The 225814-nt window shown below is 68.8% G+C and carries 201 protein-coding genes and 3 tRNA genes; 95 read left to right on the plus strand and 109 right to left on the minus strand.

The genetic code is table 11. The annotated features are described in order from the left end of the window. Positions 1-409: 409 nt before the first annotated feature. The 10 genes from PV762_RS07710 to polA all read right to left on the minus strand — a co-directional run bounded on the left by PV762_RS07710 (position 410) and on the right by polA (position 12556). Positions 410-1918: a tripartite tricarboxylate transporter permease gene (locus tag PV762_RS07710; RefSeq protein ID WP_421034453.1), complete on the minus strand. Its 1509-nt coding sequence runs from the start codon at positions 1916-1918 to the stop codon at positions 410-412. Positions 1919-1928: 10 nt separating this feature from the next. Beyond that, a complete protein-coding gene (locus PV762_RS07715; RefSeq protein ID WP_421034454.1) occupies positions 1929-2396 on the minus strand; it encodes a tripartite tricarboxylate transporter TctB family protein in 468 nt (155 codons plus the stop codon). 212 nt (positions 2397-2608) lie between these two features. Beyond that, the gene (locus PV762_RS07720) at positions 2609-4435 is read right to left on the minus strand and encodes a GspE/PulE family protein (protein WP_421034455.1); all 1827 of its coding nucleotides are present in this window, start codon (positions 4433-4435) and stop codon (positions 2609-2611) included. 2 nt (positions 4436-4437) lie between these two features. Beyond that, positions 4438-5295, minus strand: coding sequence for a spermidine synthase (locus PV762_RS07725; RefSeq protein ID WP_421034456.1), 858 nt, complete (start codon positions 5293-5295; stop codon positions 4438-4440). Between the two features lie 25 nt (positions 5296-5320). Continuing rightward, entirely contained in the window at positions 5321-5857 is a 537-nt protein-coding gene (locus PV762_RS07730) for a DNA-deoxyinosine glycosylase (protein WP_421034457.1), read from the minus strand. Then, entirely contained in the window at positions 5850-6683 is an 834-nt protein-coding gene (locus PV762_RS07735; protein WP_421034458.1) for a TatD family hydrolase, read from the minus strand. Before PV762_RS07735 ends, PV762_RS07730 begins: the two co-directional genes overlap by 8 nt. Positions 6684-6722: 39 nt before the next feature. Then, positions 6723-7613: a formyltetrahydrofolate deformylase gene (gene purU / locus PV762_RS07740; protein WP_421034459.1), complete on the minus strand. Its 891-nt coding sequence runs from the start codon at positions 7611-7613 to the stop codon at positions 6723-6725. Between the two features lie 79 nt (positions 7614-7692). Continuing rightward, positions 7693-8427, minus strand: a complete 735-nt coding sequence (locus tag PV762_RS07745) for an ABC transporter ATP-binding protein (RefSeq protein ID WP_421034460.1) — start codon at positions 8425-8427, stop codon at positions 7693-7695. Continuing rightward, the gene (locus PV762_RS07750) at positions 8420-9688 is read right to left on the minus strand and encodes a lipoprotein-releasing ABC transporter permease subunit (protein WP_421034461.1); all 1269 of its coding nucleotides are present in this window, start codon (positions 9686-9688) and stop codon (positions 8420-8422) included. Before PV762_RS07750 ends, PV762_RS07745 begins: the two co-directional genes overlap by 8 nt. A 90-nt stretch (positions 9689-9778) precedes the next feature. Then, complete coding sequence (gene polA, locus PV762_RS07755) at positions 9779-12556, minus strand: DNA polymerase I (RefSeq protein WP_421034462.1); 2778 nt, start codon at positions 12554-12556, stop codon at positions 9779-9781. Between the two features lie 102 nt (positions 12557-12658). Between polA and PV762_RS07760 the strand changes: the two genes are divergently transcribed. From PV762_RS07760 to PV762_RS07775, 4 genes are all read left to right on the plus strand, one after another. Further along, positions 12659-13042 (plus strand): hypothetical protein, encoded by a 384-nt coding sequence (locus PV762_RS07760; protein WP_421034463.1) that lies wholly within the window; start codon positions 12659-12661, stop codon positions 13040-13042. Between the two features lie 54 nt (positions 13043-13096). Further along, a complete protein-coding gene (locus PV762_RS07765) occupies positions 13097-14080 on the plus strand; it encodes a homoserine kinase (protein WP_421034464.1) in 984 nt (327 codons plus the stop codon). Beyond that, a complete protein-coding gene (locus tag PV762_RS07770) occupies positions 14077-14904 on the plus strand; it encodes a BPSS1780 family membrane protein (protein ID WP_421034465.1) in 828 nt (275 codons plus the stop codon). Before PV762_RS07765 ends, PV762_RS07770 begins: the two co-directional genes overlap by 4 nt. Positions 14905-15037: 133 nt before the next feature. Beyond that, positions 15038-17275, plus strand: coding sequence for a PhoX family protein (locus PV762_RS07775; protein ID WP_421034466.1), 2238 nt, complete (start codon positions 15038-15040; stop codon positions 17273-17275). Positions 17276-17398: 123 nt separating this feature from the next. Here PV762_RS07775 and PV762_RS07780 read toward each other — a convergent pair whose 3' ends face one another. The 3 genes from PV762_RS07780 to PV762_RS07790 all read right to left on the minus strand — a co-directional run bounded on the left by PV762_RS07780 (position 17399) and on the right by PV762_RS07790 (position 21613). After that, a complete protein-coding gene (locus PV762_RS07780; protein ID WP_421034467.1) occupies positions 17399-18679 on the minus strand; it encodes a HipA domain-containing protein in 1281 nt (426 codons plus the stop codon). Further along, complete coding sequence (locus PV762_RS07785) at positions 18676-18993, minus strand: helix-turn-helix transcriptional regulator (protein WP_088408724.1); 318 nt, start codon at positions 18991-18993, stop codon at positions 18676-18678. Before PV762_RS07785 ends, PV762_RS07780 begins: the two co-directional genes overlap by 4 nt. A 187-nt stretch (positions 18994-19180) precedes the next feature. Then, positions 19181-21613 (minus strand): UvrD-helicase domain-containing protein, encoded by a 2433-nt coding sequence (locus PV762_RS07790; protein ID WP_421034468.1) that lies wholly within the window; start codon positions 21611-21613, stop codon positions 19181-19183. Positions 21614-21650: 37 nt separating this feature from the next. Here PV762_RS07790 and PV762_RS07795 point away from each other — a divergent pair, with 37 nt between their 5' ends. Further along, the gene (locus PV762_RS07795) at positions 21651-22121 is read left to right on the plus strand and encodes a YchJ family protein (protein ID WP_421034469.1); all 471 of its coding nucleotides are present in this window, start codon (positions 21651-21653) and stop codon (positions 22119-22121) included. Positions 22122-22420: 299 nt separating this feature from the next. Beyond that, on the plus strand, positions 22421-23125 hold the full coding sequence (locus tag PV762_RS07800; protein ID WP_421034470.1) for a pseudouridine synthase: 705 nt from the start codon (positions 22421-22423) through the stop codon (positions 23123-23125). 10 nt (positions 23126-23135) lie between these two features. Here PV762_RS07800 and PV762_RS07805 read toward each other — a convergent pair whose 3' ends face one another. Together PV762_RS07805 and PV762_RS07810 are read right to left on the minus strand one after the other, a co-directional pair. After that, positions 23136-24218, minus strand: a complete 1083-nt coding sequence (locus tag PV762_RS07805; RefSeq protein ID WP_421034471.1) for a WD40/YVTN/BNR-like repeat-containing protein — start codon at positions 24216-24218, stop codon at positions 23136-23138. Positions 24219-24331: 113 nt separating this feature from the next. Further along, positions 24332-24601 (minus strand): MoaD/ThiS family protein, encoded by a 270-nt coding sequence (locus tag PV762_RS07810; protein WP_421034472.1) that lies wholly within the window; start codon positions 24599-24601, stop codon positions 24332-24334. A gap of 162 nt (positions 24602-24763) precedes the next feature. Between PV762_RS07810 and rarD the strand changes: the two genes are divergently transcribed. Continuing rightward, positions 24764-25669: an EamA family transporter RarD gene (gene rarD, locus PV762_RS07815; protein WP_421034473.1), complete on the plus strand. Its 906-nt coding sequence runs from the start codon at positions 24764-24766 to the stop codon at positions 25667-25669. 130 nt (positions 25670-25799) lie between these two features. On the opposite strand, the gene ahpF is transcribed toward rarD, so the two are convergent. The 3 genes from ahpF to lysA form a co-directional block, all read right to left on the minus strand. Continuing rightward, positions 25800-27353, minus strand: a complete 1554-nt coding sequence (gene ahpF / locus PV762_RS07820) for an alkyl hydroperoxide reductase subunit F (protein ID WP_421034474.1) — start codon at positions 27351-27353, stop codon at positions 25800-25802. A 207-nt stretch (positions 27354-27560) separates the two neighbouring features. Next, on the minus strand, positions 27561-28124 hold the full coding sequence (gene ahpC / locus PV762_RS07825) for an alkyl hydroperoxide reductase subunit C (protein WP_421034475.1): 564 nt from the start codon (positions 28122-28124) through the stop codon (positions 27561-27563). Between the two features lie 193 nt (positions 28125-28317). Further along, on the minus strand, positions 28318-29580 hold the full coding sequence (gene lysA, locus PV762_RS07830) for a diaminopimelate decarboxylase (protein WP_421034476.1): 1263 nt from the start codon (positions 29578-29580) through the stop codon (positions 28318-28320). Between the two features lie 147 nt (positions 29581-29727). Between lysA and PV762_RS07835 the strand changes: the two genes are divergently transcribed. Further along, the gene (locus PV762_RS07835; RefSeq protein WP_421034477.1) at positions 29728-30663 is read left to right on the plus strand and encodes a LysR family transcriptional regulator; all 936 of its coding nucleotides are present in this window, start codon (positions 29728-29730) and stop codon (positions 30661-30663) included. A gap of 52 nt (positions 30664-30715) precedes the next feature. On the opposite strand, the gene dxs is transcribed toward PV762_RS07835, so the two are convergent. Genes dxs through xseB form a run of 3 tightly spaced genes read right to left on the minus strand, consistent with a single transcriptional unit; the run spans position 30716 to position 33895 of the window. Then, a complete protein-coding gene (gene dxs / locus PV762_RS07840; RefSeq protein WP_421034478.1) occupies positions 30716-32689 on the minus strand; it encodes a 1-deoxy-D-xylulose-5-phosphate synthase in 1974 nt (657 codons plus the stop codon). Positions 32690-32749: 60 nt separating this feature from the next. Continuing rightward, entirely contained in the window at positions 32750-33610 is an 861-nt protein-coding gene (locus PV762_RS07845) for a polyprenyl synthetase family protein (protein WP_421034479.1), read from the minus strand. 27 nt (positions 33611-33637) lie between these two features. Then, positions 33638-33895 carry an exodeoxyribonuclease VII small subunit gene (gene xseB, locus PV762_RS07850; RefSeq protein WP_421034480.1) on the minus strand — a complete coding sequence of 86 codons (258 nt, stop codon included), beginning with the start codon at positions 33893-33895 and terminating at the stop codon, positions 33638-33640. Between the two features lie 257 nt (positions 33896-34152). On the opposite strand from xseB, the gene PV762_RS07855 reads away from it, so the two are divergent. The 4 genes from PV762_RS07855 (at position 34153) to PV762_RS07870 (ending at position 37973) form a co-directional block, all read left to right on the plus strand. Beyond that, the gene (locus tag PV762_RS07855) at positions 34153-35331 is read left to right on the plus strand and encodes an aromatic ring-hydroxylating oxygenase subunit alpha (protein ID WP_421034481.1); all 1179 of its coding nucleotides are present in this window, start codon (positions 34153-34155) and stop codon (positions 35329-35331) included. Between the two features lie 127 nt (positions 35332-35458). Beyond that, positions 35459-36355 (plus strand): DMT family transporter, encoded by an 897-nt coding sequence (locus PV762_RS07860; RefSeq protein WP_421034482.1) that lies wholly within the window; start codon positions 35459-35461, stop codon positions 36353-36355. Between the two features lie 16 nt (positions 36356-36371). Beyond that, complete coding sequence (locus PV762_RS07865) at positions 36372-37316, plus strand: sulfurtransferase (RefSeq protein WP_421034483.1); 945 nt, start codon at positions 36372-36374, stop codon at positions 37314-37316. Between the two features lie 204 nt (positions 37317-37520). Then, a complete protein-coding gene (locus PV762_RS07870; RefSeq protein ID WP_421034484.1) occupies positions 37521-37973 on the plus strand; it encodes a universal stress protein in 453 nt (150 codons plus the stop codon). 40 nt (positions 37974-38013) lie between these two features. On the opposite strand, the gene PV762_RS07875 is transcribed toward PV762_RS07870, so the two are convergent. Together PV762_RS07875 and PV762_RS07880 are read right to left on the minus strand one after the other, a co-directional pair. Further along, the gene (locus tag PV762_RS07875) at positions 38014-38790 is read right to left on the minus strand and encodes a ZIP family metal transporter (RefSeq protein WP_421034485.1); all 777 of its coding nucleotides are present in this window, start codon (positions 38788-38790) and stop codon (positions 38014-38016) included. Between the two features lie 234 nt (positions 38791-39024). Next, positions 39025-39954, minus strand: a complete 930-nt coding sequence (locus PV762_RS07880) for a dienelactone hydrolase family protein (protein WP_421034486.1) — start codon at positions 39952-39954, stop codon at positions 39025-39027. Between the two features lie 138 nt (positions 39955-40092). Here PV762_RS07880 and PV762_RS07885 point away from each other — a divergent pair, with 138 nt between their 5' ends. After that, positions 40093-41607 (plus strand): exopolyphosphatase, encoded by a 1515-nt coding sequence (locus PV762_RS07885; protein WP_421034487.1) that lies wholly within the window; start codon positions 40093-40095, stop codon positions 41605-41607. 10 nt (positions 41608-41617) lie between these two features. Here the strand turns inward: PV762_RS07885 and ppk1 are convergent, their stop codons facing one another. Then, positions 41618-43678: a polyphosphate kinase 1 gene (gene ppk1 / locus PV762_RS07890; RefSeq protein ID WP_421034488.1), complete on the minus strand. Its 2061-nt coding sequence runs from the start codon at positions 43676-43678 to the stop codon at positions 41618-41620. Between the two features lie 135 nt (positions 43679-43813). After that, positions 43814-44674, minus strand: a complete 861-nt coding sequence (locus PV762_RS07895) for a UDP-2,3-diacylglucosamine diphosphatase (protein ID WP_421034489.1) — start codon at positions 44672-44674, stop codon at positions 43814-43816. An 81-nt stretch (positions 44675-44755) separates the two neighbouring features. On the opposite strand from PV762_RS07895, the gene PV762_RS07900 reads away from it, so the two are divergent. Further along, entirely contained in the window at positions 44756-45688 is a 933-nt protein-coding gene (locus PV762_RS07900; protein ID WP_421034490.1) for a hypothetical protein, read from the plus strand. Further along, positions 45685-47442 (plus strand): single-stranded-DNA-specific exonuclease RecJ, encoded by a 1758-nt coding sequence (gene recJ, locus PV762_RS07905; RefSeq protein WP_421034491.1) that lies wholly within the window; start codon positions 45685-45687, stop codon positions 47440-47442. The genes PV762_RS07900 and recJ overlap by 4 nt, the downstream gene beginning before the upstream one ends. Positions 47443-47490: 48 nt before the next feature. Here the strand turns inward: recJ and trxC are convergent, their stop codons facing one another. Beyond that, complete coding sequence (gene trxC, locus PV762_RS07910) at positions 47491-47949, minus strand: thioredoxin TrxC (RefSeq protein ID WP_421034492.1); 459 nt, start codon at positions 47947-47949, stop codon at positions 47491-47493. Between the two features lie 177 nt (positions 47950-48126). On the opposite strand from trxC, the gene PV762_RS07915 reads away from it, so the two are divergent. The 4 genes from PV762_RS07915 to PV762_RS07930 all read left to right on the plus strand — a co-directional run bounded on the left by PV762_RS07915 (position 48127) and on the right by PV762_RS07930 (position 52229). After that, the gene (locus tag PV762_RS07915; RefSeq protein ID WP_421034493.1) at positions 48127-48588 is read left to right on the plus strand and encodes a host attachment protein; all 462 of its coding nucleotides are present in this window, start codon (positions 48127-48129) and stop codon (positions 48586-48588) included. Positions 48589-48702: 114 nt separating this feature from the next. Beyond that, on the plus strand, positions 48703-50553 hold the full coding sequence (locus tag PV762_RS07920; protein ID WP_421034494.1) for a GGDEF domain-containing protein: 1851 nt from the start codon (positions 48703-48705) through the stop codon (positions 50551-50553). A 64-nt stretch (positions 50554-50617) separates the two neighbouring features. Beyond that, on the plus strand, positions 50618-51532 hold the full coding sequence (locus tag PV762_RS07925) for a 3',5'-nucleoside bisphosphate phosphatase (protein ID WP_421034495.1): 915 nt from the start codon (positions 50618-50620) through the stop codon (positions 51530-51532). A 46-nt stretch (positions 51533-51578) separates the two neighbouring features. Further along, a complete protein-coding gene (locus PV762_RS07930) occupies positions 51579-52229 on the plus strand; it encodes an L-threonylcarbamoyladenylate synthase (RefSeq protein ID WP_421034496.1) in 651 nt (216 codons plus the stop codon). A 132-nt stretch (positions 52230-52361) separates the two neighbouring features. Here the strand turns inward: PV762_RS07930 and PV762_RS07935 are convergent, their stop codons facing one another. From PV762_RS07935 to PV762_RS07945, 3 genes are read right to left on the minus strand one after another with little or no spacing between them, the layout of a single operon-like run. Then, the gene (locus tag PV762_RS07935; RefSeq protein ID WP_377156888.1) at positions 52362-52712 is read right to left on the minus strand and encodes a RidA family protein; all 351 of its coding nucleotides are present in this window, start codon (positions 52710-52712) and stop codon (positions 52362-52364) included. Continuing rightward, complete coding sequence (gene plsY, locus PV762_RS07940) at positions 52709-53431, minus strand: glycerol-3-phosphate 1-O-acyltransferase PlsY (protein ID WP_421034497.1); 723 nt, start codon at positions 53429-53431, stop codon at positions 52709-52711. The genes PV762_RS07935 and plsY overlap by 4 nt, the downstream gene beginning before the upstream one ends. A 6-nt stretch (positions 53432-53437) precedes the next feature. Then, entirely contained in the window at positions 53438-53941 is a 504-nt protein-coding gene (locus PV762_RS07945; RefSeq protein ID WP_421034498.1) for an aminoacyl-tRNA deacylase, read from the minus strand. Between the two features lie 137 nt (positions 53942-54078). Between PV762_RS07945 and PV762_RS07950 the strand changes: the two genes are divergently transcribed. Continuing rightward, the gene (locus tag PV762_RS07950) at positions 54079-55188 is read left to right on the plus strand and encodes a DNA alkylation repair protein (protein WP_421034499.1); all 1110 of its coding nucleotides are present in this window, start codon (positions 54079-54081) and stop codon (positions 55186-55188) included. A 99-nt stretch (positions 55189-55287) separates the two neighbouring features. Here the strand turns inward: PV762_RS07950 and PV762_RS07955 are convergent, their stop codons facing one another. Continuing rightward, entirely contained in the window at positions 55288-56346 is a 1059-nt protein-coding gene (locus PV762_RS07955) for an aldo/keto reductase (RefSeq protein WP_421034500.1), read from the minus strand. A 178-nt stretch (positions 56347-56524) separates the two neighbouring features. Between PV762_RS07955 and PV762_RS07960 the strand changes: the two genes are divergently transcribed. The 4 genes from PV762_RS07960 to PV762_RS07975 all read left to right on the plus strand — a co-directional run bounded on the left by PV762_RS07960 (position 56525) and on the right by PV762_RS07975 (position 58922). Next, positions 56525-57076: a DUF2975 domain-containing protein gene (locus PV762_RS07960; protein ID WP_421034501.1), complete on the plus strand. Its 552-nt coding sequence runs from the start codon at positions 56525-56527 to the stop codon at positions 57074-57076. 26 nt (positions 57077-57102) lie between these two features. Next, entirely contained in the window at positions 57103-57345 is a 243-nt protein-coding gene (locus PV762_RS07965; protein WP_421034502.1) for a helix-turn-helix domain-containing protein, read from the plus strand. Beyond that, positions 57332-57931, plus strand: coding sequence for a hypothetical protein (locus tag PV762_RS07970; protein WP_421034503.1), 600 nt, complete (start codon positions 57332-57334; stop codon positions 57929-57931). The genes PV762_RS07965 and PV762_RS07970 overlap by 14 nt, the downstream gene beginning before the upstream one ends. Positions 57932-58043: 112 nt before the next feature. Continuing rightward, complete coding sequence (locus PV762_RS07975; protein ID WP_421034504.1) at positions 58044-58922, plus strand: hypothetical protein; 879 nt, start codon at positions 58044-58046, stop codon at positions 58920-58922. Between the two features lie 92 nt (positions 58923-59014). On the opposite strand, the gene PV762_RS07980 is transcribed toward PV762_RS07975, so the two are convergent. Continuing rightward, positions 59015-60781, minus strand: a complete 1767-nt coding sequence (locus tag PV762_RS07980; RefSeq protein WP_421034505.1) for an acyl-CoA synthetase — start codon at positions 60779-60781, stop codon at positions 59015-59017. Positions 60782-60968: 187 nt separating this feature from the next. On the opposite strand from PV762_RS07980, the gene arsC reads away from it, so the two are divergent. Continuing rightward, complete coding sequence (arsC, locus tag PV762_RS07985) at positions 60969-61334, plus strand: arsenate reductase (glutaredoxin) (protein ID WP_421034506.1); 366 nt, start codon at positions 60969-60971, stop codon at positions 61332-61334. Positions 61335-61343: 9 nt separating this feature from the next. After that, a complete protein-coding gene (locus PV762_RS07990) occupies positions 61344-62174 on the plus strand; it encodes an MOSC domain-containing protein (RefSeq protein WP_421034507.1) in 831 nt (276 codons plus the stop codon). Positions 62175-62208: 34 nt separating this feature from the next. Here the strand turns inward: PV762_RS07990 and PV762_RS07995 are convergent, their stop codons facing one another. Continuing rightward, on the minus strand, positions 62209-62703 hold the full coding sequence (locus PV762_RS07995; protein ID WP_421034508.1) for a GNAT family N-acetyltransferase: 495 nt from the start codon (positions 62701-62703) through the stop codon (positions 62209-62211). 91 nt (positions 62704-62794) lie between these two features. Here PV762_RS07995 and PV762_RS08000 point away from each other — a divergent pair, with 91 nt between their 5' ends. From PV762_RS08000 to PV762_RS08010, 3 genes are all read left to right on the plus strand, one after another. Further along, positions 62795-63523 (plus strand): CPBP family intramembrane glutamic endopeptidase, encoded by a 729-nt coding sequence (locus PV762_RS08000; RefSeq protein WP_421034509.1) that lies wholly within the window; start codon positions 62795-62797, stop codon positions 63521-63523. 42 nt (positions 63524-63565) lie between these two features. Next, positions 63566-64315, plus strand: a complete 750-nt coding sequence (locus PV762_RS08005) for a hypothetical protein (protein WP_421034510.1) — start codon at positions 63566-63568, stop codon at positions 64313-64315. A 78-nt stretch (positions 64316-64393) separates the two neighbouring features. Beyond that, positions 64394-65320: an alpha/beta fold hydrolase gene (locus PV762_RS08010; protein ID WP_421034511.1), complete on the plus strand. Its 927-nt coding sequence runs from the start codon at positions 64394-64396 to the stop codon at positions 65318-65320. Here the strand turns inward: PV762_RS08010 and PV762_RS08015 are convergent. Continuing rightward, complete coding sequence (locus PV762_RS08015) at positions 65317-65802, minus strand: acyl-CoA thioesterase (RefSeq protein ID WP_421034512.1); 486 nt, start codon at positions 65800-65802, stop codon at positions 65317-65319. The two genes, PV762_RS08010 and PV762_RS08015, sit on opposite strands and share 4 nt — an antisense overlap. Positions 65803-66024: 222 nt before the next feature. On the opposite strand from PV762_RS08015, the gene PV762_RS08020 reads away from it, so the two are divergent. Next, the gene (locus PV762_RS08020) at positions 66025-66888 is read left to right on the plus strand and encodes a plasmid replication/partition related protein (RefSeq protein ID WP_421034513.1); all 864 of its coding nucleotides are present in this window, start codon (positions 66025-66027) and stop codon (positions 66886-66888) included. Positions 66889-67145: 257 nt separating this feature from the next. Here the strand turns inward: PV762_RS08020 and PV762_RS08025 are convergent, their stop codons facing one another. After that, positions 67146-67535 carry a DUF4212 domain-containing protein gene (locus PV762_RS08025; RefSeq protein ID WP_421034514.1) on the minus strand — a complete coding sequence of 130 codons (390 nt, stop codon included), beginning with the start codon at positions 67533-67535 and terminating at the stop codon, positions 67146-67148. Positions 67536-67634: 99 nt separating this feature from the next. On the opposite strand from PV762_RS08025, the gene prfB reads away from it, so the two are divergent. From prfB to PV762_RS08040, 3 genes are all read left to right on the plus strand, one after another. Next, positions 67635-68739, plus strand: a protein-coding gene (gene prfB, locus PV762_RS08030; protein ID WP_421034515.1) for a peptide chain release factor 2 whose coding sequence is annotated in 2 segments (ribosomal slippage) — positions 67635-67715 and positions 67717-68739 — 1104 coding nt in all. Because the reading frame shifts where the segments join, the coding sequence is not laid out codon by codon here. A 74-nt stretch (positions 68740-68813) separates the two neighbouring features. Further along, positions 68814-71606, plus strand: coding sequence for an aminopeptidase N (gene pepN / locus PV762_RS08035; RefSeq protein ID WP_421034516.1), 2793 nt, complete (start codon positions 68814-68816; stop codon positions 71604-71606). Continuing rightward, on the plus strand, positions 71603-72622 hold the full coding sequence (locus PV762_RS08040; protein WP_421034517.1) for a class 1 fructose-bisphosphatase: 1020 nt from the start codon (positions 71603-71605) through the stop codon (positions 72620-72622). Before pepN ends, PV762_RS08040 begins: the two co-directional genes overlap by 4 nt. Before the next feature lie 107 nt (positions 72623-72729). Here the strand turns inward: PV762_RS08040 and PV762_RS08045 are convergent, their stop codons facing one another. The 4 genes from PV762_RS08045 to PV762_RS08060 all read right to left on the minus strand — a co-directional run bounded on the left by PV762_RS08045 (position 72730) and on the right by PV762_RS08060 (position 76212). After that, positions 72730-74094 carry a DUF2130 domain-containing protein gene (locus PV762_RS08045; RefSeq protein WP_421034518.1) on the minus strand — a complete coding sequence of 455 codons (1365 nt, stop codon included), beginning with the start codon at positions 74092-74094 and terminating at the stop codon, positions 72730-72732. A 30-nt stretch (positions 74095-74124) separates the two neighbouring features. Further along, positions 74125-75489 (minus strand): alanine racemase, encoded by a 1365-nt coding sequence (locus PV762_RS08050; protein WP_421034519.1) that lies wholly within the window; start codon positions 75487-75489, stop codon positions 74125-74127. Positions 75490-75585: 96 nt separating this feature from the next. Beyond that, positions 75586-75661, minus strand: a tRNA-Thr gene (locus PV762_RS08055). Between the two features lie 95 nt (positions 75662-75756). Further along, the gene (locus tag PV762_RS08060) at positions 75757-76212 is read right to left on the minus strand and encodes a MarR family winged helix-turn-helix transcriptional regulator (protein WP_421034520.1); all 456 of its coding nucleotides are present in this window, start codon (positions 76210-76212) and stop codon (positions 75757-75759) included. A 58-nt stretch (positions 76213-76270) separates the two neighbouring features. On the opposite strand from PV762_RS08060, the gene PV762_RS08065 reads away from it, so the two are divergent. Together PV762_RS08065 and PV762_RS08070 are read left to right on the plus strand one after the other, a co-directional pair. After that, the gene (locus tag PV762_RS08065; protein ID WP_421034521.1) at positions 76271-77068 is read left to right on the plus strand and encodes a siderophore-interacting protein; all 798 of its coding nucleotides are present in this window, start codon (positions 76271-76273) and stop codon (positions 77066-77068) included. Between the two features lie 72 nt (positions 77069-77140). Continuing rightward, on the plus strand, positions 77141-77530 hold the full coding sequence (locus PV762_RS08070) for a VanZ family protein (RefSeq protein ID WP_421034522.1): 390 nt from the start codon (positions 77141-77143) through the stop codon (positions 77528-77530). Here the strand turns inward: PV762_RS08070 and PV762_RS08075 are convergent. After that, positions 77502-78380 (minus strand): LuxR C-terminal-related transcriptional regulator, encoded by an 879-nt coding sequence (locus PV762_RS08075; RefSeq protein WP_421034523.1) that lies wholly within the window; start codon positions 78378-78380, stop codon positions 77502-77504. The two genes, PV762_RS08070 and PV762_RS08075, sit on opposite strands and share 29 nt — an antisense overlap. 281 nt (positions 78381-78661) lie before the next feature. Between PV762_RS08075 and PV762_RS08080 the strand changes: the two genes are divergently transcribed. Both PV762_RS08080 and egtD read left to right on the plus strand, forming a co-directional pair. Continuing rightward, positions 78662-79972 (plus strand): ergothioneine biosynthesis protein EgtB, encoded by a 1311-nt coding sequence (locus PV762_RS08080; protein ID WP_421034524.1) that lies wholly within the window; start codon positions 78662-78664, stop codon positions 79970-79972. Then, positions 79969-80883, plus strand: a complete 915-nt coding sequence (egtD, locus tag PV762_RS08085; protein WP_421034525.1) for an L-histidine N(alpha)-methyltransferase — start codon at positions 79969-79971, stop codon at positions 80881-80883. Before PV762_RS08080 ends, egtD begins: the two co-directional genes overlap by 4 nt. Here the strand turns inward: egtD and PV762_RS08090 are convergent. The 6 genes from PV762_RS08090 to PV762_RS08115 all read right to left on the minus strand — a co-directional run bounded on the left by PV762_RS08090 (position 80865) and on the right by PV762_RS08115 (position 89977). Next, complete coding sequence (locus tag PV762_RS08090; RefSeq protein ID WP_421034526.1) at positions 80865-82877, minus strand: hypothetical protein; 2013 nt, start codon at positions 82875-82877, stop codon at positions 80865-80867. The two genes, egtD and PV762_RS08090, sit on opposite strands and share 19 nt — an antisense overlap. 141 nt (positions 82878-83018) lie before the next feature. Further along, positions 83019-84986, minus strand: coding sequence for a hypothetical protein (locus tag PV762_RS08095; protein ID WP_421034527.1), 1968 nt, complete (start codon positions 84984-84986; stop codon positions 83019-83021). 205 nt (positions 84987-85191) lie between these two features. Continuing rightward, positions 85192-85932: an N-acyl amino acid synthase FeeM domain-containing protein gene (locus PV762_RS08100; RefSeq protein ID WP_421034528.1), complete on the minus strand. Its 741-nt coding sequence runs from the start codon at positions 85930-85932 to the stop codon at positions 85192-85194. A gap of 473 nt (positions 85933-86405) precedes the next feature. Next, positions 86406-87785 (minus strand): lyase family protein, encoded by a 1380-nt coding sequence (locus PV762_RS08105; RefSeq protein WP_421034529.1) that lies wholly within the window; start codon positions 87783-87785, stop codon positions 86406-86408. A 150-nt stretch (positions 87786-87935) separates the two neighbouring features. After that, positions 87936-88679 (minus strand): SapC family protein, encoded by a 744-nt coding sequence (locus PV762_RS08110; protein ID WP_421034530.1) that lies wholly within the window; start codon positions 88677-88679, stop codon positions 87936-87938. Then, the gene (locus tag PV762_RS08115) at positions 88676-89977 is read right to left on the minus strand and encodes a hemolysin family protein (RefSeq protein ID WP_421034531.1); all 1302 of its coding nucleotides are present in this window, start codon (positions 89975-89977) and stop codon (positions 88676-88678) included. The genes PV762_RS08110 and PV762_RS08115 overlap by 4 nt, the downstream gene beginning before the upstream one ends. Before the next feature lie 99 nt (positions 89978-90076). Here PV762_RS08115 and PV762_RS08120 point away from each other — a divergent pair, with 99 nt between their 5' ends. The 5 genes from PV762_RS08120 to PV762_RS08140 all read left to right on the plus strand — a co-directional run bounded on the left by PV762_RS08120 (position 90077) and on the right by PV762_RS08140 (position 93048). Next, positions 90077-90907 carry a symmetrical bis(5'-nucleosyl)-tetraphosphatase gene (locus PV762_RS08120; RefSeq protein ID WP_421034532.1) on the plus strand — a complete coding sequence of 277 codons (831 nt, stop codon included), beginning with the start codon at positions 90077-90079 and terminating at the stop codon, positions 90905-90907. Positions 90908-91002: 95 nt separating this feature from the next. Beyond that, positions 91003-91090: transfer RNA gene (locus tag PV762_RS08125), tRNA-Ser, on the plus strand. A gap of 27 nt (positions 91091-91117) precedes the next feature. After that, complete coding sequence (locus PV762_RS08130) at positions 91118-91552, plus strand: Panacea domain-containing protein (RefSeq protein WP_421034533.1); 435 nt, start codon at positions 91118-91120, stop codon at positions 91550-91552. Positions 91553-91567: 15 nt separating this feature from the next. Further along, positions 91568-92170, plus strand: coding sequence for a hypothetical protein (locus PV762_RS08135; protein WP_421034534.1), 603 nt, complete (start codon positions 91568-91570; stop codon positions 92168-92170). A gap of 11 nt (positions 92171-92181) precedes the next feature. Next, on the plus strand, positions 92182-93048 hold the full coding sequence (locus PV762_RS08140; protein WP_421034535.1) for a cyanophycinase: 867 nt from the start codon (positions 92182-92184) through the stop codon (positions 93046-93048). A gap of 28 nt (positions 93049-93076) precedes the next feature. Here PV762_RS08140 and PV762_RS08145 read toward each other — a convergent pair whose 3' ends face one another. Beyond that, on the minus strand, positions 93077-93880 hold the full coding sequence (locus tag PV762_RS08145) for an NAD(P)H-dependent oxidoreductase (protein ID WP_421034536.1): 804 nt from the start codon (positions 93878-93880) through the stop codon (positions 93077-93079). A 114-nt stretch (positions 93881-93994) separates the two neighbouring features. On the opposite strand from PV762_RS08145, the gene PV762_RS08150 reads away from it, so the two are divergent. The 3 genes from PV762_RS08150 to PV762_RS08160 all read left to right on the plus strand — a co-directional run bounded on the left by PV762_RS08150 (position 93995) and on the right by PV762_RS08160 (position 97146). Next, positions 93995-94963, plus strand: coding sequence for a LysR family transcriptional regulator (locus PV762_RS08150; protein ID WP_421034537.1), 969 nt, complete (start codon positions 93995-93997; stop codon positions 94961-94963). 181 nt (positions 94964-95144) lie between these two features. Continuing rightward, entirely contained in the window at positions 95145-95570 is a 426-nt protein-coding gene (locus PV762_RS08155; protein WP_421034538.1) for a tripartite tricarboxylate transporter TctB family protein, read from the plus strand. Between the two features lie 10 nt (positions 95571-95580). Next, the gene (locus PV762_RS08160) at positions 95581-97146 is read left to right on the plus strand and encodes a tripartite tricarboxylate transporter permease (protein WP_421034539.1); all 1566 of its coding nucleotides are present in this window, start codon (positions 95581-95583) and stop codon (positions 97144-97146) included. 97 nt (positions 97147-97243) lie between these two features. On the opposite strand, the gene PV762_RS08165 is transcribed toward PV762_RS08160, so the two are convergent. From PV762_RS08165 to PV762_RS08200, 8 genes are all read right to left on the minus strand, one after another. Continuing rightward, entirely contained in the window at positions 97244-98707 is a 1464-nt protein-coding gene (locus tag PV762_RS08165; protein WP_421034540.1) for a hypothetical protein, read from the minus strand. A gap of 107 nt (positions 98708-98814) precedes the next feature. Beyond that, entirely contained in the window at positions 98815-99498 is a 684-nt protein-coding gene (ureG, locus tag PV762_RS08170; RefSeq protein ID WP_421034541.1) for an urease accessory protein UreG, read from the minus strand. After that, on the minus strand, positions 99495-100226 hold the full coding sequence (locus PV762_RS08175; RefSeq protein WP_421034542.1) for an urease accessory protein UreF: 732 nt from the start codon (positions 100224-100226) through the stop codon (positions 99495-99497). Before PV762_RS08175 ends, ureG begins: the two co-directional genes overlap by 4 nt. Next, positions 100192-100833: an urease accessory protein UreE gene (gene ureE / locus PV762_RS08180; protein ID WP_421034543.1), complete on the minus strand. Its 642-nt coding sequence runs from the start codon at positions 100831-100833 to the stop codon at positions 100192-100194. Before ureE ends, PV762_RS08175 begins: the two co-directional genes overlap by 35 nt. Further along, positions 100834-102552: an urease subunit alpha gene (ureC, locus tag PV762_RS08185; protein ID WP_421034544.1), complete on the minus strand. Its 1719-nt coding sequence runs from the start codon at positions 102550-102552 to the stop codon at positions 100834-100836. Continuing rightward, complete coding sequence (locus PV762_RS08190; protein WP_421034823.1) at positions 102552-102857, minus strand: urease subunit beta; 306 nt, start codon at positions 102855-102857, stop codon at positions 102552-102554. The genes ureC and PV762_RS08190 overlap by 1 nt, the downstream gene beginning before the upstream one ends. 8 nt (positions 102858-102865) lie before the next feature. After that, entirely contained in the window at positions 102866-103525 is a 660-nt protein-coding gene (locus tag PV762_RS08195) for a HupE/UreJ family protein (protein WP_421034545.1), read from the minus strand. Between the two features lie 74 nt (positions 103526-103599). Then, a complete protein-coding gene (locus tag PV762_RS08200) occupies positions 103600-103902 on the minus strand; it encodes an urease subunit gamma (protein WP_067283776.1) in 303 nt (100 codons plus the stop codon). Positions 103903-103947: 45 nt separating this feature from the next. On the opposite strand from PV762_RS08200, the gene PV762_RS08205 reads away from it, so the two are divergent. The 3 genes from PV762_RS08205 to PV762_RS08215 all read left to right on the plus strand — a co-directional run bounded on the left by PV762_RS08205 (position 103948) and on the right by PV762_RS08215 (position 109078). Next, positions 103948-107466 carry an ATP-binding protein gene (locus PV762_RS08205; protein ID WP_421034824.1) on the plus strand — a complete coding sequence of 1173 codons (3519 nt, stop codon included), beginning with the start codon at positions 103948-103950 and terminating at the stop codon, positions 107464-107466. 2 nt (positions 107467-107468) lie between these two features. Next, positions 107469-108506 (plus strand): response regulator, encoded by a 1038-nt coding sequence (locus PV762_RS08210; RefSeq protein ID WP_421034546.1) that lies wholly within the window; start codon positions 107469-107471, stop codon positions 108504-108506. Positions 108507-108685: 179 nt separating this feature from the next. Then, positions 108686-109078: a hypothetical protein gene (locus PV762_RS08215; RefSeq protein ID WP_421034825.1), complete on the plus strand. Its 393-nt coding sequence runs from the start codon at positions 108686-108688 to the stop codon at positions 109076-109078. Positions 109079-109326: 248 nt separating this feature from the next. On the opposite strand, the gene PV762_RS08220 is transcribed toward PV762_RS08215, so the two are convergent. The 4 genes from PV762_RS08220 to PV762_RS08235 form a co-directional block, all read right to left on the minus strand. Further along, complete coding sequence (locus PV762_RS08220) at positions 109327-109422, minus strand: SHOCT domain-containing protein (protein WP_421034547.1); 96 nt, start codon at positions 109420-109422, stop codon at positions 109327-109329. Between the two features lie 108 nt (positions 109423-109530). After that, the gene (locus PV762_RS08225) at positions 109531-109755 is read right to left on the minus strand and encodes a DUF2628 domain-containing protein (RefSeq protein ID WP_421034548.1); all 225 of its coding nucleotides are present in this window, start codon (positions 109753-109755) and stop codon (positions 109531-109533) included. Between the two features lie 152 nt (positions 109756-109907). Continuing rightward, positions 109908-110696, minus strand: a complete 789-nt coding sequence (locus tag PV762_RS08230) for a hypothetical protein (protein ID WP_421034549.1) — start codon at positions 110694-110696, stop codon at positions 109908-109910. Between the two features lie 2 nt (positions 110697-110698). Beyond that, positions 110699-111076 carry a TA system antitoxin ParD family protein gene (locus tag PV762_RS08235; protein ID WP_421034550.1) on the minus strand — a complete coding sequence of 126 codons (378 nt, stop codon included), beginning with the start codon at positions 111074-111076 and terminating at the stop codon, positions 110699-110701. Positions 111077-111200: 124 nt separating this feature from the next. On the opposite strand from PV762_RS08235, the gene PV762_RS08240 reads away from it, so the two are divergent. Beyond that, entirely contained in the window at positions 111201-111671 is a 471-nt protein-coding gene (locus tag PV762_RS08240; protein ID WP_421034551.1) for an Rrf2 family transcriptional regulator, read from the plus strand. Continuing rightward, positions 111661-112554 carry an NAD(P)/FAD-dependent oxidoreductase gene (locus tag PV762_RS08245; protein ID WP_421034552.1) on the plus strand — a complete coding sequence of 298 codons (894 nt, stop codon included), beginning with the start codon at positions 111661-111663 and terminating at the stop codon, positions 112552-112554. The genes PV762_RS08240 and PV762_RS08245 overlap by 11 nt, the downstream gene beginning before the upstream one ends. 89 nt (positions 112555-112643) lie before the next feature. On the opposite strand, the gene PV762_RS08250 is transcribed toward PV762_RS08245, so the two are convergent. After that, positions 112644-113405: a hypothetical protein gene (locus PV762_RS08250; protein WP_421034553.1), complete on the minus strand. Its 762-nt coding sequence runs from the start codon at positions 113403-113405 to the stop codon at positions 112644-112646. A gap of 146 nt (positions 113406-113551) precedes the next feature. Next, positions 113552-114220: a prolyl hydroxylase family protein gene (locus PV762_RS08255; protein ID WP_421034554.1), complete on the minus strand. Its 669-nt coding sequence runs from the start codon at positions 114218-114220 to the stop codon at positions 113552-113554. Between the two features lie 127 nt (positions 114221-114347). Between PV762_RS08255 and urtA the strand changes: the two genes are divergently transcribed. From urtA to urtE, 5 genes are read left to right on the plus strand one after another with little or no spacing between them, the layout of a single operon-like run. Further along, positions 114348-115646 (plus strand): urea ABC transporter substrate-binding protein, encoded by a 1299-nt coding sequence (urtA, locus tag PV762_RS08260; RefSeq protein ID WP_421034555.1) that lies wholly within the window; start codon positions 114348-114350, stop codon positions 115644-115646. Further along, positions 115646-117265, plus strand: coding sequence for an urea ABC transporter permease subunit UrtB (gene urtB / locus PV762_RS08265; RefSeq protein ID WP_421034556.1), 1620 nt, complete (start codon positions 115646-115648; stop codon positions 117263-117265). Before urtA ends, urtB begins: the two co-directional genes overlap by 1 nt. An 18-nt stretch (positions 117266-117283) precedes the next feature. Continuing rightward, positions 117284-118495, plus strand: a complete 1212-nt coding sequence (gene urtC, locus PV762_RS08270) for an urea ABC transporter permease subunit UrtC (protein WP_421034557.1) — start codon at positions 117284-117286, stop codon at positions 118493-118495. Then, positions 118492-119328 (plus strand): urea ABC transporter ATP-binding protein UrtD, encoded by an 837-nt coding sequence (gene urtD, locus PV762_RS08275; RefSeq protein WP_421034558.1) that lies wholly within the window; start codon positions 118492-118494, stop codon positions 119326-119328. The genes urtC and urtD overlap by 4 nt, the downstream gene beginning before the upstream one ends. A 40-nt stretch (positions 119329-119368) precedes the next feature. Then, positions 119369-120073, plus strand: coding sequence for an urea ABC transporter ATP-binding subunit UrtE (gene urtE / locus PV762_RS08280; RefSeq protein ID WP_421034826.1), 705 nt, complete (start codon positions 119369-119371; stop codon positions 120071-120073). Between the two features lie 35 nt (positions 120074-120108). Here urtE and PV762_RS08285 read toward each other — a convergent pair whose 3' ends face one another. From PV762_RS08285 to PV762_RS08320, 8 genes are all read right to left on the minus strand, one after another. Next, the gene (locus tag PV762_RS08285) at positions 120109-122187 is read right to left on the minus strand and encodes an ankyrin repeat domain-containing protein (RefSeq protein ID WP_421034559.1); all 2079 of its coding nucleotides are present in this window, start codon (positions 122185-122187) and stop codon (positions 120109-120111) included. Positions 122188-122451: 264 nt separating this feature from the next. Beyond that, on the minus strand, positions 122452-123444 hold the full coding sequence (locus PV762_RS08290; protein WP_421034560.1) for a Bug family tripartite tricarboxylate transporter substrate binding protein: 993 nt from the start codon (positions 123442-123444) through the stop codon (positions 122452-122454). A gap of 63 nt (positions 123445-123507) precedes the next feature. Continuing rightward, positions 123508-124548, minus strand: a complete 1041-nt coding sequence (locus tag PV762_RS08295; protein WP_421034561.1) for a hydroxymethylglutaryl-CoA lyase — start codon at positions 124546-124548, stop codon at positions 123508-123510. 10 nt (positions 124549-124558) lie between these two features. After that, positions 124559-125755: a CaiB/BaiF CoA transferase family protein gene (locus PV762_RS08300; RefSeq protein WP_421034562.1), complete on the minus strand. Its 1197-nt coding sequence runs from the start codon at positions 125753-125755 to the stop codon at positions 124559-124561. A gap of 114 nt (positions 125756-125869) precedes the next feature. Then, positions 125870-127162 carry a type II toxin-antitoxin system HipA family toxin gene (locus tag PV762_RS08305; RefSeq protein ID WP_421034563.1) on the minus strand — a complete coding sequence of 431 codons (1293 nt, stop codon included), beginning with the start codon at positions 127160-127162 and terminating at the stop codon, positions 125870-125872. 12 nt (positions 127163-127174) lie between these two features. Continuing rightward, complete coding sequence (locus tag PV762_RS08310; RefSeq protein ID WP_421034564.1) at positions 127175-127537, minus strand: helix-turn-helix domain-containing protein; 363 nt, start codon at positions 127535-127537, stop codon at positions 127175-127177. Positions 127538-127757: 220 nt separating this feature from the next. Further along, on the minus strand, positions 127758-128648 hold the full coding sequence (locus PV762_RS08315; protein ID WP_421034565.1) for a LysR substrate-binding domain-containing protein: 891 nt from the start codon (positions 128646-128648) through the stop codon (positions 127758-127760). Between the two features lie 98 nt (positions 128649-128746). Further along, the gene (locus tag PV762_RS08320) at positions 128747-139075 is read right to left on the minus strand and encodes a C80 family cysteine peptidase (protein WP_421034566.1); all 10329 of its coding nucleotides are present in this window, start codon (positions 139073-139075) and stop codon (positions 128747-128749) included. 449 nt (positions 139076-139524) lie between these two features. On the opposite strand from PV762_RS08320, the gene PV762_RS08325 reads away from it, so the two are divergent. The 5 genes from PV762_RS08325 to mdoH all read left to right on the plus strand — a co-directional run bounded on the left by PV762_RS08325 (position 139525) and on the right by mdoH (position 146877). Next, positions 139525-140973: an ATP-binding protein gene (locus PV762_RS08325; RefSeq protein ID WP_421034567.1), complete on the plus strand. Its 1449-nt coding sequence runs from the start codon at positions 139525-139527 to the stop codon at positions 140971-140973. Beyond that, positions 140970-141551 (plus strand): hypothetical protein, encoded by a 582-nt coding sequence (locus PV762_RS08330; protein WP_421034568.1) that lies wholly within the window; start codon positions 140970-140972, stop codon positions 141549-141551. The genes PV762_RS08325 and PV762_RS08330 overlap by 4 nt, the downstream gene beginning before the upstream one ends. 22 nt (positions 141552-141573) lie before the next feature. Further along, positions 141574-142935, plus strand: coding sequence for a sigma 54-interacting transcriptional regulator (locus PV762_RS08335; protein ID WP_421034569.1), 1362 nt, complete (start codon positions 141574-141576; stop codon positions 142933-142935). Between the two features lie 244 nt (positions 142936-143179). Beyond that, the gene (locus PV762_RS08340; protein WP_421034827.1) at positions 143180-144688 is read left to right on the plus strand and encodes a glucan biosynthesis protein G; all 1509 of its coding nucleotides are present in this window, start codon (positions 143180-143182) and stop codon (positions 144686-144688) included. Between the two features lie 11 nt (positions 144689-144699). After that, entirely contained in the window at positions 144700-146877 is a 2178-nt protein-coding gene (gene mdoH, locus PV762_RS08345) for a glucans biosynthesis glucosyltransferase MdoH (protein ID WP_421034570.1), read from the plus strand. Between the two features lie 199 nt (positions 146878-147076). On the opposite strand, the gene PV762_RS08350 is transcribed toward mdoH, so the two are convergent. The 6 genes from PV762_RS08350 to PV762_RS08375 all read right to left on the minus strand — a co-directional run bounded on the left by PV762_RS08350 (position 147077) and on the right by PV762_RS08375 (position 152577). Continuing rightward, entirely contained in the window at positions 147077-147481 is a 405-nt protein-coding gene (locus tag PV762_RS08350; protein ID WP_421034571.1) for a GFA family protein, read from the minus strand. 211 nt (positions 147482-147692) lie between these two features. Continuing rightward, the gene (locus tag PV762_RS08355) at positions 147693-148541 is read right to left on the minus strand and encodes an urease accessory protein UreD (RefSeq protein ID WP_421034828.1); all 849 of its coding nucleotides are present in this window, start codon (positions 148539-148541) and stop codon (positions 147693-147695) included. Further along, positions 148541-150139: an ABC transporter substrate-binding protein gene (locus PV762_RS08360; RefSeq protein ID WP_421034572.1), complete on the minus strand. Its 1599-nt coding sequence runs from the start codon at positions 150137-150139 to the stop codon at positions 148541-148543. Before PV762_RS08360 ends, PV762_RS08355 begins: the two co-directional genes overlap by 1 nt. A 50-nt stretch (positions 150140-150189) precedes the next feature. After that, positions 150190-150339, minus strand: coding sequence for a hypothetical protein (locus PV762_RS08365; protein ID WP_421034573.1), 150 nt, complete (start codon positions 150337-150339; stop codon positions 150190-150192). Between the two features lie 61 nt (positions 150340-150400). After that, positions 150401-151684 carry an HD-GYP domain-containing protein gene (locus PV762_RS08370; RefSeq protein WP_421034574.1) on the minus strand — a complete coding sequence of 428 codons (1284 nt, stop codon included), beginning with the start codon at positions 151682-151684 and terminating at the stop codon, positions 150401-150403. A gap of 146 nt (positions 151685-151830) precedes the next feature. After that, positions 151831-152577: a c-type cytochrome gene (locus PV762_RS08375; RefSeq protein ID WP_421034575.1), complete on the minus strand. Its 747-nt coding sequence runs from the start codon at positions 152575-152577 to the stop codon at positions 151831-151833. A gap of 87 nt (positions 152578-152664) precedes the next feature. Here PV762_RS08375 and PV762_RS08380 point away from each other — a divergent pair, with 87 nt between their 5' ends. From PV762_RS08380 to PV762_RS08395, 4 genes are all read left to right on the plus strand, one after another. After that, positions 152665-153507: an AAA family ATPase gene (locus PV762_RS08380; protein WP_088406056.1), complete on the plus strand. Its 843-nt coding sequence runs from the start codon at positions 152665-152667 to the stop codon at positions 153505-153507. A gap of 22 nt (positions 153508-153529) precedes the next feature. After that, on the plus strand, positions 153530-153754 hold the full coding sequence (locus tag PV762_RS08385) for a hypothetical protein (protein ID WP_421034576.1): 225 nt from the start codon (positions 153530-153532) through the stop codon (positions 153752-153754). Between the two features lie 82 nt (positions 153755-153836). Then, on the plus strand, positions 153837-154445 hold the full coding sequence (locus PV762_RS08390) for a GNAT family N-acetyltransferase (protein WP_421034577.1): 609 nt from the start codon (positions 153837-153839) through the stop codon (positions 154443-154445). Further along, entirely contained in the window at positions 154445-156511 is a 2067-nt protein-coding gene (locus PV762_RS08395) for a S9 family peptidase (RefSeq protein ID WP_421034578.1), read from the plus strand. Before PV762_RS08390 ends, PV762_RS08395 begins: the two co-directional genes overlap by 1 nt. Here the strand turns inward: PV762_RS08395 and PV762_RS08400 are convergent. Both PV762_RS08400 and PV762_RS08405 read right to left on the minus strand, forming a co-directional pair. Then, a complete protein-coding gene (locus PV762_RS08400; protein ID WP_421034579.1) occupies positions 156456-157283 on the minus strand; it encodes an MHFG family PEP-CTERM protein in 828 nt (275 codons plus the stop codon). The genes PV762_RS08395 and PV762_RS08400 overlap by 56 nt on opposite strands. Before the next feature lie 106 nt (positions 157284-157389). Continuing rightward, the gene (locus tag PV762_RS08405) at positions 157390-158682 is read right to left on the minus strand and encodes an EAL domain-containing protein (RefSeq protein WP_421034580.1); all 1293 of its coding nucleotides are present in this window, start codon (positions 158680-158682) and stop codon (positions 157390-157392) included. A 131-nt stretch (positions 158683-158813) separates the two neighbouring features. On the opposite strand from PV762_RS08405, the gene PV762_RS08410 reads away from it, so the two are divergent. From PV762_RS08410 to PV762_RS08425, 4 genes are all read left to right on the plus strand, one after another. Further along, positions 158814-160007 carry a vWA domain-containing protein gene (locus PV762_RS08410; RefSeq protein WP_421034581.1) on the plus strand — a complete coding sequence of 398 codons (1194 nt, stop codon included), beginning with the start codon at positions 158814-158816 and terminating at the stop codon, positions 160005-160007. A 35-nt stretch (positions 160008-160042) separates the two neighbouring features. After that, a complete protein-coding gene (locus PV762_RS08415) occupies positions 160043-161965 on the plus strand; it encodes an autotransporter assembly complex protein TamA (RefSeq protein WP_421034582.1) in 1923 nt (640 codons plus the stop codon). Between the two features lie 4 nt (positions 161966-161969). Continuing rightward, positions 161970-166268 (plus strand): translocation/assembly module TamB domain-containing protein, encoded by a 4299-nt coding sequence (locus PV762_RS08420; protein ID WP_421034583.1) that lies wholly within the window; start codon positions 161970-161972, stop codon positions 166266-166268. Positions 166269-166346: 78 nt separating this feature from the next. Further along, positions 166347-166421, plus strand: a tRNA-Arg gene (locus PV762_RS08425). A 42-nt stretch (positions 166422-166463) separates the two neighbouring features. Here the strand turns inward: PV762_RS08425 and PV762_RS08430 are convergent. Continuing rightward, on the minus strand, positions 166464-166805 hold the full coding sequence (locus tag PV762_RS08430) for a cupin domain-containing protein (RefSeq protein WP_421034584.1): 342 nt from the start codon (positions 166803-166805) through the stop codon (positions 166464-166466). Between the two features lie 336 nt (positions 166806-167141). Here PV762_RS08430 and PV762_RS08435 point away from each other — a divergent pair, with 336 nt between their 5' ends. Continuing rightward, positions 167142-168587 carry a S41 family peptidase gene (locus PV762_RS08435; protein ID WP_421034585.1) on the plus strand — a complete coding sequence of 482 codons (1446 nt, stop codon included), beginning with the start codon at positions 167142-167144 and terminating at the stop codon, positions 168585-168587. A gap of 302 nt (positions 168588-168889) precedes the next feature. Here the strand turns inward: PV762_RS08435 and tatC are convergent, their stop codons facing one another. The 12 genes from tatC to argB form a co-directional block, all read right to left on the minus strand. Next, on the minus strand, positions 168890-169684 hold the full coding sequence (gene tatC, locus PV762_RS08440) for a twin-arginine translocase subunit TatC (protein WP_421034586.1): 795 nt from the start codon (positions 169682-169684) through the stop codon (positions 168890-168892). Further along, on the minus strand, positions 169681-170166 hold the full coding sequence (tatB, locus tag PV762_RS08445; protein ID WP_421034587.1) for a Sec-independent protein translocase protein TatB: 486 nt from the start codon (positions 170164-170166) through the stop codon (positions 169681-169683). The genes tatC and tatB overlap by 4 nt, the downstream gene beginning before the upstream one ends. A gap of 11 nt (positions 170167-170177) precedes the next feature. Beyond that, positions 170178-170408: a Sec-independent protein translocase subunit TatA gene (gene tatA / locus PV762_RS08450; RefSeq protein ID WP_421034588.1), complete on the minus strand. Its 231-nt coding sequence runs from the start codon at positions 170406-170408 to the stop codon at positions 170178-170180. Between the two features lie 204 nt (positions 170409-170612). Continuing rightward, positions 170613-170960 (minus strand): histidine triad nucleotide-binding protein, encoded by a 348-nt coding sequence (locus tag PV762_RS08455; protein WP_421034589.1) that lies wholly within the window; start codon positions 170958-170960, stop codon positions 170613-170615. Between the two features lie 72 nt (positions 170961-171032). Next, the gene (locus PV762_RS08460; RefSeq protein ID WP_421034590.1) at positions 171033-171434 is read right to left on the minus strand and encodes a DUF4870 family protein; all 402 of its coding nucleotides are present in this window, start codon (positions 171432-171434) and stop codon (positions 171033-171035) included. A 38-nt stretch (positions 171435-171472) separates the two neighbouring features. Then, complete coding sequence (locus PV762_RS08465) at positions 171473-171817, minus strand: phosphoribosyl-ATP diphosphatase (protein ID WP_421034829.1); 345 nt, start codon at positions 171815-171817, stop codon at positions 171473-171475. Positions 171818-171939: 122 nt separating this feature from the next. Continuing rightward, on the minus strand, positions 171940-172332 hold the full coding sequence (gene hisI, locus PV762_RS08470; RefSeq protein ID WP_421034830.1) for a phosphoribosyl-AMP cyclohydrolase: 393 nt from the start codon (positions 172330-172332) through the stop codon (positions 171940-171942). A gap of 70 nt (positions 172333-172402) precedes the next feature. Next, positions 172403-172888: an NUDIX domain-containing protein gene (locus PV762_RS08475; protein ID WP_421034591.1), complete on the minus strand. Its 486-nt coding sequence runs from the start codon at positions 172886-172888 to the stop codon at positions 172403-172405. After that, positions 172881-173765: an ATP-binding protein gene (locus tag PV762_RS08480; RefSeq protein WP_421034592.1), complete on the minus strand. Its 885-nt coding sequence runs from the start codon at positions 173763-173765 to the stop codon at positions 172881-172883. Before PV762_RS08480 ends, PV762_RS08475 begins: the two co-directional genes overlap by 8 nt. A 56-nt stretch (positions 173766-173821) precedes the next feature. Next, positions 173822-174460, minus strand: coding sequence for a nucleoid occlusion factor SlmA (slmA, locus tag PV762_RS08485; RefSeq protein WP_421034593.1), 639 nt, complete (start codon positions 174458-174460; stop codon positions 173822-173824). A 120-nt stretch (positions 174461-174580) separates the two neighbouring features. Continuing rightward, a complete protein-coding gene (locus tag PV762_RS08490; protein ID WP_067276757.1) occupies positions 174581-175270 on the minus strand; it encodes a response regulator in 690 nt (229 codons plus the stop codon). A gap of 256 nt (positions 175271-175526) precedes the next feature. Beyond that, positions 175527-176558, minus strand: coding sequence for an acetylglutamate kinase (gene argB / locus PV762_RS08495; protein WP_421034831.1), 1032 nt, complete (start codon positions 176556-176558; stop codon positions 175527-175529). Between argB and PV762_RS08500 the strand changes: the two genes are divergently transcribed. The 3 genes from PV762_RS08500 (at position 176547) to PV762_RS08510 (ending at position 178563) form a co-directional block, all read left to right on the plus strand. Beyond that, positions 176547-177515: a cation diffusion facilitator family transporter gene (locus tag PV762_RS08500; protein WP_421034594.1), complete on the plus strand. Its 969-nt coding sequence runs from the start codon at positions 176547-176549 to the stop codon at positions 177513-177515. The genes argB and PV762_RS08500 overlap by 12 nt on opposite strands. Then, a complete protein-coding gene (dtd, locus tag PV762_RS08505) occupies positions 177512-177949 on the plus strand; it encodes a D-aminoacyl-tRNA deacylase (protein WP_421034595.1) in 438 nt (145 codons plus the stop codon). The genes PV762_RS08500 and dtd overlap by 4 nt, the downstream gene beginning before the upstream one ends. Before the next feature lie 230 nt (positions 177950-178179). Beyond that, positions 178180-178563 (plus strand): VOC family protein, encoded by a 384-nt coding sequence (locus tag PV762_RS08510; RefSeq protein WP_421034596.1) that lies wholly within the window; start codon positions 178180-178182, stop codon positions 178561-178563. A 211-nt stretch (positions 178564-178774) separates the two neighbouring features. On the opposite strand, the gene PV762_RS08515 is transcribed toward PV762_RS08510, so the two are convergent. Continuing rightward, positions 178775-179086, minus strand: a complete 312-nt coding sequence (locus tag PV762_RS08515) for a hypothetical protein (protein ID WP_421034597.1) — start codon at positions 179084-179086, stop codon at positions 178775-178777. On the opposite strand from PV762_RS08515, the gene PV762_RS08520 reads away from it, so the two are divergent. Further along, positions 179087-179305 carry a hypothetical protein gene (locus PV762_RS08520; protein WP_421034598.1) on the plus strand — a complete coding sequence of 73 codons (219 nt, stop codon included), beginning with the start codon at positions 179087-179089 and terminating at the stop codon, positions 179303-179305. A gap of 59 nt (positions 179306-179364) precedes the next feature. On the opposite strand, the gene PV762_RS08525 is transcribed toward PV762_RS08520, so the two are convergent. The 10 genes from PV762_RS08525 to PV762_RS08570 all read right to left on the minus strand — a co-directional run bounded on the left by PV762_RS08525 (position 179365) and on the right by PV762_RS08570 (position 189774). After that, the gene (locus PV762_RS08525; protein WP_421034599.1) at positions 179365-180330 is read right to left on the minus strand and encodes a tripartite tricarboxylate transporter substrate-binding protein; all 966 of its coding nucleotides are present in this window, start codon (positions 180328-180330) and stop codon (positions 179365-179367) included. A gap of 138 nt (positions 180331-180468) precedes the next feature. Then, complete coding sequence (locus PV762_RS08530; RefSeq protein ID WP_421034600.1) at positions 180469-181761, minus strand: phenylacetate--CoA ligase family protein; 1293 nt, start codon at positions 181759-181761, stop codon at positions 180469-180471. Further along, positions 181761-182051 (minus strand): hypothetical protein, encoded by a 291-nt coding sequence (locus PV762_RS08535; RefSeq protein ID WP_421034601.1) that lies wholly within the window; start codon positions 182049-182051, stop codon positions 181761-181763. Before PV762_RS08535 ends, PV762_RS08530 begins: the two co-directional genes overlap by 1 nt. A gap of 26 nt (positions 182052-182077) precedes the next feature. Then, complete coding sequence (locus tag PV762_RS08540; RefSeq protein WP_421034602.1) at positions 182078-182926, minus strand: ABC transporter ATP-binding protein; 849 nt, start codon at positions 182924-182926, stop codon at positions 182078-182080. A 33-nt stretch (positions 182927-182959) separates the two neighbouring features. After that, positions 182960-184222: an ABC transporter substrate-binding protein gene (locus tag PV762_RS08545; protein ID WP_421034832.1), complete on the minus strand. Its 1263-nt coding sequence runs from the start codon at positions 184220-184222 to the stop codon at positions 182960-182962. A gap of 132 nt (positions 184223-184354) precedes the next feature. Next, on the minus strand, positions 184355-185419 hold the full coding sequence (locus tag PV762_RS08550; protein WP_377157038.1) for a branched-chain amino acid ABC transporter permease: 1065 nt from the start codon (positions 185417-185419) through the stop codon (positions 184355-184357). A gap of 33 nt (positions 185420-185452) precedes the next feature. Then, positions 185453-186382 (minus strand): branched-chain amino acid ABC transporter permease, encoded by a 930-nt coding sequence (locus PV762_RS08555; protein ID WP_421034603.1) that lies wholly within the window; start codon positions 186380-186382, stop codon positions 185453-185455. A 37-nt stretch (positions 186383-186419) separates the two neighbouring features. Further along, positions 186420-187217 carry an ABC transporter ATP-binding protein gene (locus tag PV762_RS08560; protein WP_421034604.1) on the minus strand — a complete coding sequence of 266 codons (798 nt, stop codon included), beginning with the start codon at positions 187215-187217 and terminating at the stop codon, positions 186420-186422. Beyond that, positions 187217-189163 carry an AMP-dependent synthetase/ligase gene (locus tag PV762_RS08565; protein WP_421034605.1) on the minus strand — a complete coding sequence of 649 codons (1947 nt, stop codon included), beginning with the start codon at positions 189161-189163 and terminating at the stop codon, positions 187217-187219. Before PV762_RS08565 ends, PV762_RS08560 begins: the two co-directional genes overlap by 1 nt. A gap of 332 nt (positions 189164-189495) precedes the next feature. Next, positions 189496-189774 (minus strand): hypothetical protein, encoded by a 279-nt coding sequence (locus tag PV762_RS08570; protein WP_421034606.1) that lies wholly within the window; start codon positions 189772-189774, stop codon positions 189496-189498. 344 nt (positions 189775-190118) lie between these two features. Between PV762_RS08570 and PV762_RS08575 the strand changes: the two genes are divergently transcribed. Then, complete coding sequence (locus PV762_RS08575; protein WP_421034833.1) at positions 190119-190775, plus strand: Crp/Fnr family transcriptional regulator; 657 nt, start codon at positions 190119-190121, stop codon at positions 190773-190775. Between the two features lie 13 nt (positions 190776-190788). Here PV762_RS08575 and PV762_RS08580 read toward each other — a convergent pair whose 3' ends face one another. Then, a complete protein-coding gene (locus PV762_RS08580) occupies positions 190789-191379 on the minus strand; it encodes a GNAT family N-acetyltransferase (RefSeq protein WP_421034607.1) in 591 nt (196 codons plus the stop codon). A gap of 369 nt (positions 191380-191748) precedes the next feature. Between PV762_RS08580 and PV762_RS08585 the strand changes: the two genes are divergently transcribed. From PV762_RS08585 to PV762_RS08605, 5 genes are all read left to right on the plus strand, one after another. After that, positions 191749-192432 (plus strand): response regulator transcription factor, encoded by a 684-nt coding sequence (locus tag PV762_RS08585; RefSeq protein WP_088406092.1) that lies wholly within the window; start codon positions 191749-191751, stop codon positions 192430-192432. Then, positions 192422-193777, plus strand: a complete 1356-nt coding sequence (locus tag PV762_RS08590) for a sensor histidine kinase (protein ID WP_421034608.1) — start codon at positions 192422-192424, stop codon at positions 193775-193777. The genes PV762_RS08585 and PV762_RS08590 overlap by 11 nt, the downstream gene beginning before the upstream one ends. Before the next feature lie 361 nt (positions 193778-194138). Next, positions 194139-195017, plus strand: coding sequence for a translesion DNA synthesis-associated protein ImuA (imuA, locus tag PV762_RS08595; protein ID WP_421034609.1), 879 nt, complete (start codon positions 194139-194141; stop codon positions 195015-195017). Beyond that, positions 194968-196362: a Y-family DNA polymerase gene (locus PV762_RS08600; RefSeq protein ID WP_421034610.1), complete on the plus strand. Its 1395-nt coding sequence runs from the start codon at positions 194968-194970 to the stop codon at positions 196360-196362. Before imuA ends, PV762_RS08600 begins: the two co-directional genes overlap by 50 nt. A 33-nt stretch (positions 196363-196395) precedes the next feature. Further along, entirely contained in the window at positions 196396-199740 is a 3345-nt protein-coding gene (locus PV762_RS08605; protein ID WP_421034611.1) for an error-prone DNA polymerase, read from the plus strand. A 17-nt stretch (positions 199741-199757) separates the two neighbouring features. Here the strand turns inward: PV762_RS08605 and PV762_RS08610 are convergent, their stop codons facing one another. Further along, complete coding sequence (locus PV762_RS08610; RefSeq protein WP_421034612.1) at positions 199758-200153, minus strand: type II toxin-antitoxin system VapC family toxin; 396 nt, start codon at positions 200151-200153, stop codon at positions 199758-199760. Then, positions 200153-200422, minus strand: a complete 270-nt coding sequence (locus PV762_RS08615) for an AbrB/MazE/SpoVT family DNA-binding domain-containing protein (RefSeq protein ID WP_421034613.1) — start codon at positions 200420-200422, stop codon at positions 200153-200155. Before PV762_RS08615 ends, PV762_RS08610 begins: the two co-directional genes overlap by 1 nt. 271 nt (positions 200423-200693) lie before the next feature. Between PV762_RS08615 and PV762_RS08620 the strand changes: the two genes are divergently transcribed. Both PV762_RS08620 and PV762_RS08625 read left to right on the plus strand, forming a co-directional pair. Further along, positions 200694-201491, plus strand: coding sequence for an esterase/lipase family protein (locus tag PV762_RS08620; RefSeq protein WP_421034614.1), 798 nt, complete (start codon positions 200694-200696; stop codon positions 201489-201491). 108 nt (positions 201492-201599) lie between these two features. After that, positions 201600-202301 (plus strand): hypothetical protein, encoded by a 702-nt coding sequence (locus PV762_RS08625; protein WP_421034615.1) that lies wholly within the window; start codon positions 201600-201602, stop codon positions 202299-202301. Between the two features lie 134 nt (positions 202302-202435). Here the strand turns inward: PV762_RS08625 and PV762_RS08630 are convergent, their stop codons facing one another. Further along, positions 202436-203479, minus strand: a complete 1044-nt coding sequence (locus PV762_RS08630) for a hypothetical protein (RefSeq protein WP_421034616.1) — start codon at positions 203477-203479, stop codon at positions 202436-202438. A gap of 222 nt (positions 203480-203701) precedes the next feature. Here PV762_RS08630 and PV762_RS08635 point away from each other — a divergent pair, with 222 nt between their 5' ends. From PV762_RS08635 to PV762_RS08645, 3 genes are all read left to right on the plus strand, one after another. After that, positions 203702-205186: a hypothetical protein gene (locus PV762_RS08635; RefSeq protein ID WP_421034617.1), complete on the plus strand. Its 1485-nt coding sequence runs from the start codon at positions 203702-203704 to the stop codon at positions 205184-205186. Between the two features lie 220 nt (positions 205187-205406). Further along, positions 205407-206264 carry a penicillin-binding transpeptidase domain-containing protein gene (locus PV762_RS08640; RefSeq protein WP_421034618.1) on the plus strand — a complete coding sequence of 286 codons (858 nt, stop codon included), beginning with the start codon at positions 205407-205409 and terminating at the stop codon, positions 206262-206264. 43 nt (positions 206265-206307) lie between these two features. Continuing rightward, a complete protein-coding gene (locus PV762_RS08645; protein WP_421034619.1) occupies positions 206308-206802 on the plus strand; it encodes a copper chaperone PCu(A)C in 495 nt (164 codons plus the stop codon). 18 nt (positions 206803-206820) lie between these two features. Here the strand turns inward: PV762_RS08645 and PV762_RS08650 are convergent, their stop codons facing one another. Continuing rightward, positions 206821-207756 carry a LysR substrate-binding domain-containing protein gene (locus PV762_RS08650; protein WP_421034620.1) on the minus strand — a complete coding sequence of 312 codons (936 nt, stop codon included), beginning with the start codon at positions 207754-207756 and terminating at the stop codon, positions 206821-206823. A 151-nt stretch (positions 207757-207907) separates the two neighbouring features. Here PV762_RS08650 and PV762_RS08655 point away from each other — a divergent pair, with 151 nt between their 5' ends. Together PV762_RS08655 and PV762_RS08660 are read left to right on the plus strand one after the other, a co-directional pair. After that, positions 207908-208948, plus strand: coding sequence for a zinc-binding alcohol dehydrogenase family protein (locus PV762_RS08655; protein WP_421034621.1), 1041 nt, complete (start codon positions 207908-207910; stop codon positions 208946-208948). Between the two features lie 230 nt (positions 208949-209178). Further along, on the plus strand, positions 209179-210171 hold the full coding sequence (locus PV762_RS08660; protein WP_421034622.1) for a hypothetical protein: 993 nt from the start codon (positions 209179-209181) through the stop codon (positions 210169-210171). Here the strand turns inward: PV762_RS08660 and PV762_RS08665 are convergent, their stop codons facing one another. Continuing rightward, on the minus strand, positions 210172-211275 hold the full coding sequence (locus PV762_RS08665; protein ID WP_421034623.1) for a hypothetical protein: 1104 nt from the start codon (positions 211273-211275) through the stop codon (positions 210172-210174). A 159-nt stretch (positions 211276-211434) separates the two neighbouring features. On the opposite strand from PV762_RS08665, the gene PV762_RS08670 reads away from it, so the two are divergent. Next, positions 211435-212013, plus strand: a complete 579-nt coding sequence (locus PV762_RS08670) for a phasin family protein (RefSeq protein ID WP_421034624.1) — start codon at positions 211435-211437, stop codon at positions 212011-212013. 152 nt (positions 212014-212165) lie between these two features. Beyond that, positions 212166-212792, plus strand: coding sequence for a PEP-CTERM sorting domain-containing protein (locus tag PV762_RS08675; protein WP_421034625.1), 627 nt, complete (start codon positions 212166-212168; stop codon positions 212790-212792). Positions 212793-212952: 160 nt separating this feature from the next. Here PV762_RS08675 and PV762_RS08680 read toward each other — a convergent pair whose 3' ends face one another. Together PV762_RS08680 and PV762_RS08685 are read right to left on the minus strand one after the other, a co-directional pair. Next, the gene (locus PV762_RS08680) at positions 212953-214449 is read right to left on the minus strand and encodes a carboxypeptidase M32 (RefSeq protein ID WP_421034626.1); all 1497 of its coding nucleotides are present in this window, start codon (positions 214447-214449) and stop codon (positions 212953-212955) included. Positions 214450-214539: 90 nt separating this feature from the next. Next, positions 214540-215022: a YqaA family protein gene (locus PV762_RS08685; RefSeq protein WP_421034627.1), complete on the minus strand. Its 483-nt coding sequence runs from the start codon at positions 215020-215022 to the stop codon at positions 214540-214542. Positions 215023-215043: 21 nt separating this feature from the next. On the opposite strand from PV762_RS08685, the gene PV762_RS08690 reads away from it, so the two are divergent. The 7 genes from PV762_RS08690 (at position 215044) to PV762_RS08720 (ending at position 222970) form a co-directional block, all read left to right on the plus strand. Next, the gene (locus PV762_RS08690; protein WP_421034628.1) at positions 215044-215961 is read left to right on the plus strand and encodes a substrate-binding periplasmic protein; all 918 of its coding nucleotides are present in this window, start codon (positions 215044-215046) and stop codon (positions 215959-215961) included. A gap of 73 nt (positions 215962-216034) precedes the next feature. After that, complete coding sequence (dusB, locus tag PV762_RS08695) at positions 216035-217165, plus strand: tRNA dihydrouridine synthase DusB (RefSeq protein WP_421034629.1); 1131 nt, start codon at positions 216035-216037, stop codon at positions 217163-217165. Next, entirely contained in the window at positions 217162-217395 is a 234-nt protein-coding gene (locus tag PV762_RS08700) for a helix-turn-helix domain-containing protein (protein ID WP_088406111.1), read from the plus strand. The genes dusB and PV762_RS08700 overlap by 4 nt, the downstream gene beginning before the upstream one ends. Before the next feature lie 117 nt (positions 217396-217512). Then, entirely contained in the window at positions 217513-219093 is a 1581-nt protein-coding gene (purH, locus tag PV762_RS08705) for a bifunctional phosphoribosylaminoimidazolecarboxamide formyltransferase/IMP cyclohydrolase (RefSeq protein ID WP_421034630.1), read from the plus strand. A gap of 133 nt (positions 219094-219226) precedes the next feature. Continuing rightward, complete coding sequence (locus PV762_RS08710) at positions 219227-219748, plus strand: porin family protein (protein WP_421034631.1); 522 nt, start codon at positions 219227-219229, stop codon at positions 219746-219748. A 202-nt stretch (positions 219749-219950) separates the two neighbouring features. Next, positions 219951-221360 carry a coniferyl aldehyde dehydrogenase gene (locus PV762_RS08715; RefSeq protein WP_421034632.1) on the plus strand — a complete coding sequence of 470 codons (1410 nt, stop codon included), beginning with the start codon at positions 219951-219953 and terminating at the stop codon, positions 221358-221360. Beyond that, positions 221357-222970: a GMC family oxidoreductase gene (locus tag PV762_RS08720; RefSeq protein ID WP_421034633.1), complete on the plus strand. Its 1614-nt coding sequence runs from the start codon at positions 221357-221359 to the stop codon at positions 222968-222970. The genes PV762_RS08715 and PV762_RS08720 overlap by 4 nt, the downstream gene beginning before the upstream one ends. 74 nt (positions 222971-223044) lie before the next feature. Here the strand turns inward: PV762_RS08720 and PV762_RS08725 are convergent, their stop codons facing one another. Continuing rightward, the gene (locus PV762_RS08725; RefSeq protein ID WP_421034634.1) at positions 223045-225696 is read right to left on the minus strand and encodes a hypothetical protein; all 2652 of its coding nucleotides are present in this window, start codon (positions 225694-225696) and stop codon (positions 223045-223047) included. Positions 225697-225814 lie beyond the last annotated feature (118 nt).

Raw genomic sequence — 225814 nt, forward strand, 5'->3', positions numbered from 1 at the left:
CGACTTGACTTGCTTCGTCGCGTTGCCAACTTGTCGTCAGCAGCGCAGAAGCGAGATTATGAACGATTTCTTTCGAATCCGTCAAGCAGTCAGAGAAATTATTTTCATCGTCGACTGCGAGAATCTCGCCGCCAAATGAAAACCGGGCCAAACCCGATCAGTCATTCGACTTCCCCGACAGTTCCTTCGGAGACCGCTGCAAGACAGATGTCTGTGCAGCGAAGACAGCGACTGTAGCACGCTCTTGAAGCGGCTCGCAAGAACTACAAGGGAAAGTTGTTGACAGTCGGCCGCACCTCGCACGGGTCGTGGCTAAGCCCTTGTTTCTTTGGAGCCCCCACCGAGATTCAGAAAGAAAAAAAGACCCGCCGAGGCGGGTCTTCGTTGGGCCGGGGAGCCAGAGGGCTGGTTAGTCGGCGTCCTGGAACGCTTCCTCGCGCTTGTTCTTGATGGAAGGCAGCATCACCACCACCACCATGAGCGCCGCGGCGATCAACAGGCCTGCCGACAGCGGCCGGGACAGGAAGGTGCTCCAGTCGCCACGGGACAGCAGCAGCGCGCGGCGAAGGTTCTCTTCCATCATCGGGCCGAGGATGAAGCCCAACAGCAACGGAGCAGCCTCGCAACTCAGCTTGTAGAAGATATAGCCCACCACCGCGAATGCCGCCGTCATGAACACATCGAAGTTGTTGTTGTTCAGCGTGTAGGTACCGATGCAGCAGAACACGACGATCGCGGGGAACAGGAAACGGTAGGGCACCGTCAGCAGCTTGATCCAGATGCCGATCAACGGCAGGTTCAGGATCACCAGCATCAGGTTGCCGACCCACATCGACGCGATCAGTCCCCAGAACAGTTCCGGGTTGCTGGTCATCACCTGCGGGCCGGGCTGGATGCCCTTGATCGTCATCGCGCCGACCATCAGCGCCATCACCGCGTTGGGCGGGATGCCCAGCGTCAGCATCGGGATGAAGGACGTCTGCGCGCCGGCGTTGTTGGCCGACTCGGGGCCGGCCACGCCCTGGATGGCACCCTTGCCGAACTTCTCCGGCGTCTTCGAGATCTTCTTCTCCAGCGTGTACGCCGCGAACGAAGCCAGCAGCGCACCGCCGCCCGGCAGCACACCCAAGAGCGAGCCCAGCGCCGTGCCACGCAGCACCGCCGGCCAGGCGTCGTGGAAGTCCTGCTTGGTAGGCCACAGGCCCTTCACATCCTTGGTGAAGACCTCGCGATGCTCGGCCGGCTGGCCAAGGTTCGCGATGATCTCGCCGAAGCCGAAGATGCCCATCGCGATCACGACAAAGTTGATCCCGTCGGTCAGCTCGGGAACATCGAACGAGAACCGGGGCGTTCCGGAGATCACGTCCGTGTTGACCTGACCGAGCAGCAGTCCCAGCAGGATCATCGAGATCGCCTTGACGAGCGAGCCCGAGGCCAGCACGACCGCGCCGATCAGACCCAGCACCATCAGCGAGAAGTACTCGGCAGGGCCGAACTTGAAGGCCAGTTCGGTCAGCGGCGGCGCGAAGGCCGCGATGATGACGGTGCCGACGCAACCGGCGAAGAACGAGCCCAGTCCCGCGGCCGCCAGCGCGGAGCCGGCGCGGCCTTGACGGGCCATCTGGTAGCCGTCGATCGCGGTCACGACCGACGAGGACTCGCCGGGCACGTTGATCAGGATGGCCGTCGTCGAGCCGCCGTACTGGGCGCCGTAATAGATACCGGCAAGCATGATCAATGCCGGCGTCGCGTCCAGCGAATAGATCGACGGCAGCAGCATCGCGATCGTCGCGACGGGCCCGAGACCCGGCAGCACGCCGATCAGGGTGCCGAGCACCGCGCCGCCGAAGGCGTACATGAGGTTCTCCGGCGTGAACGCCGTGCCGAACCCCATCATCAGGTTGTTGATCAGATCCATGCGTGACTCCTCAGCCGCCCAGGAAGGTTGGCCAGATGGGGATCACGAGATTCAGACCCCAGATGAAGATCGCGTAGCTGCCCGCGGTCAGGACGACGCTGCTGAGCAGCGCATCGCGCCAGCGGAACTCGTCGCTGGCGAACGACGAGACAGTGATCAGCAGCGGCAGCGTGATGATCATGCCCAGACGCGGCAGGGCGAAGCCGAACAGGATGATCGCGCCGACGACGATCAGCAGCGGCTTCCAGGCGAAGGCGCCGACGGGCTGCCCCCCCTCCGACTCGATGGTCAGTGCCTTGAACAGCACCACCGCACCGAGCACGGCGAGCAGGACGCCCAGTCCGAACGGGAAATAACCAGGCCCGGGACGGGCGGATGTGCCAAAGCTGTAGTTGATGATCGAGCCGCACGCGAACGCGACGCCAACGACCACGAACATCAGCCCTGACCAGAAGTCGCGTTGACTCTTGATCTTCATCGAGGGAACCTCTATCGGCTTGAATGGCCGCGATTCTAGGAATCGGGTCCCGCTCGGGGTCTGTGGTTATCACGTAAGGGGAGACGCCGTGCATCGCACGGGGCGTATGGCGATCTTCACAGGCCCGGTGGGCACGGGCTTCGCGGCTTGTCTGCGCGGGCTTACCCGCCCCCACGAGCCTGAGGGCGCCAGGCGGACGGCCGTCCGGGCGCTCAGTTCTCCCAGGTCGGCGTGCTGCGCAGCACTTCGTCCATCGTCGTGAGCCCTTCGGCGACCTTCATCGCCCCGCCCAGACGCAGTGGGCGCAGGCCCTCCTGCACCGCCTGCCGGCGCAACGCGGTCATGTCGGTGACGGGGTGCAGATGCTTGCGGACGCTGTCGGTCAGCAGCAGCAGTTCATACAGCCCGGCGCGCCCCCGGAAGCCGGTGTTGCGGCAGTCCAGGCACCCCACCGGACGGTAGGGCTTGACGCCGCCGTTCAGACGCCACGGCTTGAGCCTCTCGTTGAGCGAGTCCCGCGTGACGTCCGGATCGGGCTCCTTGCAATTCGGGCACAGCGTGCGCACCAGCCGCTGGGCCAGCACGCCGATCACCGTCGCGTCGATCAGGTAGTTGGGCACGCCCAGATCCACCATCCGTGTGATCGCCGAGGCCGAGTCGTTGGTGTGCAGCGTCGAGAACACCAGATGGCCGGTCAGCGAGGCCTGGATCGCCATCTCGGCGGTCTCGAGGTCGCGGATCTCGCCGACCATGATGATGTCCGGATCCTGGCGCATCAGGGCGCGCAGGCCCTCGGCGAAGTTGAAGTCGATCGCCGACTGCACCTGGGACTGGTTGAACGCGGGCTCGATCATCTCGATCGGGTCCTCGACGGTGCAGACGTTGACCTCCTCGGTCGCCAGGCGCTTGAGCGTCGAGTAGAGCGTCGAGGTCTTGCCGCTGCCGGTCGGGCCGGTCACGAGGATGATGCCGTGCGGCCGCGTGGTGAGGCGGTTCCAGCGCTCGGCGTCATGCGTCGAGAAGCCGAGTTGTGACAGGTCCTTCACCGCCGTGTCCGGGTCGAAGATCCGCATCACCATCTTTTCGCCGAAGGCGGTCGGCAATGTCGACAGCCGCATTTCGACCTCTTCGCCGGCCGGGTTGCGCGTCTTGATGCGGCCGTCGAGCGGCCTGCGCTTCTCGACCACGTCCATGCGCCCCAGCAGCTTGATGCGCGCGGTCATCGCCCCCATCACCGTCGGCGGCAGCTGGTAGACGGTGTGCAGCACGCCGTCGATGCGGAAGCGGATCACGCCCATCTCTCGGCGCGGCTCCAGATGGATGTCGCTGGCGCGCTGGTCGAAGGCGTACTGCCAGAGCCAGTCCACGACCTGCACCACGCCCTGGTCGTTGGCGTCCAGCTGGCGGCTGCTGCGGCCGAGTTCGACCAGTTGTTCGAAGCTCGCGGGCTGGTTGGACTCGCCGGACTTCGTCGCGGCGCGCACGGAGCGCGCCAGCGTGAAGAACTCGGTCGTGAAGCGCGCGATCTCCTGGGGGTTGGCCAGGACCATCTTCACGCGCTTGCGGGTGTGCGACTCGATCTGCGGGATCCAGCCGACGTCCTGCGGCTCGGCGACCGCGATGGTCACATCGGTCAGGCCGACCTGGATCGGCAGGCAGCGGCGCGCCTCGGCATAGCTGGCGGACATCACGTCGGCGACGCGGCCCACGTCGACCTTCAACGGATCGATGCGGACGTAGGGCAGCTTCAATCGTCCCGCGAGCCATTCGGTCAGCGCCTCGGCGTCCAGCGGTCTGCCGTTGGCGACGCGCACGAGTCCCGCCGAGCCGAGCCGGATCAGCGGATGCTGCGCACTGTGGCCGGCGCCGAAGCGGGCCTCGGTGCGCTGGACCTGCTGCTGGTCGATCACACCGTCCTCGGCGAGCCAGTGCAGCAACTGGCGCCATTCAAGGCGCGTGCCGGCCGCGGCCGTCGGCGCCGGGGCTGGCGCGGAAGCGCCGGTCTTGTCCTTGGGAGTCGTCGGCGTGCTGTGTTTCATGGTCACTCGTCGGAATCGTCGGAATGGCCGGCCAAAGCCGCCTGGAGCTGGTGGATCACGTTCATCGGCAGAGGCCGGACCAGTTTCAGCCACTTCGTGGCCGGCAGGTCATGACGGGCCTCGATGTGGGCGGCGCGCTGCTCGAGCACTTCGCGCTCCGGCACCGCGACGCCGCGTCCGGCGACGACGATGGTATTGCCCTCGCGGGTCGGCGTCAGGTGCCAGACCTGGTCGGAACCGAACACCTTGGCGATCCGTGCGGCGCTGCGCGTGAAGCTGGCACTGCGACCGAACAGGTTCACGGTCATCAAGCCGCCGTCGGCAAGCACCCGGTGGCAGTCGGCGTAGAAGGCTTCGTCATCGAGGACAGGCGCCGCCGCCTCATGGTCGTAGAGGTCGACGTTGAGGACCTGCGCGGTGCCCCAATTCGCCGCGTCGGCGACCCAGGCGCCAGCGTCCTGGTTGAGCACGCGCAGCCGTTCGTCGTCGTCGGGCAGGTGGAACCAGTGCCGGTTGGCGCTGATGACGGTCGGGTTGATCTCGACCGCCGTGGTCTTCATCTTCAATTGCTTGCGGCAGAAGCGGGTCAACGCCCCGGCGCCCAGTCCGAGCTGCACTGCCTGCCCCTGCGTCATCTCGCGGGCGTCGCGCCACAGCAGCCAGGCCATCATGCGCTGGACATACTCCAGCTCGAGCTTCTCGGGCTTCTTGAGCCGCATGGCGCCCTGGACCCAAATCGAGTCGAGGTGCAGGAAACGCACGCCGTCGAATTCGCTCAGCGTGGCCTCGACCCACTCGGTCGTTCTGCCGCTCTTGTTGTTCTTCGAGTCCCGGTGCTTGCTCACGGCGGTCGTTCCCATGCCGGGTCCGCGGGGCCCGGTCTCGTCATCTGTCGTTCAAGGGCCCGGCGAGCTCCCGCCAGGCGCGAAGCTTGTCATCGTAGGGCATCGTGTAGGCGGGACTGGAGCTTGGCAGCCCCAGCACGCGGTAACGGGCTGCAAGCGGTCCCAGCTGCTTCAACCCGAAGCGCAACGCCGTGCCGCCATTGAAACCGATCGTGCGCAGGGCTGGCAGCTGCTGGAGCAGCCGGCCCAGGTCGCTGGCGAAGGGATGGCGGATCGCGCTGTCGAGGCTGCCCTCGCGCTCGGTCTCGGTGATGACGTCCCACACGGCGACGCGCTGCGCGCCCAGCGCGGCGAGGCGCTCGGGATATGTCATCGCGACCAGATCCACGCCGAAGACTTCGCCGACCAGGCGCCAGAACTGGTTGCGCGGATGGCCGTAGTACTGCTGCGCGCGCAGCGAGGCCACGCCCGGGAAGCTGCCCAGCAGCAGCCATTCGGCGTCCGGCGCGTGGACGGGCGCGAGCCCCCGCCAGCGGGCGGCTTCCGAAGCTCCCGTCGGATCGAGCGCATCAGCCATGCGCGTCCACGGCATCCAACGCGCCGAGCCGCGGCAACGCGGCACGAGCGTTGCGGCTGGTGATCGCGGCCGTTTCCCGCACGGTCCAGCCGCGCAGTCCGGCGAGCACCTCGCCGATGCGCGGCAGCTCGCCCGGTTCGTTGCGCGACGTGGCGCCCGCGGCGCGCGCCTCGGCGGTCCGGTACAGCCAGTGCGGCGGAATGTCCGGCGCGTCCGTTTCCAGCACCAGCGCCTCGGCCGGCAGCTCCGCGGCGAGGCGGCGGATCTGCAGCGAACGGTCAAACGTGAGCGTGCCGCCGAAACCGAGTTTGAAGCCGAGGTCGATGAAGGCCTCGGCCTGCTGCCGGCTGCCGTTGAACGCGTGGCCGATGCCACCGGTCGACACACCGACGCGACGCAGCCCGCCCAGCAACTGGTCCGCGCTGCGGCGCACATGGAGGATGACCGGCAGCCCGTGCCGCTTGGCGAGCTTGAGCTGCTCCCCATAGAAATGCTGCTGCGTGGCGGCGTCGACGTCCTTGACGAAGAAGTCCAGCCCGATTTCGCCGATGCCGACCAGGCGCGGGTCGTCCCGGCACTCGGCGAGCATCCGGTCGAGGCGCGACAGGTCCTCGTCACGGGCGTGCATCACGTACAGCGGATGGATGCCCAACGCATAGCTGAAGCCATGGGCGTGCGCGAGCGCCCTCACCTGCTCGAAGTTGCCCGCGACGACCGCCGGAATCACGACCTGCGACACGCCGGCCGACACGGCGCGCGCGACGACGGCGTCACGGTCGGGCTCGAACTCCGAGGCGTCGAGGTGGCAGTGCGTGTCAGTCCACATGGCGACACCGAGCGGTGGAGAAGCGGGCCCCCGCGCCGCTCAGCGGAAGACCACCGTGCGATGGCCGTTGAGCAGCACGCGGTGCTCGGCGTGCCACTGGATCGCGCGGGCGAGCGTCACGCATTCGACGTCGCGGCCGATCGCCACGAGCTGGTCCGGCGTCATCGAATGGTCGATGCGGGCGACGTCCTGCTCGACGATCGGACCCTCGTCCAGATCCGAGGTCACGTAATGCGCGGTCGCGCCAATCAGCTTCACGCCGCGCTCATGCGCCTGGTGGTAGGGGCGCGCGCCCTTGAAGCTGGGCAGGAAGCTGTGATGGATGTTGATCGCGCGCCCTTCCAGGAAGCGGCACAGTTCCGGCGACAGGATCTGCATGTAGCGCGCCAGCACGACGAGATCGATCTGCTGCTCTTCGATCAGCTCCCGGAGCTTGCGCTCCTGCGCCTGCTTCTGCTCGTCGCTCGCCTGCAGCAGCGGCAGGTGGTGGAACGGGATGTCGTGCGACGCGGCCAGTTGATAGAAGTCGCGATGGTTGGACACGATCGCGGGGATCTCGATCGCGAGATGCCCGGTCTGCACACGGAACAGCAGGTCGTTCAGGCAGTGCCCGAGCTTGGACACCAGCAGCAGCACGCGCGTCTTGCGCTGCGCGTCGACCAGTTCCCAATCCATCGACAGCCGCGCGGCCAGCGGCGCGAACACCTCACGCAGCGCGGCCGCCGGACGGGCTTCGGCGCACTCGAACTCGATGCGCATGAAGAAGCGGCGGTGATCGGCGTCGCCGTGCTGGGCCGAGGTCAGGATGTTGGCGCCCTGCTCCAGCAGGACGCCGGTCACGGCGTGGACGATGCCGGCCTGGTCGGGACAGCTGAGCTTCAGGATGAAGCGGGTGGACGGGAATTCCGAGGAAGGCTTCGAGGCGGTCATGGTGGAGCGCATCGTAAACGAGCGCCCGACGGGATCCCGGCGGCGGGCCTCGCGATCGGGCAACCCAGCCTAGGGCTGATCAGGCCGCGAGCGGCTGCAGCGCGCCGCCGACCAGCCGTCGCTGATGCTCGCAGCGTGTCGCCAGGTCCTGGTCGTGCGTGACCATGACGAAGGCGGTCCCCAGCTCGCGCGCCATCTCCAGCATCAGCTCGAAGACCGTCGCGGCCGTCGAGCGGTCGAGGTTGCCGGTCGGCTCGTCGGCCAGCACGCAGGCGGGGCCGGTGACCAGCGCGCGCGCGATCGCGACGCGCTGGCGTTCGCCGCCGGACAGTTCGCCCGGACGATGCAGCACGCGAGGCCCGAGCCCCACGCGCGTCAGTATCCTGGTGGCCTGCTCGCGCGCCTGCTCCTGCGGCATGCGGCGGATGCGCAGCGGCATCGCGACGTTGTCCAGCGCGCTGAACTCCGGCAGCAGATGGTGGAACTGGTAGATGAACCCGAGGTGCTGGTTGCGCCAGTCGCCGCGGGCCTTCTCGCCGAGTGCGCCAAGGTCGCGCCCCATCAGCTCGACGCGTCCGGCGGACGGCTTGTCCAGGCCGCCGAGCAGGTGCAGCAGCGTGCTCTTGCCCGAGCCCGAGGCGCCAAGCACCGCCAGCGTTTCGCCGGCCTTCACGCTGACGTCGAGGTCGTGGAAGACCTGCACGTCCAGCGGGCCTTCGACGAAACGCTTGCCCAGGCCGCTGCCTTGCAGCACCACCTGACCGGCGGGGACGCGGATGCCCGTCGACAGGGCCTTGTTGTTGGCGTCATTCATAACGCAGCGCCTCCGCGGGCTGGACGCGGCTGGCGCGCCAGCTCGGATAGACCGTGGCGACGAACGCCAGGATCAGCGAGGTCACCGTGATCGGGACGATGTCGGACCACTGCGGATCGCTCGGCATGTGGCTGATGACGTAGATGCTGGCGGGCAGGAAGGTGGTGTGCAGCAGCTTCTCGATGGCAGGGACGATCACGTCCAGGTTGTGCGCGACGACCAGCCCCAGGCCGAGTCCGCCCAGCGTGCCGATCACGCCGGCCAATGCGCCCTGGATCATGAACACGCCCATGATCGAGCGCGGGCTGGCGCCCAGCGTGCGCAGGATCGCGATGTCGGCCTGCTTGTCGGTGACGGTCATCACCAGCGTCGACACGAGGTTGAACGCGGCGACCGCGACGATCAAGGTCAGGATGATGCCCATCATGCGCTTCTCGACCTGGACCGCGTCGTACCAGTTGGCGTTGGTGCGGGTCCAGTCGCGGACGTAGATCGCCTGCCCCGCCTGCAACATCTCGCGCTGCAGCTGCGCGCCGACCTGGCGGGCCTGCTGCACGTCGCGCAGTTTCAGCTGCACGCCGCTCGGCGTGCCGGTGCGGAACAGCTTCGCGGCGTCACCCACATGGATGAGCGCCAGACCGCTGTCGTACTCGTAGTGCCCGGCCTCGAAGACGCCGGCCAGCGTGAACTGCCGCAGCGTCGGCTGCACGCCCAGCGGCGTCACCTGCCCCGACGGGATGGCCAGCGTGATCTTGTCGCCGCGTTGGACGCCCAGCTGGCGCGCCAGCTCGACGCCCAGGATGATGTTCCATTGGCCCGGCTGCAGGCGCTCCAGCAGGCCGTCCTTCGCGAGCTTCTCGGCGATCGGCGTCACCGTCGGCTCCAGCGCAGGATCGATGCCCCGCACGATCGTGCCGCGCATGTCCGAACCCCGCGCGATCAGCGCCTGGCCCGAGACGAACGGCGCGGCGGCCAGCACCTCGGGATTCTTCTTCGCCTGGTCCGCGGTGGCGCGCCAGTCGGGCAGGCCCTCGCCGGTGTCGCTCAGCAGCTCCACGTGCGCGATCACGGACAGCATGCGCTCGCGGACCTCCTTCTGGAAGCCGTTCATCACCGACAAGACGATGATCAGCGCAGCGACGCCCAGCGCGATGCCGAACATCGACACGCCGGAGATGAAGGAGATGAAGCGGTTGCGGCGCCCTCCACGCCCGGCTCGCGTGTACCGCCAGCCGATCTGCAACTCATAGGGCCAATTCATAGGGGGTGGATGCTAACCGCTCCCCCCGCCCTCGCCGCTTAGGGCTGGCTGATGGCGACCGGGAGGGGTGAGGGCCAGCGGCCGTGGCAGTCAGTGGGCCTCGTCCCAATTGGCACCCACGCCGACTTCCGCCAGCAAGGGCACCTTCAGCGCGGCCACGCCGGCCATCAGCGTCGGCACTTCCGACGTCACCCAGTCGAGCTCCTCGTCCGGCACCTCGAAGACCAGTTCGTCATGCACCTGCATCACGACCTGGGTCTTCTTGCCCTGCTCGTCCAGCGCCTGCTGCACCGCGATCATCGCCAGCTTGATCAGGTCGGCCGCCGTGCCCTGCATGGGCGCGTTGATCGCCTGACGCTCGGCGCCGCTGCGCCGCGGGCCATTGCCCGAGTTGATCTCCGGCAGCCACAGCCGCCGACCGAAGACGGTCTCGACGTAGCCCTTCTCCTTGGCGAACTGCTTCGTGTCGTCCATGTAGCTGCGCACGCCGGCGAATCGCGTGAAGTACCGGTCGATGTAGTCCTTCGCCGCCTTCTGCTCGATGCCCAGCGACTGCGCCAGTCCGAACGCGCCCATGCCGTAGATCAGGCCGAAGTTGATCGTCTTGGCATAACGACGCTGCTCGGGTGTGACCGCGTCCAGCGCGGCGCCGAAGACTTCCGCCGCCGTCGCGCGGTGCACGTCCTGGCCTTCCTGGAAGGCCTTCAGCAGGCCCGGGTCCTCGCTCATGTGCGCCATGATGCGCAGCTCGATCTGCGAGTAGTCCGCCGACACGATGTGATGCCCCGCCGGCGCGATGAAGGCCTCGCGCACGCGGCGGCCATCGGCGGTCCGGATGGGGATGTTCTGCAGGTTGGGCTCGTTGCTGGACAGCCGGCCCGTCACCGCGACCGCCTGCGAGTAGGTGGTGTGCACGCGGCCGGTCTTCGGATTGACCATCAGCGGCAGCTTGTCCGTGTAGGTGCTCTTGAGCTTGGACAGCGAGCGGTACTCCAGGATCTTGGCCGGCAGCGGGAAGTCCGCCGACAGCTTTTCCAGGACCTCCTCGTCCGTCGACGGCGCGCCGGTCGCGGTCCGCTTCACCACCGGCAGGCCGAGCCGGTTGAACAGGATCTCGCCGATCTGCTTAGGCGAGCCGATGTTGAAGGGCTGGCCGGCGATCTCGTAGGCCGCCTGCTCCGCCGCGACCATGCGCTGGCCGAGGTCGGCGCTCTGCGCCTGCAGCCGGCCCGCATCGATCAGCACGCCGGTGCGCTCGATGCGCGCCAGCAGCGCCGACACCGGCATCTCGATCTGCTCGTAGATGAACTTCAGCCCCGCGTCGGCCTCCAGGCGCGGCATCAGGGTCTGATGCACGTGCAGGCACATCTCGGCGTCCTCGCAGGAGTACTCCGCCGCCTTCGCCACCTCCACCTGCGCGAACGGGATCTGGTGCGCGCCCTTGCCGCACAGGTCCTCGTAACTCAGGCCCTTGCGGCCCAGCACGCGATCGGCCAAGGCCTCCAGCCCGTGGCCGCGATGCGCCTCCAGCACGTAGCTCTCCAGCATCGTGTCGAAGGCCGTGCCCTGGACGGCGATGCCGTGGTTGGCCAGCACATGGGTGTCGTACTTGACGTTCTGGGCGACCTTCTTCTTCAGCGGATCCTCGAGCCAGGGCTTCAGCTTCGCGAGCACCTCGTCCATCGGCAACTGCTCGGGGGCGTCCGGGCCGTCGTGCCGGATCGGGATGTAGGCGGCCTCGCCCGGCTTCACGCTGAAGCTGATGCCGACGATGCGCGCCTGCATCGGATCCAGCGAATCCGTCTCGGTGTCGAACGCGGCGAGTTCCGCCGCGTTCAACTGCTCGATCCAGGCGTCGAGCCGGGACATGTCCAGGATGGTCTCGTAACGCTTGTCGACGGGGATCGCAGGATGCTGGGCCTCCGCATGGGCATCGGTCGCGCTCGCCGCGCCGACGTCGGCCTCCGGCCTGGCGCGCCTGGGCGCGTCGCCGCCGAGCTTGCCTTCCAGGTCGCGCTTCCAGGTCTTGAAGCCGTTGCGCGTGTAGAAGTCGAGCAGCCCCGCCTCGTCCACCGGATTGAAGGCCAGCGCTTCCAGCGCGGGCCAGCCCGCGACGTGCGTGCACAGGTCGCAGTCGACCTTCACCGTCACCAGCTTGCGGCCCATCGGCAGCCATTCCAGCGCCTTGCGCAGGTTCTCGCCGGCGACGCCCTTGATCTGGCCCGCGTTGGCGATCACGCCGTCCAGCGAGCCGTGCTCGCCGATCCACTTGGCCGCGGTCTTGGGACCGACCTTCTCGACGCCGGGCACGTTGTCCACGGTATCGCCCATCAGGGTCAGGTAGTCGATGATCCGGTCCGGCGGCACGCCGAACTTGGCCAGCACGCCGGCTTCGTCCAGCTTCTCGTTGCTCATGGTGTTGATCAGCGAGACGTCAGCCGTCACCAGCTGCGCCAGGTCCTTGTCGCCGGTCGAGATCACCACCTGGTGCCCCGCCTGCGCCGCCACCCGCGACAGCGTGCCGATGCAGTCGTCGGCCTCGACGCCGGGCACCGTCAGCACCGGCCAGCCCAGCAGCTTCACGACCTCGTGGATCGGTTCGATCTGCTCGCGCAGCGCGTCGGGCATCGGGGCGCGCTGCGCCTTGTACTCGGGGTACCACTCATCGCGGAAGGTCGGTCCGGACGCATCGAAGACGCAGGCCGCGTGCTCGGCGCCGTAGTCGTCGCGCAGCTTCTTCAGCATGGCCACCATCCCGTGGATGGCGCCGGTGGGCTGCCCGCCCGGACCGCGCAGGTCGGGCATGGCGTGGAAGGCGCGATAGAGGTAGCTGGACCCGTCGACCAGCAGCATCAGAGGTTTGCTCATCCCGACATTGTTGCAGGCGCGCGCCACCCCGGCTGTCAGCAGGCCGCGCCTGAACGCGGCCCTCGCCCGGGGGCACGGGGTTTCCCGGGGTCCAAGACTAGAATGGACATCACCATGAAAACCACCCGCCTCGCTCCTCTGTTCGCCCTCCTGGCCGCGGTCGCGCTCCAGGCGCACGCGGCCGACGCGCCGGTCACGCCTTCAGCACCGTCGGCGCCTGCCGCGACCCCGGCCTCCGCCGGGCCGCAGAAGTTCCGCGACGTGCCCGAGGTGAAGGTCGAACAGATCGTCAACGAAGACGACAAGGTTCGCATCGAGGAAACCCGGGTGAGGGGCCTGACCCAAAAGGTCGTGGTCAAGAACAAGAACAGCAAGGCGCCCGAGTACGAGATCCTGCTCGGCGACACCGGCCGCGACCTTCCCACCCGCCAGGGCGACGACCGCGGCAACGCGGGCGCGCGGGTCTGGCGTCTCTTCAATTTCTGACCCGTCGCGGCTGACCCGCTCCGGTCGGCTTCCGGTCCGTTCCCTCTCCTTTTCATGGCCGTATTCACCGACGTCTCGACCGAGCAGGCGCAAGCGCTGCTGGACACCCTGGCCCTGGGCGACCTGCAGTCGCTCAAGGGGATCACTGCCGGCATCGAGAACACCAACTACTTCGTCACCACGACGCGCGACGGCGAATCGCACGACTATGTGCTGACGATCTTCGAGCGCCTGAGCTTCGAGCAGCTCCCCTTCTACCTGGAGCTGATGCGGCACGAGGCGCGCAAGGGCGTGCCGGTGCCCGCGCCGCAGCCCGACGCGCAGGACCGCATCCTGCACACGGTGGGCGGCAAGCCGGCGGCGATGGTGGACAAGCTGCCCGGCGGCCATCAGCTGGCGCCCGACGTGTTCCATTGCGAGCAGGTCGGCGCCGGCCTCGCCCGCATGCATCTGGCCGGCCAGGACTTCCCGCTGCATCAGGACAACCTGCGCGGCCTGCCCTGGTGGCGGGAGACCGTGCCGGTCGTGCTGCCGCACGTCACGCCGGCACAAGCCGACCTGCTGACCGCGGAGCTGGCCTTCCAGGAACAGCTCGCCCTCGGCGCCGCGGCACTGCCGCGCGGCCCGGTCCATGCCGACCTGTTCCGCGACAACGTGATGTTCGACGGCCTGCCGGGTCGCGAGAAGCTCAGCGGCTTCTTCGATTTCTATTTCGCCGGGGTCGACAGCTTCCTGTTCGACCTCTGCGTCTGCCTGAACGACTGGTGCATCGATCTGGACAGCGGCCGCCTCGACGAGCAGCGCGCCGGCGCCTTCGTCAAGGCCTACGAATCGGTGCGCCCGCTGTCCGGCGCCGAACACCGCCTGCTGCCCGGCCTGCTGCGCGCGGCGGCGTTGCGCTTCTGGATCTCGCGGCTGTGGGACTTCCACCTGCCGCGCGAGGCCAGTCTCCTCACCCCCCACGATCCGACCCATTTCGAGCGCGTCCTGCGCGAGCGCATCGCCAGGCCCTGGCATGCGCTGGAGTCCCTGCCATGATCCTGCACCTGCAAACGGTCCCGCCGCGCAACGGCCTGCTCTGGGTGCGCCACGGGCTGAAGGTGCTGCGGCGCAAGCCGATCGCGCTGATCGGCCTGTTCGCGACAGCCATGCTGGTGTCCGCGGTGCTCCAACTGGTGCCCTTCCTCGGGCAACTGGTGGTGATGAGCGCGCTGCCGCTGATCTCGCTGGCCTTCATGCTGGCCGCGCACCAGGTACTGCAGTCCCACACGCCGACGGCCGCCGTCTTCCTGCAACCGCTGCAGCTGACCAAGGAACGCCGGCGCGCCCAGATCGGACTCGGCCTGCTCTACACCGGCTCCACCATCCTCGCGATGCTGCTGGCCCACCTGCTGGACGGCGGTGCGCTCGTGCGGGGCATGGACCAGCTGGCGGCCGCCAAGGGCGACGCCAAGACCATCGAGGCCATCGTCGCCGAGGGCAGCCTCATGCCTGCCATGGCGCTGCGCTTCGCGTTGCTGGGACTGCTGTCCGTCCCGTTCTGGCATGCGCCGGCGCTGATCCACTGGGGCGGCCAGGGCGTGCTGCAGGCGCTGTTCTCCAGCACGCTGGGCGTGTGGCGCAACAAGGGCGCGTTCACGATCTCCGCGCTGGTCTGGACGGGCCTGAGCGCCGGCGTCCTGATGGTGTTCTCCATCCTGGGGATGCTGCTCGGGCTCGTGAACCTGCTGCCCTTCATCCTGCTGCCCACGATGATGGCGCTGCTCACGGCGTTCTACTGCTCGCTGTACTTCACCTTCATCGACTGCTTCATGTTCGGCGCCCCCAAGGACCTTCCGGAAACGCCGGCTGCGCCGGTCTGACGCACCGGTCTGACATTCGCACGGACGGGGCCACGGACATGCCTCGAAGGAATCTCTAACGACTTTTTCACGTCAGCGTCACTTGCGCTTCGCAGAATCCGCCCGCCTTTACATCGCAGCGGAGCCTTCACGAATGAGCAAGCAGCACGACATCGTTGCCAGCCAAGACAACGCCAACGAGTACGACGAAGACACCATCGTCAACCCGTCCGCCAACCCGCATTTCGAAGACGTCCTTGCCGCGCGCCTGTCGCGGCGCGTCGCCCTGAAGGGCGGCATCACCACGGCGGCCTCCGCGCTGCTGGGCGGCTCGATCCTGAGCGCCTGCGGCAGCAGCGACGATTCGCCTGCCCCCGCTCCCGCGCCCGCGCCCGCCCCGGCGCCCCAGCCCGCGCCGCTAAAGATCGGCTTCAACGCCGTCGCCAAGAACAAGAACGACCTGGTGACCGTGGCCGACGGCTACAACGTCAGCATCCTGCACGCGCTGGGCGACCCGATGCACTTCGGCGACGAGTCCTGGAAGGACGACGGCTCCGAAACCGCAGACTCGTACAACCGCCGTGTCGGCGACGGCCATGACGGCATGTACTTCTTCGGCCTGAGCGACGCCGGCGCCTTCGACGCCAAGCGCTCGGACCGCGGCCTGCTGGCCGTGAACCACGAATACGTCGTCGCCCCGTACGGCCTGCACCCGGCTGGCCGCGCCACCGGCGCCGCGCGCAACGCCACCGAGGTCGAGAAGGAGATCTACGCCCACGGCGTCTCCGTCTGCGAGGTCAAGCGCGACGCCACCGGCACCGGCATGAGCATGGTGCGCGGTTCGAAGTACAACCGCCGCGTGACCTCGGCCACGACGATGGACTTCACCGGCCCGGCCAAGGGCAGCGCCCAGCTGCAGACGCTGTTCAGCCCGACGGGCGTGCAGACCCGCGGCACCAACAACAACTGCGCCAACGGCTACACCCCGTGGGGCACTTACCTGACCTGCGAGGAGAACTACCTCAACGTGATCAGCCGTGCCGCCGGCGACGACGCCCTGCGCAGCGGCGCCAAGGAAGTGGCCAGCCTGAACCGCTACGGCCTGCCGCAGAACCGCAAGAGCCCCTACCTGTGGGAGACGGCCGGCACCGCCGACCTGTTCGCCCGGTGGAACTCGTCGGTCACCGGCGCCGCCGCGACCGCCGACTACCGCAACACCATCAACACCTTCGGCTGGGTGGTCGAGATCGATCCGTTCGCGCCGGACTCCGTGCCCGCCAAGCGCACCGCGCTGGGCCGCTTCAACCATGAAGGCGCCTGGCCCGCCGAGGCGGTCGCCGGCAAGCCCATCGTCATCTACATGGGCGACGACTCGCGCAACGAGTACATCTACAAGTTCGTCTCCAAGGCGAACTGGGATGCGGCCGATGTCGGCAAGGGCATGGCCGCTGGCGCCAAGTACCTGGACGAAGGCACGCTGTACGTGGCCAAGTTCAACGCCGACGGCACCGGCAACTGGATGGCGCTGACCTTCGGCGCCAACGGCCTGACCGCCGCCAACACGACCTATGCCTTCGCCGACCAGGCCGACGTCGTGATCAACGCGCGCATCGCCGGCGATATCCTGGGCGCCACCAAGATGGACCGTCCGGAATGGGGCGCCGTGCACCCGACCAACGGCGAGGTCTACATGACCTTGACCAACAACAACGAAGCGAACCGCGTTCCGCCGACGTCGACCCCGACGGGCCGCCAAGCCAAGCCGGATGCCGCGAACCCGCGCTACTACGAAGACATGAAGGGGACGGCCTCGCAGAAGGGCAACCCCAACGGCCACATCATCCGCTGGAAGGAAGACGCGGCCGACGTCACCAAGCTGACCTGGGACGTGTACCTGTTCGGCGCGCAGGCCGATGCGGCTGCGGACGTGAACCTGTCTGGCCTGGCCGACAGCAACGACTTCTCCAGCCCGGACGGCTTGTATTTCGACAAGCGCGGCATGTTGTGGATCCAGACCGATGACGGCGCCTACACCGACATCACCAACTGCATGATGCTGGCGGCCCTGCCGGGCAAGGTCGGCGACGGTGGGGTGGCGAACGCCGCGGGCGGCACGCAGACCATCGCGGGCGCCAAGGCGACCTCGGACACGCTGCGTCGTTTCCTGGTCGGCCCGAAGGAATGCGAGATCACCGGCATCGCGATGACGCCGGACTACAAGACGCTGTTCTTCAACGTCCAGCATCCGGGCGAGGAATCGACACCGGACTGGAACGCCAAGACCTTCGGCAGCTACTGGCCGGCCAACCAGGCCGACCCGACGGTGAAGAAGCGTCCGCGTTCCGCCACGGTCGTGATCACCCGCAAGGACGGCGGCGAGATCGGCATCTGAGCCCCCAAGGCCCGACGGCTCCGGTCTCACTGGGGCCGGAATGATTCGGGGGGTTCCCGGACGGGACGCCCCCCGAGTCGTGGAGAGCCCGCGCCAGGCGTTGGCAGTGGTCGCCGAACTCCTCTACTTCGAGATCTCCGACGCCAGGGCCGCTTGCCGGTCGCTCTCCGCGAGGATGCGTCCGAGCACCCGTTCGATCACGGGCTGCGGCACCTCGCCCGCCAGGTCGCGAGCCACCCCTTCCGCCTGTGCGCGCACCAGCTCGCACAGGCGTTTCAATTCCAGTGTCAGGCTGCGCGGCGCGATGTCGCCGTCGCGGGCCAGGTCGGCCCACGCCTGTGCATCGAACGCGCGTGAGTTCGCGCCGTCCTCAGCGTTGTCGTCCGTGCCATCCCCGACGAAGCCCTGCGCCGGCGCCACGCGCAGCCCGCCGTGATCGACGAAGAAGGACAGGTCCGCCGCGCCCGTGCCTTTGCTGCCGATAAGTTGGCGGAAGATCGTCCAGCGCAGCAACGCTCGGCTGTCGACGAGCGGCGCGGGACTGTGCGCCAGCAATGAGAAGAGCTGGGCGAGCGACACGCGGTCCTGATCGGCGGGCGGCACGCCGAGCGCCTGGCAGGCGTTGATCGTGTGCAGGCGGCGCACGCGGCCATCGTCGAGCCGCTGACGGTCGGCACGCTCGACCAGCAGCACCGGCTCCGGCACGCGATGCAGCTGCACCGGCGCCACGTCCAGGCCCACGCGCGCGGCGAGCCGCATGCAGAAGTAGTCGTTGAAGGTCTGGTCGTCCGCCCCTTCCACCCCTGCCACATCCTGCGCGGATGGCGCGGGGTGGAGCACATGCGTCGAGGCCATCTGCGGTCCGTCGGCGAGATGCCACCCGCCGTCACGCTCCACGTAGACCGCGAGCTGGTCCTGGTCGCCGCCGAGCGCACCGCGCACCTGACCGTCCCACACCGCGAAGGGCGACTTGTCGCGATGGCGGAGGCGTTCCGACAACTCCGCCCGGTCGATCGCCCGCTGCACCGGACCGGCCGGACGTTGGAGTCCGTCCGCGATCAGCCGCACGGCGCCGGGCAGGTCCCGACCCATCAGGCGCAAGGCGCCGTAGCGGTCGTCCTCCCGCAGTCCCAGCGCCGCAAAGGTCCGCGATCGCGCCTGACCGGACGGCAGCAAGTGGTCGAAGAAGGCTTGCACCGCGTCGGTCGTGGACTCGCTGCCGGGTCCGCCGCGCGGCGGCATCGGCAGCGACGGGGCCAGCGGGAACGCCAGCACTTCCGAGGTCCATCGTTCGAGATAGGCCAACGACAACCGGCGCGGTGAGTCCGTTGACGCGGAGAGCGCGTCGGCAGGCTTCAGCCAGCCGACCTCATGCTCGTCGAGCCAGACCTCCACACCGTTCATGCGTCATCCAGGTCGGAGAACTTCGAATCGCGCGCGGTGCGGATCGCGCGTCTGACGACCTCGCGCTGCTGCGACGGCACGGCGAACAGACTCACGCCGAGCGCCCGGGCAGCCTTGAGCACGGTGGAGAGGCTGACGCCGCCCTGCCCCGTCTCGATGTTGATCAGCGTCTGGCGCGACATGCCGAGCGCCTCGGCGGCCTCGACCAGGGGCAGTCGCGCGGTGGTGCGGGCGGCCCGGACGGCGGCGCCAAGCGCCAGCGCGTCCTCGACCATCGGGTCATCGGGCGGATCGATCGGTACAACAGTGCGCATGGAGATTCCAGAATCTGGGACGTATTCGTCGGATCTCCCTCCCGGGCAAAAGTGATTCCTGTTTGCTGGAATCTTTATCGCCCACCGCCCATTTTGCGCCTGCGGCCACGCCTCACCGCGTGCTCCGTACGATATCCGCTCACTCGTTCAGGTCTGGCCCCGATCCGGTCGGCCTGCCCCGACCGGCTCAATCGATCGGGGTCAGCTTGGCGACGCTGAGCGCCAGCCACTTCGTGCCGTGACGGCCGAAATTCACCTGCGCGCGCGCGTCGGCTCCTTTTCCTTCCAACGTGAGCAGCACGCCTTCGCCGAACTTGTTGTGGAACACCCCCTTGCCGACCCGCAGGCCGCCGTGTTCGTCGCCCGTCTTCTGCGCCGCCGACTGCTTCATGGCCTGGGGCACCGGCGCCTGAGGGAAGGCCGAGGGATCGACCCGACCGGCGCCCACCATCGACTTCAATCCCGAGCCGCGCTGCCACGCCTGCTGGTAGTCCCTCGCGAAGCCCGAGCCGAAGCCCTGGTTGCGCGGCGTCAGCCACTTCAGCGTCTCTTCGGGCAGCTCCTCCATGAAGCGGCTCTTGATGTTGTAGCGGGTCTGGCCGTGCAGCATCCGCGTCTGGCAGAAGCTGATGTACAGCCGCTGGCGCGCGCGCGTGATCGCGACGTACATCAGCCGGCGTTCCTCTTCGAGCCCGTCCGCGTCGGACATCGAGTTCTCATGCGGGAACAGGCCCTCTTCCAGGCCGGTGATGAAGACCGCGTCGAACTCCAGGCCCTTGGCCGAGTGCACCGTCATCAGCTGGATCGCGTCCTGGCCGGCCTGCGCCTGGTTGTCGCCGGCTTCCAGCGAGGCGTGCGTCAGGAAGGCCGCCAGCGGCGACATGATCTCGCCGGTCTCGGCGTCCGGCGTCGCGGGCGCGGCGGGGGCAATCGCCGCCGGCAACCCCTCCGCAATCGCGCCGGGCGAGTGCTCGTCCACCGGCAGCGCCACCGCGTCCTTGCCGAAACCCTCCTGCGTCACGAAGGCCTCGGCGGCGTTGACCAGTTCGCCCAGGTTCTCCAGCCGGTCTTCGCCTTCCTTCTCGGCGCGATAGAAGGCGGTGAGGCCGGAGTGTTCGATGATGTGTTCGATGATCTCGCGCAGCGTGAGCCCGGCCGTGGCCTCGCGCATCGCGTCGACCAGGCCGACGAAGCCCGCCAGGCTCGCGCCGCCGCGACCGCCGACCGCGGCGATGCTCTGCACCAGCGAACGCCCGCTCGGACGCGCCGCGTCCTGCAGCTGCTCGATGGTGCGCGCGCCGATGCCGCGCGCCGGGAAGTTGACGACGCGCAGGAAGCTGGTGTCGTCGTTGGGGTTCTCGATCAGGCGCAGGTAGGCCAGCGCGTGCTTCACCTCGGCGCGCTCGAAGAAGCGCAGGCCGCCGTACACGCGGTACGGGATGCCGGCGTTGAACAGCGCCGATTCGATCACCCGCGATTGCGCGTTGCTCCGGTAGAGCACCGCGATCTCCTTGCGGTCCAGCCCCTGGCGGTGCAGGGCCTGCGCCTCCTCGAGCAGCCATTGCGCCTCGGCGAAATCGCTGCTCGCCTCATGCACGCGCACGGGCTCGCCGGGGCCGGCCTCGGTGCGCAGGTTCTTGCCCAACCGGTGGCTGTTGTTGCTGATCAGCGCGTTGGCCGCGTCCAGGATATTGCCGAAGCTGCGGTAGTTCTGCTCGAGCTTCACGACCTGGCGCACGCGGTATTCGCGCTCGAAGTCGGCCATGTTGCCCACACGCGCGCCGCGGAAGGCGTAGATGCTCTGGTCGTCGTCGCCGACCGCGAACACGCCCTGGCCGCGCCCCGGCGGCGCGAACATCTTCAGCCACGCGTACTGCAGCTTGTTGGTGTCCTGGAACTCGTCGACCAGCACGTACTGGAAGCGGCGCTGGTAATGCTCGCGCACGGCCTGGTTGTCGCGCATCAGCTCGAAGGAGCGCAGCATCAGCTCGGCAAAGTCGACCACGCCCTCGCGTTCGCACTGGTCCTGGTAGGCCTGGTAGATCTCGACCAGCTTGCGCGTCTGTTCATCGCGCAGGTCGATGTCCTTGGGACGCATGCCGTCCTCTTTCGCGCCGGCGATGTACCAGGAGACCTGCTTGGGGACGAAGCGCTCCTCGTCGAGCTTCATCGCCTTGATCACGCGCTTGACGGCGGAGACCGTGTCGCCCGAATCCAGGATCTGGAAACCTTGCGGCAAGCCCGCCAGTTTCCAGTGCGCGCGCAGGAAGCGGTTGCACAGGCCGTGGAAGGTGCCGATCCACATCCCGCGCACGTTCACCGGCAGCATCGCGGAGAGGCGGGTGACCATCTCCTTGGCGGCCTTGTTGGTGAAGGTCACCGCCAGCACCGAGGCCGGCGTCGCGTGACCCTGGCTCATCAGCCAGGCGATGCGCGTGGTCAGCACGCGCGTCTTGCCGGAGCCGGCGCCGGCCAGGATCAGCGCGGGCTCCTGGCCCAGCGTCACCGCGGCGTACTGCTCGGGGTTGAGGTTGTCCAGCAGGCCGCGCGGCGCGCGCGGCGTGAACAGGTCCTCCTGCGGCGGGGTCGGGCGCTCGTCGCCAAAATCCTGGGAATTCATCCAGCCATTCTAGAGACGCTGGCATGATGCCGCCCTCATGACGTCAGAAAAATCCAGGACTGCGACGAACAGCGCGGCGAACAGTGCGGCCAAGAAGGCGACGGTCGCCGGCTCCAAAGGAAGTCAGTGCCCCTGCGGCACGGGCGGCTCGTACGCGTTGTGCTGCGGCGCCTCGCACCGCGCCTTCGCCGAGAACGGCGCGCTGATCGCGGCCGACGCGCAGGCGCTGATGCGTTCGCGGTACACGGCCTACACGATGGACCTGATCGAGTACCTGCTCGCCACCTGGCATCCGAGCACCCGTCCGCCGTCGCTCGAACGGGGGGAGCGGGACCTGAAATGGCTGGGCCTGGAAGTGCGTCGTCACGCGCGCCAGGACGCGGACCATGAGACGGTCGAATTCATCGCGCGCAGCAAGGTCGGCGGGCGCGCGCACCGCATGCACGAGATCAGCCGTTTCGTGCGGGAGCGCGGGGCGTGGCTCTACGTGGACGGCCAGATCGACTGACCAGTCGCACGGCGGGCGTTCGACGCACGACGTCGCCCAGGGCCAGGACGAGCCGGTCCAGGAAGGACCGGTGACCGATGTGAAACTCCTGAGGCATGGCGAACTCCTGCTGGCGACGACGACGCGGATGCGGACCGGGGGTCGCGCCACCGACATCGATGGCGCTGAGCGCGTGCTGCGATGATGAGCAGGCGCCGTGACAGGATTCTGGCGAAGGACCCTGTGACTGTCCTCTCCCCCCAAACGGGGAAAAGAGGGCAAAAACCGCTCCAGGCGTGCGCAGACCGTCCCTTTCAGCGATGACATCTCCTTCCCGTCTGCTTTCCCTCCTCCATCTGGACGACCACCTCGCGGTCATCGACAAGCCCGCGGGGCTGCTGGTCCATCGGACGGCCATCGACGCGCACGAGGAAGACGCCGCGCTGCAGCGTCTGCGCGATCAGTTGGGGCGGCCGGTCTGGCCGGCGCACCGCCTGGATCGCGGCACGTCGGGGGTGCTCGTCTTCGCGTTGAGCGCCGAGGTGGCGAGCCTGCTCGGCGCGGCCCTCGCCGAGCGCCGCACGCACAAGCGCTACCTGACGCTGGTGCGCGGCTGGCCCGCGGCTGATGCCGGCGTCGTCGACCATCCGCTCGCCCGCGACCCGGAGCTGCCATCGGCCGGACAGCCGCGTCTGGACGCGCAGACCGAGTGGTCCTGCCTGCGTCGGCAGGAGGCCCCGGTCAGCACCGACCCTCGCTTCCCGACGACCCGGCTCGCGCTGCTCGCCTGCGAGCCGGTGCAGGGACGTCGCCACCAGATCCGCCGGCACCTGAAGCACATCGCGCATCCCATCGTCGGCGACGCGAACCACGGGAAGGGGCCGCTCAATCGCACACTCGCGGCGCACTTCGGTCTCCAGCGGCTGTGGCTCCACGCGCAGCGGCTGACGCTGACGCATCCGATCACCGGTTCGACCCTGACGCTCGAGGCGCCTCCTGGCCCGGAATGGGACCTGTTCCTCTGAGCCAGCCGGCTCAGCCGAAACGCAGGGCGTAGATCGGCGGCAGGTGTCCGGACACGAGCGACCAGCGGTCGCCGGCGTCGTCGGTCGCCCAGAGGTTGCCGGTCGTACTGCCCATCAGCAGCCGGCGGCCGTCGTCGTGCGCGGCCAGGCCGTGGCGGTAGACGAGGTCGTAGCAATGGGCTTGAGGCAGGCCGGTCCGCAGCGTCTCGAAGGTCTTGCCGCCGTCGCGCGTGCGGTTCACCACCAGTGCGCCGTCGACGGGCAGCCGCTTCTCGTCCTTCACGCCGGGCACGAACCACGCCGTGTCGGGATCGCCCGCGTGCGCGGCCACCGCGAAGCCGAAGCCCGACAGCGGCGGCTTGATCTCGCCCCAGTGCGCGCCGCCGTCCACCGAGCGCCAGACGCCGTTGTGGTGCTGGCACCAGAGCACGTCCGGATCCGCCGCGCTGGCGACGATGCGGTGGGGGTCCTGGGTGTTCTCCTCACCCTGCTGCTCCGGCGGCAGGAAGTCGGCGCGCATGCCCTTGGCGCTGATGTGCCAGTTGGCGCCGCCGTCCTCGCTCCGCCAGGCGCCGCCGCAGGAGATGCCGAGCAGCAGCCGCTTCGGATCGCGCGGATCGACGTTGATCGAATGGATGCCGGGCGCGTCGTAGCCGCCGCCGAACCAGCCCAGCCGCTCGGGCATGTCCCAGAGGGTCTCGACGAGCTGCCAGGTCTCCCCCTGGTCGTCGCTGACGAAGAGCCCGCCGGGGATGGTGCCGGCCCAGAGCCGTCCGTCGCCGCCGCGTTCGAGCGCCCAGATCAGCTGGAGCTTCCACGGCGGGCCTTCCGCGCCTTCCGGCTGCTCGGGGAACGCGGGGGCCGCGAGCTCCCGCCAGGTGGCGCCGCCGTCGTCCGAGGCCTGCAGCTTGGCGCCGAAGTGCCCCAGGTTGAGCGCGGCGAACATCCGCCCCCCCTCCGCCGGGGCGGGCAGCACCATGCTGACGGGGTCCCCCACGAAGCTGTGGCGACCGATCGCCCATCCGCCCTGGGCGGGATCGCTGCGAAGTTCGAACAGACCCTTGCGGGTGGCGGCCCAGGCGGTGGTGGTCATCGGTGTCTCCTTGCGATGGCTGGCGTCACTGCTCACGACGATCGGCGGCTGCGGTTCTCGACAGGTCGGGCGACACGTCGGGCTCGACAGCGCCTGGCCGAAGTCCGCCGGGCTCAACCGCCCGACAGGGCTTGCAGCACGTAGACCTTGGACTGGGCCGTCAGTGGATCGCTGAGTGCCTGGCGATCCTGCGCGCGGTGGCCGTCGATGAAGACGGCGACGTGCGTGCGCAGGTGCCCCTGCTCGTCCAGGATGTAGCCGCGCAGGCGCGGATTGCAATCGAAGGCGCGCGTGAGCGCCTCCCCCAAGGTGCTGGCGTCGCAGTCCAGCTGGGGGGTGTCGACGAAGCGATGCAGTTGCGACGTGAATTCAACATGCGCCATGGGATGCGATCCTGCGACGAAGCCGTCGGCATGAAAAGAGGGGCCACCCAGCACGACGAACGGGCTCCCCGGGTCTCGACAGCGCCGTGCGTCCGTCGCGGGCAGAATCGCGGGCCCTTCCCGCCGCCCCGCGGCCCTTGCACGACGCCCTGCGCCGGACCCATGACCAACGACACCCGCCACGTCGACGATGCCGCCCATGCCCGCACCGGCATGCTCTACGCCGCGCTGGCCTACATCGCCTGGGGCCTGTTCCCGCTGTACTTCAAGCGGCTGAGCGACGTCAGCGCGTTCGAAGTCATCGCGCACCGGACGCTGTGGTCCATGGTCTTCGTGGCGGTCCTGCTGACGGTGATGCGCCGCTGGGCCTGGCTCGGACCGGTGCTGCGTTCGCCGAAGCTGCTGGGAACCTGCGCGGTGTCGGCGCTGCTCTTGTCGACCAACTGGCTGGTCTATGTGTGGGCGGTGCAGCACGGCCACGTCGTCGAAGCCAGCCTGGGCTACTTCATCAACCCGCTGGTCAATGTGATGCTGGGCTTCGTGTTCCTGCACGAGCGGCTGCGGCCGGTGCAATGGCTGGCGATCGGACTGGCGGCGGCCGGAGTGATCTGGCTGACGGTCACCGCCGGGCGGTTGCCGTGGATCGCGCTGGTGCTGGCGTTGAGCTTCGGTATCTACGGACTGATGCGCAAGACGGCGCATCTGGGCGCGTTGGAGGGGCTGACGCTGGAGACGCTGATCCTGTCGCCCTTCGCCGCCATCGCGCTGTTCTGGTGGACCAGCCAGGGCACCAGCGCGTTCGTGACCGGCGACGCCGGCCACATCGCGTGGCTGCTGCTCGCCGGACCGCTGACGGCCGTGCCGCTGCTCCTGTTCGCCGCCGGCGCGCGCCGCATCACGCTGACGACGCTCGGCCTGGTGCAATACCTGTCCCCGACGATCCAGTTCCTGCTCGGCGTCTGGCTGTATCACGAGCCGCTCGCCGGTGCGCGACTCGTCGGCTTCGTGCTGATCTGGTCGGCGCTTGCTGTTTACAGCGCGGAGAGCCTTTGGCGCAATCGGCGGTGAGCCACGGCCGCTGGCCCTCACCCTTGCCCTTTTCCGCAGTGCGGGAGAGGGCGTAAGACCGGCTCCGAGGTGGCCCCCTCTCCCGCACTGCGGGAGAGGGTTGGGGTGAGGGTCGTCGCCGCGCTGGAACTCAGTTCCGGATGATGTGGTCGAAGGCGCTGAGGGCCGCCTTCGCGCCGTCGCCGGCCGCGATGATGATCTGCTTGTACGGCACGGTGGTCGCGTCACCCGCGGCGAACACACCGGGCACCGACGTCTGGCCCTTCGCGTCGACGATGATCTCGCCGTGCTTGGACAGCTCGATCGTGCCGCGCAGCCACTCGGTGTTGGGCACCAGGCCGATCTGCACGAACACGCCCTCGACTTCGACGCGCCTGTTCTCGCCGGTGGCGCGATCCACGTAGTTCAGGCCGTCCAGCTTGCCCGCCGTGCCGGTGAACTCGCTTGTCTGCGCCTGCTTCAGGATGACGACATTGGGCAGGCTCTCCAGCTTCTTCACCAGCACCGCGTCGGCGCGCAGCTGATCGCCGAATTCCAGCAGCGTCACATGCGACACGATGCCCGCCAGGTCGATCGCCGCTTCGACGCCGGAGTTGCCGCCGCCGATCACCGCCACGCGCTTGCCCTTGAACAGCGGACCATCGCAATGCGGGCAGTAGGCCACGCCCTTGTTCTTGTATTCCTGCTCGCCGGGGACGTTGACGTTCCTCCAGCGCGCGCCGGTCGAGATGATCACCGTCTTGCTCTTCAGCGAGCCGCCGTTGGCCAGCTTCAGCTCGACCAGGCCGCCCGGCGTGGTCGCCGGGATCAGCGCTTCGCCGCGCTGCAGGTTCATGACGTCGACGCCGTAATCCTTGACGTGCGACTCCAGCGCCATCGAGAACTTCGGACCGTCGGTGGACAGCACGGAGATGTAGTTCTCGATCGCCAGCGTGTCGTTGACCTGACCGCCGAAGCGCTCGGCCGCGATGCCGGTGCGGATGCCCTTGCGAGCGGCATACACCGCCGCCGCCGCGCCGGCCGGGCCGCCGCCGACGATCAGCACGTCATAGGGATCCTTGGCGGACAGCTTGGCCGCGTCCTTCTCCGCCGCGCCGGTGTCCAGCTTGGCGGCGATCTCTTCCACGGTCATGCGGCCCGAGCCGAATTCCTGGCCGTTCAGGTAGATCGTGGGCACGGCCATGATCTCGCGGGCGTTGACCTCGTCCTGGAACAGCGCGCCGTCCACGACCACCGTCTTGACGCGCGGGTTCAGCACCGACATCAGCGACAGCGCCTGCACCACGTCCGGGCAGTTGTGGCAGGTCAGGGACATGTAGACCTCGAAGAGGTAGTCCCCGTCCAGGCCCTTGATCTGGTCGATGGTGGACTGCTCCACCTTCGGGGGATGGCCACCGGTCCACAGGAGGGCCAGCACCAGCGAGGTGAACTCATGGCCGAGCGGGATGGCGGCGAAGCGCAGGCTCTGTTCGGTGCCCGTGCGCTTCAGGCTGAACGACGGCTTGCGCGCGTCGTTGCCGTCCAGCTTCAGCGTGATCTTGTCGGACATCGCGGTGATGTCCTGCAGCAGCTGCTTGAGCTCTGCGGCGCTCTCGGAGTCGTTCAACGAAGCCTCGATCTCGAACGGCAGCGTGACCCGCTCCAGGTAGGCCTTGAGCTGCGCCTTCAGGTTGTCGTCCAACATCGTTGCTTCCTTCCAATTTTTCTTAAGCGACTTCGAGAACCGGCCTCCCTGTCAGATCGAAGGGGCGGCCAGACACACGCCCGCGGACCGGATCGGTCCACGCGCGGTGCAATGACAGTGAGGGGGAGAGGATCATCCTCATCCGGATCACCGGTCGGGGCGGAGGCCCTCCGAAGAGGGACGCTCCGGCTCCCGCGGGCGAGATCCTTAGATCTTGCCGACCAGGTCCAGCGACGGAGCGATGGTCTTTTCGCCTTCGTTCCACTTGGCCGGGCAGACCTGACCCGGGTTCTTGGCGACGTACTGGGCAGCCTTCAGCTTGCGCAGCGTTTCCTTGACGTCGCGGGCGATCGCGTTGTCATGCACTTCGAGGGTCTTGATGACGCCGTCCGGATTGATCACGAAGGTGCCGCGCAGGGCCAGGCCTTCTTCCGGGATGTGCACGCCGAAGGCGTTCGTCAGGGCGTGCGTCGGGTCGCCGACCAGCGGGAACTTGGCCTTGCCGACGGCCGGCGAGGTTTCGTGCCACACCTTGTGCGAGAAGTGCGTGTCGGTCGTGACGATGTAGACCTCGGTGCCCAGCTTCTGGAACTCGCCGTAGTTGTCGGCGGCGTCTTCGACTTCCGTCGGGCAGTTGAAGGTGAAGGCGGCCGGCATGAAGATCAGCACGGACCACTTGCCCTTGAGCGACTCTTCCGTGACCTCGATGAACTTGCCGTTGTGGAACGCTTGGGCCTTGAAGGGTTGGACTTGGGTGTTGATCAGGGACATTGCTTCGTTCTCGCTGTCTGGGGTTGATGGGATGGAAAGAATGATAGGGGCCTGGGGCTATCGGTGGGTTTGAATTCCCCAATGCAGCCTATTGGCTCAGCCTATTGAGATAGGCTATCAAAAATCGCTTGTGCGATAGCAAAAACGTCATAACGCTGTCAAACCATCGTCACCACGCCAGGCCGCACACCGCTCAGACCCACTCCAACGCCAGCAGTTCCTCAACCGTCTGGCGGCGGCGGATCAGTCGGTCCGCCGCGCCGTCGACCAGCACTTCGGCGATCAACGGTCGGCTGTTGTAGTTGCTGGACATGGAAGCGCCGTACGCGCCGGTGTCATGGATGACCAGCAGGTCGCCGACCTGAGCTTGCGGCAATTCCCGCGCCAGCACCACCCCGCCTTCGGCCTGGGTAAAGACGTCACCGGATTCGCAGAGCGGACCGGCCACCACCGTTTCCTGGATCGGGCGACGCTGGCCGTCCGTGGGGATCAGGCTCATTGCATGGAAGCTGCCGTACATCGCGGGACGCATCAACTCATTGAAGCCGGCGTCGACCAGCAGGAAGTGCTGCCGCCCCTGCGCCTTGACCGCACGGACCTCCGCCAGCAGCACGCCGGATTCCGCGACCAGGTAGCGACCCGGTTCGATCTCGAGGTCCAACGGATGGCCGACGACGTTCTCGGCCTCCTTGCGCGCGGCATCCCACAGGCTGAAGTAATGCGCCGTGTCGATGCGCTCGCCGCCCGCCTGATAGGGAATCGACAGGCCGCCACCGGCCGAGATCGCCAGCAGATCCTGGCCGCTGGCCTTGACCGTCCGGACGAGTTCGACCATGGCGCTGCCGACGCGGCCGAGATGCTCGTAATCGACGCCCGAGCCGATGTGCATGTGCAGTCCGATCAGCGTCAGCCCGCGGCGCGCGATGACGGCCAGGGCGTCCGTCAGCTGCTCGTGCCAGATGCCGTGCTTGCTGTGCTCGCCGCCGGTGTTGGTCTTGTTGCTGTGACCGTGGCCGAAGCCGGGATTCAGGCGGAGCCACACCGGGTGCCCGGGGGAGACCTCGCCGAGCTGCTCCAGCATGTCGATCGACCCGGCGTTCACCGGGACGCGGTGCTCCACGACCGTCTTGAGCGTGTCGCGATCCAGCAGGTCGGCGGTGAAGACGATGTCCGAATGCACCGCGTCCGCGCCGGTGCCGATGGTGAATCCGGCGGCGAAGGCGCGCAGCAGCTCGCCGCGCGACACCGCGTCGACCTTCACGCCCTGCTCGCACATCAGCCGCAGGATGTGCGTGTTGGAGCACGCCTTCTGGGCGAAACGGATCGTGTCAAAGCCGCGCAGCGCGGTGATGCGTTCGCGGATCACGGCGGCGTCGTACACCCAGAGCGGGGTGCCGTACTTCGCGGTGAGTGCTTGCAGTTGCTGTTCGCGGGCGGGGGTCAGGGCTTGCTGCATGTCGGGATCCTTCAGGGGATGGCGCGGATGCCCTCCGGGCGGGGACATCCTGGAACTGCCGCAAGCATCCACCGGACGCCGTATTCAATCAAATGCTTTGTTTTGCCGATTGAATTCAGTATTGATATGCGCTGATATGCTGTCGGGATGGCCCTCCCCATCACGCACCGCCACATCGAAGTCTTTCGCGCGGTCATGACTGCGGGCAGCGTGACCGGCGCCGCGGAACTGCTGTTCACCTCCCAGCCCACGGTCAGCCGGGAGCTCGCGCGGATGGAATCGCTGCTCGGCTACGCGCTGTTCGAGCGCACGGCCGGGCGGCTGCGCCCGACGGCGCGCGCGCTGGCCCTGTTCGATGAAGTCCAGCGCGCCTACCAGGGCCTGGACCAGGTCGTCGCCCGCGCCCAGTCGCTGGGGCGCGCCGAGGATGAGCGCCTGCGCGTCCTGACCCTCCCGGCGCTGGCGCACGCGCTGCTGCCGGACGCCAGCGCCGACTGGCTCGCCCGGCATCCGCAGGCGGAACTGACGCTGACGCCGCAGGAGTCGCCGCTGCTCGAGGAATGGATGGCTGCGCAGCGCTTCGACATCGGCCTCAGCGAGGTCCCCACCACCGTGCCCGGCACGCGCAGCGAAACGCTGGCCGAGCTCGACGAGGTCTGCGTGCTGCCCGCCGGTCATCGCCTGCTGGAACGACAGGTCCTGACCCCGCAGGACTTCGAGGGCGAACGCTTCGTCAGCCTGTCGGCCGAGGACCCCTATCGCCGCCAGTTCGACGCGATCTTTGCCAGTGCCGGCGTGCGGCGTCGTCCGCAGATGGAGACACACAGCGCGATCGCCGTGTGCGCGCTGGTTCAGAAAAACCTGGGCATCGCGCTCGTGAATCCGTTGACCGCGAGGGCCTGTGCCGGACCGGATCTGCACCTGCGTCCGTTCTCGGTATCGGTGCCGTTCCGCATCCAGGCGCTGTGGCCGCTGCACCGGGCCGCGCATGCGCTGACGCAGGACTTCATCGATGCGGTGAAACGTGCGCTCGCGCCCGCGATGGCGAGTCAGCACGGCGCCGGAAAAGCAAAACGGCGCTGACCGCGAGGCCAGCGCCGTTCGAGGGAGCGCAACGCGCTCAGGCGACCTTGGCTCAGGCCACCTTGATCGCCACCGGCGCCACGGTCGACAGGAAGCGCTCGCGGATCGAGCGCTCGATGCCGGCCGCATCCAGGCCGCACTGCGACATGAGCTTGCCCGGTTCGCCGTGTTCGACGTACTCGTCGGGCAGGCCGAGTTGCAGCACGGGCAGCGACAGGCCTTCGGCCTGCAGCGCTTCCAGCACGGCACTGCCGGCGCCGCCCATGACGCAACCGTCCTCGACGGTCACCAGCGCGTCGTGCGTGCGGGCCAGTTCCTTGACCAGCTCGACGTCCAGCGGCTTCACGAAACGCATGTTGGCCACGCTCGCGTCGAGCGCCTCCGCCGCCTTCAGCGCCGGATGCAGCAGCGTGCCGAAGGCGAGGATCGCCACCCGTGGTCCATGAGGCGCATGGGCCGCACCGCGGCCGCCGGTCGACGGCAGCGACGAGGTCCGGCGCATCTCGCCCTTGCCCCAGGGCAGCGCGACCATCTCCTTCTTGATCTCCGCGCCGACGCCTGCCCCGCGCGGATAACGGACCGTCACCGGGCCGTCGTGCATGTGGCCGGTGTAGAGGGCCTGGCGGCACTCGTTCTCGTCCGACGGCGTGATCACGCTCATGTTCGGAATGCAGCGCGTGAAGGCGATGTCGTAGTTGCCGGCATGCGTGGCGCCGTCGGCGCCGACCAGGCCCGCCCGGTCCAGCGCGAACAGCACCGGCAGGTTCTGCAGCGCCACGTCGTGGACCAGCTGGTCGTAGCCGCGCTGCAGGAAGGTCGAATAGATCGCCACCACCGGACGCAAGCCTTCGCAGGCCAGGCCGCCGGCGAAGGTCACCGCATGCTGCTCGGCGATGCCGACGTCGTAGTACCGCGTCGGGAAACGCTTGTGGAACTCGACCATGCCCGAGCCCTCGCGCATCGCCGGCGTGATGCCGACCAGCGTGGGATCGGCCTCGGCCATGTCGCACAGCCAGTCGCCGAACACCGTCGTGAAGGTCTTCTTCGCCGGCACGGTCGAGGGCTTGATGCCTTCGGCCGGGTTGAACGGCGTCGGGCCGTGGTACTTGACCGGGTCGGCTTCCGCCAGCTTGTAGCCCTGGCCCTTGCGCGTGACCAGGTGAAGGAACTGCGGGCCCTTCTTGTCGCGCAGGTTCTCCAGCGTCGGGATCAGTGCGTCCAGGTCGTGCCCGTCGATCGGGCCGACGTAGTTGAAGCCGAATTCCTCGAAGATGGTCCCGGGCACGAACATGCCCTTGGTGTGCTCCTCGAAGCGGCGGGCGAACTCGTACAGCGGCGTGTGCTTGAGCACCGACTTCGCGCCTTCGCGCGCCGCGGCGTAGAACTTGCCGCTCATGAGCCGGGTGAAATACTTGTTCAGCGCGCCCACCGGCGGGCTGATCGACATGTCGTTGTCGTTCAGGATCACCAGCACGTCGCCGAGCAGTCCGCCGTGGGCGACGCCGGCGTTGTTGAGCGCCTCGAAGGCCATGCCGGCGGTCATCGCGCCGTCGCCGATGATCGCGACCACGCGGCGCGACTCGCCCTTGATCCGGGCCGCCATCGCCATGCCGTGCGCGGCCGAGATCGAGGTGCTGGAGTGCGCGGTGCCGAAGGTGTCGTACTCGCTCTCGTCGCGGCGCGGGAAGCCCGAGATGCCGCCCTGCTGGCGCAGCGTCGCCATCGCGTCTCGGCGGCCGGTCAGGATCTTGTGCGGGTAGGTCTGGTGACCCACGTCCCACACCAGCCGGTCACGCGGCGTGTCGTAGACGTAATGCAGCGCGACCGTCATCTCCACGGTGCCCAGGTTCGACGACAGGTGGCCGCCGGTCTTGGACACGCTGTTGAGGATGTGCGCGCGGACCTCGTCCGCCAGCTGCGGCAGCTGGCCGCGCGACAGCCGGCGCACGTCCGCGGGGCTCTCGATGGTGGACAGCAGCGTCTGCGCGGTCGTCGCGTTCGTGGCGTTCGATGGGTTCTCGCTCATGGCGTCGCCTCTCCTTGTCGTCGCATCCCGACCGGATCCCTGCGGGATCCGAGCCGGATGTCAGTTGTCGCGCTCGACCACCTTGTCAGCCAGCAGGCTGAGCCAGGCGGTGTCGGCCAGGCCGCTGCCGGCCAGCGCCTGATGCGCCTCGTCCCGCAGGCGGAGCGCGTACGCGCGGGCGGGCTCCAGGCCCAGCACGCTGACGTAGGTCGGCTTGTTGTTGTCCTGATCCTTGCCGGCGGTCTTGCCCAGCACGTCGCTGTCCTGGGTCACGTCCAGGATGTCGTCGACGACCTGGAAGGCCAGGCCGATCGCGGCGCCGTAGCGGCTCAGCGAATCCCACGCCACCGGCGACAGCTCGCCGCAGGCCGCCCCCATCAGCACGCTGGCCTGCAGCAGCACGCCGGTCTTGCGACGGTGCATGTCGCGCAGCGACGCCTCGTCCAGCGGCTTGCCGATGCTGGCCAGGTCGATCGCCTGGCCGCCGGCCATGCCGTCATAGCCGCTCGCGCGCGCCAGCAGCCGGCACAGCCTGGCCTGCAGCGCGGGTTCCACGCCCACGTCCGGCGTCAGCACGTCGAAGGCCAGCGCCTGCATCGCATCGCCGGCCAGCATGGCCTGGGCCTCGCCGTACTGGACGTGCAGCGTGGGCTTGCCCCGGCGCAGCACGTCGTTGTCCATGCAAGGCATGTCGTCATGCGCCAGCGAATAGGCGTGGATCAACTCCACCGCGCAGGCCGCGCGCATCGCGGCCTCGCGCTGGCCGGCGGCGGCGTCGGCCGCGGCCAGCACCAGCAGCGGACGCAGGCGCTTGCCCGCCCCGAGGACGGCATACCGCATGGCCTCGCCCAGACCCGCCGGCGCCCCTTCGGGCACCCAGGCCTCGAGCGAGCGCTCGACATCGTCGAGCGATTGTTTCACCCAACGTTCGAAAATCCCTGCATCCACTTATTCATCTCCCCAAGCCTGCGCGCCGCCACCTTCAATGACCTGTACTTGTTGTTCGACGGCCTGAAGTCGCGCGCGGCAGTATTTGAGCAAGGCGGCCCCCCGCTGGTAGCTGGCGAGCAGCTGGTCCAGCGGCAGTTGGCCGGCCTCCATGGCCTGAACCAGACGTTCCAGTTCCTCGACCGCCAGCTCATAGCTCGCGGGCTCCTCCTGGATCGTGGATGGCGCCGACTTGGCGCTGGCGGAAGGCTTGCTCATTTCAAAACGCGAAAAGGCTGATTGTAAGCACCGTCACTCCCCCGTCCGCCTTCCGACCGTCGGGGGATGTGAGCGCGCCGCCACAGGCGTCAGCGGGTGTGTCGATCGTTCGGTAAAGCTTGACACCCACCGATTTCCCCTCCGGAGAAGGGCCGGGTACAATCACCGGTTCCTTTGCCCGCCGCCATGCCCTAAAAGGGGTCCGGCGGGTTTTTCATTCACGGTTGACATTGGAGTCTTGGAGACCCTCTTGGATCATGTCCGACCTGAGCATCCCTCTCAGCGCGCTTGAACGCAAAGGCCCGGGTAGCACTCCGGGTCACACTCCGGGTCACACCACGGGCAACGGCACAGCCGGCACCGCCCCCGGTCACCCCCAGCTGCCGGTCACCTCCTACTTCGACGAGGACCTGTTCCGCCGCGAACAGGAACTGATCTTCCAGCACGGCCCCCGCTACCTCGGCCACGCGCTCGCCGTGCCCGAGGTCGGCGACTACTACGCCCTGCCGCACGAAGGCGAGGGCCGCGCCCTCGTGCGCAGCGCGCAAGGCCTGGAACTGATCTCCAACGTCTGCCGCCACCGGCAGGCGGTGATGCTGCGCGGGCGCGGCAACACGCGGAGCAACATCGTCTGCCCGCTGCACCGCTGGACCTACGACCTGCGGGGCGAGCTGGTCGGCGCGCCCCACTTCAAGCAGGACCCCTGCCTGCACCTGAACCGCTACAAGATCCGCGAGTGGAACGGCCTGCTGTTCGAGGACAACGGCCGCGACATCGCCGCCGACCTGGCGGGTCTGGGCCCGCGCGGCGCGCTGGATTTCAGCGGCTACCAGCTCGACAAGGTCCACGTCCACGAGTGCGACTACAACTGGAAGACCTTCATCGAGGTCTATCTGGAGGATTACCACGTCGGCCCGTTCCACCCCGGTCTGGGCCACTTCGTCACCTGCGACGACCTGGCATGGGAATTCGGCCGGGACTACTCGGTGCAGACGGTGGGCGTGAACAAGGCGCTGGAGAAGCCGGGTTCCGAGGTCTACGCCAAGTGGCACGACCAGGTGCTGGGTTTCTCCGGCGGTCAGTCCCCGGACCAGGGCGCGATCTGGATGACGTACTACCCCAACATCATGGTGGAGTGGTACCCCAACGTGCTGGTGGTGTCGACGCTGTTCCCCAAGGGACCGCAGAAGACGACCAACATCGTCGAGTTCTATTACCCGGAAGAGGTCATCGCCTTCGAGCGCGACATGATCGACGCCCAGCAGGCCGCCTACATGGAGACCTGCGTGGAGGACGACGAGATCGCGCTGCGCATGGACGCGGGCCGCAAGGCGCTGATGGAGCGGGGCGACAACGAGGTCGGCCCGTACCAGACGCCGATGGAAGACGGCATGAAGCACTTCCACGAGTGGTACCGCGGATTGATGAAGCGCTGACACCCCGCCCACGCTGCACCGACAGGGCACCCACCGGGGTGCGCACAACGCCCCGCTCTTGCGGGGCGTTCGTTTTTGCGGCTCCCCGCGACAGGCCGGACCGACCTTCGGCGCGAGAATCGTCGCCATGTCTGCCCCCCTGCTGATGGTCCTGGCGACCCTGCTGTTCGCCACCATGGGTGTCTGCGTCAAGTTGGCTTCGGTCTACTACGGCGCGGGCGAGATCGTCATGTACCGCGGCCTGGTCGGCACGCTGTTCCTGTTCGCGCTCTCGCGGGCGAAGGGGCTGTCGCTGAAGACGTCCGTGCCGGCGATGCACTTCTGGCGCAGCCTGTCCGGGGTGATCGCGCTGTCGCTGTGGTTCTTCGCGATCAGCAAGCTGCCGCTGGCGACGGCGATGACGCTGAATTACATGTCCTCGGTGTGGATGGCGCTGTTCCTGATCGGCGGCGCAGTGCTGATGGGCGCGGCCAAGGTCGATCCGCGGCTGATCGTGACGGTGCTGCTGGGCTTCGTCGGCGTCGGACTGGTGCTGCAGCCGGCGATGGAGGACCAGCAGGTCTGGCACGCGCTGGCCGGACTGGCCTCCGGGATGCTGTCGGCCATGGCCTACCTGCAGGTGACCTCGCTGGGTCGCGCGGGGGAGCCGGAATTCCGCATCGTCTTCTACTTCTCGATGGGCGGCGTGGTCGCCGGGGCGCTGACGACGATCGTGTCGCACGGCGGCTGGCACGGCCACACCTGGACCGGCGCGGCGCTGCTGCTGGCCGTCGGCGTGCTGGCCACGGGAGCGCAGTTGCTGATGACGCGGGCCTACGGCACCGGCAAGCCGCTGGTGAACGCGTCGCTGCAGTACCTGGGCATCGTGTTCTCGGCGTTGTATGGTGTGCTGATCTTCGGTGACCTGCTGGGCCTGCTGTCGTGGATCGGCATCGCGCTGATCGTCGTCGCGGGCCTGGGGGCGACGCTGCTGCGCGCCCGGAACACGCCCAAGGACGCCCAGCATTCTGTCCAGGAATCTTGAACGGCCCTGACGACCCATGACGACTCCAGCGACACTCCGCGCGGTTTCTCCTTCGACGTCCTCCGGGGATGTCCCCGTTGGCACAGGTCTTGACGGCTTGATCACGGTCGAGCGATTGCAGGCGCTGATGCAGTCGTCGTCCCCGCCGCTGATCGTCGATGTCCGCTTCGATCTGGCCGACACCGCGGCCGGCGAGCGCGCCTATGCGGCCGGCCATGTCCCCGGCGCGTTCTATCTGCACCTGGATCGCGACCTCAGCGGACCGAAGCAGGACGCGTTCGGCGCGTTCCGCGGCCGTCATCCGCTGCCCGAGCGCGACGCCTTCGCCGCGCGTCTGCGCGAGCTCGGCATGACGCCGGGCCGGCAGCTCGTCGCCTACGACGCCGCCGACGGCATGTACGCGGCGCGCGTCTGGTGGATGCTGCGCTGGCTGGGCCACTCGCAGGTGGCGGTGCTGGACGGCGGATTCGCCGCCTGGCAACAGGCCGGCGGCGCGGTGTCCTCGGACGCGTCTTCCGCCGCCTCGGTGACGCCGGTTTCCGGCGCCACCCCCTCCTTCGAACCCGCAGAGCCGCTGGAAACGCCCTGGTCCGCCCAGGAACTGCTCGCCGGCCTCGGCCGGGTGCGCCTGATCGACGCCCGTGCCGGCGAGCGCTTCCGCGGCGAAGTCGAACCGTTGGACACCCAGGCCGGCCACATCCCGGGCGCGACGAACCGCTTCTTCAAGACCAACCTGACGCCGGAGGGCCGCTTCAAGCCCGCCGCCCAGTTGCGCGAGGAATTCCGCGCGCTGCTCGGCCCGCAGGGCGCGGAGGGCACGGTGCACCAATGCGGATCGGGCGTGACCGCCTGCCACAACCTGCTGGCGATGCACCACGCCGGGCTGACGGGCAGCCGGCTCTACCCCGGCTCCTGGAGCGAATGGAGTGCGAATCCGCGCCTGCCGCTCGCGAAAGGCTGAGCGAGGGGAGCGGGAGTGTGCGCGAGAGGGTGCGCAAAAGGCTGAACCGTCGGCTGACAAACGCTGACGCCGGCCCCAATTGACATTGCGCAAGGCGCGAGCACCATGAGAGGGTCAGACTGCGAAGGCAAGCCCTGACCCCGCCCTCCGTGGTGGGGATGGGGTCCACCCAGCCCAACCCCGTTCGCTCGAAGGAGGCTCGCCATGTTCCAGCGCATCCTGATCCCCACCGACGGTTCCGACATCACCGCCAAGGCGATCTCCACCGCCATCCAGCTGGCGAAGTTCCACAACGCCCGGCTGTTCGCGATCAGCGTGAAGGAACCCTTCCCCTACAGCGCCGTGTCGGAGATGCAGCCGACGCCGCCGCAGGAGTTCTTCGACGCCCAGGAGCGCATCGCGCAGGAGCGTCTGGCGCACGTGCTCTCGCTGGCGCGGGCGGAAGGCCTGGAGATCGAGGCGCACAGCGTGGAGGCGCTCCACCCCTGGGAGGCCATCATCGAACATGCCAAGCGCGTCAACGCCGACCTGCTGGTGATGGCCACGCATGGCCGCCGGGGGCTGCAGGCGCTGCTGCTCGGCAGCGAGACGCAGAAGGTGCTGTCGCACTGCGCCTTCCCGGTGCTGGTGGTGCACGGAGAAGGCGCGGCTCAATAGGCATGGCTCGACCGGCGGGGCCCGCCTTGGTGGGCCCGCCTCAGTGGGCGTGCTTGCCGCCCACGACGATCAGCACGAACACGATCCCCACGCCCAGCCACAGCAACTGCAACGCGGTGTCCTTCCACGGGAGCCGACGCTGCAGCTGCGGGATCAGGTCGGCGACCGAGACATAAACGAAGCTGCTCGACGCCGCCACCAGGAGGTAGGGAAACAGCTGCTGCCATGGCCCCACCACGTAATACCCCACCAGGCCGCCGATCACGGCCGCCATGCCCGAGATGGCATTGAAGAGCAGCGCCTTCTTGCGGGAGAACCCCGCGTTCAGCAGCACGATGTAGTCGCCAACCTCCTGCGGGATCTCATGCGCCACGATCGCCATCGCGGTGACCCAGCCCAGGTGATGATCCGCCAGGAAAGCCGCGGCGATGATGATCCCGTCACAGAAGTTGTGGATCGAATCCCCCACCAGCACCGACAAGCCACCCCGACCCGCCTGCTCCTGGTCGAAATGATGGTGGTGGTGATGCCCATCCCCCTCATGGTGATGGGTGTGCCGGTAAAGCTCGGCCTTCTCCAGCAGGAAGAAGAACATCAAGCCGCCCAGCAGCGCCAGGAACAGGTTGTGCGGATCCGCCCCGCTCTCGAACGCCTCCGGCAATACGTGCAGCAGCGCCGTCGACAGCAGCACGCCCGTCGACAGACTCACCAGATGCTTGACGATGCGGCTCAGCAAGCCGACCGTCAGCATCGCCGCAATCGTCACGGAGGCTAGTCCACCGGCGAATGTCACCAGCAGGATGTAGGTCAGGGTCATGGATAAAAAAGGCGCACCACTGAGGGTGCGCCGGTTGGGTTCCCAAAATTGTCTCAGACTCGTCAAGCCCCCGCTTTGGAAGGCTCTGGGATCACTGCGTGAGGGTGAGCGCGGGCTCAGGTAAGACTTCGAGAAGCCAAGCGCGGGCTCTCCACGAGGCATGAGGGCTCCCTCCTGGACCCTCATGCCTCATTCCGGCCCCAGCATCGCTCACTGACCTCGGGCCTTGGGCGTTCAGACGCCGTGCTGCTTGAACCAGGCCTGGCAGCGGGCCCAACCATCCTTGGCAGACTCAGGCTTGTAGCTGGGACGGTAATCAGCGTGGAAGGCGTGACCGGTGTCAGGGTAGACGACGAACTCGCTCGCCTTGGCGGCAGCACTGCCCTGCTTGAGCGCTTCCTGCATCGCGGCGACCGTGGACACGGGAATGCCGTTGTCCTGGGCGCCGTACAGGCCCAGCACCGGGGCGTTCAGCTGCCCGACAACGTCGATCGGATGCTTCGGGGTCATCGCGTTGGTCTGACCCTGCAGGCGGCCGTACCAGGCCACCCCAGCCTTCACCGCCTTGCTGTGCGCGGTGTACAGCCACACGATGCGACCGCCCCAGCAGAAGCCGGTGATCGCCAGCTTCGAGGTGTCGCCGCCCTGCTGCTTCGCCCAGGCGACGGCCGCATCCAGGTCGTTCATGACCTGCGCATCGGGCGTGCGCTGGATGATCTCGCTCTGCAGCTTGGCGATGTCCGAATACTTGTGCGCCAGACCCTGCCGCGCGAAGAGGTCGGGCGCGATGGCCAGATACCCGAGCTTCGCGAAGCGGCGCGCGACGTCGGCAATGTGCTCGTGCACGCCGAAGATCTCGCTGATGACGAGCACGACATGCGCGTGTTTCTTGCCCGCGGGCTGGGCGACGTAGGCCGGCATCTGGAAATCGCCGACCGGGATGTTCACCGGGCCGGCATCGAGGCCCTGGGTGTCGGTGGTGATGGTCTGCGCAGACACGGGCAGCACGGCGGCCGCGAAGCCGCTGCCCACCGCGGTGCCGACGAAGGCGCGCCGGCTGAAGGCGCGGCCCGGGACCAGCGTGTCGATGTCGTCACGGATCGCTTCGACCAGTTCAGGGGACACGCCGGCGGCGCCCTCGTCGCGGGAATCGGAATTCGTCATCTGCGGCTCCTCGGTTGGGATGCGGGGTGGACGGAACGCCGGATGCTAGCGCGGGCGGCGTGCGACATCCTGATGACGCGCAAGATGAAAGCACTTCGTTCCCGAGAGGGCGTCCAAACACCCCGACAATCGGCCCCCATGACGCAAGCGCAAGTCCCCCTGATCCTGGCCGCCATCGACATGGGCTCCAACAGCTTCCGTCTGGAACTCGCGCAGTTGCAGCACGGGCAGTACCGCCGGCTGGACTACCTGAAGGAAACGGTGCGCCTGGGCGCGGGCCTGGATGCGATGAGCATGCTGACCGAGGAGGCCACCGAACGCGGCCTGGCCTGCCTGCGCCGCTTCGCGGAGCGCCTGTCGGGACTGCCGGGTCGCCAGGTGCGCGCGGTCGCCACGCAGACGCTGCGCGAGGCCCGCAACCGCAACGCCTTCCTGGCGCGGGCTCAGGAGGTGCTGGGCCATCCGATCGAGGTGATCTCCGGCCGTGAAGAAGCCCGTCTGATCTACGCCGGCGTGGCCCGGCTGCAGACGGCCGAGGACCCGCGCCTGGTGATCGACATCGGCGGCCGCTCCACCGAGATGATCCTGGGCCGCGGGCCGCAACCGGTGAGCGCCGAATCCTTCCAGATCGGCAGCGTGAGCCTGTCGATGCGCTTCTTCCCGGACGGCCGCTTCACGCCCGAGGCCTTCCGCGCGGCGCAGGTCGCCGCAGGCGCCGAGCTGGAGGAGGCGATCACCGAGTTCTCCCGCCAGTCCTCCCAGCCGCGCTGGAAGCAGGCGCTGGGCTCGTCCGGAACGGTGGGCGCCGTGTCGCAGATCCTGGCCGCCAGCGGCGTCAGCCCCGACGGCTCCATCACCCTCGACGGACTGCGCTGGTGCATCGAGCAGTGCCTGACGGCCGGCCGCGTCGACGCGCTCAAGCTCCCCGGCCTGAAAGAGGACCGCCGCGCCGTGGTCGGCGGCGGGCTGTGCATCCTCTACACGCTGCTCACGCATTTCGACATCGAGCGCCTGTACCCCGCGAAAGGCGCCCTCCGCCAGGGCGTCATCTTCGACCTGGCGGAACGCCTGGACCCGAAGCTGCTCGCCGCCGGCCGCGACATGCGCGAGCAGTCGGTCGCCGAGTTGCAGCGCCGCTTCGACGTCGACCGCGACCAGGCCGTCCGCGTCCAGTCGCTCGCGCGACGCCTGCACGCGCAGCTGTCGCCCAAGGCCGAGGAAGAACACCGCCGCGAACTGTCCTGGGCCGCGGCCCTGCACGAGATCGGCATGATGGTCTCGCACCACGACCACCACCGGCACAGCGCCTACCTGCTGTCCCACGTGGACGCGCCGGGCTTCTCCCAGAACCAGCTGCGCCGCCTCGGCGACCTCGCGCTCGGTCAGCGCGGGGGACTGCGCAAGCTGGAAGAACAGCTGCAGGAGGAGCCCATGGTCTGGCAGCTGCTGGCGCTCCGCCTGGCCGCCATCAAATGCCACGCGCGCAGCAACGTCGATCCGGCCGACATCAAGATCCGCCGCGACGGCATGGACGTGACCATCGAGATGCGCAAGGGATGGGCCGACGCCCATCCGCGCGCCCACTTCCTGCTCCGGGAGGAGCTGGACGCCTGGGCCAAGATCGGGAAGGTGCAGCTGGCGCTGGAGGCCTGAGGAGCGGGCGTCAGAGCTCTTCGCGGTACAGGCGCATCAGCGCCTGCTGCGCGCAGACGCCGTCCGGATTGCTCTCGGTGCCGATGCGCTGCGAGGTGCCGTCCGGACCCAGTTGCCACGCATCCAGGCTGTCGTACAGGTAGGGCGTGAGCCCCTCGTCGATCACGCGCTGGCGCAGCCTGGCGTCGGTGACCGGCCACGCGACCTCGATGCGTCTGAGCATGTTGCGCGCCATCCAGTCGGCGCTCGACAGGTACAGCGCCTCCTGCTCGTCCTTGCCCCAGCGGAAGTAGAAGATCCGCGAGTGCTCGAGGAAGCGACCGACGACGGAGCGCACCAGGATGTTGTCCGTCTCGCCGGGCAGTCCCGGCGGCAGCATGCAGGCGCCGCGCACGATCAGGTCGATCTTCGCGCCGGCCTTGCCCGCGCGGATCAGGCCGTTGATCAACTCGGCATCGGTCAGCGCATTGATCTTGAGGACCACGCGCGCGGTCTCGCCGCGCTTCGCCGCTTCCTCGACCTGCGTCAGCAGCTCGCACATCGTGCGGTGCAGGTTGAACGGCGCCAGCAGCAGCTTCTTCGGCGCCTTGAACTTGGACAGCGACGCCAGCTGGCTGAACACCAGGTCCATGTCGGACGTGATCTCGGGGTCCGCCGTCAGGTAACCCAGGTCGGTGTAGAACCGCGCCGTCCTCGGGTTGTAGTTGCCGGTCGACAGATGCCCGTAGCGGCGCAGCTTGCCGCCCTCGCGCCGCGTGATCAGCATCAGCTTCGCATGCGTCTTCAGGCCGACGATGCCGTACACCACCTGCGCGCCGACAGCCTCCAGCCGCTCCGCCCAGTTGATGTTGGCCTCCTCGTCGAAGCGCGCCTTCAGCTCCACGACCGCCAGCACTTCCTTGCCGCGCCGCGCCGCCTCGATCAGCAGGTCCGCCAGCACCGACTGGCTGCCGGTGCGGTAGATCGTCTGCTTGATTGCGAGCACATCCGGGTCCTCGACGGCCTCGCGCAGCAGTTGCACCACCGGGTCGAAGCTCTCGAACGGGTGATGCAGCATCACGTCGCCCTTGGTCCGCAGCTTGTCGAAGATGGATTTGCCGCGCGGCAGCCGGCCCTTGGGCCAGCTCGGCTCGTAGGGCTGGAAGCGCAGGTCCTCGGCGTCGGTCTGGTCGATCAGCTCGTTCAGGCGCACCAGGTTGACCGGACCGTTGACGCGGTACAGCGCCGCCTCCGGCAGGTCGAACTGCTCCAGCAGGAAGCGCGACAGCTCCTCGGGGCAGGTGTTGACCACCTCCAGCCGCACCGCGCGACCGAAGTGGCGCGTGGTCAGACCGGAGCGCAACGCGTGGCGCAGGTTGGCGATTTCTTCCTCGTCGACTTCCAGGTCTGAATCGCGCGTGACGCGGAACTGCGAGAAGGCCTCGACATGCCGGCCCGGGAACAGCTCTTCCAGATGCGCGCGGATGACGCTGGTCAGCAGCACGAAGCTCTGCTTGCCGCCGCTGATCATGCTCGGCACCTTGATCACGCGCGGCAGCACGCGCGGCACCTTGACGATGGCGATGCGGTTGTCGCGGCCCAGCGCGTCCTTGCCCGACAGCCGGGCGATGAAGTGCAGCGCCTTGTTGCCGACCTGCGGGAACGGATGCGCCGGGTCCAGACCCACCGGGACCAGCAGCGGACGCACCTCGCGCTCGAAGAACCTGGCGACCCACGCGCGCATCTCGTCGGTGCGGTCGGCGTGGTTCAGGATCTGGATGTTGTGCTCGCGCAGCGCGGGCATGACCTGGTCGTTGAAGATCGCGTACTGCTCGTCGATCAGGTCGTGGGCGGCGCGGCCGACGCGCTCGACGTCGCGCGGCGTCACCAGCCCGCTGCCGTCGCGCTGCAGGTCCAGCATGTCGGCGAAACGCACCTCGAAGAACTCGTCGAGGTTGCTGGACACGATGCAGATGTAGCGCAGCCGCTCCAGCAGCGGCACGTCGACGCGCTGGGCCTGGGCCAGGACGCGCCGGTTGAACTCGAGGATCGCGTTTTCGCGGTTGAGCAGCGGGACGTCGGGCAGAGTCATGAACCGATTCTATGAAGCTGGTGTGACAACCCAGTGACCCTCTTTCGGGCGGGTCACAGACGGTGGCACCGATGTCGAAGGCGCACGCATCCCGCCGCCCGAACGACGAGGATCACCACTGTCGGGGGGCGCTTGTCAGGCCGGCTGGCGCATCGCCGCGGCCAGCGCCTCGGCCGTGCCCTGCTCGGCGAGCTGGCGCTGGCGTTCGGCCCAGTCGAGGATCTCGAGGTGGCCGTCCGGGTGCTCGATCAGGGCGGTGAGGCTCTCGACCCAGTCGCCGTCGTTGGCGTAGGTGATGCCGTCGATGTCGCGCAGCTCGGCGTGGTGGATGTGACCGCAGACGACGCCCTGGACGCCGCGCTTGCGGGCCTCGCGGGCGAGCGCCTGCTCGAACTCGCCGATGAAGGAGACCGCGCGCTTGACCTTGAGCTTCAGGTATTTGCTGAGGCTCCAGTACGGCAGGCCCAGGCGCGCGCGCAGCGAGTTGAGGTGGCGGTTCAGCTTGAGCGTGAACTCGTAGAGCGTGTCCCCGAGGTGGGCCAGCCACTTGGCATGCTGGATGACGCCGTCGAACAGGTCGCCGTGGGTGACCCAGAACTTGCGGCCGTCGGCGGTCTCGTGGATCCACTCGTGCGCGACCTCGATGCCGCCGAAGCTGTGCTGCAGGTACTTGCGCGCGAACTCGTCGTGGTTGCCCGGCACGTAGATCACGCGCGTGCCCTTGCGCGCCTTGCGCAGCAGCTTCTGGACGACGTCGTTGTGTTCCTGCGGCCAGTACCAGCTGCGGCGCAACTGCCAGCCGTCGACGATGTCGCCGACGAGGAACAGCTGTTCGCATTCGACCTCGCGCAGGAAGTCGAGCAGCGCGCGGGCCTGGCAACCCGGCGTGCCCAGGTGCAGATCGGAGATCCACACCGTGCGCACGCGGATCGATCCGCCGTCGTCGGGTTCCACCGCCTCGGCCCCAGGCGGATCGTTCGAAATCGCGGCGGCCATGAGCGTGTCGGTCAGCATGGCCCCACAGGTTGCCGACCCTGCATGAAAGCTTGATGACCGGACCGCCGATAATCCCCGGCCATGCACCTGATGATCCCCTTTGCCAGTTCGCTGGACCCTCATTTCGAGGGCGCCCTGCGCGAGCTGGAGCTGCCCAACCTGAGCCGCCTGCTCGGGTTGCTGGCCCCGGTGGAAGACGTCGGCGATGCCGACGAGACCTCGCCCCTCCCCCCACACGAACACTTCCTGGCGCGCCGCCGCGGCGTCGCCGACGACCATCCGCCCATCGCCGCCTGGCGCGTCCGCGCCGCCGGCCAGGACCCCGCCGGAGCCGCCTGGGCGCTGCTGACGCCGGTCCATTTCGCCGTCGGCGCTGAGGGCGTCACCGCACTCGGCCCCGAGACGCTCGGTCTCGACGAGGCCGAATCGCGTGCCTTCCTCGACGCGTTGACGACCACGCTGTTCCCCGCCGCCGAGGGCTGGCGGACCGCCTGGCTGTCGACCGGCGAATGGGCGATCGCGCATGACGAAATCGACGGCCTGGACGCCGCCAGCGCGGATCGCGTGCTCAATCGCGGGGTCGAGACCTGGTACCCGCGTGCGCGCCGCCTGCGCACGCTGCTCAACGAGGCACAGATGCTGCTGCACGATCACCCGCTCAACCAGGCACGCGAGCAACGCGGCCTGCGTCCGCTGAACGCGGTCTGGATCGGCGGCGGCGCACGCGAGCGCGGCGACGCGCTGCCGACCGACCTGATCGTCGACGACCGCCTGCGCGTGCCGATGCTGACCGGCGATCTCTACGCCTGGAGCGAGGGCTGGAAGGCGCTCGACCAGGACCCGATCGCGCGGGCACTGACCGCGGCGCGCTCGGGCGAACCGGTCTCGCTGACACTGAGCGGCGAACGCCTGGCCCGCACCTGGAGACGGCAGCCGGCCGGCGCCTGGCAGCGGCTGAAGGAAAAATTCGCGGTGCCGAGCGCGTCCGTCGGCACCGCCCTGGAGCCCCTGTGAGCAGCCCCCGCCTCCTGACCCGCGACGTCCCGCCGGACTCCGCCCACGCGCTGCGGGAAGCCGGCTTCTCGCCGCTGCTGTCGCGCCTCTTCGCCGCCCGCGGCGTGCTGTCGCGCGACGAGCTCGATCCCGACCTCAAACATCTGCTGCCGCCCGAGGGGCCCTTGGGCATGCTGGGCATCGACAAGGCCGCGGTGCTGCTGGCGGACGCGATCACGGCCGGCGAGCGCATCTGCATCGTCGCGGACTACGACTGCGACGGCGCCACCGCCTGCGCGGTGATGCTGCGCGGCCTGGCGCTGCTGGGCGCGAAGCCGGGCACCGTCAGCTACGTGGTGCCGGACCGCGCGGTGCACGGCTACGGCCTCACGCCGACCATCGTCGAACTGGCGCTGAAGCACGAACCCAGGCTGCTGGTCACCGTCGACAACGGCATCGCCAGCCACGCCGGCGTGGCCTTCGCGCGCGAGCTCGGCCTGAAGGTCCTGGTCACCGACCATCACCTCCCCGCGGTCACGGCCGACGGCCAGCCGACGGTCCCCGACGCCGATGCGCTGGTGAATCCCAACCAGCCGGGCTGCCCCTTCCCCGGCAAGAGCCTGGCCGGCGTGGGCGTGGCGTTCTACGTGCTGACGGTGCTGCGCGGCGAACTGCGCCGCCGCGGCGCTTTCGGCGCGCCGGGCGAGGCCACGCCGCCCCGGCTGGACGGCCTGCTCGACCTGGTGGCGCTGGGCACCGTCGCCGACGTGGTGCGTCTGGACGCCAACAACCGCCGCCTGGTGGCGCAGGGCCTGCGACGCATGCGCGCCGGCCGCATGCAGCCGGGCGTGCAGGCGCTCTTCACCGCGGCGAGCCGCGACGCTTCGCGCGCCAACAGCTTCGACCTCGGTTTCGCGTTGGGCCCGCGCATCAACGCGGCCGGTCGCCTCGACGACATGACGCTGGGCATCACCTGCCTGACGACGGACGACGCCGAGCAGGCGCTGGCCCTCGCGCGTGAGCTCGACCGCATCAACCGCGAGCGCCGCGAGATCGAGGCCGGCATGCAGGAGCAGGCGCTCGCGCTGCTCGAACGCCTGATGACCGACCCGCGCCTGAACGGCGCGCCGCCGCCCGCGCTGGCGCTGTTCGACGCCGACTTCCATGAGGGCGTCGTCGGCATCGTGGCCTCGCGGATCAAGGACAGACTGCACCGTCCGGTGTTCGTCTTCGCCGAGGGCGCGGACGGCCAGCTCAAGGGCTCCGGCCGGTCGATCCCCGGTTTCCATCTGCGCGACGCGCTGGACCTGGTCTCCAAGCGCCATCCCGAGCTGCTGAAGAAGTTCGGCGGTCATGCGATGGCGGCGGGCTGCACGCTGGGCCCCGGCGGCGTCGACGCCTTCCGTGCCGCCTTCGAGGACGTCGCCCGCGAGTGGCTGGACGAGGCATCGCTCACCCGCACGCTGCGCACCGACGGTCCGCTGCCGCCCGAGGCCTTCTGCGCCGAGACGGTCCAGGAACTGGAAGCGCAGGTCTGGGGACAGGCCTTCGAGGCGCCGCTGTTCTGCGACCGCGTGCAGGTCGTCAACCAGCGCATCGTCGGCGAACGCCACCTCAAGCTGCGCCTGCGCCAGGGTGCCTGGATCCGCGACGCCATCTGGTTCGGCCACACCGAGCAGTTGCCCGAGCAGGTGACGCTGGCCTACCGGCTCAGCCTCGACGAGTTCCAGGGCCAGCAGCGCGTGCAGATGGTGGTGGAGGCGATGGCCGAATGACGGCCATCCCGGCGACCCCGCCGATCTGAAGCGCGGATCGGCGATCCCTCAACCGAGCAGCTGCTTGCGCACCCATTCCACGATGGCCTGCGCCGGCATCGCGCCGGACTCGCGCGCGATCTCCTGCCCGTCGAGGAACAGCAGCATCGTGGGAATGCTGCGGATGCCGTAGCGGGCGCTCTGCTGCGGCGCGGCCTCGGTATCGAGCTTGACGAAGCGCACCTCGGGCAGCATCGCGGCGGCCTTCTCGAACTGCGGCGTCATCATCCGGCAGGGGCCGCACCACTCCGCCCAGCAATCGACGACGACCGGCAGTTCGGTGCCGGCGACGAACTTGTCGAACACTTCGGGCGTGAGGTCCACGGCTTCCGCCCGCATCAGCGGCGTGCTGCAACGCCCGCAGTCCGGCGATTCGCCCAGCCGCTCGCGCGGCACGCGATTCTTCGCGCCGCAGGACGGGCAGACGATGTGGAGGCTGACGGCGGCGGAGGGGTGGTCGGTGTCCATGGCGGTCTCGAGTCGATCCTGCATGAGGCGCAGGAAGAGCCGGTGCGATCTACCGGCGGGCAAGCCATGTTCCCTGCTTTGCGCCTGGCTGCAACCTCCCATGCCGCCTTGGCTGTCCGACGGAGGTACGGCGATTGCCACCCTGCCTTCAACGAGAACTCTGTTGAAGGAGCCGAGATGGCTGCATACAAGGACGATGGCAAGCTGTGGGTGCTGGTGGCCGACGAAGGCGTGGCGCGTCTGCTGAAGCTGCCGGAGCAAGGCGGCGACCTGGAGGACGTCACGACGCTGAGCGACGCCGCCGCCCACGCGAACAATGCCGACCTGCGCCGCGACGCCGAAGGCCGTCGCGGCAACAACGTGACCTCGTCGGCGGGCGTCGACGAATCGCACCAGGAAGCGATCAGCTTCGCGGCGCGCGTGGCGAAGACGCTGGACGACGGCTACAACAACGGCGAGGTGACGCAATTGCGCGTCGTCGCCGCGCCGCGCTTCCTGGGCCTGCTGCGCAAGGCGCTGAGCCCGCAGATCGCCAAGATCGTCATCGACGAGACCAACGTCGATGTCGTCCATGAAAGCCTGGGGGCGCTGACGACCCGCCTGTTCCCGGAGCGGGACTTCAGCAAGCAGAAGCCGTGAAGCGCGCCAGACTTCACACCTGGCCCCTGCTGTAACAGTTTGTCAAATCGATGACATAGAGGCCACCCAGAATGGGGACACCACGCGGCGCACCGTCCGCCGTGGTGTCTTCCCATGCCGACCACGCACCTGCAACCGCCCGATCCGCTGAGCATCGCCCTGTCCGCCGTCATCCGCGACGGCGCCTTGGACATCCACTTCCAGCCGCTGGTCGAGGTCGAGCGGGCGAACATCCTGGGCTACGAAGCCCTGACGCGCGGACCGGCGGACACGCCGCTGCATTCGCCGCTGGTGCTGTTCGAGACCGCCGCGCGGCTGGGTCGGCTGGTCGAACTGGAACGGATCGTCGTGCGACGCGCGCTGCGCCGGTTCAAGGAACTCAACCTGCCCGGCCAGCTCTTCCTGAACCTCACCGCGGACACGCTGCTCGCCACCAGCGACCGCGGCGCATTGATCGCCCGCGAGTTCGCGCAGCTCGATCTGCCCGCCTCGCGCGTGGTCATCGAGCTCACCGAGACGCGTCCCATTTTGGAACCCGAGCGGCTGCAGGACAGCATGCGCAGCCTGCGCGAGCTCGGCTTCGTCGTCGCGCTGGACGACCTCGGCGAAGGCTTCGCCAGCCTGAAGCGTTGGATGGACATCCGCCCGGACTTCGTCAAGATCGACCGCCACTTCATCGACGGCATCGCCCAGGAGCCGCTCAAGCAGCAGTTCGTCCGCTCCATCCTCGAGATGGCCGCCAGCTCCGGCTGCACCGTCGTCGCCGAAGGCCTCGAGCAGCTCAGCGACCTCACCGTGCTGCGCCGCCTGGGCGTGCCGGTCTGCCAGGGCTACCTGCTCGCGCGCCCGAGCGCCGCCCCACGCGCCGCGCTGCGTGCCGAGGTGGACGCCCTGCTCGCGCCCGAGCACCGCCGCCGCAACGCCGACTGGATGCGCCTGCCGCCCGACGCGATCACGACCGCCGCACAACTGGCCCGCCGCAGCCACACCGTCACGCCCAAGCTCAACTGCCAGACCGTGGCCGACATGTTCCAGCGCGACGAACAGCTGTTCTCGATGCCGGTGCTGGACGACTCGAACCGGCCGATCGGCATCCTGCGTTCGCTGCAGGTGCTCAAGCGCAGCGCCGAGCGCTACTTCATGGACATCCACGAGAAGCGCTCCTGCACCGCGCTCATGGATCCCCAGCCGCTGATCTTCGACGCCGGCACCTCGCTGCGCGAGATGAGCGATGCGATCTCCAGCCTGGACGACCGGCTGATGGTCGACGGCTTCATCGTCACCCGCAACGGCGAGTACTTCGGCACCGGCCGCAGCACCGACCTGCTCAAGGCCGTCTCCGACCTGCAGGTCCACAGCGCCCGCTACGCCAACCCGCTGACGCTGATGCCCGGCAACGTGCCGACCGACCAGCACCTGGACGCACTGCTGCACGAGGCGCGCGAGTTCGTCGTCGTCGCCTGGGACATCGACCACTTCAAGCCCTTCAACGACGTCTACGGCTACGCCACCGGCGACGACATCATCAAGCTCTGCGCGCAGATCCTGCAGGACGCCGCCGACCCGGCGGTGGACTTCGTCGGCCACATCGGCGGCGACGACTTCGTGATGGTGCTGGGCTCGCCCGACTGGACCGCGCGCGTCACCCGCGTCTGCCGCGAGTTCGACCGGCAGATCCGCCCCTTCTTTTCCGCCGAACACCAGGCGCTGGGCGGCTACGTGACGCTGAACCGCCAGAACCAGGAATCCTTCAATCCGCTGCCGACCCTGAGCGCCGGCGTGATCCAGGTGCAACCCGGCGCGTTCGAGAGCGTGCGCGCCCTCTCCGCCGCGCTGGCCGAACCCAAGCACGTCGCCAAGTGCGGCACCGGGCCCAGCCGCTACTTCGTCGACCGCCGCCGCGGCGCGGTCGCAGCCGTCGACGACGACAGGGCGGCCGCTGCGCCGGCGGCCGCGGCAGCCTGAGGTCCGGGACGGCGGGATCCCAGCGGTGCGGGCGCGGTCATGGCCACGCTCCTAGAATCGGCGTGTGAACGCCCCTTCCGACACCGCGCCGTCGCCGGCCGCCCCTTCGACCCTGCATCCGCAGATCAACGCGGATCTGCACTGCCACTCGACCGTGTCCGACGGCACGCTGGCGCCCGAGGCCCTGGCCGCGCGCGCCAAGGCCAACGGCGTCGAGCTCTGGGCGCTGACGGACCACGACGAGGTCGGTGGCCAGCAGCGCGCGATGGCGGCGGCGAAGGCGGCCGGCCTGCCCTATCTGACCGGCGCCGAGATCTCGGTGACTTTCGCCGGCAAGGTGGTGCACATCGTCGGCCTGGGCTTCGACCATGACGATCCGCGCATCGTCGAAGGCCTGCGCGCCACGCGCGGCGGCCGCGGCGCGCGGGCGAAGGAGATGTCCGACGGCCTCGCCCAGGTCGGCATCCCCGGCGCCTACGAAGGTGCGCTCAAGTTCGCCGGCAATCCGGAGCTGATCTCCCGGACCCACTTCGCGCGTTTCCTGGTGGAGAGCGGCCAGTGCTCGGACGTGCCCGAGGTCTTCCGCCGCTTCCTCACCGAGGGCAAGCCCGGCTACGTGCCGCACCGCTGGGCGGCGCTGGGCGACGCGGTGGGCTGGATCGTGGACGCCGGCGGGCTGGCCGTCATCGCGCACCCCGGCCGCTACGGCTTCACGCCGACCGAGGAGTACGCGCTGATCACCGAGTTCATCGCCCACGGCGGGCGCGGCATCGAGGTCGTCACCGGCAGCCACACCGCCGCGGACATGATCCAGTACACCGACACCGCGCTGGAATTCGACCTGCTCGCCTCGCGCGGCTCGGATTTCCACAGCCCGGAGGAAAGCCGCGTCGACGTCGGCAAGCTCGACCAGCACCTCTCCGGCCGCTTGAAACCGGTGTGGGGCGCGCTCGAACACCGCATCCACTGGCCGGACTGACCGGCTCACCGATCGGCTCGCACGCCGATTGCCACAGGTGAGGACCATGGCCCAGATCTTCGAAGTCCATCCCGACAACCCGCAGGCCCGTTTTCTGCGCCAGGCGGCGCAGATCCTGAGCCAGGGCGGCATCGGCGCGATCCCGACCGACTCCAGCTACGCGCTGGTCTGCCAGCTCGACGACAAGGCCGCCGCCGAGGCGCTGCGCCGCATCCGCGGCGTCGACGAGAAGCATCACATGACGCTGCTGTGCCGCGACCTCAGCGAACTCGGCAGCTATGCGCGCGTCGACAACAAGCAGTACCGCATGATCAAGACGGCCACGCCGGGGCCGTTCACCTTCATCCTGGAGGCGACCAAGGAAGTGCCGCGGCGCCTGTCGCATCCCTCGCGCCGCACCATCGGCCTGCGCGTGCCGGACCACCGCGTCACGCAGGACCTGCTCGCGCTGATCGGCGGTCCGCTGCTGGCCACCACGCTGATCCCGCCCGGCGAGCACGAGCCGATCAACGACCCCGAAGAGATCACCGCCCGCTACGACAAGCTGATCCAGTTGATCATCGACGCCGGCGCCTGCCCGATGAAGCCGACGACGGTCGTCGACCTCACCGCGGAGCCGCCCGTGCTGGTGCGCCGCGGCTGCGGCGATCCGGCCTGCCTGGGACTGGAACTCGAAGAGGCCGAAGCGGACGAGTGAGCCGGCCCGGACAAGCGCCGGGCCTCGCGATCGGGTTCGCGACCCGTTCGACGCACCATGCAAAACGCCGGCACGAAGCCGGCGTTTCTCATGAAGAGGCCTGAGGCTCCAGGCCCCTGACCTCCACCAGGCTCAGACCGCCGCGGTGATCACGATCTCGATCTTCCACTCCGGCTTGGCCAGCTTGGCCTCGACCGTGGCGCGGGGCGGCGTGTGGCCGGCCGGCACCCAGGCGTCCCAGGCGGCGTTCATGCCGGCCAGGTCCTTGACGTCGGCGATATACAGCTGCGCGCGCAGGATCTTCGTCTTGTCGCTGCCGGCGCGGGCCAACAGCTTGTCGATCATCGCCAGGACCTGCTCGGTCTGGCCCTTGACGTCGGCGGTGGCGTCTTCCGGCACCTGCCCGGCGAGGTAGACCACGCCGTTGTGGATGGCCATCTCGGAGAGACGCGGGCCGACGTCGAAGCGTTCGATGTTGCTCATTTGTTGTGCTGCCTGGGCTTGTGGGAATGCTTGTGCTCGCGCTTCTCGCGCGACTGCTCGTGGCGATGGGATTTCGCGGCCGGCGCGGCGGCCGGTGCCGCCTTCTGGCCAAGCTTGCTCTCCGTTCCCGCCATCAGCTTCTTGATGTTGGCGGCATGGCGCCAGATCAGCAGCAGACTCATCAGCGCGATGGCCGGCAGCTCCGGGCCGACGTCCCAGACCAGCATCTGCAGCAGCGGCGCGGCGACCGCGGCGGCCAGCGACGCCAGCGACGAGTAGCGGAAGACGACCGCCATGGCGATCCACACGCCGAGCACGGACAGGCCGAGCCACGGGTTGATGGCGAGCAGCACGCCGGCCGCGGTGGCGACGCCCTTGCCGCCGATGAACTTGAAGAAGACCGGCCAGAGGTGCCCGACGAAGGCGGCCAGACCGACCAGCGCGGCGGTGCCCTCCTCCAGGCCGTACGGCGGGCCGAACTTCAGCACCAGCACCACGGGGAGGTAGCCCTTGAGCGCGTCGAAGACCAGCGTCAGGATTGCCGCGGCCTTGTTGCCGGAGCGCAGCACGTTGGTCGCACCCGGATTGCCGCTGCCGTAGCTGCGCGGATCGGACAGGCCCATCAGCCGGCTGACGATCACCGCGAAGGACAGGGAGCCGATCAGATACCCGGCCAACACCGCCAATACGGCCAACAAGGGGAACAGGACACTTTGCATGGGGCGCTATTCTGCCCCGGACTTCAGCGCGCACTCGACCGGGCGGGCCGCGAGCAGCTCCGTCAAAACCCGGGGTTCGATGCTGATCAGGTAGCCGCGGCGCCCGCCGTTGATCAGGAGGCGGGGCAGCGCGAGCACCGAGGACTCGACGAACACCGGCATCGCCTTGCGCGTGCCGAACGGCGACGTGCCGCCGACGAGGTAGCCGCTGTGGCGCTGCGCGACGTCGGGCTTGCAGGGCTCGACCTTCTTGCAGGGGATCTGCCGGGCGAGTTCCTTCAGGCTGACGGTGCAGTCGCCGTGCATCAGCACGATCAGCGGCTGCGCCTTCTCGTCCTGCATCACCAGCGTCTTGACGACCTCGTGTTCGGGCACGCCGAGCTGCTTGGAGGACTCCCCGGTGCCGCCGTGATCGACGTAGTCGTAGACGTGCTCGCCGAACGCGACCTTGTGCTGGCGCAGCATCTGCGTCGCCAGCGTTTCGCTGACATGGGCGGATTTCTTGCTCATGGCGCGATTGTCCCCGCTGACCGCGGCGGCGGCTTGTACGAGCTTGCTGCACGGGGCGTCACGCCTCCTGACAGACGATGGCGGCGTCCGCGCTACGCTGCGGCGCCCTCCCTGCACTTCGTGTTCACCGAGCCCCCATGACGGACGCCGCCTCGACCTCCAGCTATAACCTCAAGGACCTGATCGGCGAGACCGCGTTGCGCTCGCTCGCGTCCGTGTTCGCCGAGTCGACGTTCGGCTTCCAGCGCAAGCGCTTCATGGCCGTCGCGACCGACGGCCTGGCGCCGCTGTCGATCATGCAGCGCGTGCATCGCGTGGCCGAGGCGCTCGAAGCGGCCCTGCCCGGCAGCTTCGCGGACAAGCTCGATGCCGTCGTCGCGGCAGCGCCGAACACTGGCGGCGCGTTCGTGAACATGGGGCTGTGCGATTTCGTCGCGAGCTACGGGTTGCACGATCCCGCCGTGTCGCTGAAGGCGCTCAAGCGGATGACGGTGCACGGCACCGCGGAATTCGCGATCCGCCCCTTCCTGCGACAGGACCTGACCGGCACGCTGAAGACGATGACGCGCTGGACCACGGACCGCAATGAGCATGTGCGGCGCCTCGCCAGCGAGGGCAGCCGGCCGAGGTTGCCATGGTCGTTCCGGCTCGACGCGCTGGTCGCCGATCCGGCGCCACTGGCGGAGATCCTCCAGGCACTGCGCGCCGACGACAGCCTCTACGTGCGGCGATCCGTCGCCAACAACCTGAACGACATCACCAAGGACCATGCGGACTGGGTCTTCGCGCACGTGGGCGATTGGGACCTCGCCGACGAGCGCAGCGCGTGGATCGTCAAGCATGCGCTGCGCTCGCGGATCAAGCAGGGCGACGCGCGGGCGCTGAAGCTGATCGGGGCGAGCGAGGGCGCGCTGGCCGTCGTGGAGCGGCTCGCGATCGAGCCGTCGCGGGTGGCGATCGGCGGCGAGATCGAGATCGCCTTCGAGCTGCGATCGACCGCGGAGACGACGCAGCGTCTGGTGGTCGACTACGCCGTGCATTACGTGAAGAAGAACGGCCGCGCGTCGCCGAAGGTCTTCAAGCTGAAGACGGTGGAGCTCGCGGCTGGCGAGTCGACGCCCATCCGCATCCGCCGCGCGCTGCGCAACTTCACCACCCGCACCCACTACGCGGGCACCCACGCGATCGAGGTGATGGTCAACGGGCAGAAGCTGGCCGACGGCACGTTCGAGCTACTCATGCGCTGAGCGCCCGCTCTTGGACCCTCTTGGCCCTCTTGGCCCTCTTGGCCCTCTTGGGCCCTGTTGGCCCCTCTCCCGCAGTGCGGGAGAGGGAGTAAGAGAGGTTCACTGCGCCGGGTCGCGGATCTCCCAGCGGATGCGGTCGATGCGGGTCAGCGTGTCCGCGTCGAGGGTCCGCCCGATGGCGGCGATGTTCTCATCCAGCTGCGCCGCCGACGTGACGCCGATCAGCGTGCTCGCCGTCTGCCAGCGCGAGTGCACCCACGCGATCGCCAGCGTCGACGGCGTCATCCCCAGCTCCGCCGCGAGCGCGTTGTAGCGGCGCGCCGCGGCCAGTGTCTCCGGCCGCGCCCAGCGCTGCTTTTTCATGCTGTCGAAGATCGCGAGTCGCCCGGGATTGGCGGGGTCGGTCAACCCGTGCTGGTCGTACTTGCCCGTCAACGAGCCGAAGCCCAGCGGCGAATACGCCAGCAGCCCGACCTGATGCCGGTACAGCGCCTCGTCGAGGCCGTTCTCCACGATCCGGTTCACGAGGCTGTAGGGGTTCTGCACGCTGACGATGCGCGGCAGACCGTGCTGTACGGCCAGGTGGACGAACTCGCCGACGCCATAGGCCGTCTCGTTGGACAGCCCGATGTGACGGATCTTCCCGGCGCGCTGCAACTGCGCGAGCGCTTCCAGCTGCTCCTGGATGGATGCGACCGGCTGGTCCTTCGCCGGCTCGAAATACACGCCGCCGAACATCGGCACATGCCGCGCCGGCCAGTGGATCTGGAAAAGATCGATGGTGTCGAGCTGCAGCCGCTTCAGGCTGTCCTCGCAGGCCTGCACGATCTGCGCGCCGGTCAGGTCCTTGCTGCCGTCGCGGATCCAGTCGTAGCCGCGCGAGGGGCCGGCGACCTTGGTCGCGACGACGACGCGCTCGCGCATCCCGGGCCGGGCCTTGAGCCAGCGACCGATGATCTCCTCGGTCCGGCCGAAGGTGTCGGCGCGCGCGGGCACCGGGTACATCTCGGCGACGTCGAGCAGGTTGATGCCGGCGCCCACCGCGCGATCGAGCAGCGCCTGGCTGCCGGTCTCGTCGACCTGCTCGCCGAAGGTCATCGTGCCCAGGCCGATGCGGCTGACCGAGAGGTCGGACTGTCCGAGGGTGACGCGTTCCATCTTGTTCTCCGTGACGTGCAACAGGCCAGTTTGCATGAGCCCGCCCGCCGTCGCCGCGAGTGCGGCCCATACCCGGGCGATCGCCGCGCGGAGCACCGGCACCGCCTTGACACCCGCCGCCATTGCGCCCACGAAATTATTGTTTTACAGTAATTTCTTGCCACCCCACGGTAAGACCATGAGCGACACGACTTTCCCCGCCGGCCTGCGGCGCATCCGCTGGATTGCCCACTGCGTGCGCGCGATGGCGTTGGTCGCGATGGCGGTGGTGGTCGGTTTCCATGCGACGTTCTGGACCAACCGCGGGCTGGTGGAGCGCACCGCGCGCAAGGACTGGTGCCTGGACTGCCCGATGCAATTCGACGCCGTCTCGCGCGCCTGGGGCCTGGCGGTCAACCTGCCGCAGGCGCTGCTGACGCTGTTCGCGCTGCTGTGCCTGTTCCGGCTCTTCGGCGCCTACCTGCGCGGCGAGGTCTTCACCGACGGCGCGACGCGCCATCTGCGACGGCTGGGGCAGTCGGTGACGGCGATGGCGCTGGTCATGCCGATGACCGACACGGCGTCCATCCTCGCGCTGACGCTGGGCAACGCGCCCGGGCAGCGGATGCTGTCGGTGCAGCTGGGCAGCCAGCACTACGTGGTGCTGCTGCTGGGCCTGGTGCTGATCGCGATGGCCATGGTGATGCGAGAGGCCCAGCGCATGGCGCAGGAGAACGCCGAGTTCGTCTGAACGGACCGGCCCAGGACCCCGCCCCCATGCCCATCGTCGTCCGACTCGACGTGATGCTCGCGCAGCGCAAGATGCGCTCCAAGGAGCTCGCCGAAGCCATCGGCATCACCGAGGCCAACCTCTCGCTGCTCAAGTCCGGCAAGGTGCGAGGGGTGCGCTTCGACACGTTGTCGCGCATCTGCGCGGTGCTGCAGTGCCAGCCCGGCGATCTGCTCGCCTGGGAGCCCGGCGACGAGCCCGAGGATGGAGGCGCCGATGGCCGCGCGTGATCGTCGTCTCGCGCCTCGCACGCTCGCCATCGGTGCGGTCCTGCTGCTGCACATCGCGCTGATCGGCTGGCTGCAGCACGCATGGCGCCGGGCGGAACCGCACCGCGAGCAACGCAGTTCGTCGATCCGCATGGTGACGATCCAGTTGCCGCCGCTGCCGAACACAAGGCCGGCGCCGCGCCCAGCGCAGGTCGCGCGTCGCGCAAGTCCTGACCCCAGGCGAGTGCCGCAGGCTCCCGTGCCTGAGGCCGAGGAGCCCCACGAGGAACGTCGCTCGACCGTCGTCATGACCGCGCCGGCGGCGGCTTCCGCCGCGTCCGGTCCGACCGGTCGCGACCTGATGTACGGCTCGGCGACGCAGCGTGCGGTCCGACAGTCGACGCAGGGACAGCCCTTGCTCGCCGAGCGCGCGGATCAGGCGAGCCTCGCACCCGACAAGATCGACGCGTCGACCAGGCTGGGCAACGACATGATGAAGGGCGCCACCGGCGACTGCCTGAAGGGCGAGTTCGCGGGCGCCGGCGCGGGCCTGCTCAGCCTGCCGTTCTGGGTGCTTGCCGAGGCGCGGGGCAAATGCCGTCGATGACACCCCGACGCGGGACACGCCTCGTCAACCCGCACCGGCCGCGCACCGTTCAGCGCAGATCGCCTCCGCGACATCCGCGACATCCGCTTCGCGACACAGGGAGAGAGTCGAAGTGAAGCCCCAGCAGTTCACCCATGCGGCGCGCCGCGTCCTGCACAGGCCGCTCGTCGCGGCCGCCGCGCTGGCCGCGATGGCTGCCCTCGCAGCCTGCGATCCTGTTGCCGCCGCGACGGCCACCGAGCCCTCACCGGCCGCGGCGGCCGCCCCTGCCGACGCCGCGGCATCGTCGGGCGTCGGCGCGATCGCCCTGCCCTCGGTCCAGAGCGACATGAAGCGCGGCGCCTCCTTTCCCTACAAGCGGCTCAACGAGCTGCTGTCGAAGCTGCGCACCGAAGGCGAAGGCCTGTTCGTGAGCCGCTTCGTGCTGACCGATCCGAAGGACAACACCAAGCCGCCGCCGGCAGGCACCAAGCTGGCGCTGATGAGCGACGACGACTACATCCCTATCCCCATCGACGACAAGGGCCGCTTCGACCTGCCGACCTTCTCCGAGCAGCGGGTCAAGGACATGGACTTCGGCACCAACGTGCCCAAGGGCGAGCTGGGCGTTCGGTTGAGCATCGACCTCGCGACGCCGCCGGAGATGCTGGACATGGCGACGGTGCGCCGCATCGTCGCGGTCGGCCAGCGGCTGCGCACCGAGCTGCTGCCCTGGTACGTGCGCTGGATGTTCCCGCAGATCGACGGCGTCATCGTGTGCAGCGACCAGCCGCAGTGGAACCTCGACTGGACGGAGGACGGCCAGCACCTGCGCCTGCCGCTCCCGTCGGAGGCGAAGCAGCGCGAGCCGGAGACGCCCAAGGACAAGCCGTCGCGCGCGTGCACCGTGCTCACCGGCCAGGAGCAGTGGCCCGACTCGGCGCTGCTGCAGCCGCAACCGGGCGCCAACACCAAGCTCTACGTCAAGCTGCGCAACACGCGCGCGAGCTGATCGGGAGTCCCGCAGCAGCCTCTCGCGGCTCCCTCTCCCGCACTGCGGAAGAGAGCGGGGGGTGAGGGCCAGCGGCCTGGGCAGTCAACGGATCAGACGGCGATTCCCGCCGCTCGGTCCGCTTCCAGCTGTCGCAGCACGCGCCGCTGCACCTTGCCGGTGGTCGTCATCGGCAGCGCGTCGAGGAACTCGATCTCCTTCGGGTACTCGTAGGGCGCGAGCCGCTGCTTGACGAAGTCCTGCAGCTCCGCGGTCAACGCCGCCGACGGCTGCCGGCCCGGCGCCAGCACGACGAAGGCCTTCACCAGCGCGCCGCGTTCGACATCGGGCTTGGGCACGACCGCCGCATTGGCGACGGCATCGTGGCGCACCAGACAGTTCTCGATCTCACCCGGACCGATGCGATACCCCGCGACCTTGAACTGGTCATCGGCGCGGCCCTGGTACCAGAGATAGCCGTCCTCATCCCTGCGCGCGAGGTCGCCGGTGCGGCACCAGCTGTCCGCCGGATCCCCGGTGAACTTCGCGGCGGTCGCCGCCTCGTTGCGCCAGTAGCCGAGGAAGAAGATCGGATCCGGCGTGCCGTGCGCGTCGCGGCGATGCACGGCCACTTCGCCGATCTGCCCGGGCGGACAGACCTGCCCCGCATCGTCGATCACCGCGACGCGGTGGCCGGGATAGGCGCGCCCCATGCTGCCCGGCTTGGCCGGCCACAGCCGCGCGCAGTTCCCGACGACGTAGTTGATCTCGGTCTGTCCGAACATCTCGTTGATCGTCACGCCGAGCTCGCGCCGGCCCCAGTCGAACACGGCATCGCCGACGGCTTCCCCCGCGCTCATCACGGCCTGCAGGTGCAGCGTGTAGCGCTCGGCGGGATGCGGCACGGCCTTCATCATTGCCTTCAGCGCGGTCGGGAACAGGAAGGTGTGGCTCACACGGTAGTGCTGCATCAGCTCGAAGGCCTTCTCCGGGGAGAAGCGGCCCTGGTAGCCGAGGATGGGCCGTCCGAAGCACAGCGACGGCAGCAACGCGTCCATGAGTCCGCCGGTCCAGGCCCAGTCGGCGGGGCTCCAGAACACGGCGTCGCTGCGAACCGTCGGATCATGCGGATCGAAGCCGAACCAGTTCTGGCTCGCGATGAAACCGGTGAGGTTGCCCAGCAGCGCGCGCTGCGGCAGCAAGGCGCCCTTGGGCGCGCCGGTCGTGCCGCTCGTGTAGATCAGGATCGCGGGGTCTTCGGCCGCGTTGTCTCGCGCGACGAAGCGCGCGTCCTCGGCCTGCAGCGCGGCCATCCAGCCGGCTTCGCCCTCGTGGGCATCGGACTCGCCGACGACCAGCACGTGCAGCAGCGACGGGCAGGAGGCGCGCGCCGTGCGCAGCGCGTCGAGCGCGCCGCCTTCGACGATCGCGACCTTGGCCTCGCTGTCCTTGAGACGGTACTCGAGCGCGTCGGGACCGAAGAGCATCGACAGCGGCATCGCGACCGCGCCGAGCTGGTTGATGGCGATGTGCGCGACGGCGGTCTCGAAGCGTTGCGGCAGCACGAGCGCGACGCGGTCGCCGGCTTCGACGCCCAGTCGCTTGAGCGCGTTGGAGAGCCGGTTCGCCGCGCGCTGCAGCTGGCCGAAGGAGTACTGGGCGCGGCAACCGCTGTCGCTGTCGAAGAAGACGGCGGGCGCATCGGGCGTCTCGCGGGCCCATCGGCCGCAGCACAGCTCGGCGATGGCCAGCCGCTCGGGCACCTGCCAGCGGAAGGCGCCGTGGATCAGCGCGTAGGCGTCGGGCGCGGCACGCGTCGCCGCGGGGGGCACGGTGATGCCGTCGGCCGGGCCGGCGTCCTTGGCGGTCTTGCCGGTCATCGTGTCTCCATCCTGGTCTGGAACAAGAGCGTGGATGCTAGCGAGCGGGTCCTGGCCGGTCGTCATGGAAAGCCCGTAGCGCCAGGTCGGTGCCTGGCGGGAACCGAGATGCCCGCGGGAGGTGCATGGGCAAGCGGCGGGCGATCCGCATATCGATATCCGGATCGTGGCTCCTACACTGGTCCGCATGGCCCTCAAGATCCTGCACAACCCCCGCTGCTCCAAGTCGCGCGAGGCGCTCGCGCTGCTGGAGTCCCGCGGCCTCCATCCCGAGGTCGTCGAGTACCTCGCGACGCCGCTGACGCTGCCCGAGCTGCAGACGCTGCACCGGCAGCTCGGCACGCCGGTGCGCGCGATGGTGCGCGACAACGAGGACGACTATCGCGAGCTCGATCTGGCGGACGAGTCGCTGACCGACACGCAGCTGCTGCAGGCGGTCGCGGACCGCCCGAAGCTGCTGCAGCGCGCGATCGTCGTGCAGGGCGACCGCGCGCTGATCGCGCGTCCGCCGGCGTTGCTGAACGACTGGTTGAAGCAGGTTGACCTCGGTTGAAGTGGGTTGATGCGCAAGCCCTCATTGGATGGTCCCCAGTCCTGCCACGAGCTTGGTGTCGGCGGGTCGACAGGACAACCCGGCGATGCGCACTGGCAGACGATCGGCAAGGTCACGGGACTTTTTGTCCGCGGCCCCAGGGATTCCTGCGCGCGCCCGCAGTCCTCGCTCCAACTGATCAAGCACCTCGGCGCTGTTGGAGATCGGCATGCGTCGCCACGCTCCCCTCGACAGTTGCTGATCGCAGGTCAGCCGGCCTATGAGCGGTTGAACCTTCCGAGCAATACGCTGAGGGAAAACCTGCTGGTGGACGTCCCGACCGACGACTTGAATTCCGGTGATCTCCTTGCCATCGGACCCGACGTCGTGCTGTGGCTCACGTTCCAGTGCGAGCCTTGCAGCCGGCTGGAAAGACGCAGTCCCGGGCTGCTTCGGTCCATGGGATCGAGTCGAGGCGTTCTGGCGCGCGTTGTGCGCGGAGGCACCCTCACACGGGGCGATCAGATGCGGTACGCGCGATCAGCCATCCCCGCGATGAGTGAAAAATGGCAGGCGCGCGTGATTCGCGTCCTGCACGCGGTGCCGCCGGATTGCTGCATTTCCTATCGCCAACTGGCCGAGTTCGCCGGCGTCGCCACCGGCTACTGCCGCGCCTTTCCGAGGCTTCTGTCCACGCTGCCGTCCGACATCGCGAGTCGTGCGCAGAGCGGTCTGCCCCCCAACAGATCCTCGTCGTGGGAAGGGGCTGAACTGTTCGATGTGGCCGCGCACCTGGACCAGGTGATCCGCTCCTCTGGCTCGACGATGCCCAAGGCTGTGCCACCTGCGGCTGGCGGCTAGCGGCTAGCGGCTGGCGGCTGGCGCCTGCGCTTCCTCAGCCCTTGAATCGCGCGAGCGAGTCGCCGGCGAGACGGCACAAGCGCCAGTCCGGCATGATCGTCGCGCCCATCTTCTCGTAGAAGCGGATGGCGTTCTCGTTCCAGTCGAGCACGCACCATTCGAAGCGGCCGTAGTCGCGCTCGATCGCGATCTGCGCCAGGCGCGTGAGCATGCGCTTGCCCAGTCCCGCGCCGCGATGCGCGGGCTGCACGTACAGGTCTTCCAGGTACATCCCCGGCTTGCCGAGGAAGGTCGAGAAATTGGTGAAGGTCAGCGCGAAGGCAACGACCGATCCGCTCTCATGCTCGGCGACCATGGCCTCGCAGACAGGGCGCTCGCCGAAGAGATGCGGGAGCAGCTTTTCCGGCGTCACGTCCATCAGGTGCGACAGGTGCTCGAAGTCGGCGAGCTCGCCGATCAGGCCGACGATCGCGGTCAGGTCGTCGGGGCGCGCGGGGCGGAGGGTATAGGGGTCGGGTTGTGCGGACATGTGGGTATTCTGTACCCCGGCTCGTCGCGGCTTGCCATGGCGGGCGTCTCGCGGGAGCATGGCGCACGACAGCGTGGGTGAGGCCAACAGGATGACCAGAGACTTCCCGTACTACAACGGTGAACCCGTCGCCTTGCGTCCGGCTCAATGGGCAGGGCTCATGCTGGCCGTGGTCGCCGGCTTCCTGGCGCTCCATCTGCCGTTCGGCGACACCTCGCCGATCCTGGCGTTCATCCCGGCCGTCCTCTTTCCCGCCATTCCCTTGCTGGCGCTGCGCGCGGTGGCGGGCCAACATTGGCGGGCACTGTTCCAACGCCTGGGCGTCAAGGCGGTCGCGATCGCGGTAGGGATCGCGCTGCTCAACCTGGTCGTCACGGTCGCCCTGGGCCTGCTGACGACCCGCTTCTTCGACGTGAGCGCCAATCCCGTCTTCGATGTCCTGGTGCATGACTCGACGTCGGATCGATGGCTCTTCGCCTTGCAGAGCCTGCCTCAACTGCTGGGCGAGGAAGTGTTGACGATGCTGCCCTTCCTCGCCCTGATGACGCTCTTCACGGCCCGGGCCGGCTGGTCCAGGCGGACGGCGATCGTGGCCGCATGGTTGATCTCCGCGCTGATCTTCGGTCTGGCTCACCTGCCCACCTACCAGTGGAACTGGGTGCAGTGCGTGGTGGTCATCGGATCGGCGCGTCTGGTCCTGTCGCTGGCCTATCTGTGCACACGCAACCTCTGGGTGTCGACGCTCGCGCATGTGCTCAACGACTGGACCCTGTTTTCTCTGGGCCTCCTGCTGGCGGCATCCGGCCACGCCCCGGCGTGAGCGCCATCGCCTTCCACCTCGCAACGCACAAGGGATGAGACCATGAATCGAATCAGACCCACCGCCGCGCTGATCGCGGCCGCCTTCGCGTCGATCGGATCGCCGGGGTCCGCGCATGCCGAGCCTCCTGGCGACCTGTCCGATCTGGTGGGTGCGCGCGGCAGCAGCGGAGAAACGCAGATGCAGGCGCGCGGCTACCAGTTCGTGCGGGCGACGCGGGTTCGGGACCAATCGTGGACCTTCTGGTGGAGCGACGTGCAGAAGCAATGCGTCAGCATCGCCACCACCAACGGTCGCTACGCCAGCATCGAGAAGATCCCCACGCAGAACTGCCGCCCGGGTGGCGCGAGCAGCGACGCCGAGCCGACGCCGCCCCAACCCGATGCGATCACGCTGGTCTGTTACGGCAGCGGCCAGCACGCGACGTACTCCTCGCACATGGGCTATGAGTGGAACGACCGCAGCAAGAAGTACGAGCCCATGCAGCGCATGGAGACGGGCAACGAGCAGTTCAACTCCGGCGTGCAGATCGACATCCGGGACGGTCAGGGTCGCATCCACCTCACCGGCAAGATGATCCCGCCGCTCAACTCGGGCGGCACGGAGGGCTGGTGGGCGCTGGAGGATCTCCAGCTGCAGCCGGAGCGCATCACGGCGCGGTATCGGGTGAGCGGGCTCAATCGCCCGAGTCTCACCATCGACCGGCGCAGCGGGCTCATCGAGATCAAGGGGCTGCCGGGATTCAGCGGGAAGTGCGATGTCGGGGATTGGGGGGCGGGGAGGAAATTCTGAATTCCCATCGGCCGCCTCGCCGCACCCTGTCTCCATGGCGAAAGCGCGCCTGCCCGCGCCGCACTACAGTCGCCGTCCATGAGCACCGACCCGAGTTCCGCGCCCGCTTCCGAGTACACCGTCCGCCGTCCGCATCGCAGCGGGTTCATGCAGCTGCGCGGTCTGCGCCACCACGTGCTGCGCTGGGGACCTGAGCCCGACGGGCAGCGACCGCTGCTCGTGATGGTCCACGGATGGATGGACGTCGGCGCGTCGTTCCAGTTCATGGTCGACGCGTTCCGCGACGAGCGCAGCGTCGTCGCCATCGACTGGCGCGGCTTCGGGCTCACCGATGCCAATGGCAGCGATGCGTACTGGTTCCCGGACTACCTCGGCGATCTGGATGCGCTGCTCGATGCCGTCAGTCCTGACGCACCGGTCGACCTGCTCGGCCACAGCATGGGCGGCAACATCGCGATGACCTATGCGGGCGTGCGGCCGCAGCGGCTGCGCAAGCTCGTGAACCTCGAAGGCTTCGGGCTGCCGGACACGACGCCCGACATGGCGCCGGCGCGGCTCGCGAGCTGGCTCGACGAGCTCAAGGAGCCGCAGAGCCTGAAGACCTACGACAGTGTCGAGGGAGTGGCGCAACGGCTGATGAAGACGAATCCGCGGCTGTCCGCCGACAAGGCGGCTTGGCTCGCACCGCACTGGTCGCGGCAAGGCGACGACGGGCGCTGGCACATCCTCGGCGACCCCGCGCACAAGCGAACCAATCCGGTGCTCTACAAGAAGGCCGAGGCCCTCGCCTGCTGGTCGCGCATCGAGGCGCCCACGCTGTGGGTCGAGGGCAGCGAGACGAAGCTCTCGCAGTGGTGGGGGGATCGGTATCCGCGCGAGGACTTCGAGACGCGGCTCAGCGTCGTCAAGGACCTGCGGCGCGTCACGCTTCAGCAGGCGGCGCACATGATGCATCACGACCAGCCCGAGGCGCTCGCCCAAGCGGTGCAGTTGTTCCTCGGCTAGTCCGCCGAAACCACCGCCGCCTGATACGCCGCGATGAACTCCGGCGGCATCCGCTTCGGGCGGCCGCCGCTGATGTCGATGCAGACCAGTTCCCAGCGGCCGCGCATCAGCGTCTGGCCGTCGCTCGCGCGGCGCAGCTGGAAGCGGCGCTCCATCGCCAGCTTCCCGTCCCCGGACGTCAGCCAGGTGCCCAGCACCAGCGCCTCGCCTTCGAAGGACGGCAGCAGATAGTCGTAGCCGCCGTGGCGGATCGCCATCGCGCGGTCGAGGCGGCGGTAGTCCTCGATGTCCAGCCCCAGCGCCACCGAGTGCGACCACGCGACCTGTTCGCACCACTTCACGTAGACCGCGTTGTTGGTGTGGTTCAGGCCGTCGATGTCCGCCGGCTGGGGGCTCACCGCCAACCGATGGGGGGACGGGTAGTCCCAGCCGCTGGACAACGGGTCGACCGGCGCGGAGATCGCTTCGTTCATCTCGCTCATCGGGGGGCGCTCATCTGGGGGTGGGTTCCGTGGGATTTCCGACGCTCGTGCTCGGGGTGCGACAGGTTAGCGTCGCGAGTTAGGCAGAATGCCGCCCTTTTCCGGCGTCGTCCGTCGCCCGTGCGACGCGCGCGCCAGTCGCACATTCCGAACACTGCGCGGCAGGGTCATGCCCTGCCGGCGCCTTCCCCTGTTGTCCCTGCCGTCCCGCTGCCCGTCCCCATGAACATCATCGTCACCGAAGAACTCAAGGCCTACATCGATCCGCTGACCGAGGACGAATACGCCGCGCTCGAACGCAGCATCCTCGCCGAAGGCTGCCGCGACGCGCTCGTGCTCTGGGGCGACATCCTGGTCGACGGCCACAACCGCCACGGCATCTGCACCAAGCACGGCATCCCCTTCCAGACCGTCCAGAACACCCGTTTCAAGTCGATGGAAGACGTCCACCTGTGGATGATCGACCAGCATCTGGGCCGTCGCAGCGTCTCCGACTTCCAGCGCGGCGTGCTCGCCCTGCGCAAGAAGGAGATCATGGAGGCGCGCCGCCTGGCCGTCCTCAACGATCCCGCGCCCGAGGCGCCCGTCGCCGACCCGAGCGCCACGCCGGTGCCCGACGCCCCGCCGTTGAAGAGCCGCGAAGCCATTGCGCGCGCCGCGCGCATCAGCAGCGCCACCGTCACGCAGATCGAGAAGATCCAGAAGGCTGCGGCGCCGGAACTCGTCGCCGCCGTGAAGTCGGGCGAAGTCTCGATCAGCGCGGCCGCCGTGATCGCCGACCTGCCCGCCGAGGAGCAGGCCGCCGCCGCCGCCGGCGGAAAGAAGGAACTGCGCCAGGCCGCCAAGCGCGTGCGCGAGTCCAAGGTCGGCAAGAAGGCCGCGGGCGACGCCGTCGCCGAAGTGGCCGTGGAGCTGCTGGGCGTGCCGACGAACGAGGACGGTGAACTCGAGGCCGATCCGGCCGTCGCGCTGCTGCGCGCGCAGGTCGGCGCGCTGCAGGACGAGAACATCAAGCTGCGCGCGCAAGTCGCGGACCTGCAGGCGCAACTGGCCGCGGCGAAGCAGGACGCTTCGTCGCCCTTCTGATCCTTTGCCTCCGCCGTCGGCACAAGCCGGGGTGGGGTCTCCTCATACGTCTCGCAGGCTCCACAAATCGTCGACCCCACCCCGGCTTGCGCCGACTCGAACCGAGCCCCCGCACGACGCATCGTGAAAGTCCTCGGTAGCCAATCCGGGGAAGGACGGCAGTGGTGGGGGACGGTGAGGTGTGGGGTTTCAGCCCTTGCGGCTGGGGCCCCATACCTCGGCGGCCAACGCACCAGACCGAGCAGGTGGGCGGTCCTTCAGAAACCGGTGATCGGCCCGGAGCGCTCCTTCTCCGGGCGCTTAGCCTCCACCTCGTCGAAATGCGGTGCCGGGTCTTGCACCCCGGCAGCCGCCTCCCGGCGATTCATGACGACTGCGTAGATGACGACGATCGCGACGTAGACGATCAGCGCTCCCTGCGAGCCTACCCAGAAGCTGAACGGCCAGCCGAAGAAATCGAAGCTGAGCGCCCGGGCGAAATACGCCACCCCGAAGGTCACCAGCGCCCACACCGCGAGCAGCGTCAGCGTCAGACGCCAGTTGCCGCGCCGCACCCGGCGACGCCGGGCGCGGAACATGCCGGAGGGGGTGCCGACGGGGTTACCGGACGGGTAACCCGCATCGGGGACAGGCGGTTTCTGGCGCATCCCGGCATCTTAGGGAGCCTGTTCGCCTCAGCATGAGAAAATACCCGGCTTCGGGTCCCCTCGTCGGGGGCTCCACCCTTCGAACGCTTCGAGCGAATCATGGAAATCGAACAAATCAATGCGATCGGCAATACGCTGACCGATCTGCAAGCGCGTACCGACGCGCTAAGGGGGTACCTTTGACTACGACCGCAAAGCACTGCGGTTGAATGAAGTCAACGCCGCCCTGGAGAACCCGAACGTCTGGAACGACCCCAAGCGGGCCCAGGAACTCGGCAAGGAAAAGCGTACGCTGGAACAGGTCGTCGAGACGATCAACTACCTGACGTCCAACATCACCGACAACCTCGAGCTCTTCGAGATGTCCAAGGACGACAACGACGTCGCCGGCATCCAGACCATCGAGGCCGAATCCGCCAAGCTGACCGAGAAGGTCGAGGAACTCGAGTTCCGCCGGATGTTCAACAACCCGGCCGATCCGCTGAACTGCTTCGTGGACATCCAGGCCGGCGCTGGCGGCACCGAGGCCTGCGACTGGGCCGGCATGCTGCTGCGACAGTACCTGAAGTATTGCGAGCGCAAGGGCTTCAAGGCCGAGGTCGAAGAGCAGACCGACGACGAGATCGCCGGTATCAAGAGCGCCACCATCAAGGTGGAAGGCGAGTACGCCTTCGGCCTGCTGCGTTCCGAATCGGGCGTGCACCGCCTGGTGCGCAAGAGCCCGTTCGACTCCTCCGGCGGCCGCCACACCAGCTTCGCCTCGCTGTTCGTGTATCCGGAAGTGGACGATTCGATCGAGATCGACATCAACCCGTCGGACGTCCGCACCGACACCTACCGCGCGTCCGGCGCGGGCGGTCAGCACATCAACAAGACCGACTCGGCGGTGCGCCTGACCCACATCCCGACCGGCATCGTCGTCCAGTGCCAGGACGGCCGCAGCCAGCACAGCAACCGCGACGTCGCCTGGAAGCGCCTGCGCTCGCGCCTGTACGACCATGAGATGAAGAAGCGCATGGCCGAACAGCAGAAGCTCGAGGACAGCAAGACCGACGTGGGCTGGGGCCACCAGATCCGCTCGTACGTGCTGGACCAGAGCCGCATCAAGGACCTGCGCACCAACGTCGAGATCTCCAACACCCAGAAGGTGCTGGACGGCGACCTCGACGCATTCATCACCGCGTCCCTGAAGCAGGGCGTGTAAGAAAAACAAGAGACAAATGCCCCGGTGCTCGATCCCCGGCCCGGGGCTTCTTCATTCCTACAAGGAAGCCCGCCATGCGTGAAGGCACTGCCACCCTGATCCGCCGCGCCGATTACGTCGCGCCGATCTTCTGGATCCGCACCGTCGACCTGTGCTTCGACCTCGATCCGGTCAAGACGCTGGTCGCCAGCAAGATGCGCCTGGAACGCAACGCCGCGGTGCCCCACGGCCCCCTGCGCCTGCATGGCGAGGAACTCAACCTGCTGCGCGTGCTGATCGACGGCGAGAGCGTGTCCTTCCGCCAGGAAGGCCATGAGCTGATCATCGACAACGTGCCCGACGCCGACTTCACGCTCGAGATCCGCAACACCTGCTGCCCCGAGAAGAACACGACGCTGTCGGGCCTGTACACCTCCGGCGGCAGCTTCTTCACGCAGTGCGAAGCAGAAGGCTTCCGCCGCATCACCTACTTCCTGGACCGCCCCGACGTGATGGCGGTCTACACGGTGACGATGCGCGCCGACAAGGCCAGATTCCCGGTGCTGCTGTCCAACGGCAACCTGGTCGAGTCGGCCGAGCTGGACAACGGCCGACACCTGGCCAAGTGGCACGACCCCTTCCCCAAGCCCAGCTACCTCTTCGCGATGGTCGCCGGCGACCTGGTCGCGCGCGAGCAGCGCATCCGCACCCGCGGCGGCAAGGACCATCTGCTGCAGGTGTACGTCCGCCAGGGCGACCTGGAGAAGACGGAACACGCGATGAACTCGCTGATCGCCTCCGTCGTGTGGGACGAGGCGCGCTTCAACCTGCCGCTGGATCTGGAGCGCTTCATGGTCGTCGGCGTGTCCGACTTCAACATGGGCGCGATGGAGAACAAGGGGTTGAACATCTTCAACACCTCGGCGCTGCTGGCTTCCCCCGCCACCGCGACCGACGCGGACTTCGCCCGCATCGAGTCCATCGTCGCGCACGAGTATTTCCACAACTGGACCGGCAACCGCGTCACCTGCCGCGACTGGTTCCAGCTGTCGCTCAAGGAAGGCCTGACCGTCTTCCGCGACCAGGAGTTCAGCCAGGACATGGCCGCCACGCCGAGCGCGCGCGCGGTCTGCCGCATCGAAGACGTGCGCGCGCTGCGCGCCCGCCAGTTCCCCGAGGATGCCGGCGCGATGGCCCATTCGGTCCGTCCCGACGAGTACGTCGAGATCAACAACTTCTACACCGCCACCGTCTACGAGAAGGGCGCGGAAGTCGTCCGCATGTACCAGACGCTGGTCGGCCGCGACGGCTTCGCCAAGGGCATGGCCTTGTATTTCGAGCGCCATGACGGCCAGGCCGTGACCTGCGACGACTTCGCGCAGGCGATCGCGGACGCGAACCCGGGCTCGCCGCTGACGACGCGCCTGGACGCCTTCAAGCGCTGGTACGCGCAGGCCGGCACGCCGCGCCTGCAGGCCCGCGGCGTGTACGACGCCGCCGCGCAGACCTGGACGCTGACGCTGACGCAATCGAGCGCCGCGGCTGCCGGTCAGGCCGCCAAGCTGCTGCAGGTGATCCCGGTCTCCCTGGGCCTGCTCTCGCGCGACGGCCAGGCGCTGCCGCTGATGCTGCAGGGCGAGGACGGCGACGCAGGCACGACCGACACGGAGCGCGTGCTGGTGCTGGACCAGGCCGAGCAGTCCTTCGTCTTCGTCAACGTGCCGTCCGAGCCGGTGCCGTCGCTGCTGCGCGGCTTCTCCGCGCCGGTGGTGCTGGACGACGGCCTCGGCGACGCCGAGCTGCTGGTGCTGCTCCAGCACGACAGCGACGCCTTCAACCGCTGGGAAGCCAGCCAGCGCCTGGCGCTGAACCGCATCCTGGGCGCGGTGCGCTCGGGCCAGCCGCTGGTGCTGGACGCCGCCTACCTCGACGCGATGCGCGCGGTGCTGCGCCATCCGGAGCTGGATCCCGCCTTCAAGTCGCTGGCGCTGCAACTGCCCGACGAGGCCTACATCGCCGAGCAGCTCGACGTCGTCGACCCGCAGGCCATCCACGCCGCGGTCGAAGCGGCGCAGACGCAGCTGGCTTCGGCGCTGCAGGCCGACTGGGCCTGGGCTTTCGACGCCCATCAGGTGACGACGGGCTACAACCCGGACCCGGTGCAGAGCGGCAAGCGCGCGCTGGTGAACCTGTCCCTGGCGATGCTGGTCCTGAATGCCACCCGCGGCGGCGACGGCGTGTGGCCGGGCCGCGCGTACCAGCGCTTCAAGGACGCGACCAACATGACCGACCGCATGGGCGCGCTGTCCGCGCTCGTGAACGCGCACGCCGAGCTGGCCGACAGCGCGCTCGCGCGCTTCCACGCCCAGTTCAAGGGCGAGGCGCTGGTCATCGACAAGTGGTTCGCGCTGCAGGGTCGCGCGGCCGAGCGCGACGGCAAGACCTTCGCCAAGGTCAAGCAGCTGATGAAGCATGCCGACTTCACGCTGAAGAACCCGAACCGCGCGCGCAGCCTGATCTTCTCGCTGGCGATGTTCAACCCGGCCGCCTTCCACCGCGCCGACGCGGCGGGCTACGTCTTCTGGGCGGAGCAGGTGCTGGCGCTGGACGCGATCAACCCGCAGGTCGCCGGCCGGCTGGCGCGCGTGATGGACCGCTGGACCGCGCTGGCCCAGCCGTACCGAAGCGCCGCCCGCGAAGCCATCGCCCGCGTCGCCGCCAAGCCGGACCTGTCCAACGACGTGCGCGAGATCATCCAGCGCGCGCTGGCTTCCGACACGCAAGCCACAGCCCCGGAATCGACGTCCGGAGCGGCGACCGGCGAGCGGTCCGCGCGCCGGGCCGTTCCCCGGCGCACGAGATTTGCAACCATCGGAGTCCTTTCATGAGTCAACGCGTCAGCCTGACCCAATACCTCGTCGAGCAGCAGCGGCTGCACGGCCACATCCCCCAGCAGCTGCGGCTGCTGATCGAGGTGGTCGCGCGGGCCTGCAAGCGGATCGCCATCAGCGTCAACAAGGGCGCGCTGGGCGACGTGCTGGGCACGGCCGGGTCCGAGAACGTGCAGGGCGAGGTCCAGAAGAAGCTGGACATCATCGCCAACGAGGTGCTGATCGAAGCCAACGAGTGGGGCGGCCACCTGGCCGCGATGGCCTCGGAGGAGATGGAGAGCATCCACCTGGTGCCCAACCGTTTCCCGCAGGGCGAGTACCTGCTGATGTTCGATCCGCTGGACGGCTCGAGCAACATCGACGTCAACGTGTCGATCGGCACCATCTTCTCGGTGCTGAAGAAGGTCGAGGGCAGCAAGGGCGTCAGCGAGGAGGACTTCCACCAGCCCGGCACCGCGCAGGCGGCGGCCGGCTACTGCGTCTACGGACCGCAGACCACGCTGGTGCTGACGGTGGGCGACGGCGTGGCGATGTTCACGCTGGACCGCGAGCAGGGCTCGTGGGTGCTGACCGCCGACGACGTGAAGATCCCCGCGGACACCAAGGAGTTCGCGATCAACATGTCCAACATGCGGCACTGGGACGAGCCGGTGAAGCGCTACATCGACGAGTGCCTGGCCGGCACGACGGGTCCGCGCGGCAAGGACTTCAACATGCGCTGGATCGCGTCGATGGTGGCGGACGTGCACCGCATCCTGACGCGCGGCGGTGTCTTCCTGTACCCGTGGGACAAGCGCGAGCCCAACAAGGCCGGCAAGCTGCGCCTCATGTACGAGGCCAACCCGATGGCTTTCCTGGTCGAGCAGGCCGGCGGCGCGGCGACCAACGGCCGCCAGCGCATCATGGACCTGCAGCCGGGCAAGCTGCACGAGCGCGTCGCCGTCGTGCTGGGCTCGAAGCACGAAGTCGAGCGGGTGACGCAGTACCACCTGGAGGCCGACAAGGCCAAATGATGTGAGGCCGCGATCCGGCATCCGCCGGGTCCTCATGTCCGCCATGAAGAAGGCCGCTCGATGAGCGGCCTTCTTGCATCACGACGCCCTGGCGCCCGGCGCCTGCGTCAGAACAGGCTGCCCTCGGCGCCGTCGTCCGCGCCGCCGCGATCGGCGGCTGCGGGCGTGTCGTCGCTCCTGAGCTCGGCGAACTTCCCGGCCATCGTCGGATTGCCCTTGGTCAGCTTCTTGATCGTCACGTCCTGCGCCTTGTCGTTGGCCAGGCGCAGGTTGCGATCGGTGCCGAGCAGCGCCTCCTTCGTCTTCTGCAGATGGTCGATGGACTTGTCGATCTCGTCGATCGCGGTCTGGAAGCGTCTCGACGCCAGTTCGTAGTTCTTCCCGAATGCCGACTTGAAGCTTTCGAGCTGGGTCTCGAAGTTGGTGATGTCGATGTTCTGCGCCTTCACCAGCGCCAGCTCGTTCTTGTACTTGAGCGAGTTCATCGCCGCGTTGCGCAGCAGCGTGATCATCGGCAGGAAGAACTGCGGCCGCACGACGTACATCTTCGGATAGCGGTGGAACACGTCGACGATGCCAGTGTTGTAGAGCTCGCTCTCGGGCTCCAGCAGCGAGACCAGCACCGCGTACTCGCAGCCCTTCTCGACGCGGTCCTTGTCGAGCTCCTTGAGGAAATCCTCGTTGCGGTTCTTCGTGGCGGTGCGGTCGTTCTCGTTCTTCATCTCGAACATGATCGAGACGATCTCGGTGCCGGACTCGTCGCTGTCGCGGAAGATGTAGTCGCCCTTGCTGCCTGAGCGCGCGTCGTTGTCCTTCTCGAAGTAGGCGCGCGGGAACGCGGTCGCGCGGATGCGGTTGAACTCGGTCTCGCAATGCTGCTCGAGCGTCTCGCCGACCATCTTGGTCGACAGCCGCGCCTTCATGTCGCGCAGCCGCTCGATGGCGTCGTCGCGGTCCTTGATCTGCGTCTCGTACTTGTCTTTCAGCGACTTCTCGGCGAGCTGCTTCTCCAGCGCCGCGCGTTCGAGGCCGCTGCGCAGCTGGTCGCGCTCCTTCTCCACCGCGCCGACGGCCTGCGACATCGCCAGCTGCTGCGTCACGCCGGCCGCATCGAGCTTCGCCTTCAGGCTCTGGATCTCGGCGTCCTTGGCCGCGGCGGACTGCTGCGCCTGCTTCTCCAGCGCCGCGAGCGCTTCGCTCACCGCGAGCTTGCGCTGCACCTCGCCGGCGTCGAGTCTGGCCTTCAATTCCTGGATTTCGCCGTCCTTGAGCGCGGCAGCCTTCTGCAGCTCGCCGGCGGTCTTCGCCTGCGCCAGCTCCACGGCGTTGCGCTTGTCCTGCTCGGCGAGTGCGAGGCGTTCGTGCAGCTGCTTCTCGAAGTCGGTGTCGCGCACCTGCTTGAGGATGTCGGCGTAACCCGCCTCGTCGATCTTGAAAGCCTTGCCGCAGTGCGGGCAGATGATGTCATGCATGGCGGGATTCTCGCCGTCGATTCGGAAGTCTCAGAAGAAGGTCCGCACGCCGCCGGTGACGCGATAGCTGTCGTCGACCGTGTAGAGCAGCGGCCATTTGTCGAAGGTCGTGCACGGGTGACCGACGCCGAAGGCGATCAGGTCGCCGACCTGCAGCAGCAGCGCGCCGCCGTCCGCACCCGCATCGACGTACGCATGCTGGTCGTTCAGTTTTGTGACTGCCCAGTCGGCCGGCACCGCTCGCGGCGCATCGTGCAGGCTCGGCCGGTACCACCACAGCGGCTGCGGCAGGCAGGCGTCGTAGCTGAGGTCGCGCCGGCCCGCCGTGCAGATCGCGCGGCCTGGCTCGGGTACCGACTGCACATGGGCCCAGACCTCGATCGCGTTGCGCAGTCCGGGACCTTCGCCCCACGACGCGCCGGCGCGTTGCCGCATGCGGTCCTGCATGCGTTCGTACTGCAGGCTGTCGTGGCTGAGGTAGCAGCCGCTGCGCAACACGACGCGCAGTGTGTGCCCGGTGCCAGCAGCCTCGACCGACGCCAGCGTCTTCGCCGCCATGTCGAAGAACGCCGAGCCGCCCGCCGTCAGCAGCACCTCGCCCGCGGCGAACCAGCCCTCCGCGCACCCGACGCGCGTCAGCGTGGCCACCGTCTCGATCATCGTCAGCGCGCCCAACTCCACGCGGGACGTGTCCGCGCCGCTGTAGACGCCTTCGAACGCCTCGACGCCGTGCAGCGTGATCGCCGGCGCGGCGTCGCGGATCAATCGACCGAGCGCGACGCCTTCGTCCATCGTGCGCACGCCGGTGCGGCCGCCCGGCGTGCCGACTTCCAGCAGCACCTGCAGCGGGCGCTTCAGCCCGCGCTCCGCGGCAGCACGGCGCAGCAGGTCCAGGCCCGCGACGGAATCGACCAGCAGGTAGAAGTCGAAGTCCGGGGAAGCTTCCAGCTCGCGGAAGACGAGCTCCAGATCCGCCTTGCCGACGAGCTGATTCGCGAGCAGCACGCGCGGCACGCCGAAGCGCCGGTAGGTGCGCACATGCGCCGCGGTCGCCGCCGTCATGCCCCAGGCGCCTTCGTCGAACTGGCGCTGAAACAGCTGCGGTGCCATCGTCGTCTTGCCGTGCGGCGCGAGGCTCACGCCGGCGCGCGCGGTGAAGTCGCGCATCCAGCGGGCGTTGTGGGTCAGCGCCGAGTCCTTCAGGATCGCCGCGGGCAGCGGCAGGTCGCCGGCCAGCAGCGACAGCCCCAGCGCGCCCAGCCCGGCCAGCGGCACGCCTTCAGCGATCGCAGGCAGTCCCTTGAGCGTGCCGGGCAACGGCTCGGCCTCCAGGGTGGCGAGCGTGAGCGTCACCGGCGCGGGGCCGGGCTGATCGTCTTGGTCGTGTGGGCTCATGGCGCGCCATGTTGCCACCGTCGGCGCGCGGCGGTGACGCGCAGCGCGCCGCCAAAGAAAAAGCCGCTTGGGAAATCCCAAGCGGCTTTTCTGGATTGGTGCCGATGAAGAGAGTCGAACTCCCGACCTTCGCATTACGAATGCGCTGCTCTACCAACTGAGCTACATCGGCGCTGTCGCGAACAACAGAGTCTGTGACTATAGCGCAGATTTTCGGCGTCGACAATTTCCGTGCCTACGTCGCACGAAGACAACGTCGCAGCCGGTTCACTCCTCGCCCAGATTCGCCTGCACGCGCTTGAGCAGCGCGGCCAACTGCACCTGTTCCTCGGCGCTCAAGCCGGCCATGGCTTGCACCGACACCTGCTTCGCCTGGCGCTTCAATTCGCGCTGCACGGTCATGCCCGCCTCGCTGACGCTCAGGCGCACCTGCCGACGATCCACCTCGTCAGTCTTCGCGTCGAGCAGCCCCTTGTCCCGCAGCGTCTTGATCAGCCGCGCCAGCTGCGCCTTGTCCCGGCCGCTGTGCTGGGCGAGGTCGCTCTGCGTGGCGTCCGGGTGCCGGTCGAAGAAGAACAGCACCTTGCCTTCCATGTGCGTGATGTCCTGCGGACCGTCACGCAGGACGCGGTACTGCAGCGAACGGTAGCGATGCATCACCGAATGCACCAGCTCCAGCACGTCCTCGTCCTTGCCCCTTCGGCCAGTGGTGTTAGTTGACATTGTCAATCGTTTCGTCGCAAGATGGATGACATTGTCAACGAAATAGAGTCCCCCGGCAATGAAGCCCGATCCGCTGAACACCCCCACCGCTTCCTCCACCCTCTCCACCGCTGCGGCGCCAACCACCGAGCCCGCCGCGAGCCGCGTCCAGCGCGTGCGTCACGAACTCAAGCGCCGCGAGCTGACCGTGACCGGCGTCGACGACGTGACGCCGAACTTCCGCCGCGTGACGCTCACCGGCGAGTCACTGGTCGACTTCGTCAGCGCCTCCTTCGACGACCACGTGAAGCTGATCTTCGAACCCGAGGCCGACGGATCCCCCGTCATGCGCGACTACACGCCGCGCCGATTCGACAACGCGGCGCGCGAGCTGGTCATCGAGTTCGCCCAGCACGGCGACGGCCCCGCCGCGGCCTGGGCCGCGCAGGCGCAACCAGGCCACACGCTGACCGTGGGCGGACCGCGCGGCTCCTTCATCATTCCGACCGACTTCGCCTGGCACCTGCTGGTCGGCGACGAAACCGCCCTGCCCGCCGTCGCGCGTCGTCTCGAGGAACTGCCGGCAGGCACGCGCGTGATCGCGTTGCTGAACGTGCCGGAGAGCGACCGCCGCGCGTTCAGCACGCCGGCCGCGCTCGACCTGCGCTGGGTCGCCAGCGACGAGGCGCTGCTGGCCGCCGTCCGCGCGCTCAGCCTGCCGTCCGGCGAGGGCTACGCCTGGTGCGCCGGCGAGGCCGCGGCGATGGCGGCGGTGCGGCGCCTCCTCGTCGAGGACAAGGGCCACGACCGCCACGCGATCCGCGCGTCGGCCTACTGGAAGCGCGGCGCGAGCCATCATCACGAAAACCTCGAGTGAGTCCGCATGACGGCCGCGCGCAGCGGCCGCCGCCTCACGTTCGCTTCACACGTGCGTGGCACACTGCCCCGCATGTCTGAAGTCCTGCATGATCCGCGCTGGCGCAACGCCTGGCGCCTGCTCTTCCTCGCGGTGGTCCTGGGCGCCAGTTGGCTGGCGTTCTCGCCGCATCCGCCGCCCGCCGCCGACCTGGGCTGGGACAAGGCCAACCACTTCACCGCCTTCGGCACGCTGGCCTTCATCGGCATGCAGTGCCTGCTCGCCGGCCCGCGCCGCCGCTGGCTCGTGCTGGCGATGCTGCTCGCCTACGGCGTGGGCATCGAACTGGTGCAGTCGCAGATCCCCGGCCGGGACGCCGACGCGCAGGACGTGCTCGCCGACATGATCGGCGCCGTGCTCGGCGTCGCCGTGCACGCGGTGGTACTGCGCCTGTTCACGCCGCGGGCGACTCCGGCTCGCTGAGGTCCCGGCGCGACATCGCGATCGCGACCGCCTGGGCGCGGTTGTTCGCGCCCAGCTTGCGCAGGATCTTGCGCACGTGGTTCTTGACCGTGAACATGCTGATGCCCAGCTGGATCGCGATCCCCTCGTTGCTCAGGCCGGCCCGCAGCCCCTCGACGATCTGCTGCTCGCGCGGCGTCACCAGCGAGCCCGCGCGGCGCGGCAAGGCCTGCCCCCGTACCTGCAGCCGCGCCCGCCGCCACGCCGCGTGCAACGCCGGCGTCAGCAGGTCCAGGCGACGCAGATGGTCGTCGCCCCAACCCTCGACGGCGAACAGGAACAGGCTCTGCGGCCGTTCGCCGTCGGCGGCGACGCCGTGCAGCGCCACTTCCCTCAGGCCCGCTTCCAGGAGCGGCTGGAACAGCGTCGTCTCCGACTCCCGCGCCAGGTCGACGTGCAGCGGCCGCCGACCATCGCCCCAGCGGCGGATCAGGTGCAGCCACAGGCCGTGGTCCGCCGACTCGAGCTGCGTGTGCAGCACATCGCCGATCGGCTTCAGGTGGAAGAGCTGCGCGGCCAGCCGCGGCGACGTCGGCTGATCGCCCACGCAGACCATCAGCCGATGCGGCAGCAGCGGCTGCAGCCGGCTCTGGCTCCAGACGAAGAACTGCGCCGGGGTGGCCGGCTGCCGCGCGCTCCAGAGCGCCTCCAGCAGACGCTCGGCGAGCACGCGGTCCTGCACCCAGGACAGCGGCAGACCGTCCACATCGCCGAGTCCTCCGTGCAGGGGAAGGCCGGCGGCGGGCAGCACGGCCGGCGGCACCACCGGTGCGGCGGCCGGATGCGGCAAGGGGGGCAGCGATGGAGACATCGAGGGCGGCGTCATGGGCATGGAAGAAGGCAGTGAGCCGGTTCGCCGTCAGCCTGCCCGCGCGACGTGACGCCGCGATGAATCGCCCTGCCGTCGCCGGGCGCCTCACCGGACCTCCCGGCGCCTCGCCGCGGGTACCCGCCTTGCCCTACCTGACATCGGGTGGCAGTTGAGCCGTCCCGCCCGGGCCCGCCGAGCGGCCCGCGCCGGGCGTGGGGACGGCAAATCGGCTACCGTTGTCATCCGGCCCTTCCTTCCCCGGGGCCGCAGGAGTTGCTTGCATGTCGGATCACGATCTGCCGCTGCCGCGGCGCGATCTCGCGCGCCGTTTCGAAGCGGTCCGGCGTCACACGCTGACGTTGACGGAGCCGCTGTCCGCCGAGGACCAGGCCGCGCAGTCGATGCCGGACGCGAGCCCGGCCAAATGGCATCAGGCCCACACCAGCTGGTTCTTCGAGGCGCTGCTGCTGCGCCCGCACCTGCCGGGCTACCGGCCGCTGGACGAGTCTTTCCACTTCCTCTTCAACTCGTATTACGAGGGCCTCGGCCCGCGGCATCCGCGCCCCCAGCGGGGCCTGCTGACGCGCCCGTCGCTGGACGAGGTCCGCGCCTACCGCCGCCATGTCGACTCGCACATCCGGCAGTTGATCGACAGCTGCACCGACGCGGTGTGGGCAGCGATCGCGCCGACGCTGGAACTCGGCCTGCATCACGAGCAGCAGCACCAGGAACTGCTGTTGACCGACGCGTTGCACCTGCTGTCCTGCCACCCCTGGCGGCCGGCGTTGATCGATGCGCCGCCTGCGCCGATCGCGGCCGGCACGAGCGAGTGGCTGCGCCATGACGGCGGCCTCGTCGAGATCGGCCGGGACGTCCACCAGCGGAACGCGGCGGAGACAGGTTTTGCCTTCGACAACGAAGGCCCGCGACATCGCGTCTGGCTTGAGCCCTTCGAGATCGCCAGCCGCCTGGTGACCTGCGGCGACTTCCTGCGCTTCATCGACGACGGCGGTTACCGCGAGCCGCGCTGGTGGCTGTCGGACGGTTGGGCGACGGTGCAGCAGCAGGGTTGGAAGGCGCCGCTGTATTGGGTGGCGGACGGCGACGATGCCGGCAGGGCCGACAGCGCCGATGGCTCTGGCTCTGGCTCTGGCTCAGGCTCTGGCTCGCGCTGGTCGGTGTTCGGCCTGCACGGCCTGCGACCGATGGACCCCGCCGCGCCGGTGATGCAACTCAGCTTCTACGAGGCCACCGCCTTCGCCGAATGGGCCGGCGCGCGGCTGCCGAGCGAGCCGGAATGGGAGGCCGCCTCGGCGCTGCCCGGCATGGCCCAGCTCGCCGACCAGGCGTGGCAATGGACCCGCTCCGCCTACCACCCCTATCCCGGATTCCGCCCGCTGGAAGGCGCGGCCTCCGAATACAACGGCAAGTTCATGGTCGGCCAGCTGGTGCTCCGCGGCGGCAGCCTCGCGACGCCGCCCGGCCACACGCGCCCGACCTACCGCAACTTCTTCCCGCCGGCCGCGCGCTGGCAGTTCACCGGGCTTCGACTGGCCCGGGATGCGCGTCCGCGCACGGAGACCCCCGCATGAGCAGTTTCGCCGAGGACCTTCACGCCGCGCTCGCCGGCCCCGAGCACACGATCTCGCCCAAGTACTTCTACGACGCACAAGGCTCCGCGCTGTTCGAGCAGATCTGCGAACTGCCCGAGTACTACCCGACCCGCACCGAACTCGCGCTGCTGAGCCGGCACGCCGCCGAGTTCGCGTCGCGCATGGGCCCCGGCGCGCAGCTGATCGAGTACGGCGCCGGCGCGCTGGTGAAGGTGCGCCTGCTGCTGGAGCGCGCGCAACAGCTGCACAGCTTCGTCCCGGTGGACATCTCGGGCCCGCACCTGCTGGCCGCCTGCGAGTCGCTGCAGCGCGAGCAGCCCGCGCTGCGCATCCTCCCGGTGGTAGCGGATTTCACCCGCATGCATGTGCTGCCCGACGCGCCGGCGGACGGGCGTCGCGTGGGCTTCTTCCCGGGCTCCAGCATCGGCAACTTCAATCCCGACGAGGCGCTGGCGTTCCTGCGCCTGCTGCGCGAGGAGCTGGACGGCGGCGCGCTGTTGATCGGCGTGGACCTCATCAAGGAGCCGGCGCGGCTGCACGCGGCCTACAACGACGCGCAAGGCGTGACGGCGCGCTTCAACCTCAACCTGCTGCGCCACGCGCAACGCGAGCTGAAGCTGGAGTGCGACCCGACCGGCTTCGACCACTACGCGTTCTACGACCCGCGCAAGCACCGCATCGAGATGCACCTGCTGCCGCGCGGCGAGCAGCACCTGCAGCTGCAGGGACGCCGCTACACGCTGGTGCCGGGCGAGAGCCTGCACACGGAGAACTCCTACAAGTACAGCGTGGAGAGCTTCCAGGCGCTGGCGCGGGAGGCCGGCTTCAAGCCCTCGGCGCATTGGACGGACGATCAGCGCTGGTTCAGCCTTCACTGGCTGGAGGCTTGACGTCGGTCGCGGGAAGCCTCGCTCCCCCGGGGGTGATGCCGCTCGAAGTAGTCGATGGTGCCCTGCCAGGCGTCCGCCATCGCTTCCCGCACGGCACTCGCGGTCTCCCGCTGGAAAAGGCCCGCGATCCGGTTCAGATCCGAGACGGCCACGCTGCGATCCTCCCGCGGGTCGACGCGGGGGACGCCCAGGGTCGGCGCGAGACGGCTGCTGAGCCGATCCCCGACCCAGAACACCTCGAACAGCGAATGACCGCCGTCGTGGATCAAGGTCATCGCCGCGGCGAGGAGCACATCGGCGGCATGCACATCGCGCGCCAGCAGGCCCTCGTCGCGCAGATGCGCGAACAGGTGCAGCAGGACCGACGTGCATCCGGACAACCCGCTGGCGAAGGGCTGACCGCGCCGGTGCTGGACGTCGGCCACCGGCGAGAACTTCCGGGTGCCGTCGGCCTGGGGCTCGCCCGGTCGGCAGGTCCATGCGGCACGCTCGACCGCCCGGTACCGGGGATCTTCCGCGGCGGGCGGCTGGTGCGCCAGGGTGATGCCGATGCCGCGCGCCTTGCCCTGCGGGCCGCTGTCGGGCTCGCGCGTGCGCAGCGGAAGGATCAGGTCGAGCATCCGGTCGGCGCTGGCACCCAGGTAAGCCGGTAGAGCGCCCGGAAGTCCCAGCCGCGTCGCCACCCGCCCCCGCGCCACCGACAGGTACACGAGCAGGTAGACCCGGGCGACCACCTCCAGGCCGCGGTCCGCACCCCGCTCCATCGGACGATCCAGGTAGGCGAGCACCCTGCGCAGTGCGGCGGGGGCGCCGTCCTGGTCGTCGAGCAGCGACGGCACCCCCGGGGCCGCGGCCATCCAGCCCCGCGGGTCGTGCCGCCAGTCCTTGCACAGGTCCAGACAGGCCGCGCCGGCGAGCGGATCCTCGTGCAGCTCGCGCCGGAAGCCGGCGCACATCGTCGCGACCGCCGCCATCACGGGCTCCGGGGGCCTGCGGATCAGGGCCTGAGCCAGGAGGCTGTCGAAGGCGCGTCCGTGGGGGTTGTCGTGCAGCCGACCGCGCTCGAAGCCCGCATCGTCGAACCAGGCGGACATGTCCGTCAGCAGTCGCGTCGTTTCGGTGATCGCCGACGCCAGCACCCGCTGGTCGGCGGGCTGGGTCGGTCGCATCGCCACCATCCCTTGCAAGACATCGCGAAGCAGCCCTGGCACACGCTCCATCGACATCCGATGGCTCAGGAACAGGCGCGCCGCCCGTTGGCTGAGCGCCGTCAGCCGGAGATCGGCCGGCTGCACGCGGCGCACCCGCTCGATCAGCGCGGACAGATGCACGAGGAGATCCAGCGGCGTGCGCGGCAGGTCGCCCGGCATGTCCGCGCACCTGGCCGACCGCTGGCCGTCCCTGGCGAAGTCCGCCAGCGCCGCGCAGACGACGGAGGCGCTGGCGCGGTGCCTCCCGCACGGGAGATGCCGCGCCGCATCGAGCGCGTTCAGCGCCGCCGTCAGCGCGGGCGGGTCGTCGGCCATCCAGCGGCCCAGCGTGGACGACCACGACGCCGCCGGAGGGCCGTCGTGGCCCACGGCATCGATCAGGGCCTCGGCAAACGCCTTGCGCGCGATCAGCAATGCGTCGGGGGCCGGTTCGGCCAGACCCGCGACCGCCCGCGCCTGCCGGATGTGCGCGTCCATCATGCGGAGTTCAGCCTGCTGCGCCGCACGCCATCGAGGCGCCGCCGGCGCGTTCAGGCGCCTCGACAGCGAGGCCAACCAGGCCCGGCCGGCCGCCCGGCTCGCCTCAGGCACCACGGGGCCGAGTTGCCGCAAACCCGCGGCGACCGCCGTGAGGTCCGCACCCATCCCGCCGACGCCGGCGCCGCCTGGTGTCTCCGGCGGTTCCTCGGCGGCAAGACCGCGGCACTCGCCGCGCTGGAAAATGGCACCCGTCTGATCGATCACGACACACACCTTCGCACGCACCGCCGGCGGCGGTGTCATGCGACAAAGTGTCGGTCGATGACCGGCGGGAGGGGGAGCCCTCGGACCGACAAGCTCATGGCCGGCAGCGGCTCAGACAGCGCAACATCGACATCCATGTGCCATGCGGGTTCGCATCACAGCAACTTCCGATGCGGCAAGTCATGCCGCGGTTCGGGCGAAGTGGCTGTGCTGGCGCAGGTAGTCCTGCGTGCCGGCCCAGGCCTTGTCCATGGCCACACGCAAGCGGTCTCTGGTGTCGGACGGGAAACTCTCGACGAGGGCACCATAGTCGGAAACGAACTTCGTCGGAGCCTGCGTCCCGTCGCTCAGTTGGAGTTCCAGGCCGAGTTCCTTGTCCAGCATGTTGGCCGTCCAGAGAGTCTCATGCAGGGAATGCCCGCCGTCGTAGGTCAACGTCATGCCGATGGCGAGGAGAAAATCCCTCGCCGCGACGCCGCTGACTTCACCGCTGTCGCGCATCTCGGCGAACAAGTGCATGAGCCCGTTGGTCGTCCCTGAAACACCGACGGCAAAGGGCAGTGCGCGGTCGTGCTGCAAGTTGACAGCCGGGGCAAAGTAGGTGGCGCCGGGCACCAGTTTGTCGTTGCCGACTCGCTGGCGGTCCATTGGCCGCACAGCGGGGCGCAGCTGCGGGTCGTCGATCGCCATCGGCTGATGCCGCAGCGTGATCCCGGTGCCCTGCACCTGGACCGCACGCTCCTTCGCAACCATTTCCCGCCGCGTCGCCTGAAACGCCACGCGACCGTACGGTTCATCCGACTTCTGGAGGAAGCGGGGGATGTCGTCCGGCCGCTGGGCCTTGATCGCCATGTCCTTGCGAGCGACGCCGGCGCGAATCAGCAGGAGCGTACGAGCCACGGCATCCGGGCCGTCGGCCACCGGACTGCGCAAGTAGTGGACGAACGCACGGCGAGCCTCCCGGGCATCAGTCGCAGCCAGGAAGGGCTTCAGCCCCGGCACCCGATCAAGCCAGGGGCGTGGGTCGTCGATGAGCGCCTTGCGCACGGCATGCGCGGTTTCTGCGTGCGCCGGGTCTTCCCGGTCGAGCCGCTCCGCATAAGCGTCGGCCATCGCACTGGCGGCCGCCAGCACGGCAGCCGGCGTGGCGTCGACGAGCTGTTGCGCGAACCGGCTGTCGAAAACGCGGCCATAGAGGTTGTCGTGCAACTGCTGGCGGTTGTGCGCCGTCGCCTCTCCTTGCTGGGGGCGCATCGGCATCTGCTGGGCGAGGCGGAAGCACTGCTCCGAAGCTCGATGCTCCCGGAGCTGCTCCAGGCGGCCGGCCGCCTTGGCCGCCAATGCCCTGACCCTCTCCGTTGAAGAACCGTGCGACATGAACAGTCGCTTGAGTTCGCCGGTCAGATGCTTCAATGCGGCGTCGTCGGGGTGTCGCTTCGCCACCTCGCCCGCCACGGCGGCGAGATGCACCAGGACATCGTTCGGCATTCGGGGAGCTTCGCGCGGGGCCGAGGAAGCGGGGACTGCCTTCTGCGCCTCCTGGGCCGCTTCCGCCAGGTTCGCGCACACGCGCCGTGCGACGTCCCTCAGCCCGGTGTCCTCCAGATGGCGCGCCGCGTCCAGCGCATCGAGTATCGCCTCGTGCGCAGGTGGCTCTTCGGAGAACGCATGGTCCAGATGAGTCCCCACGGCCTCGACGAGGTCGCCGCCCCGATCCAATTGCTTCATCAGCGCAATCGCGAGCTGCTGCCGGGCTGCGAGCAAATCGTCCTTCCGCCTGGCGTCGGGCAACGCTGGCCGCTTGATCAGGCGGCGCACACGCGCCGAGGGTGTCATCGTGCGGCGCTCCGCGGAAACTTCCAGTTCGAGAACGTGCAACTCCGCGCGCAGTGTTTCGCGAGCCGACGGCGGCAGATCGGCCGCCCCCAGTCGTCGGTCCAGGGACTGCAGCCACGCCAGCCTCCTCGCATGCCGCTCGGGGCCATGGTGGCGTTCAAGCGATTCGAGTTGCTCTCGCAGCGCCGCGATGTCGCGCGCATGCGCGTGCGAGGTGCCCGGAGTCTGCGGCGGCTGCAAGTCTGGGCGCTCCAGATGCGCCGATGCGGGCCAACTTCTGATCGGCATGTGATGACCTTTCTCGGCCGCCACATAGCGGCTTCAGGCGATCACATTACGAATTGCGGTCGGTTCGATTCGCTGCAAAGTTTGATCGATCTGCGAATCAACGGTGCAGACATGAACACCCCTTCGCGAACAGTTCGCGCACAGGACCGGGGTGACCCAGGGGCTGCTGGACGCTGTGGCCAGCGTTCGCGCGCCCACCACTGTTGACTGACTTCGATCAGTCAGACGCTCACGCGTCGTAGCCGTACACGTCCGCGAGCTTCTCCAGCAGCGCGGGTTCGTCCTTCGTCGCGAAGAAGTAGGGGAACAGCGTGCGCGAGCGGGTCTCCCCGTCCTCGTTCAGCGAGCCGCCGTACTTCCTGACCTGCGTGGCGCCGTAGGCCAGCGACAGGCTCATCAGCACCGCCGGGGCGCCCACGCTGCGGTGCAGCCGTTCCTCGCCATGCGGCTGGAAGTCCAGCATGCGGCGGTAGAAGGCCTTGTGACGGGGATTGACCTCGATCACCAGGAATTCGGCACCCCAGTGGTGCGCCGCGTGCAGATAGGCCAGATGGAACAGGCTGGCCAGGACCAGCTTCGACGGGCCGTCGGGGTCGGCGGCCAGCCGGGTGAATTCGCACAACTGCCAGCCTTGGCGGCGCATGCCGGCCATCTCGGCCGGGAAGCTCTGGTCCGCGGCCAGGTTGCCGCCATCACGCCGCAACCCCAACGTGGACACCAGGCGGCCCTCGAAATAGGCACCCAGCGTCACGTCCGCCGAACGGCTCAGGCGGTAACCGCGTGACGCGTACCGACGCTCCAGCAGCGCATGGCCGGCGCCGTCCATCAGCGCACGGATCTCAATGCGGCCAAACTCCGTATCGCGGGAAACGAGCTCCACCGAATCGGAGCGGAGAAACGAGATCTCCGAACCAATGGACTGCAGCGCCTGCAAGGGGCTTGCGGGCGCTTCCAATTCAATGTTCGACATGCGAGATTCGTCGCTCATTCCCAACTCCAGACTGCTTCGTTATCAAGGGCGAGTCTATGGCCCACTCAAAGTAATTACTGCAGGCCGCTACGATAGTTAACAAATGCGACCCTCGTCTTACGGGTCTGTCCCGGGTTCGAACAGGGGTCAATCCCCCGCCAAGCCAAAACCCCGCATTTGAGGGAATTCGGTTACATGACGGGCATGCTCGAAGAACGCGACGCAGTGCCTCGCCGCAACATGTATTTCCCTGAATTCCCGCCCTGCGGCATCCCGTCTCCCGACGGGATACTTGTTGCAGATGTAACCATATGCGTGCGGTTCAAATGCCGAATTCAGGGGACACATCACCCCACTTTTTTGCTGAAATCCATACAGGATCTGGGGATATTTGTCGTTTCCCAAGCCGATCGTCCGCTAATCGACCAACAAGTTCGTATCGCGTTGCGTCGATCGGCAGGTCGTGAAACAAGTCACGCGCAGGGTTGCGCGGCGAGCGAATCCAGACGCTGACGCGCCTCGGCCATGAGCGGATCGACGCGTCTGTCCGCCTGCGCGGCGATGGCGTCGAGGTCGAACATGGCTTCAAGTTCGCTTTGCGAAATCGAATTCGGCGGCAGTTCGCCGACATCGAGCGCCGTGCGCAGCAGCTGAGGCAGCGAGCCCTCGCCCTGCCGCACGCGGTGGATCAGGTCGCGGATCATCGCGCCGGTGCGCTGCCGTCCCAGGCGCGGCATCAGCAGGTGCTCCAGGCGTTCGCTGGCCACCAGCCCCTGTCTCTCGAGCACGTGCGCCCGCATCCGGTCGACGCGGATGACAGGCTGGGCCAACGCGCGGTTGAGCGCCTGGACCGCCGCATGCGCGCCGCGCATCAGGCCGCTCCATTCGGCCAGTTCCGCCTGATGCTGGCCCAGCCCTCGCTCGTGCTCGGGCGTCATGCATCCCATCAGGCCGGCGACGCGCTGAGGCGCGCGCTGCACCGCCGCCATCGCCTGCAGGGCCGCGACGGGATTCTTCTTGTGCGGCATCGACAGGCAGGCGACCAGGCCCTCGCCCGGCGGTTCGTTGAGTTCGTCGACCTCGGCCTGCGCCATCAACGCGAAATCCTGCGCCAGCTTGCCGAGATTGCCGCAGAGCAGACCGACTTCCAACCCCAGGCGCAGCCAGCGGTCGCGCTGCGTGTGCCAGCACATGTCGGGCCGCGGCAGCGACAGCTCGGCGGCGACGGCCGCCAGCATGTCGTCGGCGCGGTCGCCCATCGCGTCCAAAGTGCCGACCGCGCCGCCGAGCTGCAGCAGCAGCGAGTCGCGCCCCTGCTCCCGCAGGCGCTCGGCGCTGCGCAGCAGCGGCATCAGCCAGTTCATGAGCTTGAAGCGCAGGCTGATCACCTGGGCCGGCTGCATCATCGTGCGGCCCAGCATGGGCACGGCGGCGTGAGCTTCGGCGAGATCCAGCAGCCTGCCGCAGAGTTGCTGCAGGTCGTCGTCGATCAGGCGCAGCGCCTCACGGCTGCGCAGCACCATCGCGGTGTCGATGAGGTCCTGCGCCGAAGCGCCCCGATGCACATAGGCCGCCGCGGCGGGGTCGAACAGAGCGACCGTCTCGCGCAGGCGCTGCACGACCGGCTGCGCGAGGTTGCCGCTCTGCGGCCCGGCGGCGATCAGGGCCGGCACGTCGTAGAGCTCGGCGCGGCACAGACTGGCGATCGCCTGCGCGGCCGGCGCCGGGATCAATCCCACCCGGGCCGCGGCGCGGGCGAGCGCGGCCTCCACGTCCATCATCGACTGGACCACCGCGGTCGGCGAGAACACCGATTCCATCGCGGTGGAAGACAGAAAAGCCTCGAACAGCATCCAACGTCCTTTAAGGACTGCCGATGCTATCGAGGCTCCCGCGTACGCCGTACTCAAGCAAACCCGCTTGGGGTTTGTCTCAGCCGGTGATCGCCCGCCGGAGGCTCCTCATCCAGGAGCCTTTCCGGGAGGCCGACGCCAGGGTCAGGCTCAGTTGGCCGGCACGTACATCTGGGCGAGGCGGCTCATCAGGCGCAGCGACAGGCGATGCATCGTGATGACTTCCAGCAGGCCGTTGCGGTGCAGCTCGACGATCTTGGCGTCGGGCAGTTCGGCCAGGGCCTTCTCATTGATGGTCAGGAAGCCGTCCACGTCGAGCTTCTCGCCGCTGGGCAGTTGCGCCTCGAAGCGCATGTCCTGCAGCAGGTCCAGGTCCTGCAGCAGTTCGCAGGCCTGGCGGGTGCGCTCGGCCTCTCGCTCGAAGTCCTCGCAGAACTGCTTGGCGTTCAGCAGGAACTCGGAAGCTTCGCCGTCCGCCTTGAACAGCGGTTCGCCGTCGGTCTCGGAGAAGGCGCCGGAGCCCATGTCCAGGCACAGCGCCATGTCGGTGGCGCTCTCCTCGATGCGGGCCATCGCGAAGGGCCAGCGGCGGATGTACGCGGGCACGTAGCGGCCGGTCCACTGGCCGTCCTTGATGAACAGGTTGCTGCCCTGGCGCAGGCCGAACACGGCCAGCGGCGCGACCGCCGGACGCTGGCCGTCGGCGGCCTGGCCCACACGCACGAACACCACGGGGTATTCGAGGCTGGCGTCGGCGAATTCCGCCACGGCGACGAACAGCGAATTCAGCTGCGTCACGCGGTCCAGCACCGGCGCGCCGACCTTCATGCGTGTGTTTTTGTGCTGCACCCGGTCCACGGGGACCAGGTTCTCGTACATCGGGGGGTTGCTCATTGATTCACTCCATCGTCCGCCAGTCGCGAGACCAGCACCTTGTCCACACGCTTGCCGTCGAGGTCGACCACCTCGAATCTCCACGCGTCCCACTCCGCCACGTCGGCCGTGCGCGGCAAGCGCCCCAGCAGCAGCATCACCATGCCGGCCAGGGTGTTGTAGCGCCCACGATCCTCCTCGGGCAGTTCCTTCAGATCCAGACGGTCCTTCAACTCGGTGACGGGGATCAGGCCGTCCATCAGCCAGCTGCCGTCCTCGCGCTGGACCGCCCAGGCGTCCTCGCCGTCGGACGAGTTGAACTCGCCCGCGATGGCTTCCAGGACGTCGCGCATCGCGACGACGCCCTGCACTTCGCCGTATTCGTCGACGACGAACACCAGCGGCGTTTCCGCGCCGCGCATGTGCGCGAGCAGCTCCATGCCGGACAGCGTCTCGGGCACGAAGACCGGCGGTTCCAGGCCGGTCGACAGATCCATCGATTCGCCGGCCAGCGAGCGCGCCAGCAGATTCTGCGCGCTGACCGTGCCGACCACGTCGTGCAGCCCGCCGCGGCAGACCGGGTAGCGGCTGTAGCCGTGCGCGCGCAGGATCTGCAGCATCTGGTCGGGGCGGTCGCTGATGTCCAGCCACGCGATCTCGGCGCGCGGGATCATCATCGAGCCGATCTGGCGCTCGTCCAGGCGGAACACGTTGCGCACCATCTGGTGCTCGTGTTCTTCGATCACGCCGGCGTCCCGGCCTTCCTCGAGGCTGGCGGCGATCTCCTCTTCCGTCACCGCGCGGTTGGCGCGGCCGCCCATGCCGAGCAGCTTCAGCGTGAACTCGGTGCAGAAGCTCAGCAGCTTGACGAAGGGCCGCGTCACCAGGGACATGATCTCCATCGGCGGCGCGACGAGGCGTGCGACGTTCTCCGGGTACATCTGACCCAGGCGCTTGGGCACCAGTTCGCCGAAGATGATGGTCACGAAGGTCAGCACCAGCACGACCAGGCCGGTGGCGGTGATGTCGGCGGCGCGGGAACTCAGCGGCGTGCTGGCACGCAGCACGTCGGCCAGCGGACCGGAGAAGGCGGCTTCGCCGACGATGCCGTTGAGCACGCCGATGGACGTGATACCGATCTGAACCGTGGACAGGAATTTCGTGGGGTTCTCATGCAGGTCCATGGCGGCCTGCGCGCCGCCCTCCCCGCTCTCCACCATCACTTGCAAGCGTGCCTTGCGGGACGCCGTGAGGGCCATCTCCGACATGGCGAACAAACCGTTGAGCAGGATCAGGAAGAGAACTAGGGCGGTATCCATTGACAGCGCGGACCGGGTACTAACCCCGAGTCGCGCCCAAAACACAAGGTCGGCAAGGTTAGCAGAGCCTGTGTGACATCGGCACCGCAAAATCCCGCTATGCATTACCTCATCGGCGATCTCCAAGGCTGTTGCGACGCGCTGGCGCGTCTCCTGGAAAAGATCGATTTTTCCCCGTCCCGCGACCGGCTCTACCTCCTGGGGGATCTGGTCAACCGCGGCCCCGATTCCTTGACGACCTTGCGTCGGCTGCAGTCGCTCGACGACGCGGCGCAATGCCTGCTCGGCAACCACGACCTGCACCTGCTCGCGACCGCGGCGGGGGTGCGAGCCCCACACAAAGGGGACACGCTGGACGCGATCCTGCGGGCGCCGGACCGCGAGGCGCTGCTCGAGTGGATGCGCCGGCAGCGCCTGGCGATGCGCGCGCAGGGGTGGCTGATGGTGCATGCCGGGGTGGTGCCGCAGTGGGACGCGGACCAGACGCTGGCGCTGGCCGAAGAGGTGCATGCGCTGCTGCGCGGACCGGAGCTGGCGGAGTTCCTGCCGCAGATGTACGGCAACGAGCCGGATCGCTGGAAGGATGACCTGACGGGCGTGCCCCGGCTGCGCTTCATCATCAACGTGCTGACGCGGATCCGCTTCTGCAATGCGAAGGGGCGGCTGGACTTCAAGACGAAGGAGGGTCTGGGCACCGCGCCGGAGGGCTTCATGCCGTGGTTCGACGCACCGGGACGGCGCACGGCGGGGCATCCGATCGCGTTCGGTCACTGGTCGACGCTCGGGCTGGTGCAGCGGCCGGACCTGCTGGCGCTGGACACCGGCTGCGTCTGGGGCGGACAGCTCTCGGCCGCCCGCGTCGCGGACGGCGAGGCGCAGGAGATCATCCAGGTGGAGTGCGTGCAGGCGAAGAAGCCGGGGGCGGACTGAGCAGCACTCGACGGCGGCCTCTCCAGGCAAGCTTAGAATGTCGGCTTCTCCTGTGACAGGAGACGTGGCTCGATGACTCAGTCGGCCGCACTGAAGGAAGCGTGGCCGAGTGGTTTAAGGCACTGGTCTTGAAAACCAGCGACGGGCAACCGTCCGTGAGTTCGAATCTCACCGCTTCCGCCAACCCGCCTGCAGTTGAGGAGCTCATCCATGGCCTCCACTTTCGACGTCGCCAAGTACATCACCGAGCAAACGGGTGAAGTCTCGGCCATGAAGCTGCAGAAGCTGATGTTCTACGCGCAGGCCTGGAACCTGGTGTGGGAAGAGGCGCCGCTGCTCGACGAGGATTTCCAGGCCTGGGCCAACGGGCCCGTGCTGCCGAGTCTCTATCAGAAGCATCGCGGCATGTTCAAGGTCGACGCGACCTTGTTCCCGATGGCGAATAGCGCAAGCCTCTCGCAGGAAGAACGCGGCAACATCGATCGGGTCCTCGCGTTCTATGGCGACAAGACCGCCCAGTGGCTCAGCAACCTGACCCACCAGGAAGATCCCTGGAAGAACGCCCGCGGCGACACGCCGGTGGGCGAGGCCTCCACCGCGGTGATCAGCCAAGGCGCGATGCACGAGTACTACTCGTCCCTTTGATGGGTTGAAGGCTCGATGGGCAAGAAAAGCGAGGAGCGCGCCCGCAGGAAGGCCGCCTCCCAGGCCAGGTTCGAGGCTGGCAAACCGGCGATGCTCGCCCGGGTTCCGGCGACGGACTCCCCCCGACATGCCGCGGCGCCAGCACCCAACGCCGCGCCTCGTCTGGCGCCGCACCTTGCCCGAGCGGCAACCGCCGCTGCCCGCGCGCCAAAGACCCGGGAGGACGGCAGCCGCTTCCATGCCAGGATGACGTGGTGCACCACGCGCGCGGACCAGGACGATCACTGGTCGTGGGGAGAACCCCGCGCATGGTCGGAGGAAGAGTGGGACCAGACGATCCATCCTCCGATGCGCGATCTCGCGGGGCTCACGTGGGGCGAGATCGACAGGCTCGCTTCAGGCACCGGCCACAAGATGCATCACCTTCACGAAGTGGGTGACCTCATCGAAGAAGCCCAGCAGCGCTGGATGAGCCTTGACCTGGATCAATTCGACTCGGTCTTCCGCTTCCGTCTCAGCGGCCAGAAACGTCGCGCCTGGGGCTTCATCGTCGACGCGCACTTCCACTTCGTGTGGTGGGACCGCGAGCACTCCCTGTATCCCACCGAACCCCATTGAGCGCCAGCGCCATGTCGACCAGTCCCGCCCCCCACGCTCCTGCCCTGCTCGCCCTCATCGGCGGCAACGAGGACCGGCTGACGCCGGGTGCCGTGCTGCGCGAACTGATCGCCGCCTGTCATGAAACGCGCGCCCTGCGGATGCCGCTCCAGGCCGTCGTCCTCAGCACCGCCAGCGGCGAGCCCGACCTGCTCTGGTCCCAGTACGAACCTGCCTTCCGCGCACTCGGTGCCGAGCCACGCTGGGTCGATCCGCGCGACCGCGACGCGGCCGGCGCCGCTGCGACACTCGACGCCGTCAGGACGGCCGATCTGCTCTTCATGACCGGCGGTGACCAGGAACGTCTGGTCGACGTGATCGTCGACACGCCGCTGCACGCGCTCATCCGCGAGCGGCATCGCGCCGGCGAACTCGCCATCGCGGGCACGAGTGCCGGCGCCTCGGCGCTCGGCGCGCACATGCCGGTCGGCGATCTCGACGAGCAGTTCGCGGGACCGCCGCAGGCCTTGCATCGCGCGCTTGGGCTGATGCCGACGCTCATCATCGATCAGCACTTCGCGCAGCGGAAGCGCCACGCGCGTCTGCTGCGCCTCGTGTCGCTCGATCCGCGCCGGCTCGGTGTCGGCATCGACGAAGACACCGCCATGCTCATCCGTCCGGATATCGGCCTGCGCATCGTCGGGAGCGGCGCGGCGACCGTCATCGACTCCGCGCGTGCGAGCGATCGTCGCGAGCCCGCCGGGATCGTCGCGCTCGAGAACCTCAGCTTCACACTGCTCGCGGCGGGCGCCTCGCTGCGCTTCGACGATCCGTCCGCGCCGCCGCATCTGCTGCGCCTGCTGCAGACGATCGCCGCATCGGCGTCATTGCGCGACTGACGCGCGGCAAGGCGCGCCGCATCGTCGATCACGCGGCCACGTGCGCCGCGAATCCACTGACACCGGGCGCGACGTCCTCACCCAACTCGTGACCGTCGGGATAGTCCCCGCCGTTCTGCGCGCGGTACGCCACGGGCGCTTCGTCGAAGACATGGGCCAAGCGCTCGCGCCACGCGGCCGCAGCGGCCTCGACAGTCTCCGGCGTCATCCGGCCCACGCCATGCACCGCATGCGTCTTCAGCACCGACATGCCGGGATAGAACAAGGTCCCGTGCGTGATCGGGAACAGCAACTGGTCGATCGGCCCGTTGATCCCGCGCGGTCCGTAGTCCGCGGCCGGTCCTCCGGTCGTCACCGACACCATCGCGCGCCGGCCTTCGAAACCGCCTTCGCCGTAACGCAGGCGGTTGCCCTGGCCGTTGCGGCCGTAGGCCAGGCCGCGCGCCCAGACGCGATCGATCCAGCCCTTCATGATGGCCGGCATGCCGAACCACCAGAGGGGGAACTGCAGGATCACCAGGTCTGCGGCAAGCAGCTTGCGCTGTTCCTCGACGACGTCGGCCGGCTGGTGCCCCTGCTCGAACGCGTGACCGGACTCACGCACGAAGTCCAGGCGGGCGGTGTCGGTGCGGACCGGAAAGTCCTGCTCGTCGTAGACGGCCTTCCAGCCCATCGCATAGAGGTCGGATTGCAGCACCTCGTGGCCGGCGGCGCGCAAGGTCTGCTCGGCGACGTCGACCAGGGTGCGCGTCAGCGAGGTCCGCTCAGGCTGGGCGTGAACGATCAGCACGGTCTTGCGATCGGGGACGTCGGTATCGGGGGAACGGGTCATGGGAGGCTCCAGGAAGTCGAAGTGGATCGGGAATGGACGGGAGGCAATGAGGGCAGTCTGACGATCCGAGCCTCATCCGTGAAATCACGTCTTCTCTGTCCTACTATCGATCTGATGGATACCAGCCGCCTCGACCTGAACCTGCTCGTGACGCTCGAAGCGCTGCTGACCGAGCGCAACGTGACCCGCGCCGCCGCCCGCCTGAGCCTGAGCCAACCCGCCGTCAGCGCGCAGCTCGCGCGGCTGCGCGATGTCTTCGAGGATCCGCTGCTGCTCCCCGCGCAACGCGGCATGACGCCGACAGCCAAGGCCCTCTCGCTGCTGGAGCCGCTGCGCCAGGCGCTGGACCAGGTGCGCGGCGTGGCGAGTTCGCACCTGAACTTCGACCCGGCCACCGCCGACCTCACCGTGACGATCGCCGCCTCGGACTACCTGCAGACCAGCGTGCTGCAGCCGCTCGTGCTGCGGTTGCGCCGCGACGCGCCCGGTGTCCGCATCGCCGTGCGCCACATGGATCCGGCCCAGCATGCCGCGCAGATGGCACGCGGCGATGTCGACCTCGGCCTGATGCAGCCCATCGAGGCCGCGCCCAGCCTGCGCATGCGTGCGCTGTTCCACGAGCGCTACGTGCTCATCGCCCGCCGCGGCCACCCGGCGCTGGAGGCCAAGGCGGGCGGGAAATCGGACGGGACCTCGAACGGGAAGGCGACGGCCAAGCTCAGCGCCAAGGCTTTCGCCAAGCTCGAACAGGTCATCGTCTCGCCCGCGGGTGGCGCGTTCTCGACGCCCGTCGACCAGGCGCTGGCCGGCCTCGGCCTGAAGCGTCAGGTCGTGCTCTCTGCGGCATCCTTCCTCTTCGTGCCGGACATCGTCAGCCGCTCTGATCTCGTCGCGCTGGTGCCCGAACGTCTCGTCAAGGGCCGCGCCGCCGGCCTGCAAGTCCTGGCCCCGCCGCTGCCGATCGAGGGTTTCGACATCGCCATGGTCTGGCACGAGCACAACCAGGGTCATGCGGCCCAGCGCTGGCTCCGCGAGCAGGTGCTGGCGGTAGGCGCCCCTCGCAAGGACGTGACGGCGTCGTGAATCAACGACGCTTCGACGCCATCAAAACGCCCATACAACGCATGTCAAACAGCTTCTTAACCTGAAGCTGTCGGCAAGCTGTCGAGAGGCCGTCGACAGCCCTTCGCTGCGCAGAAATGCGTACGACACGCGGAAGCCGCGCCGGAACCATGGGCACATCTCGATACCTCCCCGGTGTGCCATGACCCTCAACCGTTCGCTTGCCCGAGGCCTGTTCCTCGCCGCGGTGGCCCTCTTCTTCGGACTGGGCGCGCTGCGTTATCCCATCGGCCGCATGGACCATGCCGGCGCCGGCATGTTCCCGCTGATCATCAGCATCCTGCTGGGTCTGGTGGCCCTCTCCACCATCGTGCGCGGCCTCGTCGCCGGCGGTCCGGGCCTCGAATTCCAGGTGAAGAACATCGGTCTCATCCTGGCCGCGCTGACCGCGTTCTCGCTGGTCTCCCGCTTCGTCAACATGTCCGCCGGCATCGTGGTGATGGTCTTCATCGCCACCGCCGCCGGCAGCAACTACTCCTGGAAGCGCAACGTGGTGATCTCGATCGGCCTGCTGGCGATCGCCTTCATCTTCCAGAAGTTCCTCGGCCTCAACCTGCCGCTGCTGTAAGGCTCCGACCATGGACATCCTCCACAACCTCGCCTTCGGCTTCGAGCACGCGCTGACCTGGCAGAACCTGATGTTCTGCGCGATCGGCTGCGTGGTCGGCACCCTCGTCGGCCTGCTGCCGGGCCTGGGGCCGCTCGCCACCATCAGCGTGCTGCTGCCGCTGACCTACTCCATCCCGGTCAACGGCGCGCTGATCATGCTCGCGGGCATCTACTACGGCGCGCAGTACGGCGACAGCGTCAGCGCCATCACGATGAAGATCCCGCATGCCAGCTCCATCGTGGCCTGCATCGACGGGTACCAGATGACCTTGAAGGGGAAGACGGGCCTGGCCCTCTTCACCGCGGGCATCTCCAGCTTCATCGGCGGCACCGTCGCCATCGTCGTGCTGGCCTGCCTGGCGCCGACGCTGGGTGAAGTGGCCTTCCTGTTCGGCCCGGCCGACTACTGCTCGCTGATGCTGCTGGGCTTCCTCTGCGTGAGCTTCGTGACCACCGGCAGCCTGCTCAACGGGCTGGCGATGTGCCTGATCGGCGTGCTCTTCGGCCAGATCGGCACCGACGTCAACTCCGGCATGGAGCGCTACACCTTCGACATGCCCTTCCTCGCGGAAGGCGTGGGCCTGGTGAGCATCGCGCTGGGCTGCTTCGGCATCGCCGAGATCTCCAAGAACCTGGACGCCAAGAACGAGCGCACGCCCTTCAACGGCAAGATCCACCTCATGCCGACCTGGCCCGAGTTCAAGCGCATCATCCCGAGCGCGCTGCGCGGCAGCGTGATCGGTTCCGTGCTGGGCATCCTGCCCGGCGGCGGCCCGACGATCGCGCAGTTCGCGGCCTACGCCGTCGACAAGAAGGTCAGCAAGTACCGCCACGAGATCGGCGACGGCGCCATCGAGGGCGTGGCCGGCCAGGCCGCGGCCGACGAGGCCGCCGCCCGCACCAGCTTCATCCCGCTGATGTCCATCGGCATCCCGGAGAACCCGGTGATGGCGCTGATGATGGCCGCGTTCATCATCAAGGGCATCCAGCCGGGTCCCAACATGATCGGCGGACACCCGGACATCTTCTGGGGCCTGGTGGCCTCGATGTGGGTGGGCAACGTGTTCCTGGTCGTGCTGAACGTGCCGCTGGTGCGCTACTGGCTGTCGGTCTTCAAGATCCCGTACAACGTGCTGTTCCCGTCGATCCTGTTCTTCTGCTGCGTCGGCACCTTCAGCGTCAACAACAACCTGGACGACATCTTCGTCACCGCGGCCTTCGGCCTGGCCGGCTACATCTTCATGCGACTGGACATGGATCCGGCGCCCCTGATGCTGGGCTTCATCCTGGGCCCGATGCTGGAAGAGAACTTCCGCCGCGCCATGCTGATCAGCCGGGGACACTTCGACGTCTTCGTGCAGCGCCCGATCAGCGCGACGCTGCTGGCGATCATCGCGTTCTTCATCGCATGGCAGTTCATCGCCTTCATCCTGTCCAACCGCAAGGGCGCGAAATCCGCCAAGGCCGCGGGCGGTCATGACGATGACGACACCAAGGGCAAGGACGGCGGCGGGGTGACGCCGCAGGTGGCCTGATTCATCCCCATGCTCGCGGCGACCGCGCCGCGTCCGTGCGCATTCGGGCGCACCAGCCACCTTCAGCCGCCGGCCGCGATCGCGACCGGCGGCTTTTTTACGGGCGCGGCGGCGTTCGGAAGGCCGTGAGGGACACGGCACCGGCGTGTTCGTCGAGCGCCACCGGCGGTTCCGCGTTGTTGCCGGCGTACTGCAGTGGCGGCGGTTCGCCACGGCGCTGTTCCTCCAGCGTCTGCAGCTCGACGCCGTGCGAGTTCAACGGATCGGTCCAGAACAGGTAGCTCGGCGCCGTCAGGCTGCCGACGATGAGTTCCGTGAGCCAATCCGCGGCGACCGGCGCGGCCGCGCCGAAGTGGGGCCGGATCCAGCGCTCGAGGGTGCGCTCGTCCAGCAGCGTGTCGTAGAGCTGGTTGAAGCCCGCGACGAAGCAGCCACGCGCGGCCGTCGTGTCCCAGTGGAGCATGGTGCGCATCGCCTCGGGCAGGTCGCCCTGGCCGGTGCGCATGCGGACCTGCGTCGCGGTGCCATGGCGGCAGGCGTGGTGCAGCATCAGCAGGGTCCACAGGTCGAGCGCCTCGCCGCCCCAGTTCGACAGGCCGCGCAGCACGATGCCGCCCGGCAGCAGGGCGCGCGCCCGCAGATCCACGTCCGGCGCGGCCGTGAACACCCGGCTGACCGCCAACTGGTTGATCGCATACCCAAGCCCCGCCAGGGCGAGCGAGCTCCGGGTCGGTCCGCTGTCGGGGGCGGTGGCCATCGGCCAGCGCGCCTGGATGCTGTCGCGCATCAGCGGATAGAGCACCGCTTCCGCGAAGCGCGTGCCGGCGAACAGCATCGTGCCGGTCGAGGCGCCGAGCGCGCACGCCCCCGCCGGCAACGCCATCAGCGCGACGCGCGTGGCGCGGGAGTACCGCGTCGCCTCGCCGCGCGCCTCGTCGCGGATCAGCAGCACGGCCTGGCCGAGGACCGGCACGGCGAGGGCGCCGCACGACAGCCAGGTCCGCGCGGTCTCGGACACGCTCTCGGCGAGCGCGACATCCAGCGCCCGGCCGACGGCCTGCCGCACCATTGTCGGCAACGCGACGGACGCGAAATTGCGCGCGCCGCAGTGCGCCAGATTGACCGTCGCGCGCCCCAGCGCCGCGATGAAGGCCCGCAGCCGTCCGCTCGGGCAGTGGCGGTCGCGTTCCTGGTCGATCACCTGCGCCGCCGGCGCGCGCAACGCCTCCGGCAGACCGCGACGCTCGCCGTCGAGGATGAAGCGGTCCACGCCCTCGACCACCGAGCCGCGCCGCCAGCGCAGGTCGCTATCGATGACGAGCTGCCGGGCGAGTTGCTCCGCCTCGCGCGCGCCGCGAGGCCCCAGGACGTCGAGCGCACCGTCGATCAGCACGGCATCGGACGTGGCGGCGAGGGGCGACAGCGGAGCACTGCCGTACTCTCCGGCGGACTGGCCGACGGACGACGCGCGAGCGCGCGAGGAAGACAGGATCGCACGGGTATCGTCGCCCCAGGAGCAGGTCGACGACGCCGTGGACAGGAACGACGCGGAAGGATGCATCGCCGTTCAGTCCGGCGGTCATGCGACGGGTTCATCCCCCCTTCGGGCGTGGTCGGGCGACCTGTCGCCGAGGACCAGGCCGAGGGTGCCCGGCGGCGGCACCGGGGTCAGGACGTGCCCAGCATGCCTTTCTGCTCGATGAAGGCGACCACCTCGTCCAGCCCGCTCAGCGTCTTGAGGTTGGTCATCACGAAGGGCCGCGTCGGCCGCATGCGTTGCGTGTCGGCGCGCATGACGTCGAGGTTGGCGCCGACATGCGGCGCGAGGTCGGTCTTGTTGATCACGAACAGGTCGCTCTTCGTGATGCCGGGGCCGCCCTTGCGCGGGATCTTCTCGCCGGCGGCGACGTCGATGACGTAGATCGTCAGGTCGCTCAGCTCCGGGCTGAAGGTCGCGGCGAGGTTGTCGCCGCCGGACTCGATGAACACGACGTCCGCCTCGGGGAACTGCGCCAGCATGCGGTCGATCGCCTCGAGGTTGATCGACGCGTCCTCGCGGATCGCCGTGTGCGGGCAGCCGCCGGTCTCCACGCCCAGGATGCGCTCGGCGGGCAGCGCGCCGCTGATGGTCAGCAGACGCTGGTCTTCCTTCGTGTAGATGTCGTTGGTGATCGCGACCAGGTCCCACTTCTCGCGCATCGCCTTGCAGAGCATCTCCAGCAGGGTCGTCTTGCCCGACCCGACCGGACCGCCGATGCCCACGCGCAGCGGGGGCAGCCGCTTCGTGCGGCTCGGGATGTGATGGAGGGCGGAGGCGGTGGACGCGGGGGTGGAGGTGGAGGTCGTGCTCATGATCGGAACAATCGGGAGTACTGGGTTTCGTGGCGCGCCGCGAGGACGGACAGCATCGGCGCGAACAGCTGCCGCCGCGCGGGCGGCGTGGCGATGGCCTCGGCCACCGCGGCGGGGATCTCGGAGGCCAGTCGCGTCAGCACGCGCTGGCCGGCGGTCTGGCCCAGCGGCACCGCCTTGAGGGCGGCCTGGACCTGGTTCTCGGCCCAGCCGAAGGCCTGCGAGAACAAGGCCTGCTCGACCGGGACATCAATCGTCGCCAGCGCGAGCGACATTGCGAAGGCATAGGGTATCGGCTGGCCCTCGCCGCACTCGACGAGCAGCGCAAGCTGCCCGGGCGAGGCCATCGGCTGGCCTCGCAGCCAGACCAGCAGCGACTGCCCCATCTGCTCGCTCTGCAAGCGCGCTTCGGCGCCATCGCGCGTCGTGCGCAGCCAGCGGGCGATCTCGCGCAGCGCGGGTTCGTCGCCGACTCGCCACGCCGTGATGCCTTGCGCGATCGCCGCCAGGTCGCCGCGCGCGAGCAGTCGCAACTGCTGGCTCAGCCATGCACCGGCGCTGACGTCGTCGTGCACGAGGCCGTGCTCGACCGCCGCCTCCAGCACCTCCGAATACGAGAACGCGCCGATCGGCAAGGCCGGCGATGCGAGCCAGGTCAGCCGCAGCTGCGGCGGGACGGGATCGACGACGGGTTCAGTGGTCGTGACCACAGCCCGGCCCGTGCACATGGGGCGCCGGAGCGGCCTGGATCGCGATGGTCTTCCTGGCCGCGGGCTTGTGATCGTGCGAGTGATCCTGCGAGTGGCCGTGGCCCTTCTCGTGCGCATGACCGTGGTCGTGCGAGTGCCCGTGGTCGTGCGCATGGGCGTGGCCATGGCCGCCAGCCGCGTAGGCACCGGCTTCGGGCTCGAAGCCCTCCTCGACCTCGTTCACGATCAGGTGCATGGCGCGCAGCATGTCGGCGAGCACGTGGTCGGGCTCGATCTTCAGGTGGTCCGGCTTCAGTTCGATCTGCACGTGGCGGTTGCCGAGGTGATACGCCGCGCGGATCAGGTCGAACGGCGAGCCGTGCGCCGTGCAGGCCGTGATGCGCAGCAGCGCCTGCGGCGCCGCCACGACGCGGACCAGCGAGCCGTCCTCGGCCACCAGCACGTCGCCGCCGCGCACCGTGGTGCCGCGCGGCAGGAAGACGCCGAGCTCGCGGCCCTTGCTGTCGGTGACCTGGAAGCGGCTCTTCTGGCGCGTGTCCCAGTCGAGCGTCACGGCGGCGGCGCGCCTGAGCAGCACGGGGGCCAGGCCGGCGCCCTGGGCCAGCAGTTTGGAGACTTGGATCATTCAGAACAGGAAGTAGCGCTGCGCCATCGGAAGCACCGAGGCGGGCTCGCAGTGCAGCAGCAGACCGTCGGCGCGCACCGCATAGGTCTGGGGATCGACCTCCATCCGCGGGGCGTAGTCATTGTGGACCATGTCCTTCTTGCCCACGCCGCGGATGCCCTTCACCGCGACCGCGGTCTTGGCCAGGCCGTAGCGCTGCGGCGCGCCGGCCGCGATCGCCGCCTGCGACACGAAGCTCAGCGAGGCCCGCGCCAGCGAGCCCCCGAAGCTGCCGAACATCGGCCGGTAGTGCACCGGCTGCGGTGTCGGGATCGACGCGTTGGGGTCCCCCATCGCCGCCATCGCGATCACGCCGCCCTTGAGGATCAGCGACGGCTTCACGCCGAAGAAGGCCGGCTTCCAGATCACCAGGTCGGCCCACTTGCCGACTTCGATGCTGCCGACCTCGTGGCTCACGCCGTGCGCGATCGCCGGATTGATCGCGAGCTTGGCCACGTAGCGCTTCACGCGGCCGTTGTCGTGGCGCTCGCTGTCGCCCGGCAGCTGGCCACGCTGCTGCTTCATCTTGTGCGCCGTCTGCCAGCAGCGCAGCACCACCTCGCCCACGCGGCCCATCGCCTGCGAGTCGGAGCTGAACATGCTGATCGCGCCGAGGTCGTGCAGGATGTCCTCGGCCGCGATCGTCTCCTTGCGGATGCGGCTCTCGGCGAAGGCCAGGTCCTCCGCGATCGCGGGGTCCAGGTGGTGGCACACCATCAGCATGTCGACGTGCTCGTCGAGCGTGTTGATCGTGTAGGGCCGCGTCGGGTTGGTCGAACTCGGCAGCACGTTGGCCTCGCCGACCACCTTCAGGATGTCCGGCGCATGCCCGCCGCCGGCGCCTTCCGTGTGGAAGGTGTGGATGGTGCGGCCCTTGAAGGCGGCCACCGTGTCCTCGACGAAGCCACTCTCATTGAGCGTGTCCGTGTGGATCGCCACCTGGGTGTCGGTGAGTTCGGCCACGTCCAGGCAGTTGGAGATCGCCGCCGGCGTCGTGCCCCAGTCCTCGTGCAGCTTCAGGCCGATCGCCCCGGCCTCGATCTGCTCGATCAGTCCCTCGGGCCGGCTCGCGTTGCCCTTGCCGAGGAAGCCCAGGTTCATCGGGAACGCGTCGGCGGCCTGCAGCATGCGCTCGATGTGCCAGGGCCCCGGCGTGCAGGTGGTCGCGAAGGTGCCGGTCGCCGGACCGGTGCCGCCGCCCAGCATCGTCGTCACGCCGCTGGCCAGCGCTTCCTCGATCTGCTGCGGGCAGATGAAGTGGATGTGCGAATCGATCGCGCCGGCCGTGACGATCGCGCCCTCGCAGGCGATGACCTCGGTGCCCGGGCCGATGACGATGTCCACGCCCGGCTGCGTGTCCGGGTTGCCGGCCTTGCCGATCGCGACGATGCGGTGGTCCTTCAGGCCGATGTCGGCCTTCACGATGCCCCAGTGGTCGAGGATCAGCGCATTGGTCAGCACCGTGTCCACGGCGCCCTGCGCGCGCGTGCGCTGCGACTGCGCCATGCCGTCGCGGATGGTCTTGCCGCCGCCAAACTTCACTTCCTCGCCGTAGCCCCCGGCGCGCAGGGTCAGGTCGTGCTCGACCTCGATGACGAGCGCGGTGTCGGCCAGCCGGACGCGGTCGCCGACGGTGGGGCCGAACATCTCGGCGTAGGCGCGTCTGCCGATGCGGGCCATCAGAGCGCTCCCTGGATCAGGCCGCGGAAGCCCCAGACCTCGCGGCTGCCGGCGTAGTCGACCAGCTCCACGGTGCGCTGCTGTCCGGGCTCGAAGCGCACGGCGGTGCCGGACGCGATGTTCAGGCGCATGCCGCGCGCGGCCTCGCGATCGAAGACCAGCGCGCCGTTGGTCTCGGCAAAGTGGTAGTGCGAGCCGACCTGGATGGGCCGCTCCGCGCCGTTGACCACGGTCAACACGAGCGTGCGCCGGCCCGGGTTGAGCATCAGCTCGCCGTCGTCGACCAGCAGCTCACCGGGTGTCATGCGGGTCGTCATGCGACCACCATGCGAGCCAGCAGTCCCAGGCCAAGCAGCGCGATCGCACCGCCCGCCGCGCGCGACCAGACGGGAGCGAGCGAGCGCAGCGTCAGCCCGAGGGCCAGACCGCCCGCGTGCAGCAGCGCGGTCGCCAGCACCATGCCGGCGAGCGCCGCGCCGCCCTGCAGCTCGGCGCCATGCGCCAGGCCGTGGAACACCGCGAACGCGCCGACCAGCCCCGCCGAGGCCGTCGCGCCCGGACGCCAGCGCGCGGCGGCCACCAGACCCAGCACCAGCACCGACGCGGCGACCATCGGCTCGACACCCGGCACCTGCACACCCTCGTCGGCGAGCGCGAAGCCGACCAGCGCGCCCACCAGCAGCAGGCCGGCGAATGCGAACGGCGCCGCCAGCATGCGGCGGCCGGTCTGGGTCAGCGCGCTCCACAGACCGACCGCCAGCATCGCGGCAAGGTGGTCCAGCCCGGTGAACGGATGGGTGAAGCCTTCGCCGAAGGCGGCGCCGGCGCTCAGCGCGCCGTGGTCGTGCGGAACGCCTTCGCCGGTATGGGCGAAGACGAAGACGGGCAGCACGGCGGCGACAGTCAGGGCGAGCGCCTGGAGGGCGGTCACGGCGGCGTCGGTGAGGGACACGGGAAGGAGTCGTGCGGTCATCGCTGTCCTCTGGGGAATCAATGGATCAATGAGTCAGGGGCCCGGGCTCGAGGGCGGGCGTCGGAGATCCGGGATCAGGGAATCGGCTGGTGGACGGTGACGAGCTTGGTGCCGTCGGGGAAGGTGGCCTCGACCTGGATGTCGGGGATCATCTCGGGCACGCCGTCCATGACGTCGTCGCGGGTGAGGAGCTCGCGCCCCTCTTTCATCATCTGGGCGACGGTCTTGCCGTCGCGGGCGCCTTCCATGACGGCGGCGCTGAGGAAGGCGACGGCTTCCGGGTAGTTGAGCTTCAGCCCTCGCGCCTTGCGCCGCTCGGCGAGCAGCGCGGCGGTGAAGATCAGGAGCTTGTCTTTTTCGCGGGGCGTCAGTTCCATGGTCTGGCAGCTCTAGCAAGCCCCATGCCGGTGCGGGCACGCTTCATGCATTTCCTGGACGCCCCGCCCATGGACGCTCCCCTTCCCTCCCAAGACGCCCCGCAGCACATCATCAAGCTGCGGCGGGACTACAACGCCTGGGTGGCGAGGGAGACGCTGGAGGACTACGCGCTGCGCTACACGCCGCACCGCTTCCGGCGCTGGTCGACCTGGCGGGTGGCCAACACCGCCTTCGGCGCGGCGTCCTTCCTGATCCTGGAGGCCGTCGGCGCGACGCTGCTGCTGCAGTACGGCTGGACCAACGCGGCGCTGGCCATCCTCGCGACGGGGCTGATCATCTTCCTCGCCGGCCTGCCGATCAGCGTCTACGCCGCGCGGCACGGCGTGGACATGGACCTGCTGACGCGCGGCGCGGGCTTCGGCTACATCGGCTCCACGCTGACCTCGCTGATCTATGCGAGCTTCACCTTCATCTTCTTCGCCCTGGAGGCGGCGGTGATGGCCTATGCGCTGGAGCTGGCGCTCGACATCCCGCCGCAGTGGGGCTACCTGATCTGCGCGCTGGTCGTCATCCCGCTGGTGACGCACGGTATCTCGGCCATCAGCCGGCTGCAGCTCTGGACCCAGCCGCTGTGGCTGGCGCTGCTGGTGCTGCCTTTCGCCTGGGTGGGCTGGCTTCATCCTGGTGCATTCGACGGCATCACGACCCAGATTGGGTCGCAGTCGGGCACGGCGGCCTTCGACCTGCACGCCTTCGGTGCGGCGCTGACCGTCGGCGTGGCGCTCATCACCCAGATGGGCGAGCAGGCCGACTACCTGCGCTTCATGCCCCGCCAGACGCAGGAGAACCGTCTGCGCTGGTGGGCCGCCGTGCTGGCCGGCGGGCCGGGCTGGATCGTGCTGGGCGTGCTGAAGATGCTGGGCGGCGCGCTGCTGGCCTACCTCGCCGTGAGCCATGCGGTGCCCGCCGAGCGCGCCGTCGATCCCAACCAGATGTACCTCGCCGCCTACGAGTACGTGTTTCCGCAATACGGCTGGGCGGTCGCGGTGACGGCGCTGTTCGTCGTCGTCTCGCAGCTCAAGATCAACGTCACCAACGCCTACGCGGGCTCGCTGGCGTGGAGCAACTTCTTCTCGCGCCTGACCCACAGCCACCCGGGCCGCGTCGTCTGGGTGGTGTTCAACACGCTGATCGCCTTCATGCTGATGTCGATGAACGTGTTCGAGGCGCTCGGGCACGTGCTCGGCCTCTACGCCAACATCGCCATCGCCTGGATCATGGCCGTCGTCGCGGACCTGGTGATCAACAAACCGCTCGGGCTCTCGCCGCCGGGCATCGAGTTCAAGCGCGCCCACCTGTACGACGTCAACCCGGTCGGCGTCGGCGCGATGGCGCTGGCCTCGGTGCTGTCGGTGGCGGCGCACCTCGGGCTGATGGGCACGCTGGCGCAGGCGTGGTCCGCGGCGATCGCGATGGTGACCGCGCTGGTCACCGCGCCCCTGATCGCCTGGGCGACGAAGGGGCGCTACTACCTTGCGCGCCCGCTGTCGGAAATCCAGGCCGCCGGATTCCAGACCGAGGGTGCTGGCGCCGTGCGACGCTGCGTCATCTGCGAGCGCGACTACGAAGGCCCGGACATGGCGCACTGCCCCGCCTACCGCGGTCCGATCTGCTCGCTGTGCTGCACGCTGGACGCGCGCTGCGGCGACCTGTGCAAACCGCACGCCAACCTCTCCGCGCAATGGACCGCCGCACTGCGGCGCATGCTGCCGCAACGCAGCTGGCGCTACATCGACACCGGCCTGGGGCACTACCTGCTGCTGATGCTGGTCCTCACGCCGCTGCTGGCGACGCTGTTCGGACTGCTCTATCACCAGCAGCTGCAGCAGCTGCCGCAGCTGCCGCTGATCGACATCGCCGCGCAGGACGCGCTGCGCGCCAGCCTGAAGGCCGGCATGCTGAAGGCCTTCTTCGCGCTGCTGCTCGTGGCGGGCACGGTCGCCTGGTGGCTGGTGCTCGCGCACCAGAGCCGCGAGGTCGCGCAGGAGGAATCCAAGCGGCAGACGCAGGCGCTGATGCGCGAGATCGATTCCCACCGCCGCACCGATGAGGCGCTGCAGGGCGCGCGCCTGCAGGCCGAGCGCGCCCAGGCCGCGGCCGAGGCCGCCAACCAGGCCAAGAGCCGCTACATCAGCACCATCAGCCACGAGCTGCGCACGCCGCTGAACAGCATCCTCGGCTACGCGCAGCTGATGGCGGCGGACGCCTCGCTGCCGCCGCAGCGGCGCCAGGCGGTGCAGGTCATCAAGCGCGGCGGCGAGCACCTGATGCAGCTGATCGACGGCACCCTGGACATCGCACGCATCGAGGCCGGCCGGCTCAGCCTCGAACCGGCGCCGGTGCGCTTCGATGAGCTGCTGCGCGAGCTGGCCGACATGTTCGAGCCGCAGGCCGCGGCGAAGGGGCTGAGCTTCCGCTTCGAGCCGCAAGGCACGCTGCCGGAATGGGTGCGCGCGGACGAACAGCGCCTGCGTCAGATCCTGATCAACCTGCTGGGCAACGCGATCAAGTTCACCGCCGAGGGCGAGGTCACGCTGCGCGTGCGTCACGGTCGCGAGATGGCGACGCTGGAGATCGCCGACACCGGCCCCGGCATGGACGCGGCGGAGCTGGCGCGCATCTTCGAGCCTTTCGCCCGCGGGTCGAGCGGTGCCGGCGGCGCGCCGGGCGCGGGGCTGGGGCTGACGATCTCCAAGATGCTGACCGCGCTGATGGGCGGCGAGATGTCCGCGACCAGCGAGCCCGGACGCGGCTCCACCTTCCGCGTGCGGCTGTTCCTGCCGGAACTGCACGGCCGCATCTGGGACACGCCGCGCATGCGCCGCGCGGCGAAGGAGCGTCTCGGCCTGGACGGCGTCTCGCCGCGGGTGCTGATCGTCGACAACGAATCGGACGACCGGCAGCTGCTCATCGAGTTGCTGGAGCCGCTGGGCTTCACGGTGCGCGACGCGTCGAGCGGCCACGACGCGCTGGACCTCGTCGCGGCGGGATGGGTGCCGGATGCGGTGCTGATGGACCTGGCGATGCCCGGCATCGACGGCTGGGAAACGATCCGGCGGCTGCGGCGCATGCTGGGCGACCTCGGCGTGAAGGCGCCGGCGGTGGCGGTGGTCTCGGCGAACGCGTTCGAACGCGGCCAGGACAACGATGCCGGCATCGCCGCGCGCGACTTCATCCTCAAGCCCGTGCGGCACGAGCTCCTGCTGGACTGGCTGACCGAGCAGCTGTCGCTGTCCTGGCGCCTCGGCCCCGAGCGCGCGACCGCCGATCGGCAGCCGGCCGCGCCCGTCGTGCCGGTAGAGACGCCGCCGGCCGATCGGCTGACCGGACTTCGCGAGGCGCTGCAGCTCGGCTACTACCGCGGCGTGCTGCAACAGCTCGACGCGATCGAAGCCGCCGACGCCGTGTGGCGCCCCTTCTGCGAAGCCCAGCGTGCGCTGGCGCGGCAATTCCAGTTCGAAGCGATGCTGCGCGGCCTGGCGCGCAGCGAGAACCCCGCGTGATCATGAACCCTCCGCTTCCCTCCGCCGTGGCCGCGCTGCTGGACCAGCAGCAAGGCGATCGCGTCCTGATGGTGGACGACGTGCCCGACAACCTGTCGCTGCTGCACGATGCGCTCGACGAGCACGGCTACATCGTGCTGGCGGCGACCAGCGGCGAGGCCGCGCTGGCCTGCGTGCAGCAGGGGCGTCCCGACATCGTGCTGCTCGACGCGATGATGCCGGGCATGGACGGTTTCGAGGTCGCGCGGCGGCTGAAGGCGGATCCCTCGACGGCGCACATCCCCATCATCTTCATGACGGGGCTGACGGAGACGGAGCACCTGGTCGCCGCGCTGCAGGCCGGCGGCGTCGACTACGTGACCAAGCCGCTGGACCCGCGCGCGGTGCTGGCGCGCATGCAGGTCCACCTGCAGGGCGCGCGGCAGGCGCGGCAGACGCGCCAGGCGCTGGACGCCTTCGGCTACGCGAGCATCGCGGTGCGGGCCTCGTCGGGCCGCTTGCTGTGGCAAACGCCGCTGGCGCGCGAGCTGCTGCAGCTCTACTACGGCACGATCGCGCCGCAGACGCCAGCGCCGGTGCTGGCGTGGCTGCGCAAGACGCTCGACGAAATGGCGGCTCACACGCCCGCCGACGGCATGCCGCCGCAGGAACCGGCGCGGCTGTGCGCCGAGCTCGGCGCGCGGCGCTTGAGCTTCCGGCTGCACCACTGCATCGGCGGCGAGGACACGCCCGGCGTGGCCGGCGTGGGCGCGGCGGCGGGCGGCGACTGGCTGATCGTGATGCGCGAGGTGTCGGACGTCGCGGTGATCCGCTCGCTGGGCCTGGCCTTCAGCCTCACGGCGCGCGAAGCGGAAGTCCTCTACTGGGTCGTGAAAGGCAAGATCAACCGCGACATCGGCGAGATCCTCGGCGCCAGCCCGGCGACGGTGAAGAAGCACCTGGAGCGCATCCACGCCAAGCTCGGCGTGGAGACCCGCACGGCGGCGGCATCGATGGCGCTCACCAGGGTGAGGGAGATGCACCCGCAGTGGGAGGTGTGACGAAGGTTGTGGGTTGATCGGCTGACGTGATCGGCTGGCGTGATCGGATGACAGGCTGGCGGAATCGGATTGGCGCGCGGGTGGTCGCTCGCGGACCATGGCGGCACGTCAACCTCCAGTCCATCGACATGCGTCCCCAACAACAACCCGTCGCCCTCGTCACCGGTGCTTCCTCCGGCATGGGCAAGAATTTCGCCTTGCGCCTGATCGCCGAGGGCTACCTCGTCTACGCCACCGCCCGCCGGTTCGACCGGCTTGAAGCGGTCCGCACGGCCGGCGGCAGGACACTGACCATGGACGAGACCGACGACGACTCGATGTCGTCCGCGGTCGAACGATCCTCGCGGAGCAGGGACGCATCGACGTCCTCATCAACAACGCCGGCTACGGCCAGTACGGCGCGCTCGCCGTTGCTTCTCACACGATCAAATCGTCGCTTCAGAATGAGCTGCTGGTCGCCGCCGATGGCGCCGACCACCGATACCAGCTCCCATCCGAAGCGGCCGAGGATGTCCAGACTCTTCTGGAGGTCCGAACCTTCTTGTCCATCTGGCAGGCCGAGCGTCCGATAGGCCAAAGTCTTCTGGGGCGCACCGAAAAGTGTCTTGCCATAGCTGACGACCACGTACTCCCACATTTGGTCGCTCGCCGGTATCGCCACTGAGCCACTGCTCAGCGATTGGCCCGTGGACTTCTGCTGGGCAAACGCAGGACCAGACAAGAACACGGCGAGGCCTAATGCCCCGACGACGAATTTGAGATTCATTCCTCGCTCCGCGACAAATATCCAGGCATCGCGCGGCGCAACTGAACACGCCGATCAGTTGGCCAGCAACTTCGCCTTCTGTTGCGCGAGCTCGTCCTCAGTCAGGATTCCCTTGTCGCGCAGATTTGCAAGGCCCTGCAACTCGGACACGCGATCTCGTTGGCTGGGCGCCGTGGTCGCTTGTGTCAGTGGAACGGGAGGACGATCTCTAGCTTTCCATTGATCTTCGGTGAGATAGCCCTTACGAATCAGGGAGGCTCAGTGAGCGTCGTTCCCGATGATTCCATAGAGGATCCAAATGACTGGAGCGGCAATGCCTGCGGTGAGAAACACCAGGACGACATTGATCAGAAAGTGTCCGTACAGGCCCTTCACCAACAGCCAAAAGACACCAAAAAGGAAGGCCGGCCAACTGAAGCCTTGCCAAGTTCGCTCGATGCTTCCATTCAGAGGATGACGGAGATTTTCTCCAGGGCTCGACATGATGGATTCCTCCCTAAGACTCTTGTGCCTCGATCGTGCAAAGGTCGCGCCTGAGGGTGGCATCCATTCGACGGAGGGAAAAACCCGAGCGACTTTCACGCTGCCGAAGAAGCGAAATATCCTGAAGTCATCGTGTCGCTTCCATCCAAGACTTAGCCACGCAGCTTCGCCCGCTGATCCTGCATCACTCGCACCCCGACCATTTGCGGAGCACAAGTTGGCACGATCGCCTGCAGGAGATCCGCATCGACCGCATCAAGCACGTCGATGCCCAACTCGCGCCAAGCACGTCGGCCCGGCGCACTTCGGGCCAAACGAAGAATCTGCTGAACCTTCACACCAACCCTGGCTTGGAATTCGCCTTTCCCGAAGGCGTGCAGCAACAGGGCGGCCTTCGCGACATCGATCGCCCACCTGGCCTGGGTCAGCACATGCGGCCCCTTCCTGTCGACGTCCGAGAAACCGACCGCGTTCTGAAGGCGGGACTCAAGCAAGTCGAACGGTTCCATCACCCGGATGCTGAAACCCTCCTGCAATTGCACCGGCATCGCGTTGGCAATCACGCGTCGCGTGAACTCAACCGTCTTCTTCGGCGTGCTGACCGTATACAACTGGTGCAGCACATCGATGTTGCCGAACTTGCCCGCGGCACCGGACATCCGAATCTGAGCCACGAGCGCTGAACGAGCCGTCGACGGCGTCTTCAGAAGTCGAGCGTTGAGTCCATGGGCGAGCTCGGCGGCCTGCTGGATGTTGCCGATGAAGTCCGCGTCATTGGTGACGACCGCGCCTTTGGACGAAATGCCAAAGCGCTTCATCCAGAAGTTCAAGGCTTGTCCGCCGACAAGGATCAATCCGTCACCCGCGATCGAGAGGATCCGATCGATGGCGGCATCGGTCAGAGGAACTTCATCGTCCGGGAGCTTCGGCGAAGTGGTCATGCTCAGTAGGGGGAGTTGGGAATCTCAGCCTGCTTGACGCGCTTGGAGGAGAACCAGCCCATCGCCATCGCCGGCACCTTGCCCGCGTTCACGTTCGCGATGTCCTTCGCCTGCTTTGCGCGCTTGTGCGCCCAGAGTTCTTCCTCACTGACAACCTCAACAGCCAGCGAGCGCTTTGCCTTGGGTGCCTTTGCGGCTCTGCTCGCGGTGCCTCGCAGCACCGCGAGCATTTCATCGGTCGACAGACCAGCCTCTTCCAAGGCCTTTCCCAGCCGAGCCCAATGCTCCACCTGCTGTGCAGCCGATCGCATCATCTCCTCGCCCTGCTCCTGGGCAGACTGGAAAAGCTCAGCGCTGACGCGGACCGAATTCGACGACATGGGAACTCCTGTGGCAATTTGCCTCAGCCTAGCACTACTCGCTCGTGCTTCCCAGATGCCTTGTGGCGCCGGCGCCAAAGCCCCTTGCCGAACAATGACAATATCTCGCAACTCATAATGTTGCATGAAATCCAACAGCCAGCTGTCCGACGTCCTCCACGTGCTGCTGCACATGGCCGAGGGCGACGGGCCGTCGACGTCCGAGGCGCTCGCCGCCGCGATGCAGACCCACCCCGTCGTGCTTCGGCGCCTGATGGGCGGGCTGCGCGAGGCCGGCTTTGTCGCCTCCGCGAAGGGACACGGCGGCGGCTGGGTCCTCTCGTGTCCGCTGGACCGCGTCACCCTGCGCGACGTGCATGAGGCGCTCGGGGGCGCGTCGCTCGTGTCCCTCGGCTTCCGCGAGGAACACCCGGAGTGCCTCGTCGCCCGCGCCGTCAACGATGCGCTCGGCACCGCCGTGCAGGAAGCCGAAGCGCTCCTGCTGAAGCGGCTGGGCGCCGTCACGCTCGCCACCTTGTCCCGCGACTTCCACCAGCGCATGGTCGGGCTCGGCCATGCACCCCATCGTCTTGAGGAGCATCACCATGAAGATTGATTTCGCCGTCATCGGCGGCAGCTACGCCGGACTGGCCGCCGCGCTCCAACTGGCACGGGCGCGCCGTCAGGTGCTCGTGGTCGACGCAGGACAGCGGCGCAACCAGTGCGTCGACGATCACGACGGCCAAGCGCACGGTTTCCTGACGCAGGACGGCCGCGCGCCGGGTGCGATCGCCGAGGAAGCGCGACGCCAGCTGCGGCTCTATCCGACCGTGCAGTGGATGTCCGGTCTCGCCGACGATGGACGCGTGGCGCCGGACGGCCGCCTCGAATTCCGCGTCGGCGATGTCGCCGTCAGCGCCGGGCGCCTGATCCTGGCCACCGGCGTCCGCGACGAACTGCCGCCCGTGCCCGGCCTCGCCGAGCGCTGGGGCCGCAGCATCTTCCATTGCCCGTATTGCCACGGCTACGAGCTGGACCAGGGCCGCATCGGCATCGTTGCCGCGTCCCCGCTGGCGCAGCACCACGCGATGATGCTGCCGGACTGGGGCGTGCCCACGCTGTTCCTGAACGGCGTCTACGAGCCCAGCGCCGAGGACCTCGACGAGTTCGCCCGCCGCGGCACCCGCGTCGAGCCCACGCCGATCGTCCGCATCGAAGGCTTCGCCGACGTTGTGCTGAAGGACGGCCGGACGCTGACGATGGACGGCCTCTTCACCCAGCCGCGCACGACGCCGTCGAGCACCATCGCCGCGCAGCTCGGCTGCGCGATGGAGGAAGGTCCGATGGGACCGTTCATCAAGGTCGGCCCGATGCAGGACACCAGCGTGCCCCACGTGTTCGCCTGCGGCGACGCCGCCCGCGCGGCCGGAAGCGTCACGCTGGCCGTGTCCGACGGCGCGATGGCCGGCTTCGGCGCGCATCGGTCGACGATGTTCTGAAACGACGAGAGCCCCTCGCGGGGCTCTCGTTCTTCAATCGCGGTGCTCGATCTCAACGCTCGCCGCGCAGGCGACGAGTTGCCTTGCACTCAAGGCAGCCGGATCCGATCGCCCTCGCGCGCTTCGCGCATCTGCTCCTTGCCGCGGCCCAGCGTGTAGTACACGCGCAGGGTCTTGGGCTGGCCGTGGGCCGGGTCGCGGTCGGCCAGATCGTTGTCGACACGGATGTCGAGGCGGCCGCCGCGGCTGATGTTGCGCAGGCGGTCCGTCACGTCGACGAAACGTCCGCCGTGACCGTAGGTGGCGCGCACGATGTTCAGCCGCTGATCCTGTGCGGGACCCTGACCGCCGGGGTTGTAGCCGCCGGGGTTGGTGGGGCTGCCCGGACGGCCGTCCCAGCCGCCGTTCCAGCCGCCGTGGCCCCAGTCGCCGCCGCGCCAGCCGGTGAAATCGTTGCCGTCGATGACGCTGCCCTCGCGGAACTCGAAGGTGCGGTTGTCGCCGTTGCGGTTGCGCGCGAAGATGCGCAGCGTCTTCGTCTGGCCGTAGGCCGGATCCTTGCCGAACAGCTCGTTGGTCACGCGCACGCGGTCGTCGCGCCGGGCCAGTTCCTTCAAGGTGCCGGTCACGTCCATGTTGCGCTGCGACGTGCCGTAACGCGCATTCAGGATCCGCCACTGGCCGTCGTCGCGCGTCGCCCAGGCCGACGTGCCCGTCAGCATCGCCACCAGCAGCATCAGCGCCGCCAGCACGGCCTGGGCCATCCGCGTGATGGCGCGGGCCGGGGCCGGCCGAGGGGCCGTCATCGTTCCCGTCATCGCTGTTGTCGCGGTCATTGCGTTCATCGTCATTCGCGGTACCTCCTGGTGCTTTCCTGTTGTTCGGAGCCGTTCTTCAGCCTTCGTTCGCCGAGGTCACGACCTCGTCCCGGGAAGGGGCTGCATGTTGCATCAACGACATGACGTGTCCGGCGGTGCACGCACACTTCTTAGAGGTGTTACGAGCGGTCACCACCGCCGTTACCTCCGCCCTGGCCTCCGCCGGAGGTCGAATCGAACCGCGAGTCATACCGGGAGTCGTACCCGGAGTCGTACTTCGAATCGAACCTCGACTCCGTCGCATCGACCTTGGGCGCGTACATCACGTCCGAGCGCAGCACGTACTTGGTGCCCGAGGTGACCGGCGCGCCCTCATGCCAGGTGTCGTGGACGAAGACCAGCGCGCCGCCGGTCTTCGGCCGCACGGCGAAGTCCCGGAAACCCGTCTCGCCGCCTTCGAAGCCTTCGTTCAGGTAGACCAGGAAGCTGAGCCGGCTCACCAGGCCGTCCTCGCGCCACGGTCCGTCCTTGTGCATCCGGAAGCGCTGACCCGCCGTGTACTTGTAGAAGCGCAACGCCCGCGGCAGCCCCACCGCGCGCGAGCTGTCGAGCTCGGGCAGCGGCAGCTGCCGCAGCCGGGACCACAGCCGGTCGACCCAGACGGCGCTGGCCACCATCGTCCGCTCGTTGTTGCGGATGTGGGCCAGCAGCTGCTGCCCCGCCTCGAGCCGGACCGTCGCGGCGTCGAAGCCGCTCTGCTCCGCCAGCGCGATCACTTCGGTGCATTCCTCGGGGGAGAGGAAACCCGGAACGGTGAACACGCGATCGTTGTGGGTCTGGATGTGCATGACCCATTCTGACCGCATGTACGCCATGTGCCGTATATGCCCCTCGCCTGCGTCTTCCTAGCATCCGCTCACTTCCCGAAGTCCTGCGAAGTCCGCCGAAGTCTTCCTTCATCCACCGGAGCTCCCCATGTCCTCGCATCCGTCGAAATCCCTGCGCCCCCAGCGCCGCCACGCGCTCAAGACCCTGGCCGTCGCCGGCGCGCTGACCGGCCTGAACCTCGCCGCCCTGCCCGCCTTCGCCGCCGATACCATCAAGGTCGGCGTGCTGCACAGCCTGTCGGGCACGATGGCGATCTCGGAAACGGTGCTCAAGGACACCGTCCTGATGGCCATCGACGAGATCAACGCCAAGGGCGGCGTGCTGGGCAAGAAGCTGGAGCCGGTGATCGTCGACCCGGCCTCCAACTGGCCGCTGTTCGCCGAAAAGACCCGCCAGTTGCTGACCCAGGACAAGGTCGCGGTGATCTTCGGCTGCTGGACCTCGGTGTCGCGCAAGTCGGTGCTGCCGGTGGTCGAGGAACTCAACGGCCTGCTCTTCTACCCCGTGCAGTACGAGGGCGAGGAACTCAGCAAGAACGTCTTCTACACCGGCGCGGCGCCCAACCAGCAGGCGATCCCCGCGGTCGACTACCTGATGAGCAAGGACGGCGGCGGCGCCAAGCGCTGGGTGCTGCTGGGCACCGATTACGTCTATCCCCGCACCACCAACAAGATCCTGCGCGCCTACCTGAAGAGCAAGGGCGTGAAGGACTCGGACATCGACGAGAAGTACACCCCCTTCGGCCACAGCGACTACCAGACCATCGTCGCGGACATCAAGAAGTTCTCGGCGGGCGGTAAGACCGCGGTGGTGTCGACGATCAACGGCGACTCCAACGTGCCGTTCTACAAGGAATTGGGCAATGCGGGACTGAAGGCCAAGGACGTCCCGGTGGTGGCTTTCTCCGTCGGCGAGGAAGAGCTGCGCGGCGTGGACACCAAGCCGCTGGTCGGCCATCTGGCGGCGTGGAACTACTTCATGTCGATCAAGAACCCGACCAACGACGCCTTCATCAAGAAGTGGTCGACCTACGCCAAGGCCAAGAACCTGCCGGGCCACAAGGACAAGCCGCTGACCAACGATCCGATGGAGGCCACCTACATCGGCATCAACATGTGGAAGCAGGCGGTGGAGAAGGCCAAGTCGACCGACACCGACAAGGTGATCGCCGCGATGGCCGGCCAGACCTTCAGCGCGCCGTCGGGCATCACGTCCAAGATGGACGAGAAGAACCACCACCTGCACAAGTCGGTGTTCATCGGCGAGATCCGCGCGGACGGACAGTTCAACGTGGTGTGGAAGACGCCCGCGCCGGTCAAGGCCAAGCCGTGGAGCCCGTACATCGCAGGCAACGAAGGCAAGCCTGACGAGCCGGCGAAGAAGTGATGCGGCGCGCCCTGCTCCTCGGATGGATCCTGGCGCTGTGCGGCCTCGCGCCCCCGGCGCACGCGCTCACGCAGCCGCAGGCGCTGTCCGTCGCGCAGGGCGAGACCGATGACCGCATCGCCGCGATCGGCAAGCTCGTCGCGGCGCCGGATGAGCGCACGGCCGTGCTGCTGCAGGCCCTGTCGGACGAGCGCGTGAAGCTCGGTCCCGATCAGCGCGTGCTGATCGCGACTGATGCCGGAGGCGGCCCCTTCGTCGACGCCGCCACCGGCGCGGCGGTGACACTGCCGCCGGACGCGTCGTCCTCGCTCGAGGATGTGATGCTCAACAACCGGCTGCGCGGCGAATTCGACGGCGCGCTCGCCGCGCTCCATCTGTCGAGCGCGGACAAGGCCGAACGCCTCGCCGCCGCGAAGGCGCTGATGGACGCCGGCGGCGACGACGCCCGCGTCGCGCTGCTGGACACCGCGATCGCGAAGGAACAGGACGCGACCGTCCTCGGCGCGCTGAAGCTCGCCCGTGCCGCCGCGCTCGCCGCGAGCCCGGAGGCCGCCAAGCGCCTCGCGGCCGCCAAGCTGCTCGGCGAATCGCACAGCCCCGAGACGCGGCTGCTGCTCAACCAGCGCCTGTCCGACGAACAGGACCCCGAGGTCAGGCGCGCGCTGCAGCGATCGCTGCGCGCGGTCGAGGACACCCTCGCCTGGGGCGAACGCCTGGGCGCGCTGTTCACCGGCATCAGCCTGGCCAGCATCCTGCTGCTGGTCGCGCTCGGCCTGGCCATCACCTACGGCCTGATGGGCGTCATCAACATGGCGCACGGCGAGCTGATGATGATCGGCGCCTACGCGACCTACCTCGTCCAGGTCGCCTTCCGCCAATGGCTGCCGGGCTGGTTCGACGCCTACCTGATCGTCGCCATGCCCGCGGCCTTCCTCGCGTCGGCGCTGGTCGGCGCGGCGCTGGAGCGCACCGTCATCCGCTGGCTCTACGGCCGGCCGCTGGAGACGCTGCTCGCCACCTGGGGCCTGAGCCTGGTCCTGATGCAGGCGGTGCGCTCGCTCTTCGGCGCCCAGAACGTCGCGGTGGAAAGCCCGTCGTGGATGGGCGGCTCGCTCGCGCTCCTGCCCGGTCTCATGCCCGGCTTCGCGCTGCCGGCCAACCGGCTCGTGATCATCGTCTTCGCGCTCGTCGTGCTCGGCGGCATGTCCCTCCTGATCGCGCGCACGCGGCTCGGCCTGTTCGTCCGCGCCGTCACGCAGAACCGCCCCATCGCCTCCTGCATGGGCGTGCCCACGGCCCGCGTGGACACCTACGCCTTCGCCCTCGGCTCGGGCCTGGCCGGCCTGGCCGGCTGCGCGCTCAGCCAGGTCGGCAACGTCGGCCCGGATCTCGGCCAGAGCTACATCGTCGACGCCTTCATGGTCGTCGTGCTCGGCGGCGTGGGCCAGCTCGCCGGCACCGTGCTCGCGGCGCTCGGACTCGGCCTGGCCAACAAGGCGCTGGAAGGCGTCGTCGGCGCCGTGCTCGCCAAGATCGCCGTGCTGCTCTTCATCATCGTCTTCATCCAGAAGCGGCCGCAGGGCCTGTTCGCGGTCAAGGGCCGCGCGCAGGAGTCCTGAATGCGCAGGGATCCCCTCATGACCGCGACGTCTTCCGTCACCGCCGAATCCGCAGCCTCCGCCGAGCCTTCCGCGGCGGCCCCTGCCGGCCATGCGACGCCCGCCGCCGCCCTGCTGCTGCCGCAGCGCCCCGCCCTGCTCGGCCGGGCCGGCTGGGTCGCCGTGCTGGCGGCGCTGACCGCCGCCTGCGTGCTGCTGCCCGCGTTGAACCTGCTGGTGCCCGCCGGGCATCCGCTGCACGTGGACGGCTACTGGATCAGCCTGCTCGGCAAGTTCTGCTGCTACGCGATGTGCGCGCTGGCGATGGACCTGATCTGGGGCTTCGCCGGGATCCTGTCGCTGGGCCACGGCCTGTACTTCGCGCTCGGCGGCTATGCCATGGGCATGTACCTGATGCGCCAGATCGGCACCGACGGCCAGTACCGCAGCACGCTGCCGGACTTCATGGTCTTCCTCGACTGGAAGGAGCTGCCCTGGCACTGGACCTTCAGCGACAGCTTCCTCGCGACGATGCTGCTGGTGCTGCTGGTGCCGGGCGGCATCGCGTTCCTCTTCGGCTTCTTCGCGTTCCGCTCGCGGATCAAGGGCGTGTACTTCTCGATCATCACGCAGGCGATGACCTACGCCGCGATGCTGTTCTTCTTCCGCAACGAGAGCGGCTTCGGCGGCAACAACGGCTTCACCGACTTCAAGCGGCTGCTCGGGCTGTCGATCACGACGCCCGGCATGCGCATGACGCTGTTCGTGCTGAGCGCGGTGGGGCTGGTCGGCTGCTATCTCGGACTGCGCTGGCTGACTCGCGCAAAATTCGGCCGCGTGCTCAGCGCCGTGCGCGACGCCGAGTCGCGGCTGATGTTCTGCGGCTACTCGCCGCTGCCCTACAAGCTGGCCGCGTGGGTGCTGTCGGCGCTGATCTGCGGTCTGGCCGGCGCCTTGTACGTGCCGCAGGTCGGCATCATCAACCCCGGCGAGATGAGCGTCGCCAACTCGATCGAGATCGCCGTGTGGGCCGCGGTCGGCGGGCGCGGCACGCTGGTGGGGCCGATCGTCGGCGCCTTCGCGGTCAACGGCGCGAAGAGCTGGCTGACGCAGTTCGCGCCGGAATACTGGCTCTACCTGCTTGGCGCGCTGTTCGTCGCCGTCACGCTGTTCATGCCGGACGGCATCGCAGGACTGGTCAGGCGCAAGCTGGGCGGCAAGTCCGGCAAGAACGTGGAGACGAAGGCATGAGCCCCGACCTGCTCGAGCAAGGCGAGGAGCGGCTGCGCGCCGCCAGCGGTCCCGGTTACGGTCGCGTCGTGCTGCCGGGCCAGCTGGACCTGGCGCATGGCCGCATCCTGTACCTGGAGGACGTCTTCGTCAGCTTCGACGGCTTCCGCGCGATCAACGGCCTGTCCATCGACATCGCGCCCGGCGAGCTGCGCTGCATCATCGGCCCGAACGGCGCGGGCAAGACCACGATGATGGACATCATCACCGGCAAGACCCGGCCCGATTCGGGCACGGTGTTCTTCGGTGGCACGATCGACCTGCTGCGCCACAGCGAGGCCGAGATCGCGCAGCTCGGCATCGGCCGCAAGTTCCAGCGCCCGACGGTGTTCGAGGCGCTGAGCGTCTACGAGAACCTCGAACTTGCGCTGCAGGGCTCGCGCGCGCTGCGGGCCTCGTTGTGGGGCGTGCTCAGCGGCGCGCAGCGGGACCGGCTCGCCGAGGTGCTGACGCTGATCCGCCTCGACGACCAGATGACGCGCGCCGCGGGTCTGCTGAGCCACGGACAGAAGCAGTGGCTGGAGATCGGCATGCTGCTGGTGCAGGACCCGAAGCTGCTGCTGCTCGACGAGCCCGTAGCCGGCATGACCGACCAGGAGACCGAGCGAACGGCAGAACTGATCCTCACGCTGAAGGGCAAGCACAGCATCATCGTCGTCGAGCACGACATGGGCTTCGTGGACCGGATCGCGGAGAAGGTGACGGTGCTGGCCGAAGGCTCGGTGCTGGCGGAAGGCACGCTCGCCCAGGTGCAGGCGGACGAACGAGTCATCGAGGTGTACCTTGGACGTTGAACTTCAGGACCGGACCTCGACGGTCCCTGCCCTCGCCCCGATGCTCGAAGCGACGGGCATCCAGCAGTACTACGGCGGCTCGCACATCCTGCGCGACGTGTCGGTGAGCGCGTCGCCGGGGCGCATCACGGTGCTGCTCGGTCGCAACGGCGTGGGCAAGACCAGCCTGCTGAAAAGCCTCATGGGCCTGGTGCCGATCCGCGCGGGCCAGGTCACGCTGGCCGGCGCGGACATCACGCGCGCCACGCCCTACCAGCGCGCACGGGCGGGCATCGGCTACGTGCCCCAGGGCCGCGAGATCTTCGCCCGCCTGACTGTCGAGGAGAACCTGCGCATGGGCCTGGCGAGCAAGCCCGGCGGCACGCCGATTCCGGAGCATCTGTACGCGCTGTTCCCGGTGCTCAAGCAGATGCTGAGGCGGCGCGGCGGCGATCTGTCCGGCGGCCAGCAGCAACAGCTCGCGATCGCGCGGGCGATGGCGGCGTCCCCGAAGCTGCTGATCCTGGACGAGCCCACCGAAGGCATCCAGCCCAGCATCATCAAGGACATCGGCCGCGTCATCCGACGTCTGGCCGACGAGGGCCTCGATGGCCACCCGGTCGCGATCCTGCTGTGCGAGCAGTACTACGACTTCGCGGCGGAACTGGCCGACGAGTTCCTCGTCCTCGAACGCGGGAGCGTGATCGCGCGGGGGAACAACGCGGACATGCAGACCCCGGAGATCCGGGGTCTGGTGGCGATCTGACGGTCAGACCCGGCGGCGCTTCGGGCGACCGCGGGTCATCGCCCGCCCGGCTCGCCTCGCGTCACGGCAGAGGTTCCGGCGGCGCCCGCGGCGGAGGCCGCGGCGGACCGTTCAATGATCCAGCGCTCGGTCGCCGGCTGTCTGAAGAACCGCGCCCACGCCAACGCGTCATGACCGGAGGGATCACGCCGTTCCAGGTCGCCGCCCTGCTCGACGAACCAGGCCAGCGCCCCGACCTGGCCGCGCGCGGCCGCCAGCATCAGCGGCGTCTCGCCGCGACTGGCAGAGGCGGGTTCATGCAACGGCGCGCCGGCGTCGCGCAGCAGCTCCAGACAGGGCATGCACCCCGCCTGGGCGGCCATGTGGGCCGGTCCCCAGTCCCACATGTTGCGCATGTCCAGCCGAGCGCTCGCTGCGATGAGGCGCCGGGCCAGATCGCTCCGGCCGCGGTACATCGCCAGCAGCAGCGCGGTGTCGCCGCGCTGGTTCGGGCTGGTCTCGTTCACGTCGTTGACGCGGGCCCCGGCCGACAGCAACACCTCGACCACGTCGCCCTGCCCCTGTGCCACCGCCTGCATCAGCAGCGAGCGGCCGTCCGGGAGGCGCAGATCCGGATCCGCCCGCTGCGCCAGCAGCCGGGCCGCCGCGGCGCTGTCGCCGTGCCGCACCGCCTCGATGAGTTGCTGGTCGCGGAAGCCCTCGACCGTCAAGCGGTGGAAGCGCTGTCGCCAGTCGTCCGCCAGATGACGGGTCGGTCGCAGCGTGGGCAGGCCCGACGGACCTGCCTCGAACGCGCGAATGGCCCAGCCGACCGCACCGGCCGTCGACGCAAGGACCATCACCAGCACGACGACGTGTGAGCGTTGCGGTCGGCTCAGCGCTCCTGCCGGTTCCTGCATCGCAAAGCGCCCGCGCCGATGCGCGAGCGCACGCAGCAGCCGTGATCCCATCGACTCCCCCTGGGACACCCCCGGCAGGTCCGGGACGACGACCACCGGCTCCCCGAGCGCGGACACCACGACGAGTTCATGGCGCTGATGGCGACCCGTGCCCGACGCGCGGCGGCGGGTCCAGGCCAGCGGCTGCCCCAGGGGCCGGCATCGGGACCTGATCGCCGAGCCCACATCCAGCGTCAACCCGTCGCTGTCGACGACCAGGCGCCAGCGTCGTGTCGCGAAATGCGCGGCGGCCGCGATGGCGCCCACGGAGCCGGCGAGGGCCAGCAGGGTGACCGGTGCGGAGGCGATGCCCGCCTCGTCGAACGCGGTCCGGGCGGCCGCCGTCAGTGCGCCCGCCAGGGCCGCGCACAGGACCGCACCGACGCGCCAGCGGGTCCGGGTGAACGCCGCGACCCAGCGTTCGCCATCCTCCAGCAGGCGCATGGCGGGCACGGGCGCCGCCGGCTGGCGAGCCAGCACGCCCGGATCGAGACGGACCTCGTCGCCGACTCCGTACGCAGCCACGCGCACGGCGGGCGTCTCGGGCTCCACGGCCTCGCACTCGTCCACACCTGGCGAAAGATCGATGTGGAGGTCCGACGACGATGACAGCGGCAGCGGCGGCAGCTGCGCGAGCTCGGGCCACGGCCCTTCCTCGCCGGGCAGTGGGAAATACAGGTCGACGCGATGTTCCTCGGGCTCGCCGTCGTCGAACCCTTCAACCAGCACGCGCCAGCGTCGCGTCAATCCCTCTCGCAGGGTGCCGGTCGGCAGCGCCGACGGCGGCAGCAGGAGCCGCGTCCTCAGCAGGATGGGGGCCGGCGCCGCCGCTCGGCCCGCGACGGCCGCCGTGGCCGACGTGGTCGACGTGGTCGATGTTGCCGATGGAGCCGATGGAGCCGATGCGGCCGATGCGGCTGGCAGCGGCACCAGCAGGGCGCGCTCCTCGAGGTCGGTCTCCGGCGGCAGGCCGCTGGCGGACAGGTCGAGGCCGAACTGCTGCAGACGGATCCGCAGCTGCTCCGCGTGCTGCACGCGCGCCGGCAGCACCTGCAGGCGAAGCTCCAGTTCCGGACCCGCCGGCGTGTCGCGCAGCCGGTACTTCAGGGGACGCGCGCGGCCATCCTTCGCCGCCGTCTCCGCGACGAAATAGGCGGGCACACGCGGCGCATTCACGCGGTGCGCCGCGGCTTCACCACGGCGATGCGGTCGCCGACCGCAGTCATCGGCCCGACGACCGCGGGATGTTGCGCCACGGCGGCGCGCAGACCTTGCTGGTTCATTCGCTCCCCCTCCTGGACGCCCGCCATCGGTCCATGGTCGTCTTCGGACGGCGGGCGCGCGGATTATGGAGCGCCTCCCCTGCAACTTCCTGCCTCACGGCGGCCCCCGTGAGGGGGATGGACGGCTCGAGGCCGGTTCGGACGCGCCGCGGCGGCTTCAATCCGCCTGGATCTTCGCCGCGCTGATCACCTTGCCCCAGCGCTGGAATTCCGCATCCGAATGGGCCTGCAGCTGCTGCGGGTTCATGTAGTCCGCGGTGGCGCCGAGCTCGGCGGCCTTCTTCTTGAACTCGGGGCTGGCCATGATCTTCTGGATCTCGGTCGTCAGCTTGTCGACCACGGCCTGAGGCACCTTGGCTGGCGCGAAGACCGCGAACCACGAGCCGGCGTCCAGATTGGGCAACCCGGCCTGCGTGGCGGTCGGCACGTCGGGCAGCGAAGACAGCCGCTCCTTGCCCGTCACCGCGACCGCACGCAGCTTGCCCGCCGCGATGAAGGGCATGAACGGCGGCGGCGTGCCGAAGGTCAGGTCGACCTGGCCGCCCAGCAGGTCCTGCAGCGCCGGGCCCGTGCCCTTGTACGGGACGTGGATCATCTGGATGCCGGCCTGCTGCTCCAGCATCACGCCGGTGACGTGCTGCAGCGACCCGTTGCCCGAGGACGCGAACGACAGCTTGCCGGGGTTCTTCTTCGCGTAGGCGATGAGTTCGGCGGTGGTCTTCGCGGGCACGCCCTCGCGCAGGACGATCAGCTGCGGCGCGGTCAGCACGTTGGCGACGGGTCGCAGATCCTTCAGGTCCCAGGCTGCCTTCTGGATGTGCGGCGTGATCACGTGGTAGCCGGAATACTGCATCAGGATGGTGTAGCCGTCCGGCTCCGCGCGCTTGGTGGCGACCGCGGCCAGCGCGCCGCTGGCGCCGGAGCGGTTGTCCACCACCACCGTCTGCCCCAGCGCCTTGCCCAGCGGCTCGGCCAGCATGCGCGCAGCGATGTCGGTGGTGCCGCCAGGCGCGGCGCCGACCAGCATGGTGATGGGCTTGTTCGGGTAGGCCTGCGCGTGGGCGGCGGTCGTCGGCGCCAGCGCGGCGACGGTCGCGATCAGCACAGCGGCGGGAGCGGCCACGGCGAGGCGGCGGCGGATTCGGTTCATGGTCTTGTCTCCGGGGAAGCCGCTCGACGGCGGCGTTGTCGTGAAGGTGAAGCGGGAAAAAGCTCAGGCGTCGCGGGCCAGCGCGCGTTCGCGGATGGCGTCGAAGTCGCGCGGCCGCGGGTGGAGGTCCAGCCGCCGGCCGGCGCTGACGATCTGGCTCGGCACCGGGTGGCCGATCAGCGGCGGCAGACGCTTCGCCGCGGCGATCAGGCGTTCGAGATCCACGCCGGTGTCGCAGCCCATGCACTGCAACGCATGGACGATTTCCTCGGTGCAGACGTTGCCGGTCGCGCCCGGCGCGTACGGACATCCGCCGATGCCGCCCAGCGACGCGTCGAAGCGGTCCGCGCCGGCGTCGATCGCGGCGATCACGTTGACCAGGCCCATGCCGCGCGTGTTGTGGAAGTGCAGCGTGAGCTGGGCCTCGGGCCAGCGCTCGCGATAGGCGCGGACCAGCGCGACGACCTGCGTCGGATAGGCCATGCCGGTCGTGTCGCACAAGGTCACGCCGCGCGCGCCGAGGTCCTCGAGGAAGTGGCCGCACCAGCCCAGCACCGTCTCGAACGGCACGTCGCCTTCCATCGGGCAGCCGAACGAGCAGGACAGCGAGACGTTCACCGCGATGCCGGCCTGGTGCGCCATCGCGGCGACCTCGGCCAGGCCGGCGAAGGACTGCTCGCGCGTCATCCGCAGGTTGGACAGGTTGTGGCTCTCGCTGGCGGACATCACCAGGTTGAGCTCGTCGGCGCGGGCCTCGATGGCGCGCTCGGCGCCGCGGACGTTGGGCACCAGCACCGTGTAGATCACGCCCGGTTGGCGGGTGATGCCGGCCATCACCTCGGAGGCGTCGGCCAGCACGGGGATCGCCTTCGGCGAGACGAAGGCGGTCACCTCGACCTTGGCGAGACCGGCTTGCGACAGCGCGTCGACCAGCGCGATCTTGTCGGCGGTCGGCACGAAGGTGGTCTCCGACTGCAGGCCGTCGCGGGTGCCGACGTCCTGCATGAAGACGCGCCGTCCGGCGCCGGTCCAGACATCGGACGGTGCGCGGGCGGCGGCGCCCGTGATGGAAGAGGACGCGGAGGAAGAAGGGGAAGCAGACATCGCGGGGCCCTCAGGAAACGATCTTGCGTTCACGGAGCGCGGCGATCTGTTCGGCGCTGAGGCCGATCTCGCGCAGCACCTCGTCGGTGTCGCCGCCCAGTCGCGGCGCGGCGCGGCGCACGGCGCCGGGGGTGCCCATCAGCTTGGGCACGATGCCCGGCACGTCGAGTTCGTGACCGTCACGCGTCTGCTGCCTGATGATCATGTCGCGGGCGCGGAAGTGCGGGTCCTCGACGATGTCCTGGGCGGTGTAGACACGACCGGCGGGCACGCCGGCCTCGCCCAGCGGCGCGAGCACTTCGTCGACGGTGCGCGTCGCGGCCCAGGCGCCGATGGCGGCGTCGATCTCCTCGACGCGGGCGACGCGACCGGCGTTGTTGGCGAGCGCCTCGTCGCTGGCGAGGTCCTCGCGGCCGATGACCTGCATCAGCCGCTTGAAGATCGAATCGCCGTTGCCGGCGATCAGTACGACGCCGTCCGCGCAGGGGTACGCGTTCGACGGCGCGATGCCGGGCAGCGCGGAGCCGGCCGGACCGCGCACGGCGCCGAAGGCACTGTATTCGGGGACCAGGCTTTCCATCACGTTGAGCACCGCTTCCGTGAGCGCCACGTCGATGACCTGGCCTCGGCCGCCATTGACCTTGCGGTGATAGAGGGCGGTCAGCACGCCGATCGTGCCGTGCAACGCGGCGAGCGTGTCGCCGATCGAGATGCCGCAGCGCACCGGCACGCGGCCGGGTTCTCCCGTCAGGTGACGCAGGCCGCCCATCGCTTCGCCGATCACGCCGAAGCCCGGCAGGTCGCGGTAGGGCCCCGTCTGTCCGTAGCCGCTGATGCGCAGCATGATCAGGCCGGGGTTGGTCTTCGAAAGCTCTTCATGCGACATGCCCCAGCCCTCGAGGGTGCCAGGTCTGAAGTTCTCGATCAGGACGTCGGCTTCGGCGATCAGCGCGCGGGCGATGTCCTGCCCGTCCTTCTGTCGGAGGTCGAGGGCGATCGAGCGCTTGTTGCGCGACTGGACCTGCCACCAGACGGAGGTGCCGTCCTGGATCATGCGCCAGTTGCGCAGCGGGTCGCCGCTGCCGGGGGCTTCGATCTTGACCACGTCGGCGCCGAAGTCGCCGAGCGTCTTCCCGGCGAACGGACCGGCGATCAACTGGCCCATCTCGACGACGCGCAATCCTTGCAGCGCCTGCAAACCTTCCATGGCTGGATGCCTCCTTGTTGTGGAGACGGATTCTGGGAAGGTCCGCCTCCGGGTGGAATGCCGGAGTGGCGGCGCCAGCTTTCACGGATCGCGAAAGCGGGATGGGGTTGCCCCCTAAGTCAGGGTGACGAGCTGCTGGTCGATGAAGGCGATCTCCTGCTCCGGCACACCCGCAGCGTCGGCGTAGACGGACCAGAGCTGGCAGGCCTCCCGGACCTCGTCGATCACACGCTGGGCCTGTCGAACGCCGAATCGATCCGCAACGATGAGAAGGTCCGAAAGCTCGATATTCTTGAACTTCTCGTTGACGGACATCAAGTGTTGATGGGTCCACTCCCCTTTCGGGTTGTGGGCGAACGTGAGGTCGTAGGCGGGCGCCAGGCGCCATGCCATCTCATCCTCTGGAAGGATGAAGCTCAGGTTCTTCACGTGGTCATCGCAGTTCATGCCGACGACATTGAAGACCATGCGCCGGAAGCCTTCAACACGGTCTTCGTACGGAAGGTCCAGTTGATCCATGGTGAGGAAGAACTGCTCGTAGGAATGGACGCCCTTGAGCTTGTAGTCCAGGTGCTGCATCGCGCAGAGCGTCTGCACGTGATGTCGACCCGAACTCCCATGCCGATCAAAGCGGCGGGTCATGAAGTGCGCGCGGCCGTTCTCCTCCAGCAGGTCGCAGTCACTCATCCGTATGCCGGCGGAGCGCGCCATCAAGTGATAGGCGAATTCGATGCGTCCGTAGTTCTGCGAAGCTCCCAACTCCTTGTCGACACCGACGCCGTCGAACTTCAGCAGCCAGTGCTCGAAACCCGCCGGCGCGTCCACTTGTCCTGAGCGCAATTCCTTTGTCTGCGGATCGATGGCCACCACGGCCTTGGCGCGAGCACCGCCCGCCGAGGTACCGACATCGATGATCGAACGCAGCGCGGCACTGGTGTGCTCGTCATCGTCGATGGCGCCATGGACAGCCTCGCGAGCCACCAGCACCAGCTTGCGCATGTCGATGGCACTGGCCTGCTGGGTGCGCGGACCGCGCACCGGCTTGAAGGTCAGCGCCCCCATGGCCCGGGTGCCCATGTAGGCGAGGCGATCCAACGCGGAGACCTGCGAGGCGGACATGCCTTGCCGGGCCATGTAGCTGTTGATCAATGCATTCCCGAAGTCATCAGGAAGCGCATCGGCGAGCAATGCCGGCAGGCGCTTGTACGTGTTGACCGGAAGATCCGGGAAAAGATAAACGTCCTGCGCGTTGAGCGGCATGTGCAGCGGTGCCAGCTCGATGCCTGTCCCGCGAAATGCCGGGTCATACGCGAACGCGTAATACCCGTAGGTCGGATCGAGCGCCGCCACGCCGACGAGCATGTCCCACAGGTGGACTTCGACGCGATCAACGGGGCTGTACGGCATAGGGAAAGAAAGCTACTTGATCCCTGCGCGACGATTGGCGACGAATGTCAATTTCCGAGCCTTCTCCTGCGCCTGCTTCACGCTCGTCGCGGTTGCCCGCTGTCGCTGGTTGCTCCTGCGAGGCAGGTTCAGCGGGTTGATCGTCGGCACAGGCGCCATGGCGTCGAACCACGAGTCGCGCCCCAGCGCACGCATCACCGCGAGCAAGGTGCGCACGGTCGATCCGGCGCCCTTTTCGAGGTTGCGCAGCGCCCGGACACTGATGCCGGAACGTTCCGCGACAGTGGCTTGATCCAGGTTGCGCTGGAGGCGAAGGGCTCGGACCTTTTCGCCGATGCCCTGCTCGATCTCATCGTCGGTGTGGATGGTGGCCATGATTCAGCTCCACGAGCGGCAGAATTCTGCCGATAAAGGCGCTATTGAAGAACTATCGGTACAAGTATGCCGATTAAAGACATCCAATGCAAATACCGCGAGCGGCAATTATCTGCCTATTGCTCTCAATAAACATGTCTATAGGCAATTTTCTGCCGATTGCAGACCAACTCTTTGGTTCTTGAAAAAAGGTCTCTGGGGGGGAGCCCTCAAGCGGGGATCACAAGCACAGGTGATCGATGAACACCCGCACATGCCTGGGCAGCGCGTCGAGGTCGCGCACGCCGATGAGCAGCGTCCGGTCGGACCAGTCCTCGTCGAGTCCCACGCGCCGCAGGTTCAGCGGCTTGAGCAGCGGTTCGACCGCCACGTCCGGCAGCACCGCGATGCCCATGCCCGCGGCCACCATGCGGCACATCGCGTCGAAGCTGCGCACCTGGATGCGGTTCTTCAGGCGCCGGCCGAGCTTCTCCGTCTCCATCTCCAGCCGCTTCTGCAGCGAGGTCGCCTTCGCCAGCGTCACGAAGTCATGCTCGACAGCCTGCTCCCAGCGGACCGCCCTGCGCTTCGTGAGCGGATGTCCCACCGGCGCCACCAGCACCAGCCGGTCGTGCCGGTAATTCAGGACGTGCAGGCCCAGCGCCGGCGTGCGGTCCGCGAAGATGCCCAGGTCCGCGCGGCCGTCCAGCACCGCGACCACGATCTCGTGGCTGTCGGCCTCGTCGAGCTCGATCCGGATGCGCGGGTTGTCGCGCACGAAGGCGGACACCTGCTCCGGCAGGAACTGCGTGACCGCCGAGGTGTTGGCCCACAGCCGCACGACGCCGGTCAGGCCGGACGCGTAGTCGGACAGGTCGGCCGTCATCTGGTCCACGTCGCTGAGGATGCGCTGCGCGTGCTGCTGCAGCGCCAGGCCCGCCGGGGTGAGCGTGACGCCGCGCGAATGGCGCTCCAGCAGCGTCGTCCCCAGCGAGTGCTCCAGGTCGCTGAGGCGCTTGCTGGCCGCGCCCACCGCCAGCGCGGCCAGCGCCGCTCCCTTGCTGATGCTGCCCGTGCGGGCCACCAGGCTGAAGAGCGACAGCGAGACGAGATCGACGCGATGCAGGTTCATGGCCGCCGGAGTATCCATCCGTCGCCCCTCCCGATGCTGGCAGGCCAGGCCTTGCCCTGGCGGCGGTCCAGCCCTTCAGCCCTTCAGCCCTCAGGCCGTCAGCCCGTCGGCGCGGCCAGCATCGCCGAGGCCTCCTGCTGCCGGCGCGGCATCCCGCCGATGCTGCGGGACAGTGCCATGTCGAGCATGGCCCCCTCCATCAACATCCTCAGCGAGGTCGGCTCCGACATCGCCTGCGATAACAGGGCTGCCTGCAGGGGCGCCACCGAGCTGGGCGGCGACTTCAACACCTGGGTCAGCGGCAGCGGGGAGCGCCACAAGGTTTTCCCGCCGAAAGTCCGGAGGGGGAGCGGTCCGTCGTAGCCAGGCGTCGTCTCATGGATCCCATACGCGCCCAGTATCCCGACGTCCACCAGGCGCTGAAGCGCGGACGCCGCATTCGCCAGGACGCGCGCTTCCCCGGTCTTGCGCGGCGTGTCGGGCCGGTCGGCGGGGAGGTACAGGGGCTCGCCGCCCTGGACCTCCTTGAGCGTGAGCAGGGTCAACGCGAAGGGCAACGCGGCTTCGGCGGACCGCGCCTCTCCGAGTCGATCGGACGACAGGGCGAGCAGCTTGTCATACAGACCGTCGGTCACTTCCAGGAGGACGCCGGGACCGGGCACCAGCCGCACCGCGTCGCCCAGCGCGGACCGGTCGCCGCAGATCGCGCGGATCAGCAGTCCGCTGAAGGTGGACGAATCGCCGGGCGACATCCAACGGATCGCGGATCGCTCGATGTCGGCGCGCAGGGGCACGAGGTCGGCGGCGTCCAACCTGGCCTGGCTCCAGGTCTCGTAGGGCAGCTGGTCGACGAGCACCAGCGCTCGTTCGGTGTCCGAGACACCGTCTTTCACGAGATCGAAGATCTCCTCGGTGCGTACGCCCAGCCCGTGCAGGCGGCGGATCCACCGTTCGACGCCCGGGTCGAGCGCCGGTCGCGCATCGCTCATGGCCCAGGCGATCGACAACGCCCGGTCCCTGATCACCGCGGACTCGAAATGCCGCATCCGGTCGATCTCCTCGACGGTGCGGATGCCGGCGTTGAAGACCGTCGTGATCTCGTCCGGCCTCATGCCGAGGCTCAGCATGTACAGGCCGGGTTCCTGGAAGACGGCGAGCGGGGACACCTCGGTCGTCCAGGGACCGCCTGCCTGCGGCTGCCGCCAGTCGAGGACGCCGTGCTCCGGTCGGGCGTCGGAAAGGACGGTCACCTTCAGCAGGCCGGCGTCGCGGACCGCCTGGAGGTCGCCGGCGATCCTGCGACGCATGACCAGGCCATCGTTGGCGGCGGACAGGTCGCGCGTCCGCCGCGGCAGATGGAATGCGTAGGGAAGGTCGGAGGCGGCGGAGAGGAGGATGTCCGCCAGCGTTTCGGGCACGAAGCACACCTGCGCGTCGTAGCGCTCGAAGAGGGCCTGGCGACCGGTCCGCCACGCGTCGATGACGGTCTTCATCGTCTGGCCCACCAGCAGCACGGCCTCCTTGCCGGCCCTGAGCGGATCCTGGATGGAGGCGCCGTGCAGCAGCGCTGCCGCGAACTGGAGCGCCTGCGGCAAGGCGTCCGGTTCGCGGGCGACGGCCCGGAGAATGAGGTCGGTCAGTCGGTCCAGGCCGGGCAGGATCGGCAGGTCGGCGCCCGGGTAGACGGCGGCCATCAGGCCCTCCTTCACGCCGAGGCGATGGCGCGCGAAGGCTCCCGTCGAGAACCGTTCGTAGCCCCACTGGTCGTGGCCCAGGCCCTTGAGGAGCGTCAGCGCCCTGTGCAGCGGACCGTCGGAGGCGCCGATGGCGGCCAAGGCCGCCGGTTCGATGTCGCCGGGGAAGGGCCTGTCCACGATCGCAGAATCCGGCGTCCGCGCCGCGCCCGGACGCGGCAGGGACAACGCGATGGCGTCGAGCGCCGCGCGCAGCGCCGCTTCGCCGGGCGAGGACCCGGTCGGTCTCCGGAGTTGCCGGAGTTGCAGAGGGAGTCCGGACATCCAGGCGGCCACGTTGGCGAGCTGCAGGAGCAGGGGAGCCGTTGCCCCGACGGCCTGGCCCTCATCGGCGTGCAGGACGAGCCGGCGATGGAGCGTCGTCGCCAGATGGATGAGACCGTCCGCCGCCAGGAGGAAGGGCGCGTCGAAGGCGGCCGTCGGCCGCGCCATGCCGTCCGCTGGCGGCGTCAGGAGTTCCCTCAAGCGCGGCGCGTCGAGATCGACGGGCCGGGTCGCGGTCCGCTGACCGCCGAGCGTGAGCGTGCGCCAGCCCGGCAGGTGCAGCGCCCTGGCCACGGCCCGGGGGTCTCCCGAGGCGGCGTCGAGCACCGCCTCGACCAGGGCGTCGTCATGGCCCGGCGCAAGGTCGGCGAGGTCCGCGCCATGGCCGGTCCGCCACGACGACCACGCGTCGTGCAGGACCGGCGCCATCGCGGCCCTGTCGATCGCCACCGGGGCAGCCGCTGGCGGCAGCAGGTCCGCGAGCAGGAAGGCCCGCGATCCTGCCGACCATCCCTGCCGCGCTTCGCGCAACAGTACCGTCGCCGGCACGAAGGGCTTGAGCCGGTCGAGGTCGTCCCAGATCTCCTCGGTCAGGCGGGGCTGCGTCAGGAGGTCGTCCGCGAGAAGCGCCGGCGCAAGCGCGCCGAGACGCTGGCGCATCTCGACCGCGCGCGACACGGCAGCCTCCGTCATGACGCCGCGGGCCATCAGCGCGTCGCTGTCCTCGCGGCTGTAGCCGCCCGCCATCAGGCGCGCGATCATCGGACTCAGGCCCGCCTCGGCGGTGGTGAAAGTCACCTCGGTGAGCCAGGCGTCGATCGGATATTTCCCGGCGAAGCCGCCCAGGCGATAGCGTCGATAGGGCACGCCCTGGGTGTCGACGACGATTCGCAGATCCTTCTCACCGTCGATCCGGAGATCCCCGGAGAGATTCACCTCCTGTCCGTCGGCCCCGATCGCATGAAGGCGCCAGAACCCGGTCCCCCAACGGGCCGGACTTCCGTCGGGTCGCGGTGCTGCCGCAAAGGACAGTTCAAGGCCGGACAGCGCCACGGCATGCTTGAATTCGACGCTCAGCAAGGGCCGCTCCGCCGACAGAAACCGCGACAGATGGATGTCGGGATCGCCCGAACTCTCAAAGATGAAGGGGCGCCAGGCGGTGACCTCGCCCGGCGTCTTGACACCGTCCACAAGATTGCCGGGCACGCTCCGTCCCCACCAGACCGTCGCCTGCAAGGGTGGATCGATCACGACCTCCGCGAAACCCTTCTCGCGCAGGCGTGCGCTCGGATCGGGCGCCAGCGTCGCCGCGGCGATCTCCCTGTCGCGCGCCCAGGTCCGGCTGCTGCCTTCGGGGTGAAGGCGCGCGGCCCGCTTCCTGGCGGCATCGTGCAGTCGGGCCACCTCCGCGATGTCCCGATGCGGCGCCAGGCTCGGCAACACGACGTCGCCCGGGACGAGGTCGTACCGGACGCCCGCCTCGGGGGCGTCATGCGCCAGGTCGAACCAGTCTCCGGACGCGTCCAGGCGAAGGTATTTGCGGACGACGAGGCGGGATGGCCGTGAGCCTGGCCGCTCGCCGAGCACGCCCTGGGCGTCGACGGAGACGAGTTCCGATCGATCTCCCGACCCCTCGTAGGCCAGCCGGTTGGCATTGCCTAGCAGCAGATCCTGCGCCGACACCCGGGCGTCCCGCAGCCGTTTCAGCATCGCGTGATCATGGACGCCCGCACGTTGCAAGCCGTCGATCCAGGATTCGTCCATCGTGCCCACGGCGACCATCGCCGCTGCGAGTCTCTCGGCGACCTCGGCCGGCCGTCCCTTGATCCGGAGGACCTGCTCGAGCAGGGAGGCGGTGCGGCCCGTGGCGACGAACGGATCGTCCGGCCCTGCAGACAGCAGCCGGGCAAATTCGTCCAGGTGGCGCCGAAGTTCCCCGGCCGGCAGCGCATCGCCGGGCTGTGCGCGCGCCCACGCCTCGAAGACATCTAGCACCTCCAGCGGCAGATCGTGGAGCAGCACCCGCTCCGCATAGGTCCAGGGGATGCCGTCGGCGGCGAGGTGCGCCAGCAGCAGGCCGTGCCGGTCCGGTGTCAGGACCGTGTCGACATCGCTGGCGGCATAGGCGTCGAGGAACGCGGCGGGGAGCGCGACGTCGGCCGCCGAAGCGACGTGGAGCAGATCGCGCAGGCGCCGGAGGTGGGCGGGGCGCGTCGACCGGATCGCCTGCGCGACGGTCGCGGGCAGGCCCATCATTTCCAGGTAGAGCCGCACGGCGCCTGGATCGACCTCGGACGTTTCATCGTCCGTGCCGTTGACCAGGATCCGGGCGACCCGGGACACCTGCTTCACCCGGGGCTCGTCGACGATGCCGCGGGCATGCAGCAGCGCGAGCGTCGCTGCCGGCGCGCCCATGGACTGGTAGCGCCGCCAGGTCTGCGCCAGTCCGTCCGCCAGAAGCGGGTGGAGCCCGTCGCCACCGGGGAAGGTCTCGTACCGCCCGGCCTGCCAGGACAGCGGATCGATCTCGAAGTGGCGGAAAGTCCGGTAGTAGTCCCTGATGACGACCTTGGACGAGGTCTCGTCAGCGCCGGAGGAGAGCAGGAGCGAGTGGCCCTCCCTGAGGAAACGGGTGCCCTGGCCCAGCGCGATGTGCCGGGTGAGCGTTCCCTCCGCGAAGCGGGAGCCGTCCGTCCAGGCCGCCCCCCGCGGAGCCTGGACGAAATGGCTTCCCGGCACGAATCCGGGCACCCGCCCGTCGGCGGGATCGTCGGCGTACATCATCACCCCGCTGGCATGGATCACCGGGATCGCATGACGGTGGCCGTGCGGCCCGAGGCCCAGCGCCAGATGACGGGCGCCCGGATCCGAGGCGTGACCGCGGAGCCGGATGGTGGCGTCGCCCGTGTCGATGAGCAGATCGTCGGCGTCGCGCCGGAAGCGCAGACGTGCCGGATCGACCGCCAGGTGAAGGACATCGCGCTCACCGTCGTTCGCGGTGTTGTCGATCACGATCGACCGACCCGCCGGGATCCGGTAGTCGTCGGCCCCCTCGCCGCCCTTCAGCACTTCAGCGCGCGGGAGCAAGGCGGCATCGAGCACATCGTCCCCCGCAGTGCCCGTCGCGATCCGGTCGTCGACCGCAAGCGCCTGGCCGTCCGAGGCGACTGGCGCGGGCGTGACGTCCAAGGGCAGGCCCATGCCCGGGGCCGCCATCGCGCGCATGGTGCGCATCGGGCCCTGGTCCGGATCGCCCGGCGCGGGACGCATCAGCATCACCGCCCCCTGCGGCGTCGCATCGCTCCGGGCCCACAGGATCGGACCCGGACGCCCGACGTCCGCGCCGTTCGGCGCAGGCAGCATCAAGCTCAGCGGCGTGTAGCCGGACGGCGCATCGCCGGGGGCGAGTTCCTGGATGCGCACCCCATCGTCGACCCGGTGGTACCGCAGCCGCGACACGGGGACGTCCAGCAGGATGTCCAGCAGGACCACGGTGCGTGGTGCCGCATGGAAAGCGCCGCCGCCGGCCGCCAGCTGATAGCGCGTGCGCGCCGGGTCGCCGCCCAGCCGTCGGCGCGAGGCATGCGTGCGGGCATCCAGGAACAGGGTCTTGTCCATCGTGGCGGAGGACTGCGGTCCTGATCGGCTCGCCTCGCCCGGGTTCGCCAGCACCATCCGTGTGCCGAGCGCATCGACGATCAGCAGCTGCCGGTCGCGCGGCACCTCCTCCGACCGCCGGAAGAAGTCGATCAGGACCAGCCGATCCTGCCCGTGTCCCAGGATCAGCCAGTCGCCGTCCCGGCCGAACGTGAGCGCCTCATGAAGCATCCCGGTCTGGACGACCGTGTCCGCGGGCTGGTCGTACCGGTACTCGATGACCGCGCTGGCGCCCGGCGACCAGACGGCCACATCGTTCGATGTCGTCGTGATCCAGTTCCAGTGGCCGGGCCGCAGGATATAGGTGTTGCGACCGCCGCCGCCCGCGATGCGCCCGGACCTCGCCTCGACGTCGAACAGGTCGTCGTCGGGGCCGCCCTGCAGGTCCACCATGGCGGCATCGCGGATCGTCAGTCGTTCGACATGGGCCATCCGCGTGTCGCGTCCGACGCCCTTGCCGGTCTGCCTGACGGAGAGAAGGTAGCGCCGCTGCGGCGCCTCTTCCTCCGGGTCCGGCCGCAGGATGACATCGGCCCGCCCGGCGTGGAGCACCACATCGTCGACGCCCTCGTGCCCGTCGATGCGGCCCCGGCTGCCGCTGTCCAGCAGGAACCGGTCGCGGCCGCGTCCGCCGACGACGTCCTTGTCGGCGCCGGCCATCTCGATCCACTGGTCGGCCGGTTCGTCGCGGACGACGGGCGCACCCGCACCACGGACATCCAGCCCCAGCCAGGCGATGCCGGGGGGGCGTCCCGTCGGGATGGCGTCCCGCTGGAGGGTCTTCTGCGCCACGGCGTCCGCAGGCCTGTCCTGGAGAACGAACGAATAGGACGGATCCTGGTGCGGCACGTGGAAGGTCGCATGTGTCACGACGACCCGCCGGTCGGGATAGTGCACCGTCCCGATGCCGAGCTTGGCCAGACCGTCGGCGCGGAAAGCCATCAGGTCCTCCCACGCCTCCTTCAATGCGGCCTGGCGCGCGGCCGCGGCGTCGACGGCCGTCTTCGAGACTTCCGCGCGGGCGATGGCGTCGTTGCGCACGCCGAAGAACAAGGCAAATGCGGTGGCGATCGCGTCGCCCGTCGACATCGACTCCCTCAGGTGATCACCGTATTCGTCCATCCACAGGCCGGTGTTGACGGGGCCGGCGACGGCCAGCGTCAGCAAGGCGATCGCCAGCCCTGCCGGTCCGGCGGCGCTCGCGACGACGCCCAGGGAGAGGGAGGTCGAGAACGCCGCGGCCACCGTCACCCCGGACAGGACCAGCCCGGCGGTGGCGAAGGTGGTGACCATCACGGTATTGGCCACCAGCGACCGGTAGGCGTAGCTGTCGGTGCCGAGTCCGCTCTTGTGGAACTCTTTCCACTGCAGGCCGATCAGGATCAGCCCCAGGGCGGAAAGCGGCAGGTCGACCGCGCCGCCGGCCAGCGCCCTGCTGATCAGAGTGAGCACCCGGGACCGGCCGACGATGCCGAGGGCCGAGAGCCAGGCGCCCAGCCTGGCGGTCAAGGGCGTGATCAGGAGGCTGGACGTCTGGACGATGGACAGTCCTTTCATGGCCGCATCCATCGTGCGCCAGCCCTGGGCGATCTGGTAGGCGCCGATCGCCGTGTTCACCGCGCCGAGGCCCCAGTTGGTGGAACTGGCCCAGTCGACGCGGCGCAGCGAGGCGCGGACCGCCCGGAGCTTGGTGACGAGACGGCTGGCGGCCTTCCCGGCCGGCGAGGCGACCACGCGGTTGAACACAGCCTCCGGCAAGCTCAGGAATCTGCCCGCCGTACGCATGAGCAGCGCATCGTCGTTGCCGGCGATGACTGCTGTCAGTTTGTCCACCTGCAGACGGGGCGCGCCTTGCGCGTCGACGTCCACCATGCCGTCGGCGCGCAGGCCGGTCAGGGCGTTGTCCTCGGTGATCGCCGACAGACCCCAGGGGTCCTCCCTGCCCGGCGCCGACTGGCGCGCAATGCCCGCCATGGCTCGCTCCAGCACCGTGCCGGGCATCGCGTCGGACGTGAGAGGCAAGGGGCCGATCGCGTCGATGTCGATGCCGTCGAAGAAGGCGCGAGCCTGCGGCGGCCACGCCGCGAGCAGCCTGCTGCTCATGGTGGAGTTGCCGCCCGACCCGCCATTGGGCTTGGGGTCGCGCGTCCACTGCCGCATCGTCTTGTCCGGAGGCAGGCGCTTCTCGCTGCGGTCGATGACGACGTCCTTCCCGACCGGCGCGCTGCCGTCCGCCCCGCGCTTGATGGTGAAGGTCAAGGCATCGCCCGGCTCCGGCCACCGCCATGGTTCGAGGCTGTGGCGCTGTGTCAGCGTCCCCCCGTCGCCGTAGCCGCTCACGATCGTCCGGTAGGCCGTGGCCTGGGCGTCCGGCAGGAGGTAGCCCAGACCGTTGGCCTCGCGGAGGAACGCCGAGGTATAGCTGCCCTTGAAGGCGCTCGACTCCAGCGCGCAACCATGCAGCGAGATCTGCTGCACGCGCCGCGGCAGGCCGAGCTTCCGCAGGGCCGTGTCCACCTTGGCCGCCAGCATCTCTGCCGGATGGGAACCCATCTCCCGACTCAGCCCGTCCGGCGCGGTGCGCACGTGGGCGCCCATCTCCACCTTGATGGTGACCGACGGCGACAGCTTCTTGAGCAGGTTCCCGCCGCTCACGACGCGCACCTCACCGTCCATGCCGATCTGCACCCACACCGCCGAATCGGGGTATCGCGCCCGCAACGCCGCGGCCTGCTCGAGCTCCAGCGCGCTGTCCTCGAGTTGCAGATAGAGCCGCAGATGCGTCCGTGGCGTCGTGGGCTCACGGGTGGGCATCGGATCGACGGGAACTGGGCCCCACGCGTCAAGCGGCGAGCCCTGGCGCGCCGCCGGAACGACCTGATCGTCCAGGTAGCGCAGGTTGTCGACGTCGACCGCCCAATCGCCCTCCGTCCGCCGCCGGGCCAGGACCAGATCGACCACGCGGATCTGGTCCCCCGCCAGCACGATCTCCGACGGGAGATCGCGCAGCCCCAGCGCGTCGCCCGACTGGAAATGCACGGTGATGAAATCATCCAGCAGGCGGATCTGCCCGTCCTGACGGACCCGGTCCGCCAACGCTGCCGGATCCGCGATGCCGTCGAAGCGCAGGATGGTTCTCCGCCTGGTCCCGCCGTTCCCGCCGCCGTCGATGGTCAGGGTGCCGGCGCGGCGGTCCAGTGTGGTCTGCGCGATCCTCGCCAGCGGCGCGCGCAGCGGATGCGCATCGTCCACCCGCGCGGGGATCGTCCGCAGCGTCTCCAGCGTGCCGGACGCTTGACCGCTCCGGAATTCGCTCAGCGACTCGAGACGCCCGTCGCCATGGCGGATCGACGGCGCCGGCGTCAGGCCGCGCGAGGACCATTGCTCCACGAGCGGCAGCAGTCTCTGCAGCACCAGTCGACGCGCGTCCGCTTCGAACTTCGTCGGCGCGGTATTCGGTGCCAGCTTCAGGTCCTGCGCCGCCACCGTCCAGGAAGCCCCGCCGACCGACGCCCGCGTCGCCTGCTCGATCGCACGCCACACGGCGGCGGCCCTGCGTTGTCCGGACACCTGCAACGGCAGCCGGCCCGCGGCCTCCGCGCCGCCCGACAACAGGTTGAGAAAGACCGCTTCTGACGGGACCAGGCGGAATGTCGGTGCGTCGGCCGTGATGGTCCAGCCGTCCGCACCGACGACAAAGGCGATTCGTTCCGTGATCGGATCCAGCGCTCGCCCGAGTTTCTTGCGGGCGCCGTCCAGCGCGGCGAGGTCATAGCCCTCGATGGCGTCGACGACGTCGCCCACGGCCCCCTCTATCAGGGAAAAGACGTCATCGGCGCGGCCCTGGCCGATGTTCTCCGCCAGCATGTTTCGCAGGTCGGCCTCCGACAGCCCCGACGGGAAAGGCAGGGCGCCAGCCTCTTCCGGGATCTTCCCGCTGCCCATGACGGTGTACTTCAGCACCTCGCGCTGCAATGTCATGCGATCGTCGACGGACAGGCGGATCTTTCCTGCCATGCTCTGGATCTCCAGCGACTGCAGTGCCGCGAACCACTTGGCGATCAGGCCGGTTCGCGGCGTCTGGACCCGGCGATCCCCGCCCATCGTCGCCCACTCCGACCGGAGCGGGGGGAATAGACGACGGTCGGCTGGCGCTCCAGGCAGCGCTTGCGGCAAAGCAGTCGGCCAGCGTTGCCGGAACTCGCTCAACGACGCGAGGTTCCCCTCGGGGATGCGGATTTCCGGCGCCGGCGCCAGCGCGCCTGCGGCCCACTGCTCCACGAGCGGCAGCAGCACTCTCAGCCCCATCTGACGCGCCTGCGCCTCCGGTGTCGCCGTCCTGACGTTCAGGACCAGGTCGTGCGCCTCCACCGACCAGGCAGCCCCGAGGACCACCGACCGCGTCGCCTGTTCGATCGCCCGCCACAAGCCGGCGGCTCTGCGTCGCCCGGACACTGCCGCGTTCGACCTGGACCCGGCCTCCACCGCGCCGGACAGCAGGTTGAGGAAGACCGCCTCCGACGGCGGCAGCCGGAACTTCGGCGCATCGGGCGCCTGATTCCAACCGTCCGCGGCGATGAGGAAGACGGACCGCTCCGTGATCGGATCGAGTGCGCTCCGCAGCATGTCCCGAGCAGTGCCCAGCGAGCCGACGTCGAACTTCTCGATCGCGACAGCGACGGCATCCACCGCGCCGCCGATGCGGGAGAAGACGTCGACGGCCACCTCCTGGCCGACGTTCTGCTTCAGCATTCTCAGCAGCTCCGAGTCGTGGAGCCCGGAAGCGGGCGGCGGTGCGTCGTCTCCCTCCGCGACAGGCACGCTGCCTCTGACGGCGTACCTGAGCAACTCGCTTCGCAAGACCATGCGGTCCTTGTCAGTCAGAGCCAGCCTGCCGATCAGGCCGTCGCGGTCCACCGGAGATGACAGCTGTCCTTTCAAGGCCTCGATCCACGGGGGGATCAAGCCCGGTCGCGGTGCCACCGTGGCCTTCGCAAGTGCCCCGGTGGTCGCCCCCCGCACGTCCAGAGGGGGAATCGGGGGGCGCGACGTCTGAGCCGTGGCCCCCTCCTTCGGCAGAGGGACATAGAGGTTGGGGGGATTGGGCAAGCGATTCTCCTGTCGAGCGTGAACGTCCCTCAGTTGCGACCGCGTGCCAACGGTTGCAGGCGCTTTTCCCTGCGCCACTACACTGCCGCCCGATGCTGAACCGCATTTCCTTCCGCCAGATGCTGCTGATCGGCTTCCTGTCGATCGCCGGCCTGCTCGCCGCCGCGTCGCTGGGCGGCCTGCTGACGCTCGAACGCCTGACCGTGCAGAGCCGCGAAGCCGTCGTGCGCGCCGCGCGCATGAGCAGCGAGGTCCAGCAGCTCGGCGACCGCGGGGTCAGCATGGAACGCGCCGCGCGGCAGTACGCCGTCCTGGAAGACCACGTGCTGCGCAAACGCTTCGAGGAAGACGCCGACGACGCCGAGCGCCTGCTCGACCTGCTGCGCACGCAAGGCCTGACCCCCGCGCCGCTGCAGGCGTGGAAAGCCAAGCTCGACGAGATCCGCGCGCTGATGGGCACGCCCCGGGGCGTCAACCCGCGCAAGCGCGAAACCGACCTGATGACGCGTTTCCGCGAGCTCGGCGGCCTGACCGGCGGCCTCGCCGAGGACGTCCGCCGCCACGCCGAGACCAGCAACCGCGTGCTGCAGGACAAGCTGGAGAACGGCCGCGTGCTGCTCGGCCAGCAGGTGCTGGGCGCGATCGGCATCGCCGTGCTGCTGTCGCTGGTGTTCGGCATCTTCCTGACCCGCCCGCTGCGCCACCTCGCGCGCGCCATCAAGGGACTGGGCGAGAACCGCCTGGACGACCGCATCGAGATCCGAGGGCCCGCCGACCTGCGCGTCATCGGCCAGCGTCTGGACTGGCTGCGCTTGCGGCTGGCCGAGCTCGATGCCGACAAGGCGCGTTTCCTGCGGCACGTCTCGCACGAGCTCAAGACCCCGCTGGCCGCGCTGCGCGAAGGCACCGCCCTGCTGGAGGACGAGGTCGCCGGCCCGCTCAACGAGAAGCAGAAGGAAGTGACCCGCATCCTGCGCGACAACACCGCCGTGCTGCAGCGCCAGATCGAGGACCTGCTGCGCTTCAACGCCGCCGCCTTCGAGGCGCGCGACCTCAAGCCGCAGCGCACCGAGCTCGTGTCCCTGATCCAGGGCACGATCGACCACCAGCGCCTGCAGTGGCAGGCACGCGGATTGCAGGTCAGCCTGTCCGGCGGACCGCTCGAGGCGGAGGTCGACCCGGCCAAGATCGCGGCCGCGGTCGGCAATCTCCTCTCCAATGCGATACGCTTCGCCCCGCCCGGCGGCCGCGTCGACATCGACCTCGCGCGCCAGGGCGGCCAGCTCACCATCGACCTGCGCGACAACGGCCCCGGCGTCGCGCCGACCGACCAGGCCCGCATCTTCGAACCCTTCTACCGCGGCGAACGCCAACCCGACGACGCGCTCAAGGGCACCGGCATCGGCCTGTCCATCGTCACCGAATACATCGCCGCCCACGGCGGTCACATCGACCTGCTGCCCGCCGACCAGGGCGCCCATTTCAGAATCACGCTGCCATGCGCCCACAAGCCCCGGTTCCTGAAGTCCTCGAACGCATGACGTCCGCCGCCCGAGCTTTCCCGTTCGCCGCCGCCACCGCCACGAGCACCGCCGTCATCGCCGCGCTGCTGGCCAGCGGCTGCGCCCAGCAGCCCCCCAGGACCATCGTCAAGGAAGTCCGCGTGCAGGTGCCGGTGCAGGTGCCCGTCGTCGCGCCGACCGACAACGTCGCGCGCATCGTGCTCAACCTCAACGACCGGCTGCGCCAGATGAGCCCGCTGGAGCTCGCGCAGGAAGTCGCCCCGCGCGACGACGCCGCCCTGCCGCCCGGCAACGCCGTGCAGCTCGCGCTCGCGCTGATGTTCAGCCATGCCAACGGCGAGACCTTCCGCGCCCAGACGCTGCTCGACCAGGTCTTGCGCGACGCCCGCCCCGAAGCCGACGAATGGCGCCCGATGGCCCAGTTCCTCGTCGACCGCGTGGCCGAGCAGCGCCGCATGGAAGGCGAACTCGACAAGACCCGCCTGGCCCGCGACGACCTGCAGCGCCGCCTGGACGACGCGAACCGCAAGCTGGAGGCGCTGAAGGCGATCGAACGCAGCCTGGGCGGCCCGCGCTCGGCGTTGGACAAGCCATGAGCGCAGCGGACAAGGACTGCGCATGAGCGGCGGTGCGAAGCTCCTCATCGTCGACGACGACGCCGACCTCCTGAAGCTGCTGCAGATGCGGCTGGAAGCGGCCGGCTACGACGTCACCGCCGTCGGCAGCGCCGAGGCCGCGCTCGCCAAGCTGGATGTGCAGCGGCCCGCGCTGGTGCTCAGCGACGTGCAGCTCCCCGGCATGGACGGCCTGGCGCTGTTCAACACGATCCGCGAGCGCCACCCCGCCCTGCCCGTCATCCTGCTGACCGCCCACGGCACCATCCCCGACGCCGTCGCCGCGACCGCCCAGGGCGTCTACACCTACCTGACCAAGCCCTTCGACGGCCGCGCGCTGCTCGACACCATCGCGCAAGCCCTGACCCTCACCGCCGTCCACCAGGACGACAGCCCCGACCAGCTCTGGCGCGAGTCCATCGTCAGCCGCTCCAACGTGATGGCCGAAGTGCTGGCCGAGGCGCGGCTGGTGTCGGCCTCCCAGGCGCCGGTGCTGATCCGCGGCGAGAGCGGCAGCGGCAAGGAATTGCTCGCCCGCGCCATCCACGCCGCCAGTCCGCGCGCCAAGCGGCCGTTCGTCGCCGTCAACTGCGGCGCGATCCCCGAACCGCTGCTGGAGTCCGAGCTCTTCGGCCACGTCAAGGGCGCCTTCACCGGAGCGCTGGCCAACCCCCGCGGCCTGTTCCAGGCCGCCGACGGCGGCACGCTGCTGCTCGACGAGATCGGCGACATGCCGCTGCCGCTGCAGGTCAAGCTGCTGCGGGTGCTGCAGGAGCACCAGGTGCGCCCGGTGGGCGCCAGCGCCTCGGTGCCCATCGACGTCCGCATCCTCTCCGCGACCCACCGCGACCTCGAAGCCGCGCTGGCCGAAGGCCAGTTCCGCGAAGACCTCTACTACCGCCTCAACGTCGTCAGCCTGACGCTGCCCACGCTGGACGAGCGCCGCGAGGACATCCCGCTGCTCGCGCAACACTTCCTGCAGAAGCTCGCCACCAAGTACGACAAGCGGCTCAACGGCTTCGCGCCCGAGGCGCTGAAGGCGCTCACCATGGCCGCGTGGCCGGGCAACGTGCGCCAGCTCCACAACGTCGTGGAGCAGGTCAGCGCGCTGGCCACCTCGCCGCTGATCCCGCTCTCGCTGGTGCAGCGTGCGCTGCGCTCGCCCAGCATCGAAGTACTTCCTTACGCCGAGGCGCGACAGCGCTTCGAACGCGAGTACCTGGTGGGCCTGCTCAAGCTCACCGACGGCAACGTGGCCGATGCCGCGCGGCTCGCCGACCGCAACCGGACCGAGTTCTACCGCTTGCTGCAGCGCAACGGGCTTGACCCCTCCATGTTCCGCGCCGACGGGCCTGTCGCCGAATAGCGACAAGAAAATCCCTTTCAAATCAACCACTTGGAAGAACCGGCGGCAATCGCGTCGCCCTCCGGCGACAGAAATTTCCGTGTGCGGCACCGCACCAACGACGTAAGTTGTTGATTTAAAACAATTTTCCCATGTGGCACAGGCCTTGCATCAGGTGTGTCACATGAGAAATATTCACACCCCCTCCTCTCGGGTCCTCATCCAGGCGGCCAGTGCCCGCCTCCAGGCCGGCCAGCGTCGGTGGATGGGGTCGTTCCTCGGGCTCACGGTCGGCGCCGCGCTGCTGGCGGCCACCGCCGCGGCGCAAGCCTTCGGCTTCGACGAGGTGGCCGAGCGCGCCAAGGCGCTCGCGGCCAAGCCCTACGTCGCGCCGCCGGACACGCTGCCGGTCGAGTTGAAGAACCTCAACTACGACCAGATGCGCGACATCCGGTTCAAGCCGGCCAAGGCGCTGTGGCGCGAGGAAAAGCTGCCCTTCGAGCTGATGTTCTTCCACCTGGGTCACTACCAGACCCAGGCCGTGCGCATCAACGAGATCGTCGGCGGCCAGGCAAAGCCTGTCCCCTTCAGGCGCGAGGACTTCGACTACGGCAAGAACAGCCAGCTGTCGCCGCAGAAGTGGGGTGACGTCGGCTACGCCGGTTTCCGCGCGCATTACGCGCTCAACAGCGACAAGTACAAGGACGAACTGGCCGTCTTCCTGGGCGCGAGCTACTTCCGCGTCCTCGGCGCCAACCAGCATTACGGCCTGTCGGCGCGCGGCCTGGCCATCGACACCGTCGGCGGCAAGGGCGAGGAATTCCCGCGCTTCACCGAGTTCTGGATCGAGCGCCCCGCGGCCGACGCCAAGTCGCTGACGGTGCACGCGCTGCTGGACTCGCAACGCGCCAGCGGCGTCTACACCTTCGTGATCAAGCCGGGCGCCGAGACCGTCGTCGAGACGCGCGTCCGCCTCTTCATGCGCACGCCGGTCGCCACGCTGGCGATGGCCCCGCTGACCAGCATGTACCTGTTCGGCGAGAACCAGCCGCAGAAGGGCGACTTCCGCCCCGAGGTCCACGACAGCGACGGCCTGATGGTCGCGAGCTCGACGGGCGAATGGATCTGGCGTCCGCTGATCAACCCGAACGGCACGCTGACGACCTCGTTCACGCTGCCCGGCGTGAAGGGCTTCGGCCTGATGCAGCGCGACCGCAAGTTCGCCAACTATGAGGACACCGAGGCGCGCTACGAGATGCGGCCCTCCGCCTGGGTCGAGCCGACCAGCGACTGGGGTCCGGGCCGCGTGGAGCTGATGTCGCTGCACACGCCCGACGAGACGCACGACAACATCGTCGCCTACTGGGTGCCCGCCAGGCAGCCGGCCCCCGGCCAGCCGCTGGACTACTCGTACCGCCTGCACCTGCAGGGCGAGCAGCAGCAACGTCCGCCCGGCGCCTGGGCCGTGCAGTCGCGCACCGGCTACAGCTACGCCAAGCTCGACAAGAACGAGCAGCAGTTCATCGTCGATTTCGAAGGCCCGTCGCTGGCCGCGCTGCCGGCCGGCGCCGAGGTCAAGGCCGTCGCGAGCACCAACGCCAACGGCGAGGTCACCGAAGTCAACGCCTACCCGAACCCGGTCACCGGCGGCTGGCGCATGGCCGTCCGCATCAAGCAGGTCCGCCCCGGTCAGTCGACCGAGCTGCGCGCCTTCCTCCAGACGAAGCAACAGGTCCTCACCGAGACCTGGAGCCTGGTTCTTCCTCCCCAGTGAAGGAGCACGACATGATCGAATCCACGCACACCGCCACCGTGCACCAAGCCGCCGCCGCCCCCGGGCCGGTCGGTCCGAGCGCCCCGGCGATCAAGCGCGGCGCGATGGTGCCCCGCGCCTGGGGCCAACGCCATCCGCCGGTCGAATCGCTGCCCGACGCCGACCCGCCCCAGGCCTGGGAAACTGCCGCCAAGAGCCGCCGCAATGCGCTCAAGCTGTCGATCCTCGGCGCCACGGCGCTGGCCACGGGCGTGCTCTGGGAGACGCATCGCGGATGGGCCTCGGACCCCTGGGCCTTCGCGCTGCAATGCGTGCACCTGGGTCTGTTCGCACTGCTGTTCGCCTGGGTCAGCGCCGGCTGCGTCACCGCGGTGATGGGCTTCTGGGTGATGCTGCGCGGTGACAGGCATGCCATCAGCATCAACGATGCGGGCAACGATCCGATCGGCGCCGACGCGCGCACCGCGCTCGTCATGCCGATCTGCAATGAGGACGTGACCAGCGTCTTCGCCGGGCTGCGCGCCAGCTGCGAGTCGCTCGCGGCCGCTGGCGCGCTGCGCCTGTTCGACGTCTACATCCTGTCGGACTCCAGCGATCCGGAGTGCCGCACGCAAGAGCTGGCCGCCTGGGCCGAGCTGCGCGCGCAGTTCGCCGGCCGCGGCCGCATCCACTACCGCTGGCGCCAGCGCCGCGTGAAGAAGAAGGCCGGCAACGTCGCCGACTTCTGCCGCCGCTGGGGCCGCAACTACCGCTACATGGTGGTGCTGGACGCCGACAGCGTGATGAGCGGCGACTGCCTGCTGGGCCTGGTGCGCCTGATGGAGAAGCATCCGCGCGCCGGCATCCTGCAGGCCGCCAACCAGGTCTGCGGCCACGACACGCCGCACGCCCGCGCGCAGCAGTTCGCCAGCCGCGTGACCGGCCGCCTGTTCGCCGCCGGCATGCAGTTCTGGCAGCTGGGCGAGGCCCATTACTGGGGCCACAACGCGATCATCCGCGTCGAGCCCTTCATGAAGCATTGCGCCCTGGCCCCGCTGCGCGGCAAGGACATCATGTCCCACGACTTCGTCGAGGCCGCGCTGATGCGCCGCGCCGGTTATCAGGTGTGGCTGGTGGCCGACCTGCCGGGCTCGTATGAACAGCAGCCGCCGCACCTGCTGGCCGAGCTGCAGCGCGACCGCCGCTGGTGCCAGGGCAACATCCAGAACGCCGGCCTGATCGCCGAGCCGGGCCTGCACGGCGTGCACCGCGCGATGCTGGTGACGGGCGCGCTGTCCTACCTGGCCGCGCCGCTGTGGCTGCTGTACGTCGGCCTGGGCGTGCTGCTCTGGAACGTCGGCGGCAACGAAGCCTTCCAGCCCTTCCTGGAAGACGGTTCGCTGGCCCCGGGCGTGGCCGCACTGTGGCTGGGCACGATCGGCATGCTGGTGCTGCCGCGCCTGCTGTCGGTGGCCGCGCTGATCCTGCGCGGCGAGCAGTCGCAGTACGGCGGTTCGCTGAAGCTGGTGGCCTCCTGCGCCACCGAAGCCGGCATGTCGCTGCTGCAGGCGCCGCTGCGGATGGTCGCCCACTCGATCTTCTGCGTGGTCGCGCTGACGGGCATCTCGCTGGACTGGAAGTCCCCGCCGCGGGCCGCCGAGGACGTGTCCTGGCGCGAAGCCTTCGCCGCCTATGGCCGCATCAGCGCGGTGACGCTGGTCGTCACGGCACTGATCGGCGCGCTGAGCCCGTCGACGCTGGTCTGGATCGCGCCGATCGCCCTGCCGCTGCTGCTGGCCGCGCCGATCACGGTGTTCACGAGCCGCTCCGGCCTGGGCGAGCGCATGCGCCGCGCCGGCCTGCTGGTGATCCCGGAGGAAAGCCACACGCCGACGGTGCTGCGCAACGCCTGGGCCTATGGTCGCCAGGAGCGCCATCTCCCCGGCTTCGCCGACCTGCTCGCGAGCCGCCGCCTGACCGCGCTGGCGGCCGAGGCGATGGGCCGTCGCGACGTCGGCCTGGGCAAGCGCGCCGAGGTGCGTGGGCATCGCATCAGCGAACTGACGGCGCAGCCGGGCGCGCTCGACACGATGTCGAATGCCGATCGCATGCGCTTCCTGAGCGAGCCGGGTCACCTGCTGCGCCTGGCGCAGCCGCTGCGCCCCTCGACGTTCACCGAAGTCCGCCCGGACCTGCGTCTGGCGGCCTGATCAGAGAAACGCTCCATCGGCCCGGGCACCCGTCGACGAGTCATGGCGGAGGCGCGGAGGCGCGGCGCCCGGGACCGGCGGTTGCGCTGCGCGTGCGGGAGGCCAGGCGCGGGCACTCCACGGTGCAGGGGGCATCCCTCCGGGAACCCCCAGCACCATTCCGGCCCCAGCAGCACTCGCGGTGTTCCCGTTTCGACCGCTACGTCGGATCCCGGTCGTAAGTTCTGACCTCCTCGGGCAATCGGACCCAGCCATGTTTGCGGCAGGTGTAGACGGAGTCCTGAGGCGCGGGGAAGGTCGGATCCGCGAAGGCGCCGACGGCGACACCGACCGAGCCTTCGACACCCTCCTCCGTGTGGAAGACGGTGCTCCCGCAGACGGGGCAGAAGTGGAAGCGGAATCGTGCGCCCTGATCGCCGGCGCGCACGAACTCGGTGGCGATGCCGACGACCTCGTAAGGCTCGGCAAAGGCCGACAGCGTCGCGAAGACACTGCCCGTGCGACGCTGGCACGCCAGGCAATGGCAGAGGCCGGTTCCCAACGGCTCTCCCTGCACCACGATCTTCAATTGGCCGCAACTGCACGAAGCGGTACGTGAAGCCATGCGATCACCTCCCTGGAGACCTACGTGGAGACCTACGTGGAGACCTACGTGGAGAGGACATGCTAAGCGCTGGCCCGGTGCGCCGGCTACAACTCTGAGACATCGTTGCCACATCGACATGAGCGGGCGTCCCCAGAGTGGGGGATGCGCGCGGGCCGGTGACTTGCCCTGGGATCGCCCGGTGCGGCGGGCCGGGCCGCTGCGGCTGGGCCTACAGGGCCCAGAGACGGGGCGCGGTGCCCTCCAGCCCCCACAAGACCTGACGCCAGGCCGACCAGCAACGGCGCAGCAGCAGCGAAACCGGCTCGACGACGGGTCCCAGGGCACGCACGACCAGCACGCCGTCCTGGGCCGGAGTGGCGCCGGCGGTGAGGCGCAGCGGATCGGCTTCGATCAATGCGCGAACGGCGTCCAGGGCCTGCTCGCGGCGGCCGCGTTCGATCGCGGCGCCGGCCGCGAACACCAGCGTGCCGAGGCAGCGGTGACCCGCCAGGCCCAGCTCGCCGTTCATCATCAGCGCGTCGCCGGCGTCGAGCAGGCCGCGTTCGAGCCAGACGCCCGGGATCTCCAGGTGTTGCTGGAAGCGTCCCGCGGCAAACGGCTGCCCCGCGCCGGGCAGGCCGAGCGCGGTGATGTCCCAGGCGAGGAGCTCCGCCGTCGGCGCGAGCGTGAACCGTGACTCGTTGAGCGCCTCGCAGCCGGGGTAGGCGATGGCCTCGAGCGGCAGCCATTCCAGGCGGGCGCGATCGCCCAGCGCCGCATGCACGCGCTGCGTGGCCAGCGAGCCTGTCGGACTGCGATAGAAGCGCGTCGCGCCCGGCGTGGTGACGAGCGCATGAGCGCCCTCGCCCACCGTCACCCCGATGTCCAGCGTGTCGCCGCCGACCAGCCCGCTGGGCGGATGCACCAGCACGCTGTGGCAGATCGCGTCGCCTTCGGGATAGAGGCTCTTCAGCAGCCGCAACGGCCCTTCATGTTCGTGGCTGACGACGCAGCGTCCTCGTTCAGTCCGGTAATCGGCGCGCAGCCGCGCCAGCCATTGCTTCTCAGGGACATCCATCATTTCGGCAGTGTCACCCAGGCGTAGTCCAGCCAGTTGTCGGCACGGTGCACCGCCTTCACGCCCTGCCGCACCGCCCACGGCGCGGCTTGGCGATGCAAGGGGATCACATGGATCTGCTCGCGGTATTCCTGCAGCGCGGCGCGTATCAGCTGTTCGCGCTTGACCGGATCGGCTTCCGTCGACGAAGCGCCCGCCAGTTGATCGAACTTAGGATGCTTCGATCGGCCGTAGTTGTAGTAGCCGGCGCCGGAGGACTTGTCGTCGCTGCGGTAGACCGGCGTCAGGATGGTCTCCGCGTCGGTGATCGCGCCGCCCCAGCCCATCAGGTAGAGGCTGGTCTCGTAGCGCTCCAGCTTGGGGAAGTAGAGGACGCGCGGCATCGCGTTGACCTTCACCTTCACCTTGATCTGCGCCCACATCGACGCCAGTGCGAGGCAGATCGCCTCGTCGTTGACGTAGCGGTTGTTGGGGCAGTCCAGCGTCACCTCGAAGCCCTCGGGATATCCGGCGTCGGCCATGGCCTTGCGCGCGGCGGCGAGGTCGAAGGGCAGGCGCGTCTCCAGCGCCGCATCGTTGAAGGCGCCGAGCGGCGACGGCGTCAGCCCGCCCGTGGGCTGCGACAGCCCGCTCATCAGGCGCTTGTGGATGGCGTCGATGTCGACGGCCTGATACATCGCGCGCCGCACGCGCAGGTCCTGGAACGGGTTCTTGCCGTTGGGCGCGCGGCCGTAGACCAGCGTGTCGCGCGCCTGGTCCATGCCGACGAAGATCAGGCGGTTCTCCAGCCCCTCGATGACCTGCACGCCGGGCGTCGCGCGCAGCCGCGGCACGTCGCGCGGCGCCGGATCGAGCAGCAGGTCGACCTCGCCCGACACCAGCGCGGCCAGCCGGGTCGCGTCGTTCGAGATCGGCGTGAACTGCACTTCCTGCACATTGCCCTCGAAGCGCCCCCACCAGTTGGGATTGCGCTTGTAGACGGTGCGGATGCCGGGCTGGCGGCGGACCAGCATGAAGGGGCCGGTGCCGTTCATGTTGAAGCCGGCGAAGCTTTCCTCGTTGTCCTTGAAGCTGAGCGGCTTCGTCACCTTGTGCAGCTCGCTCCAGGACTTGCTCATGATGAAGAGCAGGTCCAGGTGCTGCAGGAAGATCGGGTTGAAGCGCGGCTGGGTGATCTCGACGGTGAGGTCGTCGATCTTGCGCGCGGTGCCCACGGCGTTGGCGTAGACCGCGACCTGCGAGGTCGGTGCCTTGGCGCGCTGCAGCGAGTACACGACGTCGTCGGCGGTGAACGCGGAGCCGTCGTGGAACTTGACGTTGGGGCGCAGCTTGAAGCGCCAGACGAGCGGGCTGACCTGGGTCCATTCGGTGGCAAGACCCGGCACGATGTTGAGCTGGCGGTCGCGGGCGGTGAGCCGCTCGTAGACCTGCGAGTTCATGCCGTTGGTCAGGCTCTCGTTCTGCGAATGCGGGTCCATCGTCTGCGCGTCGCCCTGGCTGGCCCAGCGCAAGGTCTGCGCGTGGGCCGCGGGCGCGCCGCCGAGAGATCCTCCGCCCACGCCGGCGCACAGCGCCAGCAGCATGAGCCTTCGTGTCATCCCGCGCTCCCCGACGTCGTGTGATGTCGGGGAGTGTAGGGAGCGCAGGCTCAGCGGGAGGTCGGGGTCTTTCCGGACGGCCTTTGGTTCGCCGGCCTCCGGTTGGAATCGAACAACCAGGGATTCGACGCAACGATGCGGTCCAGCATCCGTCGCTTGGCCTCGGCGACAAAATCGAACGGCTTGGTGGATTTGTACATAGATGGACTCCTTCAGGGGTCAGGGAAAGCTCTCCCGAGGGCGCGCATCACGATGCCAGCGTCACTTTGCCGGCGCCTGCCAGAGTTCGTCGAGCCGCTGGAAGCCCCAGGTGGCCGGATCCTCGCGGCCGATGATGCGATCGCCGGCGCTGGCCGACGACAGGTCCAGCACCTGCGTCGGAATCGGCATCTGCGACTTGGTCGAATAGAACACCCGCACCCGCGGCGCCGTCAGCGCCGTGGCGTTCTGCTCCAGCACCACCGCCAGCCGGCCCGACTGCAGCTTCACCAGCGTCCCCACCGGATAGATGCCCACGCACTTCACGAAGGCCTGGAACACCCGCGGATCGAAATGCCCGGTCCACTGCGCCATCCGCGCCAGCGAGGAGGCCGGATCCCAAGCGTTCTTGTAGGGCCGGTTCGAGGTGATCGCGTCGTACACGTCGCACACCGCGCCCATGCGCGACAGCAGGCTGATCTGCTCGCCCGCCAGCTTCCCCGGATAGCCCGTGCCGTCCATCTTCTCGTGATGCCGCAGCGCCACGTCCAGCGCCGCCTCGGGGACCGAGGTGCCTTCCTTGAGCATCTCGAAACCGCGCGTCGGGTGGTCGCGCATGATCGCGAACTCGTCGTCGGTCAGCGCGCCCGGCTTGTTCAGCACGTCGAGCGGCATCATCATCTTGCCCACGTCGTGCAGCAGCCCCGCCAGCCCGGCCTCGCGCGTCTGGGCTTCGTCCAGGCCCATCTGCCGGGCCAGCGACACCATCAGCGCGCACACCGCCACCGAGTGCATGTAGGTGTAGTCGTCCTTGGTCTTGAGCCGCGCCAGGCTGATCAGCGCCGACGGATTGCGGACCACCGAGCTCGCCACCTCCTCCACGAGGGGCAGGCATTGCTCGGCGTCGATCGCCTTGCCCAAGCGGGCCTCGCCGAACAGGTTCATCACGGCTCGCTTGGACCGCTGCATCACCTGCGTGGCGCGTTCAAGCTCCTCGCCCATCGAAGCGGGCGCGGTGCTCAACTCCAATCGAGGCGACGCCGCCACCGCCGCCGGCGCGGCAGACACCTCCGCGGTCGCAGGCGCAGGCGCGGACACGGCCACAGGCGCCGGCGCGGCAGCCGGCGGCGCGAGGACGGCCTTGGGCGCCTCGGGCGCGTCGACGTCCAGACCCTTGGACGCGTCGATCCAGCAGAACGGCACGCCGCTGGCCTTCAGCGCCTTCACATCCTCGGGATCGGTGAGGACGAATTTCGTCTTCCAGAAGGGGTGGGACAGCCACGAGCCTTCCATCCCTTGCAGATACATGCCCAGCTTCACCTGGGCCGTGGGGATCTTCTTCAGCATGACTGGCGTTTTCGTCCAGGACAACACAGTATGGCGCCCTCCTCGGCGCACGCACAGTCAGATCAACCATGAAAAAACCGCCCCGGGGGGGCGGTTTGGCTACTTCTCTTCGCTGGGCCCGAGGACGGCACACAGCCTGCCACGGATCAGCGGAACCGCGATTGCGGGACTGTACGTAGTTCGGAAGGCAAACCTGCCAAATACTGCGACAGAAGCTTCAGTTCAGCGTGACTGAATTGCTTGACCTGCCCCGCCATCACCGCGTTGGTGCGTCCGTGATAGGGCTTGCCCTCGATCTGGTAGGACTTCAGGGCGACGTAAAGATAGTCGGCGTGCTGGCCAGCGATCTTCGGGTAGGTGCCGTCGATGGGCTTGCTGAAGTTGGCGCCATGACAGCTCGCGCAGACGCCCTTGTCGAGCAGCTTCTTGACGTCGGCCGGCGCCTCCACTGTCGCGGGCACCGGCTCGACCTTGGCCAGGCCGGCGTAATACTCCGAGATCTCCGTGACGTCGCGGTCCGACAGCGGCAGCGCGATGCCGCGCATCGTCGGGTGCTTGCGGTCGCCCTTGGCGTAGGAGGTCAGCGCCGAGGCGATGTACTTGGCGTTCTGGCCCGCGATCATCGGCACCTTGTGCACCTCGGGGAAGGTGGCCTGGTAGCCGGGGATGCCGTGGCAGCCGATGCACATGGCCACCTTGGCCTGGATGTTGGCCTGGGGGCCAGGTGTTGCGGCCCCTGTCGTGGCCCCTGTTGCGGCGCCTGTCGCGCCAGGGTTGGACGTCGACGGCGCTTGTCCCGGCGCAGGCGACGAAGGAGCGTTGGACTGAGCGGCTACAACAAACGCACTTCCGGCCAGCATCAACGCGAGGGAGATCTGCAGTTGTCTTCTCATGGTCCCGATCTTCTAGGATTTGGGGCGGCGCGATTATAGGGGGGGCCCTATATACTGGTTTTCACCCCTGCGCTAGAGAAGCCGCTCATGAAATTCCAAGGTTCCCAGGACTACGTCGCCACGCCCGACCTGATGCTGGCGGTGAACGCGGCCATCACGCTGACGCGGCCGCTGCTGGTCAAGGGCGAACCGGGCACCGGCAAGACGCTGCTGGCCGAGGAGGTCGCCAAGGCCCTGGGGCTGCCGCTGCTGCAGTGGCACGTGAAGAGCACCACCAAGGCCCAGCAGGGCCTGTACGAGTACGACGCGGTCAGTCGCCTGCGCGACAGCCAGCTGGGCGACGACAAGGTGCGCGACATCGCCAACTACATCGTCAAGGGCACGCTGTGGGAGGCGTTCGCGTCGGACACGCCGGTGGCGCTGCTGATCGACGAGATCGACAAGGCCGACATCGAGTTCCCCAACGACCTGCTGCGCGAGCTCGACCGGATGGAGTTCTACGTCTACGAGACGCGCGAGTGGGTCCGGGCCAAGCACCGGCCGCTGGTGTTCATCACCTCCAACAATGAGAAGGAACTGCCGGACGCCTTCCTGCGCCGCTGCTTCTTCCACTACATCAAGTTCCCCGAGGCCGACACGATGCAAGCCATCGTCGACGTCCACTTCCCCGGCTTGAAGAAGGACCTGCTGGCCGCCGCGCTGAAGACCTTCTACGACGTGCGCAAGCTGCCGGGGCTGAAGAAGAAGCCCTCGACCTCGGAACTGATCGACTGGCTCAAGCTGCTGCTGGCCGAGGACATCCCGCTGGAAGCGCTGCAGACGCAGGACGACAAGGTCGCGATCCCGCCGCTGGTGGGCGCGCTGCTGAAGAACGAGCAGGACCTGACCCTGTTCGAGAAACTCGTCTACATGCAGAGCCGCAACCGTTGACCGCCGCCCGTACGATCCCGTCATGAGTCAAGACTTCAACACCGCCTGGCGCGCCGCGCTGGCCGATGCGCTCGGGTTCGTCGGCGGCGGCGTGATCGGGCTGCTGGCCGGTCGCGCGCTGGGCTGGGAATTCATCGGCGAGCCCGGCTGGGGACCGACGCAGATCCTGGGCCTGCTGACCATCCTCGTCGGCATGGGCGCCTGCCGATGGGCGCTGCGCCGGCTGCTGCTCGGCGGCAGGGGCTGACTCGCCGCCCCGTCGACACCCTCCTGGCCGTCCACCGCCTTTCTCTTCTCCTCGAAACGCCGGCCGAGGGTCGGCCCGCGCCATGACCGCACCCCACCCCTTCACCGCGCCGGTCACGCTGACCGGCCCGCATGCGCGGCTTGAGCCGCTGTCGCAGGACCACCGCGCGGCGCTGGTCGACGCGGTCGCCGACGGCGAACTCTGGAAACTCTGGTACACGAGCGTGCCCGCGCCCGATCGCATGGGCGCCGAGATCGACCGCCGGCTGGGCCTGCGCGACGCGGGCGCGATGAACCCGTTCACCGTCTTCGACGCCCAGGGCCGCGTCGCCGGGATGACGACCTTCATGAACATCGACGCGGCCAACCGCCGCGTCGAGATCGGCTCCACCTGGACCCGCGCGTCCAGCCAGCGCAGCGGGCTGAACACGCAGTGCAAGCTCCTGCTGCTGAAGCATGCCTTCGAGACGCTGGACTGCATCGCGGTGGAGTTCCGCACCCATCGCCTGAACACGCAGAGCCGCCGCGCGATCGAGCGCCTGGGCGCGCAGCTCGACGGCGTCCTGCGCTCGCACATGCTGATGCCCAGCGGCCTGCCGCGCGACACCGCCGTCTACAGCATCACCGCGGCCGAATGGCCGACCATCCAGACCCACCTGCAGTGGTTGATCGACAAACCCCGGAGCGCCTGATGGCCACCTCGAAGAAGAAACAGACTCGCGAAGCCAAGCCCTTCGACGTCGACGCGCTGTGGGCGCTGGACAGACTGGGCGCGCCCAGCCTCTCGCCGGACGGCGCGCAAGCCGTCGTGCCGGTCACGCGTTACGACATGGCGAAGAACAAGGGCGCCACCTCGCTGTGGCTGCTGTCGACGCTGGGCGGCGAGCCGCGCGCGCTGACCGCCACCGGCGAGAAGGATGGGCAGCCACGCTGGAGCCCGGCCGGCGACCTGGTGGCCTTCGTCGCGCGCCGCGAGCAGGAGGACGACAAGGACGAAGCGCCGCAGCTCTACGTGATCCCGCCCGACGGCGGCGAGGGCCGCCGCGTGACGAAGCTGCCGTTCGGTGTCGAGTCCTTCAAGTGGTTCCCCGACGGCCAACGCATCGCCTTCGTGTCGTGGGTCGATCCGGGCCTCAAAGGCCAGGCCGCGCAGGCCGAGCGCCGCAAGGCGGACAAGGACCGCAAGGAATCGGCCTATGTGACCGAGGAAGGCTTCTACCGTTTCTGGGACCACTCGCTGCCGATGAACCGCGTGCCGCATCTGCACGTGCTCGACGTGGCCAGCGGCGAAGTCCGCGATCTGTTCGAGGGCACCGACTTCGAGCTCAGCCGCGCGGAACCCGATGCCGACACCTTCGACATCTCGCCGGACGGCCGTCGCATCGTGTTCAGCTTCGATCCGTATACGCCCAAGACCCTGGAGCATCGCCACGCGCTGGCCGAGATCGACGTGCGCACCGGCCGCGCGCAGGTGCTGCTGCAGGAGCCCGGCTGGGACCTGACCGCGCCGGTCTACAGCCATGCTGGCCAGCACATCGCCTTCATTGCCCGCCACTGGGGACTGAAGCACACGATGCCGCGCAACCTGGCCGTGCTCGACACGCACGGCAACTGGGCCGTGCTGTCCGAGGAATGGGACCAGGACGTCGCCGCCCCGCTGCGCTGGGACGAGGACGACCTGGGCGTGATCTTCTGCGCCGAGGACCAGGGCCGCCGCCACCTGTACCGCTTCGACGTGAAGACGCTGCACGCGTTCCCGCTGTGCGAGGGCGGCCATGTCGGCGCCTTCGCGCTCGAAGCCGGCACGCTGGTCGTGCTGCACGACAGCGCGTCCTTCCCGCCGCAGGTGTCCGTCGTCGACCGCGAGGGCGACGCGGAAGAGCAGGTGCTGCATCGCCTCGAATCCTTCAACGACGCGGCGCTGGCGTCCCTGCGCTTCGGTGAAGTGGAGGAACTCTGGTTCGAGGGCGCGCTCGGCGACCTGGTCCAGATGTGGCTCTACTACCCGCCCGGCTTCGATCCGAAGAAGAAGACGAAAGCGCCGCTGATGCAGCTGATCCACGGCGGTCCGCATACGGCGATGGGCGACAGCTGGCACTGGCGCTGGAACCACCAGGCGATGGCGGCGCAAGGCTACGTCGTCGCCTGCGTGAACTACCACGGCTCTTCAAGCTTCGGAAACCGCTTCTCGGACTCGATCAACGGGCACTGGGCCGAGCTGGAACTGCAGGACATCGAGATCGCGACCGACCTGCTGCTCAAGCAGCCGTGGGCGGATCCGAAACGGGTCTTCGCCACCGGCGGCAGCTACGGCGGCTACATGGTGGCGTGGATGAACGGCCATGTGCCGGCCGGCCGTTACCAGGCCTACGTCTGCCACGCCGGGTGCTTCGACTGGGCGGCGATGTTCGCGTCGGACGCCTACCTGTGGACCAGCAAGGAGCTCGGCACCCCGTACTGGAAGGACCCCGCCAAGGTCGCCGCGCAGAACCCGATGGCCCACGCGCAGAACTTCAACACGCCGACGCTGGTCATCCACGGTCAGCTCGACTACCGCGTCCCCGACGCCCAGGGCCTGGCGTACTACAACACGCTGAAGACGCAGGGCATCGACGCCCGCCTGGTGTGGTTCCCGGATGAGAACCATTGGGTCACGAAGCCGCGCAACTCCAAGCTCTGGTACGGCGAGTTCTTCGATTGGCTCAAGCGTCACGACACGGCCGGCTCGAGGCGCGGCGCGAAGAAGAAGCGCGCCTGAGCCACCAGCTCAGCAGGAGCAGACCCGCCGCAGCCATGGCGTAAGTCGAGGGCTCCGGTACCGCCGGCGGCGGCATCTCCGTCGCGCGCGGCGGCAAGGTGAACAGCGGCGGCGTGGGCATGAAGGACGGCGGCGGCCCCGCGGATGGCGGAGCGAACGAGAGCGGTGGACTCGCGAACGATCCCGGCGGCACCGCCGGGACGCCGGTCAACAGCGACGGCGGCAAGGTCGTCAAGAATGGCCCGGCCTCCGGGACCGGCGTCGGCGCGCCGGCACCCGGCGGATCGAACGGCAGTTCGCCTTCGCCCGGCGGCGGCACGGGTCCGCCTCCGCCGCCCGGCACCCGCGCAATGCGGCTCACGTTGCGACACACCGTCGGCACCATCACGCAGGCCGTGCCCTCGCAATACACCAATGCGCGCTCGCGCTGCTCATCCGACCAGCGATCGCGGCTCACGCTCGCGCAGACGCGCCCCTGGCCGAAATGCATGTCGCGGATCGTTGGCTCATACCCGGCGTCGCCCGCGATGCGATCACGCGAGATCTCCACGATGTCGTCGTAGTCGTGCGCCCGCATCCGCGCCTTCAGGCGCTCGCGCACGTCCGGCGCGATGTCCTTGTAGCGATCGACCGCCGCGGGCACATCCCCCATGAAGCTGTCGTGCCCCGGCCGGTCCCATGAACAGGCGGCAGGCGCGGCAGCGCGCGCCGGCGCATGGGCGAGGAGCGCCCCAGCCGCAAGGGCGGCCAGCAGGTACTGCAGTCGTGACATGGGAGGGCAGCGGCCCCGCAGGACCTCGTCGAAGTTGGACCCACCCTCCATTGGCAAGTCCTGGACCCGGGGACAGGCCTTGCCTCATCCGTACTGCGTATGGCTCCTACACCTCGTCCCAATCCAGATCGCCGCACAGGACGCGCAGGCGACCGTCCTGCCAGTAGGCGACCGAGACCGTCACACACATCCTGGCCCCATGCAGGCTGAGGTAGGGACGCGTGGTCTGGATCTCGCCGACCGTCTCGACAGCACGACGGAAGTACGGTCGACGCGCCCAGCGCGCATCGCCCGCACGCTCCATCGGCAGGAAGCGCGGATCGATCGCGGCGGGACCGGAGGCCGGCACCGCCCGGACGCCGATCTCACGACCGTCGTCATCGAGCAGGTAGCACATCTGCGCGCCGTCCAGCCGGAGGAAGGATTCGCAGGCCTCGGCCAGCGGCCGGCCCTGCTGCACCGCCTGCAAGGACAACGCCAGCGCCGTGCGGAACGGCGTCAGCCGGTCGAGGTGGTCGCGCCGCAGTTGCGCCTGGCGCTCGTTGAACAGGCTCCACACGTCCTCGAGCGCGGACACGCCGTCGCCGTCCCGCAGGAAGGGCGCCGGATGCCCGAACGCGAAGCCCTGCACCAGATCCACGTCCGCATCCATCGCGAGCTGCGCATCCTCGACGGTCTCGATGCCCTCCAGCAGGACCAGCGATCCGCATTCATGCAGCAGCGCGACCATCTGCGAGAGCACCCGCGCCATGCGCCGCGAGCCGCGCGAGCGCATGAGCAGCGACCGGTCCAGCTTGACGATCTCCGGCCGGATCCGCCAGATGCGGTCGAAGTTCGAATGCCCCACGCCGAAGTCGTCCAGGGCCAGCAGGCAGCCGGTGGCGCGCGCAGCCTCGACCGCCTCCTCGAAGCTGTCGTCCCGGGCCATCACGGCCTCGGTGACCTCGAAGACGAGCCGGTGCGTGGGCAGGCCCAGCTGATGCACGACCTCGACGGCGCGCGCCAGCATGCGCACCTGCAGCGCCGCATGCATGAAGACGGCCGGATGGATGTTCAGGAAGAGCCAGCAGTCCGGCTGGCGCTGGGCGACGAAGTTGTGCACGTGCAGCAGCCGGCACAGGCGGTCCAGCCAGATCTGCTGCTCGAAGTTGCCGACGCCCTCGAAGGCGGTGACCGGCGCGATGGGACGACCGCGTTCGTCCTCGACCCGGATCAGGCCCTCGTAGCCGACCGGCCGGCGGTGCGGATAGCTGTAGACCGGCTGGAATGCGCTGGTCAGCCGATAGTTCTGGAAGCTGCCGACCCAGCGCCCGCGTTCCTCGCCGATGGCGCCATACAGCGCCTCCAGCATGCCTTCGACCTCGGCGTTGTCGTCGCCGCTGCCTGTCCCGTGATCCATTCGCCCGACCCCAACGTTGGAGGCTTCGCGGTCCCGCGACCGCGGAGCCGTGTTTGGCGCCGATGCTACGCCTGCGGCCCGCCGGGCGGCATGGATAATGCCCTGATGCCCCGGAGTCTAGGGGGAGGCCCATGCTGATCCAGTTCTTCTACACGCTGCGCGCCGCCAAGCTGCCCGTCTCCGTCAAGGAGTACTTGACCCTGCTCGAAGCGATGAAGGCCGGCGTGCTCGACGACACCGACGTCGGCGGCAGCGGCCCGACGGTCGACAAGTTCTATGCGCTCGCCCGGACCTCGCTGGTCAAGGACGAGGCGCTGTTCGACAAGTTCGACCGCGCGTTCGCCGCCTATTTCAAGGGCGTGGAACTGATGGGCGACCTGTTCAAGGCGCTGCCGCAAGAATGGCTGACGAATCAGCTCGAACGCGAACTGACGCCCGAGCAACTCGCGCAGCTGAAGGCGCTGGATTGGGACGAGCTGATGGACACGCTGCGCCAGCGTCTGGAAGAGCAGCAGGAACGCCACGAAGGCGGCAGCCGCTGGATCGGCACGGGCGGCACCAGCCCGTTCGGCAACGGCGGCGCGAACCCGCGTGGCGTCCGCATCGGCGGTCCGGGCGGCCAGCGCAGCGCGGTCAAGGTCTGGGACCAGCGCGCCTACAAGGACTACGACGACACCATCGAGCTGGGCACCCGCAACATCAAGGTCGCCCTGCGCCGGCTGCGCCGTTTCGCGCGCGAAGGTTCGGAGCTGGAACTCGACCTGGACGACACCATCCACAAGACGGCGGCCAACGCGGGCATGCTCGACATCCGCATGATCCCGGAGCGCCACAACAAGGTGAAGCTGCTGCTGCTGATGGACGTCGGCGGCACGATGGACGAACACGTGCATCGCGTGGAGGAGCTGTTCTCCGCGGTGAAGAGCGAGTTCAAGCACCTGGAGTTCTTCTACTTCCACAACTGCGTCTACGACTTCGTGTGGAAGAACAACCGGCGCCGCTTCGCCGAGAAGACCTCGACCTGGGACCTGATCCACAAGTACAACCGCGATTACAAACTCATCTTTGTCGGCGACGCCACGATGAGTCCCTATGAAATCCTCCAGCCCGGCGGCAGCGTCGAGTACAACAACGAGGAAGCCGGCGCCGAATGGCTGCAGCGGCTGACGACCCATTTCAACAAGCACGTCTGGATCAATCCCGAACCGGCCGGGGTCTGGCAGTACCGCCAGAGCATCTCGCTGATCCAGCAGTTGATGCAGCAACGCATGATGCCGCTCACCATGGGCGGCCTCGAACAGGCGATGCGCGTGCTCAACCGATGACGGCGACGATCCTGACGACTTCGACGATCGCCACGATGGCGACCCTTCCGGTGACTCGATGGCTGCGGCGCGCGCCGGCGGTCCTGGCGATGATCGCGGCGCTGGCGCTGCTGGGCGGCTGCTCGCTGCTGCCCGCCGAGCGCAAGGCACAGGTGAAGGTGGCCGCGACCGAAGAGGCGGACGCGAACAACCCCTACGTGACCAGCACGCGCAAGATCTCGGCTTATGAGCTGACGATCGTGGCGCCGCCCGAACTGCGCTCGCTGCTGCTGGAACATCTGGACCTGGCGCGCTTCCGCGACACGCCGGAGGACATGCGCCTGACCGCCGGCGAACTGCGCCGGCTGGCCGCCGTCGCGCCCGAACAGGCGACCAAGCTGCTGGAGACCGCCGGCTACTTCAACGCCAAGGTCCGGACCGAGGAAGTGGGCGACCTGTCCGACGGCGTCCGCAACCTGCGATTGATCGTCGACACCGGCCCGCGCGCGCTGGTCCGCCAGATGGACCTGCGCATCGAAGGTCCGCTGAAGACCGCCACCGAGCGTGGCGACAAGCTCGCCACGGCGCTGGACCGCACGCTGACGCAGAGCTGGCTGCTCCCGCCGCAGACGGGGTTCAGCCAGGGCGACTGGGCCGCGGCGAAGAATGCGCTGCTGACGCGGACGCGGGCGCAGGGTTATCCGCTCGCCCGGATGACGCACAGCGAGGCCGTCGTCCAGGCCGACGACAACCAGGTCGACATCGTCGTGACGCTGGAGAGCGGGCCGCTGTTCACGCTCGGCGAGCTGACCGTCGAGGGCCTGAAGCACCAGCCCGAGGAAAGCGTGCGCCGGCTGGCCGGCTACCAGTTGCACCAGCCCTACAACGAGAAGCTGCTGCTGGACTTCCAGGAGCGCCTGGTGGGCACGCAGCTCTTCGACAGCGCCAGCGTCGAGATCGCGCCCGAGAGCGTCACGCCGCCGCCCGGCGCCGAGACGGTCGAGGTGCCGGTGACCGTGAAGATCCGCGAGGCCGCACGCCAGCAGGTGGTGCTGGGCGTCGGTTACCGGACCGTCGACGGCCCGAGCGCCAGCGTCGAATACACGCATCGCAAGCCTTTCGGCCTGAACATCCGCGAGCGCAGCAAGCTGGAGCTGTCGCGCGTGCGCCAGGCGCTGGACACGGAAATCAGCTCCCACCCGCAGCCCAACATGCAGCGCAGCCTGGCGCTGGTGAAGGTGGAGCGCATCGACGACAACGACCAGGTCAACCTCAACCTCAGCACGCGCTTCGGTTACGCGAAGGAGACCGAACCCGAGGACCGGCTGACCTTCGTCGAGGTGATCCGCGCCTGGGAGCACAAGCCCGATATCCCGACGACGGTGGCCGGCGCGGTGTCGCTGAACCAGCAGATGACATGGCGCCGGCTGGACTCGCGCGTGCTGCCGACCAGGGGCTGGAGCGCCACCGCCACCGTCGGCGGCGGCTGGGCCGACAGCTCTTCGGAGAAGAACGGGCCGTTCGCGCGGGCCATCGGCAAGATCTACTGGTACTCGCCGCTGTCGGGGCGCTGGCTGTTCTCGACGCGGCTCGAAGGCGGTCAGATCCTGGCCAAGGGCAAGCTGGGCCTGCCCGAGGCGCTGCGCTTCCGCACCGGCGGCGACGACAGCGTGCGCGGCTACGGCTACAACGACCTGGGACCGGTGAACTCCACCGGCGCCCAGACCGGCGGGCGCGTGATGCTCAACGGCAGCGTCGAGGTCTCGCATCCACTCACCCCGCGCATCCCGCAGCTGATGGGCGCCGTGTTCATCGACGCCGGCCAGGCCGCGCAGACCTGGGGCGACTACCACCCCGCCTGGGCCTACGGTACCGGCCTGCGCTACCGCAGCCCGGTCGGCGTGCTGCGTTTCGACTTCGCCAAGGGCAACCTGGTCGACAAGTGGCGCCTGCATTTCAGCGTCGGCATCAACCTGTAATCCGATGAGCGACCCGCGCGACGATCTCCCCTCGCCCGCAGCCACGGACGCCGCGCCCGCCGGCGCGCCCCTGCCGCCGTCCGGCCCGGCCGCCCCGGGTGCGGCCCCGTCGGACGCCTCGCCACGCCGCCGGCGTCGCGGTCGCGGCCTGCTGTGGGTGGTGCTGGCGATCCCTGTGCTCGTCGGTCTTGTTGCCCTGGCGCTGACCTGGGCGCTGAAGACTGAAGGCGGCACGGCCTACGTGCTCGCGAAGGTGCCCGGCCTGTCGCTGGAGAACGCGCGCGGCCGCCTGCTGGGCGACTTCGACGTCGACCGCGCCGAGCTGGTCCTGCCCGGCACCGAGGACCGCATCGTCCTCGAACAGCTGCAATGGCGGAACGTGCGGCTGGTCTGGAACCGGTCGCCGCTGTTGTGGGGCGAGGTCCGGGCCGACCGGCTGGCCATCGCGCGACTGCGGGTCCAGGTGGCGCCCAGCGCGTCGACCGAACCGGCCAAGCCGCCGCCCAGCCTGCTGTCGCCGGTCGCCATCACGATCGCGGACCTGGAGATCGGCGAAGTCTTCGCCCCCGGCCTCGCGCAGCCGCTGCGCGGCCTGCGCGGCAGCGCGTCGCTGGGCGCCGACGGCGGCAGGCAGCATGCACTCACCGTCAAGTCGCTGAGCTGGCAACAGCTGACCCTCGCCGGCCAGGCCAGCATCGCGACGCAGGAAGACCTGAAGCTCACCAGCCGCTGGACGCTGAGCCAGCCGAGCGGCGAGCTGCCCTGGACCGCGCCCTTCCAGCTCGACGGTCCGATCGCGGACCTGACGCTGAAGGGCTCCCTCGAGGCGGCGAAGCAGCGGCTGCAGGTACAGGCCCGCCTGCAGGCGTTCGCGCCCTTCCCCGTTGCGCAGCTGGAGACGCAGGCGAAGGACCTGGACCTCGCCGCGCTGCTGCCCGGCACCGACGGCGTGCCGCACACCGGCTTGAGCGGCAAGGTCACGATGACGCCGAACGCGGACAGGTCGCTCAGCGTCAAGGCGGACCTGGACAACAGCGCCGCCGGCCGCCTCGACCAGGACCGTCTGCCGCTGCGCCAGCTGCAGCTGGACCTGCTGCTGGATCCGTCGAACTGGACCCGGCTGCGCCTGCCGCGTCTGGACGCGCTGCTGCCCGGCGGGGGCCGGGTGCAGGCCGTGGGCCAGACCAGCCAGTCCGACGGCAGCGTGCTGACGCTGAAGCTGACCGGCCTCGACAGCCGCCAGATCGACGCCCGATGGCCGCTGGTCCAGGCGCGCGGCGAACTCAAGCTCCACACCAAGGCGAGCATCGCGGCGGCGTCGGCGGACCAGGCGCTGCAGGTCGAGGGCGACCTCGCCGGCCAGCTCGGACAAGGGAAGCTGCAAGCGCCCTTGTCCGTCGCCTTGTCCGCCGAACTGCGCACGCAATCGGTCGCCGTGCAGCGTCTGCAGGCGCGCTCCGGCCCCGCCACGCTGAACGCCGAAGGCGAGTTCACGCTGAATGAGGCGCTCGACTTCGCGTCCGGCTGGAAGACGCGCGTGGAGGCCTCGGTGCAGGGCCTGGATCCGCGCCGCCTCAGCCCCGAACCACTGCCCGCCGGCGCGGCGCCGCAGGCGCTCAACGGCCGGTTGAAGGCCGCGCTCCAGTCGGTGCGCGGCAGCCTCTGGCCGCAAGGCAAAGCCGATCTCGACCTGCAGCCCAGCGCGTGGCAGGGCCTGCCGCTCAGCGGCCAGATCCGCTACAGCCGCACCGGCACGGCGGCGCCGGACCTGCTGGCCGACCTGCGACTCGCCGACGCGACGCTGCAGGCGCGCAGCAGCATCAACGCCGCGGCGCGCCGGGAGCAGGTCGATCTGTCGATCAACGTGAACGCCCCCAAGCTCGCCAGCCTGCAGCCGATGCTGCGCGCGCAGTTCCCGCAGGCGACCCTCGTCGGCAGTGCCCAGGCGCAGGCGACCGTCGTGCTGATCCAGCCCGGCGCGCGTCAGGCACAGTACGGCAGCGACGGCAAATGGCAATTGCAGGGCTTGGGGCTCTCCGGCGTGCCGGGCCTGCCGGCCAATTCCGGCAGCCGGCCGGCGCTGCAGCTGAACAACGCCTCGGGCCAATGGACGCTGTCCAGCCTCAAGGACGCGAAGCTGGCGTGGACCACGCAGCTGCGCAACCTGCGGCTGCCACAGCAGAGCACGCGACTCGACGACCTGCAGCTGGAACTCTCCGGCACTTGGGCGCAGCACCGCTTGACGGTCACGACGCAGGGCCAGGTGCCGCTGCCACCGGTGCTGACGCAGCCGGCGCCGACCAAGGTCGTCGCCCGGGCCCAGGCGGCCAGCGCGAACGGTTCGGCACTGGCGCAGACAGTGCCGCTGGATCCGCAGGGCGCGCGTGCGCGACTCGCGCTCGACGGCGCGCTGGAAGCGGATCCGCTGCAGGCCTGGCGCCAGGGCGCGTCGTGGCAGGCACGAGGACTGACGCTGGCGCTGGAAGCCAGCCAGCAGCCCACGCCGCTGCTGAAGGCAGGGCCTCTGACGTTCGCACTCCGGCTGGATCCGGGACTGGCACCTCGCCAGGCGACGCTGGCGCCGGCACGGATGGAGCTGCTCGGCGCCGGCATCCGCTGGGACCGGATGACGTGGCAGCGTTCCAGCCAGCCGAACCTGCCCTCCGGCGAGTGGGACGTGCAGGCGGTGCTGGAACCGCTGGCCGCCGCGCCCGTGCTGACCAAGCTGCAGCCCGACTTCGGCTGGGGCGGCGACCTGCAGATCGAGGGCCGCTTCAAGTCGCGCCGCGATACGCGCGGCCTGACGGTGGACGCGATGATCGAGCGCACCAAAGGCGACCTGACCGTCACCGACGAAGTGAGCACGCAGCGGCTGGCGCTCACCGATCTGCGCCTGGGTGTCCTCGCCGACCAGGGCGTGTGGCACCTGGTGCAGGGCGTGGCCGGCGAGAACATGGGCGCCATCGGCGGCGCGGTCACCTTCCGCACCGCCGGCGCCCATGCGCTGCCGACGCCGGGCGCCAAGCTCGAAGGTGGCATCGAGGCCAAGGTCGACAACATGGGCAACTGGGGCCCGTGGCTGCCGGCCGGGTGGCGCCTGGGCGGCAGCCTCGCGGCGACGCTGAACTTCGGCGGCACGCTGGGCGCGCCGGAGGTCCGCGGCCAGGCCGGCGCGCAGAAGCTGTCCCTGCGCAATCCGTTGATGGGCGTGGACATGCAGCAGGGCGAGCTGGCGCTGACGATGAGCGGGCGCGAGGCCAAGCTCGAGAAGTTCACGGCCCGCGCCGGCAACGGCACGATCAACATGGACGGCACGCTGCGCTTCGGCGCACAGCCGAGCGCGGAGCTGTCGCTGAAGGCGGACACCTTCGCCCTGCTGCAGCGGGTGGACCGGCGCGTCGTTGCGACCGGCGCCGCGCAGCTCAAGGCCACCGCGCAGCTGCTGGACCTGAAGGGGCAGTTCGTCGTCGTCGAGGGCTTGTTCGACTTCTCGCGCGGCGACGCGCCGCAGCTCGACAGCGACGTGCAGGTGGTGCGCCAGAACGCGCCGCCGAAGGCCGTGGACGGCAGCGGCAAGCCGATGCGGTTGAAGCTCGACCTGGACCTGGACCTCGGCCGGCGGCTGCAGCTCAAGGGCTACGGCATCGACACGCAGCTGCGCGGCCTGCTGCACCTGGTGCAGGACGGTCAGCCGCGGCCGCAGATGACCGGCGAGGTCCGCAGCGAGGGCGGCACCTTCAACGCCTACGGCCAGAAGCTGGTGGTCGAACGCGGCATCTTCAGCTTCGTCGGGCCGCTGGACAACCCGCGGCTGGACGTGCTCGCCATCCGGCCGGACATGGAGAACGAAGCGGTGCGGGTCGGCGTGACGGTCACCGGCACGGCCAACAGCCCGCGGATCAAGCTCTATTCCGAACCCGACCTGAGCGAGACCAGCAAGCTGTCCTGGCTGGTGCTGGGACGCGCGCCGGACAACCTGGGCCGGAGCGACACCGCGCTGATGCAGCGCGCCGCGATGGCGCTGATCAGCGGCGACGGCGAGAGCGCCAGCGACAAGCTGATCCACAACATCGGCCTGGACGAACTGTCCTTCAGCGGCGAGGGCGACGACGCCCGCGGCACGGTGGTGCGACTGGGCAAGCAGGTCAGCCGCAACGTCTTCGTCGCCTATGAGCGCGGCCTGAACGCGACCACGGGTTCCTGGCAGGTCATCTACAAGCTGGCGCAGCGGTTCACGTTGCGGGCGCAGGCCAACGAGTACCAGCAGGGCCTGGACGTCATCTGGCAGTGGAAGTGGGAGTAGCGGACGCGGACGCGCGTTCTTCCATGCGAGAATCCGGCGCTTTCGCGGACCGGCCACACTCAGGCCGGTTCACGCGGGCTCTCCGTAGTTCAATGGATAGAACGGCCGCCTCCTAAGCGGCAGATACAGGTTCGATTCCTGTCGGAGGGACCATCGCCCCGCGCCGGTCCCGTGGCCTTTCAGCCGCCTTGAGCGCTACCGCTTCAGGACGATGGTCACCAGCGCCGACGCGTCCACGACGCCGGTCACCGCGTGCACCACGCCCCCTTCGAGATAACACAGCTGCCCCGCGCGGAGCGCATGGCGCTGCTCCGTGCCGTCGCGCTCGACCATGAGTTCGAGTTCACCCTCCAGGCACTGCAGCGTGATCTCGCCGTCGACCTTGTGCGGCGGCAGCGACTTGCCCTTGGGCAGGACGATGCGCATCACTTCCAGACCCTCCGACTTGAACAGCGCCGAGGACGGCGTCGTGGTCAACGCGGCGCCCAGCGGCGCGACGTCGATGGACTGGGCGGGGGCGGCATGCGGCAGGGCCATGGAACTCCTCCTGATGGGCGGGCGACTGCGGCGCAACGAGGGTCGCGACGCGGCTGGCGTTGCATCGATCATGGCACCGACCGTGCCCGCTCGCATCCACCCACCGGCAACACCCTGCCGGAAGTCATTCCCGCGGCCACACGCCGTGGCCATGGGGCGTCCGACAGGTGATCCGAAGCTGGCGGCACGCGTAAATGCAGGGTAAAACGGCTTTTCATGCCGGGCCGGGTTTTTGCCGCACACATATACTGGGAACGCCATTGTTCCGTCCAGCACAAGGGGGACGGAACATCCGGCGCCAAGCAGCCAGGCTGTACTGATTCAAGGTTTTTCATCATGGGCGCCAAACTGAAAGTCGCGGGCTGGGTCGCATTGGGTGCGATGGCCGGCGTCATGACGACGATGCAGCTGCAGGCCAATGCCCGCAGCACCACCAGCCCCCTTCCGCTCGAGGAACTGCAGCAGCTCGCCGCCGTCTTCGGGATCGTGAAGTCCGACTACGTCGAATCCGTCGACGAGAAGAAGCTGATCAACGATGCCATCTCCGGCATGGTCAGCGGCCTGGACCCCCACTCCCAGTTCTTCGACAAGAAGAGCTTCAAGGAATTCCGCGAGAGCACCTCCGGCAAGTTCGTCGGCGTGGGCATCGAGATCGGCATGGAAGACGGCCTGGTCAAGATCGTCTCCCCGATCGAAGGCAGCCCTGCCTTCCGCGCCGGCCTCAAAAGCGGCGACCTGATCAGCAAGATCGACGACACGGCCGTCCGCGGCCTGACGCTCGACCAGGCGGTCAAGAAGATGCGCGGCGAACCGGCCACCAAGGTCACGCTGTCGATCTACCGCAAGTCGGAAAGCCGCACCTTCCCCGTCACCATCGCCCGCGAGGAAATCCGCGTGCAGAGCGTGCGCGCCAAGCTGGTCGAACCAGGCTACGCCTGGATCCGCGTGAGCCAGTTCCAGGATCGCACCGTCGAGGACTTCAGCCAGAAGCTGGCAGAACTCTACAAGCAGGACCCCAAGATCAAGGGCGTCGTGCTGGACCTGCGCAACGACCCGGGCGGCCTGCTCGAAGGCGCAGTGGCCATCTCCGCGGCCTTCCTGCCCAAGGGCGTCGAGGTGGTGTCCACCAACGGCCAGCTCGCCGAATCGAAGGCCAGCTACCGCGCCGATCCGGACTTCTATGCCCGCCGCGGCTCCGGCGATCCGCTGCGCCGCCTGCCGGACGCGATCAAGAACGTGCCCATGGTGGTGCTGGTGAATGAAGGCTCCGCCTCGGCCAGCGAGATCGTCGCCGGCGCGCTGCAGGATCACAAGCGCGCAACCGTGATGGGTCTGCAGACCTTCGGCAAGGGCTCGGTGCAGACCGTGCGTCAGCTGGGCCCGGACACGGCGGTCAAGCTGACCACCGCGCGCTACTACACGCCGAGCGGCCGCTCCATCCAGGCCAAGGGCATCGTGCCGGACATCCCGCTGGACGAAACCGCCGAAGGCAACGTGTTCGCCGAGCTGCGCATGCGCGAAGCCGATCTGGAGAAGCATCTCCACGGCTCGGACGAGAAGACGGAAGAGACGCGCTCGAAGGAACTGGAGAAGATCCGCGAGGAACGCCGCCAGAAGCTGGAAGCCGACTACGCCAAGCGCGCCGAAGCACCGAAGCCGCTGCCCGAGTTCGGCAGCGCCGAAGACTTCCCGCTGCGCCAGGCGCTGAACCAGCTGCAAGGCAAGCCGGTCGCGGTCTCGAAGGTCGCTCAGGAACGCAAGGCGGAAGCGAAGACCGAATAAGTCTTCCCTGACCCCAAAGACAAACGCCCGATGCATGCATCGGGCGTTTTGCTTGGTGGGCGCTGAGGTGCAGGGTGGGAGACCGCCCAACTCCGCTTGGCCTGGCGCGGGCTCTCCACGCAGCAGGGGGCATCCCTCCGGGAACCCCCAGCAGCATTCCGGCCCCACTGAGATCAGCAGACTTCAACGGCTTGGGGTCGAGGACTTCAACGGCTTGGGGTGGAGGACTGCGGAGGGCTTCTGAGGGCCTCCATGAGAAACGCCCGATCGTGATCGGGCGTTTGCTGGGAAGCGCTTCGTGCTCAACCGGTCGTGCCGTTGCTTTCTTCGGCTTCGGCGTCCGGCGCCTTCGAATATCTCGCGAAGGCATTGGCGGCCCACAGGCCGACCTCGTAGAGGATGCACATCGGGATCGCCAGCGCGAGCTGCGAGACAATGTCCGGAGGCGTGATCACCGCCGCGATGACGAAGGCCAGCACGATGAAGTAGCCTCGGAACTGCTTGAGCTGCGCCACCGTGACGATCCCCATGCGCGCCAGCACGACCACGACCACCGGCACCTCGAAGGCCGCGCCGAAGGCGATGAACATGTTCATCACGAAGCCGAGGTAGGCCTCGATGTCCGGCGCCGCCGTGATGCTCTTCGGCGCGAAGCTCTGGATGAAGGTGAAGACCTTGCCGAACACGAAGAAGTAGCAGAACGCCACCCCCGCGAAGAACAGCAATGTGCTCGACACCACCAGCGGCATCACCAGCCGCTTCTCGTGCGAGTACAGGCCCGGCGCCACGAAGGCCCAGACCTGGTACAGCACCACCGGCAACGCCACGAGGAAGGCCGCCAGCAACGTGATCTTCAGCGGCACGAGGAAGGGCGACAGCACATTGGTCGCGATCATCGAACTGCCCTGCGGCAGGTGCGAGACCAGCGGCACCGCCAGCAGGTCGAAGAGCCCGCCCGGACCCGGCCAGGCGCACAGCACCCCGAAGGCGATCCCAACGGCGAGCAACGCCCGGATCAACCGGTCGCGCAGCTCCATGAGGTGGGAAACAAAAGGCTGTTCAGTGCCGGCCAGTTCGTCTTCTTGGGGGCTGCTCATGGGGCTCGGCGGGAAGGACGGAAGCGCGCCACGCGGGCCGCGCCGGATTGGGCGTGGCGACGCACGCCCTGCTGCTGCTTGAACCAGACCGGCGTGGCGCCGCGCTTGAGGCGCCAGTTCTTCTTGGGACGTTCGTAGACGGGGACCGGGCTGCCGTAGCCGCCGATGCTGCCGTCCGGGTTCGTCCCGTCCACGGACAGGTCGGACCAGGTGGACTGCAGCGACTGGCTGGCCGCGTCCATCTGTTCCTGCACGCTGGACTGCACGTCGTTGACCGCGGTCTGGAACTGGCCCTTCATCTTCTGGAGTTCCTCCAGTTCGATGGACCGGTTCACTTCCGCCTTCACGTCGGACACGTAACGCTGCGCCTTGCCCAGCAGCGTGCCCACCGTTCGCGCGACGCGCGGCAGGCGCTCAGGGCCGAGCACGACCAGCGCCACGGCGCCGATCAGCACCAGCTTGTCAAAGCCGAAATCGACCATGCGGGCCGCGCTCAGTTGCGCGTCTTGGCGTCGACGTCGACGGTGTTCGGATCAGCCGCCTTGTTGGCGTTGGCCACCTGCTGCGGTGGCGTTTCAGACGTGGTGCCGTCCTTCATGCCGTCCTTGAACCCCTTCACGGCAGCCCCCAGGTCGCCGCCCACGTTGCGCAGCTTCTTGGTGCCGAAGACGGCGATGACGACGACCAGCACGATCAGCCAGTGCCAAATGCTCAAACCACCCATGACAATCTCCAGAGTCGGAAGCCGAAATTCTACGGTGCGCGCATGACAGGCATGTCGACAAACAACGCCCGCCCCTCCCCGCTTCAGCGGCTTATGGTCCCGTCAGCCACCGCTGGACGAACGTCCAGGATCGGAAAACCGATCGATCCGGTGGGTGCGGCCTGCACAGGCGCATCAGATAAGGCTTACAGATGAGGCCGGCGCTCAGCCTTTCAACCACGGACGCGGGCCGCCGACGGCATGCATGTGGAGGTGGAACACCTCCTGACCGCCATCCGAACCCGTGTTGATGACGGTACGGAAACCGTTGGTCACGCCCAGCTCCTTCATCAGCTGGGGCACCAGCACCGACATCTTGCCCAGCAGCGGCGCGTGTTCCGGCTGCAGGTCGGCCATGCTGGCGATGTGCTGCTTGGGAATCAGCAGGAAATGCACCGGCGCCCACGGATGGATGTCGTGAAAGCCGACCACGTCGTCGTCCTCGTAGACCTTCTTCGCGGGAATCTGGCCCTCGACGATCTTGCAGAAGAGGCAGTTGGGGTCGTGGTTCATGGTCGGACGCGGCGGGGCGCGGTCGAAAAGGAATCGAAAGGGGTCGACAAGGTCGAAGCCGGAGATCAGGCGTCAGCGCGGCATGGGCCGGCGGTCGTTCATGGCCAGCCAGCCGCGCACGATGCGGTAGAGGAACCAGATCGAGATCAGGCACCAGGCGATCCAGCCGGGAATGACGAACAGGAACCACAGCGGGATGGTGACGACGTACAGGATGCCGCACCACAGCACGCTGCGCAGCCGCCAGGAGAAGTGCGTGGCCTGCCAGGTACCGACGGCCTCGTCGCGCTTCACCAGGTCGACGATGACCGCGACGATCAGCAGCACGATGCTGGCCTGCACGCCGGGCAGCAAGGCGCCGATCGCGACGACCGCGTGCAGCGCGTAGCTGATGACGCCGATGGTGCGCAGACTGGCTTCGCGCTCGGGATCGAGCACCACGTCGGGCGGCGGCGGGTCGAACGTTTGGGTCATGCGTGCTCCTTCATGCGGTCTCCTTCATGAGGTGTCCCTCAAGCGCCCTTCGGCTGCTGGCTTCGGCTGGCGAATTCCTCAAGGCCGGACAGACCCTCGCGACGGGCCAGTTCGGCCAGCACCTGTTCCGGCCGCAGGTCGAAGGCCGCCAGCGCGACGATCGAATGGAACCACAGGTCGGCGACCTCGTAGACCAGCTTGTCCGGCGCGCCGTCCTTGGCCGCGATCACGACCTCGGTCGCTTCCTCGCCGACCTTCTTCAGGATCTGGTCCAGGCCCTTGGCGAACAGTTTGGCGACATAACTCTTGTCGGGATCGCCTTCGGCACGGCGATGGGCGACGACGTCGCCCAGATGCGCCAGCACGTCCGTGCCGTTCAGCAGGGCCGTCGCCGGAGCGGTCAACGGTGCCGTCACCGCGGGGGACGGGCTGTCGGGCGGGAAGACGGCGTCCGGCGGATCGGACGGATCCAACCGGCCTGAGGGTTCGGAGGTGGCCATGTCGCTCAAGCCTTGTAGATGCTGGCCGGGTCCTTGAGGACCGGGTCGACCGCCGTCCACTGGCCGTTCTCCAGTTTCTGGAAGAAGCAGCTGTGACGGCCGGTGTGGCAGGCGATGCCGGGCTCGTGGCCGTGCTGCGTGACGCTGAGCAGCACCACGTCGTTGTCGCAATCCAGCCGGATGCCGTGGACCTGCTGCACATGGCCGGACTCCTCGCCCTTGTGCCACAGCCGCTGTCGCGAACGGCTCCAGTAGACCGCCTCGCCGACCTCGGCAGTGCGGGCCAGTGCCTCGCGATTCATCCAAGCGAACATCAGGATGTCGTTCGAGCCCTGTTCCTGGGCGATGACGGGCACCAGCCCGTCGCGGTCCCACTTGATCTGATCCAGCCAGTCCATCGCGGCAGTGTAGTCCGCGCTCGCCGCGGCGGCGCCGGTCACCCCATCGCTCTCGCCATCGATCTTGCCGTCAGACGACATGGGTCGCCCCGACGTGGAAACGCTCGGCGGCGAACCACTGCAACACCGGGATCGTGCCCGGCAGCACCGGCTGGACCTGCACCGGCAGGTGCTGCCAGCTCATGGTCTGGCCTTCGCGCATCTCGAACTCGCCCTGCCACTCGTAGACCTTGCAGAAGTGCAGCCGCACCTTCGCGTGCGGATACTCCATCAATTCGATCTTCCACGGCTGCGCCGCGCCGATGGTGATGCCGAGTTCCTCGTGCAGCTCGCGACGCAGGGCCTGCTCCACCGTCTCGCCGGCCTCGAGCTTGCCGCCTGGGAATTCCCAGTAGCCGGCGTAGACCTTGCCCTCGGGACGCGAGGTCAGCAGGAACTCGGTCTCGCGGCCGTTGGGCTCGCGACGCACCAGCACGCCGACCGCCACGTCGACCGGCACGCGGTCGCTCGCGGCGGAGGGGCTGTGCGGATTCGCGGATTCGTTCGTCTCACTCATGGACCTGCCCCTGCCCCGCCAGATCGCGGGCGAACTGGTAGGCGACGCGCCCCGAGCGCGATCCGCGCTCCAACGCCCAGACCAGCGCCGGCTGGCGCGCGGCCTCGATGCGGGCCGCGTCCAGGCCGAAATGGGTCAGCCACTGCGCGACGATTGCCAGGTATTCCTGCTGGCTGAAGCTGTAGAAGCTGATCCACATCCCGAAGCGCTCGGACAGGGAGATCTTCTCCTCCACCGCCTCGCCCGGATGCACTTCGACGTTGCCGTCGCGCTCCGAGTAGGTGGTCGCCAGGTTGTCCTTCATCTGCTCGGGCAGCAGGTGGCGGCGGTTGCTGGTCGCGTAGATCAGCAGGTTGTCCGTGGCCGCGGCGACCGAGCCGTCGAGCATGGACTTCAGCGCCTTGTAGCCGGCCTCGCCTTCATCGAAGCTGAGGTCATCGCAGAAGATCACGAAGCGTTCGGGCCGGTCGGCGACCAGATCGGCGAGGTCCGGCAGGTCGACGAGGTCGCCCTTGTCGACCTCGATCAGGCGCAGGCCCTGGCCGGCGAATTCGTTGAGGCAAGCCTTGATCAGCGAACTCTTGCCGGTGCCGCGCGCGCCGGTCAGCAGCACGTTGTTGGCGGGCTGGCCCTGCACGAACTGACGCGTGTTGCGCAGCAGCCGCTCCTTCTGCGGCTCGACCTCCCTGAGGTCGGCGAGCCGGATCGCGGACAGGTGCCTCACCGGTTCCAGCCGGGCACTCGCGCCGCGCTTGCGGTAGCGGAAGGCCACGGCCGCGTCCCAGTCGGGCGGCGTCAGGGGCTGGGGCAGCACGGCCTCCAGGCGGTTCAACAGCGCGTCGGCGCGCCGCAGCAGGGCATCAAGGGCGTCGGACATGACGCCGAGTGTAGGTCGCGTCCCGAAGGGTTCCGGGCGGTTGGCATCGCGAAAGCTCAGGCGAGCATTCGCATCGCGGCATCCAGCTGTTCGGTCGGCAGTCGCTTGAAGCCGGAGCGCGCGTAACGCTGCAGGCGGCCGATGATGAAGCTCACCAGCACCGAGGCCTGCGCCTGCGCTTCGACGGTCGGCGTGGTCGAGCCCGAGGCCTCCGCGGCGGTCCTGAGCCCTTGCCGCAGCGCGGACTCGATCTTGTCGAAGAACTGGTTCATGCGCGCGACCAGGCGCTCGTTCTCGTAGACCAGCGCGTCGCCGACCATCACGCGGGTCATGCCCGGGTTGCGCTCGCCGAACTGCAGCAGCACCGCGACGATGCGCTGCGCCTGCGCCAGCCCGTCCGTCTCCCGCTCGGCGATCTGGTTGAGCAGCGAGAAGATGCTGGTCTCGATGAATTCGATGAGGCCCTCGAACATCTGGGCCTTGCTGGCGAAGTGGCGGTAGAGCGCCGCTTCGCTGACCTCCAGGCGCGCCGCGAGCGCCGCCGTGGTCACCCGCTCCGCGCCGGGCTGCTCCAGCATGCTGGCCAGCGTCTGGAGGATCTGCACCCGGCGCTCGCCCGGCTTGAGCCGCTTGCGGGGCAGCTCCGCCGGCTTGGCGGCGGCGGAGTCCGGGGTGTCCGAGGAGCTGGGGTGCATGGAGGGGGCCGAAGTGTGCGGCGATTCTGGCACAGCCGGAACGCCGCCTTGACGCGCATGCCGGACGCCGTACGGCGCCCTTCCGCGCCCTTCGGAGGTCCCTACTCGGTCCCTCCGCGCTCAGTCCCGCAGCCAGCCCAGGCGGCGCGCCTCGTAGATCGCCTCGACCTTGGAGCGCACCTGCAGCTTGCGGTAGGTGCGCTTCACGTAGGTCATGATGGTGTGCGGCGACACGTTCATGAACTGCGCGATCTCATCGAAGGTGAAGCCCTTGGCAGCCAGGTGCAGCACGCGCGATTCCTGTTCCGACAGGGCGACGACCTGCTCGTCGACCAGCGGCATCGGGGCCGAGTCGCCGAAGCCGCGCGGATGCGCGCCCGCGCCCTGCGGCGCCAGGCGCAGCAGCAGCCGCCGCGCGATCACCGGCGAGATCGGGCTGCCGCCCGCGCGCAGCGAGCGCAGCTGACCCGGCAGGTCCAGCGCGAGCGAGTCCTTGAGCAGGTAGCCGGTCGCGCCGGCCTCGATGCTCGAGAGCACGTGCTGCTCGTCGCCGAAGACCGAGATGACCATCACCTCGCACTCCGGGGCGACGTGGGCGGCGTGGCGGATCAGCTCGATCCCGCTGCCGCCGGGCAGGTCGAGGTCGACCAGCAGCACGTCGGGACGCGTCTGGTCGAACATCTTCCGGCCCTGCTGGAGATCGGTGGCCATGCCGACCAGACGGATGTCGGGTGCTTTCTCAAGGGCATGGGCGAACGCTTCGCGGAAACGAAGCTGATCCTCGACGATCAAGACGCTGAAAAGTGACATGCAATCCCTCACGGCCTGAGCAGCCGTTTCGTGGCGCATTCTGGGATGTCGCGTGTTTCAGCGGCAATCCCCAGCTTGCAGTGGTGTGACCTTCGACCAAGCCGGGCGGCCAGCGGGTCAGCGAAGGGCAAGCATCGATCCTGCATGACCTCCGGAAACGACAGAGCCCCCTCGTTCGGAGGGGGCTCGGTGGGTGGAACCACCCATCAGGGGGATCCGGCGCATCGTCTCCCGATGCGGAACAGGGTCAGGCCGTTCAGTGGGAACGGATCATCGTGCCGAAGGCCTTCTCGGACAGGATCTCCAGCAGCATCGCGTGCGGCACGCGGCCGTCGATGATGTGCACCGCGTTGACGCCGCTCTTGGCCGCGTCGATCGCACCGGCGATCTTGGGGATCATGCCGCCGCTGATGGTGCCGTCGGCGACCAGCTCGTCGATGCGGCGCGGGGTCAGTTCGACCAGCAGCTCGCCCTGCTTGTCCAGCACGCCGCGAATGTTGGTCAGCATCAGCAGCTTCTCGGCCTGCAGCACGGTGGCCAGCTTGGCGGCCACGACGTCTGCGTTGATGTTGTAGCTCTCGTTGCTCTCGCCAAAGCCGATCGGGCTGATGACGGGAATGAACTGGTCGTCCTGCAGCGCCTTCACGACGCTGGGGTCGATGCTGACGATGTCGCCGACCTGGCCGATGTCGTGCTCCTTGGCCGGATCGTCCTTGTCCAGGATCTTGAGCTGCTTGGCGCGGATCATGCCGCCGTCACGCCCCGTCAGGCCCACCGCCTTGCCGCCGGCGGCGTTGATCAGCCCGACGATGTCCTGCTGCACCTCGCCGGCCAGCACCCACTCGACGACGCTCATCGTCTCCGCGTCGGTGACGCGCATGCCCTGGATGAAGTGGCCCTTCTTGCCGAGCTTGTTGAGCGCGTCCTCGATCTGCGGGCCGCCGCCATGCACGACCACGGGGTTCAGGCCGACCAGCTTCAACAGCACCACGTCCTCGGCGAAGTCCTGCTGCAGCGCGGGATCGGTCATCGCGTTGCCGCCGTACTTGATGACGATGGTCTTGCCGTGGTACTTGCGGATGTAGGGCAGCGCCTGGGAGAGCAGCTCCGCCTTGTCGCGCGGCGGGATGTGGCTCAGGTCGGCGTCGTGGACGGGCGGGGTATTGCTCATGGTGCTGTCCGGAGGGGGCTGAAGGTGGAACGAGGGTGGAACGGAGGAAGGAGAAGGGACGAGGAATCGATCGGGCGCCATTCTAGGACCGGCAAAATCGGCGTCATGCAAGTGCAGCAATACCTGAAGCTCTCGGCGGTCGTGGCCGTGCTGACCATCGCCCTGAAGACGGCCGCCTGGTGGTGGACCGGCTCGGTGAGCCTGGCCTCGGATGCGCTCGAATCGGGGGTGAACCTCGCGGGGGCGCTCTTCGGGCTGGCGATGGTGACGGTCGCACGGCGGCCGCCCGACGAGGACCATCCGTTCGGCCACCACAAGGCGGAGTACTTCTCCAGCGCCTTCGAGGGCGCGCTGATCCTGATCGCGGCGCTGGGCATCGGTTGGGCGGCGGTCGAGCGGCTGCGCGCGCCGCAGCCGCTGGAACAGCTCGGCCTGGGCATGGCGCTGTCGCTGCTCAGCACGGTGATCAACGGTGCGCTGGCGTGGAAGATGCTGCAGGCCTCGCGCGAGCACCGCTCGATCGCGCTGGAGGCGGACGCGCGCCACCTCTTCACCGACGTCTGGACGTCGGTCGGCGTCGTCGCCGGCCTGATCGGCGTGATGCTGACGGGCTGGACCTGGCTGGATCCGCTGCTGGCGATCCTGGTCGCGCTGAACATCCTGCGCGAGGCGGTGCACCTCATGTGGAAGTCCACCGGCGGGCTGATGGACATGGCGCTGGACCCCGAGGATCAGCGGGCGATCGCCGAGGTGCTGGCGCGCTTCGAGTCGCCGGACCTGCGCTTCGATCACGTCGCCACGCGCGTGGCGGGACAGCAGCGGCATGTCGACTTCCACCTGCATGTGCCGGCGCGCTGGACGCTCGGCGAGGCGGCGGCGCTGCGGGGTCAGGTCGAGCAGGCGCTGATGCGCGCCCTGCCCGGCCTGCGCGCGAGCATCCAGCTGCTGCCGGTGAACGTCGAGACGCGCTTCGCCGAGATGGCGGAACGCGAGAGCCCCTCATCGACGCTTGCATCAACGGGCACATCGATGGCCGCGCCCGCGGACACACCCAACCAGGAAGGACAAGGATGATCGCGCTGTTGCAACGGGTGAAGACAGCCCGGGTCGACGTCGGCGACCGATGCACCGGTCGCATCGACCAGGGCCTGCTGCTGCTGATCTGCGCCGAGGCGCAGGACAGCGAAGCGGTGGCCGAGAAGCTGCTGCAGAAGATCCTGAAGCTGCGCATCTTCAGCGACGAGGCGGGCAAGATGAACCGCAGCGTGCAGGACGTCGGCGGCGGCCTGCTGATCGTTTCGCAGTTCACGCTGGCGGCGGACGTCTCCGGCGGGAACCGGCCAAGCTTCACCGGCGCGGCGCCGGCCGAACTCGGCCGCCGACTCTACGACCATGCGGTCGCATTCGCGCGATCGCAGCACCCGGTCGTCGAAACCGGCGAGTTCGGCGCGGACATGCAGGTCAGCCTGGTCAACGACGGACCGGTGACGATTCCGATGCGGATGTGAGCCGTGCGCCCCTGTGCGGCGCGGCGCCGGCTCGCCAAGTTGCGGCCATACTGCCATTGAACATGTGCGTTCCTGTCGGTCATATTGCGGAAGCACGCTCATTTGCAACAACGCCAGTCGGCGGTTCCGCAGGGCGCATCAGCGATGGCGGCCAGACAGGCCGCAAGACCTGACCACAACCTGGCGAGAATGCGACAGATCTTCGCCTTCGACGAGACAAGGACATCAACATGATCAGCTACGTCACCCTGGGCAGCAACGACCGCCGCGCGGCCAAGGAGTTCTACGACGCCGCGCTCGCGCCGCTGGGCCTGAAGCCGGGCTACTCGGACGACGAGATGGTGGGCTACGGGCCCGAGGGGGGCGAGACGCAGCTGTGGGTGGTCCAGCCCTTCAACGGTCTGGACGCCACGGTCGGCAACGGCTCGATGGTGGCGCTGGCCGCGTCGACCCGGGCGCAGGTCGACGCGGTGCATGCCGCGGCCATCGGCGGCGGCGGCAGGGACGAGGGCCGTCCCGGCCTGCGCGAGAACTACGGACCGAACTTCTACGCGGCCTACTTCCGCGACCTGGACGGCAACAAGGTGGGCGTGCTGTGCCGCTCGCCGGCGTGAGCGCACTGATCGCGCTCCCCGACCTTCAAGGAGCGCGTCGTGTACGGCCACATTCCCCCCCCTGCATTTCCCTGACCACCTCCGCACCGCCAGCGGATTCCCCGACTGCCTGGAAAGTCGACGCACAGGCGCACGTTCCGCGGAGCTCAGCGCGCCGCTCGACGCGGCGATCGCCCAACTGAGGCGTTCAGCCGAAGCACCCGCGACGCGCTCAGCACTCCTGGACGACCTCCATCGGGGACTGGACCTGGCCGAGGCGGCACGCGAGGGGTGCGAGTTCGATCGGCAGTTCTATGTCACGCGGCGCCTGGACGCGATCCAGGGGGCCCTTCAGTGCGGGACGCGGCGCGATCGCCTCAACGACGCGCAACTGCGGGATTTTCGCGACGAGGTGCTGTCGCTCGCGGCCAAGTCCGTGGAACGCGGCAAGCTCGGCCGCCTGGATGCCGGGGACATCGATGACGCCCCGCCCTTCAGACTCGACCAGCTCGCTCGGCCCGCCGACATGGAGGAGGCGTTTCACATGCTGTCCCAGTTGACGCGAACGCTGAACCTCGCACCGGCCACGCTTCCGATGGACGGTGCGTCGCTCAAGAGCCTCGGCAGCATGCTGGACGGCCTGAGCCCGTCGGACATCGAGGATCTGGACGCGCTGCCGCGCTATCGCCAACTGATAGACGCCTGCATCGCCCTCCAGCCTGCACAGGGCGGCCAGGCTCTGGAAATGAAAAAGCCCGCCTGAGGCGGGCTTCCGGCGGGAGCGGGTTCCCCCGCTCCTGTCGACTCGTCGAGGCGCGAGGCTCAATCGGCGTACTGACCCGCCGCCTTGATGATCGGCGTCCACTTGTTGATCTCGTCGGCGACGAACTTCTTGTGCTCGGCCGGGTTCACGCGGTTGTCGGTGACGATGACCGCGCCCAGCGCTTCCTCGCGCTTGTGGAACTCGGCATCCTTCAGCGCCGTCTTCAGCGCCGTGTTGATCTTCTCCAGCACCGCCTTGGGCGTGCCCTTGGGCGCGTACATGCCGTGCCAGATCGTCACGTTGAAGCCCTTCAGGCCAGACTCGTCCAGCGTCGGCAGCTTGGCCAGCGAGCCGCCCAGGCGCTTGGTCGTCGACACCGCGTAGGCCTTGACCTTGCCGCCGTCGATCTGCGTCGTGGTGTTGGTGGTCTGGTCGCACATCAGGTCGACCTGGCCGCCGATCAGGTCGGTCATCGCCGGACCCGTGCCCTTGTACGGCACGGTGGTCATGTCGACCTTCACCGTGCTCATGTACAGCAGGCCGCACAGGTGCGAGGCCGATCCCAGGCCTGCGTTGGCCAGGTTGATCTTGCCCTTGTTGGCGGCCATCCACTTCACCAGGTCGGCGTAGTTGGCGGCCGGCAGGTTGGGACGCGCGATCAGCGTCATCGGCACTTCATTGATCAGGCCCAGATACTCGAAGTCGTCCAGCGTCTTGTACTGCAGGTTGCGATACAGGGCCGGCGAGGTCGACAGGCCGATGTGATGCAGCAGCAGCGTGTAGCCGTCCGGCGCGGCCTTGGACACCTTGGTGGCGCCCAGCGTGCCGCCGGCGCCGCCGACGTTCTCGATCACGATCGTCGCATTCAGGGGCTTGCGCAGCGCCTCGGCCAGGTCGCGGGCGACCTTGTCCGTCGGGCCGCCGGCGGCGAACGGGACGACGATGGTCACCGGCTTGTCCGGGTAGTCGGCCCAGGCGGCGCCGACGCTCAGCGCTGCGACGGAGGCGAGCAAGATCTTCTTCATGGTGTCTCTTCCTCGATGGAGGTGTGGGTGATGGCGCGGATGCTAGGTCGCCGCCCCACATTGGAACTTACGGAAACTACGTAAGCCGGGATACCCCCAGGGATGGAACCGATGCCATCCCCGTCCTGCTGCGGGAATTCAGTCGAACTTCCGCAGGTCCTCGATGACTTTTCCGTCGTTGGGCAGCGCGCCCGGTTGGACGAACTGCACCTCGCCGCGCAGCTTGGTGACCTCGCGCAGGGCCAGGGCCAGGCCGTCGGCCAATCCCGCCGCGGCGCTGCCGTCGATCTCGACGCGCAGCGTCATCCGGTCCTGCGCCATCTCGCCCTCGACGACCAGCCGGCCGCGGAGCGCCTGCGGAAAGCGCCGCAGCACGTCGGCCACCTGCCCGGCGTGCACGAACATGCCGCGCACCTTGGCGCTCTGGTCGGCCCGTCCCATCCAGCCCTTGATGCGGACGTTGGTGCGCCCGGTCGGGCAGGTGCCGCAAAGCACCGCCGACAGGTCGCCGGTGCCGAAGCGGATCAGCGGGTAGTCGCGGTTGAGCGTCGTCACGACGACCTCGCCCACCTCGCCGTCGGGCACCGGGTCGCCGGTGCCGGGGCGCACGATCTCGAGGATCACGCCCTCGTCGACGACCAGTCCCTGGCGCGCCGCGGTTTCGTAGGCGATCAGGCCCAGGTCCGCCGTGGCGTAGCACTGGAAGCCGGAGACGCCGCGTTCATCGCACCAGTCCCGCAGCGCGGCCGGGAAGGCCTCGCCGCTGACCAGCGCCTTGCGCACGGACAGCGGCTGGCCCTGTTCCGCCGCCTTGTCCAGCAGGATCTTCAGGAAGCTCGGCGTGCCGACGTAAGCCTGCGGTCGCAGCTCGGCCATCGCCTGCAACTGCAGTTCGGTGTTGCCGACGCCGCCCGCGAAGACCGTGCAGCCGAGCGCCTCCGCGCCGCCCTCCATCATGGCGCCGGCCGGCGTCAGGTGGTAGCTGAACGAGTTGTGCACCAGATCGCCCGCGCGCAGGCCCGCCGCGTGCAGCGCGCGGCCGACGCGCCAATAGTCGCGCCCGTGCCCTTCGGGCTCGTAGATCGAGCCCGGCGACTGGAACACGCGCCGCGCGCCGCCGTCACGTTTCAATCCGCGCCAGCCGATCGTCGAAAAGCCGCCGAAGGGCTCGAACGGCACGCGCCCCGCGTCCGCGCGCACGGCCTGCTGACGCGCCAGCAGGTCGGACTTGCGCGTCACCGGCAACCGCGCCAGCGCATCGCGGGTGCGGACCAGGTCCGGCTCCACCTCGGCGAGCAGATCGCCGAAGGCCTCCGTGTTCTGACGCGCGTTGGCCACCTGGTGCGGCAGCGCCGACATCAGCGCGGCCTCGCGCACGGCGGGGTCGCGGGTCTCCAGCACGTCGTAGAAATCGCGATCGGCGGCGCCCATCACTCTTCCGCCCACTGCGCCAACCGACGCTTCAGGTCGTCCTGCAGCTTGCGCACGTCGGCCGCGTTGCGGCAGACGCGCGTCTCCCAGGCGGGGCTGCGCGCCGGCTTCTTCGCCAGCTTCGCGGTGATCTGGCCCTCACCGGCCGCGAGCTGGAGGACCTCCTGGTGCTCGAAGCTCCAGCCGGTGCCGCGCTCCGTCAGCGCACGCAGGTCGCGCAGGGCGCGCTTCAACTGCACGAGCGCCTCCTCGGCCTTGAACGGCGGCGGCGCGAAGAAGTCGTTGTCCATGACTGCTCTCCCTTCAATGCTTCAATTCAAGCCAGCCAACGCTTGCGCCGCTTGTAGCTCTTCACGTCGCGGAAGCTCTTGCGGTCGGTGCCGCCCATGCCGAGGTAGAACTCGCGCACGTCCTCGTTGTCGCGCAGCGCCTGGGCCTGGCCGTCCATGACGACGCGTCCGTTCTCGAGGATGTAGCCGTAGTCGGCGTAGCGCAGGGCCATGTTGGTGTTCTGCTCGGCCAGCAGGAAGGTCGTGCGCTCCTTGCGGTTGAGGTCGCGCACGATCTCGAAGACCTCCTCGACGATCTGCGGCGCCAGCCCCATCGAGGGCTCGTCCAGCAGCACCATCTTCGGATTCGCCATCAGGGCCCGCCCGATCGCGCACATCTGCTGCTCGCCGCCCGAGGTGTAGGCCGCCTGCGAGGTCCGCCGCGTCTTCAGGCGCGGGAAGTAGGCGTAGACCTTCTCCAGCGTCTGCGCCACCGCCGCCTTGCCGTCCGTGCGGGTGTAGGCGCCGGTGAGCAGGTTCTCCTCGATGGTCAGATGCGCGAAGCAGTGCCGCCCCTCCATCACCTGCACCACGCCGCGATGCACCAGGTCGGCCGGCGTGAGCCGCTCGATGCGCTCGCCGCGCAGCTCGATCGAGCCCTTGGTGACCTCGCCGCGTTCGCCCGCGAGCAGGTTGGAGACCGCGCGCAGCGTCGTGGTCTTGCCGGCGCCGTTGCCGCCGAGCAAGGCCACCACCGCCCCTTCGGGCACGCGCAGCGAGACGCCCTTGAGCACCAGGATCACGTGGTGGTAGATGACCTCGATGCCGTTGACGTCGAGCAGCGCGGGCACCGCCGCTGCGGCGGCGCCGGCCGAGGGAATGGAAGTGGCTTGCATGGCGGTCGTGCTCAAGCGGAGTTCAAGTGGCCTTCAACCGCAACTGCGCGGCTTCAGGTTCTTGTCCTTGGCGTACTTGGCGGCGTACTCCTTGACCAGCGGATCGATGTGGGTCTTGTCCGACTGGTACCAGTCGGACGCGAGGGTCCACTTCGCGCCGTCCCACTGGACGATGCGCGCCCAGTCCGTGCCCATGTGGTTGGCGCAACTGGTCTGCACCGGGCGCATGACCTCGCCGAAGCCCAGCGACTTGAGTCGGTCGGCGGTCAGGTTCAGGTTCTCGAAGCCCCAGCGCACCTGCTCCGGCGTCATGACCTTGCCCTTGCCGAACTTCTCCTGCGCGGTGCGGATCGCTTCGACCTGCAGCATCGAGATCATCATCCCCCGCGTGTGCGCGATCGCGCCGATGCCGGTGGCCGGCCCGGTGCCCTGGTTCTTGTCGTAGACGAACTTCTTCAGCTCGTCATGGACCTTGTCCTTGGCCGAGCTGTTGTGCAGCGTGATCGCGTTGTAGCCCTTGGCGCCGGCGCCGATGTCCTTGACGTCGTGGTCCGAGCCGGCCCACCAGATCGCATAGATCTTCTCGCGCGGATAGCCGCTGGCCTGCGCCTCGCGGATGCCGGCCGGCGTCATCACGCCGGCGGACCAGAACAGCACATAGTCCGGCCGCTGCTGGCGGATCTGCAGCCAGGTCGACTTCTGCTCCACTCCGGGCGGGGTGACGGGATACAGCACGACCTCGAAGCCCTCGGCCGCGGCGCGCTTCTGCAGCAGGGGGATGGGCTCCTTGCCGTAGGGGCTGTCGTGATAGACCAGCGCGATCTTCTTGCCCTTGAGCGAGCCCTTCTCCTTCTTCGCGATGTCCTGCAGCATGACGTCCGCGGCGGTCCAGTAAGTCCCGAGCAGCGGGAAATTCCATTCGAAGACGGTGCCGTCAGCCGACTGCGACAGGCCGTACCCCGGGGTCTCGACCACCACCTTGTCCACGAAGGCCTTGTCGGTCACCGCGAAGGTGATGCCCGTCGACTGCGTGTCGAAGCCCGACGCGCCGCCGCCCTTGCCCTTCAGGCGCTCGTAGCACTCGACGCCCTTGGCGGCGTCGTACGCGGTCTCGCATTCCTCGAAGGCGAGCTTGACGCCGTTCACGCCGCCGTCGCGCGCGTTGATCAGCTTCAGGTAGTCCTGCTTGCCGTCCGCCCAGGGCATGCCGAGCGGCGCAAACTGCCCGGTGCGATACACCAGCAGCGGGATGAACTGCTCGGTCGCGGCTTGCGCCTGCGCCACGGCGGGCAGCATCGTCGGCAGCGCGGCTGCGACCAGCGTTGCCGCGCCTAGCGCGCCACGCGCGAAGGTCTTCAAGCTCATGGTGTCGTCTCCTGGTGGTGCACTCTGCGGTGCGGTTTGAAATCGGTGGGATTCAAGGCGCCCTCAATGAGGGAACGGCCACAGCCTCAGCTTCTGGCGGGCGGTGGACCACAGGCGGGCCAGGCCGTGCGGCTCGACGATGAGGAAGAACACGATCAGCGCGCCGAAGATCATGTGCTCCAGGTGCGAGGCCGCGCCGGTGGACAGCGGCAGCCCCAGCCAATGCGGCACGTGGTTCAGCAGCAGCGGCAGCAGCACGATGAACGCGGCGCCGAAGAAGCTGCCCGCGATGGACCCGAGCCCGCCGATGATGATCATGAACAGCAGCTGGAAGGACTTGTCGATGCCGAAGGCCGCCGGCTCCCACGCGCCCAGGTGCACGAAGCCCCACAGCGCGCCGGCCACGCCGACGATGAAGCTGCTGACCGCGAAGGCCGTCAGCTTCGCGTGCACCGGCCGGATGCCGATGACGGCGGCGGCGACGTCCATGTCGCGCATCGCCATCCACTCGCGGCCGATGGCGCCGCGCACCAGGTTCTTGGTCAGGATCCCGCACACGACCACCAGCGACAGGCACAGCAGGTAGCGCTGCGCAGGCGTCTCCAGCGGGAGGCCGAACAGCTGCAGCGTGCCCACGCTCACCGAGCCCGACGAGGAGTTGTTCGTCACCCACGGCACGCGGTTGGTGAACCAGTCGATGAAGAACTGCGCCGCCAGCGTCGCGACCGCGAGGTAGAGCCCGCGGATGCGCAGGCTTGGCAGCCCGAACAGCACGCCGCAGACCGTCGCGGCCAGGCCGCCGCCGATCAGCGACAGCAGCAGCGGCATGCCCTCGATGCGCACCTGCAGGTTGTAGGCGGCGTAGGCGCCGACGGCCATGAAGGCGCCGGTCCCCAGCGAGATCTGCCCGCAGTAGCCCACGAGCACGTTCAGGCCCAGCGCCGCCAGCGACAGCACGAGGAAGGGGATCAGCACCGCGCGGAAGGTGTAGTCGCTCGCCAGCCAGGGCACGGCGACGAAGGCGATCAACGCCAGCGCGAGCACCGCCCGGCGGTCCTGCGCCACCGGGAACAGCGCCAGGTCCGCGCGGTAGCTGGCCTTGAACTGTCCGTTTTCACGATAGAACACGGTCGTCTCCTTGATCGTTCGTCGAGTACGGACTCAGACGCGATCGATGATCTTGTCGCCGAAGAGACCTTGCGGCCGCACCAGCAGGAAGCTCAGCGCGAGCACGTAGGCGAACCAGTTCTCGATGCCGCCGCCGACGGTGGGGCCGAGGTAGATCTCCGACAGCTTCTCGCCGACGCCGATGATCAGCCCGCCGACGATGGCGCCCGGCACCGAGGTCAGGCCGCCGAGGATGACGACCGGGAAGGCCTTCAGCGCCACCAGCGAGATCGAGTACTGCACGCCCAGCTTGCTGCCCCAGATGATCCCGGCCACCAGCGCGACCAGCCCGCCGACGGACCAGACGATGACCCAGATGCGCGAGAGCGGGATGCCGATGGACTGCGCGGCCTGATGGTCGTCGGCGACGGCGCGCAGCGCGCGGCCGGTGCGGGTCTTCTGGAAGAACAGCGACAGCGCCCCCACCAGCGCGGCGGCGATCACCGCCGAGTACAGGTCTTCCTTGTTGAGCAGCAGCCCGCCCGGGAACGTGTCCTCGAGCACGAACAGCGGATCCTTCGGCAGGCCGACATCGATCTTGTAGGTCGAGCTGCCGAAGATCAGTTGGCCGGCGCCGTCCAGGAAGTAGCTGATGCCCAGCGTCGCCATCAGCAGCGTGATCGCCGGCTGGTTGACCAGCCCGCGCAGCGCCAGCCGCTCCACGAGCCAGGCGACGGCGACCATGCAGGCCGCGGCGGCGAGGAGCGCGAGCACGTTGGCCAGCAGCAGGCTCTCGAAGCCGAACCATTGCGGGAACCATTCCGCGAAGCGCGCCATCGCCAGCGCCGCGAACAGCACCATCGCGCCCTGCGAGAAGTTGAAGACGCCGGAGGCCTTGAAGATCAGCACGAAGCCCAGCGCGACCAGCGCATAGAGCATGCCGGCCATCAGGCCGCCGAAGACGGTTTCGAGGAAGAAGCCCATGATCGTTTCCTTGCCTGCTGTGCGCTTCTTCGTGCCGTCACCCGCCCGCGCCGAGGTAGGCGCGGATCACTTCGGGATTGGCGCGCACCTCGTCGGGCGTGCCGTCGCCGATCTTCCTGCCGTAGTCGAGCACCACCACGCGGTCGCTGATGTCCATCACCACCCCCATGTCGTGCTCGATCAGGACGATGGTCGCGCCGAATTCGTCGTTGACGTCCAGGATGAAGCGGCACATGTCCTGCTTCTCCTCGACGTTCATGCCGGCCATCGGCTCGTCGAGCAGCAGCACCTTGGGCTCCATCGCCAGCGCGCGGCCCAGGTCGACGCGCTTCTGCAGCCCGTAGGACAGGCCGCCGACGGGCGTCTTGCGGTGCGCCTGGATCTCGAGGAAATCGATGATGCGCTCGACCTTCTCGCGGTGCTCGATCTCCTCGCGCGCGGCGGGTCCGAGCCGCAGCGCCTGCCACAGCAGGTTGCGTTTCATGTGCAGGTTGCGACCGGACATGATGTTGTCCAGCACGCTCATGCCCTTGAACAGCGCGAGGTTCTGGAAGGTCCGCGCGACGCCGCGCTCGGCCATGCGGCGCAGCCGCGTGCGCGGGCTCCACTTCCGCACGTCCTCGCCGCGGTAGCGGATGTCGCCCTGCTGCGGCTGGTAGACCCCGTTGATGCAGTTCAGCATCGAGCTCTTGCCGGCGCCGTTGGGGCCGATGATGGCCCGGATCTCGTGTTCGCGGACATCGAAGCTGATGTCGTTGAGCGCCTTCACGCCGCCGAAGGACAGCGTGATGTGCTCGACCGCGAGGACCACGTCGCCAATGCGCCGTGCGCTCATCAGGCGGCCCTCCGGGTGTGCGTGAAGGTGGCCGCCTGCTCGATGCGCAGGTCGGCGCTGACGCTGCCGCTGCGGCCGTCCTCGAAGCGGACGGCCGTCTCGATGTACTGCGAGGCCCTGCCCGCGTAGAGCGCGTCGATCAGCACGGCGTACTTGTCTGCGATCGCGCCGCGGCGCACCTTGCGCGTGCGGGTGAGTTCCCCGTCGTCGGCGTCGAGCTCCTTGTGCAGCACCAGGAAGCGCGTGACCTGGCTGCCGGCCAGGCGCTCGTCCTGCGCGAGATCGGCGTTGACCTTCTCGACGCAGTCCTTGATCAGCGCCAGCACCTCGGGCTTGCCCGCGAGATCGGTGTAGCCGGCGTAGGCGAGGTTGCGGCGCTCGGCCCAGTTGCCGACGGCCTCGACGTCGATATTGACGAAGGCGCAGACATGGTCGCGCCCGTCCCCGAAGGCCACCGCCTCCTTGATGAAGGCGAAGAACTTCAACTTGTTCTCGACGTACTTGGGCGCGAACATCTCGCCGTCATGTGCGCCGCCGCGCAGCCGGCCGACATCCTTCGCGCGGTCGATGATCTTCAGGTGGCCGCCCGCGTCGAGGAAACCGGCGTCGCCGGTGCGGTACCAGCCGTCGGCGCCCAGCACCTCGGCCGTCGCCTCCGGATTCTTGTAGTACCCCTGGAGCAGGCCGGGCGAACGCACCAGGATCTCGCCGCTGTCGGCCAGCCGGATCTCGACGCCGTCGATGGGCACGCCGACGGTGTCGGATTTCGCCTCGTGGTCGGGCTGCAGGCAGACGAAGACGGCGGTCTCGGTCGAGCCGTAGAGCTGCTTCAGGTTGATGCCGATCGAGCGGTAGAAGCTGAAGAGATCGGGCCCGATCGCCTCGCCCGCCGTGTAGGCCACGCGCACCCGCGAGAAACCCAGGGCGTTGCGCAGCGGGCCGTAGATCGCGAGATCGCCGAGGCGGTACTTGAAGCGCTCCCAGGCGCCGACCGGCTTGCCGTCCATCAGCGCCGGACCGACGCGGTTCGCCAGCGCCATCGCCTTCGCGAACAGCCAGCGCTTGGGCGCGCCGGCGTCCTCCATGCGGATCATGACGCTGGTGAGCAGGCCCTCGAAGACGCGCGGCGGCGCGAAGTAGTAGGTCGGGCCGATCTCCTTGAGATCGATGCTGACGGTGCCGGCCGATTCCGGGCAGTTGACGACGTAGCCGCAGGCCAGCCACTGCGCGTAGCTGAAGACGTTCTGGCCGATCCAGGCGCAGGGCAGGTAGGCGAGGACCTCTTCGTCGGCGGTCAGCTTGTCGAAGCGCGCGCCGGCCTGCGCGCGGTCGATCAGCGAGGTGTGCGTGTGCACCACGCCCTTGGGATGACCGGTGGTGCCGGAGGTGAAGAACATCGCCGCCACGTCGCCGGCCTGGCCCGCTTCGACCGCGCGTTCGAACCAGCCGGGATGGCGCAGCGCGTGCGCGCGGCCGTCGTCGCACAGCGTGGCGATCGAGGCCAGCCCGTCGGCCGCGTAATGACGCAGGCCGCGGGGATCGTCGAACCAGATGCGCCGCAGCGCGGGGCATTGCTCGCGGATCTCGAGCAGCTTGTCGACCTGCTCCTGGTCCTCGACGACGGCGAAGGCGACCTCCGCGTTCTGCAGCGGGTAGGCGAATTCGGCCGCGACGGCGTCCTGGTACAGCGGCACGGGGATCGCGCCCAGGGACTGCGCCGCGAGCATGGACGCATAGAGCCGGGGGCGGTTCTCTCCGATCACGACCAGATGCTGGCCGCGCGTCATGCCCGCGGCGGCGAAGCCGTGCGCCAGGTCGCGCACGAGCGCGGCGAGCGCCGCCCAATCGAGCGTCTGCCAGATGCCCAGCTCCTTCTCTCGCAGCGCCGGCGCATGGGGGCGCCGGGCGGCGTGATCGAGCAGCAGGCGGGGGAAGGTCTGTTCCACCGTTGTCTCCTTGTCGCCCCGCTGTCGCCGTCTCTGATGGAGGCGCTCTGCCCGCGGGGCTGCGCCGACTGTAGGCCGGCTCATTGACGTCGTGTTGTCGTTGCGACGACAGTCCTAGGGAGAGTTCGGGGGAGCGTTTTCCCGGATCTGATCACCGTCAGGGTCCTGCCTGGAAGGCCTCCATGTCGGCCAGCCTGGCCCGGCTGACCTCCAGCGCCTCTGCGATCACGCGGGCTCGCTCCTGGCGGTCCAACGGAGCGGTAGGACCGGGAAGTCGCAATTCGACGTCGGGATGCTGTCTGAGATGCGCCTGGTGCATCGCCCGGTGAATGTCATGGAGCGTCTCGCGCATCGGCACGGCCCGCGCCGTTGTACAGGACCCGCGCGCGCAGGACGGTATCCGCGAGGAGCTGCGTGGTCGCGCGCACAGCCCTCGACATGAGTTCGTCGGTCCGGGCAATCAGCGAGGTCTGATCACGAAGGGAAACGAGCACACCGATGCAGGTGGTCGGCGGCGCTGCTTCCAGTCCGACGAGCATCCGGTCCGTCGCTGAGGTCAGGTCTTTCAGATGGCTGTAGCTGTCGATGTCGCGGCGCTCGTCCGATCGCATCTTGGCCCGCTTGAGTAGTGTCGCCTCAGGGTCGTCTTTGCCATGGAGGGTCCTGCAAGGGCTGAAATAGGAATCGCAAGGATGCATCGCGGGTGGTCCATGAAGGGGGGACTCTTCAGTGGGCGATGCCCTGACCTGTATCGGCAGGCCGTGTTTTCCCCAGGGGGTTTCGTCAGGTTCGTGTCATGCACAAGCGCGATGAACGGGGGATGGCCCCGACCACCGACACCGTTGTCCACGCCGCGCCGGGTTCACCCCCGCCCGCGGGCCTGCAGCCGCCCCTCGCCGGGGCCGTGCCGCCACAGCCGATCCGGCTGCGCGCGCGGGCCGCGAGTGCGCAGGAGATGGGCGCCATTCCCTGGCTGAAGGCGATCGAGCCCGAACTGCGAGAGCGGGTGGCGTCCAGCATCCAGGTGGCGGAGGTCGAGGTCGGCGAGCGGATCTGCCGCATCGGACGCGAGGCCAACTTCTGGTTCGGCGTAGTCGACGGGCTGCTGAAGATGAGCAACGACGAGGCGGCGGCGCGGCAGGTCACCTTCACCGGCGTGCCGCCGGGTGGCTGGTTCGGCGAAGGCACGCTGCTCAAGCGCGAGGCCTACCGCTACAACATCCAGGCGCTGCGGCGCAGCGTGGTCGCGGGCCTGCCGCTGGAGAGTTTCCACGAGTTGCTGGGGACCAGCCTCGCGTTCAACCGCTATGTGCTCAACCAGCTCAATGAGCGGCTGGGCCAGTTCATCGCCGCGCGCGAGATCGACCGCCAGAGCGACCCCGACCTGCGCGTGGCGCGCAACCTGGCGGCGCTGTTCCACCCGCAGCTCTATCCCGGCGTGAACGGGCTGCTGCGCATCACGCAGCAGGAGCTGGGCCACCTGGTGGGGCTCTCACGCCAGCGCGTCAACGAGGCGCTGCGCCACCTGCAGGAACAGCGCCTCATCGCCGTCGAGTACGGCGGGCTCAGGGTGCTCGATCTGACGGGCTTGCGGGTGTATCCGCAGCAGTAGCGCGACGCGGTGCTCAGGCGCCGAACGGCGTCGCTTCCGGCGGTTGCTGAGGCAGGGCCGCGTACTGTCCGGCGTTGATCTCGTAGAGCAGGCTGGCGGCCTCGCCGGGGCAGTCGGCGACCGAGCCGGTCAGGCGCAGGCCGACGCGCTCCAGCGTCTTGCGCGCCGCCGTGTTGCCCGGCGCCAGCAGCGCGTGCACCGACGTCGCATGCAGGCTGTCGAAGGCCAGCGCCAGCGCGGCCGTCGCCATTTCCGCCGCATAACCGCGGCCCCAGTGATCGGACAGGAAGTGGAACTCCAGCAACAGCGCCGGCGCGCCGCAGATGCGGCCCCGGCTCAAGCCGCCGAAGCCGATCGCGCCCAGCGAGGGCTGCTCCCGCAGCGCCACGGCCCACGGACCCAGACCGTCGCGGGTCCAGAGCGCGCGCCACAACTCCAGCCGCTCCGACGCGGCCGGACCGCCCACGTCGAATCGACGATTCGCGGGATCGGTCAGCAGGTCGCGGAAACTCCGGGCATCCGCCGCCTCGGGCGGACGCAGGCTCAGCCGACGGGTCGCGGTGAGCCGCTGGACGGCGGGGATGGAGATGAAGGGTGCAAGCATAGGGTTAACCCGCAAATTATGCCCCCAACCAGGATTTCAAGTGCAGCTTCGACCGGGCGGTCGGTGACAGCCTCGGACTTGCGTCACGAAACGTGACGAAGCGGATGGAACCCGAGAAGCATGGGCTCGACGCCCGTTCGCCACTCGTTCGCCACTCGTTCGCCATTCGTTCGCCGCCCGCCAATCGCCCGGATCTCGGTCCATGCCCCTCGCCTGGGCGGTGCCGACAGCCCCCGGACAGGTCGGGAGGACCCCGCTCGCATAGCATTCCTGCCATCCGCGGGGCTTCGTGGGGGAACTGCTTCCCCGCAGGGTCCCGTCCCCCAAGGACGACGCGGCGCCCGGCGCCGCAGGAACGTGAGCCTCGTCATGAAGCTGCTGGTCATCGAAGACAACCCGGACATCGTCGCCAACCTGTTCGCCTACCTGGAGCCGATGGGCTACGCGCTGGACGTGGCCCGCAACGGCCTGGGCGGCCTGGCGCAGGCCGCCGCGGGCTCCTACGACGCGATCGTGCTGGACCTGACCCTCCCCGGCCTGGACGGCCTGGACGTCGCCCGGCGCCTGCGCAAGGACTTCCGCCGCCCCACCCCCATCCTCATGCTGACCGCCCGCGACACCATCGCCGACAAGGTCACCGGTTTCGAGAGCGGCGCCGACGACTACCTCGTCAAGCCCTTCTCGCTGGTCGAGCTGGAGATCCGCCTCAAGGCGCTGATGCGACGCTCCCACGGCCTGAACCTGAGTTCGGCGGTCAGCTATGCCGACGTCAGCTTCGATCCCGACACGCTGGAAGCCACGCGCGCCGGCAAGCCGCTGCAGCTCACCCCCACCGGCTACAAGCTGCTGTCCGCGCTGCTGCGCGAGGCGCCCAAGCTGGTCCGCCGCGAAGACCTGGAACGCGAGGTCTGGGGCAACGATCCCCCCGACAGCGATGCGCTGCGCACCCACATCCACGCGCTGCGCGCGGCGCTGGACAAGCCCTTCCCCGTCCCGCTGCTGAAGACCCATCCGGGCATCGGCTACCGGCTGGTGTCGCCCGATGCGGGATGAGCCGCGGCGAGACCCCGGCGATCCACGCGGCCACCCTCGCGGCGATGCACGCGCCGGCCGCTCGACGGCCGCGCCGACCACGCTGCGCACGCGCGTGGCCGCCGCCTTCCTGCTGCTGACGCTGCTGGTCTGCGGCGCCTTCGCGGTCGCCGCGGTGCGCATCGCCTCGAGCATCGAGGACCGCCTCGTCGACCAGCGCCTGGACCGCACCGCCGACGAGCTGATCGCCCGCGAGAAGCAGGGCCTGGAAGCCGACCTGCCGCCCAGCGTCACGCTCTACAAGGGCGATGCCATCCCGCAGGCACTGCGCGGCAAGCCGCCGGGCAAGTACACGCTGCCGCAGGAGGACGCCACCTTCACCGCCCTGGTCCGCGACGACCTGGGGACGGTCTTCGTGCTGACCGACCGCGACGAGGACTTCGCCAAGATCGAGGCCGGCGTCTACGGCCTGCTCGGCCTGGCCTTCGTCTGCTGCCTGGGGCTGGCGCTGTTCCTGGCGCAACTGACCGCGAGCCGCATCGTCGCCCCGGTCACCGCGCTGGCCCGCGCCGTCGAGACCGACACCGCGCCGCGCGAATATCCGCTGCTGGACTCGACCGACGAACTGGGTGTGCTGTCGCGCGCGTTCGCGGCCAAGACCGAGGCGCAGCAGCGCTATCTGGACCGCGAGCGCTGGTTCACCGGCGATGTCAGCCATGAGTTGCGAACGCCGCTGGCTGTGATGCTGGGCGCGGCCGAGATCCTGAAGGCGCGGCTGCACGATCGCGACGACATGGTCGAACTGGCCGAGCGCATCCGGCGCACCGCGGCCGACACCAGCGAGCGCGTCGTCGCGATGCTGCTGCTGTCGCGCGACCCGGCCAGCATCGGCGCGCCGCCGACCGCGCTGCTGCCGCTGCTGCGCCAGGAGATGGAACGCTGCCGGCCGCTGCTCAAGGGCAAGGAGGTCGAGATGACGCTGCATGCCGCGTCCGCCGATGCCGGCCTGGAAGTGCCCGCGCGGCCCGAGCTTGCGGCCATCGCGCTGGGCAACCTGATCCGCAACGCCTGCCAGTTCACCGACCAGGGCCGCGTCGACATCCGGCTCGAGGCCGGCCGCGTGGTCATCGAGGACACCGGCATCGGCATCCCGCCGGCGGTGCGCGACCGGATCTTCGACCGCTTCATGCAGGTCGACCCGGCGGGCGCCGGCAGCGCGGGCCTGGGCCTGGCCATCGTCAAGCGCGTCGCCGAGCACCTGGGCTGGACCGTCAGCCTGGAAGCGCCGGCCCGTGGGGGGACGCGATTCGTGCTGGCGTTCGGCAGCGGTCATGCCGACGGCAACGAGCGCCGCACCACGAGCTGAGTCGGTCAACCAGCAAGTGAGCGGTTCAATCGAGCAGCACAGGCGTTGTTCCATTGCGCTTGCAGTCTTGCAAGTACGCGTCGACGAGCTGCTCATACACGGGACGCATTTTGAAAAGGCTCTCAGGATCAAAAGTTCACCGCGAGATCCTGTCGCCCGCGATCTGTAAACGTCCTGGACGAGTCAGCTGCCCATCTATACTGTATGCAAATACAGTGTCGAAAATTCGCTGCCTCCCATGCCATCCCTACCTGCCGGGGAGGGTCGCCTGTCCCCGCCTCCCGGCGGTGACGATGGACTGATCTCTCCCACCCAGAATCTCGTCCTCGATGCAGCGCACCATGCGCTGCGGATCGGGCCCATGCCACTTCCGCCTGCCGTGGCAGAGGCGATCTGGCGCGGCGATGCGCTTGGCCGCGGCACCGACACCGTCTGGCCGAGCGGCTTCGACGCGCTCGATGCCGATCTGCCAGGCGGTGGCTGGCCGGGGCGCCAGTTGACCGAAGTGCTGCTGCCGCAGTTCTCGCTGGCCGAATGGCGGCTGGCGGGACCGGCGCTCCGACGCGTCGTCGCCGACGGTGCCGCGGTGGCGATGGTCGGACCGCCCAAGCGCCCCCACCTGCCCGGCCTGATGCACCTGGGGCTGGATGAGCGCCACCTCGTCTGGATCGACGCGCGCGCGCCGTCGGCGCGGCTCTGGTGCACCGAACAGCTGATCAAGTCCAACGCCGCCGGCGCGGTGCTGGCCTGGCTGCCGCAGGCCGCGCCCGAGCAGCTGCGGCGGCTGCAGGTGCTGGCGCAGTCATTCGAGGGACCGGTGTTCCTGTTCCGGCCGCTGACAGCCCGCCATGACCCGTCGCCGGCGCCGCTGCGGGTGCTGGCGACGATCGATGTCGACTGGGCTCTGGACGTCCAGATCCTCAAGCGCAAGGGCCCCGCCCACGAGACCCCGCTGCGGCTGGCCTCGATCCCCGGCGGACTCGAGCATGTCCTGACCCCGCGGGTGATGCGGCCCAGCACGATGCGCCCGGTGGCGCCGATGACGGTGCCGGGCGTCGACGTGGCCGACGTGGCCGACACCGTCAACGAGTCGGCCGGCAAGGCCCAGGTCAGTGCCAGGCCCCTGCTCGAGACGGTGTCCGAATCCCTCCACGAGCCCGTTGCGCTCACCCTGTTCCCGGAGTTCTCCCATGTTGTGGGTCGCACTGATCCTGCCGCCTCGTCCGCCGGCACCGTTTGAGGACCCGTCGACCGCGCCCCCGCCGCATCCCTGGGGGATCTGCGCGGAGAGGCAGGCGGGCCTGGCGGTGTGGTGCCTGCAGTTCACGCCGCGCGTGGCGCTGATGGAGGACGCCGTCGTGATGGAGGTCGAGGCCAGCCTGCGGCTGTTCCGCGGCCTGCCCGCGCTGAAGGCGCGCCTGAGCGACGAAGCGCCCGACCTGGGCGCCGTGGGCATCGGCTGGGCGCCGTCGGCCACCGCCGCGCTGGTGCTGGCGCGTTGCGGCGTGCTCGACCTCGGCGGGCGGCTGTTGCAGGCGGTGCTGGACCCGTTGCCGCTGCAGGCGCTGAGCGCCGGCGCGGAACACGCGGAACCGTTGAGCCGCGCCGGCATCAACACGCTGGGCCAGTTGCGGGCGCTGCCGCGCGGCGGCATCGGCCGACGCTTCGGCGCGGCGCTGCTGACGATGCTGGACCAGGCCTACGGCCTGCGGCCCGAGGCGCACGCCTGGGTCGCGCTGCCCGAGGACTTCCACGCCCGCGTCGAGCTCCCCTGCCGCGAGGACCACGCGCCCGCGCTGCTGCTGGGCACGCGGCCGCTGCTGATGCGGCTGTGCGGCTGGCTGGCCGCGCGCCATGCGGGCGCCACCGGCGTCACGCTGCACTGGGTGCACGACTCGATGCGCGCCAAGGACGCCGGCGAAGGCGGTTGCCTCACGATCCGCACCGCCGAGCCGATCCGCGAGCTCGAACACTTCTGCCGGCTGATGGCCGAGCGCCTGGCCAAGACCCAGCTGCTGGCGCCGGTCGGTGAACTGCGGCTGGAGGCGGTCGGCGTGCAGGCGCTGGTGGAGGACAGCGGCTCGCTGCTGCCCGACGTGGTGCGCACCGGCGAGACGCTGTACCTGACCCTGGAACGCATCGCCGCGCGGCTCGGTCCTGAGCGCGTGCAGCAGCCGGTCCTGGGTGACGATCATCGACCCGAATGGCAGACGCGCTGGCGACCCTGCGGCGACGGCCGGACGACCTCCCGCCGCAAGGGTCGGCAGGCGGCGGTGCGCGCGCCGGCCGTGCCGGAGCCCGCCTTCCTGCTCGACCCGCCGCTGCGGCTGGCGGTGCGCGAGCACCGGCCGCACTACCAGGGCCCGCTGACGCTGCTCGTGGGACCGGACCGCGTCGAGGGCGGCTGGTGGGACCGCATCCCCGACACGAAGGCGCATCGCCAGGTCACCCGCGACTACTGGATCGCCGTCAACGAAAACGCCGGCGTGCTGGCCGTCTATCAGGAACGGCTGAGCGGGACGGGCAGCGGCGACGACGACAAGTCCGCCGTGCAGGCGTGGTTCCTGCACGGGATGTATGCCTGATCAGGCGCCCTCCGTTCTTACAGGCCGCTCACCATGTCCGCCCTCCCTGGCGCCTCGGTCCTTCCCGACTACGCCGAGCTGCGCTGCCTCAGCAACTTCAGTTTCCTGAAAGGCGCGAGCTGGCCCGAGGAACTGGTCGTGCGCGCCAAGGAGCTCGGCTACGCCGCGCTCGCGATCACCGACGAGTGCAGCATGGCCGGCATGGTGCGCGCGCACGTGGCCGCGAAGCAGCACGGCATGACGCTGCTGGTGGGCAGCCAGCTCCTCATTGAACCCAGCGGCGCCTCAGGGCGCGTCTCAGGCGCGGTCGGCGCGGTCGGCACGTTGGGCGCGTTGGGCGAGCAGGATGCGGAGGACGAAGACCCGTTCACGCTGGTGGTGCTGGCCTGCAGCCTGAACGGCTACGGCAACCTGTGCCAGTTCATCTCGCGGCTGCGGCGCTCGTCCGAGAAGGGCACCTACCGCTGCACGCGGGCCGACATCGGCCCGCAGACGCTGGACGACTGCGTCGTGATCGCCTGCCCGGACCGGCATGCGACGCCGGCGCAATTGCTGTCGATGGCGCGCTGGCTGCTGACGCGCTTCACCGGGCGTTGCTGGCTGGGCATCGACCAGCCCCAGCACGCCGACGACGAGATCCGCCTGCTGCGCCTGCGCGAGGCCGGCGCGCTGACCGAGATCCCGCTGGTGGCCGTCGGCGACGTCACCATGCATGTGCGCAGCCGCAAGCCGCTGCAGGACGTGCTGACGGCCACACGCCTGGGCAAGCCGCTGACCGAGTGCGGCCAGGCGCTGGACCGCAACGCCGAGCGCCACCTGCGCCACCGCGGCCGCCTCGCGCTCAGCTTCCCGGCGGACCTGCTCGCCGAGACGCTGCGCGTCGTCGAGTGCTGCGGATTCAGCCTCGACGAACTGCGCTACCACTACCCGTCCGAGGTCGTGCCCGACGGCCAGACGCCTGCCGGTCATCTGCGCCGCCTGACCTACGAGGGCGCGGGCCGTCGCTGGCCGGCGGGCGTGCCGGCCGCGGCCAGCGAGCAGATCGAGCGCGAGCTCGCACTGATCGAGGAACTGCGCTACGAGCACTACTTCCTGACGGTGGCCGACATCGTCCAGTTCGCGCGGTCGCAGGGCATCCTGTGCCAGGGCCGCGGCAGCGCGGCGAACTCCATCGTCTGCTACTGCACGCATGTGACCGAGGTCGACCCGGAGCGGATGCAGGTCCTGTTCGAGCGCTTCATCAGCAAGGAACGCAACGAGCCGCCGGACATCGACATCGACTTCGAACACGAGCGCCGCGAGGAGGTCATCCAGTACCTCTACCGCAAATACACGCGCGAACGCGCGGCGCTGGCGGCGGTGGTGATCTCCTACCGCGTGAAGAGCGCGCTGCGCGACGTCGGCAAGGCACTGGGCTTCGAGCCCGAGGTGCTGGACACGCTGTGCGGCAACCATCAATGGTGGGACGGCCAGACCATCGATGCGGAACGCCTGCGCGAGTCCGGACTCGACGCCGACGACCTCGCGGTACAGCAACTGGTCAAGATCACCTCGGAGCTGCTGGGCTTCCCGCGACACCTGTCGCAGCACCCGGGCGGCTTCGTGCTGACGCACGGGCCGCTGACGCGCATGGTGCCGGTGGAGAACGCGTCCATGCCGGACCGCACCGTCATCGAGTGGGACAAGGACGATCTCGATGCCGTCGGCCTGCTCAAGGTCGACGTGCTGGGACTGGGCATGCTGACGGCGATCCGCAAGACGCTGGACTTCGTCGGCAAGCGCCAGCGTTATCCGTTCGAACTGAAGGACATCCCGGACGGCGACGACGACACCTACCGGATGATCCAGCGCGCCGAGACCATCGGCGTGTTCCAGATCGAGAGCCGCGCGCAGCGCAGCATGCTGCCCCGGCTGAAACCGAAGGAGTTCTACGATCTGGTCATCGAGGTCGCGATCGTGCGGCCGGGACCGATCCAGGGCGGCATGGTTCATCCCTATCTGCAGCGCCGTCAGGGCTTCGAGAAAGTCGTTTATCCCCAGGGGCTGGAGACGGTTTTGAAGCGCACGCTGGGCGTTCCGGTGTTCCAGGAACAGGTGATGCAGATCGCGATGATCGCGGCGGGGTTTTCGGGGGGCGAGGCCGATGAGCTGCGACGCTCGATGGCTGCGTGGAAGCGCAAGGGCAACCTCGAGAAGTACCGCCAGAAGCTGATCGACGGGATGCGGGAACGGGACTACCCGGTGTCCTTCGCCGAGCAGATCTTCGAGCAGGTCAAGGGCTTCTCGGAATACGGCTTCCCGGAGTCGCACGCGGCCTCGTTCGCGCTGCTGGTCTACACGAGCAGCTGGCTGAAGCGCCATCATCCGGCCGAGTTCCTCGCGGGCCTGCTGAACGCGCAGCCGCTCGGCTTCTATTCGCCGAGCCAGTTGGTGCAGGAGGCCAGACGCAAGGGCGTCGACAAGGAGGCCGTCGAGGTGCTCCCGCCCGACGTGATGCACAGCGACTGGGATTGCACGCTGGAGCGCGCGGACGGCCGTGTCATCCGGCCGACGCAGCGTGGCGCCGCCGACACGATCGATGCCCTGCCGCTGGACGAGGACGGGATCGTCGTGGAGGACGATGGCGATCCCTTCCTCGACGCGGAGGAAGCGCTGGCGGCCGACGCGGCGCCCGTCAAGGTGCGATTGGGTTTGCGGCTCGTCAAGGGACTGCAGCAGTCCTCGGCCGCGCTGATCTGCCGGGAGCGTCGGAACGGGCCGTTCAACGACGCGGAGGATCTGGCGCGGCGCACGGGATTGAACCAGCAGCAGATGACAATGTTGGCGTCGGGCGATGCGCTGACCAGCATCAGCGGTCATCGCCGCCAGCAGATGTGGGACGCGGCCGCGCAGCACGCGCCGCCGCCCCTGCTGGCCTCGGCGCCGGTGCAGGAGGACTTCCTCGCGTTGCCCCAGGCGCCGGAGGGCGAGGAGATCGTCTTCGACTACGCCTCGCTGGGTCTGACGCTGCGCCGCCATCCGCTGGCGCTGCTGCGACCGCTGCTGCGCGAGCAGCGCTGGATGTCGGCCGAGGAACTGCGTGATCTGCCCGACGGCCGGCCGGCGCGGGGCTGCGGGATCGTGACGGTCAAGCAGCAGCCGGCGACGGCCAAGGGCACGATCTTCATCTCGCTGGAAGACGAGACCGGCGACATCCAGGTCATCGTGCACCGCGCGCTGTGGCAGCGGCAGCGCCATGTGATGCTGCATTCACGGCTGATGGCGGTGAAGGGCAAGTGGCAGCGCAGCGGCGACGTGCGCAACCTCATCGCCGGACACCTGCAAGACCTGACCCCGATGCTGGGACGGTTGAGGACGGAGAGCCGGGATTTTCATTGATCCGGTCCGACTGGGACTCAGGGGGCCCTTGCATCGAAGCCCAGCCGTCGCAGCCTTCGAATGGCGCCGCGGTCGAAGCTCATGAAAATCGAACCGCCGCGACGGCGCCCCTCAAAGGCAATGAGCCCATCGGCGAAGTCTCCCCCCAAGTCCAACACCTCGAGCCCTGCATCGGCTGCTTCCCTATCCACCTCGACTCGAGGAATCAGCAGCAACTGTCGGATCGCAAGGCCGATGTTCGCGGCGCTCACCGAAAATTGCGAACGCAGTACCCAGCACACCTCACACAAACTGGCGACCACGATGACGATCATGTCTGCGCCCTCGAACGCTTTTTCAACAGGCGCCTTTTGACACGGGTCATCATCGAGGACGATTCGACACAGCAAGTTGGTGTCGGCAGTCACCTTCATCACCGTTTCCCCGCCCAGCCGTTCTCGATCGCCTTCTTGATCTGCTTCAGCGACACAGGTTTCTTCCTCTTGCGCGTCCGATCCGCAAGGATTCCGACAATACTTTCGATGCGACTGCTCTTCCTGGTGACGTGCAGGATGCAGGTTCCGTTCGACCAGAAGTCGACATCGATCGCCTCCCCAGGCTCGAGGCCCAGATGCTGGAGGATCTCCGGCGGAATTCGAACTTCGTCAGGTGCGCAGTCGGTACTGATCTTCATCTTCGTCAACACAGCCACTCCTTCAACGCGGCACAACAACGTGCTCGATGAAGGAAAGCGTAGCCCTCAACGCCGCAGGAAAACCGCCTCTCCCTCTGACTTCCGTCAATGGTGGGAGAGATCGCAGGCCATCCCCCGGATGTAGGTCCCGTCCGACGATCACATGCGACCTTGTGGGGATGCCCGTGGAACGCGGCCTGCGGAAAGATCGACTCAACTGTCCTTCTGCCGACCTCGCCGCCGACCTCGCAGGTCACGCCGGAAAGGCGGCCTCAAGACCATGAAGAAGATCGCCGCCCTTCCCGATGCGATGCCCGTCCCGGCACCGGTCATCTGTTCCCCGTCCTGGGCCCTGCTCGGCATCGAGCCGCTGCGTGCCGCGATGGAATACGCCAGCTGCCGCATGATGGACCGCAGCGGCCATCCGCCCGGCGACGGACACCCCGTCATCGTGTTCCCCGGCCTGGCCGCGGATGCGCAGTCGATCGCGCCGCTGGTGGGCTTCTGCCACGGGCTCGGTTATGCGGCGCGCGACTGGGGACGCGGCATCAACACCGGTCCCACCGGCGACATCGACCTGTGGCTCGACACGCTCGCCGCCGACATCGAGGCGCTCGTCGCCGGACAGTCGCAGCCGGTCTCGCTGGTGGGCTGGAGCCTCGGCGGCATCTACGCCCGCGAGATCGCCAAACGCATCTCGCTGCCGGTGCGCCAGGTCATCACGATCGGCACGCCGATCACCGGCGAGGCGACGCAGACCAACGTCAGCTTGATCTACCGCTGGGTCAACGGCAGGCTGCCGGTGCTCGACGACGACTTCAAGTCGCGCCTCATCGCCGCGCCGCAGGTGCCGACGACCTCGATCTACAGCCGCAGCGACGGCGTCGTCGCGTGGCAGGCCTGCGTGCAGCCGGAGGACCATCCGATGGTCGAGAACGTCGAGGTCGACGGCAGCCATTGCGGCCTGGTCTGGAATCCCGCGGTGCTCAAGATCGTCGCGGACCGGTTGTCGCACGCGCCCGACACATGGCGGCCATACGATCCCCGCACGCCGCTCTCCACTCGTGCGATGAACTGAACGCCGATCGGACGTGCTGCCAAGAGGGGGATACGCCGACAAGTAGGAAAGCGAACCGGGCGGGGGCAATTGGGACTGAACCTCCCTCTACCTCAGCCGGCTGGTTCCATGTCGCTTCCCCTCATCTCCCACCATGAAGCTCTCGTCGTCGATCGTTTACACGGCTTTGTTTCCACGCAGGACATGGCGAAATATGCGCCTGCGGAGAATGAAGCAGTCCATCTCTTTCAACGTGCCGACCCCAACACATTGAGGGAGGCGCTCGCCTGCTTCCAGGCTTGCGAAGGCTACGTCCGACGCCACGCGCCGCTTGGGGAGTGTCCGCGTTTCGAATCCAGCTTGACGCGACGATTCCAGCAGTTGGAGCTCATGCTCAGGACATGTGAAGATGTTCGGCAGGCTCAAGACATCGCGGATGAGGCGCGCTCCATGGTGGCTTCCCTGGTCTTCCGATTCGGCCCGACGGCGGGAGAGATCTCCCTCAAATATCCTGAAGCTCCGCCCCGGAACTTGCCTGACTTGATGGAGTGTTTCGCGGGGCTGCCGGAGCGTCTCCATCACGCGACTCACCTGTTGCACCAGGCTCGGGCGGTTGATCCGACGCAGCCCGAGGCGAGAAGCCTTGTGATGGCGCTTTATCAACAGGCACTCGATGAAGACTCGATGTACACCTCCGCAGCCAAGATGCACCGTTACGGTCCCTCTATCGACGCCCTGATCGATGCGGCAAGGACGGGCCGCTCCTTCGACGATGTGCGCCAGAGCATGTTGCCCTTCCAGGGCTCGCGACTCCACGGTACCTCGGTATGAATCGATGAGTCTCCACCGGACCGCGCGAGCGCGGTCCGGCAATGCTTCATCTGATCAGCGCGATCAGGATGATGATGGGAATGGGCACGCCCAGGAAAAAGAGCAGCAACGATCGCATGTGAGTTCTCCTTGTCTTAACCGATGAGGTCGCGTTGCCGGCCGCCGACGGTGGCCAGCAGGCTCGCGGTGAACGCGCCGATCAGCAGCGCGACAACCATCCACAAGGCCGTCGTCAACGCCGTCTTGCGGGCGGCATCTGCGGCTTCGCGGGCACGGGTTTCCAGCGCCTGCGCCTCGGTGCGGGCGCGTTGCAGCGTCTCGGTGACGCGCCGCTCCGCTTCCGCCTGGCTGAGGCCGGTGCGTTGCGCCACCAGTTGCCCGGCGGCGCGCGTGTCTTCCGGCGACAGCGTGCCGCCATCCCGCACGGCACGGACCAGCAGACGATTCAGCGTTGCCGACGATTGCTCGTCGGCGTGGACCATGGACGCGTCCGGCCAGGCACGCAGCGTCGCCGGATTGACCCCGGCGGGCGCTGCGGACGGCGCCGGCGCGGTGGTCGACGCGGTCGCCGAAGGACGCAGCAGCGTGTCCACGTAGTAGCCGAAATCGCCGCTGCCGAGCGCGGTCCGGGCCGAAGTGCCCGAGGCACCGCCCTTCGCACCGGGCTCATCGCCAGCCGTCGCGACGGCCCCCGCAGCAGCCGCACCGGTGGCCGCCGTTCCAGCCGCCACCGCCGCCCCCTTCGCCCCGATCCCGGCGATGGCGCCGACCGAGGCGGTCAACACGGCTGCCGTGAACAGGGTGGCCACGGCCCAGGACAGCATCCCATGCGCCGTGTCGCGGAAATGCACCTCGTTGGGGTCGGTATCGCGCCAGCGGACCCGCAGTCGGCCGGCAAGATAACCGCCGAGTCCGGATGCCGCGAGCTGCGTGAACGCCAGCCACACGATGCCCGCCACACCCAGCGCCGCGGCGCTCGCACCGTCGTTGGCCCAGGGCGACACGGCGGACAGCCCCAGACCCGCGCCCAGCAGCAGCAGGATCAGAGACAGCGCGGCAGCGGCCGTGGCCCCGGCCAACACCGCGCCCCACGACACCGCGGAATTCGACGTGCGGGGTGCGACGACCCCGTCCACGCCGGCCTCACCTGGATACCAGGCTTCATTCTTTGCCACCATGGCAGTCCCCTCGAGTTGTGATGCCGAGCTACAGGCAAGGGGCGGGCCTGACGTTTCGTTACCGACCTTCCTGCGCATCGTGCGGCGCTGTGCGGGCGCGCCTTCACGACCCCTTCACTGCCCTCGCCGCGGCACGTCGCTCGCGTTGTCACTCGCTCACGTAACGCCCGTTACGCCAACCCCGTCACACCGCGCAGGCACGCGGCGCAGAATGCACCTCCGATGACTGCGTCCACTGCCCCCGCCCCTGCGGCCCTGCCGACTGCCGATCAGTCCCTGCATCTCATCCAGCTGCTGCCGCAGGGCCTGCGCATCGACGGTCAACCCGAACTGCGCAGCCGCCTGCTGCCGCGACTGATCGCCGCGCTGCTTCAGGCGCATGAGCAAGGCCTCGCCCGCGTCGACAGCCCCTGCTCGCGCGCCGAACTGCGCGAGCGCATCGCCGGCATGGCCGAACTGCACCGCACCCAGGTCTGGCGCGCGCTGGCGCTGCTGGACGACAGCCCGCTGGCCGCGCTGATCGAAGCCAGCGCCCGCAGCAGCGGACCCTTCTGGCTCAACGCCGCGCTACTGTCGGGCTGCCGCGTCGAGATCGACGGCGAAGCGGCCACCGGCGAGGCGCTCGCGCGCTGGCTCGGCCAGCAGCGCCCGGTGCGCGCGCCCGCCGCCGCGCCGCTGCTCCCGCTGGCTTACGCCGAGGCCCTCGCCCGCGCCGACTACCTGCTCGACCGCGGCGAGCTCTATCCCGCCCGCCTCGCACTGCAGCAGGCCGCGCCGCACGTTCCGCCGGGCGACGACGCCGCCGCCGCCGCGCTCGGCCTGCGCCGCGCCCGCATCGCGCGCCGGCTGGGCGACTGGGCGGCGCTGCAGGATGAACTGCGCGAACTCGGCCAGACGCTCAACAACGGCCACCTGCCGCGCCCGGAACGCCGCCAGCTCCGCGCCCGCGTCGCGATCCTCGCCGCCTGGCACTGGTTCGGCAGCCTCGGACAGGCGGCGCCGGCGCTGGACAAGCTCGACGAGGTCGACCCCGACGTGCTCGCCGCCGATTCCACGCTGCGCTGCGACCACGGCAACCTGCGTGGCATCGTGCTGCGCGACCTCGCCATTGCGCGCGGCGACGCGGCGCTCGCGGCGCAGTCGCTGGCCAGCCTCGGCGAGGCGCTGCGCAGCGCCTCGCTGGCGGGACTGCCCGATGCGCTCCAGGTCTGCGCGGCCAACCTGTCCAACGCGCTCGGACGGCTCGCCGAAGCCGCGCTGCTGCCGACGGACGGGCCCGGCGTGGAGGACGCGCTGCGCTGGCTGCTGCTCAGCGACGCACTTTGCGCGCGCTGGCAGCTCGGCCGCAGTTCACTGCTGAACACCATCTTCCTGTTGCGGCTCGCGACGCTCGGCGGTCTGAACTTCGCGGCGCTCCAGCGCCTGGCGACCACGCAAGGACTGCCCCTGCCGGCGACCTCGTTCGGCGACCTCGCGGCGCAACGCTGGGCCTCCTGCCGGGCGAGGCAGTCCCAGATCCCCGCCGACCAGCGCTGCGCGTTCCTGCTGCTTTGGGCACGCCACGCACTCGACGAAGGCGACGCGTTCAGCGCCACCGACCTCGTCCGCCAGGCACGGCTGCAAGCGCGCAAGCTTCGCGATGAAGGAGCGCGACGGCGCTACCTCGACGAGGCGGAAACGCTGATGCCGCAGTCGCGGAGGGCGTGAATCGCCGGAATACGGCGAGAGGCCAAGCGCGGGCACTCCACGACGTGGGGGGCATCGCGTCCGCGAACCCCCCACATCATTCCGGCCCCACCCGCACTCGCTGTGATCGGGTCTTGCCGGAACGGGCGGAGCAGGCGCAACAGGCGTAACGGGACTTCGACGACTTCGGGAGAAGCGGACTTCGCACACTGGCGATATCCCTCATCCATCGGAGACCGCCATGTCCTTTCCCCGTGTGATGGCGAGCGCCCTGCTCGCCTGCCTCGCGCTCACCGCCTGCCGCGCCTCGATCGCGCAGACCACGCCCGCCGACCAGCGCGAGCGCTGGGAGACCCGCCCCGAGCTGCAACGCCACTTCGATGAACTGGGAACGAAGGGCACGCTCGTCGTCCTCGATACCCGCGCGCATCGCTGGATCGCGTCGGACAGCGTCCGCGCCTTCGAAGGCTTCCTGCCGGCCTCGACCTTCAAGATCCCGATGTCGCTGATCGCGCTGGAGACCGGCGCCGCCGTCGACGAGACGCAGCCCTTCAAGTGGGACGGCACCCAGCGCCGCATCGACGACTGGAACCGCGATCAGACCTTGGGCTCGGCCTACACGGTCTCGGCGGTCTGGGTGTTCCAGTCGCTGGCACGGCAGATCGGCCAGCCCACGGTGCAGCAGTTCGTGCGCGACTTCCGCTACGGCAACGCCGTTGCCGGTCCGATCGGCGACCGCTTCTGGCTGGACGGCGACCTGCGCCTCTCGGCGGTCGGCCAGATCGAGTTCCTGCGCCGCGTGCATGACCGCGCGCTGCCGCTGTCCGACCGCACGTACGACATCGCGCGCAAGGTGATGCTGCGCGACCAGGGCCCGGGCTGGCGTCTCTACGCGAAGACGGGTTGGGCCGACGGCGCGCCGGGGCTCGGCTGGTTCGTGGGCTGGTCGGAGCAGGACCGCGACGCGCGCCCGGTCTACTTCGCCCTTAACATGGACATGAAGGATCCGGCCTTCTCGCAGAAGCGCGTGGAGATCGTCCACCAGGTGCTGCGCAAGATGGGCGCGATGGACGCGACCGGCGCCCCCGGGGAGCGATGACCGATACTGCCGGATCGTCATTGAATCCGGATTGGACGCCCCGATGAAGTTCCGTTCCCTTGCCCGCCTGGCCGTTGTTCCCGCGCTGCTGCTGACGGCCGGTCTGGCGCAGGCCCAGGTCGTCGTCGCCGATGCCTGGGTGCGCGCCACGGTGCCGCAGCAGAAGGCCACGGGCGCCTTCATGCAGATCAAGTCGCCGACGGACGTGAAGCTGATCTCGGTCAGTTCGCCGGCCGCGGGCGTGGCCGAGGTGCACGAGATGGCCATGGACGGCGACGTCATGCGCATGCGGGCGGTGAGCGCGCTGGCGGTGCCCGCGGGCAAGCCGGTGGCGCTCAAGCCGGGCGGTTATCACGTGATGCTGATGGACCTCAAGGGGCCGCTGAAGACCGGCGACGCCGTGCCACTCACGCTCGTGTTCGAAGGCGCGGACAAGTCCCGCTCGACGGTCACGGTCCAGGCCCCCGCAAGGACTGGCCCCGTCGCGTCGCCGGACGCCAAGGACCCGCACGCGGGTCACGGCGACCACAAGCATTGAGCGAAGTCTCCCGGCGCGTCAGCGCCTGAGTCCCTCCGCCAGGTGATCCACCAGCGCCTTCAGCCGTTGCGGCAGGAAGCGCTGGCTGGGCATCAGCGCGTGCAGCGGCATGGTCCGCCCAACCCAGTCCGGCAGCACCTCGACCAGCGCGCCGCTGGCGAGGCTGTCGCGGATGTCCAGGCAGCTCTTGTAGGTCAGCCCCCGCCCTTCGAGGGCCCACTGGTGGGCGATGCCGCCGTCGTCCGCCGTGCGTCGGCCCTGCACGGTGACGTCCAGCGGCGCGGCCTGCATCGCGTCGCGGCGCCAGAAGCGCCACTCGCGCTCCAGCCGGTCGCCGATCTTGAAGCGGATGCAGTCGTGTTGCGTCAGCTCGCCGGGATGCGACGGCCGCCCATGCCGCTGCAGGTAGTCCGGTGACGCCACCAGCAGCCGGCGGCCGTCGTGCAACTTGCGCGCCACCAGCCGCGAGTCGGCCAGTTCGCCGTAGCGCAGCGCGAGGTCGACCTCGTCGCGCACGACGTCCTGCAGCGCGTCGCCGACGTTGAGCTGCAGCTCGATCCCCGGATGGCGATCGAGGAAATCGTCCAGCAACGGCAGCACGATGCGCCGCGTCAGGTCGCTCGACGCGCTGACGCGTATCCGGCCGCGCAGCGCCGTCGCGCCCCGCCCCTTGGCCGCCGCGTCGTCGCCGCCCTCGGTGACCAGCGCGAGGCCTTCGTCCAGCAGTTCGAGCGCGCGCTGCGCGTAGTCCCTCAAGCGCTCGCCGGCGGCGGTCAGGCGCAAGGCCCGGGTACTGCGCTCGGCCAGCCGCACGCCCAGCCGCGCCTCCAGCTTCTTCAGCATCGCGCTGGCGGCCGCGGGCGTGATGCCCATCTCCCGCGACGCCGCCGTCAGGCTGCCGCCGCGCGCGCATTCGATCAGCAGGCGCAGTTCGGCGGTGTTCTCGATGTCCATGGCGGCCCTTCCTTCGTCGATCTTCAATCGGACGTTGAAACTGATAGCAATTCAGCGCCCTTCATTGATTCTGCCGGAAGGTTCACCATTCGTTCCCACAGCATCCCGCTCCTCCCGCCTTTCCCTTCCTACCGAACCCCGGAGTCCTGCCATGAAAGCCGTCGGCTACTTCAAGTCCCTGCCCATCACCGAGGCCGAGTCGCTCATCGACCTCGACCTGCCCACGCCCGCCCCCGGTCCCCAGGACCTGCTGGTCGAGGTCAGCGCCGTCGCCGTCAATCCGGTCGACACCAAGATCCGCGTCCGCCGCGCCAGCCCCGACGGCACGACGCCGGTGGTCCTCGGCTGGGATGCCGTCGGCACGGTGCGCGCCATGGGCCCCCAGGTCTCCGGCTTCGCCATCGGCGATCGCGTCTGGTACGCCGGCGACATCACGCGTCCGGGCAGCAACGCGCAATTCCAGTGCGTCGACCACCGCATCGTCGCGAAGGCCCCCGCGTCGCTCAGCGACGCCGAGGCCGCCGCGCTGCCGCTGACCGCCATCACCGCCTGGGAACTGCTGTTCGACCGTCTGCAGGTCCAACAGCAGACGGAGCGTCCGGTCAGCCTGCTGGTCACCGGCGCGGCCGGCGGCGTGGGGTCCATCCTGGTCCAGCTGGCGCGCCGCCATGCGCACCTGACCGTCATCGGCACCAGCTCCGAGCCGGAGGGCGAAGGCGGCAAGTGGCTGCACGCACTGGGCGCCCACCACGTGATCAACCACCGCGATGCGCTCGCACCGCAGATCGCGGCGCTGCAGAAGTCCGGCGTGCCGCCGCTGCGCTATGTCACCAGCCTGACCCACACGCCGCAGCATTTCCAGGGCTTCATCGACGCGCTGGAACCGCAGGGCAAGCTGGCGATGATCGACGACTTCGGCCCGCACGATCTGGACGTGATGGCGCTGAAGGGCAAGTCGCTGTCGCTGCACTGGGAACTGATGTTCACCCGCAGCATGCATGCGACCCACGACATCGCCGCGCAGGGCCGCCTGCTGAGCGAGGTCGCGGCGCTGGTCGACGCCGGGAAGATCCGCACCACCCTGTCCGACGTGGTCGGGACGATCTCCGCCGACAGCCTCAAGCGCGCCCACGCCTTGCAGGAAAGCCAGCGCCAGCGCGGCAAGCTCGTGCTGCAGGGTTGGCCCGCCTGAGCTTCGTGCGCTGTACGGCTTGCGTTGCGCGCTTGCCGCACTCGCCGTCACAACTGTGACGTCTTACCGCCCCGGCCCGCCGGGGCGTTTTCATTCGTGGGGATTCCCGGGAAAACCTCCAGTGCGCGCGCCCTCCGCGCAGGCGATACCTCCGGACTCGGACGCCACACCGCAGTTCCGGCGACAAAGTCAACGGCCGACACCGGCCACGAAGAACAAGAGGGATCGTCATGAACATCCGCAAGGTCCTGGCCGACGTCGTGGGCGCCACGCTGCCGGCCGCCCTGCTGTGCGCCATCGCGCCGGCCGCCGCCGCCGCCACCATCGGCGTCATCCTGCCCGGCAGTTATCCGAGCACGACCCAGGCCGAGGAGCTCCAGCTCGGCATGACGCTCGCGCTCAAGACCTGGCCCGGCGACGCCGCGCCCAAGCTGATCGTCAAGGACAGCGGCTGCGACGCCCGCAAGGCGCTCGCCATCTCGCAGGAATTCATCGCGGCCAAGGTCGACGTCGTGCTGGGCAACTGGTGCGAGATCAATGCCGGCGCGGACGCGCTGCGGGTGGCGGGCATCCCCTTCATCTCCAGCAACGCGGAACGGATGAAGGACCAGGACCTGCAGCTGCAGCTGGGCCGCATCGAACTCAACACCGGCGAGAAGATCGCCGCCGACCTGCGCCGCCAGACCGGCCTGCGCATCAGCGCGCGGACCTCGTGCTGGATGGACTTCGACGCAACCTTGTCGGAGCGCGTCGACGCGGTGCTGTGCCCCGTGCTGACGATCGATCGCGGCCGCTGGGACCAAGTGGCCAACACCTACGGCGCCGCGTTCCGCAAGCCGTTCACGGCCTCGGCCGCGCGCGGCTACGCGGCGATGGAGGTGGCGCTGAACTACCTCCGCCGCGCCAAGGGCATGAAACCCGCCGCGGCGCTGAAGGAAACGTCCTCGATGGCCACCCTGCTCGGCCCCGTTCCCGCGCTGGACGCGCCCGCGCCGACGACGGCGCTGCAGCTGGTGTTCCGCCACGACCTGCCCAAGCTCAATCCGCAGCAGTCGCAGACCCTGGACAAGCTGGTCAAGACCAAGGGCTGCGGCTGCCCCGGCGGCACGCTGCGCAACGGTTGCCCGCGCGATGCGGGCCCGTGGGGCGAGTTGCCCTTCGTCGTTCGCGGCGGTGGCACGCCGGCCGCCTGCGCGAAACCGATCGGGGTGCTGGAGCTCTGATCAGCGCAGCAGCTTCGCCGCGATGCGAAGCGCGATCTCGATCAGCGAGGGCGCCGCGTCCGCGGCCTCCGACCACCCGTCGGCGGACCAGCCGCGCCGACCGCTCCGCTCGCGACGGTCGTTCTCCTCGTCGTAGCGCTTCTCGAGTTCGCCCTTCCAGAACAGGCCGTGCCTGCCGCCGGCCGGGTCGCGCTGCTCGAAGCGGTACGACGCCAGCCGCTCGCGGCGTTCGCGCTCCAGCTGCGCGTCGGCTTCGTCCCCGTCATGCTCGAGGGCGTCGAGCAGCGGTCCCAGGTCGTCCATCGTCGGCGCCGCCACGGTGTGATGGCAGCGTCCGCATCTCGTCTCGCGCGTCGGGTCCATCGGCGCGCCGCATCCGCGGCAGGCCCAGCCGACCGGCCTGCCGCCATTGGGCATCAGCAGCGGCTCCGACGGCGGGCGCCGGCGCAGCGCATTCGCCAGGCGCGGCATGTCCACCATCAGCAGCGGGCTCTGGCACCAGGCGCAATCCTCGCTCCGGCCGTCGGCGGGGCCACCGCAGCTCAGGCACAGGAACTCGCGCTTCTCGGCCTGCAGGGCGTAGCGCTCGCCCGGCAGCAGCGGACGCACCAGACCGCGCTCGGCCAGCATCCCCGCCTCGCTGTGCAGATGGCCGCCGCAATGGCCGCATTCCAGCACCGGGAAGCGTCCGTAACGCGTGAGGTTGCGGACCTCCTTCAAGGTCTTCGCGCACAGCGGGCAGGCGCGGTTCGGCTGATGCGGGCGGTCGTTCCGGCGCAGGCGGTTCAGATCCCGCAGCAGCTGGATCCAGGCCGCCGTCGACAGATGCACCGACTCGCGCGCATCGAACCAGACCAGGCCGCAAGGCTCACAGTGGTCGATGTCCACCGTCGCCGGCGCGTGGTGCCCGGGCAGCGCCACGTGGCGCATCGGCTCCCGGCACTGCGGGCAGTCGATGAACGCGCCCTTGCGCAGCGGCAGGTCGCGGTCCATCGCCAGCGGCGGCAGCGCCGGCGGCTGATCGGGCACGGTATCGGCAAACCCGTTGCCCGGCGCTCGGCCCGGCGACGCGGTCGGGGGGGTCGGAGAGGTCGGCAAGGACATGTCGGACATTCTGGTCCCTGCGGAGATCGCCCCGATGGGGGGTTGCGCGGCGTCCCGAGGTCGGCGTGGCGCACCGCACACGGCCGGTCCGCCGCCTATAGTCCGGTTTTCGGAGAGCGGCGGGCGTCAGGCCCCGTCGCGTGACGACAAGGAACGCCCATGGTCAAGAAGCAACAGAAGACGGCCGCGCCCCAGCCGGCGCAAGGCCGCCGCAAGAACAGCGCACCCGCGTCATCTGCGTCGCCCGCCTCGAAGCGTGTGGTCGACACGCCGTTCGCGGAGCAGGTCCGGACCTCGGCACAGCAGATCTGGTCGGCCGGCCTGGCCGCGTTCGCCAAGGCGCAGGAGCAGGGCGGCGTGGCCGTCGGCAAGGCGGAGGCAAAACCCGGCACCGCCGCGCACCGGATGAGCGACCTGGCCGGCGAGGTCGGCGCGCGCGCCGGTCAGCATTGGGACAAGCTGGAAGCGATCTTCGAGGACCGCGTGGCGCGGGCGCTCGCGCGGCTGGGCATGCCGGCCGCGGACGAAGTCGCGCAGCTGAAGGCGCGTGTCGAGACGCTGTCCGCGGAGGTCGCCCTGCTGCGCGCCGCTCAGCCCGGCAACGCACTGCGGAAGCCGGCCGCGAAGCAACCCGCCGAGAAGACACCGGTCGCGAAGAAGCCTGCGGCGAAGACAGCCAGGCCCTCCAAGAGCGACAAGAGCGGCAAGGGGGTCAAGGGCGGCAAGCGCACGACCTGACCCCACCCCGCCCGCGGGTGGTGTGCACTCCGTCACGAAAGGTATCGCGCTCCCCAGCGCCCAGGGGGATGGCACCCGGGCTCCGGTCTCGAACAATTCGACACAGGCGCGGACCTTCCTGCGCACCCTTGTCGAACTCCCGAGCCCATCCCATGAAGCGCCTGATCACTGCCCTCCTGTTCGCAGCCCCGCTGGCCGCCCTCGCGGCGCCGGTGAACCTGGTCAACAACGGCGGCTTCGAGTCGACCACGGTCGCTTCCGGCAGCTGGACCGTCGTCAACAGCGCGGCGGGCTGGACCGTCGGACCGAACGGCCTGGAGATCCGCAACAACGTCTCGGGCAGCGCCTTCGCCGGCAGCAACTTCGCCGAACTGGACACCAGCGCCAACAGCTGGATCAGCCAGGCCCTGAACACCGTCGCCGGCCAGACCTACTCGCTGAGCTTCGCCTATGCCAACCGCCCGGACAACCTCGGCGCCGCCAGCAACGGCCTGTCCTGGAGCATCGGTAGCCTGACCGGCACCGTCGGCGACAACACCGACTCGTCCTGGGCCACCTTCTCGACGACCTTCGTCGGCACGGGCAGCCCGATGACGCTGCGCTTCGCCGCGGTCGGCCGCAGCGACGGCTACGGCACCTCGCTGGACAACATCAGCGTCAACACCATCGCCGGCAATGCCGCCGCCGTGCCGGAGCCCGAAAGCCTCGCGCTGATGCTGGCCGGCCTGGGCGCGCTGGGCGTGGTCCTGCGCCGCCGCAAAGCGGCCGGCAAGGCCTGACCCCGCTGCAAGCCATTTGCAAGTCAGACGACAGCATCTCGAGTCCTCGACGACTCGTTGGGAGCGCCGTGGGTAGAGACCGCGGACGCGCAAGAAGAAAAGGGCACCCCTCGCGGGGGTGCCCTTTTTCGTTGGCGTCGGATGAGCGCCGCCGCGATGCTCAGCCGAGGTAGCGCGATTCGAGGTGCCGGCGGAAGTGCGCCGGATTGAGCGCCTCGCCGCTGGCGCGCTGCACCAGCTCGGGCGTCTCCCAGCGGCTGCCCTGCGTCCACACGCGCGTCTTCAGCCAGTCGAAGACCGGGGCGAGTTCGCCGCGCGCGATCTCCGCGTCCAGCGCCGGACGCTCGCGGCGCATCGCCGCGAACCATTGCGCCGCGTACATCGCGCCCAGCGTGTAGCACGGGAAGTAGCCGAAGAGACCGCAGCCCCAGTGCACGTCCTGCATGCAGCCGTCCTTGTAGTTGCCGCGCGTGTCCACACCCAGCAGTTCCTGCATCTTTGCGTCCCACAGCGCGGGGATGTCCTCGACCTCGATCCGGCCCTCGATCAGCGGACGTTCGATCTCGTAGCGCAGGATCACGTGCGCCGGGTAGGTCACCTCGTCGGCGTCCACGCGGATGTAGCCTGGCGCCACGCGCGTCATCAGCTTGTGCAGGTTCTCGGCGGCGAAGCCGCGCTGCGTGCCGAGGTGGCGTTCCACCAGCGGCTGCAACAGGCCGGCGAAACCGGGATGCGAGGCCAGCTGCATCTCGAAGGACAGGCTCTGGCTTTCGTGCAGACCCATCGAGCGCGCGCCGGCCACCGGCAGGCCCAGCCATTCGCGCGGCAGGTTCTGCTCATAACGGCCATGGCCGGTCTCGTGGATGGTGCCCGTGAGGCTCTGCAGGAAGCTGTCGTCGCGGTAACGCGTCGTCATCCGCACGTCCTCCGGCACGCCGCCGCAGAACGGATGGGCGCTTTCGTCGAGGCGTCCGGCCTCGAAGTCGAAGCCCAGCAGCTTCATCGCGTCCAGGCCCAGCGCGCGTTGCGACGCGGCGGGGAACGGGCCCTGCGGATGGACCACGCTGTCGGTCGACTGGCGCGCCATCACCTCGCGGATCAGGCCGGGCAGCCATTGGCGCAGATCGCCGAACACGCGGTCGATGTCGGCGGAACGCATGCCGGGCTCGTACTGGTCGAGCAGCGCGTCGTAGCGGCTCAGGCCCGAGTCGTCGGACAGGTACTGCGCCTCTTCGCGCGCGTAGCGCACGACCGGGCGGAGGTTCTCGACGTAACCGGCCCAGTCGTTCGCGGCCCGTTGGCTGCGCCACGCATGTTCGCAGTGGGAGTTGGCCAGCGAACGCGCTTCGACGAGCCGCTGCGGCACCGCGTTGGCCGAGCGCCACACGCGGCGCATCTCGCGCAGCGAGGCGCGCTGGAAGTCGTCGAGCGGCTCCTGCGCGGCGTCGTCGAGCAGCTGACGCAGCGCAGGATCGGTGCCGAGCTGATGGAGCAGTCCGCCCATCTCGGCGAGCGCTTCCGCGCGCGCCTGCGCGCCGCGCGTCGGCATGAAGGCGGATTGGTCCCACGAGGCGATCGACTGCAGGTGGGAAAGCCGGTGGATGCGCTGATGGCGCTGGCACAGGGCGTCGTAGGCCGGGGTGCTGGGGGTGCTCATGGCGGGGTCTCCTGTCGGTGCCCCGGATTGTGCAAGCTGGCAGGCGCTCTTGCGGCCGTCACCCCCGAAGTGGCGAGGGCGTCGGTACGCTCAGTCGAAAATCGCGACGCCGATGCCCGTCATCAGGAGGTAGCGCATGAACTTCCCGACCGCCATGTAGGCCACGCAGGGCCAGAACGGCAGCCGCAGCCATCCCGCGAGGGCGCATAGCGGATCGCCGACGAGGGGCAGCCAGCTCATCAGGCAGGTCTTTGCGCCGAAACGACGCAGCCAGCCGAGCACACGCTGGTCGCGCGGCGTGTGATGCACGGCGGCTTCGTAGGCGCGTTCCGCGCCGTAGCCCATCCACCACGTGATCGCGCCGCCTATCGTGTTGCCCACGGTAGCCACGAGGATCGCGGGCCAGAACAGCTCCGGCTTCGCATGCACCAACAGCAGCACGACGGGTTCCGATCCCATCGGCAGCAGCGTCGCCGAAATCAGCGCGACGACGAACACCGCGCCCAACCCCACCTGGGGCAGAGACAGGGTCTCCAGCATCAGGTGAATCATCTGTTGCAGCCAAGCTTCCATGCGTGGGATTATCTGAAGACCATGTCCTTGCGCCGCCTAGCCGTTTCGTCGTTCGCGTTGATCGGCCTGGCCGTCGCCGGTCCGGTCACCACCGGATCGTCGCCCGGGTCGTCCCTGTTCGGCGGCGCGGCGCTGGCGCAGACCGCGCCGCCCTCCGCCGCCGTACAGGCAAGCGCGGCGCCCGGCACCGCGACGTCCCCGCCCTCGCCCATCGCCGGCTGCCCCATGCTGGTCGCCTCCGGCAACCCGCAGTACCCGCCCTACCTGTGGCGTGATCCGTCCGACGAGCAGAAGCTGGTCGGCGCCAACGCAGACATGATGCAGTGGCTCGCGGTCGAGATCGGCATCCCCATCGAGACCCGCTACGTCGGTCCCTGGGGCCGCGTGCAGGAGGAGATGCGCGCCGGTCGCATCGACCTGATCGCCGGTGCGTTCTTCACCCTGCCGCGCACCGAGTACATGGACTACTTCCATCCCGCGTTCCGCGAGACGCGCAGCGTCATCTGGACGCGGACCGCGGCACCGGTGGCCTACAAGCGCTGGAGCGACCTGGCAACCAAGCAGGGCGTGACGGTGATCAACAACAGCTTCGGCGTGGAGTTCGACAACTACGCGCGCCAGTCCTTGAAGATCAGCCAGGTCGCCAGCATCGAGCAGGCGATCCTGATGCTGCAGCGCGGCCGCGCCGACTACCTGATCTACGAGGACACGCCGGCCGAGGCCTATGCGGCGCGCAACGGCGGTCCGGCGATCCAGCCGCTGATGCCGGCGATCGCGCGCGAGGGCCTGTACCTGACGCTGGCCCACCGTTCCCGCTGCAACACGCCGGAGCTGCGGGGCCGCATCGCCCGCGCCGTCTACAAGCTGTCGCAGGACCGCGTGATGGCCCGTTTCGTCGACCAGGGCTTCGTCCTCTGGCGCAAGCAGCCCTCGCTCTGACGGGGGCCGACGGGGGCACGTCGAGGCGGTATACTTCTGCCTCTTTTTTGTGCAACCGCCTCGCTGTTCCCCGATGTCCACGCCGCCGCCCGGCTCCCTTGTGCTGGGTCCCTACGTCCTGCCGAACCGTCTGTTCGTCGCCCCCATGGCGGGTGTGACCGACCGGCCCTTCCGCGTGCTGTGCAAGAAGCTCGGCGCGGGTTATGCGGTGAGCGAGATGGTGACCTCGCGCAAGGACCTGTGGAACAGCCTGAAGACCTCGCGCCGCGCGAACCATGAGGGCGAGTCGGCGCCGATCTCCGTGCAGATCGCCGGGACCGATGCGTCGATGATGGCCGAGGCGGCCGCCTATAACGTGGATCGCGGCGCGCAGATCATCGACATCAACATGGGCTGCCCGGCCAAGAAGGTCTGCAACAAGTGGGCCGGTTCGGCGCTGATGCAGGACGAGGCGCTGGCGCTGGAGATCGTCGAGGCGGTGGTCGCCGCGTGCGCGCCGCGCGGCGTGCCGGTCACGCTGAAGATGCGCACCGGCTGGTGCCAGGCGGAGAAGAACGCGGTCGCGCTGGCCCGCGCGGCGGAGTCCGCCGGCGTGGCGATGGTCACCGTGCACGGCCGCACGCGCGAGCAGGGCTACAGCGGCCGCGCGGAGTACGACACCATCGCCGCGGTGAAGGCCGCGCTGCGCATCCCCGTGGTCGCCAACGGCGACATCGACACGCCGCACAAGGCCCGCGAGGTGCTGGCCGCGACCGGCGCCGACGCGATCATGATCGGCCGCGCGGCGCAGGGCCGGCCGTGGATCTTCGCGGAGATCGCGCACTTCCTGGCCACCGGCGAGGAACTGCCCGCGCCGCGCATCGCGGACGCCAAGGGCTGGCTGATCGAGCACCTGCACGACCACTACGCGCTGTACGGCGAACTCACCGGCATGCGCAGCGCGCGCAAGCACATCGGCTGGGCCGTGCGGGCGCTGCCCGGCGGCGAGGACTTCCGCCGCCGCATGAACACCCTCGAGACCTGCGACGGCCAGGTCCGCGCGCTGACGGACTGGCTGGACGCGCTGGCGGACGACCATGACCGCCTGCCCTACCTGCCGACAGCCGATGACGCCATCGACGGCGCCCTCGACGACGCAGACACCGACGCAGCCGCCGCCGCGAACGACGAACACCAAGACCAAGAAAGAAGGCTCACGGCATGACGCCCAAACCGATCGACTCCTGCATCCGCGAGAACCTGGAGGTCTACTTCAGAGACCTCGGCGGCGAAGTGCCGCACTCGATGCACGAGATGCTGATCCGCCTCGTCGAGAAGCCGCTGCTGGAAGTCGTGATGCAGCACAGCGACGGCAACCAGAGCAAGGCCGCCGAATGGCTGGGCATCAACAGAAACACGCTGCGCCGCAAGCTCGTCGAACACAAGTTGATCTAGCCCACCGCTACCGGCTCCCGCCGCCCCCTCAAGGGGACGAGCCCAGGAGCCCGGGCAAAGCCGGTTCTCCGCGCCCGCTTGGCCCTTACCCGAATCCCCCGCTTCCAAGGAATGTTCATGGCTCAACTCACCGCCCTGATCTCGGTCTCCGACAAGACCGGCATCGTCGATTTCGCCAAGGCGCTGCACGCGCTGGACGTGCGTCTGCTGTCCACCGGCGGCACCGCCAAGCTGCTGGCCGACGCCGGCCTGCCGGTGACCGAGGTCGCTCAGCACACCGGCTTCCCGGAGATGCTGGACGGCCGCGTCAAGACGCTGCACCCGAAGATCCACGGCGGCCTGCTGGCCCGCCGCGACCTGCCGGAACACGTCGCCGCGATCCAGCAGCACGGCATCGACACGATCGACATCCTGGCGGTCAACCTGTACCCGTTCGAGGCCACCGTCGCCAAGCCCGGCTGCACGCTGGAGGACGCGATCGAGAACATCGACATCGGCGGTCCGGCGATGGTCCGCAGCGCGGCCAAGAACTGGAAGGATGTGACGGTGCTGACCGACGCGTCGCAGTACGCGCAGGTGCTCGAGGAGCTGAAGGCCGACGGCAAGACCAGCGACAGGACGCGCTTCGCCGCGTCGGTGGCCGCCTTCAACCGCATCGCGCAGTACGACGCCGCGATCAGCAACTACCTGAGCGCGCGCCTGGAAGACGGCTCGCTGTCCGAGTACCCCGCGCAGATGAACAGCAGCTTCATCAAGGTGCAGGACCTGCGCTACGGCGAGAACTCGCACCAGACCGCCGCGCTGTACCGCGACCTGTATCCGGCGCCCGGCTCGCTGGTGACCGGCAAGCAGCTGCAAGGCAAGGAGCTGAGCTACAACAACATCGCCGACGCGGACGCCGCGTGGGAATGCGTGAAGAGCTTCGACGCGCCGGCCTGCGTGATCATCAAGCACGCGAACCCCTGCGGCGTGGCCGTCGCGGCGACCGCGGCCGACGCCTACGCCAAGGCCTTCAAGACTGACCCCACCAGCGCCTTCGGCGGCATCATCGCCTTCAACCGCGAGGTGGACCGCGCAGCCGCGGAGCTGGTCTCCAAGCAGTTCGTCGAAGTGCTGATGGCGCCGTCGTTCAGCGCCGAGGCGCGCGAGGTCTTCAAGGGCAAGGTCAACGTGCGCCTGCTCGAGATCGCGCTGCCGCCGGGCGGCGCGCGCCCCTGGGACCAGGGCCGCAACGCGCAGGACGTCAAGCGCGTCGGCTCGGGCCTGCTGGTGCAGACCGCCGACAACCACTTCCTGACCCAGGCCGACCTGAAGGTGGTCACCACGCTGCAGCCGACCGCGCAGCAGCTCGACGACCTGATGTTCGCGTGGACCGTCGCGCAGTACGTGAAGAGCAACGCGATCGTCTTCTGCGGCGGCGGCATGACGCTGGGCGTGGGCGCGGGCCAGATGAGCCGCATCGATTCGGCGCGCATCGCGTCGATCAAGGCGGAGAACGCCGGCCTGACGCTGACCGGCTCGGCCGTGGCGAGCGACGCCTTCTTCCCGTTCCGCGACGGCCTGGACGTGCTGGCCGATGCGGGCGCATCCTGCGTCATCCAGCCGGGTGGCTCGATGCGCGACGAGGAGGTCATCGCGGCAGCCAACGAACGTGGCATCGCGATGGTGTTGACGGGCGTGCGCCATTTCCGTCATTGACGGCGTCGCGCGGCCACAACTCCGGGAAAGAGTTGTGACATCTCCATGGGGGAACCTTCGGGTCTCCCCGGGTCGGGAGTGCTACCTTGCGCGCCGGCACCGTTCTGGTGCCGTTGTTCAAGACCAAGCAAACATGACCAAGATTTCCGCCATTGCCGCCGCTGCCCTCCTGCTGGCCGGCGCCGCTCAAGCCCAAGCCCCGAAGCCAGAGCTGTACGGCGAGCTGGGCTACAGCTTCATCACCATCGACGCCGGTGGTCCCGACCTGGAGCCGGGCCTGCTGCGCGGCATCGTCGGCTGGAACGTCCACCCCTACCTCGCCGTGGAAGGCCTGCTGGCCGGCGGCGTGAAGGACGACAAGACCGCCGGCATCACGACCAAGATCTCGAACGCCTACGGCGTGTACCTGAAGCCCAAGTACGACTTCGGCAACGGCTTCCAGGTCTTCGGCCGCCTGGGCTACTTGCACAACAAGATCAAGTACAGCTTCAACGGCATGTCCGCCTCGGACAGCGACGACGACGTGTCCTACGGCGTCGGCGTGGGCTACGCCTTCAGCAAGCAGTGGTACGGCGCGCTGGACTACACCAGCTACTACGACAAGGACGGCATCAAGGCCTCCGGCGTGACGCTGGGCGTCGGCTACCGCTTCTGACCGGAGCGATCGCCGCGATCCTCTTGCGGCGATCCGCTCGGACACTTCGGCGTCCACAAGACAAAGCCCGGCTCCGGCCGGGCTTTTCCATTTCGGAGCGCCGCCTGCTAGTCGGACCTCTCTAGTCCAGGGTCGCTTCGCTTGGCCCCAGCTCGGAATGCGCATAGCCTCCAGCTTCACAAGAGCAACAGCGGAGACATCGATGGACCAAGCCCTGCACGAGCGCCTGCATCTTGTGTTGGAGCAGCAGCGCGCCGCGTTCGACCGCGAGCGCCTGCCGAGCCACGCACAGCGCAAGGATCGCCTGACGCGGCTGCTGCGCATGACCGCCGACAACGCGGAAGCGCTCGCCGAGGCGATGTCCCGGGATTTCGGCCACCGCTCGCGGCATGAAAGCCTGCTGGCCGATCTCTTCACCGTCCAGTCCGGCGCCCGGCACGCGATGCGGCATCTGAAGCGCTGGATGACCGTCAAGCGCGCCCCGACCGCCCTGCACTTTTTGCCCGCGGGCAACCGGCTGATGCCGCAGCCGCTCGGCGTGGTCGGCATTGTCTCGCCGTGGAACTATCCCTACTACCTTGCCATGGCGCCCGCGCTGGCGGCGCTCGCCGCCGGCAATCGCGTGATGATCAAGCCGTCCGAGCTGACACCGGCCACCTCCGCGTTGATGGCGCGACTTGTCGCCCAGCACTTCTCGCCCGACGAGATGACCGTCGTCACGGGCGATGCCGAGGTCGGCAAGGCCTTCACGCAGTTGCCCTTCGATCACCTGTTCTTCACCGGCTCGACGCCGGTCGGACGACTGGTCGCGCAGGCGGCCGCGCAACACCTGACCCCGGTGACGCTGGAACTCGGCGGAAAGTCGCCGGCCATCGTCGACCGCAGCGCCGACATCGCCCGCACCGCGGAGCGCCTCGCCTTCGGCAAGCTGCTGAACGCCGGCCAGACCTGTGTCGCGCCGGACTACGTGCTGGTGCCGAAGGAACTCGCGACACCGCTGGCGGACGCGATCGTGGCCGCCGTGCGCCGCCTGTATCCCCGCATCGAGGGCAATCCGGACTACACCGCGATCGTCAGCCCGCGCCATCACGCACGTCTGAAGGGGTTGCTGGACGACGCCCGCGCGCGCGGCGCGACCCTGCGTCCCACGCACGACGACGCGCCCACGGACCGCCGCCTCGTTCCGACACTGCTGCTCGAGACCTCGCCCGACATGGCGGTGATGCGCGAGGAGATCTTCGGTCCGCTGCTGCCCATCGTCCCGTACGGCCATCCATCGGAGGCGATCGCGCTTGTCAACGGCGGCGACCGGCCGCTGGCGCTGTACTGGTTCGGCGAGGACAAGGCCGCGCGCGACGACGTGCTCGCGCGCACCCATGCGGGCGGCGTCACGGTCAACGACTGCATCTGGCACCTCGGCCAGGAGGAGCAACCCTTCGGCGGCGTGGGCGCCAGCGGCATGGGGTCCTATCACGGCGTCTGGGGCTTCAACACCTTCAGCAAGCTCAAACCGGTGTTCCTGCAGTCGCGCCTCGCCGGCACCAGGCTGTTCCATCCGCCGTATGGAGCGACGTTCGACCGCATGCTGAGCCTGCTGAAGAAGATCGCATGAGCGCCGGGAGCGCCGGGAGCGCCTCCGACGCCGACTACGTGATCGTCGGCGGCGGTTCCGCGGGCGCCGTGCTCGCGAGCCGTCTCAGCGAGGATCCGGAGTGCCGCGTGCTGCTGCTCGAAGCCGGCGGACGCGGCGACCGCTGGGTCACGACGACGCCGTTCGCCGGCGTGCTGCAGGTCGCCGCAAAGGTCAACAACTGGGGTTTCGAGACCGAGCCGCAAGCCGGCCTGAACGGCCGGCGCGGCTATCAGCCGCGAGGCAGGGCGCTGGGGGGATCCTCGGCGATCAACGCCATGGTCTACACGCGCGGGCACCGGAGCGACTACGACGCCTGGGCGGCCGCGGGCAACGCCGGCTGGGGCTACGAGGACCTGCTGCCCTTCTTCATCAAGGCGGAAGGCAACGAGCGTCTCGGCGCGCCCTGGCACGGACAGGACGGCCCGCTGCGCGTCGGCGACCTGCGCACCGACTCGCCGATCCACGACGCGTGGCGCGCCGCGGCGCGAGCGTCGGGTCATCCGGTCCTCGATGATTTCAACGGCGCGGACATGGAAGGCCTCGGCGTCTACCAGGTCACGCAGCATGGCGGCGAGCGCTGGAGCGTCGCGCGCGGGTATCTGCAACCGCAGCTTGGCCGCCGCGCCAACCTGCGCGTGGAGACGGGTGTGCGGGCCTTGTCGCTCGTGCTGGAGGGCCGACGTGCGGTCGGCGTCGATGTGCAACAAGGCGGCCACCGCCGGACGGTGCGGGCGGCGCGTGAGGTCGTCGTCTGTGCCGGGGCGCTGCAATCGCCGCAACTGCTGATGCTGTCGGGCATCGGAGACGGCGCGCAGCTGCAGGCGCAGGGCATCGCGGTCCGGCACCACCTGCCCGGCGTCGGTCGCAACCTGCATGACCATCCGGACTTCGTCTTCGGCTACGAATCGGATTGCCTCGATCTCGCAGGCATCTCCGCGCGCGGGAGCGCCCGCTTCATCGGCCAGGTCCAGCGCTATCGGCGCGAGCGACGCGGCCTCGTCACCAGCAACTTCGCCGAGTGCGGCGGGTTCCTGTCGACACGCCCGGACCTGCCCGCGCCGAACGTGCAGCTGCACCTGGTCGTCGCGCTCGTCGAGGACCACGCGCGCAAGCTGCGGATGGGCCACGGCCTGTCGTGTCATGTGTGCCTGCTGCGCCCGCGCAGCCGCGGCGCGCTGACGCTCGCCAGCGCCGATCCGCTGGCCGCGCCGCGCATCGATCCGGGGTTTCTTCAGGAGGCCGAAGACGTGAGGGAGCTGATCGAGGGCTACAAGCTCACGCGCGACCTGATGCGCGCGCCGGCGATGAAGGCGTTCTGGAAGAAAGAGCTGTGGAGCGCCGACGTCGATACGGACGCCGACATCGAAGCGCTGCTGCGTCGCCGCGTCGACACGGTCTATCACCCGGTCGGTACCTGCCGCATGGGCCAGGACGCGCAGGCGGTCGTGGATGACCGCCTGCGCGTGCACGGCATCGAGGGGCTGCGGGTCGTGGACGCTTCGATCATGCCCAGCCTCGTCAGCGGCAACACGAATGCGCCGGTGGTGGCAATCGCGGAGAAGGCCGCCACACTGATCCGATCGGAATGAAAACGCCCCGCACGGGCTCAGCGTTGCGGGGCGTCGGGATGCAGACACCGCCGTGGCGCCGGCGTGGCCCGTCCTCAGATCACCGACGAATCGAGCGTGAATTGAAAGGACGTTGTCGGACCCATGTTGCCAGCGAAATCCGACACCCGCACGAGCAGGTTCTTCACCCCGTCCGAGCCGAACACCGAGCCGGGAATTTCGGTGTTGGTTTGCCAGTTCGACCAATGTTGCCCGTTGTCGAGGCTGTACCCAATGTTTACCGCTTCTTGCATGCCTGACAACACCACGGTGCCATCCGACGTGATGCGGTCTGAATGGTTCGAACCCGTGTCGTTCTTCAGCCCTACGTCCAGCGCGGCGGGCGCCTCGGTATCCACATACACAGTGATCGTGCGGGAGGATGTGTTCCCGGCCTTGTCGGAGGCCGTTACCTGCAAGGTATTTGCGCCCTCGTTGAAAAGACCGGCACCCCAGCTCGCCCCCTCATTCGGCCCAAAGCCGTACTGACGGCCGGCCATCGAGACCTGGCCCTTCTCGTTGTCCTGGAACTTCACACGGAAGGAGTCCTGGCTGTTCAGTTGCATGTACGCCCCGTCGACATACTCACCTGCCAGGTCGTTCCGGGTCACGCTGATGGCGGGCGGCGTTGTATCCAAGGTCAGTGTCACCGAACTTGCTTCACCGACATTGCCTGCCGAATCGACCTGCCGCAGCGACACGGTATTGACACCTTCATCCAGGAATCGGCTTGCCAGCTGGGTTCCCCCGCCTGGCCGCCAATGGTCATCGCCGTTGGCTTTGAACTCCCAGCGCCCCTCTGCCTCGATGTTGCCGATCGAGACATAGCCAGTCGCGTTGATGAGACTGTCGGGCGCTGCGGCACCGTTTGACTTCAGCACGCTCAACAGCACAGCGCCAGGAGCGGTCGAGTCCAAGGTGATCGAGATCGAATCCACCTCGCTCACGTGGCCGACGGCATCGGTCTGACGCACGTCGACCGTCTGCGCGCCTTCGTGCAAAGAGCTGGCAGCCAGCGAACTCCCCGTTCCGGTGATCCAGTCACCACCATCGATCCGATATTCCCAGGTCGCGGCATCTTCCAGCCGATGGACCAGCAGGCTGCCTTGCGCATTGATCATCGGCAGACCATTGCTGGTCACCAGGTCGGGGCGATCGGGGGCCAGGCTGTCACGCGTGACGGTGATCGACGTCGCGGCGCTGTCGTGGCCGCTGCTGTCGGTCTGCACCAGCGTCACATCGTTGCGCCCCTCTAACAGGATATTCGCTGACAGCTGCGTTCCGCTGCCGACGTGCCATTCGCTTTCACCGTTGATGCGGTACTTCCAGGTCGCGCCGTCCTCGATGTTGTCGATGGCGATCGAGCCCTGCAGGGACACAAGGTCACCGCGCCCGCCGTCCACGTGCGCCCGCAGCGGATCGGGCGCCTCGAGATCCTGCCGGACCGTCAGCGTCGCCGCGGCCCCCACATTGCCTGCCGCATCGACCTGGACGACCTCGACGTGGTTCTCGCCGCCCGCCAGCGCGCCGGCGGGAATGCGTCCGTCATGGCCCTCGATCCAGTCGCCCTGCCCGTTCACGCGGAACCTCCAGTCCGCGCCCCCCTCGATGCCGGAGACGTTGATGAAATCGTGCGCGTTCAGCAGATCGGTGCCATTGCTGGTCTGGAGCTGAGGCGCCTCGGGCGGCGTCAGATCCAAGGTCAGCGTCAGGCTGTTCAGCGGGCTGTACTCGCCGCTGGCATCGACCTGGTAAGCCTCGATCCTGTTCTGGCCCGCCACGAGCGCCCCCGCGGGCACCTGCCCCGCCGCGCCCTCGATCCATTCGGTCGCGCCATTCACGCGGTAGAAGAAGATCGCGTCGGCCGCCAGACCGGAAACGGCGACGGTCCCGTCGTTGGTCAACCCGTCGGTCGACGAACTCCCGTTGTCGTGCACCAGCGCCAGCCCTGGCGCCGGCACGTCGTCGTGGACGCGCACCGCCAGCGTGGCGACGTCACCGCGGCGCCCCTCGCCATCGAGCTGCGCGACCATCACGGCATGGACGCCTCGACCCAGCGTGCCGGCGTCGAGGCTGCCGCCCTGGCCGGCGTGCCAGGTGTCGTCGCCGTCCAGGCGATAGACCCAGGAGGAGCCCGGCGCCGCGAGCGCGACATCGACGTGCCCCGTGCCGTCGATGGTGTCCTTGCCCGAGCTGGTGATCAGACGCGGTGCGGTGGGAAGCACCGGCGGCGGAGGTGCCGGCGGCGGATTCGGCGCGCCGGGTGGGGAAGGTGCCGGCGCCGCAGCCGTCGCGTGGCTGTCGCTCCCGTGACCGACCGCCCCCGCGGCGCCTGCCAGCAGGATGCCGGAGCCGGCGATCATCCACGGCCAGACGGCGGAATGGTCGCAGTCCTCTTCCGTGCCGTCGCTGCGGATCTGACGGCAGGACGGCTCGTCTTGGGGGCCGGTCGCTTCCGCACCGGCCGCCTGCTGCGCTGCGGCGCCGTCGGACGACGACTCGGAAGCGTCGGAGAACGTCTGCCCGTCCGCGGCCTTGCCGGTCGATGCGTCGGCCTCGTGTGCATCCACGGAAGGCGCGTCGCCGTCGGCCTCGACCGCTTCGTCCTGCGGCGGCACGCGCTTCCCGGCGGGCTTCGACGCTTCGACGATGCGCACTGGCTTTTCCGACTGCCGCACAGTGGTCTGATCTGATGTCTGGGTATGCATTGAGGTCGTTCCTGGTGAGAAAAATGAGCTGCGGGCAGTGTCATCGGGACCACTTTCCGAACGCCATTCCTCATCGTCGCCAAGGTGGTCGACATCTCTGACTCGTTTGAGCCTTCCA

The organism is Mitsuaria sp. CC2, assembly GCF_048957715.1.
In the GTDB taxonomy this organism is placed as follows: Bacteria; Pseudomonadota; Gammaproteobacteria; order Burkholderiales; family Burkholderiaceae_C; genus Roseateles.

Bases quoted from the DNA above. Each gene is read 5' to 3' on its own strand.
- PV762_RS07710 (WP_421034453.1), bottom strand. From the start codon at position 1,918: ATGGATCTGATCAACAACCTGATGATGGGGTTCGGCACGGCGTTCACG.
- PV762_RS07715 (WP_421034454.1), bottom strand. From the start codon at position 2,396: ATGAAGATCAAGAGTCAACGCGACTTCTGGTCAGGGCTGATGTTCGTG.
- PV762_RS07720 (WP_421034455.1), bottom strand. From the start codon at position 4,435: ATGAAACACAGCACGCCGACGACTCCCAAGGACAAGACCGGCGCTTCC.
- PV762_RS07725 (WP_421034456.1), bottom strand. From the start codon at position 5,295: ATGGGAACGACCGCCGTGAGCAAGCACCGGGACTCGAAGAACAACAAG.
- PV762_RS07730 (WP_421034457.1), bottom strand. From the start codon at position 5,857: ATGGCTGATGCGCTCGATCCGACGGGAGCTTCGGAAGCCGCCCGCTGG.
- PV762_RS07735 (WP_421034458.1), bottom strand. From the start codon at position 6,683: ATGTGGACTGACACGCACTGCCACCTCGACGCCTCGGAGTTCGAGCCC.
- purU (WP_421034459.1), bottom strand. From the start codon at position 7,613: ATGACCGCCTCGAAGCCTTCCTCGGAATTCCCGTCCACCCGCTTCATC.
- PV762_RS07745 (WP_421034460.1), bottom strand. From the start codon at position 8,427: ATGAATGACGCCAACAACAAGGCCCTGTCGACGGGCATCCGCGTCCCC.
- PV762_RS07750 (WP_421034461.1), bottom strand. From the start codon at position 9,688: ATGAATTGGCCCTATGAGTTGCAGATCGGCTGGCGGTACACGCGAGCC.
- polA (WP_421034462.1), bottom strand. From the start codon at position 12,556: ATGAGCAAACCTCTGATGCTGCTGGTCGACGGGTCCAGCTACCTCTAT.
- PV762_RS07760 (WP_421034463.1), top strand. From the start codon at position 12,659: ATGGACATCACCATGAAAACCACCCGCCTCGCTCCTCTGTTCGCCCTC.
- PV762_RS07765 (WP_421034464.1), top strand. From the start codon at position 13,097: ATGGCCGTATTCACCGACGTCTCGACCGAGCAGGCGCAAGCGCTGCTG.
- PV762_RS07770 (WP_421034465.1), top strand. From the start codon at position 14,077: ATGATCCTGCACCTGCAAACGGTCCCGCCGCGCAACGGCCTGCTCTGG.
- PV762_RS07775 (WP_421034466.1), top strand. From the start codon at position 15,038: ATGAGCAAGCAGCACGACATCGTTGCCAGCCAAGACAACGCCAACGAG.
- PV762_RS07780 (WP_421034467.1), bottom strand. From the start codon at position 18,679: ATGAACGGTGTGGAGGTCTGGCTCGACGAGCATGAGGTCGGCTGGCTG.
- PV762_RS07785 (WP_088408724.1), bottom strand. From the start codon at position 18,993: ATGCGCACTGTTGTACCGATCGATCCGCCCGATGACCCGATGGTCGAG.
- PV762_RS07790 (WP_421034468.1), bottom strand. From the start codon at position 21,613: ATGAATTCCCAGGATTTTGGCGACGAGCGCCCGACCCCGCCGCAGGAG.
- PV762_RS07795 (WP_421034469.1), top strand. From the start codon at position 21,651: ATGACGTCAGAAAAATCCAGGACTGCGACGAACAGCGCGGCGAACAGT.
- PV762_RS07800 (WP_421034470.1), top strand. From the start codon at position 22,421: ATGACATCTCCTTCCCGTCTGCTTTCCCTCCTCCATCTGGACGACCAC.
- PV762_RS07805 (WP_421034471.1), bottom strand. From the start codon at position 24,218: ATGACCACCACCGCCTGGGCCGCCACCCGCAAGGGTCTGTTCGAACTT.
- PV762_RS07810 (WP_421034472.1), bottom strand. From the start codon at position 24,601: ATGGCGCATGTTGAATTCACGTCGCAACTGCATCGCTTCGTCGACACC.
- rarD (WP_421034473.1), top strand. From the start codon at position 24,764: ATGACCAACGACACCCGCCACGTCGACGATGCCGCCCATGCCCGCACC.
- ahpF (WP_421034474.1), bottom strand. From the start codon at position 27,353: ATGTTGGACGACAACCTGAAGGCGCAGCTCAAGGCCTACCTGGAGCGG.
- ahpC (WP_421034475.1), bottom strand. From the start codon at position 28,124: ATGTCCCTGATCAACACCCAAGTCCAACCCTTCAAGGCCCAAGCGTTC.
- lysA (WP_421034476.1), bottom strand. From the start codon at position 29,580: ATGCAGCAAGCCCTGACCCCCGCCCGCGAACAGCAACTGCAAGCACTC.
- PV762_RS07835 (WP_421034477.1), top strand. From the start codon at position 29,728: ATGGCCCTCCCCATCACGCACCGCCACATCGAAGTCTTTCGCGCGGTC.
- dxs (WP_421034478.1), bottom strand. From the start codon at position 32,689: ATGAGCGAGAACCCATCGAACGCCACGAACGCGACGACCGCGCAGACG.
- xseB (WP_421034480.1), bottom strand. From the start codon at position 33,895: ATGAGCAAGCCTTCCGCCAGCGCCAAGTCGGCGCCATCCACGATCCAG.
- PV762_RS07855 (WP_421034481.1), top strand. From the start codon at position 34,153: ATGTCCGACCTGAGCATCCCTCTCAGCGCGCTTGAACGCAAAGGCCCG.
- PV762_RS07860 (WP_421034482.1), top strand. From the start codon at position 35,459: ATGTCTGCCCCCCTGCTGATGGTCCTGGCGACCCTGCTGTTCGCCACC.
- PV762_RS07865 (WP_421034483.1), top strand. From the start codon at position 36,372: ATGACGACTCCAGCGACACTCCGCGCGGTTTCTCCTTCGACGTCCTCC.
- PV762_RS07870 (WP_421034484.1), top strand. From the start codon at position 37,521: ATGTTCCAGCGCATCCTGATCCCCACCGACGGTTCCGACATCACCGCC.
- PV762_RS07875 (WP_421034485.1), bottom strand. From the start codon at position 38,790: ATGACCCTGACCTACATCCTGCTGGTGACATTCGCCGGTGGACTAGCC.
- PV762_RS07880 (WP_421034486.1), bottom strand. From the start codon at position 39,954: ATGACGAATTCCGATTCCCGCGACGAGGGCGCCGCCGGCGTGTCCCCT.
- PV762_RS07885 (WP_421034487.1), top strand. From the start codon at position 40,093: ATGACGCAAGCGCAAGTCCCCCTGATCCTGGCCGCCATCGACATGGGC.
- ppk1 (WP_421034488.1), bottom strand. From the start codon at position 43,678: ATGACTCTGCCCGACGTCCCGCTGCTCAACCGCGAAAACGCGATCCTC.
- PV762_RS07895 (WP_421034489.1), bottom strand. From the start codon at position 44,674: ATGGCCGCCGCGATTTCGAACGATCCGCCTGGGGCCGAGGCGGTGGAA.
- PV762_RS07900 (WP_421034490.1), top strand. From the start codon at position 44,756: ATGCACCTGATGATCCCCTTTGCCAGTTCGCTGGACCCTCATTTCGAG.
- trxC (WP_421034492.1), bottom strand. From the start codon at position 47,949: ATGGACACCGACCACCCCTCCGCCGCCGTCAGCCTCCACATCGTCTGC.
- PV762_RS07915 (WP_421034493.1), top strand. From the start codon at position 48,127: ATGGCTGCATACAAGGACGATGGCAAGCTGTGGGTGCTGGTGGCCGAC.
- PV762_RS07920 (WP_421034494.1), top strand. From the start codon at position 48,703: ATGCCGACCACGCACCTGCAACCGCCCGATCCGCTGAGCATCGCCCTG.
- PV762_RS07930 (WP_421034496.1), top strand. From the start codon at position 51,579: ATGGCCCAGATCTTCGAAGTCCATCCCGACAACCCGCAGGCCCGTTTT.
- PV762_RS07935 (WP_377156888.1), bottom strand. From the start codon at position 52,712: ATGAGCAACATCGAACGCTTCGACGTCGGCCCGCGTCTCTCCGAGATG.
- plsY (WP_421034497.1), bottom strand. From the start codon at position 53,431: ATGCAAAGTGTCCTGTTCCCCTTGTTGGCCGTATTGGCGGTGTTGGCC.
- PV762_RS07945 (WP_421034498.1), bottom strand. From the start codon at position 53,941: ATGAGCAAGAAATCCGCCCATGTCAGCGAAACGCTGGCGACGCAGATG.
- PV762_RS07950 (WP_421034499.1), top strand. From the start codon at position 54,079: ATGACGGACGCCGCCTCGACCTCCAGCTATAACCTCAAGGACCTGATC.
- PV762_RS07955 (WP_421034500.1), bottom strand. From the start codon at position 56,346: ATGGAACGCGTCACCCTCGGACAGTCCGACCTCTCGGTCAGCCGCATC.
- PV762_RS07960 (WP_421034501.1), top strand. From the start codon at position 56,525: ATGAGCGACACGACTTTCCCCGCCGGCCTGCGGCGCATCCGCTGGATT.
- PV762_RS07965 (WP_421034502.1), top strand. From the start codon at position 57,103: ATGCCCATCGTCGTCCGACTCGACGTGATGCTCGCGCAGCGCAAGATG.
- PV762_RS07970 (WP_421034503.1), top strand. From the start codon at position 57,332: ATGGCCGCGCGTGATCGTCGTCTCGCGCCTCGCACGCTCGCCATCGGT.
- PV762_RS07980 (WP_421034505.1), bottom strand. From the start codon at position 60,781: ATGACCGGCAAGACCGCCAAGGACGCCGGCCCGGCCGACGGCATCACC.
- arsC (WP_421034506.1), top strand. From the start codon at position 60,969: ATGGCCCTCAAGATCCTGCACAACCCCCGCTGCTCCAAGTCGCGCGAG.
- PV762_RS07990 (WP_421034507.1), top strand. From the start codon at position 61,344: ATGCGCAAGCCCTCATTGGATGGTCCCCAGTCCTGCCACGAGCTTGGT.
- PV762_RS07995 (WP_421034508.1), bottom strand. From the start codon at position 62,703: ATGTCCGCACAACCCGACCCCTATACCCTCCGCCCCGCGCGCCCCGAC.
- PV762_RS08000 (WP_421034509.1), top strand. From the start codon at position 62,795: ATGACCAGAGACTTCCCGTACTACAACGGTGAACCCGTCGCCTTGCGT.
- PV762_RS08005 (WP_421034510.1), top strand. From the start codon at position 63,566: ATGAATCGAATCAGACCCACCGCCGCGCTGATCGCGGCCGCCTTCGCG.
- PV762_RS08010 (WP_421034511.1), top strand. From the start codon at position 64,394: ATGAGCACCGACCCGAGTTCCGCGCCCGCTTCCGAGTACACCGTCCGC.
- PV762_RS08015 (WP_421034512.1), bottom strand. From the start codon at position 65,802: ATGAGCGAGATGAACGAAGCGATCTCCGCGCCGGTCGACCCGTTGTCC.
- PV762_RS08020 (WP_421034513.1), top strand. From the start codon at position 66,025: ATGAACATCATCGTCACCGAAGAACTCAAGGCCTACATCGATCCGCTG.
- PV762_RS08025 (WP_421034514.1), bottom strand. From the start codon at position 67,535: ATGCGCCAGAAACCGCCTGTCCCCGATGCGGGTTACCCGTCCGGTAAC.
- pepN (WP_421034516.1), top strand. From the start codon at position 68,814: ATGCGTGAAGGCACTGCCACCCTGATCCGCCGCGCCGATTACGTCGCG.
- PV762_RS08040 (WP_421034517.1), top strand. From the start codon at position 71,603: ATGAGTCAACGCGTCAGCCTGACCCAATACCTCGTCGAGCAGCAGCGG.
- PV762_RS08045 (WP_421034518.1), bottom strand. From the start codon at position 74,094: ATGCATGACATCATCTGCCCGCACTGCGGCAAGGCTTTCAAGATCGAC.
- PV762_RS08050 (WP_421034519.1), bottom strand. From the start codon at position 75,489: ATGAGCCCACACGACCAAGACGATCAGCCCGGCCCCGCGCCGGTGACG.
- PV762_RS08060 (WP_421034520.1), bottom strand. From the start codon at position 76,212: ATGTCAACTAACACCACTGGCCGAAGGGGCAAGGACGAGGACGTGCTG.
- PV762_RS08065 (WP_421034521.1), top strand. From the start codon at position 76,271: ATGAAGCCCGATCCGCTGAACACCCCCACCGCTTCCTCCACCCTCTCC.
- PV762_RS08070 (WP_421034522.1), top strand. From the start codon at position 77,141: ATGTCTGAAGTCCTGCATGATCCGCGCTGGCGCAACGCCTGGCGCCTG.
- PV762_RS08075 (WP_421034523.1), bottom strand. From the start codon at position 78,380: ATGTCTCCATCGCTGCCCCCCTTGCCGCATCCGGCCGCCGCACCGGTG.
- PV762_RS08080 (WP_421034524.1), top strand. From the start codon at position 78,662: ATGTCGGATCACGATCTGCCGCTGCCGCGGCGCGATCTCGCGCGCCGT.
- egtD (WP_421034525.1), top strand. From the start codon at position 79,969: ATGAGCAGTTTCGCCGAGGACCTTCACGCCGCGCTCGCCGGCCCCGAG.
- PV762_RS08090 (WP_421034526.1), bottom strand. From the start codon at position 82,877: ATGACACCGCCGCCGGCGGTGCGTGCGAAGGTGTGTGTCGTGATCGAT.
- PV762_RS08100 (WP_421034528.1), bottom strand. From the start codon at position 85,932: ATGTCGAACATTGAATTGGAAGCGCCCGCAAGCCCCTTGCAGGCGCTG.
- PV762_RS08105 (WP_421034529.1), bottom strand. From the start codon at position 87,785: ATGCTGTTCGAGGCTTTTCTGTCTTCCACCGCGATGGAATCGGTGTTC.
- PV762_RS08110 (WP_421034530.1), bottom strand. From the start codon at position 88,679: ATGAGCAACCCCCCGATGTACGAGAACCTGGTCCCCGTGGACCGGGTG.
- PV762_RS08115 (WP_421034531.1), bottom strand. From the start codon at position 89,977: ATGGATACCGCCCTAGTTCTCTTCCTGATCCTGCTCAACGGTTTGTTC.
- PV762_RS08120 (WP_421034532.1), top strand. From the start codon at position 90,077: ATGCATTACCTCATCGGCGATCTCCAAGGCTGTTGCGACGCGCTGGCG.
- PV762_RS08130 (WP_421034533.1), top strand. From the start codon at position 91,118: ATGGCCTCCACTTTCGACGTCGCCAAGTACATCACCGAGCAAACGGGT.
- PV762_RS08135 (WP_421034534.1), top strand. From the start codon at position 91,568: ATGGGCAAGAAAAGCGAGGAGCGCGCCCGCAGGAAGGCCGCCTCCCAG.
- PV762_RS08140 (WP_421034535.1), top strand. From the start codon at position 92,182: ATGTCGACCAGTCCCGCCCCCCACGCTCCTGCCCTGCTCGCCCTCATC.
- PV762_RS08145 (WP_421034536.1), bottom strand. From the start codon at position 93,880: ATGACCCGTTCCCCCGATACCGACGTCCCCGATCGCAAGACCGTGCTG.
- PV762_RS08150 (WP_421034537.1), top strand. From the start codon at position 93,995: ATGGATACCAGCCGCCTCGACCTGAACCTGCTCGTGACGCTCGAAGCG.
- PV762_RS08155 (WP_421034538.1), top strand. From the start codon at position 95,145: ATGACCCTCAACCGTTCGCTTGCCCGAGGCCTGTTCCTCGCCGCGGTG.
- PV762_RS08160 (WP_421034539.1), top strand. From the start codon at position 95,581: ATGGACATCCTCCACAACCTCGCCTTCGGCTTCGAGCACGCGCTGACC.
- PV762_RS08165 (WP_421034540.1), bottom strand. From the start codon at position 98,707: ATGCATCCTTCCGCGTCGTTCCTGTCCACGGCGTCGTCGACCTGCTCC.
- ureG (WP_421034541.1), bottom strand. From the start codon at position 99,498: ATGAGCACGACCTCCACCTCCACCCCCGCGTCCACCGCCTCCGCCCTC.
- PV762_RS08175 (WP_421034542.1), bottom strand. From the start codon at position 100,226: ATGTGCACGGGCCGGGCTGTGGTCACGACCACTGAACCCGTCGTCGAT.
- ureE (WP_421034543.1), bottom strand. From the start codon at position 100,833: ATGATCCAAGTCTCCAAACTGCTGGCCCAGGGCGCCGGCCTGGCCCCC.
- ureC (WP_421034544.1), bottom strand. From the start codon at position 102,552: ATGGCCCGCATCGGCAGACGCGCCTACGCCGAGATGTTCGGCCCCACC.
- PV762_RS08190 (WP_421034823.1), bottom strand. From the start codon at position 102,857: ATGACACCCGGTGAGCTGCTGGTCGACGACGGCGAGCTGATGCTCAAC.
- PV762_RS08195 (WP_421034545.1), bottom strand. From the start codon at position 103,525: ATGACCGCACGACTCCTTCCCGTGTCCCTCACCGACGCCGCCGTGACC.
- PV762_RS08200 (WP_067283776.1), bottom strand. From the start codon at position 103,902: ATGGAACTGACGCCCCGCGAAAAAGACAAGCTCCTGATCTTCACCGCC.
- PV762_RS08205 (WP_421034824.1), top strand. From the start codon at position 103,948: ATGCATTTCCTGGACGCCCCGCCCATGGACGCTCCCCTTCCCTCCCAA.
- PV762_RS08210 (WP_421034546.1), top strand. From the start codon at position 107,469: ATGAACCCTCCGCTTCCCTCCGCCGTGGCCGCGCTGCTGGACCAGCAG.
- PV762_RS08215 (WP_421034825.1), top strand. From the start codon at position 108,686: ATGGGCAAGAATTTCGCCTTGCGCCTGATCGCCGAGGGCTACCTCGTC.
- PV762_RS08225 (WP_421034548.1), bottom strand. From the start codon at position 109,755: ATGTCGAGCCCTGGAGAAAATCTCCGTCATCCTCTGAATGGAAGCATC.
- PV762_RS08230 (WP_421034549.1), bottom strand. From the start codon at position 110,696: ATGACCACTTCGCCGAAGCTCCCGGACGATGAAGTTCCTCTGACCGAT.
- PV762_RS08235 (WP_421034550.1), bottom strand. From the start codon at position 111,076: ATGTCGTCGAATTCGGTCCGCGTCAGCGCTGAGCTTTTCCAGTCTGCC.
- PV762_RS08240 (WP_421034551.1), top strand. From the start codon at position 111,201: ATGAAATCCAACAGCCAGCTGTCCGACGTCCTCCACGTGCTGCTGCAC.
- PV762_RS08245 (WP_421034552.1), top strand. From the start codon at position 111,661: ATGAAGATTGATTTCGCCGTCATCGGCGGCAGCTACGCCGGACTGGCC.
- PV762_RS08250 (WP_421034553.1), bottom strand. From the start codon at position 113,405: ATGACGATGAACGCAATGACCGCGACAACAGCGATGACGGGAACGATG.
- PV762_RS08255 (WP_421034554.1), bottom strand. From the start codon at position 114,220: ATGCACATCCAGACCCACAACGATCGCGTGTTCACCGTTCCGGGTTTC.
- urtA (WP_421034555.1), top strand. From the start codon at position 114,348: ATGTCCTCGCATCCGTCGAAATCCCTGCGCCCCCAGCGCCGCCACGCG.
- urtB (WP_421034556.1), top strand. From the start codon at position 115,646: ATGCGGCGCGCCCTGCTCCTCGGATGGATCCTGGCGCTGTGCGGCCTC.
- urtC (WP_421034557.1), top strand. From the start codon at position 117,284: ATGACCGCGACGTCTTCCGTCACCGCCGAATCCGCAGCCTCCGCCGAG.
- urtD (WP_421034558.1), top strand. From the start codon at position 118,492: ATGAGCCCCGACCTGCTCGAGCAAGGCGAGGAGCGGCTGCGCGCCGCC.
- urtE (WP_421034826.1), top strand. From the start codon at position 119,369: ATGCTCGAAGCGACGGGCATCCAGCAGTACTACGGCGGCTCGCACATC.
- PV762_RS08290 (WP_421034560.1), bottom strand. From the start codon at position 123,444: ATGAACCGAATCCGCCGCCGCCTCGCCGTGGCCGCTCCCGCCGCTGTG.
- PV762_RS08295 (WP_421034561.1), bottom strand. From the start codon at position 124,548: ATGTCTGCTTCCCCTTCTTCCTCCGCGTCCTCTTCCATCACGGGCGCC.
- PV762_RS08300 (WP_421034562.1), bottom strand. From the start codon at position 125,755: ATGGAAGGTTTGCAGGCGCTGCAAGGATTGCGCGTCGTCGAGATGGGC.
- PV762_RS08305 (WP_421034563.1), bottom strand. From the start codon at position 127,162: ATGCCGTACAGCCCCGTTGATCGCGTCGAAGTCCACCTGTGGGACATG.
- PV762_RS08310 (WP_421034564.1), bottom strand. From the start codon at position 127,537: ATGGCCACCATCCACACCGACGATGAGATCGAGCAGGGCATCGGCGAA.
- PV762_RS08315 (WP_421034565.1), bottom strand. From the start codon at position 128,648: ATGAACCTGCATCGCGTCGATCTCGTCTCGCTGTCGCTCTTCAGCCTG.
- PV762_RS08320 (WP_421034566.1), bottom strand. From the start codon at position 139,075: ATGCTGAAGCAGAACGTCGGCCAGGAGGTGGCCGTCGACGTCTTCTCC.
- PV762_RS08325 (WP_421034567.1), top strand. From the start codon at position 139,525: ATGCTGAACCGCATTTCCTTCCGCCAGATGCTGCTGATCGGCTTCCTG.
- PV762_RS08330 (WP_421034568.1), top strand. From the start codon at position 140,970: ATGACGTCCGCCGCCCGAGCTTTCCCGTTCGCCGCCGCCACCGCCACG.
- PV762_RS08335 (WP_421034569.1), top strand. From the start codon at position 141,574: ATGAGCGGCGGTGCGAAGCTCCTCATCGTCGACGACGACGCCGACCTC.
- PV762_RS08340 (WP_421034827.1), top strand. From the start codon at position 143,180: ATGGGGTCGTTCCTCGGGCTCACGGTCGGCGCCGCGCTGCTGGCGGCC.
- mdoH (WP_421034570.1), top strand. From the start codon at position 144,700: ATGATCGAATCCACGCACACCGCCACCGTGCACCAAGCCGCCGCCGCC.
- PV762_RS08350 (WP_421034571.1), bottom strand. From the start codon at position 147,481: ATGGCTTCACGTACCGCTTCGTGCAGTTGCGGCCAATTGAAGATCGTG.
- PV762_RS08355 (WP_421034828.1), bottom strand. From the start codon at position 148,541: ATGGATGTCCCTGAGAAGCAATGGCTGGCGCGGCTGCGCGCCGATTAC.
- PV762_RS08360 (WP_421034572.1), bottom strand. From the start codon at position 150,139: ATGACACGAAGGCTCATGCTGCTGGCGCTGTGCGCCGGCGTGGGCGGA.
- PV762_RS08365 (WP_421034573.1), bottom strand. From the start codon at position 150,339: ATGTACAAATCCACCAAGCCGTTCGATTTTGTCGCCGAGGCCAAGCGA.
- PV762_RS08370 (WP_421034574.1), bottom strand. From the start codon at position 151,684: ATGCTGAAGAAGATCCCCACGGCCCAGGTGAAGCTGGGCATGTATCTG.
- PV762_RS08375 (WP_421034575.1), bottom strand. From the start codon at position 152,577: ATGAGAAGACAACTGCAGATCTCCCTCGCGTTGATGCTGGCCGGAAGT.
- PV762_RS08380 (WP_088406056.1), top strand. From the start codon at position 152,665: ATGAAATTCCAAGGTTCCCAGGACTACGTCGCCACGCCCGACCTGATG.
- PV762_RS08385 (WP_421034576.1), top strand. From the start codon at position 153,530: ATGAGTCAAGACTTCAACACCGCCTGGCGCGCCGCGCTGGCCGATGCG.
- PV762_RS08390 (WP_421034577.1), top strand. From the start codon at position 153,837: ATGACCGCACCCCACCCCTTCACCGCGCCGGTCACGCTGACCGGCCCG.
- PV762_RS08395 (WP_421034578.1), top strand. From the start codon at position 154,445: ATGGCCACCTCGAAGAAGAAACAGACTCGCGAAGCCAAGCCCTTCGAC.
- PV762_RS08400 (WP_421034579.1), bottom strand. From the start codon at position 157,283: ATGTCACGACTGCAGTACCTGCTGGCCGCCCTTGCGGCTGGGGCGCTC.
- PV762_RS08405 (WP_421034580.1), bottom strand. From the start codon at position 158,682: ATGGATCACGGGACAGGCAGCGGCGACGACAACGCCGAGGTCGAAGGC.
- PV762_RS08410 (WP_421034581.1), top strand. From the start codon at position 158,814: ATGCTGATCCAGTTCTTCTACACGCTGCGCGCCGCCAAGCTGCCCGTC.
- PV762_RS08415 (WP_421034582.1), top strand. From the start codon at position 160,043: ATGGCGACCCTTCCGGTGACTCGATGGCTGCGGCGCGCGCCGGCGGTC.
- PV762_RS08420 (WP_421034583.1), top strand. From the start codon at position 161,970: ATGAGCGACCCGCGCGACGATCTCCCCTCGCCCGCAGCCACGGACGCC.
- PV762_RS08430 (WP_421034584.1), bottom strand. From the start codon at position 166,805: ATGGCCCTGCCGCATGCCGCCCCCGCCCAGTCCATCGACGTCGCGCCG.
- PV762_RS08435 (WP_421034585.1), top strand. From the start codon at position 167,142: ATGGGCGCCAAACTGAAAGTCGCGGGCTGGGTCGCATTGGGTGCGATG.
- tatC (WP_421034586.1), bottom strand. From the start codon at position 169,684: ATGAGCAGCCCCCAAGAAGACGAACTGGCCGGCACTGAACAGCCTTTT.
- tatB (WP_421034587.1), bottom strand. From the start codon at position 170,166: ATGGTCGATTTCGGCTTTGACAAGCTGGTGCTGATCGGCGCCGTGGCG.
- tatA (WP_421034588.1), bottom strand. From the start codon at position 170,408: ATGGGTGGTTTGAGCATTTGGCACTGGCTGATCGTGCTGGTCGTCGTC.
- PV762_RS08455 (WP_421034589.1), bottom strand. From the start codon at position 170,960: ATGAACCACGACCCCAACTGCCTCTTCTGCAAGATCGTCGAGGGCCAG.
- PV762_RS08460 (WP_421034590.1), bottom strand. From the start codon at position 171,434: ATGACCCAAACGTTCGACCCGCCGCCGCCCGACGTGGTGCTCGATCCC.
- hisI (WP_421034830.1), bottom strand. From the start codon at position 172,332: ATGGACTGGCTGGATCAGATCAAGTGGGACCGCGACGGGCTGGTGCCC.
- PV762_RS08475 (WP_421034591.1), bottom strand. From the start codon at position 172,888: ATGAGTGAGACGAACGAATCCGCGAATCCGCACAGCCCCTCCGCCGCG.
- PV762_RS08480 (WP_421034592.1), bottom strand. From the start codon at position 173,765: ATGTCCGACGCCCTTGATGCCCTGCTGCGGCGCGCCGACGCGCTGTTG.
- slmA (WP_421034593.1), bottom strand. From the start codon at position 174,460: ATGCACCCCAGCTCCTCGGACACCCCGGACTCCGCCGCCGCCAAGCCG.
- PV762_RS08490 (WP_067276757.1), bottom strand. From the start codon at position 175,270: ATGTCACTTTTCAGCGTCTTGATCGTCGAGGATCAGCTTCGTTTCCGC.
- PV762_RS08500 (WP_421034594.1), top strand. From the start codon at position 176,547: ATGCAAGTGCAGCAATACCTGAAGCTCTCGGCGGTCGTGGCCGTGCTG.
- dtd (WP_421034595.1), top strand. From the start codon at position 177,512: ATGATCGCGCTGTTGCAACGGGTGAAGACAGCCCGGGTCGACGTCGGC.
- PV762_RS08510 (WP_421034596.1), top strand. From the start codon at position 178,180: ATGATCAGCTACGTCACCCTGGGCAGCAACGACCGCCGCGCGGCCAAG.
- PV762_RS08520 (WP_421034598.1), top strand. From the start codon at position 179,087: ATGCTGTCCCAGTTGACGCGAACGCTGAACCTCGCACCGGCCACGCTT.
- PV762_RS08525 (WP_421034599.1), bottom strand. From the start codon at position 180,330: ATGAAGAAGATCTTGCTCGCCTCCGTCGCAGCGCTGAGCGTCGGCGCC.
- PV762_RS08530 (WP_421034600.1), bottom strand. From the start codon at position 181,761: ATGGGCGCCGCCGATCGCGATTTCTACGACGTGCTGGAGACCCGCGAC.
- PV762_RS08535 (WP_421034601.1), bottom strand. From the start codon at position 182,051: ATGGACAACGACTTCTTCGCGCCGCCGCCGTTCAAGGCCGAGGAGGCG.
- PV762_RS08540 (WP_421034602.1), bottom strand. From the start codon at position 182,926: ATGCAAGCCACTTCCATTCCCTCGGCCGGCGCCGCCGCAGCGGCGGTG.
- PV762_RS08545 (WP_421034832.1), bottom strand. From the start codon at position 184,222: ATGCTGCCCGCCGTGGCGCAGGCGCAAGCCGCGACCGAGCAGTTCATC.
- PV762_RS08555 (WP_421034603.1), bottom strand. From the start codon at position 186,382: ATGGGCTTCTTCCTCGAAACCGTCTTCGGCGGCCTGATGGCCGGCATG.
- PV762_RS08560 (WP_421034604.1), bottom strand. From the start codon at position 187,217: ATGAGCGCACGGCGCATTGGCGACGTGGTCCTCGCGGTCGAGCACATC.
- PV762_RS08570 (WP_421034606.1), bottom strand. From the start codon at position 189,774: ATGCGATCGGACGAGCGCCGCGACATCGACAGCTACAGCCATCTGAAA.
- PV762_RS08575 (WP_421034833.1), top strand. From the start codon at position 190,119: ATGGGCGCCATTCCCTGGCTGAAGGCGATCGAGCCCGAACTGCGAGAG.
- PV762_RS08580 (WP_421034607.1), bottom strand. From the start codon at position 191,379: ATGCTTGCACCCTTCATCTCCATCCCCGCCGTCCAGCGGCTCACCGCG.
- PV762_RS08585 (WP_088406092.1), top strand. From the start codon at position 191,749: ATGAAGCTGCTGGTCATCGAAGACAACCCGGACATCGTCGCCAACCTG.
- PV762_RS08590 (WP_421034608.1), top strand. From the start codon at position 192,422: ATGCGGGATGAGCCGCGGCGAGACCCCGGCGATCCACGCGGCCACCCT.
- imuA (WP_421034609.1), top strand. From the start codon at position 194,139: ATGCCACTTCCGCCTGCCGTGGCAGAGGCGATCTGGCGCGGCGATGCG.
- PV762_RS08600 (WP_421034610.1), top strand. From the start codon at position 194,968: ATGTTGTGGGTCGCACTGATCCTGCCGCCTCGTCCGCCGGCACCGTTT.
- PV762_RS08605 (WP_421034611.1), top strand. From the start codon at position 196,396: ATGTCCGCCCTCCCTGGCGCCTCGGTCCTTCCCGACTACGCCGAGCTG.
- PV762_RS08610 (WP_421034612.1), bottom strand. From the start codon at position 200,153: ATGAAGGTGACTGCCGACACCAACTTGCTGTGTCGAATCGTCCTCGAT.
- PV762_RS08620 (WP_421034614.1), top strand. From the start codon at position 200,694: ATGAAGAAGATCGCCGCCCTTCCCGATGCGATGCCCGTCCCGGCACCG.
- PV762_RS08625 (WP_421034615.1), top strand. From the start codon at position 201,600: ATGTCGCTTCCCCTCATCTCCCACCATGAAGCTCTCGTCGTCGATCGT.
- PV762_RS08630 (WP_421034616.1), bottom strand. From the start codon at position 203,479: ATGGTGGCAAAGAATGAAGCCTGGTATCCAGGTGAGGCCGGCGTGGAC.
- PV762_RS08635 (WP_421034617.1), top strand. From the start codon at position 203,702: ATGACTGCGTCCACTGCCCCCGCCCCTGCGGCCCTGCCGACTGCCGAT.
- PV762_RS08640 (WP_421034618.1), top strand. From the start codon at position 205,407: ATGTCCTTTCCCCGTGTGATGGCGAGCGCCCTGCTCGCCTGCCTCGCG.
- PV762_RS08645 (WP_421034619.1), top strand. From the start codon at position 206,308: ATGAAGTTCCGTTCCCTTGCCCGCCTGGCCGTTGTTCCCGCGCTGCTG.
- PV762_RS08650 (WP_421034620.1), bottom strand. From the start codon at position 207,756: ATGGACATCGAGAACACCGCCGAACTGCGCCTGCTGATCGAATGCGCG.
- PV762_RS08655 (WP_421034621.1), top strand. From the start codon at position 207,908: ATGAAAGCCGTCGGCTACTTCAAGTCCCTGCCCATCACCGAGGCCGAG.
- PV762_RS08660 (WP_421034622.1), top strand. From the start codon at position 209,179: ATGAACATCCGCAAGGTCCTGGCCGACGTCGTGGGCGCCACGCTGCCG.
- PV762_RS08665 (WP_421034623.1), bottom strand. From the start codon at position 211,275: ATGTCCTTGCCGACCTCTCCGACCCCCCCGACCGCGTCGCCGGGCCGA.
- PV762_RS08670 (WP_421034624.1), top strand. From the start codon at position 211,435: ATGGTCAAGAAGCAACAGAAGACGGCCGCGCCCCAGCCGGCGCAAGGC.
- PV762_RS08675 (WP_421034625.1), top strand. From the start codon at position 212,166: ATGAAGCGCCTGATCACTGCCCTCCTGTTCGCAGCCCCGCTGGCCGCC.
- PV762_RS08680 (WP_421034626.1), bottom strand. From the start codon at position 214,449: ATGAGCACCCCCAGCACCCCGGCCTACGACGCCCTGTGCCAGCGCCAT.
- PV762_RS08685 (WP_421034627.1), bottom strand. From the start codon at position 215,022: ATGGAAGCTTGGCTGCAACAGATGATTCACCTGATGCTGGAGACCCTG.
- PV762_RS08690 (WP_421034628.1), top strand. From the start codon at position 215,044: ATGTCCTTGCGCCGCCTAGCCGTTTCGTCGTTCGCGTTGATCGGCCTG.
- dusB (WP_421034629.1), top strand. From the start codon at position 216,035: ATGTCCACGCCGCCGCCCGGCTCCCTTGTGCTGGGTCCCTACGTCCTG.
- PV762_RS08700 (WP_088406111.1), top strand. From the start codon at position 217,162: ATGACGCCCAAACCGATCGACTCCTGCATCCGCGAGAACCTGGAGGTC.
- purH (WP_421034630.1), top strand. From the start codon at position 217,513: ATGGCTCAACTCACCGCCCTGATCTCGGTCTCCGACAAGACCGGCATC.
- PV762_RS08710 (WP_421034631.1), top strand. From the start codon at position 219,227: ATGACCAAGATTTCCGCCATTGCCGCCGCTGCCCTCCTGCTGGCCGGC.
- PV762_RS08715 (WP_421034632.1), top strand. From the start codon at position 219,951: ATGGACCAAGCCCTGCACGAGCGCCTGCATCTTGTGTTGGAGCAGCAG.
- PV762_RS08720 (WP_421034633.1), top strand. From the start codon at position 221,357: ATGAGCGCCGGGAGCGCCGGGAGCGCCTCCGACGCCGACTACGTGATC.
- PV762_RS08725 (WP_421034634.1), bottom strand. From the start codon at position 225,696: ATGCATACCCAGACATCAGATCAGACCACTGTGCGGCAGTCGGAAAAG.